The following is a 230,686-nucleotide window of genomic DNA, read 5'->3' on the forward strand; positions in this document are numbered from 1 at the left end:
ACGCCCTTGCGCAATGCGATGACTTCCTCCAGGGTCAGGGCTCCAGGCCTCCGGACATGGTCAGTGCGCGGTTTTTGTAGTTTGTTGAATTGCCGCGGTTCTTACTGCGGCTGAGGCTGTTAATTTCACGCCTGTTGTGAGATAATAAAGGCGTGATGATTTCTTGTGTGGGTGGGTGAAACAATGGTTTCAATGACTACCCAAACCGCCCTTCCCGTACTTCCGGACCTTGGCGCTGTGCTCATGGGCGAGCGTGCGGCCCTGCTGGAAAACGCCTCTGGTGGCAAGGTCTTCATTAACGGGCAGCTGGCCTATGTGTGGGGTGCGGGCCAGGACGGTCTGCGCCGGTTGGCGGCCTCTCAACTGGTCGATACCGGTGCCGCCCAGGTCAACGAGGTCGCCGCAGCTTTCGGCGTCAACACGGAGTCGTTGCGGCGCTGGCGCAAGTCCCTTGAAGGCACTGGCCTGATGGGCCTGGCACCGGTAAAGAAGGGACCCAAACGCCCCTCCCTGCTCACGGAAGCCAAAGCAGCAGAAATTCGTGCTATTCGTGCCGGCGGTTTGAGCCTGCGGGCCACCGCTGAAGCGACGGGGGTTTCCACCGACACGGTCCGGCGCGCCATGGCCATGACCACCACGGCAGAAGCACCGACCACTGATGCTGCCCACGATTCTCTGGTACCCCTTGAAGCAGCGGGGCAGCGTGCACTGCCGCTCTTACCAGCCCCGGTGGCCCGCGATGCCGAGCGGGCCGCTGCCGGCCTGCTCGAGGCTGCAGCGCCTTTGTTTGCCCCGGCCGCCAACGTTCGCCACGCCGGCTTGTTCCTGGCCTTCCCCGCACTGGAATCCACCGGTCTGATCAGCTGTGCGAAAGAGGTGTACGGGGCGTTGCCGAATGGTTTCTACGGCCTCGAGACCGTCCTGATTGATAGCGTGCTGCGAGCACTGGCCGGGGAATCTAGGGCTGAGGGCGCGACGCGCTTTGACCCGGGTGAGCTCGGGCGGGTGTTGGGGTTGGATCGGGCCCCGGAAGTAAAAACCATCCGCCGCCGGATCAGCCAACTCGCCGAAACCGGCAAGGCCGGGGAACTGATTGCCGCCCTGGCCAAACACCATCTGACAGGCACCGGGCCTGGCGGGGAGGACCTGGCTGCGGTGCTTTATGTTGACGGGCACGTGCGCGCCTATCAAGGCACGAAAAAGATTGGGAAGATCTACTCCACGAGGCTCAAGTTCCCAGTCCCGGCGACCGAAGAAACCTGGGTCACCGACGCCCATGGTTCACCGGTCTTCGTTGTCATGGCCGCACCCGGCGCGTCCCTGGCCGCCGAACTGCGCGACCTCCTGCCCGAGCTGCGCACAGCCGTTGGGGATGACCGGCGCGTGTTGGTCGGCTTCGACCGCGGCGGCTGGTCACCGGCATTGTTCAAGCACATGGACTCAGCCGGTTTTGATGTGTTGACCTGGCGCAAAGGCGTTACGGAGGACATCAGCGAAGATCTCTTCACAGAGGTCACGCACACCGACGACCACGGGCAGAGACGCAAATGGTCGGTGGCGGACACGCTCGTTGATCTGCCCCTGGCAACGACCAAGACCAGCGGTGAAGTCTTCACGATCCGGCAGATCAGCAGGGTCGTGGGCACCACCGGTGACGGGAGCAGGCAAATCCATATCCTCACCACCGACCGGACCATGAGTGCCGGGGAGGTTGTGTATCGCATGGGCAATAGGTGGAGGCAGGAAAATCAGTTCCGCTACGCCCGGATGCACTTCGATCTTGACTCCCACGATTCCTACACCAGCACCGGTGACGATGAGGAGCGGATGGTGCCGAACCCTGCCAAGGCCAAGGCGTACCAAAAAGTCGTTGCCGCCCGGAATGCTCATGCCGAGGCCGCTGCGATCGCCGAGACGAACCTGATGGCGCTGAAAACCCCGGCAGAAGGCTCCACGGAACTGGCTGTCACGGTCACCAGCGCCATGCACAACCAGGCCATGGCACCGCTCTGGGAAGCAGAAACGGCGCTGATCGCGGCCGAGAAGGCTCACAAAGCCATTCCGGCAAAACTCCGTCTCGGGGAACTGAACCCGGGCCAGCAAGTCCTGGATACCGAGGTCAAGCTCATCCATACCGGCATCCGCATGGCCGCCTACAACACCGCGATGACCATCGCCCGCGAGATCCGCACCAACACCGGCTACCGGCGCGCCAGCCAGGAAGCCCACGCCCTCATGCGTCAGATATTCAACCAGCCCGGCGACATCGACACCACCAAGCCCGGCCTCCTCACCATCACCCTGGACCCGCTACCCACCAAGGCCAAAACCGCGGCCGCCGCCCAACTATGCGAGCACCTAAACAGCGCCGAAACTCGCTACCCCAGCACCGAGCTCATCCTGCGCTACAAAATCAAGAACACCACCTAGCACCCCACAGCAATTACCTCACCATGACCGGAGCCCTGGGGCCCGGACTTCCTTGGTGACGATGGGGATCCTGGCAACCTCCCGCAGCGGGTTGGCGCTGATGGCGCCGTGCCGTGTGGCGAGGCTGAGCATCCCGGACAGGATGGTCTTGCACATCTTCGCCGTCGTGGCGCCGCTTTTGGTCCGGGTCGTCTTGAGGAACCTGTCGAGGGAGTTGACGTTGGCTTCCCTGATGGTCAGTTCGCCGGTGCCGGGCAGGATGTAGGTGTCCAGGAGCTCCCGATACCTTTTGCTCGTGTTGGCGGCCCTGCCGAGGTCTTCAAACTCCGCCCACCAGATCTTTGAAAGCTCCCGCAGCTGCATCTCCGGCCTGATCTCATCTTCATTGACCGGGACCAGCAGCGTGAGCTTGTGAATGAGGGCCGCCTCGGCCTTTGGCCCGGTCGGCCCCCACGCTTCGTAGCGGCGGACGACGCCGTCGAAGGACCGGAACTTGGCGCGGGCACGCCAAATTTTCGGCTTGAGTTGCATGCGGGTGACCTTGCCCCACATGCCCAGCGGCAGGCGTGCTCTAGGCAAGGTGGTCTTCCGTCGTTGCGAGCCATTCGTTCAGGTCGGTGCGGCTGATGCGCAGGTGACGGCCAATCCTGTGGGCCCGCGGGCCGGCGTGCTTGGTGCGCCACTGATAGAACGTCTGCTCGGGGATCTGCAGTTCCCGGCAGATGTCCTTCGGGCTCAACCATTCCTCCCTGATCGGTGCCGTGGACGGGGCGGGGCTAGTTTGCTCACTCATGGGATTCTCCTTTTCAACTTGGCCTTACACCTATCCATGGTGAAAAAGCACCAGAACTACATGACCACCGTTGCCATATCGGAAGAACGACGGCGGTCACCTCACCCAATACCGTGGCGGGGCAAAGCAGTTCGGCCACTTGTCGCGCTTGATGTCGCAGACGAGAACGCGGTGCCACGCCAGCCACGGCCGGCGTGGCAGTCTCCTACGAACGCGGAGACTCCACCGGGCCCGTGGCCGGCCACCAAGCAATCAGGACCACACTGAAAATCGATGTTTCAGAAGTGAGGCACGCCTCCCGGCTGGGCACATCAGCCGGGGTTAGGAAAGGCAGGAAAAGAAAATGGCACCAGAATCCCAGTCAGCATCAACGGCAACCTCGTCGCCGATCCGGAACTCTGTTATGGGGGATCAGCAATCGCTCACGCGAAACTACGCGTCGCCGTCAGCCAGGGCTTCCCGGCAGCCGGCGGCATCTGGCGCGACGGCATCCCCGTCTTCCACAGCGTCTCTGCCTTCAGGAGGCTGGCCGAAACGTAGCACCATCCATGAAGAAGGGAGATCCAGGTCCTACGAGAAGGACTGCGCCAAGCTCGAAGCCCGCCACATCATCGCCGAAGTCGTCTGCCCAGACCTCAGATTCGGGACAACGTCATACGAGCGGACACCCAAACCAATCCGGATAGTCACCATGGGAAGCCAGGACCATGTCCAAACCGAGCCGCGGTTGACAAATAGTTCGGGGTGGGCGCCGACAATGCCAGCCACACCTCCATTGGCGGGAGGCACCAGCCCCAACGGACTGCAAATGTGATTCCGAAACGGGAAGTGGTGATTCGACTGACAGCAGCCAGAAAGAATATGCGTCGTCAACGTTAGCCGCCGCTACGGGCGGCGGACTCTTGGTGCATCGCAATACGGGAGTAGCTGGCCGCCTGCTTCAAGGATTGTTCTGAAGTGTCTTGTATGTAACCGCGGATGCTCTGATTCAGCCAGCGAGTTCCGAGACATAGTTACGAGAATTGCTGGTCGCGGACGAACTCGCACGACTCAGCGAAAATTCGATTACTCTGCCGCCGTAACGACAGCCGGCTTGATGAGGCGACTCTATCCCTAGGGTTGAAAGACGACATGAGCAACCACCGGCTGAACCCTACTAACGCGGCTGCTCCGCAGCTAATTGTTCGCTATGGTCGTTGCAGGAACGATCAGGCTATGGCAGTGTCAAAAGTCTGAACAAGATGCTCGAGCAAGGTGGGTCGGTATGAGTTCTAAGGTGGTCATGACGTACTCAGATGGGGATCGAGAGGAGCTCGATGAGTTCTTCGAGACAGAGAGCGAAGCCGAGGAGTTTGGGTTAGAGCAAGTTAGCAACTTCTACTCCGGCGGTGAAGTTCTCCATTTGTCGAATCCAGGTGATTACCCGGCGCCCCGTGAAGAAGTAGAGGCAGACTACGAGGTGTTCGAATTCGAGGACTAATTCTGTCGAAGACATACCCAGCCCTTCCCCACAGGAGCCGAGCGGCGGGCATGGCGGCATTTCTGCGTGCCCTTCCACTTCTATTACAAGCTAATCGACGACCCGTACCGCCACGCACGCTAATATGACATTTAGCGGCGCCGTGCCGAGACGTACGAGGCCCTTCGCGAGGTCAAGGGCCAGGGGAGGTTCATTTCGTGGCAAAGAACAAGCTGGATGGGGTCACCTTCAACAAGCTGATGGATGAGTTTGGTGAGGATGCCGCAGTGGAGACACTCAACGATGTCAACGAGGGGAAGATACGCGCTGAGACGATCGAGAAGTACCTCTACACAGACGAGACAAAGGAAGCTTACGCGGAGCGCCTACGCAACGAATAGCGTCTAGTTGCTTGATTGCGGGTGTGCCGATGTAGCCGAGTACCGCATTGCCTCCACGAGACGCGGACGTAGCGATGAGTTCGTCCGGGACGGCTTCCATCCATGCCCGTTGAACGTATCCGAATTTCTCCCAGCGGATGGTAATCCATGTACCTGTGGGGTCCAATGAGTGGATGTCCAGAACAGTGATTTCGGTAGTGACGCCGAGCTGGCTCTTGACGGTGGAGAAGTGTTCCCATTGTTGAACGGCGTGGGTGATCCACGCGTTGAAACGGCGGATTTTTGTGAACCAGATGGCTGCTGCAATGCTGGCCAACATGACAGCGGCAGCCACCAAAACCCAACCGACTAAGGCGGGCGCCTGCTGGGCCAGGAACAGCCGAATGGCGGTGGCGAGGAAGACACAGCTGATCGCGGTGAGAGTGACTGCCCAGCCGGAGGAGGTCTGGGGTTTGACCATCGGATTCGTTCGCATGACTCAACCTCTGCCTCTGCTCTGCTTTTACAGCGAGGGGCCGACAACGGGGGCTGGTGAATGGATGCCGGCCACAGGTTCGGGCGCCCGCGTTGCAGCCTGGTTGTTGGGCCGCATGGCGGTGATGCGGGCCTCGAGCCGGGCGCGCTGGTAGGAGTGGTCCCATTCCGTCGCGCTGGGTGCTGCCCCGAGGGGCAGCGCGGGGTTGTCGATGTCCCAGCGGTCGCGGAAGCCGGCGATGTCCCGCACGAGGGATTTCCACGCCTCGTCACTGGCTTGCAGGCCGGTTTGTGCGCGCAGGGGACCCATCCATGGTTCTTCGTTGGCGAAGGCGTGGACGGCCACCGCGGCCAGCCGCTGGGTGATCCGCTGTTGAACGTCGTCGAGCAGTTCACGGAGGTCTTCCCGGTCCGTCGGCACTGACACCGGCGCCATCGTGAGTGATGATGTGGCGGGGAACCGTCGTTGGATGGCTTGCAGGCGGGAGTTCACGACGGCGGCAACGTCGCGGGCGCCGACTGTTGGCTCCAGCCCGCCGGCCAGGGCATGTTCCGCGACGGGCCGGTTGGTGGTTGCGGTGCGTCTCCAGGCGGCGACCATGGCGCCCCAGGAGGGAGACGCCTGCATCTCAGGTACAAGGGCGGGGGAGTGGGTGTTGATGAGGTGGGTGACGTCGTCGGATGCAGCGATTTGGGCCAGGTAGTCGTGCTCGGCGAGCAGGCGGGAGAGAGAGTTGGCCTGGTTGCGCTGTTCCTCGCGGACCTCGTGGGCGGTGTGCTCGGCACCCTCAGTGGAGAGAATGCCTCCGAGGATTTCCCGCCCGTCCGGCAAAGAGGATGGGTCCACGCCGTGGTGGTCGCGGGGGTCGGGTTCACTGATGTAGGCGTGATTGCCGGCCTTCCCGCGGGTCATGGAGACGTAGAAGAGCTCCCGGGTGAGCCTGCCTTCGCTGACCAGGGTGTGGCCGGTGTCCACGGTGATGCCCTGGGAGCGGTGGGCCGTCGTGGCGTAGCCGAGTTCCACGGACTCGGCGAGATATCTGGTACCCAGGAGAATGCTTGCGCCGTTGTCCTGGCGGATCCCTGCGATGGAGCCATCCGGGTTGGGAGAGCCAAACACTGTGATGAGGGTGCCGTTGCGGATGAAGTCGCCGGTCTCATCCAGGAGGCGGCGGTCATTGCGCCGGGCCAGGACGGTGTCGCCGCTCCCCGCGTGGAGCCCGTCGCTGAGGTCCACGGTGGCCTCCGCATCTACGGCGCCTGTGCCGACGCGGTCGGCCTGGGCACGTTCATTGAGCATGGCCACGGTGTCATTGTCCGGGGCGATCAGGATCGAAGTCTTCCCGGTGCGGATGTCGGCGTCCCAGCAGTTGTAGGCGTCATCGACCATGGCGTCGTAGGTGCCGCTGCTGACGCGTTCATGGGCCGTGTACTCGGTGATGACATTGATGTCGCCTGTGCGCAGTTTCAGGGAGGCGCTGCGTTCCCATTCGTTGGTGAAGCGCCAGACCGTGCTGAGCCGTTCTGCGCAGCCTGTGCGGTCCAGCCAGCCCAGGACTCCGCCGGCGTCGATGGAGTCCAGCTGTGCCGGGTCGCCGACCAGCAGGAGCTTGGCCCCGGCACCCGTGGCCTGGTCCAGAAGGGCGGCGAGCTGGTAGGTGGAGACCATGGACGCCTCGTCGATGATGACCAGCTGGTTGGGCCGGAACTGCCACTGTGCCTGGGTCGCTGTGAGGGCGCTCATGCGCTGCGCAAGGCGCTCCAATACCTTCCTCGCCTGAGTGTCCTGTCGTGGGGATTGACAGGCTGCCTGGTACCTTTCTGCGGTTTCCATGTACTGTTCTGCCCTGATGGCTGCGCCCGGTCCGGTGGATTCGTAGAGCCACTTGCTCACGTTGTCCGTGGCCAGTCCGAGCTCATGGCCCAGGACGTCGGCCGAGGCCGCGGCGGGGGCCAGTCCCACCACGGTCCCGGCACCGAAGCAGTCTTCCCAGAGGGCCTTGACGGCGCTCATCGTGGTGGTCTTGCCCGTCCCGGCAGGGCCGACGACGGCGTCCAGCCGCTTCCCGCTGGCAAGCACAGTCTCGGCAGTCCTGCGTTGTTCGTCCTGCAAGTACTCGCCACGGGTGCTGCGGAACTCTTGCAGAGCGTCCTGGACGGTCGTGTGCTCGAGGTGTGGGCCGGCGTCGTGCGTGTGGGCGTTCATGATGGCTTCCTCGTTCGCCAGGGTGGAGACGTCGGTGAACAGGTGGGCGCTGTCCAGGTCAAAGACGCTGCGCCCGTGGAGCACCAAGTCGGGGGATGTGGTGGTGGGGATGCCGTAGCGGAACTCGTTGAGTGCGACGGACTGGGTCTCGGCGGAGGTGGCGATGGCGTCCATGAGGCGGATCCGGTCATCAGGCGTGGCGCAGCGGATTTCCAGGCACACCCGTTCTGCCTCGGCGATCAGGTTCCAGCGGTTCCAGGTGGCGCGGCGCCTGGCTACCAGGTCCTTGACCAGCCCGGCAGTGCTTTCAATCCAGGCAGTATCCGTGTCGGCGGTGGCGATCGGGTGGGTGCGGGAGCGGTTGATGGTCGCCGCCAGCACCGCCTCGGGGTCGAAGCCCTTGGCCTGGGCCCGGTCGCGCCACTGGCGGGTGCGGATGTTCAGGGGGACGACGTCGTGGTTCTTAGCGGTGCGAGTGGAGAGGGTTGCCTGTTGCCGGAGTTTGAGCTTGACGGCGTTGCTGGGTTCCCTCCCGTGGGTTTCGGACCAGTCGTGGATGAGCCTGTCTGCCTCGATGTCGATCAGCCGGGACCTGCTGGAGAACTCGCGGATGAGTGCATCGTCCACGCCGGAGAGTTCGAAACTGTAATTGTGGACGGCGCTGGTGGGCGTGCGGACTTCGGCCTCGGTTCCCAGATCCCGGCCGAGCTGGTCATAAAGCAGCCCGTTGTAGTGTTCGCTGGCAGCCACAGTCGCCTTGTAGAGGGTGCGTGAGTCAAGGGTGGTCCAGACACCGTCGCTGACGCGTTGGGCGCGGTTGGCGATGACGACGTGGGTGTGAAGCTGCGGGTCTCCGGAGCGGGACTCCCAGTGGTCGAACGCGGCCGCGATGGCGCCGTGGACGCCGACGTGGGCGACGCCGCCGTGTCCGGCGCGGGTGTGGATGGCGGAGGTCTCCAGCCAGGCGAGGGTGGCTTCCAGTGCCGCGTGGTGGGCTGCCATGACCTTGTCCTTGTACTCGTCGCTTCCCAGGGCCCAGAGCACGGAGACGGACTTGGGCACGCTGAAGGTCAGGTCGAAGCCGGCCACGGCAGCCCGGCGCACGGATTGGCCGTTGGCGCCGGTGACGGTGGAGGCCTGATTGGGTGTGCGGCCCAGGGATGTTCCCGTGGTGGGGTGTTCACCTCGCTCGAAGAGGGCTTTTGCGGCAGCGTCGGTGACGGTGTCGTGGGGAGTCATGCCGATGCCGGGCAGTCCTGCGCCGAGCCATTGCCTGGGCGGGTTGCTGGCGGCGGTGTAGTAACTGGTGAGGTCTCGGGTTTCGACGTCGGCATGGCTGGTGGTCTTCAGCAGGTATGAGACGCCGGCCTCGGTGGAGAGGCGGGCTATGGAGACGGTCATGACCTGCCCATTTCCGTGTTCCAGCCGCGGCGTGCAAAGATCGCCGCCGACGTCCTATCGAGCCGCGTGTTCGCGGCCCGATTCAAAACCAAGACCCGGGCAGCGAGTTCCTGCAGGTCCTTGACGGCCTGCTGTTCGCTGAGCTCACGCTGCTTATTCTCGTACCGCAAGTGCCGCATCGAACGTTGCAGTGCGTCGGCCTCCGACTGTGCTCGGGACGCTGCCTGGGCGCGTTGGTTGAGCTTTTCGTAGGCGGTGGCCAGCTTGTCTTCAAAGGACCGTGTCACGGTGGCAAGCTTGCGTCGCTCCGTGAGTTGGAGGTTTCGGATGGTCGCCTCATAGAGTGCGGTGAGCGCCGCCAACGACTCCTGAGTGTTGGCCTTGGACTGGCCAGCTTGGCCGGTCATCCGCAGCTCTTCATCCTGGAGGCTCCGCCGGTACTTTCGTTGCCGCTGGCGGTGGGCACACGCCGGCCGGCAGAAGAGCTGCCGGGGGCTGGCGGGTGTGAACGGGGTGTTGCATTCGGGGCATGTTCGCGTAGTCATACCTATCCATGGTGATTCAGCCGGTTTCAGGGCTCCGGTCATGGTCGGGGACAGGCATTTGAAGTTCGTTGATTTTCAGGGGTTTTGAGTGGCTGAAGGGCTGTTAATTTTGCCCGCGATACGATAAAATAGAGTTAGTGTTTTGTCGTCAATCGAGGGGTGAAATGATGGTTTTTATGACTGCTCAACTTCCCCTGCCTGTGACGATGGATCCTGTTGCCGTGTCGGTGGGCCTGGCGGTGTCCCTGGTGGAGAACGATCGTGGCGGGGAAGTCTATATTCGCGGGCAACTGTGTGACGTGTGGGACGCCGAAGACGCTGCTGCACGTCGCTGGGCGGCAGTGAAATTGGTGCGTTTGGGTGCGGCTTCGCAGGAGCAGGTCGCGGCAGCTTTCGGAGTTTCCTCGGTGGCGGTGTGGAAATGGGTCCAGCGGGCGGCCGTCGGTGGCATTGCTGCGTTGGTGTCGGAAAAGAAGGGCCCGAAGAAGGCTTCCCGACTTAGTGACACTGTCATCGCCCGGATCGTGGAACTGCGCAGCACTGGCCTGTCCCAGCAGGCTGTCGGCGACATGGTTGGCGTCTCGGAATTCAGTGTCCGCCGCGCCCTGAAAATCGCTGCCGAACAAACTGCCACAGAAACAGCAGCCCTCGAGCCAGAACCCCTGGAACCAGCACCAGCACCACAGCCTGAGCTGCCGCTCTTTCCAGCCCCGGCACCCCGCACTGCTGAGCGTGCCGCCGCCGGCCTGCTCGAGGCTGCAGCGCCTTTGTTTGCCCCGGCCGCCCATGTTCGCTATGCCGGACTGTTTCTGGCGTTCCCCGCACTGGAAACCACCGGACTACTCGCCTGCGCTAGGCAAGTGTACGGGGCGTTGCCGAATGGTTTCTACGGCCTGGAAACGATACTGATTGATAGTGTGCTGCGGGCACTAGCTGGGGAAGCCCGGGCCGAGGGCGCGACCCGCTTTGACCCGGAGGAACTTGGGCGGGTGTTGGGGTTGGATCGGGCCCCGGAAGTAAAAACCATCCGCCGCCGGATCAGCCAACTTGCCGAAACGGGCAAAGCCGGGGAACTGATCGCTGCCCTCGCCAAACACCACTTGTCAGGTACCGGTTCCGGTGGTGAGGACCTGGCGGCGATTCTTTATGTTGATGGGCATGTGCGCGCCTACCAGGGCACGAAGAAGATCGGGAAGATCTACTCCACACGGTTGAAGTTCCCGGTTCCGGCGACCGAGGAAACCTGGGTCACCGACGCGCACGGTGCCCCTGTCTTTGTCGTCATGGCCGCGCCCGGTGCGTCCCTGGCCGCCGAACTCCGCGACCTCCTGCCGGAACTGCGCACCACGGTCGGGGACGAGCGGCGGGTGCTGGTCGGCTTCGACCGCGGAGGATGGTCCCCCGCCTTGTTCAAGCACATGGATGCGGCTGGTTTTGATGTGCTGACTTGGCGCAAAGGCACCACCAAAGACATCGAAGAAAAGTTGTTCGCCCAGGTGTCCTACACCGACGAACACGGTGAAGAGAAGACTTGGTCGGTTGCTGACACGGTCGTTGACCTGCCCCTGAACACCACGAAGAAGACCGGTGAAGTCTTCAGTATCCGCCAGATTAGCCGGATCGTGGGCACCACCGGTGGTGGCACGAGGCAAATTCATATCCTCACCACTGACCGGACCATGAGCGCTGGGGAGGTCGTGTATCGGATGGGGAATCGGTGGCGGCAGGAAAACCAGTTCCGCTACGCGCGCATGCACTTCGCCCTCGACTCACACGACTCCTACACCAGCACCGATGACAACGAGGACCGTTTGGTGCCGGAACCGGCGAAGGCCCGCGCCTACCAAAAAGTTGTCGCCGCCCGGCGCCACCACGCAGAAGCAGCAGCCATAGCTGATCTGAACCTGTTGGCATTGAAAACCCCGACCGAGGGCACCGATGAAATCACGGTGACCAGTGCCATGCACAACCACGTCATGGCACCAGTATGGGAAGCAGAAAGTGCTTTGGTTGCTGCTGAGAATGTACATCAAAGCATTCCGGCGAAGATCCGCCTCGGTGACCTGAACCCGGGCCAACAAGTCCTGGATATCGAGGTGAAACTGATCCACACCGGGATCCGGATGGCCGCCTACAACACGGCGATGACGATCGCCAGAGAGATCCGTACCAACACTGGCTACCGGCGCGCGAACCAGGAAGCCCACGCCCTCATGCGTCAGATGTTCAATCAGCCCGGTGACGTGAATACCACCGACCCCGGCCATCTCACCATCACTCTGGACCCGCTACCGACCAAGGCCAAAACTGCGGCCGCCGCTCAGCTGTGCGAGCACCTCACCGCCACCGAAACCCGCTACCCCGGCACCAATCTCATCCTCAAATACGCCATCAAAACCAAGGCCTCGGCTCTCATCAAATAAATCGTGATGTCAGGAGCCCTGGGTTTACACCATGACCAAACGTCACATTGGCGTCACGCGGCCGTGACGGGCACCGCTTCGGTGCCAAAGGTGTGAAGGGCTTTTTGGTAGCGGAAACTACGCGGTAGTTGGGGGTACTTTTGCCATGGGAATTGGTCGTGGTGGGATCTGGCTGCGGTGGTGGGTTGGGGAGCTATCGGTGGGTTGGTGGGGGCGCAGGGGAGTGCCGCATGAGGTTTTCATGCGGCACTGGATCTCCAAGCTGGAGCGTGATTAGTGGATCGCTTGCTTGAGTCGCTCGATTTTGGTGGGGTTGAATCCTGACCATTGGTGGTGATCGCTGACCACGACGACGGGGGCCTGGGAGGTACGAAATCAGCTCAAGTAGTTGCGGGAACACTGTCCTGATAGATATTTGAGAAGATCCCTCTCAGCTCCTTCGTGACGTTCTCCGCATCATCACCGTGCACGTTCGTGAAGAGATCCAGGGATGTCGTATCGGCACAGAATCGGATGGCAGTAGAGACTTTGTCGCTGCTCGCGGAGGTTCCACAGTAGGCCTCGAGATCACCACGTCGCAGTACGTACGTGCCCTCGCATGCGAGGGAAGATACGACCTCATCGATCGCTTCTTTGATAGCGTCTGATGGCGGGTTCTTCAACAGTTCAAGCTTTGCGTCGCCGTGGCCGGTTTCAAACAGTTCGGTCAAGACTTCCTCGATACCCTGAGCAGAAGATTCTGTCTTATCGTCCCGCCATGTGGAGAGGTGTTGCTGAGCTACGATCCAGAGTTCCCGCGCAGATCGACTCTTGGCAATCGCCTTTGACTTCTTCCCGTTCGGCTCGCTGGGTCCCGTGATGCACTCTGAGACCAATTCCATAAGTTTCGCATGAGCGTCTTTGATCATCTGAGTAGATGTGAGTTGTGAGAAGCCGTTCGATAGTGCGTCGAGGTCCGTAATGACATGGATGGGGATGTCAAAGTAGCCAAAGAAGCGGCGGTATCGGGTGATATTCCCTTTGCCTTCAATTTTCACGAACATGATGTTTCGTTCCACGTCGTCCCACTTATCCGACAACAGCTTTGCTAGGTGCGGATACACAAAAGTATCGCTGTCCCCTTCCACGAGAACGACCCTCTGCGCAAAGAAGGCAGCTTCGTTGTTCTCGTGCCTGACTACTTGATATTCATCTCTAAGGCTCATCTCGAGATCGACTGGCTGCGCTGTAACACCTTGAGCTGTCTTATACAGTCGTGTGAACCCCTTCGTCCCAGGTTGAAAGAAACCGGGCGAGTGGGTTGTCACCAGTACCTGGTGGTCTTGAGAGAACGACATCAGCGCGTTCATGAGCTGTCGTTGCGCGCGCGGATGGAGATAAAGCTCCGGCTCTTCGAATAGCAGCAGGTACGAGCGCTTCGATTTCGGCCGCTCTTCCGTCTCACCTGATTCAGGAACTTCGCTTAGCCCAGTGTCCTTCATATTCGTGTAAGCCCGCAGCAGGGCGAATAGGACAGTGCGCTTGAGGCCGTCCCCCTTGGTGGCGACACTTCCCACATGTCCATCGTCAACTAAGAGATCCGCGCTTGCGAGAAGCATCGGTAGCGTCGGCGCCGGGATATCCATGCGAATCTTCACGCCAGGAAAGCTCAACGTAACGTAGTCCTCGATAATAGACTCGATGCGTTTAACCGCCGGGAGGCGTTTATCTGATGGATCACCGTGCTCGTCGAGTTGTCGGCTTAGCTTCTGGTGGACCTTCTTAAACTCTTTGTCGATGTCGTCGAACTGTCCCTGGACTTCGTCGAAGAGCATTCCTAGCAGCTTTGCGAAGGCAGAGGTGCCGGTGGATTTGGCCTCGACAGATGCATCTTTAACGGCTTCGATGTAAATTACTGAGGGAAAAAGTGGTTTTACAGCCGCTGCGATACCTGTTGGGAACGGTGCCGGCTGTTCCTCACATTTATCGTTAGGCACATCACTGATCAGTTTCTGCCAAGCATTGACAACGTCAGCCTTGGAGGGCTTGCTGGACAAGAGTGGTTCCAGCTCCGGCTTGAGCTCAATCGCGGCGTTTCGAAGCCCAACTCCAGTTGTCCCCTTGGTGGCCTCGTTTAGGACTTCGATGTCCCAGCCTGAGTCGATGGGTACCAGCTTGAGGTATTTGGACTCTGGCCTACCATTCGGTTCCTGCGTACGAACAATCTTGAGCGTCCCATCCGTGATGATTCCCGCAACTTTCGCGCGGTGCGTTTCGCCGACTCGTTGCAGATCGGTGTCGGTAATGCCAGTGAGATGCAGAGTTACTGTGACCGGCAAGCTCTTCTCTTTGAAGTCGCTGGCTTCAATTTTTCTGTCCTCGAGAGCGAACTGAACCGCATGAAGTATCGACGATTTGCCCGCATTGTTCTCTCCAATCAAGCATCCGAGCTGCGTTAGAGGCACCTCTGTCGATACGTGCGCTCGAAAATTTTCAACTCTTACGTAAGTTACTTTCATTGGTGTTCCTTATTTTGAGGTCAGGGGCGATCGTCAGCTATTGCTCTTGCCTGGGCGAACAGAACCGTCTGAGGTCGGTGAAAATGCCCATGGCAGTGCAAGGGAAACCAAGACTTGACTTACCGAAGCAGGCACGGCTCGATTCAAGAACTCGGTCACGTGTCAAAGTCTTGCACGAGGGTACGACATCACTATCCAACTTATAACGATGAGGATTTCTAGGCCGTGGTCATCATGTATACCGGGGACTCGCAATATGGATGAACTTGAATGCAGCATGCGTGAAGGATTTTTGGTTGGGGCAGCGGCATCGTCGGTTGGCGGTGAATTTGCTGAGGGACGAGTCTTGCTGGGATCCGGCTGCAATGGTGGTGGAGCAGGGGAGTGCCGCATGAGGTTTCATGCGGCACTGGATCTCCTGCTGGAGGGTGATTATTGGATCGCGAGCTTGAGTCGCTCGATTTCGGTGGGGTTGAATCCTGACCAGTGGTGGTGGTCGTTCACGACGACGATCGGGGCTTGTGAGTAGCCGAGGTCCTGGACGTACTCCAGGGCAGCCGCATTGATGGTCAGGTCGACGACGTCGTAGGGGATGCCAGCATGGTCCAGGCTGCGGCAGGTGAACTTGCATTGCTGGCAGCCTGGCTTGCTGTAGACCGTGACGTTCATTTCCCTCACCTCACTCTCCGATTCTTCTGGTGATGAATCGCCGGTGCTTGTTAGTGCTGGTTCCGATATGCGGTGTTCTTGTGTTGTGCCCAGCCGGAGACGACGCCGGCACCGAGCATCTGGTCCAGCAGCCTGGCCAGGTGGTAGTCCGGGGCGAACGTCAGGGCGACGTGCATGTAGTTCGCAGCGGCCGTTCCCCGGCCTTTCCACCAGCAGATGTGTCCGAGCATCGTCAACGGCGCTGCCGCGTGGGCCGGAGATGCGATGCTGAGCAGCTGCCGCAGTAGCTTTTCGGAGCTGTCGATCCGGTCCCATTGCGGGGCTTCGTCCGTGGTGCCAAAGAGTGTGGCGGCCATGGGTTCGTTGATGCCGGGCATGTCGGCCAGGATCTGGTCCCTGAGCCCGACGTGCTGCAGCCCGGCCAGGACCTCGGCCAGCTGGTCGTGGGTGGGGTCGGCGCCGTGGTCGATGAGTTCCATCCAGAGCCGGTATGCCGCGTCAAGGCACTTGGACGGGTTGGTGGCCATGTTCTGTAGGGCTGCTTCGATGGCTTCGTGGTCGACGGCGGTGAACAACTCGGGGATGGTAGGTGCATCGTTTGGTGCGACGGCGCTGCCTTGGTAGACCAGCTCGGCGTTCAGGAGGCAGGATTCAATGGCGGCCAGCGGGGTTTCCTTGCCACATGAGGCTGGGTTGGTGCCGTCGTAGGTGGCGAAGGATTCGGGGCCGACGATCCACACGTCGTGGACGAGCAGCCCAGCAGCGGTGAGGTGTCGCTTGAGTCCTTGAACCATGGCGGCGAAGGGCTTTTGGTGTCCCTGGTCCCAGGGTTGGTGGGTGAACAGGGCGATGAGGACGGCGGTGGCGTCGTGGTCGAAGCCGATAGCGTGGGCGACGCGCTCGGCGTAGCTCTGGCCGACGTCGTCAGTGCTGGGCAGGTTGACGCGGAGGGTGGGGCCCAGTGTCCTGCCGTCGAGGGCGAGGCAGACGAGGCTTTCCTGGGGCCAGTAGCCGAGGCTGTGGCCCATGTAGCTGATGGTGTCGGCCGGGCTGCTGATTCTGATCAGTTTCATTGTCCTGCTCCTCTTCGGTGATCGGTGGCTGCTTGTTCGCGGCCGCCTGCTCTGTTGGTGCCTTCTGGTAAGAGGAATCACCGCTGGGTTTTAGGGGCCGGAGGGCAACTTGGGGTACCGGGCACGGGGCAAAAATTGTTTCGAGGAAATAAGCGACGCAGGAGCGCCGAGGAAGAATTTTTGGAGGAGTGACCGGCGCGCAGCGCCCTGGTTGCGTGGAGGACCCGCCCAGCGATGATGGGGTACCAGAAGGCACAACGTGGTTTGGCATGTGCACATAGAGATCCATCGCCCGGTGTGATTGTTCCGACTGACCGGTCGTTGCGCCGTTGGGCTACTACCGTGGATTGCCGTTCTCGCCTTCATACCTGTTCATGGTGCTGGCGAGCCTCTACGAGGCGACCGGGCGTCACTACTCAATCGTGAGGATCAGCAATCTTAGACGAAGGCGTGTCAAACTCGGTTTTTCGGAGCTAGCGCTTCTTTGTGGCAATACAGACTGGTAGCTTCAGGGTCTGCGGTGGCCGTTGTCGGAGCGACTACCTTACGTAGAGCCGACAATGAGCGTTGGAGCGAGTGGATTGGCCGATGGAGGCGCCGCTCTGTGAACGTGAAACAATGGGAAAATGTGGACAGATCAAAATGGCATCATGGGCGTTGGCTACGAGGGAACAGATGTGGAGGCGTTTCTGCAAGGACTTGTGACGTGGGACGTGAAGGTGTTGGTCGATGTTCGACTGAACGCCATTTCGCGTAAAAAGGGATTCTCTAAGCGCGCCTTGACTGAAAATCTGAGCGGCGTAGGCATAGAGTATCTACACCTCCCAGCGCTGGGTAATCCTAAAGAGAACAGAGAGGGGTTTGCGTCACCAGAAGCTTCGGAGTCAAACCCTTCACATGCTAGGTACAAGGAATTACTGCGTTCTGAGCCGGCCGAAGATGCTCTGGCGCGATTGACTGAACTCGCTCTGCAGAAGCGCATTGTTGTTCTGTGCTTTGAGGCCGCGGAGAGGTGCTGTCATCGCCGGTTCATCTTGGAAGCGGTCAAACTTCGAATTGATGAATTGGCTATGGCTTAGAACAGCGTGTCAGAGGGCTTGGAGTGTTGTGGAGGCCAAAATACTCCAATAACCATGAAGCTACCAGGATTCTGGTGTTGGTTTCCAATGAAAAAGTGGACGTCCCGATCACTGCCGCACATGTCGTCATAGAACTTGCGCTTGAGTTGGTCTGCGACACTCCCTGACTTACCGTCACGCCACTTGAGTCCTGCCGCTCCGACTTCCCAGTCGATCAGTGATTGGGAGTGGCCACTGCATGCGCGGTCCTGGCACCGATACTCGTACTGAAGACGGTATGGGGCCGCGCGCAAAGCATCCTTTTCATTCTGGAAAAGATCAGGCGCTGCGGCCATTGCGGCGGCAGCGGCAATTGTCCGATCAAATGCTGGGTTGGTAGTCACGATCACACCTGAGACGTCTGCCGGCTTGATGAGGGCGAGAGATCTAGAGTTCTGTCCTACCTTGGCTGCCCTTTCCCTAATCTCACATGTCGTAAATTCGCCCGCTAAGTCATGAACTAGTTCCCACCGATCATGCCACTTCCTTGATGTATCAATAGTGGATCCCAACTTAAGAGAACCGAGGTCGGGCTGCCAGCTCTCTGGCCGCCTGTCTGTAGTTCCTTTTTTCGCCCGAAGTGTCACATGTTGGTATTTTTTAAACTGCATATGGGGTTCCAGATCACGGAAACCAACTGGGAAGAGCCGGACGAGCTCATTCTTTTGTGTATCGGTTCGCACGCCGGCGACGCAGACAGACTCACCATATTTATTGCTAATAGCCGGGTAGGCCTTTACGGTGACGACCATTTCAATAGTCTGCCATCCTCCAGCAAAGTCGGTTTGTGTCATTATCTTCCTTTTGGTTCCCATGTGATTCTTGAAAGGTTAATGAAAGCATAGATTAGCGTCGCCTGGTCTACCTTGGTTTGGCAATTTCTAACGTTGTCGGCATGTTCACCCGATGGGAACTGATAATTGCGCGTTTCTCGCCAGGGGCCTGTGCCAATTCTGGCTGTTCAGCGAGTTCTAGATTCAGCGCCAGCAGCTGGGTCAATATTTCGTCCCCTGATGAGAAGTGATAGGCCTTCAATACTGCTTTGTCTAAGGTCGTATGAAGGGTTTGTAGCTGGTTCCTTCCCGGAACGCTTAGATCGTCGTACTGCGAGGCTAGAGACTCACCATTAGCCAATGCTTCACTGCGCAGGTCAAGTACCTCCGCCATGGCCTGGGAGATGGCTGCCACATCAGCAGGCGTGGGTGACGGGGGAAAAGGAAAGCAATCCCATACGGTTGTTGATGTGTAGCGAGGGTCGCCCTTCATACTCGAGCACCTAGCTTCAATCCATTTTCTGTGGATCGATGACGACAGGATGCCCAGCGAGTAGTCATCGTCCAAAGCAAATACAGTCAGAGCATCGCTGGGGCGGATTCGTGAGTCAACAAATTCGAATACTGCGGGTCGATTGACGGTAGTCACTCGGGATGTGGCTATATATCGTTCAATTCCCGCGAGGGCAACAAGCATTTCTCGCCTTCGATAGCCCAGCTGCCACCATGTCTGGAGGAAACCTGCATGGTGATTGTTGACTTTTGCCTGTGGATTGCTCAGGAGAGCCGATTCGTTCTTCTCGGCTTGCTCGTCAGCCTTCGCCTGGCGAATACCCAGCACCATCTCTTTCAGGTGGGCATAGGCAGCAGGGTACTTTGTTCGGGCAGTTCGCAGATCAGATTCAGGAATGTCAATAACCCAACGATCAACTTCAGTTTTGTTCAGCATCTCCCGCCCGCCAAGAAATGGGTGTACTACGTCTCCACTACCGTCGTTTTTATCTAGCAACTCCTGCATCTGCAGCCGATTCAACACAAAGCCCTTTTCAACTTTCGTTACGCCTGGAGTTTGCCCTTGGAAGCACCTTTGGGGTAGTTGGTTGAATTTCAGGGATTTAGCTGTGCGTACATCAACGTTTGGAGAAAGGGATGTTGGTATTTTTGCCAGAACCAATCGACCTTCACCGTTATTGACCCAAAGAATTTTCTCCGCAGGAGCGGGGTGTGAATCATCAGTCTTCATCCAGTTGATGATTGAAACAAAGACGTTAGCTTCGCCTGACCACGGCTTCGAGGAAACAGCGTTGGTAATAACGCCGCCGTTATCTTCGATGTAATCTAGGGAAACCAATCTGGATTCATTCTGGCGAATCGAGTTAGTAGCAACTAACCCCGCACGAGCTCCCGGCGCGATATGGTCGTGGGCTAAAGGAAACCAGTATGAGACAAAGTCGCTGACGCCGCCAATTTGTGGGAACTCGGCGGCAAGACGCTGTGTGTATCCGACCCCGAGTTCTTCGACCATCTTTCGGCGGCCTAGAAACGGCGGATTTCCAATCACAACATCCACCCGTGGCCATTTACTAAAGAGTGAGTCGGCCTGAGTGATACTCGCATCTAGATTGTCCAAGGGAAGGACAGTTGCGGTATCGTTCAATTCGTCCGCCGCGAGTTTTTTTGCGAGCATCATCGTAATTTTGGCCATTTCAACCGCAAACCCATTGATATCCATTCCAAAGAAATGGTCAGTGGTCACGTAGCTAAACGAGGCTTGGGCCGCCGTATTTGAGTTCCGGCGCTTGTCCGCTATTAGCGCGTGCACTTCTGCTTCGAGGCGTCTCATTTCTCTGTAAGCCACGTAGAGAAAGTTTCCCGATCCACAAGCGGGATCCAAAACGCGGAAGTTCATCATCTCAGGGAGTAATTTCTCCAACGCGACAATGCCGCCTGCTCCACGTTCCTGGGCTTCTTCAATTCGCTGTCGCCATGGATTAACTATGGTGGGCAGGACGACCTGAGCGATATCAGCTTGGCTCGTATAGTGGGCGCCGGCTGCATGGCGTTCGCCCTTGTCCATGGATTGCTCGAAAATCGTGCCGAAGATTTCGGGGCGCACAAACGCCCAGTTTGTTGAGACAGCCTTCCACAGCATTAAGAGCTCCGGTTGAGAAATTTCGAGGGGCACAATGTTGGCGAAAAGACCGCCGTTGAAGTAGGGCACTTCTTTAAAACGTCCGCCTGCTGTAAGCCCTGTTGTATTCATTTCCCTGAAGAGTCCAAAGAGCAGGTCGTAAGCTCTTGCTGAAGGATGCGGATCCGCTAGGCTGTCCTTGACAGCAGCCCGGAACATGTGGGTCGGGAGAAGATGGACATCCTCAGCAAACATCGCCATGACACACTGCAGTACGAACCGCTGAGCCACCGATCTTTCGATTCCTCGAGACACCATGGATCGGAATACTGACGAGACGTCTGCCGCGGCCTCGCGGGTGACAGCGACTAGGTCATTCTCGAAGACAGGGTCAGTCGCTTCCGGGAGTAGAAAGGTGAGGGCCTCCCACCTGTCTGCCAAATTGTCTAATGACACGCGATCGACGGGCTCGTCCAACTGAGAGTCAAAGTCGTAGATCCAGAATTCATCGAAGTTGCACAGCACCACATAGCGGGGGCGATCGGGGACTGCTGCTATCCAGTAGTCAAATGCCTGACGATAGTGGCGTTTGAGATCGGTGTTGGCTTTTTTCATTTCGATGAGGCATCGCTTTTTCCAAAGCAGGTCAGCGAATCCTGTGGTCTTCTTACCGCCGGTCGACCGCCTCAGTCGAGCCTCAAGCGTTGCGCCTGCTTGATTAATTCCATCATGACCGAAAGCTTGGAATAGGCGCTCCAAGAACACCTGCGCTTCGCCCTTCTCATCACCAGAAAGGTACGTCTTTCGATAGACGGCGAGATCCGCAAGCGCAGATCGGATCCTTGCGCTTTCTGGATTCACTCGGGTTTGATCAGTGCGTGTGTCTGTCATAGCTGCCCCCACTAGTGTTCGAATACTCATTGAACTCTATCGGAATGCATGAACGTCGGACGGATGTTGCGGCATGACGCTGCAATCTGTCGTCAGCGGCGGTAGTGGTGGTGGCCTGTTTGTCGTCCACAGTTTGGGTGGTTTCTCATAGAGTGTGTTTTGAGGAGGTCCGAACCTGAGCCTTGCCGGGTGCGACATCATATTTTTGGGCATCAAGACACCATGGGGCATGAGGCCATCCGTGTCGGTTGATCGGGCCCAACTGTGCATATTGTCATGCAGAGTTCTCAATCGTTTCTTCATGCTTATCGTTGAGACTGGAATGAGTCAAGTGCGTCTGGGCCGGTGTTTTGGGCAGCCTGTGGGCAGGTGGGCATGGCAATTGGTGAAGCAGTTCTTGCGATTCAACTGGATGTCCGGGCCGCTGGGAATCATTCGAGCTGGGCCGTTCTGTCCGGTTCGTCCCAGACAGCCGGTCAGTGGTTGCCCGTGCAGGCGACGACTGAGCGGCCGAGATTATCGACCTTGATTGATGGGGTCATTACTACGGGAGTAGGGCGGGGCTACAGTCGCTGGGGCCTGGGTAGTGGTCTTGAACGCCGACGATCTCATTAAGCCATCAGTCAGGGTGGGGTTGAATTCAGACTTACGATTTCAGTGAGGTGTCTGATGCGGAGCCGCATGTGTCGGCCAGGGACCATAGGCTTTACTGGCTTTTTGTTCCGTTGTCATGCCACGCCTGGTCGTATGTCTCAAGCTGGGAGAGTCAGATTGGCCTCACTGGAATCGTTAGGGGAACGGAGATGCTTAGGTGGACCCATCCCGGTGTCATGAAAATCATCGCGACCCGGGATGCAGGCGCCACCGAGCAGACGGCGTCCGACTGCGCCACATATTGTCACGGATTTGAAGCCATGTGACGGCTGCTGCCTCAGGGCGTTCAACTGATTGTCGACGGCGCCGAAAGTTAAGATTTGGACGGCTTCATGGCTAGGTTTGCGGCACGATTATGGGAACCGTCGGGCATTCACAAAGTGTCGGGTGCCTCAAGAGGTAGCCAGACTTTTGGGTGCCATTGAATTAGACGCAGTGCTGGTGAGTTTGAGGCGGCGTCCGGATGCTCACGGAGACCGTGGACAAGCGGGATCTGGGGCTGGTGCCCTGGCGTAGGCAAATGGTGCTGATGCGTGCAGTGCTTGTGACAGTCGATGAAAATGGATGAGCGTTCACTCAAAAACGTGAGCAGAAATCGAGCCTATTTCCGCCCAAAATCAAGCCAAAAACGTGACCAACTTTTCGTTCAAAAACGTGAGTAAAACGTGACTTGGGCTGTTTTTGGCCTTAAGCGGCTCTGACCTGCGGAACATAACCGCAGGTCAGAGGCGTTTTTTGGTGCCCCGGGCGGGAATTGAACCCACGACCAAGAGATTAGAAGGCTCCTGCTCTATCCGCTGAGCTACCGAGGCGTGGCCCAACCAGGGGCCGCATCTAAATTATCAGGTTTCTTGGGCAATCTCTTCCTCCACAGGCAGGGCCAGGGCACCAGCTGTCCACATTCGCGAGATTCCCTCTGGTGGCGGCTTAGGGGAAGCCGTTTGCTGGAAGTACGTGAATTTCGCCTCAATGGCGGTCCATCGAAAGGCAATGCAATGGCAAATCTCATCACCCTCAGGGGCTTCGTCTGCTCACCCGTTGAAACGCGCATCATGGCCAACGGCCTGGTTGTCGGCAACTTTCGCATGGGGTCCAACATCCGCAAGCTCGATCCCGGCAGCGGCCTGTGGGTGGATGGTCCCACAAACTGGTTCCGGGTCAACATGTTCCGGTCACTGGCCACGAACGCCGTCCTCAGCATCAGCAAGGGCGACCGGATCCTCGTCTCGGGCAAGCTTAAGATCACCAACTTCACGCGGAAGGACGGGAATCCGGGCATGGGTGTCGAAATCGACGCAGACAGCATCGGCCTCGACCTGCAGTTCGGCACCGCCACATACCACCGCGGCACCGGGGTACGTCTTGCGGGCCAGGGCAATTCCCCGGCCGACGGCGGACCCGCCGCGGAGGGCAGCACGCCCCTTTCGCTGGTGTCGGACAACAGCGAGCCGCCGGACTTCGCCCGGGAATCTGAAGGTGAAGCGTCTGACGGCCAAGACGAAGCCGGCCGTGATGACGACGGGCAGGAGGCCGACGGCGACGAGCTTGGCGATGGGGAGGCCGTGGACACGGAAACGGGCGAGATTGCAAGCAGCACAGCCGTCTTCTAACCGGACGCTGCGGCGAGGGGCTGACATCCGGACACGGCATGGCAGAATGGCGGGGTGACTTTGGACATGTTGACACTCCGCCACCGGCCCGCAAACCCACGAATGCGTGTGCGTTCCGGATTTGTAGCGCTCGCGCTCTCCGGGGCCATTGCCTTGGGCGGCTGCTCGCTGCTGCCATCAACCAGCCAAGGAAACGGGGACGCACCGGCGGCCAGCCAATCCGGCACCACGCATCCTCCGGCACCAGCCTCGGAGGCGCCCCCGACCCCGGCGCAAGAATTGTCCGTCAAGGTCAAGGAGTCACTGGGAAGTCTCGCTGCGGGCACCAAGTCGCCCAGCCGTGACCAGATGAAGGCGGCCATGGTTGCCGCCGGTGCCAACCCGGATACTGTCGAAGTTTCCGTGGACATCACGCCCACCGGCCTGGCCGTGGACGCGATGGAAGCAGCTGACGCCCTCGAAGGGCAGTGCGTTGTGGGCCAGGTCCGTGACGGCCAGGCGTCCGTCACTGTGCTCCCGGTTCTCGCATCAGGGCGCTGTTTCGTGGGCGACGTCCACTAACTTCCTGCCCGTTAAGTCAGTTTAAGTCAGTGTTGCTCACAAAGCGGGTGGCAAATGTGAGATATGCGCCTGCACCCACTAACCTTGGGGGTATGGCGGAATTTATTTATACGATGTCCAATGCCCGCAAGGCTGTTGGCGAAAAACTCATTCTTGACAACGTAAGCATGTCTTTTTACCCCGGTGCCAAGATTGGCGTCGTCGGTCCCAATGGTGCCGGTAAGTCCACCATTTTGAAGATCATGGCCGGTCTGGACACCCCCTCCAACGGTGAGGCTCGCCTGAGCCCCGGCTACACTGTGGGCATTTTGCTCCAGGAGCCGCCGCTGAACGAGGAAAAGACCGTTCTGGGCAACGTCCAGGAAGGCGTTGGCGAGATCTACGGCAAGATCCAGCGCTACAACGAAATCTCCGAGGAAATGGCCAGCCCCGACGCTGACTTTGACACCCTCCTCGAGGAGATGGGCAAGCTGCAGGAAGCCATCGACGCTGCCGACGCGTGGGACATCGACTCCCAGCTCGAGCAGGCCATGGATGCACTCCAGTGCCCGCCGGGCGACTCCGACGTCACGGTCCTCTCCGGTGGCGAGCGCCGCCGCGTTGCCCTGTGCAAGCTTCTTTTGCAGAAGCCGGACCTGCTGCTCCTCGATGAGCCCACCAACCACTTGGACGCCGAGTCCGTGAACTGGCTGGAACAGCACCTGAAGAACTACGCCGGCGCAGTCCTGGCCGTCACCCACGATAGGTACTTCCTTGACCACGTGGCCGAGTGGATCGCAGAAGTTGACCGCGGCCACCTGTACCCGTACGAAGGCAACTACTCCACGTACCTGGAGAAGAAGCGCGCCCGCCTGGAAGTCCAGGGCAAGAAGGACGCCAAGCAGGCCAAGCGCCTCACCGAGGAACTCGAGTGGGTACGCTCCAACGCCAAGGGCCGCCAGACCAAGTCCAAGGCCCGTCTGGCCCGGTACGAGGAAATGGCTGCCGAAGCAGACCGCACCCGCAAGCTCGACTTCGAAGAGATCCAGATTCCCCCGGGCCCGCGCCTCGGCGGGATCGTGCTTGAAGCCGAAAACCTCAAGAAGGGCTACGGCGACCGAGTCCTGATCGACGGGCTCTCCTTCACCCTGCCCCGCAACGGCATCGTTGGCGTCATCGGCCCCAACGGCGTCGGCAAGTCGACCCTCTTCAAGACCATTGTTGGCCTGGAACCGCTCGACGGCGGCAAGCTCAAGGTGGGCGAGTCGGTCAAGATCTCCTACGCCGACCAGAGCCGTGGCGGTATCGATCCCGACAAGACCCTGTGGGAGGTTGTCTCCGACGGACTCGACTTCATCCAGGTCGGCCAGGTTGAAATGCCATCCCGCGCCTACGTTGCAGCGTTCGGCTTCAAGGGGCCCGACCAGCAGAAGAAGGCAGGTGTGCTCTCCGGTGGTGAGCGCAACCGCCTGAACCTGGCGCTGACCCTCAAGCAGGGTGGAAACCTTCTGCTTTTGGATGAGCCCACCAACGACCTCGACGTGGAAACCCTCAGCAGCCTGGAAAATGCGCTGCTGGAATTCCCCGGCTGTGCCGTTGTGGTTTCGCACGACCGCTGGTTCCTCGACCGGGTGGCCACCCACATCCTGGCCTACGAAGGCACCAACGAGAACCCGGCCAACTGGCACTGGTTCGAGGGCAACTTCGACGCCTATGAGGAGAACAAGGTGGAGCGCCTCGGCGTGGACGCAGCCCGTCCGCACCGCGTTACGCACCGCCGCCTCACGCGCGACTGACCCACCACGGTCCACATATCGACAAAAATGGTCGGTCCCCGTCCCGGAGACCGGCCATTTTTGCGCCTATGCTGGGGAAATGTCAGCGACTCAATCAAAGACCACGATCCACCGCTGGGTATTCTGGCCGGCCGCATCGATCGTCATCGTGTTTGCCTCCTTCGCCATGATTGCACCCAACACCGCGGAGTCACTCTTCGCCAGCATCCAAGGCGCTATTGTCGGCTACTTCAACTGGTACTACGTGCTTCTGGCCACGGCCCTGGTGATCTTCAGCCTTTGGGTTGGGTTCAGCAAATTCGGCGACATCAAGCTCGGCAAGGACGACGATGAACCCGAGTTCTCGCTCGGCTCCTGGTTCTCCCTGCTTTTCGCCGCCGGCATGGGCATCGGCCTGGTGTTCTACGGCGTCAGCGAACCGCTCAGCCACTACGCCTCACCCAAGCCCGGCGTCACCGGCAGCCCGGGGGACCTGGCCCAGCAGGCCTTTTCCCAGACGTTCCTGCACTGGGGCGTCCACGCCTGGTCGATTTATGTGGTGATCGGCCTGGCACTGGCCTACGCCATTCACCGGCGCGGCCGCCCGGTGTCCATCCGCTGGGCCATGGAGCCCCTGCTCGGACAGCGGGTGCGCGGCGGACTGGGCAACTTGATCGACGTCATCGCCCTCGTGGGGACCATCTTCGGCGTGGCAACGTCGCTCGGACTCGGCGTGCTGCAGATCAGTGCCGGCCTGGAAAGTGCCGGGCTGATCGAGTCCTCGATGTTCATCGACCTGGTGATCATCGCCGTCGTCACCTGCTTTGTGCTCTTCTCAGTGCTCTCCGGTGTTGGCAAGGGCATGAAGTGGCTCTCCAACACCAACCTGATCCTGGCCGCAGTCTTTGTGGTCTTCCTCCTGGTGGTGGGGCCCACCCAGTTCCTGCTCCGCAACTTTGTGCAGTCCACCGGCAACTACCTGCAGGAATTCCTGGGCATGGCCTTCAACGTCAGCGCCTTCTCCGGCGCCGAAGGGGAGGCGTGGCAGTCAACCTGGACCACGTTCTATTGGGGCTGGTGGATGTCCTGGGCGCCGTTTGTGGGCATCTTCATCGCCAGGATTTCAAAGGGCCGCACCGTGAGGCAGTTCGTGTCCGGGGTGATCCTCGTCCCCACCCTCGTGACGCTGCTGTGGTTCAGCATCCTGGGCGGGACGGCCATTTACTCCGAGCTCTCCGGGCCCGGCGGCCTCGTGGGCCCCGACGGCACGGTCGACGCCGCCGGCGCACTGTTTGCCACACTCGACCAGCTTCCCGCAGGCGCCGTGCTGACCATCGGCGCGATCCTGATGATTGTGATCTTCTTCGTCATCTCCGCCGATTCCGGGGCGCTCGTCATGGGCATGATCGCTACCGGCGGCGACGTCGAACCCAAGAACTGGATCCGCATCTTCTTCACCCTCGCCACCGCGCTCCTGGCCAGCGCCCTGCTGCTCTCGGGCGGCCTAGAAGCGCTGAAAACGGCGGCCATCATCATCGCACTGCCCTTCAGCGTTGTGCTGATCTTGATCTGCTTCTCCACCTACATAGCGTTTTCCCGCGAGGTGAGGGCCTATGAAAAAGCCAAGCGCATGGCGTTCGTGGACCACATCGGCGACTTCTACGGCCTCGAGGTCGACGGCCCCAACGGCATTCCTCCGCTGGCCAGCCTGCGCCAGCTCACCGCCCGGCTCCGCAGGCAGGTTCCCGCAGCGCGGCGCCCGCGCATGGATCCGTTCGGCCACCACCCGGGGCAGTCTGGTGCCAACGGCACGCCGGAGTACGACGGCGCCCTGCCGGACCTGGCTGCCCCGCCGCCGGACACACCTGCCGAACCCCAGCCATAAGACCGGCCAGGCCCGCCCGCAGCCTGTGGGGCAGCGGGCCGGGCCTGCGTCCTAGTCCGTCACGGTGCCGTCTGGCACCCGCATCATGCCTTCCTGGGCGACCGTGGCGACCAATACGCCGTCGCGCGTGAAAAAGCGACCCAGGTTCAGGCCGCGGGCTTCGGAAGCGCTGGGCGATTCCGCAACGTAAAGCAGCCAGTCGTCAACGGCGAGGGGCCGGTGCCACCACATGGCGTGGTCCAGGCTGGCCACGCTGATCCCGGGCATGGCCCAGCTGATGCCGTGGCGGCGCAGCGACGGCTCAAGGAGCGTGTAGTCGCTGGCGTAGGCGAGGGCGGCGCGGTGAAGGTTCTGGTCCGAGGGCATGGGGCCCAGGGTCTTGAGCCACACGGCCTGGTGAGCCACATGCTCGCCCTTGACATCGAAATAGATGTTGGCACCCACATGGCGGATGTCGAAGGGGCGTTCGTAGGCCCAGGCCCGTGCCACCGGGTGGTCGATTCCGCCCAGCAACTGCGCCGACGTCGGCAGCGTCTCCGGGCCGGGGATGCCCTCCGGCATCTTGTCCTGGTGCTCGATGCCGGTGTCGGGGCGCTGGAAGGAGGCGATCATGGACAGGATCGGCACGGCGCCCTGGTAGGCGTGGGTGCGCCGGGCGGAGAAGGAGCGGCCGTCGCGCAGCCGCTGGACGCCGAAGGTCAGGGGCGAGGCGGCGTCGCCGGGGCGCAGGAAATAGCCGTGCATCGAGTGGACCAGGTGGTCCTTTTCCACTGTGCGCGCGGCGGCGACGATGGACTGTGCCAGCACCTGGCCGCCAAAGAGGCGCGGGCGCGGGGCGTGTTCGTCGCCGAGCCCCACGAAGATGTCTTCATCGGTCTGGGCTCCTCCGGCATCGGAAAGTTCCAGGATGCCGAGGAGGGTTTCCATGGGGTCGTTGTGGGGAGGCGTTGGGCTCATAACGTGACTCTATGTGTCGGCGGGCGCCCGCGACAAATGGCCACTCCGCCGCGGCTGCGGGCTTTTCGGCTGTGACCTTGCGGACATCGATTGGTGGCGCCCCCGTGCCTTTGAGATGATGGGCCCATGGCTCCCGGCATTCAGATCACGCAGCAAATCCGTTTTGGCGACATCGACTCCTACAACCATGTCAACAACGTGGTGTTCCTGCAGTACCTCGAGGATGCCCGCGTCCAGCTGACCTACGCCGAACTGCCTGGCGGCGGCAACTTCCAGGACCTCGTGGGAACGGAGCTGTTCACGCTCGTGGGCCGGAACGAGATCGAGTACCTGGCGCCCATCAGCTTCCGCCCCACCCCTGTTTTCGTCAACATCTGGGTCACCAACGTGGGCGGCTCCAGCTTCGACTTTGGTTACACCGTCACCGAGGCCGACACCTCCGTCATTTACGCGCAGGCCGCCACCTCCATGGTCCTGGTCTCACGCACCACGGGACGCCCCGTCCGGCTGACCCCCGCACAGCGCGGGGCGCTCGAGGCCTGGCGCGGGGAGCCTGTTCCGTTCAAGCGCGGGCCCGCCCGCACCGCCACCACCCAAGGAGCCCGCTGATGTCCACCGCCACGCACACCGAAGAACTGGTCCTGGATGATGCAGGCACTGTTGCCGACCTGCGCACCTTTGTGAGCCGTGCCCGCACCGCGGACGACGGCGCCATTCGCCTTCAGGGGGCCGGTCACGTCCTCGCGGCGTATGTATGCGTCATGCGCGGGAAGCTTTTGGGCGAAGGCACCCCCACGGTCCTGGGGCTGCGCACCATGGCGCTCGGGACGCCGTCGGACATTGACGTGACGGTCTCACTGTCGTCGGTGGCGGACCGCCTGGCGCGCATGGGCGGCGACGACCTCCGGCTGCCGATCCCGCCCGTGGCGGTGCACGAATCGTGGGCCGGCATCGGTGCCCCGCGGGGTGCGTGGGCGGAGCTTGGAACCATGGACACGGACGCGCTCATTGACGTCGCGAAGACCGGCGTGCAGGAGATCGGGCAGATCATTCCGGTCAACCCCGGGGCCCTGCTGGTCAACAACATCCGCGCTTCCGTCTGGGGCCGGCCCATTGACGGTGCCCCGGGCGCGCTGCCCGGCGGTGCGGCATTCGCCGGCTATGCGCTGGGCTTCCTGGTGCCGGGGGAGACGGCCTCGGTGTTCAGCTCCCACAACTGGCTGCGCCTGAGCACGGCGCGCGGCCACATCCTCGTCAAGCCCCAGTCGCTGCTCTAGCGGGGCCCGCCAAAAAACACGCTTTCCAAGAAAATGAAGCCGGTCCCGCCAAATGATCCCGATATCTCGGGCTCAGTTGGCGGGACCGGCTTCATTGTGCAGGATGGGGTTTGTGCCGGGTGGAGACGGAAGCCGCCCCTCCGGCGTCGAACGCTAAAGCGCCTGGGACGGATCCGACGGCGCGTTGACCAGCGAGTGGGCGGCGCGCTCCATGTAGTCCCACAGGGTGGCGTCGTGCATGGGGGAGAGCTCGGCGGCGTCAATGCCCTTGCGCATGGCGGCGAGCCAACGGTCGCGGGCTTCCGGGGTGACGGCGAACGGCACGTGCCGCATGCGTAGGCGCGGGTGGCCGCGTTCCTCCAGGTACGTGCGCGGCCCGCCCCAGTACTGTTCCGTGAACATCAGCATGCGGTGTTCGGCCGGGCCCAGGTCCTCCTCCGCGTACATGGCGCGCAGCAGCGGATCGGCGGCAATGCCCTGGTAGAACACGTGGATGATCTTCGCGAAGACTTCGTGCCCGCCAACCTGGCCGTAGAACGTATCCGAGTAGTCCACCTCGTCATCCGGCTTCGGCCCCGACGTGGACGGCTGCGGACGCCCAACACTCACGGGGATCGGCTGGAGCGTGGCCAGCGGCTCGCCAAAGCGCGACGGAATCGGCACGCCCCCGTCCGCCCCGCCCTCCGCGGCATCGTTGGCCGCCGGACCGTTGGCGAAGGGGGACGTCGGGTTGTACTGGGAACTCATGGTGTATCGGGTGCTTTCTAGTGTTGGGATTCAAGAGTGGGGCGCCGGTGCACGGGGATTCAGCCCGCCGGGGGTTCCGCGCGCTGCGTGTCTGTGCGGGCCTGTTCGCCCGCCTGGCCGTTGGTGTCCGACGCCGGCCCGGCAGCCACGGCAGGTGCGGCACCGCCCGCGGCGGTCCCGGCAGCGGCAGGCGCGGCCCCGCCGTCGGGCAGCTCTTCCGCAGGCGGCTGGTAGTGGCCCTTGGACCGGTTGCCCAGGCGCAGGATCTCGCCGTTGCGCAGGTACCAGAGCGTGCCGTCCTCGCCCATGACCCGGGTGATGCGAAGGCCCACATACTCCACGCTGCCGACGACTTCGCTGGTTTGGATGACGTCGCCGATTCCGTATTGGTCCTCGAGGGTGATGCAGATGCCCGCCAGGAAGTCTCGGATGAGCTGTTGGCAGCCGAAACCAATGGCGATGCCGAGCACGCCGACGCTGGCGATGAGCGGGGCCACGTTGATGTTGAACGCCATGAGGACGTAAAAGCCGGTCACGGTCGCCACCACGGCGGTGAGCACCGAGTTCAGCAGCGAGCCGACCGTGCGGGCGCGCTGGACGCGGCGTTCCTGGTCGAGGGCCCGGACCACGGGGTCGATGTTGCGCAGCATGGGGGCCGCCCAGCGCAGGGAACGGCGTTCCAGGACGGGGCTGTCGGCCTGGACGCGCTTGACGACGATGCGGATGGCGTAGTGCAGGACCAGCCAGACGGCCAGCCCCACCGCCAGCACAATGCCGGCGTTGATCAAATCTTCCACAAAGGTGTTCTCGAGGGCGGTGGTGATGTCGGTTTGTGGCACTGGAGCTCTAACCCTGGTCCCTTCTCGGTGGCGCGGGTGCTGACCTCTAGCCTAACGCGGGCGGGGCCGGGAGTTGTTCCCCGAGGCGCGCCGTCCTGCCTCCGGAACGCCTGGGCACCACCGAAACTCAATTGCTGCGGCGCGTAGGATGTTGCGCATGCCGCCATCGAGACTGATTCCCATGAAGCCGAGGGACCCGCACGAGCCCGGCCGGGTGTCCAGTTCCCTGGAGCTGTTCTTTGACCTGGTGTTTGCGGTGGCGGTTGCCGTTGCATCAGCCCAGCTGCATGATTCCTTCGCCGAGGGGCGCATCTGGGAAGGGCTGGTGTCCTACGCCGTCGTGTTCTTCGGCGTGTGGTGGGCGTGGATGAACTTCACCTGGTTCGCCACCTCCTTCGCGGCCGAGGACTGGCTGTACAAGCTGCTCACCATCCTCCAGATGGCCGGGGTGCTGGTGCTGACGGCAGGCATCCCGCCCGTCTTTGCCGGCAGCAACTTCACCGTGCTGGTGCTCGGCTATGTTGTCATGCGCGTGGCCATGGTGGCGCAGTGGCTTCGGGCCGCCCGGCGGGCTGGAGGCCGCCGCCGCACCACATTGCGCTACGCCACCGGGATTGCGGTGGTCCAGGTGCTGTGGCTGCTGTGGCTCCTGCTGGAAGGGCCGGCAGCCGCGGCGGCACTTGTCCTGCTCATTGCCGCTGAGCTGGCCATTCCCGTGGTGGCCGAGCGCACCGGCAACACGCCCTGGCACCCGCACCACATCACGGAACGGTATGGGCTGTTTACGCTGATCCTGCTGGGCGGCAGCCTGCTCGGCTCCAGCAACGCCATTATCGCGGCCCTGTCCGACGTCGAGGCGCTGGCCCGCTGGTGGTGATTGCCGCTGCCGCATTTGTTTCGACGGCGGCGCTGTGGTGGATCTACTTTTGGCCCCCGCATCACGAAGCGATCCGGAGCTTTGGCAGTTCGCTGCGGTACGGGTACGTCCACTATTTTGTGTTTGCCGCCGCCGGTGCACTGTCGGCGGGAATCGAGGTGGAGATCGATGTGCTGACCGGCCGGGCCGTGCTGGACGGCACCGGCGCTTCCTTCACGGTGGCCATTCCCGTGGCCGTTTTTGTGCTGGGCATTTGGTGGATCGCGGTCAAGGACAATGCCGGCCGGCTCGTCAATACGGTGGTTCCGCTCGGTGCGCTGGTGGTCCTGCTGGACCCGGTGATTCCCAACCCGTACAACCTCATCGCCACGGCCGGGGTGCTGGTGCTCATGGTGGTGGTGCTGGAGCTGCGGCCGCCGGTGGAGCGCCGCACGCCCCTGCGCCGCAAGGTGTCAGGGAACCCCGCCGAGCCACACGGCCGGCCAAATGGCCGGCCGGCCAAAGGCTAGTCAACAGTGGGCGTGAGCAGCCCCGGCTCGTGGTGGACGGGGAAGTTCACGCTGCGGGCGATGAAGCACTTCGATGCGGCCTCGGCATGCAGCGACAGCGCCAGTTCCTCCATGGCGGGGTCGGCCAGATAAACCTTGGGGTGCAGCGTGGCGGATTCAAACTGGCCCGAACCATCGGGGTTCAAGATCAGGGTCCCGGCGGCCGAGTCCTCATACTTGGTCACCACCACGCCGTGGTTGACGGCGACGTGGAGGTAGGAGAGCATGTGGCACTGCGCCAGCGCCGTCAGCAGCAGCTGCTCCGGGTTCCAGCGTTCCCGGTCGCCGTGGAACGTCCTGTCGGCCGAGCCCAGCAGCTCCGGCAGGCCCTCAGCCGTGACGGTGTGGTCGCGGCTGTAGGCCCGGTATCCGGACGTCCCCGTGCCCAGGTTGCCCGTCCAGTTGACGTTGATTTCGTAGTGGTGTTCGTTTAGCGCCATACTCCAGCGTATAGCGGCGGGCCCAGCGGTGAGGACTGCAACGCGGCACGGCCGTTGGGATACCCGGCGGCCGTGGAACGGAACGCCAGCGTGGGCGCCACTTGTTTCTGCGGCGGCGGCGCCGGGCAGCCGCCGCAGAAACGGCAATCAGGCGTCCGCGGCCTGGGCCTTGAGCGCGCGCACCACGGTGTCGCGGCTCTCCACGAGCAGGCGGCGCAGGGCCGGAACGTCCTCGCCGAGGTCCGCCAGGAACGCATCCGTGGCGTCCAGCGTGGACTGCTTCACCAGCTGCACCGGGTACAGTCCCGTGATGATGGTCGACGCCGTCTCGTACGACTTGCTCTCCCACACCTGCCGGATCGCGCCAAAGTACTTCGCCACGTACGGCTCAAGCAGCGCCGTGTCCCACACCTTCGTGAAGCCGTCAATGGCTGCGCGCTGCACGGCGTTGGCGCCTTCCCCGAGTTCGACGACGGACGCCCAGGTCCCAGCCTTGCCTTCCGCCGTGGGGATGGCTGCGTGGGCGGTGGCTGCCGCGAGCTGGCCGTTCTGGGTATTGTCCAAGGCCAGTGCGGCATCGATCACGGACGCCCCGGCGCGGCCGCCGGCGGCGAGGGAGATGATGAACTCCCAGCGCATGTCGGTGTCCAGGGCCAGCCCGTCCAGGGTGGTTTCCCCGTCCAGGACGGACTGCACCAGGTCCAGCTGGGCATCAGTCTGGGCGTGCGCAGCGAACGCCTTCACGAACTGCAGCTGGGCGTCGGAGCCGGCGCCGGCACCCTTGGCCAGCTCCCACAGGGAATCCGCGGCGGCCACGGCCGTGGCCTTCTGATGCTCCGGGGCCACGTAGTACGCCAGGGCGGTGGCCAGCTGGCGCAGCAGCACCATGATGACTGTTGAGTCGCTCTCATAGCCAATGGTTGCCAGCACAAAGTCCACGTACTCGCGGGCGGGGGTTTCGCCGTCGCGCGCGGCATCCCAGGCGGAGGCCGAGACAAGGGTCCGGGGGAGGGATTCCTTGAAGTCCTTCAGGTGCGCCTTAGCCGTGGCCAGGGACTGGGCGTCGAGGCGGATTTTGGCGTAGGCGAGGTCATCGTCGTTGAGCAGGACGAGGGCGGGGCGCTGCAGGCCCACCAGCTCCGGGACCTCGGTCACGGCACCGTCAACGTCCAGCTCCACGCGGTGGGTGCGGACGAGCTTTCCAGCATCTTCGCCCCCGGCGGCCATGTTGTAGAAGCCCACGGCGGCGCGGTGGGGGCGCAGCACCGGGTGCTCGGCCACGGCGGACTGAAGGATCGAGAACGAGGTGATCACGCCGTCGCCGTCCACCGAAATCTCGGGGGTGAACTTGTTGACCCCCGCCGTCTCCAGCCACTGCTCAGTCCAGGCTGTGAGGTCTCGGCCGCTGGCGGCCTCAAGCTCCACCATCAAGTCGGGCAGTTCCGTGTTGCCCCAGGCGTGCTTGGCGAAATAGGCGCGCACGCCGGCCATGAACTGTTCCTGGCCCACCCAGGCCACGAGCTGGCGCAGCACGGAGGCGCCCTTGGCGTAGGTGATGCCGTCAAAGTTGACCAGCACATCCTCGAGGTCGTTGATCTCGGCCTTGATGGGGTGGGTGGAGGGCAGCTGGTCCTGGCGGTAGGCCCAGCTCTTCTCCAGCGAGGAGAAGGTGGTCCAGGAGTCCACGTACTTCGTGTTCTGCGCGGCCGCCAGGGTGGACATGAATTCCGCGAAGGATTCGTTGAGCCAGAGGTCGTTCCACCAGCGCATGGTCACCAGGTCGCCGAACCACATGTGGGCCAGCTCGTGCAGGATGGTGATGGCGCGGCGTTCCACCATGGCGTCGGTGACCTTGGACCGGAAAACGTAGCTTTCCAGGAACGTCACGGCGCCCGCGTTTTCCATGGCACCGGCGTTGAACTCGGGCACGAAGAGCTGGTCGTACTTGGGGAACGGGTACGGGGTGCCGAACTGCTCCTCGAAGAACTCGAAGCCCTGGCGGGTCAGCTCAAATACGTTCTCCGCGTCGAGGAACTCCATGAGCGACTTCCGGGCAAACACGCCCAGCGGAATGGTGCGGCCGTCCGAGCTGGTCAGCTCGGAGCGCACGCACTCGTAGGGGCCGGCGATGAGCGCGGTGATGTAGCTGGACATCTTCAGGGTGGGTTCAAAGTGCCACACCGCCTTGCCCTCGCCGGCAGCCTCGGGGGCCGGGGTGGGGGAGTTGGAGATGACGTCCCAGTGGACCGGGGCCAGGACATGGAAGGTGAACGTTGCCTTCTGGTCGGGCTGCTCGAACACGGCAAACATGCGGCGGGAATCCGGCACCTCGAACTGGCTGTACAGGTAGACCTCGCCGTCCACGGGATCCACAAAGCGGTGCAGGCCCTCGCCCGTGTTCATGTAGAGCGCGTCGGCGTGCACGGTCAGCACGTTTTCGGCGGCGAGGTTCGGCAGCTGGATGCGGACGCCGTCGGACACTTCTGCCGGATCGAGGTCCGTGCCGTTCAGGGTCACCCGGTGCACCTTGTGTGTCACGGCGTCAATGAACGACGACGAGCCCTCCTTTGCGGTGAAGCTCACCGTGGTGGTTGAGGAGAAGGTTGTGTCCGAGGTGGTCAGGTCAAGGGCCACGTCATAGTGGCTGACGGTGAGGGTGGATGTGCGCTCGATGGCTTCGGCGCGGGTGAGATTCATGCCAGGCAAGGGGTACCTACGATTCCGTGGTGGGATGGGGTCGCGGCGGGCGCGACGGCCGGTGTTGCAAACATCATACTTTTAGTTCCGCCGTGCCCCTGCGAATAGGGACGGCGTTTGCGCAGATGGGACGGCGGCAGGCCACCGTCCCATGTGTGCAAACAGCGTCCCTTTTGGCGGGGCGGCTGTTTAGGCGTCTGCGGTGCGGGCCCGCAGGGCGCGAACCACGCCGTCGCGGTTTTCCAGGATCAGGCGGCGCAGGGCGGGGTGGTCTGCGCCGAGCCGGGCCAGGAAGGTATCTGCCGCGTCAATCGTGGACTGGGCCACGATGTGTGAGGGAAACAGGCCAACGATGACCTTGGAGCTGGTCTCGTAGCCCTTTTCCTCCCAGAGTTCCTGAATGGCGCCAAAATAGGTGGCCACGTACGGCTCCAGCAAGGAGGTGTTCCAGACCCGGTTGAAGCCGGTGATGGCGGCGCGGGCGGCTGCATTGGCCAGGTCCCCGCGCACCACCACGGATTCCCACGTGGCAGCCTTGGCATCCGCCGTCGGGATGGCGGCCTTCGCTTCGGTGGCCAATAGTGTGCCGTTCTGGGTGCTGTCCCTCTCCAGTTCGGCATCGACGGCGGAGGCGTCGATGGCGCCTCCGGCGGCCAGCGAGACCAGCAGGTCCCAGCGCAGGTCCTGGTTGATGGCCAGCCCGTCCAGGGTGCGGGACCCGTCCAGCAGGGCCGCCGCCGTGGCCAGCTGTCCGGGCGACTGGGCAAACGTGGCGAAGGCCTTCAGGAACTGCAGCTGGGCGTCGGAACCGGCCCCGGCAGCGGACGCCAGTTCCCACAGGCGGTCCGCAGTGGCAACGCCTGCGGCAGCCTTGGCGTCCGCGGCGACATAGAACTGGATGGTCGTGGCGAGCTGGCGCAGCAGGCCGGAAATGACGCTCGATTCACTCTCAGTGGCAACGTTGTTCAGGACCAGGTCCACGAAGCCGCGGGCGGGGGTTTCGCCGTCGCGCATGGCATCCCAGGCGGCCGAGGCGACGAGGGTGCGCGGCAGCGAATCCTTGATGTCCTTCAGGTGTGCCGTTGCCGTGGCGAGCGAGTGGGCGTCTAGGCGGATTTTGGCGTAGGCGAGGTCGTCGTCGTTGAGCAGGATGAGTGCGGGTCGCTGCAGTCCCACCAGCTCCGGGACCTCGGTCACGGCACCGTCAACGTCCAGCTCGATGCGGTGGGTGCGGACCAGTTTGCCCGCGTCTTCGCCCCCGGCGGCCAGGTTGTAGAAGCCCACGGCGGCGCGGTGGGGTCGCAGCACAGGGTGCTCGGCCACGGCGGTCTGGAGGATCGAGAACGAGGTGATGGCGCCGTCGTCATCCACCTCAACAGCGGGCGTGAAGGTGTTCACGCCGGCCGTCTCCAACCACTTTTCCGTCCAGGCGGTGAGGTCTCGGCCGCTGGCGGCCTCAAGCTCCACCATCAAGTCGGGCAGCTCGGTGTTGCCCCAGGCGTGCTTGGCAAAGTAGCTGCGGATGCCCGCCATGAACTCCTCCTGGCCCACCCAGGCCACGAGCTGGCGCAGCACGGAGGCGCCCTTGCCGTAGGTGATGGCGTCGAAGTTGACCAGCACGTCCTCAAGGTCTGTGATGTTGGCCGTGACGGGGTGCGTGGACGGAAGCTGGTCGGCCCGGTAGGCGTTGACCTTCTGGCCCAGGGCAAAGGAGGTCCAGCTGCCGGTGTAGCGCGTGTTTTCCACCGCGGCCAGGGCTGACATGAAGGTGGCGAAGGATTCATTGAGCCAGAGGTCGTTCCACCAGCGCATCGTGACGAGGTCGCCGAACCACATGTGGGCCAGCTCGTGCAGCACCGTCATGGCGCGGGCTTCCACCATGGAGGCGGTGGGTTTGGTGCGGAACACGTAGCTTTCCAAGAATGTCACGGCGCCGGCGTTTTCCATGGCGCCGGCGTTGAATTCGGGCACGAAGAGCTGGTCGTACTTGGGGAACGGGTAGGGCACGCCAAACTGCGCCTCGTAGAACTCGAAGCCCTGGCGGGTGACCTCGAAGACGTCCTCAGCGTTCATGAACTCCATGAGCGACTTCCGCGCAAACACGCCCAGCGGGATGGTGCGGCCGTCCGAGCTGGTCAGCTCGCTGCGCACGCTCGCGTAGGGGCCGGCGATGAGCGCGGTGATGTAGCTGGACATTCTCAGCGTGGGTTCAAAGTGCCAGGTGGCGGTTCCGTCAGCGGCGGCTTCCGGGGCGGGAGTGGGGGAATTGGAGATGACGTCCCAGTGGGCGGGTGCGGTCACGTGGAAGGTGAAGGTGGCCTTCTGGTCCGGTTGCTCGAACACGGCAAACATGCGGCGCGAATCCGGAACCTCAAACTGCGTGTACAGGTACACCTCCCCGTCCACGGGGTCAACGAAGCGGTGCAGGCCCTCGCCCGTGTTCATGAAGTACGAGTCGGCCTCGACCCGCAGCTCGTTCTCGGCGGCGAGGTCCGGCAGCTGGATGCGGACGCCGTCGGACACCGCGGCAGGGTCAAGTTCCACGCCGTTGAGCGTCACCCGGTGCACCTTGTGTGTCACGGCGTCAATGAACGACGACGAACCCTCCCTTGCGCTGAAGGTCACCGTGGTGGTGCTTGAGAAGGTCTTCTCGGAGGTGGTCAGGTCCAGGGCCACGTCATAGTGGCTGACGGTGAGTGTTGCGGAGCGCTCGACGGCTTCGGCGCGGGTCAGGTTCAATCCAGGCAAGATCAGGTCTTTCACTAGGCGGGTGCGCAGCCACGTTGGTGCGTACCGGTGGGGAAAAGTGGTGCGCGGGACCCGTTGCAGGTCCGGCGCCGTTCCTACGTTACGCCGCGGCCCGGACCGGGGGAACTTGCCCCGCGGTGGGAACTGCGAAAGGGTTGAAAAAAGTAAACGGATGAATGGTTGCGGGGAATTTTATGGTGGACCAGGTGCGCGGAACTGCTGCGGAGAAGGCCTACAACAAGTGGTGGCTGGCCGGGATGCTGGGCGGGCTGCTCCTGCTGAGCCTGTTCGCCTCGGCCTGGATGTTTGCGGTGGCGGACCGCCTGCCGGAGCCGCTGGCCGTCCACTGGAACTCCAAAAATGAAGTGGACAATTGGGCCTCCCTGTGGAGTATCGCCGCCACCAACGTCCCGCTGTCCCTGGGCGCCGGCGGCCTCCTGGTGGTCCTGGCCGTGGTGTCGCGGGGCCAGAGTACGCTGATTGCCCGGATCGGCGCGGGGTTTGGTGTGGCCTTTGGGGCGGCCATGTCAGCGCTGATGGTTGCCGTCGTGGCCGGCCAGGTTGACCTTGCAGACACCTCCCAGGCGGAGATCTCCGGACCCGTGATCGCCGCAGGACTGGGTGTGGCGGCCGTACTGGCCGCCCTGGTGATGTGGCTGTACCGGCCCGGCGACATTGACCGGACCCCCGATCCGGCGGTGCTCGCTGCCAATGAGGCCGCCGGCGCTCCGGTGCTCGCCGCAGCTGCCGCTGCCAAGGCGGCCAACGGGGAAAGCCTGCGGATCAAGGTGACCATGGGCGGCTGGTCCTGGGCATTCGCCCTGGGCCTTGCAGCTGTGGTGGGTGTGAGCATGTACTTCATTTTCCCGCTGCTTGGCCTGCTGGCGGGACTGGCGGTTGGTGCCATCACTTGGGTCTTTTGCAGCGGCACCGTTGAGATTGGCCCCGGGGGCCACAAGGTGCTGGCGGGAGGATTCTGGCGGCTCATGCCGCTGGAGTGGAAGGAGGTCCGTGCGGCCTCCGTGGAGGACATCAAGGCCATGGACTATGGCGGCTGGGGATACCGCATGACCGGAGGCTCGGTGGGCTTCGTCATGGGAGGCGGCGCCGCCCTGGTCATGGAGGCGGGGTTCCACCAGAAGTTTGTGGTGTCCATGCCGGATCCGGACACCGCCGCAGAAGCTGCCGCCCTCGTCAACGCCTATATCCGTGCAGGGAAGGTGGAAAATTAACACCATGGCACCCGATGGAAGCCACGACACCGGCACCGAACGTCACATTGACGCCCGGGCGCTGCGCTTTGCCCTGATTTTCCCCGCCCTGCTCGCCGTTGCCCTGGTGGCCGGCGGGCTGCTCGTGGGCAGCCGGCTTCCGCACGGCGTCCTGCTTCCATGGGGCGGTGGGGCGCTGGCGCTGCCATCCTTCCTGGCCGTGGGTGCCGGCACAATCATTGTGCTCGGCGCAGGGATCGGGTGCTTTGGTGCCAGGACCACGCTCCCGCGCACGCTGCGCCGTGTGCTGCTGGGCGTGGCCATGGCCCTGCAGCTTGCGGCCTGCACACTTTTTGCCGCGGCACTTCTGGGCCAGGCCGGCCAGGGCGAACTGCCGGCCGTGCGGGTTGACGGCTACGTCATGCTCATGGGCTCCGGACTCGCCGGTGCCATGGGCATAGTGCTGGCGCTGACGTTCAAGCCCGACGAGCAATGGACCTCCTCCGACGATGCCGCCCTGGCCCGGATGCTGGAGGAGGAGGCGGACCCCGCAGCCGCCAATGACCAGCTGGCTTACTTCGTGCGGCCCCGCGGCTCGGTCATCATGATGCTGCTGCTGGCCGCCGTGCTGCCGGGGTCCCTGCTGGCCCTGCTCTCGCCGTGGATCCTGCTGGGGCTGGTCGTCGCCGCCCTGGCTGCCATCGCCCTCCTCTCGGCCACCGTGCAGGTGGACCGCCGCCAGCTCACGGTAAAGATCCTGGGCCTCATCCCGGCGCTCGTTGTCCCCTGCCAGGAAGTGGCCGCCGCCGTGTCCCTGGACATCGCCGCCGGGGACTACGGCGGGGTCGGCCTGCGCAGGCACAGCGGAAACGCAAGCTTCCTCGCCCGCTCAGGAGCCGCCGTCGTGCTTCGCCTGGAGGACGGCGGCAAGGCCGTGGTGGGTGCGCCCGACCTTGACCTGGCCGACGAATTGTCGCAAATCCTCAACCGCAGGGCCGGCAAAACGCCGCAGCAGCGCTGACGCGGGCGCCGGCGCCCGCCGCGGTGGGTAGGCTTGACGCAGCACAAACCACTTTTGACGTAAGGAATTTTCATGCGCGTTCACATCGCAACCGACCACGCCGGCATGGAGCTCAGCGCCCACCTCATCACGGCGCTCGCCGCCAAGGGCTACGAGATGGTCGACCACGGCCCCAAGGAGTACGACGCCGAGGACGACTACCCCTCGTTCTGCATCAACGCGGCGCTGGCCGTGGCGGCTGACCAGGCCGCCGGCGTGGACGCGCTGGGCATTGTGCTGGGCGGCTCCGGCAACGGCGAGCAGATCGCGGCGAACAAGGTCAAGGGCGTGCGCGCGGCACTGGCCTGGAACTTGTCGACCGCCACGCTGGCCCGCGAGCACAACGACGCCAACGTCGTGGCCGTGGGCGGGCGCCAGCACAGCGTTGAGGAGGCCACGGAGATCATCGAGGCCTTCCTGGCCGAGCCGTTCAGCAACGCCGAACGCCACGTGCGCCGCATCGGCAAGATCGCCGCATACGAAACCACGGGCGACATCGTCGAATAACTTGCACCTGTTGATGGGCGGCCCGCGACTGTGCGGCCCGCCCATCGTTGCTTTTGCGCGGGCCGTCCCCCGGCCCGGACCGATGAGGAGGCCATGATGCCCGAGGGGCATTCCGTCCACCGCCTGGCGCGGCAGTTCAATGATGTATTCGGCGGCGCATCTTTGGCGGTGTCCAGCCCGCAGGGGAAGTTTGCCGCCGGTGCGGCCCTGGTTGACGGCATTGTCCTGGAGCGCGCCGAGGCCCACGGCAAGCAAATGTTCCTGTACTTTTCGCAAGACCATGTGATGCGGGTGCATCTGGGCCTGTACGGGGCCTGGGACTTTGGCGGCGACTCCACGTTCACGGGCGCCTCCAGCATCGGTGCGCCCCGGCGCATCGGCGAGCAGGAAGTCGCCGCGGACACTGGACTTGGCGGGGGAGGGGGCGGGGACTACACGGGCCCGCCGGAACCCAAGGGGGCCGTCCGCGTCCGGCTGGTGTCGGCGCACGGCTGGGCCGACCTGCGCGGTCCCACGGCCTGCGAGGTCATCACCCCGGACGAGGCCGCCGCCGTGCGCCGCAAGCTGGGGCCGGACCCGTTGAACAACGCCCCCGGCGATGCTGAGGAGTTTTCGCGCCGCATCCGCAAAAGCTCAACGTCCATAGCACTGGCGCTCATGAAACAGGACGTGCTGGCCGGCGTGGGCAACGTATATCGCGCAGAGGTCCTGTTCCGCCTGGGGCTGGACCCCATGCTGCCGGGGCGGAGCCTGCAGGCCGAAGAAGCTGCGGCCCTGTGGGGCGACATTGCCCGCACCATGGCCGACGGTGTCCGCGACGGCCGGATCATCACGACCGAGCTGGCCGACCGGTCCTCCGGGATTGGGGCGGAGGTGGGCCACGCGCTGGCACCTGCCGGCCAGCCTGAAACGGGGGACGCTGCGGGTGGTCGGTGCCGGACAGCCAACAAGGACGTGCCAGTCGAAGACGCCCATTATGTCTACAAGCGCGAAGGCCTCCCGTGCCGGCACTGCGGCACAGAGGTGGCCATGAAGGACCTGGGCGGACGCAAACTTTACTGGTGTCCCAGCTGCCAGGGGGACTGACCCGGTTTCCTGCCTGGGAGGCGCCTGCAACGCGGCGCCGTGCGTGGCACGGAGGCCCTGCGGCCGGATCGGAGGCCGATTTGCAGGACCGGCAAACTCGTTGATAGTGTTACGGAGTTGTTCCGGCGAAAGCCCGCAACAAGCCCCAAAATACGGGGGCGTAGCTTAATGGTAAAGCCTCAGTCTTCCAAACTGATTACGCGGGTTCGATTCCCGTCGCCCCCTCCAAATGCAAGAGATCCCCGGTCACAAGGCCGGGGATCTCTTGCATTTAAGGTATCGCCTGCCGTCTCTGGCGCACCACCGAGTCCGGGCCACGTTGGCTGTGCGGGAGTCGCGGCGCCTCCGCTGCGCCACAACGGAGGCTGCGCAGCTGAGGCGCCGCCGCGTGGGCACAGCCAAGGCCGCCCCGTTCAAACGCGCCGCCGCGGGGTCCCATCAGCGCCAGTTTTGGACGTGCACGGGCCTCCCGGGGCGCCCAAGGCGAGCCGTCCGCCGTCGTGCCTGGACAACGGGGAAAGGCGGCGTGAGGGAAATCTGGCGGGCGGGCCGGAGGATCGTCGCCGGCCGCTGCGGCAATGCCCCCAGTGGATCCCCAGCGGCGCGATTGTGCATCTGCGAAGGTTTGCCCGTAGACTGTTGCGGGCACTACGGGGCGTAGCGTAGTGGCTAGCGCGCCTGCTTTGGGAGCAGGAGACCGCAGGTTCGAGTCCTGTCGCCCCGACTTCAGCATTATTCGGTTCACGTTGGTCAGTGACTGCCCATGTGCTGGGGCCTAATAATCCATCAACAGACCATCAGGAGTACCACGCTGTGAAGAGCGCTGTCGAAAACCTCACACCCACTCGGGTAAAGCTCGATGTTGAGGTTTCCTTTGAGGAATTGAAGCCCAGCATCACTGAGGCTTACAAGACAATTGCCACACAGGTGCAGGTGCCTGGCTTCCGCAAGGGCAAGGTCCCCAACAAGCTGATCGATCAGCGCGTTGGCCGCGGCTACGTCCTGGAAACGGCAATCAACTCCGGCCTCAACGGCTGGTACCAGGAAGCCGTCATCGAGAACAAGCTCATCCCGCTGAGCCGTCCCGAGGTTGAAATCACCGAGGTTCCCGACCCCACCGCCACTGACGGCGTCGTGAAGTTCCAGGTTGAACTGGACATCCGCCCCGAGATCGAGCTGCCCGACTACGAAGGCCTCGAGGTTGAGGTTGCCGCTGTTGAGGCTTCCGAGGACGACACCCAGAAGGCACTCGACGAGCTGCGCGGCCGCTTCGGCACGCTGAAGGTTGAAGACCGCCCGGCTGCCGACGGCGACTTCGTCACCATCAACATTGCCGCCAAGATCGACGGCGAAGAGGTCGACTCCGCTGCCGACCTTTCCTACCAGATTGGTTCAGGCAACATGCTTGAGGGCCTGGACGAGGCTGCAACCGGCCTGTCCGCAGGCGAAGAAGCAATCTTCGACACCAAGCTGGCCGGCGGCGAGCACGCAGGTGAAGAAGCACAGGTCACCGTCACCGTCACGGCCGTCAAGGTCCGCGAACTGCCCGAGGCAAACGACGACTTTGCACAGCTGGCATCCGAGTTCGACACCATCGCCGAACTGCAGGAAGACCTGGCCAAGCAGGCTGCCGAGTCGAAGACTGTCGAGCAGGGTGTTGAAGCCCGCGACAAGGTTCTCGAGAAGCTCGTTGAGCTGGTTGAGGTCCCCGTCCCGGACTCCGTCATCGAAGAGCAGCTGGAGCAGCACTTCCGCCCGGAGAACGCCCACGGTGAAGACCACGACACCGATGAGCACCGCGCAGAGGTGAAGGAGAACACCGAGAAGGCGTTCCGCAACGAGATCATCCTCGACGCCATTGCAGAGAAGGAAGAAGTCAGCGTCAGCCAGGCTGAACTGATCGACTACATCGTCTCCTCGGCCAGCCAGTACGGCATGGACCCGAACCAGTTCGCCCAGATGCTGGACTCCTCCGGCCAGGTCAACATGATCGTTGGCGAAGTCCGCCGCCGCAAGGCACTTGCCGCCGTTCTGGGCAAGGCAGTTGTCAAGGACTCCGAGGGCACCCTTGTGGACCTGACCGACTTCGTTTCCGTTGCCGGTGAGGATGAGGAAGTTCCTTCCGAAGACGAGGCCATCGAGCCCACCGCAGTGACGGATCCGGGCGAAGTCCGCATCTAGTGCTGCTTTCCGCATTGCGGGAACCATGAATTAAAGGCCGTTGCCGGCCCCTCGCAAGGGGGCCGGCAACGGCCTTTTCGTGCCCGTATTGAAGTGCCCCGGGCGGTGCGTTTATTCCCGTACGCGCAGGGCGAACGGCTATCGTGCGCCGACAGCGAACAGTGCCCTGATGCACCACAAACGGGCTGCGAAAAGGGCTACTGTCCAAGTAGTGAACATTAGTGACGGTACCGCAGGGCACGCCAGGCGCACCGCACGAAGGAGAGGTAAACCCACCATGGCACAGCAAAACACCCCCACGATGGCCGCCGGCGACAGCAACGGCCAGGACCAGTACATCTACAACCGCCTTCTGAAGGAACGCATCATCTGGTTGGGTTCGGAGGTTCGTGACGACAACGCGAACTTGATCTGCTCGCAGCTGCTGTTGCTCTCGGCGGAGGATCCTGAGAAGGACATCTACCTGTACATCAACTCACCCGGCGGTTCCGTCACGGCAGGCATGGCCATTTACGACACGATGGAATTCATCCCCAACGACGTCGTCACCGTCGCCACCGGCCTGGCCGCCTCCATGGGCCAGTTCCTGCTCTCCTCCGGCACCAAGGGCAAGCGCTACGCGACCCCCAACGCACGCATTCTCATGCACCAGCCTTCAGGCGGCATTGGAGGAACGGCGTCGGACATCAAGATCCAGGCCGAACTGATCCTGCACATGAAGAAGGTCATGGCCGAGCTTACGGCAGAGCAGACCGGCCAGACTGTGGAGAAGATCCTTACCGACAACGACCGCGACAAGTGGTTTACGGCCGAAGAAGCGCTCGAATACGGCTTCTTCGACAAGATCAGCCGCCACGCAGGAACCGTTGCCGGCGGCGGCGGAACCAACGCCAAGTAACCGGCCAAAGCACAAGATCTCAGGAGTAAAGACATGACTTACAACTTTGGCAGCACAGCGTTTGGCCACACTGCCGGCAACCTGCCCACCAGCCGCTACGTGCTTCCCCAGTTCGAGGAGCGCACCCCCTACGGCTTCAAGCGCCAGGACCCGTACACCAAGCTGTTCGAGGACCGCATCATCTTCCTCGGCGTGCAGGTGGATGACGCCTCGGCCGACGACGTCATGGCCCAGTTGCTTGTGCTCGAAGCAGATGACACGGACCGCGACATCACCCTGTACATCAACTCTCCCGGCGGATCGTTCACGGCCATGACGGCCATCTACGACACCATGCAGTTCATCCGCCCCGAGATCCAGACCGTCTGCCTGGGCCAGGCCGCGTCCGCAGCCGCTGTGCTGCTCGCCGCCGGTGCCCCGGGCAAGCGCCTGGCCCTGCCGAACGCGCGCGTGCTGATCCACCAGCCGGCACTCTCCGGCGGCCAGGGGGGCCAGGCTTCAGACCTGGAAATCCAGGCCAATGAGGTCATGCGCATGCGTGAATGGCTCGAAAACACCCTCGCAGACCACTCCGGCCGCACGCCGGAGCAGGTCAGTAACGACATCGAGCGCGACAACATCCTCACCGCAGCGCAGGCCAAGGAATACGGCCTGATCGACGAGGTCCTGGCACCGCGCAAGATCAAGCCCGCGGCCATCACCCGCTAGGGAAGAAACAGCAAACGCCGGAACAAGAAATGCCTTGTTCCGGCGTTTGCATTCCACTCTTTGTCGCTGCCGTGGCTTAGAGTGGAAGGTAATTTGTACAACTGTTCCCGGCAGGTGCCGGGACCAGAAAATTTTCAGAAGCAGCCACGCCCCGGCGGGTTGTTCGCGGAAGGACACAACCATGGCCAGGATGGGCGAAAGCACCGATCTGCTGAAGTGTTCCTTCTGTGGGAAAAGCCAAAAGCAGGTCCGCAAGCTGATTGCCGGCCCCGGCGTCTACATCTGTGACGAGTGCATCGAGCTGTGCAACGAGATCATCGACGAGGAACTGGCCGAGGTTGCCGACCTTGACGCCTTTGAACTCCCCAAGCCGCGTGAAATCTTCGACTTCCTGCAGGAATATGTGATCGGCCAGGAACCGGCCAAGCGCTCGCTCGCCGTGGCCGTCTACAACCACTACAAGCGCATCCAGTCCGGGCACGCCGTGAAGTCCACCACCATCTCCGGCGGCGTCCATGACGAGGTGGAGATCGCCAAGTCCAACATCCTGCTCGTCGGCCCCACCGGCTGCGGCAAAACGTACCTGGCCCAGACCCTCGCCCGCCGGCTGAACGTGCCGTTCGCCGTCGCCGACGCCACCGCCCTGACTGAGGCCGGCTACGTGGGGGAGGACGTGGAGAACATCCTCCTCAAGCTCATCCAGGCCGCAGACTTCGACGTCAAGAAGGCCGAGCAGGGCATTATCTACATTGACGAGATCGACAAGATCTCGCGCAAGTCCGAAAACCCCTCCATCACCCGCGACGTGTCGGGCGAGGGTGTCCAGCAGGCGCTGCTGAAGATTCTCGAAGGAACCGTCGCCTCGGTCCCGCCGCAGGGAGGGCGCAAGCACCCGCACCAGGAATTCATCCAGATCGACACCACCAACGTGCTGTTTATCGTGGCCGGCGCCTTTGCCGGGCTGGAGGACATCATCGGATCCCGTGCCGGCAAGAAGGGCATTGGATTCGGGGCCCCGCTCAGCGCACTCAAGCAGTCCGAGGCCAGCTACGCCGACGTCATGCCCGAAGACCTGCTGAAGTTCGGGCTGATCCCGGAATTTATCGGCCGCCTGCCGGTCATCACCACGGTCACCCAGCTGGACCGGACGGCCCTGATCCAGATCCTGACCGAGCCCAAGAATGCACTGGTCAAGCAGTACCAAAAGATGTTCACGCTCGACGGCGTTGACCTTGAGTTTGAGGAGGACGCCCTCGCCGCCATTGCCGACCTGGCCCTGGCCCGCGGCACAGGCGCCCGCGGCTTGCGCGCCATACTTGAAGAAGTCCTCCAGCCTGTCATGTTCGACCTGCCCAGCCGGGAGGACATCGCGACCGTGGTTGTCACGGCCGCCGTCGTGGCCAAAACGGCTGAGCCCACACTCATCCCGCACGAGGTCGTGGTGAAGCGGCGCAACAAGTCGGCGTAGCCTTCCGCCAGGTGCATCGCGGCCGCGCCACCCGGAATAGTCGCCGCCGCCACACTGTTGCACCAGACAGGGGAGCAGAACCGCCTGCGCCCGCCTCCAATACGAGTCCCACCAAGGAGTTCTGACGTGTCCGAGAATGTTGTGGAAACAGTGCAAACAGCCGATTTCTGGTTTGATCCCACCTGCCCCTTCGCATGGGTGACCTCACGGTGGATCAGCGAAGTGGAAGAAGTCCGCAACATCAAGGTCGACTGGCACGTCATGAGCCTGTCCGTGCTGAATGAAAACAACGAGGACCTCTCGCCTGAATACAAGGAGCACGTGGCCAGGGCCTGGGGACCGGTCCGGGTCATCGTGGCGGCGGCGACTGAACACGGCAACGCCGTCATCAAGCCCCTCTACGACGCCATGGGCACGGAAATTCACATCAACAAGAACCGGGACCTGGGCGACGTCATTGCCAAGGCCCTCGCCGAAACAGGACTTCCGGTCTCGCTTGCGGCAGCCGCCGACACCGATGCCCACGACGTCGCGTTGCGCGCCAGCCACGCTGCCGGCATCAACCAGGTGGGTCAGGATGTTGGCACGCCGATCGTGGCCTTCAACGGAACAGCGTTCTTTGGCCCCGTCATCACGCGCATCCCGCGCGGTGAGGAAGCAGGCAGGCTGTGGGACGCCACCGTCACCCTCGCCAGCTTCCCGTACTTCTTTGAAATCAAGCGCAGCCGTACCGAGAACCCCCAGTTCGGCTAGGCAGGTGGCCGGGGTGAAAAAGGTCAAAGTTTTTCGCCCCGGCTGTTGTTATTGGGCCTGTCCGGGCGCATACTATTTAGTACCCAATCCGCCAAGGAAAGGGCTGGCAGGGATCATAAACTTCAGTGACTGAACCATATTGATCAATGAGACACCGCTTCGGCGGCACGCTCGAAGGTTCCTTTAGCACCGGTGACGCGGTGACTGTCCTGAAACCGCATGAAACCCACCAGGCCGCCACCGTCACAGGACGGCATGAAAGTCGAAGCCCCACCGACGGCAACAAGCCGATGGGGCTTCCCCTTTGCCCAGGGTGCTGACCCGGGACGTGCCCCGCCGCAGCCGGCGGACCGGTTCGCCTGACCCTCACCAGCGGATGTACGCCACCAGCAGTGCGGCCACACTCAGGGCCAGCATGCCCAGGCAGTTGAGCCAGAACTCCTGCCGGAGAAAATGTGCCCGGATGTGGGCATAGGCGGCAGCCAGGAAATAGGCGCACACGCCTACGTTGGCGGCCAGGCCCACACCCGGAACGGCGATTCCGGCCAGCAGTCCGGCCACGGCCAGGAGCTTGATGGCGACCAAGGTCCACCACCAGTCCCGGGGGAAGCGGACACCGTCCAGACAGTCGCGGATGAACCTCGGCGGGCGGATGGACAGCGCCGCATCGACGAGCAGCACGGCGGCCAGCACAGCACCTGGCCACCACAGCAGCGGCAGCACGCTCATGACCGTCCATCCCCTTCACCCATCAGGGCCGCGACGCTCTCCTTCAGCTGGACCAGGGCGTCCTCCTGCCCGAACGCGCCCGCCGACCAGGAGAGGAGGATGCCGAGGTAGGCGAGGTGGGTTGCCGTTGCGGCAGTGCGGGCCGCCTGGCGGCCGAGGCCGAAGAGTTTGTATGCCTGTTCAAATTCGGATTTGAGCTGCAGTGCCAGTGAACCGAACACCTCGGACTGATGCCGCCCGCGCATCAGCACGGCCCCGTATTCACGGGCCAGGTCCAGGTCCTCGGCGAAAAGCTGCATGAACGGCTGGACAAGTGCCGCCACCATTTCAGGCGCGTTGCCGCCGGCCTTCATGGCCAAGAAACCCGTTTCAGGAATCATGCGTGCCTGGTGCATGAGCCGTATCCGCCGGTCCATGGCCTCCACCAGCAGGCTGTCCTTGTCGCCGGCGGCCATCACGGTACCAATGCTTACACCCGCGCCGGCCGCAATCCGGCGCACCGTGGTGGCCTTGAACCCCTCCGTGTGGAACAACGCCTCCGCGGCGTCAAGCACATCCTGCCGGGTCGCCTGCCGTTGGGCTTCCCTGGGTCGAACACGTTCACTGAACATGTTTACTAGGTTATCATGCGTGGGCAGGTGGGGTGGCAGCTATTCACGCACCATTCACCACGGTGTTGCCGCGGCCTCGCGCGGCGGCAACCTTGGCACGCCAAGCTGTTGGCGTGAGGATCGCAATAGTTGCCGAAACGTTCCTGCCCGAGATGAACGGGGTAACCCATTCACTGCTGAAAATACTGCAACATCTTGACGACAGGGGTGATGAGGTGCTTGTCATAGCACCCTCCACCTTGGAGAAGGCCCCCGGCACGGTGGAAGGGGCCGCCGTCCAGCGCCTGCCCGCTGTTCCGCTGGCCGGCTACCGGAACATCCGGGTGGCGGTGGGCGGCGTGGGCCGGATCAAGGCGATGCTCGCCGAGTTCGGCCCCGACGTCGTCCATCTCGCCTCGCCCTTTGTCCTGGGCTGGCGGGCGGTGAAGGCCGCAGCGGCACTGGGCATCCCGTCGGTGGCTATTTACCAGACGGATGTGCCGGCCTATGCCTCGCGCTATGGGATGCCGATGCTTGAAAACTGGGCCTGGCAGAGGGTGGAGCGAATCCACACGGCAGCGACCCGGACCCTGGCGCCGTCGACCGATTCGGTGCACAAGCTCAAGGGCCATGGCATCCCACGGGTGGAGCTCTGGCGCAGGGGTGTGGACACGGCACGCTTCCACCCCGGCAACCGCGATGGCGCATTCCGTGCCCGGGTGGCCCCGCAGGGTGAACGCATCATCGGCTATGTGGGCCGCCTGGCGCTGGAGAAGCAGGTGGAGGACCTCGCTGCCGTGCTGGACATCCCCAACACTCGTCTCGTGGTGGTGGGGGACGGACCCCGGAGGGCCTTTCTTGAAGCTGCGCTTCCCGGCGCCTGTTTCACAGGATTTCTGGACGGGGACGAACTGGCGGCGGCAATGGCCTCCTTCGACTTGTTTGTCCATCCCGGGGAACTGGAGACGTTCTGCCAGACCATCCAGGAAGCCATGGCCTCCGGCGTGCCGGTGGTGGCCACGGGCCGGGGCGGCCCGGTCGACCTCGTCGACTCCTCCCGCACCGGTTGGCTTTATGCCCCCGGCAACCTGGCGCAGCTGAGGGCCTATGCCGCGGACCTCACCGGAGACGATGCCAAGCGGGCAGCGTTCGCCGCCGCCGCCGTCCAGCAAGTCCAGGGACGCAGCTGGCACGCAGTCTGCGAACAGCTCATGGAACACTACGCCGAGGCTGTGGCCCGCCAGCAGGGCATGAATGCAGCGGCCAGGTCCGCCAGGCGACAGGCGGCCCGCAGGTGATCGCGGGCCCGGGCCGCTACGTCGCCCTGGGGGATTCATTCACGGAGGGTGTCGGGGATGCAAGCAGCCGGCGCCCCAACGGCGTGCGCGGCTGGGCTGACAGGGTGGCGGAGGGCCTGGCAAGTGCCCAGCCCGGTTGGGAGTATGCCAACCTGGCCATCAGGAGCAAGCGGCTGCGGCACGTCATCGCCGAGCAGCTCGAACCGGCCGTCGCCATGGAGCCCACCCTTGTCTCGCTCTACGCAGGCGGCAACGATGTCATGGACTTCGGCACGCGCCCCGTGGACATCCTGGACCAGTACGAGTATCTCGTGGCCAAGCTCTCGCAGACAGGTGCCACGCTGCTGCTGTTCACGGGCTACGACGTCGAAGTGTCGCCGCTGCTGGGACCGCTGCGCCGCAAGAACCACGCCTACAACGACGGCGTGCGCATGGTGGCTGAAGAGTACGGGGCGGTCCTGGTGGACTACGCCTCCTTCGCCGCCTACGCGCATCCGCACTTGTGGGCTGCGGACCGGCTGCACATGTCGAAGCCCGGGCACAAATACCTGGCAGCCCGCGTGCTTGAACAGCTCGAGGTGCCCCACGGCATCGCCGTGAACAACGGGCCCGACGCCGGCAGCCGGGGTGCGGCGGCGTGGACCCGGGAACAGTGCGTGTGGCTGGCGGATTGGGTGCTGCCCATGGTGGCGCGGAAGCTGCGCGGCACCACCCTGGGCGACAACCTCACCCCGCGGTGGCCGGAGCCGGTGCGCGTTCCGCCGAAGAAGGGCTTGAAGAAGCTCACCCGCAAATCACCGCAGCACGCCGCCCAGCCGAGGCACTTTCGCGGCGTGGGGTAAACCCAGATGGCTGTGGCCGCCGCCCGGATCGGGCAGCGGCCACAGCCATCTGGTGTTGTCCCGCCCCTCGAGGGGGTGGGGTGGTGCTACGCCTGGGCAGGCTCCTCGGCCGGTGCCAGCACGACGCCGGACACCGCCAGCTCGCCCTCGGCCACCTCAATGGTGATCTCGACGGCGTTGGCGGCTGCCTTGAGGTCTCCGAGGCCGGCGGTCAGCTGGGCGGCCTCAACCTCGACGGCGGCTACGGTCGCCGAGAGCACCTGGGTGCGCTGCTTGACCTTGGCTTCCGACTTGGCCTTGCGGATGCCGCTCAATGCCTCGCCGACGGTCGCCAGCAGGGAGGTGTCGCCGTCGTCCACGCCAACAGCGGCGGGCCAGGGGGCGCGGTGCACCGAACCGGCGCGCCACCAGCTCCACACTTCCTCCGTTGCGAAGGGCAGGAAGGGGGCGAAAAGGCGCAGCAGCGAATCGAGCGTGGTGGCCAGGGCGGCCAGCACGGACGCCTGGCCCTCTTCGCCGGCGGCACCGTAGGCGCGGTCCTTGATGAGCTCCACATAGTCGTCGGTGAAGTGCCAGAAGAAGCTCTCGGTCAGCTGCAGGGCACGGGCGTAGTCGTACTTCTCAAACGCGGCCGTGGACGCTGCAACAACCTCGGAGAGCTGGGCCAGCAGTCCGCGGTCCAGCGGATTGCTCAGCACCGCTGAGTCGGCGGTCAGCACGTTGGACTCCGTGGCGCCCAGGTTCAGCACAAACTTGGAGGCGTTGAGCAGCTTGATGGCCAGGCGGCGGCCGATCTTCATCTGCGCAATCTCGTACGCGGTGTCGGAGCCGAGCTTGGCGGAGGCCGCCCAGTAGCGGACGGCGTCGGCGCCAAAGTCGTTGAGCACGTCGGTGGGAACCACCACGTTGCCCTTGGACTTGGACATCTTCTTGCGGTCCGGGTCCAGGATCCAGCCGGAGATGGCGGCATGCTTCCACGGGGCGCTGCCCTGCAGGGCGTCGGCGCGCACAGCGGAGGAGAACAGCCAGGTGCGGATGATGTCGTGGCCCTGGGGGCGCAGGTCGAAGGGGTAGACGTTGGAGAACAGCGTCTCGTCAACGCCCCAGCCGCCCACGATCTGCGGGGTCAGGGAGGAGGTGGCCCAGGTGTCGAGCACGTCGGCATCGCCCACGAAGCCGCCGGAAGCGTTGCGCTGCTCTTCGGTGTAGCCCGGTGCGGCGTCCGCCGCGGGGTCAACCGGCAGCATCTCTGTGGTGGGCAGGATCGGGTGGTCGTAGTCCGGGTTGCCGTCGGCATTCAGCGGGTACCAGACGGGAACCGGCACGCCGAAGAAGCGCTGGCGGGAAACGAGCCAGTCGCCGTTCAGGCCCGAGATCCAGTTGTCGTAGCGCGAGCGCATGAACGCGGGGTGGAACTCGATTTCCTTGCCGCGGTTGATGAGCCGTTCGCGGCGGTCCTCGTCGCGGCCGCCGTTGCGGATGTACCACTGGCGGGAGGAGACGATTTCAAGGGGTTTGTCGCCCTTTTCAAAGAAGTTCACGGGGTGCATGATCTTCTTTGCTTCGCCGTCCAGCAGCTCCGCCTCGGCGAGCATGGCAACCACGCCCTCCTTGGCGCTGAAGACGGTCTTGCCGGCGATGGCTGCGTAGTTGGCGCGGCCTTCCTCCGTGGTGATCCAGTCCGGGGTGTCGCCGATGATGCGCCCGTCGCGGCCAACAATGGCGCGGGTGGGCAGCTGCAGCTCGCGCCACCAGGTGACGTCGGTCAGGTCGCCGAAGGTGCAGACCATGGCGATGCCTGAGCCCTTGTCGGCCTTGGCCAGGGCGTGCGCGCGGACCTCAACCTCAACCCCGAACAGCGGCGAGGTGACCTTCTTGCCAAACAGCGGCTGGTAGCGCTCGTCGTCAGGGTTGGCCACGAGTGCAGAGCAGGCTGCGAGGAGTTCCGGGCGGGTGGTCTCGATGTAGATCTTGGTGCCGTCTTCGGCGAAGAACGGGTACCGGTAGTACGCGCCCGGCATTTCGCGGTCCTCAAGCTCGGCCTGGGCCACCGCGGTGCGGAAGGTGACGTCCCACAGTGTGGGGGCCTCGGACATGTACGCGTCGCCTGCGGCCAGGTTCTCCAGGAAGCCGCGCTGCGACACTGCGCGCGAGTGGTCGTCGATGGTGCGGTACGTCAGGTCCCAGTCAACCGACAGGCCCAGGGTCTGGAACAGGTGCTCGAAGACCTTCTCGTCCTCAACCGCGAGCTCCTCGCACAGCTCGATGAAGTTCTTGCGCGAGATGACATCGAAATCACGCTGGTTCTTGGCGGGGGCAGCGGGAGGGCGGTAGTCGGCGTCGTACGCGATTTTCGGGTCGCAGCGCACGCCATAGTAGTTTTGGACGCGGCGCTCGGTGGGCAGGCCGTTGTCGTCCCAGCCCATGGGGTAGAACACGTTCTTGCCGGTCATGCGCTGGAAGCGGGCCAGCACGTCGGTCTGCGTGTAGGAGAACATGTGCCCCACGTGCAGCGATCCGGACGCCGTGGGCGGGGGAGTGTCGATGGAGTACACCTGCTCCCGCGTGGTCTCCCGGTTAAACTTGTAGGTGCCCTCGTCGAGCCAGCGCTTGGTGAGGGACTCCTCGAGGCCCTCCAAAACGGGCTTGTCGGGAACGTTGCTTGAGGTGGGTGCGGGCGTGTCTGTGCCCGGAATGTTGTCAGCCATGGACGCAATTCTTTCATGAGTTGCCCGGAACCTAAGATTCAGGGGGTTTTGCGTGCATTATTCGCTTCAGATGTGGAAAGAGTGGGGTGCTCCGGTTGCGGACGTGGCGCCCGAGCCGGAGAGCGCCGAATATCAGGCCCACACCCTGTCATTGGCCGGGCGGCCTGCGGTTTTCCGCGTTGCCAAGACCACTCCCACCAAGGTTGGCCAGTTCGTGACGCTGTGGCAGCGCTCTTCTGCCGGCCCCATTCGGCCTTTTGACACGCACGACGGCGTTGCCCTGTTCATTGTCCAGGCCGGCTCGGGCGCGGGGCTGGGACAGTTCGTGTTCCCCCTTGCCGTTTTGGCCCGCCACGGCGTGGTGTCCGTAGGCGGCAAGGGCGGCAAGCGGGCCATGCGCGTGTACCCGCCGTCCGTGGAGACCACCAGCGCCCAGGCGCGGCGCACGCAGAAGTGGCAGTGCGAATGGTTCCTGCCGCTTGACGCGCCGGCTGCGCGGGCCCTGGAGCTGATTTCCGCCTGAGGAGCGTGCAGCCTGCCGAAGTTGTGCGCCTGGCGGCCGCGTGGCCTGGGCGATGCGCAGCCACCGAAACGAACGCTGCGCGGAATTAAACTTCTTCAGGCCATGCGCCAGTTTGCTTGGCTACCGTGCGCATGCCCAAACTGAAGTTTGCCCATGCGCCAGATACCCTGGCCAACCATGCGCAGCACTTCCACTGGCGCAATGTTCGCAGCCCCATGTTGCGCATAAGAAAACCCCGATGGGGCCATGCGCCGCCTCGGATGCGAATGCTGCGCATAAGGCAAAGTCAGAGGCCGAAGCAGTCCCTGACACGCCGAACGCCCCGGGTCTATGATGCAAACATGGGCACAATCAGGATTTTGCGTGTTTATGAAGAGCCGGAACCGGGGGAGTACCGGGTTCTCGTGGACAGGCTGTGGCCGCGCGGGATCAAAAAAGACAAAATTGATGTCTGGCTCAAGGAGGCGGGCCCCAGCAACGAGGTGCGCAATGCCTTCGGTCACCTGCCCGAGCACTTCGAGGCGTTCGTCCGCGACTACACCGCCGAGCTGAAGGCCAACCCGGCCGTGGACCAGTTGCGTGAGATCATTGCAGGCCACGAGAGGGTCGTGCTGCTCTACGGCGCCAAGGACCACCACGAAAACCAGGCGGCCGTGCTGCTGGACTTCCTGAACGCCGCCGCCTGAGGGCAGTCCGCGGCGCGCAAGTGCCTGCCGGGGTCGCCCATGCGGACGCGATACATTGGAAACATGAGCGAAAACACCCCCAAAAATGCAGTAGTCACCGGCGCCAGCTCTGGCATCGGCGCCGCCACGGTCCGCCAACTCCGCCGGGACGGCTGGAACGTCGTCGCCGTGGCCCGCCGCGCAGACCGGCTCACCGCGCTCGCCGAGGAGACCGGCGCCCTGGCATTCGCGGCTGATGTCACCAGGGACGACGATGTCTCCCGCCTCCGCGATTTCACCACCGACGCCTTTGCCCGCCTGGGCGGCGTGGACACGGTCATCAACATTGCCGGCGGCGCCCGTGGCACGGACCGCATCGCCACGGCGGACGCCGACGACTGGAACTGGATGTACCAGGCCAACGTCCTGGGCACCATGAACATCGTCAAGGCCTTCCTGCCACAGCTGCGCAGCCACGGCCACGGTACGGTGCTGAACCTGACCTCCACCGCCGGGCTGGCCGCCTATGAAGGCGGAGCCGGCTACAACGCCGCCAAGTTTGCCCAGCACGCCATCACCAACGCCCTGCGCCTGGAAGAGGTGGAGCACAACGTCCGGGTCATCGAGGTGGCCCCCGGCCTGGTGCAGACGGAAGAATTTGCCCTCAACCGCCTAGGCGGCGACAAGGAAGCAGCGGACAAGGTCTACCAGGGAGTGGAGAAGCCGCTGACCGCGGAAGACGTCGCAGACGTGGTGGGCTACGCCGTCGGGCTTCCTCACCACATCAACCTGGACCAGATCGTGGTCCGGCCCGTGGCGCAGGCAGCCAACCACAAACTGGTCCGCAAGTAGCCGGATGCCGGGCGTCCCCACCGGCGCCCGGCATCCCGTAGAATGAGGGACAAAGCATCGACCCGGCCATCACCGGTGAGCTTCCGGAAGAACGCCAAGCGAAAGCAAAGCCAGTAGAACCGGACGGGTAAGCCCGTCACAGCAGTCAACAAGCGGCCGCACCAGGCGCCCCGCGGCGAAAGCCGTCAGGGCAACGGGCACGGCAAGCGAGGTGGTACCGCGGCGCAAGCCGTCCTTGCATCCTGAATTGAACGCCCACCACCAGGATGATGTGATGACCCACTTCCCCAAGGCAACCGCAGCCCACGGCCTGCACGCCGAATCCAACCATGTGCCAGCTTCCGTGCGTTTCCCGGAAGTGGAGGAGCTTGTCCTCAAGTACTGGGCCGAAGACGGCACCTTCCAGGCCAGCATTGACGCCCGCGACGCCGGCCAGGACGGCTCCAACGAGTTCGTCTTCTACGACGGCCCTCCCTTCGCCAACGGCCTGCCGCACTACGGCCACCTGCTGACCGGCTACGCCAAGGACCTCGTGGCCCGCTACCAGACCCAGCGCGGGCGCCGCGTTGAGCGCCGCTTCGGCTGGGACACGCACGGGCTGCCCGCCGAGCTGGAAGCCATGAAGCAGCTGGGCATGACGGACAAGGCCCAGATCGAGGCCATGGGCATCGACAAGTTCAACGACGCCTGCCGCTCCTCCGTCATGAAATACGCCGGCGAATGGCAGGAGTACGTCACCCGCCAAGCCCGCTGGGTTGACTTCGACAACGACTACAAGACCCTCAACGTCGAGTACATGGAATCCGTGCTCTGGGCGTTCAAGCAGCTCCATTCCAAGGGCCTGACCTACAACGGCTACCGCGTGCTGCCCTACTGCTGGAAGGATGAGACGCCCCTCTCCAACCACGAGCTGCGGATGGACGACGACGTCTACAAGGACCGCCAGGACCAGACCGTCACCGTCACCTTCCCCATTCTCACCGGCGAATCCGCGCTTTCCCAGGAACTGGCCGGTGTCGCCGCCATCGCCTGGACCACCACGCCCTGGACCCTGCCCACCAACCAGGCCCTCGCGGTCGGGCCCGAGGTGCGCTACGCCGTCGTTCCCGCCGGCCCGAACGGTGTCACCCTGGGTGCCAAGGCAGGGGAGTTCCTGCTCGCCGAAGACCTCGTTGGCGCGCACGCCAAGGACCTCGGGTACGACGACGGTGCTGCCGCGGCCGCCGCCGTCACCGCCACATACGCGGGTTCCCAGCTGGAGGGCCTGAAGTACGAGCCGCTGTGGGACTACTTTGCCGACGACGAGAAGTACGGCACCGCCAAGTCCTGGCAGTTCCTCGTGGCCGACTACGTCACCACCACCGACGGCACCGGCATCGTCCACCAGGCCCCCGCCTACGGTGAAGAGGACCAGAAGGTCTGCGAGCAGTACGGCATCCCCGTGGTCCTCTCCGTTGACGAGGGAGCCAACTTCCTGCCCCTCTTCTCCGAGGGCCCGCTGGCCGAGATTGCCGGCGTGCAGGTCTTCGATGCGAACAAGACCATCACCCGCGTGGTCAAGGACGCCGGACGCCTGGTCCGCCAGGCCAGCTACGTGCACAGCTACCCGCACTGCTGGCGCTGCCGCACGCCCCTGATCTACCGCGCCATCTCCTCCTGGTACGTGGAAGTCACACAGTTCAAGGACCGCATGGTGGAGCTGAACCAGGGCATCAACTGGATCCCCGGCAACGTCAAGGACGGCCAGTTCGGCAAGTGGCTTGAAAACGCCCGGGACTGGTCCATCTCCCGCAACCGCTACTGGGGTTCACCCATCCCGGTGTGGCAGTCCGACGACCCCGAGTACCCGCGCACCGACGTCTACGGCTCGCTCGCCGAGATGCAGGCCGACTTTGGCCGCCTGCCGCTGAACAACGACGGCGAAGTGGACCTCCACCGCCCGTTCATCGACGAGCTCACGCGCCCCAACCCGGACGACCCCACGGGCAAGTCCACCATGCGCCGCGTCGAGGACGTGCTGGACGTCTGGTTCGACTCCGGCTCCATGCCCTACGGCCAGGTCCACTACCCCTTCGAGAACGAGGACTGGTTCAACACCCACAACCCGGCCGACTTCATCGTCGAGTACATCGGGCAGACGCGCGGCTGGTTCTACATGCTGCACATCCTCTCCACCGCGCTCTTTGACCGCCCGGCCTTCCGCAACGTCATCAGCCATGGCATTGTGCTGGGCTCCGATGGGCAGAAGATGTCCAAGTCGCTGCGCAACTACCCGGACGTCTCCGAGGTCCTGGACCGCGACGGCTCCGACGCCATGCGCTGGTTCCTCATGTCCAGCCCCATCCTGCGCGGCGGCAACCTGGTGGTCACCGAACAGGGCATCCGCGACGGCGTCCGCCAGGTCATCCTGCCCCTGTGGAACGTGTACAGCTTCTTCACCCTGTACGCCAACACGGCCGACGGCGGCAAGGGCTACGACCCGCAGCTGCGCTTTGACGGCTACACGGACCCCATGGATGCGTACCTGCTGGCCAACACCGGCGACCTCGTCCGCGAGTTGACGGCCAAGCTGGACGGCTACGACGTCTCCGGCGCCTGCGATTCCCTGCGCGTCTACCTTGACATGCTGACCAACTGGTACGTGCGCCGCAGCCGCAACCGCTTCTTCGACGAGAGCGCCGACGCCTTCGACGCCCTCTACACGGCCCTGGAAACCGTGTGCCGCGTGGCCGCCCCGCTGCTGCCGCTGGTCACCGAGGAAATCTGGCGCGGCCTCACCGGCGGGCGCTCCGTGCACCTGAGCGACTGGCCCAACGCGGACCTGTTCGTCCCCAACGCCGCACTTGTTGAGCAGATGGACCGGATCCAGCAGATCTGCTCCACCGGCTCCAGCCTGCGCAAGGCTGCCAAGCTGCGCGTGCGCCTGCCCCTGCAGGACCTCACCGTGGTGGCACCCGGCGCCGCAGCACTCGACGGCGCCGAGGGCATCGTCGCCGACGAGCTCAACATCCGCACCATCCGCTTCGTCGACGCCGCGGACGCCTCCCCGGAGGAATTCGGCATCTCGCAGAAGCTCGTGGTCAACGCCCGCGCCGCAGGCCCCCGCCTCGGCAAGGACGTCCAGCTCGCCATCAAGGGCTCCAAGTCCGGCGACTGGTCCGTCACCGACGGTGTTGTCACCGCCGGCGGCCTGGCCCTGGAACCGACCGAGTACACCCTCGAGACAGTTGTTGAGGACGCGCACGACGGCGGCAAGACCGCCGTTGCGATGCTGCCCACCGGCGGCTTCGTGGTCTTGAACACCGAGCTGACACCCGAGCTCGAGGCCGAGGGAACGGCGCGCGACATGGTCCGCGCCATCCAGCAGGCCCGCAAGGACACCGGGCTGAACGTCAGCGACCGCATCCGCACCATCATCTCGGCACCGCAGGACGTCGTCGACGCCCTCCACGCAAACGCCGGTCTCGTCAAGGCCGAGACATTGACGGTCAAGCTCGAGCTGGTCCCGGGCGACGTCGACACCACGATCACCGTTGAACGGAGCACTGTCTAGCATGAGTCAACAGCATGACGAATTTTCGGTGGAGAGCGTCTACGCCGAGCTGCTGGGCCGGGCCCCGGAGAACAAGATGGAGCCGCGCCTGGCCCCCCTGTTCCGGGCCATGGATGTCCTGGGGGAGCCCAACAAGGCCTTCCCGATCATCCACATCACCGGCACCAACGGCAAGACCTCCACGTCGCGCATGATCGAGGCCGGCCTGCTGGCCCACGACCTGCGCACCGGGCGCTACACCAGCCCCCACCTGACAAAGGTCACGGAGCGCATCAGCATTGACGGGGCACCGGTCAGCGACGAAACCTTTGTGCGGATCTGGGACGAGATCCGCCCCTACCTGGACATTGTCGACGGCGAACTGGCGGCCGCGGGCGAGAACCGCCTGACGTACTTCGAGTGCCTGACCATCCTGGCCTTTGCCATCTTCGCCGACGAACCCGTCGACGTCGCCGTCATGGAAGTGGGCCTGGGCGGCATCACCGACGCCACCAACGTGGGCGACGGCCAGGTCGCGGTCATCACCCCCATCTCCCTGGACCACACCGAACTGCTTGGTGACACCACCGGTCTCATTGCCGAGGAGAAGGCGGGCATCATCAAGGAGGGCGCCTTCGTCATCAGCGCCGCCCAGCCCACCGACGCCGCCCAGGTCATCCTGGAGGCTGCGCGCGAGAAGCATGCCGACTTCCGCTTCGAAGGCGTCGAGTTCGGCGTGGAAAACAGGACCGTAGCCGTGGGCGGCCAGATGCTGGACCTGCAGGGCCTGGCAGGGCGCTACCCGGGCATCCTGCTCCCGCTGCACGGCGAGCACCAGGCCCAGAACGCCGCCGTCGCACTGGCAGCGCTGGAGGCATTCCTCGGTGGGGGAGAGAAGGAGCTGAACCATGAACTGGTGCAGGAGGGCTTCGCTGCCGCCACCTCGCCCGGCCGCCTTGAAGTCATGCGCACCTCGCCCACCATCGTGGTGGACGCGGCCCACAATCCGGCCGGCATCGCCGCCAGCGCCGCAGCCCTGCAGGAGTCCTTCGCCTTCAGCAAGCTCGTGGTGGTCCTAGGTGTCCTGCAGGAAAAGGACGCCGAGGAGATCCTGAACTCGCTCAAGGACGCTTACGGCGACGAGGCTCAGGAACTCTGCCTGACCCAGTCCAACTCGCCCCGTGCCATCCCGGCAGCGGAACTGGCCGAGCTCGCCGTCGACCTTGGTTGGCAGGAAGAGGACGTGCACATCGCCGAGAAGCTTGACGACGCCATCGAGTGGGCCGTGGAGCGGGCCGAAGCCAACAACGACCTCGCGGGCGGCGTGCTCATCACCGGTTCCATCACGGTGGTCGGCGAGGCCCGGATCCTGCTGGGACGGCCCGGCGAAAGGGAAGGTGCCTGAGATGGCAAAGCTGACAAAAGCCCAGCGCGACTGGAAGCCCAACACCCCCAAGAAGCCCCGGTCCACCAGGCTCATGTTCGCCTCCGTGGTGCTGTTCCTGGAGGCCTTCGTGGCCATCTTCCTGGGCCTGGGCCTGTTCGGCGTGCACGGCAAAAACCCCGTCTACCTGATCGTGGCCGGCATCCTGGCCGTGCTGCTGATTGCGGCCTGCGGGGTCATCCGCAAGTCCTGGGGCCCGGCATTCGGCTGGATCCTGCAGCTGGCGCTCATCGCGGGCGGATTCTGGGAATCATCCATGTTTGTCGTGGGCGGGCTCTTTGCCGTCGCCTGGTGGTACGCCCTCTACGCCGGTGCCAGGATCGACAGGGAAAATGATGCCCGGGCCCGCGCCCAGGCCGAATGGGATGCAGCCCACCCCGAGGACGCAGCCCCCGGGCCCTCGTCCCCGGATGAGACCGGCACCACCGAGGCGTGAGCCGGCCCGCCCGCCTGGCCCACGTAAACTAGACCTGATTGTCCTTTTTACCTAGCAATATGGAGTAACAGTGAGCATTGAGCGCACCCTTGTCCTGGTCAAGCCCGACGGCGTGGCCCGCAACCTGTCCGGCGAAGTCCTGGCCCGCATCGAGGCCAAGGGCTACACCCTGGCCGAGCTGAAGAAGGTCAACGCCACCCGCGAACAGCTCGAGGCGCACTACGCAGAGCACGCCGGCAAGCCCTTCTACGAGCCGCTGGTTGAGTTCATGCTCTCCGGCCCGGTTGTCGCAGCGATCTTCGAGGGCCACCGCGTCATCGAGGGCTTCCGCTCCCTCGCCGGCACCACCGACCCCACCACGGCAGCCCCCGGCACCATCCGCGGCGACTTCGGCCGCGACTGGGGCGCCAAGGTCCAGCAAAACCTCGTCCACGGATCGGACTCCGTCGAGTCCGCCGAGCGCGAGATCGGCATCTGGTTCGCCTAGGCGCTGAGCAAACCAAGCACGACGGCGAAGGGCACCTCCCGCTGGGAGGTGCCCTTCGCCGTTGTGCTTTAAGAGATGCCCGTTGTGCTTTAGGAGATGCAGGAAGTCCCAACGCCCAGGGCTATCCAGCGCCAGGCCCCAGCGCCGGATCTCAACGCCATCGCAGCATTGGCTGGGTTTTCCGCGACCCCCTCGCAGCATTGGACGGGTTTTCGTGGACCCTTCCGCACCTCCCGGGCAAGGACTGCGACAGGTGCGACAGGGGCGTCGGAAATGCTGCCGTTGCTGCGACAGGGACCGCTAGAAAGCAGCCATTGCTGCGATAGCGAATGTTTGGGGGAGTCAGGCGTTGGAGGGGATGATCAGGTTCATGAACTTGAAGAAGATCGAGGCCAGTGTGGCGAGGTAGAGCAGGCCCACGATGACCCAGGCCCACTCGTTCAGGAACTTGGTGAGGCCGGCCGGTGCGGGGATGATCCCATGGTTGATGTTGCGCACCGTGGTGAAGACAAAGACTGGAATCATCATTGCCCAGACCACCATGCAGTAGGGGCACAGGATGGCGAGGGTGTAGACGGCCGTGAACCAGAACCAGCCCACCAGGGCCATGCCGGCGGTGATGCCCACCTGCAGGCCGATCCAGTACCAGCGCTGCATCCGGGCACCGGCCAGCAGGACCATGCCGGTGGTCACCACAATGGCGAAGGCCACGACGCCGATGAACGGATTCGGGAAGCCGAGGATTGCTGCTTGGGGGGTTTTCATGACGTCGCCGCAGGAGATCCATGAGTTGATGTCGCAGCTGACCACGGCGTTCGGGTTTTTGTACAGTTCCAGCCGCTCCAGCACCAGGGTGAAGGAGGCAATCCAGGCGATGCCGCCGGCAATGACAAGGAACCATCCGTACGGCCTGGCACGGGAGAGGGCCGGCAGGTCCTGCTCGATGGGGTCGCTGGTGGAGGCTTTCGTGCTCGGCATGATGTCCTTACGGTGTGTGGCGGCAATCGTGTCCTGATTGTAGCGCGCGAAACATGGCGCGCCCTGCCTGAAACTGCCGTCATGACAAGGTGTGTGTGAGACAATGGGTTTGGCTGGTGGGCGATCCACATGCGCTCCCCGGTCCAATGGCACGCCAACGGGCTGCCGGTGACGGGACTGCCACGAGGGCAGCCATCCATCGGCCCTGTTTATCGCGAACCATTGGCTCTGCAGAGCTTGCGCACCCGTAATGTTGGTGCCGCCTGTAAAGCAATTAGACGACTTCCGTCAACGCCCGCGGGTGTTGGCACATCTGCCGGTTTCGGCATCCGATGTGGGGGTGCCGCCCCGGCACGAAGGCAATGCCCCAATGGTTAATGAACAACCCACACCCGAAAACAACGAAGCACGCGCTGGCGCGGACACCGCCGGCGCTCCCGCCAAGAAGGCTCCCGTGCGCCGCACCCGGGCCAAAAAAGCCACGGCACCCGTGACAAGCACGGAAGAACCGTCGCTGCTGGACGGGATCACCGACACAGCAAAGGATGCCCCGGCCGCCGCCGATGCGCCCGCAGCCCCGGCAAAGCGTGCGCCGCGGCGCCGGGCCACCTCGCCCGTCACCGCACCGGGTGCCGCCACCGCAGCCGAAACCCCGGAACAGGCCATCCAGGGCGAGCTCGCCCTGAGCCACGACGCCCCGGCCGAGCCTGCCGCCAAGGCGCCGGCACGGCGCAGCCGGGCCGCAAAGGCCCCCGCCACCAAGATCACTGCCGCCGCGGACGCAGCCGGTGAAATTGCCGGTGAGGTCCCGGCCAAGGCCCCCGCAGCCAAGACCGCTGCCAAGTCCACCGCCAAGACTGCCACCGCCAAAGCAGCTGCTGCCAAGGCCGCCGCCGCAGAGCAGGAACCCGCGGCAGCCGCCGAAAGCGCCGTTGTCGAGCCCTCCGACAAGCCCGCCAAGGCTCCGGCCCGGCGTGCCACGCGCAAGACTTCCTCGCCGGCCAAGTCCGCACCCGTCGAGGCGGCAGCGGAGCCTGCCGCTCCGGAGCCTGAAGCCGCGCCGGAACCCGAGGCTGCACCTGCGGCGCGCGTCCGCAGCCGCCGTGCCACTGCCAAGGCCGGCCCCGCCGCCACGGCAGTTGCCGCAGAGTCTCCGGCCGAGGCTGAAACTCCGGCCGCGGCGCCCGTTGCGGAACCCGCCGCCGTGGCGCCGGAAGCGCCCGCCGCAGAATCCGCTGGGGCCGAGGCCGACGCAGCCGACGTCCACGTGACGGAGTCTTTGTTCATGGAGCCTGCTGCCGGGATGTCGGCGCTGTTCCTGGCACCCGACCTCAGCCTGGCCGTTCCCGCCGCGGATGCTGACGAGCAGGATGCGCAGGACGAGGATGGCGACCGGCGCAACCGCGGCCGCAACCGCAACCGCCGCCCGCGCAGCAATGACGCCGAGCCTGCCGACGCCGAGGATGCGGGCGAGGACGCAGAGGACGCTGACCATGCCGAAGACGACGGCGTGACCTCCCGCCGCCGCCGTCGCCGCCGCCGCGGTGATGCCGACCTCGAGCTCACCGGCGGCAGCGACGAAGACCCGCCCAACACGGTCACCCGTGTCCGCGCACCGCGCACGCCGGCGGAGTCCAGCGCCAGCGCTTCCAACCGCGTCACGAGCCTGCGCGGCTCCACCCGCCTGGAGGCGAAGAAGCAGCGCCGCCGCGACTCCCGCGACTCCGGCCGCCGCCGCACCGTCATCACGGAAGCCGAGTTCCTGGCCCGCCGTGAATCCGTGGACCGCGTCATGGTGGTCAACCAGGCAGACGACCGCATCCAGATCGGCGTCCTGGAGGACGGCATCCTGGCCGAGCACTTCGTCTCCAAGACCCAGCAGGACTCCCTGATCGGCAACGTCTACCTGGGCAAGGTCCAGAACGTGCTGCCCAGCATGGAAGCTGCCTTCGTTGACATTGGCCGCGGCCGCAACGCCGTGCTCTACGCCGGCGAGGTCGACTGGGACGCCGCCAACCTCAACGGCCAGCCGCGCCGCATCGAGAACGCGCTCAAGTCCGGCGACTCCGTCCTGGTCCAGGTCTCCAAGGACCCGGTCGGCCACAAGGGCGCCCGCCTGACCAGCCAGATCTCCCTGCCAGGCCGCTACCTGGTGTTCGTGCCCGGTGGCTCCATGACCGGCATCTCCCGCAAGCTGCCCGACGTCGAACGCAACCGCCTCAAGCGCGTCCTGAAGGACCACCTGCCCGAGAACGCCGGCGTCATCGTGCGCACCGCGGCCGAAGGCGCTTCCGAGGAAGAGCTGACCAACGACATCAACCGGCTCCGCGCCCAGTGGGAGGGCATCAACAACCGTGCCTCCTCCACCAAGACGCTCGCCCCCGAAATGCTCTACGCCGAGCCGGACCTGACCATCAAGGTGGTCCGCGACGTCTTCAACGAGGACTTCACCAAGCTGATCGTCTCCGGCGAGGACGCCTGGGACACCATCGAGGCGTACGTGACCTACGTGGCCCCGGACCTGCTGGACCGCCTGGAAAAGTGGAGCAAGCCGGAGGACATCTTCGCCGCGCACCGCATCGACGAGCAGATCAACAAGGCACTGGAACGCAAGGTCTTCCTGCCCTCCGGCGGCTCCCTCGTCATCGACCGCACCGAGGCCATGACAGTGGTTGACGTCAACACCGGCAAGTTCACCGGCTCCGGCGGCAACCTCGAGGAAACCGTGACGAAGAACAACCTTGAAGCAGCCGAGGAAGTTGTGCGCCAACTGCGCCTGCGCGACATCGGCGGCATCATCGTCATCGACTTCATCGACATGGTCCTGGAATCCAACCGCGACCTCGTCCTGCGCCGCCTTGTCGAATGCCTGGGCCGCGACCGCACCAAGCACCAGGTCGCCGAGGTCACCAGCCTGGGCCTGGTCCAGATGACGCGCAAGCGCATGGGCACCGGCCTGCTCGAGGTCTTCGGCGAGCAGTGCGCCACCTGTGCCGGCCGCGGCATGGTCACCCACGAGATCCCCGTGGAGCACCGCCGCACGCACTCGCCCGCCGTTGAGGCTGCCGCCGCGCACGCCCCGCGCCAGGACCACCGCGAGTCGGAGCGCACCGCCAACCGCACCACCCGCAGCGAACGCAAGCGCAACCGCAACGCCCGTTCGCACCAGAACGAGAACGACGTGCACGAGGACAACCACGCCCCCGCGGTTGACGAATCCACGGAGGCCGCACGGGTGCAGAAGGCGCATGAAGCCCGCGCCGCGCTGGCCACCATCGCCGCAGCCTCCCACCATGAGCACGACGGCGGAGCCCAGGGTTCCGCTGCTGCGCCGGCTGACGCTGTGGCGGCGGATGTGACGGAAGAAAGCCACGACACCGCAACACTCACGCTGGGCGGGGAAGCCATCGAGCTGCCGCGCGGGCACCGCAGCGAAAGCAGCGATTTCGCCCAGTCCCACAACGCCGAGCAGGTGGCCGCCCTGGCCGGGCTGACCGAGGCACTGGACCAGCTGGCGGCACCGGAGCAGGACAGCCGGGGCACCGACGAGTCCGGCAGCCGCTCACGCTCACGCCGCAGCCGACGCAACCGCAGCGCACGCAGCGCCCAGGGCGGCGCCGACACCGCTGTGGAAACAACCGATGCCCCGGCAGCGGGCACGGGATCGGCGCCGCACAGCAGCGCCGAGGTTCCGGCCCAGGCGGCCGCACCGGTGAAGAAGAGCGCGGAGCCGATCATTCTCGGCGTGGGAGTCCCCGCATCCGAGCTGTAACGGCCCGCCGCAGCTGACCCGCAGAAAACAGCGAAATCCACTTTTATTACGTGGAATTCGCTGTTTTCTGCGGGTCAGTGTGCGTTTAACGGGTGGGCCGGGGCAATTTTGGCTAGGGTGGAGTGCGACACGGGGTGCCAGGCCACAAGGGCCGGCTGAGACAATACCCGTTGAACCTGCCCGGCTAGCACCGGCGAAGGGATGTCCCAATGACTGCAACAACACTTTTTCCGGCTGCCCGAGAAACACCCGCCACCACCGCCCGGAGACATCCCCGGATCGTGAGTATCGCCGGGTCCGACCCGTCGGGCGGTGCCGGCATCCAGGCGGACATCAAGTCCATTTCTGCCCATGGCGGCTATGCCATGGCCGCCATTACGGCGCTCACGGCCCAAAACACCCGCGGCGTGCAGCAGGTGCATGTGCCACCGGCAGCCTTCCTGCGCGCCCAACTGGACGCACTGTCCGCAGACATCACCATTGACGCAGTGAAGATTGGCATGCTGGGCAGTGCCGAGGTGATGGAAGCGGTGGGCGGCTGGCTGGCGCAAACCCGGCCGGCCGCCGTCGTGCTTGACCCGGTGATGGTGGCCACCAGCGGCGACGTCCTCATGCCGCCGGAGGCCCTGGCAGCCCTGCTGGCCCTCCTGCCGCACACAGACCTGGTGACGCCGAACATCCCCGAACTGGGTGCGCTGCTGGGGCGCCCCGAAGCCGGAGACTGGGCGCAGGCAGTGGCGCAGGGGCGCGAGCTTGCGGCAGCGCACAACGTCCGCGTTCTCGTGAAGGGCGGGCACCTGCCGGGCGAGGCCTGCCTGGATGCGCTTGTGGAGGCGGACGGCACGGTGCACGAGTTCACGGCACCGCGCATCCACACCGCAAACACGCACGGGACCGGCTGCTCGCTGTCCTCGGCCGTGGCCACGCTGCAGGCGCAGACGGGGGACTGGGTGGAATCGGTGCGCACGGCGAAGGCATGGCTGGTGGGGGCACTGGAGTCGTCGGCCGTGCTTGAAGTGGGGGCTGGCGCCGGCCCCGTCAACCATCTGCACGGGCTGTGGGGGAGTGCCGCCCCGGCCCTTGACTCCTTCAGCCGGTTGCTGTGGAACGACTGTGCGCCGCAGCGCCAGGCCATCTTTGGCCTGGAGTTCATCCGGGAGCTGGCGGCCGGCACCCTGCACCGCGACCACTTCGCCTACTACCTGGCGCAGGACGCGCTGTACCTTGGCGCGTACTCGCGCGTACTTGCCCGGGCCAGCGCCCTTGCGCCCACAGAGGCGGAGCAGAAGTTTTGGGCGTCGGGTGCCCAGGGCTGCCTGGATGTGGAGCTGGCACTGCACCGGGACTGGCTCAGCCGCTACCCGATCGAATCGCCCCAGGGCCCCGTCACCAAGCACTACGTGGACCACCTGCAGGCCGTGGCCTTTGCCGGGACGTACGGGGAGGTAGTGGCCGCGGTGCTGCCCTGCTACTGGCTTTATGCGGAGGTTGGCCGCGTGCTGCATGCCGACTATCTCAGGTACGACGGCGCCCACCCTTACGGAAGTTGGTTGGAAACGTACGCTGACGACGACTTCGCCCAGGCCACGGCCACGGCGATCGGCTTCCTTGACGGCGCGGCACGGAACGGATCGGGCGCCGAACGGGCCCGCATGAGGGAAGCCTTCGCGCATTCGGCACAGTACGAGGTGGACTTCTTCGATGCCCCGCACCGCCAGCTGGGGGCACCGGCCGCGCGCCCCTGAGGCCGCCGGACCGCCGGGGTGATTAAAAGCACCCGGCCTTCGGCGAAAAAGGCGGCGGGTCAGCGCCGGAAATCACCAATCCGCCTCCCGGGCACGCTACTGTAGTTCAGTACGGTTTCGAAAACCCCTTGGCGAAACTCCTGCAACGCACTGTTGCACGGGACCGCGGGGGGTTCGGAACCAGTGTCATTTGCTCCCGGAGCCGGAATTAGCGTATTCTTGATCTTCGGTGCTTACGCCAACACCTAGGGCAACCACTCCATGGCAGAACTCCATTGAGGTCCACGGCGTTGAGGCACATAGTATGCACTCCGCACCAGTTCAATTCCGAACTGCGGAAGCATGCGGTTGGCAGCGGTCAAACACGATTCGCAGCCGGCACAAAAACTTTGTAATAAACGTCGAGAGAAGTGAGTTCCCCAGTGGTGTACGCGATTGTCCGCGCAGGCGGCCGTCAAGAAAAGGTTTCCGTCGGAGACTACGTGACCATGAACCGCGTCCCCGGTGGAGTCGGCAGCACGTTTGAGCTGCCCGCTTTGCTCCTGGTAGATGGTGACAAGCTCACCACTGCTGCAGCGGACCTGGCTAATGTGAAGGTTACGGCTGAGAAGTTGGAGGACCTCCGCGGTCCGAAGATTGTCATCCAGAAGTACAAGAACAAGACCGGTTACAAGAAGCGTCAGGGCCACCGTCAGGAACTGTCCAAGGTCAAGATCACTTCAATCGCCTAATCTGGCGAAACAAGTTCGATCCTCTTAGAATCTTTTAGTAAAAAGGCAGGCATTTTCAAATGGCACATAAAAAGGGCGCGAGTTCCACTCGCAACGGTCGTGATTCCAACGCTCAGTACCTGGGTGTGAAGCGCTTCGGCGGTCAGGTCGTCAAGGCCGGCGAAATCATCGTCCGCCAGCGCGGCACCCACTTCCACCCCGGCGCAGGCGTTGGCCGCGGCAAGGACGACACCCTGTTTGCACTGGATGCAGGCGCGGTTGAGTTCGGCACGCGTCGTGGACGTCGCGTTGTGAACATCGTTGCAGCTGCGGTCTAACACCAAGGCCTAAATCAGTGGAGCGGACCGCTTGGTCCGCTCCACTGGCTTTTAACAGGCACCCCGGATCCACGTCGGAACCGGAACCCCCGGCACCAAGGGCAGGTCCCCTGCGGACTAGAATTGGTGCACCAGCGTAAATTTCAATTCAAGGAGAATTCATTGGCCAGCTTTGTTGACCGGGTTGTACTGCATGTATCCGGCGGGACTGGCGGCCATGGCTGCGTCTCCGTTCACAGCGAAAAGTTCAAGCCGCTGGGCGGGCCTGACGGCGGCAAGGGCGGCGACGGCGGCAGCGTCACCTTCCGCGTCAGCGACCAGACCACCACCCTCCTTGACTTCCACCATGCACCGCACCGCCGCGGCGGCAACGGCCAGCCCGGCATGGGCGACTGGCGCGACGGCAAGGACGGGGCGTCGCTGGTCCTTGAAGTACCGGATGGCACGGTCATCAAGGACAAGGAAGGCAACGTCCTGGCAGACCTCGTGGGCATCGGCACGGAGTATGTCGCTGCTGAAGGCGGCCAGGGCGGGCTCGGCAACAATGCCCTTTCCTCGCAAAAGCGCAAGGCCCCCGGCTTCGCCCTTCTTGGCGTGGCGGGCAGCGAAGCGGACATCGTCCTTGAGCTGAAGTCCATTGCAGACATCGCCCTGGTGGGCTACCCGTCTGCGGGCAAGTCCAGCTTGATTGCAGCCATGTCTGCGGCCCGGCCCAAGATTGCCGACTACCCCTTCACCACCCTGATCCCCAACCTGGGCGTTGTCCAGGCCGGCGACGTCCGCTTCACCATGGCTGACGTTCCCGGCCTGATCGAGGGTGCCAGCGAAGGCAAGGGCCTGGGCCACAATTTCCTGCGACACGTGGAGCGCTGCGCCGCCATTGTGCACGTCCTTGACTGTGCAGCACTCGAGGCCGACCGCGACCCCATCACCGACCTGGCCGTCATCGAGCGAGAGCTGGACCGCTACGCCGTCGACATGAGCTTCGCCGGATCCGACGGCGACGTTGTCCCACTCAACGCACGCCCCCGCCTCGTCGCCCTGAACAAGGTTGATTCCCCGGACGGCCGTGACATGGCCGAGTTCGTCAAGGGCGACCTCGAGGCCCGCGGCTACCGTGTCTTCGAAGTTTCCGCAGCAAGCCACGAGGGCCTGAAGCAGCTTGGCTTCGCGATGGCGGAAATTGTCACGGAAGCACGCAAGGCCGTCGCCGACGCGCCCGCCAAGGTCACCCCGGTGGTTCTGCGCCCCCGCGCCGTGAACGAGTCATCTTTCACCATCCGCCGCGAAGAGCGCAACCTGGCTCCCTTGTTCCGCGTCCGCGGCGAGAAGCCCGAGCGCTGGGTTGAGCAGACCGACTTCCAGAACGAGGAAGCCATCGGCTACCTGGCAGACCGCCTGGCCAAGGCCGGCGTCGAGAAGGAACTCTTCAGGATGGGCGCCACCCCCGGCGACACCGTGGTCATCGGTGGCGACAACGGCATGATCTTCGACTGGGAGCCCACCATGATGGGCGGCGCCGAGCACCTGGCCGCACCGCGCGGCACGGACCTGCGCCTCCTCGACCTGGGCGACCGCCCCACGCGCGCCCAGAAGCGCCAGGAACAGCAGGACCGCCGTGACGCCAAGGCCGCCGCGCGGGCCGAGATGGATGCCGAGCGCAAGGCAGGCATCTGGACCGAGCTGAACAACCGCCATGAAGTCAAGGCCAAGGTCATCGACGCCGAACTGGCTGCCGAGGGCGACTTCGACGACACAGGTGCAACGCAGAACTAATGGGAACCAAGGGACAAGACCAGGGCGCCACCCTCCGTTCACGCTCCGACATGGCCGCTGCGGCCCGGATCGTGGTCAAGGTGGGGTCATCGTCGTTGACGTCAGTGGCCGGCGGCATCTCCGAGGAGGCGCTGTGGAAGCTCGTTGACGTGCTGGCGCTGCGCCAAAAGACAGGAACCGAGATCATCCTGGTCTCCTCCGGCGCCATCTCTGCCGGGTTGCTGCCGCTGGGCCTGGCCCGGCGGCCCAAGGACCTTGCCACGCAGCAGGCGGCGGCCAGTGTGGGGCAGGGCCTGCTCATGGCCCATTACAACCAGGCGTTCAGCGCCCACGGCGTCACGGCGTCGCAGGTGCTGCTGACGGCGGAGGACCTCACCCGGCGGCACCAGTACGTCAACGCCCACCGGGCATTGGAGCGGCTGCTGCACTTGGGCGTGGTGCCCATTGTCAACGAGAACGACACCGTCGCCACGCATGAAATCCGCTTTGGCGACAACGACCGCCTGGCCGCGCTGGTGGCACACCTCGTCAAGGCTGACGCCCTGGTCCTGCTCTCCGACGTCGACTCCCTCTATGACGGCCCGCCGTCCGAGGGCGCCACTCGGATCAGCCACGTGGATTCGCCCGAGGACCTCGAAGGCATCGTGATCGGCAGTGCCGGCAAGGCCGGCGTCGGCACCGGAGGCATGGCCACCAAGGTCCAGGCCGCCATGATCGCGGCGGAAACAGGCATTCCCGCGCTGGTGACCTCCACCGAACATGCCGGCGCGGCGCTGGCGGGAGACGACGTCGGAACCTGGTTTGGCATCAACGGCAACAAGCGCCCGGTGCGCATGCTGTGGCTGGCCCACCTGGCAGACATCCGGGGCCGGCTGGTCCTGGACGACGGCGCCGTGCGGGCTGTGGGGGAGCGGCACAAATCGCTGCTCCCGGCCGGGATAACGGCTGTCACCGGGGACTTCGACGCCGGTGACGCGGTGGAGATCAGCGATGCCCGCGGCAACGTTTTTGCCCACGGCCTGGTCAACTACCGCCATTCGGACCTGCCACAGATGCTGGGGCGCTCCACCAAGGCGCTCGCCAAGGAACTGGGCCGCGAATTTGAACGTGAAGTGGTCCACGTGGACGACCTCGTGCTGCTCGGGCACTGACTCCCGGCGGGACTGGCTGCAAGCTGCGCCACAGCGCACCCTGGCCGGGTGCCTTAGACTTGTGCCATGACTGAGCAGATTGTTGAACAAAATGTTGCCGCCGAGGTTCAGGGCATCACCGACCGCGCCCGCAGGGCTTCCCGGCGCATGGCCGGGGCCAACCGGGCCTGGAAGGACAAGGGCCTGCGTGCGATCGCCAAGGCGCTGCTGGAGAACCAGGAACGCATCCTTGCCGCCAACGCACTGGACCTGGCCGCCGGCCGCGAGAACGGCACCTCCAAACCCATGCTGGACAGGCTGGCCCTGACCGGCCCACGCATCCAGGACCTTGCCGACGCGCTGGAAAACCTGGCCACGCTGCCCGATCCCGTGGGCAATGTGGTGCGCGGGCAGACGCTGCCCAACGGCCTGCGGATGCGCCAGGTCAACGTGCCCATGGGGGTGGTTGCCGCCATTTACGAGGCCCGCCCCAACGTCACGGTGGACATCGCAGGCCTGGCGCTTAAGAGCGGCAACGCCGTGGTTCTCCGCGGCGGCACGGCTGCGGCAAACACCAACAAGGCCCTCCTGGACATCCTGCGCGACGCCCTGGACCGGGTGGGGCTGCCCGCCGACGCCGTGCAGTCCGTGGACCAGTTCGGCCGGGCCGGCGCCAACTTGATCATGAAGGCCCGCGGCGCCGTGGATGTGCTCATTCCCCGCGGCGGCCGGGAACTCATCCAGACAGTCGTCAACAACTCATCCGTCCCCGTCATCGAAACAGGTGAGGGCAACGTCCACATCTTCATCGACGCCAGCGCGGCGGAGGAGATGAGCGTGGACATCCTGCTCAACGCCAAGACCCAGCGCCCCAGTGTCTGCAACACGGTGGAGACGCTGCTGGTGCACAAGGATGCCACGGTGCTGCCCGCAGTCCTCTCGGCCCTGGCCAAGGCGGGCGTCCGGCTGCACGTCGACGAGCGCGTCCAGGCTGTCCTGCCGGCCGGCATCACCGCCGAGCCCGCCACGGACGAGGACTGGGCCACCGAGTACATGGACCTCGACCTGGCCGTGAAGATGGTGGACACCATGGATGAAGCCGTCAAGCACATCCGCACCTGGAGCACCGGGCACACGGAAGCCATCCTCACCAACGACCTCGCCAACGCGGAAAAGTTCGTTGCCGTGGTGGATTCGGCCGCCGTCATTGTGAATGCGAGCACACGCTTTACCGACGGCGGCGAGCTCGGCCTGGGTGCCGAGGTCGGAATCTCGACGCAAAAACTGCACGCCCGCGGCCCCATGGGCCTGACCGAATTGACCACCACCAAGTGGATTGTGCAGGGTGAAGGTCAGGTCCGGAGCTGACCGCCGGCACCGGCACACGGGCCCCGCAGCAGCCGCCGCCCGGGTGCCGGTTTATGCTGCATGTGGTGCAGTCGCTGCGTGCCGGTGTGCCGGTGCGGGCAGATACCACGTACCATTAGAGGGAATTCACGTAACAATTCGCTGTGCGGCGGCACCACCGCTGCCCGGCCACCAACCCAAGGGGAGAAATAATGCTGACCCAGCTTGCCGGCGTCGTCCTGGCCGCCGCAGAAGAACACGAAGCCGCGCCGCTCATTGCGCCGCCGTTCGTCATTGGCGGCATCATGCTCGCCACCCTGCTGCTGCTGATGGTTGTGACGGTGTCGTTCATGAACCTGGGCAACCGCCACGCGGCAGTCGAGGCCACGGATGATCCGCACCGCCAGCACACGAACAAGCACCTCCACCCCACAGATTCGGCGTCCTCCAATCACTAAGGGCATGCCCCGGGTATCTGCGCTTGCGGGTACCCGGGACCGTCTCCGCATTGGAGTCATGGGCGGGACGTTTGATCCGATCCACCATGGTCACCTTGTCGCAGCCAGCGAGGTTGCGAGCGTTTTCAAGCTGGATGAAGTCATTTTCGTGCCCACCGGCGAACCGTGGCAGAAGGCCAAGAACAAGGTCAGCGCGGCCGAACACCGCTACCTGATGACAGTCATTGCCACGGCGGCCAACCCGCAGTTCACGGTCAGCCGCGTGGACATTGACCGGCCCGGTCCCACCTTCACGATCGACACCCTGCGCGACCTGCGCGAAATGCGCCCCGATGCGGAACTGTTCTTCATCACCGGCGCCGACGCCCTTGCGCAGATCATGTCGTGGAAGGACAGCGACGAGCTGTGGGAACTGGCGCACTTTGTGGGAGTGACCCGCCCGGGCCATGTTCTCGATGACATGGGCCGCAGCGACGTCAGCCTCCTGGAAGTTCCTGCCATGGCCATCTCTTCCACGGACTGCCGCCAAAGGGTTGGCGCACAAAACCCGGTCTGGTACCTGGTCCCGGACGGCGTGGTGCAGTACATCGCCAAGTACGGACTTTATATGGACCCGGCAACAGACCACGACGCAGGCACAGTGCCGGTGACTTCGAGAACCGAATGAGTATTTGATGAGTAAGGAAACTGAGCCGATCCGCAGCCGCAGGCAACTGCGCGAGCAGTCGGCACACGATGCAGGCACGGCGGGCACGCCCATTGTGCCCGTGAACCCTGCGACCGACATCCCCGAAGCACCCCCATCTGCGGCGCCGGGCTTGCCGGATCCGCCGGCAGCGGCCGGCCCCGGGGCGGAACCCGCCCCCGAGACCTCACAATCGGCTGTTGTGCCCCCCGCCTCCCAGGGAGTTCCGCGCGGTGAGCGCGAATCCCAGACCAGGGCGCGCGACCGTGCCGCCCTGCGCGCCTACCAGGAACTCGTCGACCCGCAGGTGGCCACGCCGCTGCCGTCCCGACGGGCCATGCGCCAGGCCCAGCTCGACGCCGAACGTGCCCCCATCACCGCGCTGAACACCGTCATCCCTGTCCCGCCCAAGCTGCCGGTGCAGCCCGGTGTCCAGGCGCCGGCCGCCGGCACTGCTGCACCGGTCCCCATGGCGGCCCCGGCGGGACCTGTGGCCCCTGCACAGGCCGTGTTCCCGGAGGCCCTGCCGGCCGCCGCGCCGCCAGCCAGGCTGCCGGCCATAGATTCCGTCCTTGCCCAGGACTCTGCCGGAGGGCCCGCGCTGCCGGAGAACCCCGCGACGCCGGCCGCGCCCGTCCGCAGCGGCCGCCGTGCTGCAGCATCCGTGAGCCTTGAAAGCCAACAGATGGAACAGGTCGCTGCCGCCATGGCAGCCGACCAGCAGGACGTGCCGGGGCCGGGGGCGCCAGCCGCTCCTGCGCGGCTTCCCGGCGCCGCCGAACCCGCCCCGGAAACAGCACCCCGCGCGGTTGTCCCTTCCGCAGTGCACGGCAGCCGCGGCGTTCCCGCCACCATGCCGGCCGCATTCAACCGGCCGGGTGCCCCCGGCGGTGGCCCCGGAACGGCACCCGGTGCCGCTGCAGCCACATCCGGCAAGGCTCCTGCAGGCGCCCCCGGCGCGGCCGGGCTGCCCGGTTCCCTGGCAGCCAACTATCCGCCCATGCCCGGGCTCGTCCCCGGCGGCAGCTACTATCCGGTCTCGGCCGGACCACCTCCGGCACCGCCCACCGAGGAAGAACTCGCCGCGCTGGCAGCCAAAAAGGCCGAAGCCGAGCGTGCCGCCATCCTGAGCCAGCGCGCCCAGGCCCGTGAACGCCTGGCGCAGGAAAGTGCCAAGAGCAAGAGGGCATCCGCCGACCCCAAGTCGACGGACAACCTCGCCATGGTGACGCCTTTGGAGTTCATCGAGGTGCCGGGTTCGGAACGGCCGGTTCTCCGGCCGCCCTCCACCACACATGTGCCCATCGTGACCCGGGCCAACCCCCGCCAATCGCCGCGGCTGCCCCGCCCTGCCGGTCCCGCGCCGGCCACGGGCACCCTGCCGGTGGTAGGCGGCCCGCGCACATCGGCGACACCCAGTGTGCCTGCGGCCAGCGCAGAACGCTTCGACGCGGCACTGTCTCCCGGGGCGGCCCGCCGCCCGGGGACCGGCAGCCGCCCCTTGACCGGCGGGCGCAGCAGCACGCTGATGCAGGCCCAGGCCATGGCGACCGGCGAGCACCCAAAGGTGCGCCCCGCCGTCGAGCATGCCGAGGTGCAGCGTTCCCAGATGCCGCCCATGCCGGCCGACTACGCCCACGGCCTGGAGCCGCTGGACGCGATGACTGCCGGACTGGGCCGCACGCAGCGGAACATGCTCATCCAATGGGGCTCCATCCTTGTTGGCGGGGCCGCTCTCGTGGTCGGCGCCATCATGTTTTTCACCTCCCTCTAGCACGCCATATTTTTTACCAATCAAAGGAAACCGTAGTGAGCGCAACACAACAGTCCATCGACATAGCACGGGCCGCGGCGCGGGCGGCATCGGACAAGCTGGCCGAGAATGTAACAGCCCTTGATGTCAGCGAACGCCTGGCCATCACGGACATCTTCTTCATCGCCTCGGCAGCCACCGAACGCCAGGTCAACGCCATTGCGGACGGCATCGAAGACGAACTCCACAAGTTTGACCTCCGGCCCGTCCGCCGCGAAGGCCGTTCCAGCGGCCGCTGGGTCCTGTTGGACTACGCGGACATCGTCTTCCACATCCAGCACGAGGAAGACCGCGTGTTCTACGCCCTGGAGCGCCTCTACGGCGACTGCCCGGTCATTGACCTGCAGCTGGCCGCAGCCGACCCCTCGGCCAAGGCCGCCGGCACCACGGCAGCAGAGTAAACAAACAAAACCCCAAACGGGCCCTGCGGATTGGAACCTGTCACTTGATGGCGTCAACTTCACCCGAGCGTTCAGTTTTGCAGCCCGCCGGCCCGCGCCGGCGGGTTATTTTTTGGCGCCACGGACGCACGTCCTGGAACGCCGCGCGCCGATTCCAGGGCCAGAGCGACATCCCCCTCGACCAGGTTGGCGCCTCCCAGGCCCTGCGCTCAGCAGCACTGCTTGCCGGCAAGCTTGCCATGCACGACGGCGGGGCCGCCAATGTGAGGATCGTCTCCTCCGACCTTTTGCGCGCCCATGCAACGGCTCGGGCCCTGGCGGATCTCACCGGCCGGGACGTGGCCGTGGACGCCAGACTGCGTGAAACCCACGGCGGAGCGTGGGAGGGGCTGACGTTTGATGAAATCATCAGCGGCTACCCCGATGAGATCCAGCGGTGGCAGCGTGACGAGCCCGGGGTGCGCGCCGGCGGGGGAGAGACCCGGGTGGAGGTGGCTTCCCGCATGGTGGAGGCCATACTTGACGGCGTGGAGCAGCTGCCCGACGGCGGCACCCTGGTGGTGGCCACCCACGGCGGCGCGACGCGCGTTGCCCTGGCCAAGCTGCTGGGCCTGCCTGAAGATTTGTGGCGCACCCTCTCCGGGCTCTCCAACTGCCACTGGTCTGTGGTTGAGGCCATGGGGCCTGCATCCGACGGTGCTGCCGTTGGCGGCTGGCGGCTGCTTGAACACAACGTGGGCACCCTCCCGCAGCCTTACGAAGCACCCGAGGACCTCGCCGAACCGGTGGAAGACTAGGCTTCACTTAGTGCCGCAGGGGGACGCGATGTGGCAGATATTGTGTCGGACCAGCAGCCCGGATTCCGCCGATTTGGCACTACGCCAAAACGTGCTCTACTATGGACAGGTTGCTTCAGCCAAGACCGACAGGTCAAGGGAAGAGGCAAGTGTTTGGGGCTGTGGCGCAGCTGGTAGCGCACCTGCATGGCATGCAGGGGGTCAGGGGTTCGAGTCCCCTCAGCTCCACCAAACACGGTCAATTTGGAAATATTCTGGCTGCGTTATATAACTAAATATAGTTCTTTGGGGCTGTGGCGCAGCTGGTAGCGCACCTGCATGGCATGCAGGGGGTCAGGGGTTCGAGTCCCCTCAGCTCCACCAAGGAAAAAGTCCGGTCACACCCAGTGTGGCCGGACTTTTTTGTGCCTGCCTGGGGCGCGGAACCAGTGGGCGGCCAGCGCGGGCCGGCAGCGGCGTGCCGGTGTGCGGCGCCATGACTTTTGACACAAAATTCAGGCGGGGCCGCGCGCCCAGCTGTCAAGGAATCCTTGACAGCTGGGTGAGCAGACGTAGCTGAAGGTAACAGCCTTGGCCGGAGTGCACGGCAACTGTGCGGGTTTTCCGGCCCTCATGACTCTTCAGTGGGCATGGCGGCGCAGCTTTCGCGGCCCACCGTGTTTTCGGCACAGGGCCGCGCGTCGAGACAGGGGCAAAACCGCATGCCGCGGGGCCCGTATTGCCGAAAATGGGTTAAACCCGCGAGATAGGTGCACTACCTACACCTACCTCGCGGGCTTTGCCCCGGGTCGGTGATGGCGGCGGGAAAGCGCAGCGGGGTTGGCCCCGGCTCGGCGTCCGGACCGGTGGAAGAGTCACAATAGCCGGTCTTCCCGACAGCTGCCCCACGATTCGCACTCCCGGCATGTTGGAGTCCCGAGTACACCGCCGCCCCACCCCGGAAAGTCTGGGACAATATTCCCGTGCCCATCCCAGAACCCGCCCCCGCCGCCCGCAGCTACGAAGCCGTCCTGACCAGCATTGAGGCGGAACTGCGCGACGGCAGGATCAAGGTCGGCGACCAGCTCCCCGGGGAACGCGCCCTGGCCGCGCAGCACGGGATTTCCCGCGCCTCCGTCCGCGACGCCATCCGCGTCCTGGACGCCATGGGCGTGGTGCGCACCGGCACCGGCTCCGGCCCGCAGTCCGGCGCCGTGGTCATCGCCAACCCGGCCGCAGGCCTGGCCGCGACGCTGCGCCTGCACATGGCCACCAGCCATTTCCCCGTGGCGGACATTGTCCAGACCCGCATCATGATGGAGACCTGGGCCGCCCAGGAGGCCGCACGCCAGCCGCGGCAGGCACGCCAGGAGGAACAGCTGCACCTGCTCGTGGACCAGATGGCGCGCCCGGACCTTGGGCGGGAGGAATTCCACGTCCTGGACGCGGCCTTCCATGTCCTGCTGAGCTCGCTGGCCGGCAACGCCGTCATCACGGCGATGATGGAATCGCTGCGCTCGGCCATCCAGGGCTATGTCAGCGACGCCATCGATTCCGACCAAATGTGGCAGGGCATCGTCCCGGAACTGCGCCGCCAGCACGGGGACATCCTTACCGCCGTCCTGGCAAACGACGGCGCCGCGGCCTCACGCGAACTGCGCCACCACATCGAGTGGTTCCACTCGCAGACGAACCCCATCCAGCAGGGAGAGAACACATGATCGGCCCCGAATCCCGCTGCCCCTGCAGCAGCGGTGAACAGTTCGGCAACTGCTGCGCACGGTACCTGTCCACGGAAGCGCCGGCACCCACGGCCGAGGCACTGATGCGCTCGCGCTTCAGCGCCTTCGCCACGGCCAATGCGGACTACCTGCTGCGCACCTGGCACCCTGAAACGCGCCCGGCCATCCTGGAACTTGACCCGGACCAGCAGTGGTACCTTCTTGAAATCCTTGCCGTGCACGACGGCGGCGCCTTCGCCACTGCAGGCACCGTCACCTTTCGCGCCCACTACCGGAGCGCCACGGACCGCCGCCAGCGGGACTCCTTCACCGAAACCAGCAGTTTCGTCCGGGAAGCCGGCCGGTGGTTCTACGTGGACGCCCTGGAACTGTCCTAGCACCGCTACCGTCAGCGGCACCGGCTGGTCCGGGCGGGGCTGCATCGGGCGGCGCTGGCGCCGGCCCGCCCCGGTCGGCCCGCGGCCAGCGCGGCCCCGGCTACTCCTCGTCCGTGGCAGGTCCCGGCTCGGCGGCGTGCGCCCCGCCGCCGCCACTGGCGGCTGCTTCCTGCTCGGCCAGCGCCTTGCGGGCGTGCAGGATGTCGCCGATGAACCAGTCGTAGAGCAGCACGCCGATGACGCCGCCGATGAGCGGGCCCACAATGGGCACCCAGAAGTACCAGCTGAACGCACCGGGCACCCCGGTGATGGTGCCCGGCATGGCAACATCGCCCCAGCCGGCAATCCACGCAAACACGCGGGGGCCAAAGTCACGGGCCGGGTTGATGGCGTACCCGGCGTTGGCGCCGAACGACATGCCAATCGCTGCCACGGCAAAGCCGATGATGAGCGGGCCAAGGTTCGCCTTGGCGGCAGTGTTGCGCATGTCAATGATGGCCACGATCAGCATCACCAAGAACGCCGTGCCCACAATTTGGTCAATCAGCGGCACGGTCAGGTTCCCCTTGAAATACGGTGCGGGGAAGGTGGCGAAAATGGAGAAGGTGGCGAGCCCGCCGGCCTCGTCCCGCTGCGTCTTCGCGGCGGTGTTGAAGGCATCGATCGCGTTGAAATACACCACGTACAGCAGCGCGGCGGCGGCAAACGCACCCACCACCTGGGCCACGACGTACGGGACCACCTTGTTCCATGCGAACTTGCGCCGCACGGCAAATGCCAGGGTCACGGCCGGGTTCAGGTGCGCGCCGCTGACCCCGCCGGCCACATACACGCCCATGGCGACGGCCAGGGCCCAACCCCAGGTGATGAGCAGCCAGTCCCCGGAGGCCATGAAAATGGTGGTGTCGGTGGCCGCGCGCCCGCTGCCGGGAAGTGCCGCCACGGCCATGGCCACAACGCCATCACCGAAGCAGATCAAAACAAAGGTGCCAAGGAATTCTGCGAGAAGCTCGCCCCACACACCGCCCACACGCTTCAAGCCGCTGCCCTCACGAACACTTCGCCGCAGCGGGGTTATTACACTCATGGTGATCATCCTTAGAGTCGTCGATTACGGCGACGTATCTTGACTTTAGGTGACTGTCCCCAGTATACGTCGTATGTGATATTGCGCACCCGGGGCTGTGGGGGCCGCGGCGCCATTTCCCGGGCGGTAGAGTGTCCCGGTGGAGCAAAACAGCAGCATTGAGGACCCGCCCTTCGACTTTGGGCGCCTGCGCCGCTTTCCGGACGTCGAAGCGCCCAACCTTTTCGCCCATGACGCCACGGATGAGCTGATCCTCAGGGAGGCGTCCGGCGCCCTTTCCGCCCACGACGGCGGACGCGTCGCCATTGTGGGCGACCGCTACGGTGCGCTGACCCTCGCCGCCGCAACGCTCCACGGGCTCAGCGGCCTGAGGGTGCACCAGGACGGGCGCTCCGGTGAGCTGGCCCTGGCCGCCAACGCAGCCCGACTCGGACTGGAGGGATCCTATTCCTCCATGCCGCTCGACGCCGGCCTGGTCCGGGATGCCGCCGTGGTCTTGTGGCAGCTGCCGCGCAGCCTTGAGGAGGTCGCCGAGGTGGCGCAGCTCATCAGTGCCCATGCCAGTCCCGAGGTGCGCATCTTTGCCGGCGGGCGCATCAAGCACATGACCGTGGCCATGAACGCCGTGCTCTCCCAGTACTTTTCCTCCGTCATTCCCGGGCGTGCATGGCGCAAGTCCCGCCCGCTCGTGGTGGGCGAACCGTTGGCGACCGGGCAGCGCGGGGAGGGTCCGGCGTCGGACTTCCCCAAAAAGGAGTACCACGCCGACCTGGGCCTGTGGCTGTGCGCGCATGGGGCAACATTTGGCGGCACCAAGGTGGACGTTGGCACACGCTTCCTGCTGGGCTTCGTGGACCAAATGCGGCCCGGTGCGGCCGCCGCCGTGGACCTGGGCTGCGGCAACGGAACCATTGCAGCGGCGCTGGCCAAGGCGCGGCCGGCACTGCGCGTCACGGCTACGGACCAGTCCGCGGCCGCCGTTGCGGCGACCATGGAAACGGCCGCCGCCAACGGACTTGCGGACCGGATCGACACCGTCCGCGACGACGCGCTGGACAGCTTCGCCCCGGCGTCGGCCGAGCTCATTGTGCTGAACCCGCCGTTCCATGTGGGGGCGGCCGTGCATGCCGGGATTGCGCACAAGCTTTTCGCCGCAGCAGCCAGGGTGCTGGCACCCGGCGGGGAGCTGTGGTGCGTCTACAACAGGCACCTGGACTACAAGGACGCGCTGGCCCGCACGGTGGGGGAGACCTCCGTCATGGGGCGCAACAGCAAGTTCACCGTCACGAAGTCCACCAAAACCCTGTGAGAGCACGGTGGAGCCCCCGTGGCGTGTACGCTGGCGGGGCGGCTGCAGGGTAATGTGACACATGCGCCTTGGGGAGGCCGCCACTGTTTGCAGGCCGTTGAGCCACACACAATTTCAAGGAGAACGAGTTGAATGCTCCCGCGCCAGGAGTGCCGCAGCGGCGCCGCGGCACCAATCTGCCAAAGATGGGCGACTTCAACCAGGCCGTCATTCTTGATTCGATCCGGCGCTCCGAAGAAGGACTGAGCCGGGTTGAGCTGGCAGCACTGGCCGGGCTGGCAGCCCAGACTGTCTCCAACATCTGCCGAAGGCTGCTGGACTCGGGCCTCATCGTGGAAGCCGGCAAGGACGGGTCCGGCCCCGGCAAGCCCCGCACCATCCTGCGGCTGAACCCGAAGGGCATGTACGCGGTTGGCGTGCACATCGACCCCGCGCTGACAAGCTATGCATTGTTGGATGCCGTGGGCACCGTCCTCTTCTCCGTGGACGAAGCCACCGAGCTGGGGATCGACCCGGCCCAGGCCGTGGCCAACATGGGCACCCGGATCCTGTCCGTCATTGAGCAGTCCGGCGTTCCGTTTGGACGCATTGCCGGGGTTGGGGTGGCCACGCCGGGCCCCGTGGATGCCGCGAGCGGCACCGTCGTCAGCCCGCCGCACATGCCCGGCTGGACGCGCGTGCCGCTGCGCGACATCCTGGCTGAAACCACCGGCCTGACCGTGGTGGTGGAGAAGGACGTCACGGCCTCGGCCGTGGCTGAGCTGTGGGCGTGGTCCGGCCACGCCGCCGCGAACTTTGTCTTTGTCTACATCGGCACCGGCATTGGCGCCGGGCTGGTGCTCAACGACGAGGTCGTGCGGGGATCATCCGGCAATGTGGGCGAAATTGGGCACATCATCACCGACCCCGACGGGCCCCTGTGCGACTGCGGGCGCCGCGGCTGCGTCAAGGTCACCTGCATGCCGGAAACCGTCGTGGGCCTGGCCCGGGAGGCCGGCGTCCTGCCGGCACACCCCGTGGGGGAGCCGGCACCTGCACTGGCGGACGAGTTGGCGGCGGTGGCCCGTGCCGCCGCTGAAGGGGAGCCGTCCGCCGTCGAAATTCTGGACAATTCCGCCCGGCGCATGGCCGGGGCCGTCTCTGTGCTGACCAACCTGCTCGATGTGGATTGCGTGGTGTTTGGCGGGCCGTTCTGGCCGGCGCTGGCTCCGGTGTACCTGTCGAAGGTGCCCGCGCTGGTGGCTGCGTTGAGCGTGACCACCTGCGTCCACTCGGTGGAGATTGCCGGCACCAGGCTGACTTCCGGCGAGGAGGCGTTCGGCGCCGCCTGCCTGGTGCTGGAGAAGTCCTTCAACGCCAGTGCCGAGCAGCTGCTGCTGGACGCCAAGGCGTAGCGCGGCCGCAGGGCTGCTGCCGGCGCGAGTGGGGCATGATGCCGTGCGCAGGACGCTTGGCCGGCTGTGGCTGTGCGCCGGCGGGGCATCCAGCCGTGCGCATTAAGTGGTGAAGCCCGACGGCGCCCGGCCCGCCCAGGCGGGTTGCCCGCCGTCGGGCATGGCAGCCCGGCGCACAAGTGCACTGTTCTGCGCAGCGTTCCGCGTTGACCTGACGCACAACACTGTTCTGCGTCACGCCCGCACCAAACTCTGCGCAGAACAGCACGCTCACCCGGCCCGGCAGTTCAAGGTGTGACCGGGCGCAACGGTGCCCGGAGCATCACGCCGTAGAACCGGCGCGACAAAGCCACCGCCAACCGCATTGCCCCGCCTGAAAGGCCGGCTGCGTATTGCGTGCCCAGGAAGGCGCCGGGTGGCACCCCGCGCCCTGTTCCGGGTGACACCCCTCGCGGGCACTTCCCACGTGGAGGATCAGTCGACGCCCTCAAAGATCTCACCGAATGGAATGGTGGGATCGGTTCGGGCCTGCAGCTCATGCGGGTTCATCGTGATGCGGACGCCGTGCGTTTTCTCGGCGACTGACTGCTTGAGGACCGGCAGGACGGTGTCAATGAAACTCTCGTCCCTGCCCTGGAGGTACTCTGCATACGCGGCTGGCAATTCGTTCATGCACCATACTGTATCCTCCGGCCGCCCCAACCAACAGGGCCGCGCGCGGTGGCTTTTTCAACCCTTGGTGCGGGTCTTGCTGCGGCCCTGCGGCGCCGCACCGGTGCACAAAGTTCGGCATGGCGGCCATTTTGGCCTCCCTGCCGAACGGAACCTGTCAATTGCTACGACATGTTGCGACATAATTCTGCATCAATTTGCCTGGGCGGGAAACGCAGCCCTACTATGTAACTACGTTATTTCCTCAACGTGTGTCAGCGACCTTCGGCTAGTCCAAGGTGTGGGTGCCCCCATGTGGGCCTGACATTTGCTGGCGGAACCGTCCCCGATGCATTGCCAATTCGCAATGCCGACTCGACGCGTCCGCTGAACCTTTTTCGAAAAAGCAGCTGCTGCACTGTGTGTTCTAGAAGCACGGGCGGCGGCCGACCCATCCTCAAGGACCCCAAGCAAATGTCTCCTCCGAGCCTCATCCAGGCATCGGCGCCTTTGACACAGAGCGCACCGATCGCCCTTTCCTACGAACTGTTCCCGCCCAGGAATGCCGCCGCCGAGGCGGGCCTGTGGGACACCATCAGGGAATTGGAAACCACCAATCCCGACTACGTTTCCGTTACGTACGGTGCCAGCGGAAGCAACCGGGATACGGCCGTTGACCTGCTCAACCGGCTCCTCACCGAAACCTCCCTGCGCCCCCTGGCCCACCTGACGTGCGTCGGCAACACCGCCGACGAACTGGCAGAGATCATCTCCGAACTGCTGGACCACGGTGTGCGCGGCATCCTCGCCCTCCGCGGGGACCTGCCCCAGGAAGGCCCCGGGGAACCGCGGCCGGGGCAGCTGCACTATGCCCAGGACCTGATCGAACTGGTTCGCCGCGTGGAGCAGCGCCGCTCGGCCCTGCTGTGTGCAGGCAAGGTGGCCATTGGCGTGGCGGCCTACCCGGCACGCCACCCGGAATCGCCATCCATTGAACATGACGTGGAGGTGCTCCTGGCCAAGCAGCGCTCCGGCGCCGACTTTGCCATCACCCAGGTGTTCTTCCACGCAGACCAGTACCGCGACCTCGTGGTGCGGGCCCGCCGGGCCGGCGTCAGCATTCCGATCATTCCGGGCGTCATGCCGCTGACCAGCCTGCGGCGCGTCCAGCGCCTCGGCGACCTGACCGGCGTCGAGCCCTGCCCGGACCTGATCGATGCCCTGGGCCGTGCAGACGACGGAGCCGAAAGCCGGCGCGTGGGGGTGTCCGCCACGGTGGACCTTGCCCGTGCAGCGCTGGACGCCGGCGCACCCGGCATCCACCTGTACACCTTCAACGAGCATGCCGCCGCGCTCGAAGTGCTGGACAAGCTGGAACTCCTCCGGCCCGGACGCCCCGCCGTGGGATCCCGGACAGCCGGCGGCACACTCCAGCCGGCCTAGCCCGCACCCCACCACAAACTTCTGATACAAATAACTAAGGAATTTCCATGTCAAACAACACCGCATTCCCCGCAGCGTCCCTCCTGGGCTACCCCCGCATCGGCCGCCGCCGCGAACTGAAGAAGGCCATTGAGGGCTTCTGGGCCAACAAGATCGACGCCGCCGAGCTCGACGCAGCCGCCAAGGAAATCCAGCTCGGCACCGCCCGCCGCCTGGCCGAACTTGGCCTCACGGAAGCCGCTGCGATCCCTGGCACCTTCTCCTACTACGACCAGGTGCTCGACGCCGCCACCCACATCGGCGCCGTCCCGGCCCGTTTCGGCGAGCTGCGCAACGACGCCGGCCAGCTGGACATCAACGCCTACTTCACCCTGGCCCGCGGCACGGTTGAGCAGCAGCCGCTGGAAATGACCAAGTGGTTCGACACCAACTACCACTACCTCGTTCCGGAGATCGGCCCGGAAACCACCTTCTCCCTGACCTCCACCCGCGTGGTGGAGCAGTTCGAGTACGCATTGGCCAACGGCTTTGAAACCCGCCCGTACCTGGTGGGTCCCGTCACCTTCCTGCTCCTGAGCAAGGCCTCCGACGACGCACCCGCCGGCTTCAACCCGCTCTCCCGCCTCGAAGACGTGCTGCCGGTCTACGCCGAACTGCTCTCCAAGCTTGGTGCCGCGGGTGCCAGCTGGGTCCAGATCGACGAGCCCGCCCTCGTTGCCGACCAGGATGTCCCGGTCGCAGAGATCCAGGCCGCCGTTGCCCGCAGCCTCGAGGTCCTCGCAGCAGCCGCCGGCCGCCCGCAGATCCTGGTCTCCACCCCGTTCGGTGCCCTGACGGAACTGCTGCCCACCCTGGCAGCAGCCCCCATCGAGGCCCTGCACATCGATGCTTTCAAGGGCGCCGTCCCCTCCGCAGAAGAGCTGGCCCTGCTGGCCGGCAAGACCGTGGTTGCCGGCGTGGTTGACGGCCACAACATCTGGATCAACGACCTCGCCGAGTCGGCCGCCCGCCTCGACGTGCTCAAGGCCGCCGGCCTGAACGTCACGGTCTCCACCTCCACCTCCACCCAGCACGTCCCGCACGACGTCACCGAGGAAGTCCAGCTCTCCGAAGAACTGCGCAGCTGGCTCGCGTTCGCAGACCAGAAGGTCGGCGAAGTGGTGACGCTCGCAGCACACCTGGTGGATCCGGCGTCGTCCGAGGAAGCCATCGCCAAGGCAACCGCCACGATCGCCTCCCGCGCAGCCGCCGCCGGTGTCAAGCGCCCCGAGGTCCGCGCCCGCCTGGCCGCACTCACCCCGGCAGACTTCAACCGCTCCGACTTCGCCGTCCGCGAAGCCGCCCAGGACGAGGCACTGCACCTGCCGCCGCTGCCCACCACCACCATCGGATCCTTCCCGCAGACCGGGGACATCCGCTCGGCCCGCGCCCGCGCCAACAAGGGCGCCATCACCGGCGAGGAATACTCGCAGCTGATGAAGGATGAAATCAAGCGCGTCGTCGACCTGCAGGAAGAGCTCGACTTTGACGTCCTGGTCCACGGCGAGCCCGAGCGCAATGACATGGTCCAGTACTTCGCCGAGAACCTGGAAGGCTTCGACGTCACCGTCCACGGCTGGGTCCAGTCCTACGGCAGCCGCTGCACCCGCCCCTCCATCCTGTGGGGCGACGTCACCCGCGAGAAGGCCATCACGGTCGAGTGGGCCGAGTACGCCCAGTCGCTGACGGCCAAGCCCATGAAGGGCATGCTCACGGGCCCCGTCACGATCCTCGCCTGGAGCTTCGTCCGCGACGACCAGCCCCTGCGCGAGACCGCCAACCAGGTTGGCCTGGCCCTGCGCGACGAGATCGCAGACCTCGAGGCCGCCGGCATCAAGGTCATCCAGGTTGACGAGCCCGCCCTGCGCGAGCTCCTGCCGCTGCGCCGTGAAGACCAGGCAGCCTACCTGGACTGGTCCGTCAACTCCTTCCGCCTGGCCACCGCCGGCGCCGTGGACAGCACGCAGATCCACACGCACCTGTGCTACTCGGAGTTCGGCGTCATCATCGACGCCATCGACGGACTGGATGCCGACGTGACCTCCATCGAGGCCGCCCGTTCACGCATGGACGTTGTCAACGACCTGGAAGCGCACGGCTTCGGCCGCGGCGTCGGCCCCGGCGTGTACGACATCCACAGCCCCCGCGTCCCCGGCCAGGCCGAGGTCTCGGAGCTGCTGGGCACGGCCGTCAAGCACGTCCCGGCCCGCCAGCTCTGGGTCAACCCGGACTGCGGACTGAAGACCCGCGGCTACGTGGAGACCGAGGAGTCCCTGCGCAACCTGGTCAATGCCACGAAGGAAGTCCGCGCCCAGCTCGTCTAGCGTTTGCCCTTCGCGGGCCCGGATTTACTGAAGCACGACGGCGGCACCCTGTCTTTCGCATGAAGCGGAAGGCCGGGTGCCGCCCTCGTTGGCTGACGTGCCCCGCCACCGGATCCATGACGCACTTATTGCAGTGGAAAACGCTTGCTGGGGCCGCTTTGGTGCATCAAGTGCGTCACAGATGCGGAGGTGAGCAGGTAGATTGAAGCCATGAGCGCAGAGCAAACAGTGACAGGCATTCAGGGGACCGTTGACGCGGCGAGGGCGGTGTTCAAGAGCGGGGCCACCCGGCCGCTGGCGTGGCGGCTGAAGCAGCTGAAGGCCATGAACCAGATGCTGCTGGACCACCGCGACGACTTCACTGCCGCACTGGCCGCTGACCTTGGCAAGCACCCCGCGGAGGCCTGGCTGACGGAGATCGGCTTCCTCACCTCCGAGATTGCCCACACCGTCAAGCACCTCGAGGGCTGGCTCAAGCCGCGCCGTGCCCAGGTGCCGCTGGCGCTCGCCCCGGCCCGGGCCACCACGGTGCTGGAGCCGCTCGGCGTCGTGCTGGTCATTGCGCCCTGGAACTACCCCATCCAGCTGCTGCTGGCCCCCATCATCGGGGCGCTTGCCGCCGGCAACACCGCCGTGGGCAAGCCGAGCGAGATGACCCCGGCCAGTTCCGCCGCCCTGGCCCGCTGGGTGCCGAAATACCTGGACGGGGCCGTCAGCATCGTCGAGGGGGGCGTGCCGGAGACCACTGAGCTGCTGGCCCGGCGCTTCGACCACATCTTCTACACCGGCAACGGGCGCGTGGGGCGGATCGTCATGGCCGCTGCCGCGAAGAACCTCACGCCGGTCACGCTGGAGCTGGGCGGGAAGTCGCCGGTGTTTGTGGACGAGTCCGTGGACATGATCGCCGCCGCGCGCCGCATTGCCTGGGGCAAGTTCATGAACGCCGGGCAGACCTGCGTGGCCCCCGACTATGTCCTGGGCACGGACGCGGCCCTGGCCAAGCTTGCCAGGGAACTGCCGCTCGCCATTGAGGACCTGTACGGCGCCGAGCCCGCGCACAGCCTGGCGTACGGGCGGATCGTCAACGACGCCGCATTTGGCCGGCTGGCCGGGCTGCTGGAAGCGGATTTGGCGCCCGAGTCCGGTTCCTCCCTCGTTGCCGGCGGCGGCACCGACGCGGCAACCCGCTATGTTGAGCCCACGGTGCTGCACGTCGATGCGGAAGCCAAGGTCATGGAGGAGGAGATCTTCGGCCCGCTGCTGCCGCTGGTCACGGTCGGCTCGGCCGCGGAGGCCATCGCCTTCATCAACGAACGGGACAAGCCGCTGGCCCTGTATGTCTTCAGCGAAGACCAGGGCGTGCGCAAGGAGTTCATGGAACAGACGTCGTCGGGGGCGCTGAACTTCGGCGTGCCGGTGGCGCACCTGTCCGTGCCGGGGCTGCCGTTCGGCGGTGTGGGGGAGTCTGGCATGGGCAGCTACCACGGGCAGCATTCAATCGACACCTTCTCCCACCACAAGGCCGTGCTGGAGAAGCCGCTGTCGCCGGACACGCTGGGGTTCATCTACCCGCCGTTCGGCTCCCTGAAGCGGCAGCTCATCAAGCGGATCGTGGCGCCGGCCAGGAAGTTCCGGAAGGGCTAGCCCGCGGGGGAGCAGGCGCCGCCCGCGGCCGGGTCAGGGCGTGGGATCCACCGCGCTGGCGCCCGTCACCTCCTGCAGGATGGCCGCCAGCCTGTCCACAAACACCTTGACGCGGGTGCCCTGGTGCTCGTTGATCAGCAGGGCGAAGATGTTCCGGGCCAGCCGGATCTCCGGCACGTCGAGCACCACCACGTTGTGCGGCCTGCTGCGCAGCGCCAGTTCCGGGACCAGGGCGGCGCCAAGCCCCACGCTGGCCAGCTGCAGGGTTGCGTTGAAGTCGTCGCTGTAGGCCGCCACCCGGGGATGGACGTTGCAGCTGGCGAAGAGCCGTTCAATCACGGTGGCGTCGGAGGTTCCGGGATGGTGCATGATCCACGGCATGTCTGAGAGCTGTGCGGCCTCCATGGCCGATCCCGGCTGGATACCCCACTCGGCGGGCAGCACCACACGGAAATTGTCGTCTCCGATCCACTGCCGGTTCAGGCTGTGCGGCCACGCCAGGCCGGACTGCCCCACCTGGTAGACCAGCGCCACATCCAGCTCGCCGCCGCTGCGCAAGCCGCCGATGGTCTGTTGCGGCTCGCCCACCGAAACATGCAGGTTGATCCCCAGCCCCGGCCACTCCGGGCTGCGCAGCAGGCGCGGCAGCACGTGCGTGGCCAGCGACGGAAAAATGCCCAGGCGCAACTCCTGCCGGGTGCCCTCGTCCGTCCGGGAGCTGGCGGCGAGGAGTGCATCAATGTCCGTCAGTACCTTGCCGGCGTGCCGGGCCATGACCAGGGCTGCCTCGGTGGGTGCCACGCTGCGGGCGGAGCGCTGGAATAGGCGGACGCCGCTGTCTCGTTCCAGGGACGCCATCTGCTGGGAAACGGCCGACGCCGTGTACCCCAGCTGGGTGGCTGCCGCGGCGAAGGATCCGCGCCTGATGACTTCCAGCAGCGTGCGCAGGTGGAGCGGGTTGATCACGGGGGCCACCTTCTTTCAGTCCGGGCTGCTTCCAAGGCAAGCATAGGCGCCAGGGCGTCATGTGGGACAGCGGTGGTGGTGTCGGCGCCATCGTTATGTACATTTGTACATAACGACAAACGACCCGAGGATGGACCCGCCGTGCCGCACCCCTATTTTGCCAACGACCCCCGCACCATGCGCCAGCGCATGGAGGCCGGCGACCTGTACCTGGCCGAGGACGCCGAGCTGGCCGCAGCCTCCCAGCGGGCCATCATGCGGGCCCACCGCTACGGCCAGCTGTGGCCGGAGGACCGGGATGCGGCCGAGGCGATCCTGGCGGACCTCATTGGATCGCTGGGGGAGGACGTGGAGATCCGCCCGCCCCTGTACGTGGACTACGGCCGATACATCTCCGTTGGCGCAGGGACCTTCATCAACTACAACTTCACCGCCTTGGACGTCGCCCCCATCACGATCGGGGCGGACGTCATGATCGGGCCCAACGTCCAGCTCCTGACCCCCACGCACCCGCTCGAACCCTGGCTGCGCCGGGACAAGCTCGAGGCGGCCAGGCCAATCGTGATTGGCGACAACGTGTGGCTGGGCGGGGGAGTCATTGTGCTGCCCGGCGTCACCATTGGGGAGAATACCGTGGTGGGGGCCGGCTCCGTGGTCACCCGCGACCTGCCGGCCAATGTGGTGGCCGTGGGGAACCCGGCCCGCATCAGCAAGCAGCTGCCGTGAGCGGGGAACAGGAGGCGGCAGGCCCGGTCCACGGCAGGGCGCGCCGCCGCCACGACCCGGAGCGGCGCGCCAGGATCAGCGACGCCGCCCTGGACGTGATTGCCGAACACGGCGTGGCCGGCACCACGCACCGCAAGATCGCCGCCGCAGCGGGGGTCCCGTTGGGGTCACTGACGTACCACTACGCCACCCTGGACGAACTCCTCGGAGAAGCCTTCACCAAGCTTGCCGACCGTACGGCCGACGGTTTCGAGGCGGCCATGGCACAGGTGGGGAACCAGGATGAGGCGCGCGACGCCGTCGTCAGCCTCATCACGGGCGAACTCCTCAACGACCCCCGCACCATGGTCCTGTCCTATGAGCTCTACGCGCTCGCAGTCCGCCGCCCCGAGCTGCGGCGCGTGACCCACGCCTGGATGGCCCGGAGCCGGGCGGCCATCGGCAGGTTCTTTGACCCCGCCACCACGCTCATGCTCGACGCCCTCATTGAAGGCCTGTCCATGCACCGCGCTCTGTCCCTTGACCCGATGCCCCGGAGCACGGTCGAAGAAGCCGTTGAAAGAATTGTGAGAACCCCGTGACCCTGAAAACCATTGATCCCGCCGTCCCACTGCCGGTGCGCCGCGCCCGCGTGGCCGTCGCCGCGCTGTTCCTGACCAACGGCGCGCTGTTCGCCAACCTGCTCCCGCGCTTCCCGGAGATCAAGGCCATGCTGGGCCTGGACAACGCCGGCTTCGGCCTTGCCGCGGCCGCCTTTCCACTCGGGGCCATGCTGGCAGGTCTCGCAGCCGGGGCACTCATCCGCCGCTTCGGCTCCGCCCGGGTGGCCGTGGCCGGCACCGTGTTGACGGCGCTGGCCCTGGCCTGCGCCGGGATGGCGCCCACCGGCCTGCTGTTCGCCGCGGGCATGGGCATTGCCGGGGCGATGGATGCCATTACCGACGTGGGGCAGAACTCGCACGGCCTGCGCGTCCAGAAGCTCTTTGGCCGCTCCATCTTGAACTCCTTCCACGCCGTGTGGAGCATGGGTGCCGTGCTGGGCGGGCTCATGGGTGCGGCCGCCGCCGGGCTTGGCGTCCCCGTGCCGCTTCACCTGGCCGTTTCCGGCGCCCTGTTCGCGGCGGTGTCGCTGTGCAGCCTGCGCTTCCTGCTGCCCGGTGCCGGGGAGGCCGGTGCGGAGACCGCTCCTGCCGGTGAGGCGTCCGACGGCGCCCGGCCCGCCCGGGCGGGTGGGGCCACGTCGCGTTTCAGCGGCCGTGGCAAGTACCTGGTCCTGCTTGCCCTGGTGCTCGTGGCGGCCGCCGGCTCGCTCGTGGAGGATGCCGGGAACACCTGGGCGGCCCTGTACCTGAGGGATGGCTTCGGTGCCCCGGCCTCTATTGCCGGGCTGGGCTTTGTGGCCCTCGTGGGCGCCCAGTTCGTGGGGCGGCTGGTGGGGGACCGGCTCGTGGACCGCTTTGGCGAGCGACTGGTGGCGCAGGCCGGCGGCGCGCTCGTGGCCCTGGGCATGGGCCTGGCCCTGCTGTTCCCCAGCCTGCCGGGTTCCATCGCCGGGTTTGCCGCGGCCGGGTTCGGCATTGCCACGCTCGTTCCCGCCGCCATGCACGGGGCGGACAACATTCCTGGGCTGCGCCCCGGCACGGGCCTGACGGTGCTGAGCTGGCTCATGCGCATCAGCTTCCTGCTTTCCCCGCCCGTGGTGGGCGCCATTGCCGATGCCACCTCGCTGCGGACCGGGCTCTGGGTGGTTCCGCTGGCCGGCATCATGGTGCTGGCACTGTCTCCGGTCCTGGCCGGAAAGCGGGCCGCCGGCCGGGGATGATGTCCTGCGGCGGGCCAACGTTGCCCCGGTCACCACGGCATGTTGTGCGGGCCACTAAAAACCGCCCCGCGCGACACGCCGGACACGTCCGACACGCGGGGGAAATTAATGTGGCTAAGTACTCCACAAGCTGTGGATAGCGGTGATTAAACCTTGAGTTCTCGCGCTTTTAATCTGCCCTGCCTGTGGACGACAGGTGCATAAAATGACATACTTGTAATACATCATGTAGGGGTCAACCGCGAGGGCGTGCACTACATGTAGTATCTATTACAGATTCCAGCCGATCCTGATGAAGGCGGCCGGAGCAGCTCGAATAGCTGGCGAGACCGTGGCGTGAAGCGAAAGGTCCCACCGACAGCGAGTGGGCCCAAAAGGCCGCCATAGGCAGTTTTAGAAAAAAGGGGAACTTGATCATGACCGTCACGGTTTACACCAAACCTGCATGCGTCCAGTGCAACGCAACGTACCGCGCGTTGGACAAGAAGGGCATCACCTACCAGAGCGTGGACATCTCCACTGATCCGGAGGCACTGGAGCACGTGCTGAGCATGGGCTACCAGCAGGCCCCTGTTGTGATCACCGACGCCGACCACTGGTCGGGCTTCCGCCCGGACAAGATCGCAGAACTGGCCGCCGCAGTCGAGGCCGCCGTCGTAGCGTAGCGGACCGCGGGCCCGCCCGCAGGATCCACCTAAAACTTAACGTGCGCAATGCACACCCAGTGGGGCTGGCCGGAAATTCGGCCGGCCCCACACAGGCAACAAGAACCGTTGGAAAGCGAAAGCCATGTCAGCAGTTGCAGCAGAACAAGCTGTAGGTGCACCAGCAAGCAGATACACCTCCAGCCGGCTGATCTATTTTTCCTCAGCCTCCGACAACACCCACCGTTTCATGGTGAAGCTCGGGGTTGAGGCGGCACGGCTGCCACTCTTTACCAGGGAAGAAACCCTGCTGGCGCAGGAACCCTTTGTGCTCGTACTCCCCACTTATGGCGGGGAGACCCGGCGAGGGGCCGTGCCAAAGCAAGTCATCAAGTTCCTCAACGTTGAGGAGAACCGCAAACTGATCCGCGGCGTCATCGGCGCCGGGAACACGAACTTCGGAACAACCTATTGCCTGGCCGGGGACATCGTCTCCGAAAAGTGCCACGTACCGCATCTATACCGTTTTGAACTCATGGGCACGTCTGATGACGTGGACCGCGTTCGCGAAGGATTGGAAGAATTTTGGACACGATTGTCTCAGAACACGACTCAACAGTGAAGAACTCAAAGGACATGCCCGCAGCATGGGAAGGGCTCGGCTACCACGAGCTCAACGCCATGCTCAACCTGTACAACTCCAAGGGTGAGATCCAGTTCGACGCGGACAAGGCCGCCGCACGCCAGTACTTCCTGCAGCACGTCAACAACAACACCGTGTTCTTCCATGACCTGGAAGAGAAGCTGGAATACCTGGTGAAGAACGAGTACTACGAGCGCGAGACGCTTGACCAGTACACGATGAACTTCATCCGCGACCTCTACAACCACGCGTACAAGAAGAAGTTCCGCTTCGAGACCTTCCTGGGCGCGTTCAAGTTCTACACGTCCTACACGCTGAAGACCTTCGACGGCAACCGCTTCCTGGAGCGCTATGAGGACCGCGTGTGCATGGTCGCCCTGCACCTGGCCCGCGGCAACGAGGAACTGGCACTGAAGATCGTCGATGAAATCATCGACGGCCGCTTCCAGCCCGCCACCCCCACCTTCCTGAACGCCGGCAAGGCACAGCGCGGCGAGCTCGTCTCCTGCTTCCTGCTGCGCATCGAAGACAATATGGAGTCCATCGGCCGCTCCATCAACTCCGCACTGCAGCTCTCCAAGCGCGGCGGCGGCGTCGCCTTTGCACTGACCAACATCCGCGAGGTGGGCGCACCCATCAAGCAGATTGAGAACCAGTCCTCCGGCGTCATCCCCGTGATGAAGCTCCTCGAAGACAGCTTCTCCTACGCCAACCAGCTCGGTGCCCGCCAGGGTGCCGGCGCCGTGTACCTGCACGCCCACCACCCGGACATCAACCGCTTCCTCGACACCAAGCGCGAGAACGCCGATGAAAAGGTGCGCATCAAGACCCTGTCCCTGGGCGTTGTCATCCCCGACATCACCTTTGAGCTGGCCAAGCGCGACGAGGACATGTACCTGTTCTCCCCGTACGACGTCGAAAAGGTCTACGGCATGCCGTTCTCCGACATCTCGGTCACCGAGAAGTACTACGAAATGGTGGACGACGCCCGCATCAAGAAGACCAAGATCAAGGCACGCGAGTTCTTCCAGACCCTCGCCGAGATCCAGTTCGAGTCCGGCTACCCGTACATCATGTTTGAAGACACGGTGAACCGCGAGAACCCCATCGAGGGCAAGATCATCATGAGCAACCTGTGCTCTGAGATCCTGCAGGTTTCGGCACCCACCACGTACAACGACGACCTCTCCTACGCAGAGGTTGGCAAGGACATCTCCTGCAACCTCGGCTCGCTGAACATTGCCAAGGCCATGGACTCGCCTGACCTCGGCAGCACCATCGAGACGGCCATCCGCACGCTCTCGGCAGTGTCCGACATGTCGAACATCACCAGCGTCCCTTCCATCGCCCGTGGCAACGACCAGTCGCACGCCATTGGCCTGGGCCAGATGAACCTGCATGGCTACCTTGCCCGTGAGCGCGTCCACTACGGTTCCGAAGAGGGCCTGGACTTCACCAACATCTACTTCTACACGGTTGTTTACCACTGCATCCGTGCCTCGAACCTGTTGGCCATCGAAACCGCCAGCACCTTCGCCGGCTTCGAGAACTCCAAGTACGCCAGCGGCGAGTTCTTCGACAAGTACACGGACCAGGAATGGCTCCCGCAGACCGCCAAGGTCATTGACATGTTCGAGGGCGTCCACATCCCCACCCAGGATGACTGGCGCGAGCTGAAGGCCTCCGTCATGGAGCACGGCATCTACAACCAGAACCTGCAGGCCGTCCCGCCCACCGGTTCCATCAGCTACATCAACAACTCCACCTCCTCGATCCACCCGATCGCCTCCATGATCGAGATTCGCAAGGAAGGCAAGCTGGGCCGCGTCTACTACCCGGCCCCGTACCTGACGAACGACAACATCGAGTACTACAAGGATGCGTACGAGATCGGCTTCGAGAAGATCATCGACACCTACGCCGCCGCCACGCAGCACGTGGACCAGGGCCTGTCCCTGACGCTGTTCTTCAAGGACACCGCCACCACGCGTGACATCAACAAGGCCCAGATCTACGCCTGGCGCAAGGGCATCAAGACCATCTACTACATCCGCCTCCGTCAGCTCGCGCTGGAAGGCACGGAAGTTGAGGGTTGCGTCAGCTGCGCGCTGTAGCAGGCATTGTATCAAGCTAGCCTTTTATTATTAGGTTAGTTTGACCAAAACTGAAGAGCACGACGGCGGGCACATCCCGCCGTCGTGCCTTCGGCTTAAGATTGATTTGGCCCGTGCGGCCACCAAGATTTTTACAAGGAGAAAGCAGCCATGACACCGGACAAGCTGAAGTTGGCCAATCACGTAACGGCCATCAACTGGAACCGCATTGAGGATGAGAAGGACGTTGAAGTCTGGAACCGCCTGTGCAACAACTTCTGGCTGCCGGAGAAGGTGCCGCTGTCCAATGACATCCAGTCGTGGGCCACGCTGACCCCGGACGAGCAGCTGCTGACCATGCGCGTGTTCACCGGCCTGACCCTGCTGGACACCCTGCAGGGCACCGTGGGCGCCGTCTCGCTCATTCCGGATGCCATCACCCCGCACGAGGAAGCCGTGTACACGAACATTGCGTTCATGGAGTCGGTGCACGCGAAGAGCTACTCCTCGATCTTCTCCACCCTGTGCTCCACGAAGGAAATTGACGAGGCATTCCGCTGGTCGGTGGAGAACGTGAACCTGCAGAAGAAGGCTCAGATCATTGAGTCCTACTACTACGGCGACGACCCCCTCAAGCGGAAGATCGCCTCCACGCTGCTGGAGTCCTTCCTCTTCTACTCGGGCTTCTACCTGCCCATGTACTGGTCCTCACGCGCCAAGCTGACAAACACTGCAGACCTGATCCGCCTGATCATCCGCGACGAGGCCGTGCACGGCTACTACATCGGCTACAAGTACCAGAAGGGCCTGGAGACAGTTCCGGAAGAGCGCAAGGAAGAGCTGAAGGCCTGGACCTTCGAGCTCCTCTTCGAGCTCTACGAAAACGAAGTCCAGTACACGCACGACCTCTACGACTCCGTCGGCCTGGCCGAGGACGTCAAGAAGTTCCTGCACTACAACGCCAACAAGGCGCTCATGAACCTGGGCTACGAAGCCATGTTCCCGGCCGCCGTGACCGACGTGAACCCGGCCATCCTCTCGGCCCTGTCGCCGAACGCGGATGAGAACCACGACTTCTTCTCCGGTTCCGGTTCCTCCTACGTCATCGGCAAGGCCGTCAACACCGAAGACGACGACTGGGACTTCTAGGCCTTGTTCCCGGAAGCCACGGCTGAATAAACATGCCAAAGGCCCGAATCTGCGAAATTCCGCGGGTTCGGGCCTTTCCGTTGCCCTCCCTGGGCGGACGCCACACCGGCGGGTCCTTGTCGAACGCACTTTGGATCCGCGAAACTGTTCCCATGGCATTGGTAGACCATCTTGGCATGACAGTTGTTGACTTGGACACTGCTCGGAAGCAGTTTCATCCCGTACTTGCGGAGCTTGGGTACACCTGCGGCTACGACGGGGATGACAGCATTTCCTGGCAGCACGGCGAGGACACCGAGCTGATCGTCTTTCCTGCGCGGGAGCCGGGCGGCCACCGGCACGGCCGTGCCGGCTGGCAGCATCTCGCCTTTGCCCTGGACTCGCGCGGTGAGGTCGACCGCCTGCACGCCGCCGCCGTGGATGCCGGATGGGCCGTCGTGCGGGAACCCAAACTCTTTCCAAGGTTCAATGAACGGTACTATGCGTCTTTCGTCGAAGACGCCAGCGGCATCCGGGTTGAGTTCATGCACAATCCGCCGCGGGAGTCTCCAGGGGACTGACGTCCCCGTTCGCCGCTGCGTCCAAACCGCCGTGCAACGGCCCGGACCTTGCCCGGGCCCGCACGCTTAGCTGCCGACTACCTCTCACGCGGCCTGCACACGGCGGCGGCATTGAGACCGGGCGCCACCGGCGGGAAGTGGCTGCAAAGTCCGGCATGTGAACATTCTTGTGCAACATGATGGGCGCCAGGCGTTCCGTCGCATATGCTGTTAGTCCATACAATAGACAAACCAATTTACATGGATAGGGGAGCAGTCGCATGAGCGAGGCACATCAGCTGGGGAAGCCGACGGGAGCGTTCATCGGCGCGTCCTGGATTGCGTTGGGGCTGGGCATGGCCGTCTACTTCATCGGCCTGTGGAACGCGAAAATGGAGCTCAATGAGAAGGGCTTCTACCTGACAGTGTTCCTGTTTGGGCTCTTTGCGGCCGTGTCGCTGCAGAAGGCCGTCCGCGACAAGGCCGAGGACATCCCCGTCACGCCCATCTACCTCGGCATTGCCTGGTTCGCCCTGCTGGCCTCGCTCCTGCTGCTTGCCATCGGCCTTTGGAACGCCGAGCTGCTGCTCTCCGAAAAGGGCTTCTACGGCATCGGCTTCGCCATGAGCCTGTTCGCCGTCGTGGCGGTGCAGAAGAATATCCGCGACGTCGCCGCCCACAAGGCCGTCTACCCCGACCAGCACGTCCAGCCCCGGCCCGGATTCCTCGACAAGCAGGAATTCTAGACCTGCAGTGATTGCAGCCAGCCGCCGATGCGCTCCCGGCGCGCCCGGTTGGTACTGTGAAGCACATGAATGAGCGCAACACCCAAGCACAGCACAGCGCCGCGGCGGCCCGGTTCATCCAGGACGCCGCGGCGCCCGTGCGTCCGGGGCACCTCGGCAGCATGCGCGATCCCGGCGACGCCTGGGTTGAGGGCCCCGAGGGCAAGTTTTGGGGAAAGTTTGGTTCCGCCGGTCTCCTGGTGTTCGACGGCGGTCGCGGAGTCCTGCTGCAGCACCGGGCGGTCTGGTCGCACCATGGCGGCACGTGGGGCCTGCCCGGGGGTGCCCTCCACGAGGGCGAGGCCGCCGTCGACGGCGCCCTGCGGGAAGCCTGGGAGGAAGCCGGCGTGCCGGGGGAGTCGGTGGAGCTGCTGTTTACCTCCGTCTGGGACATCGGGTACTGGAGCTACACCACGGTGGCGGTGTCCGCCGTCGAACCCTTTGAAGCCGTCATCAGCGACCCCGAAAGCCTGGCCCTGGAATGGTTCGCACCCGAGGACGTGGCGGGACTGCCCCTGCACCCGGGCTTCGAAAAAGCGTGGCCGGGGCTTCTCGAGAGGCTGCAGACGAATGGCTGAGGGGGCGGCAACTCGGCCGTCAACGATTGCGAGGCTGTTGGAAGAAATCTCCTGGGAACGCGCGACCGCCTACCGACAGGGCGGGCGTGGCCGTGAAAACGTCCTCAGCGCGGAAGTTCTCATGGCCCTGGACTACCTGCCCCGGCAGCACTTTCTGGGTGCCGTCCTGAGTGCAGCCCATGGGGCCGATGCAAGCCGTCAACTATTTGTTTCCGAAGTGGAACGGGCCGAGATGGACTTCCTTCCGGGGGACATGGCCTTGTCGTCCGAGGATTGGGGTGGCAGGCCTGCTTTCACCCAGCCGGACGCTCTGGTCACCTGCCCCAGCTCCTTCCTGCTCGTCGAGGCAAAGCGCATACGATCCAGCTCCTTTCAGCCCAAGCAGCTGGCGCAGGAACTGCTTGCAGCCATGATGCATGCCGGTGGGCGCAAGCCCCTCATCCTCTTGTTGGGTGTGACGCCGCGGGTGTTGGTCAGGGGCGGCGGGCGGATGACAATCCATGAGGCTGTTTCCAGCCAGTTGGGGACTGTGCTGGCCGAATCGGGGAACACCCGGTGGGGGTCTGCAGAGTTGATCGGCATGTTGGATGAAGTCTTCTGCTGGATTTCTTGGGATGAGGTGAAGGACGTGGTGCGACGCCAGACGGATTCGTTCACATCATCGGACCCCGCAGCAACGGCCTCCGTGCGCCGCCTTGCTGCGTCCATCAACCATTCCATCGCCTGGCATTCGTAGCTCCGCCGTCGCCTGCGCCGCTGAGTAGCCTGCCTCACTGAAACGCAGGCCCGCCTTTGCTACCGTGAAGGCATGACCGCCTCCACCCTTCCCCCTGAACCCGTCTGGCTGCGCCGCCATGCCGACGTCGTGTCCGCCGCACTCGATCACGAGACCTTCTCATCGGCGGTGTCGCGGCACCTGAACGTGCCCAACGGGATGGACGGCGCAGAACACACCCGCTACCGCGCGGTGGTGGAAAAGTTCATGAGCCCGGAACGTTCGGCCGAGCTGGAACCCTTGTGCCGGGCGGTTGCGTTGGAGCTTTTGGCCCAGACGCCCGACGGCGTTCCCGTTGACGTGGTGGGTGGCTTTGGCCGCAGCTTTGCGGTGCGCGCCCAGAGCCGGTGGCTGGGCTGGCCGGCCGAGCTGGAGGCGCCGCTGCTGCAGTGGATGCAGGACAACCACGCCGCAACACGCTCCGGCGACCTTGCCCGGACGACCGTGATTGCGGAGCGCTTCGATGCGATCATCACCGACCTGGTCAATGCCCGACGCATGGGCCGCGTCGGCGGGCGCAGCGTGCCCGTGGACCCCACCGACGAGCTCGCCCACGACTTCGTGGGGGACGCGCCCCTGCTGCTGACTGAAATTGTGAGCATCCTGCGGAACTGGACCGCTGGGGATCTGGGCACCATTTCCCGGTGTGTGGGATCCATCGTGAACTACCTTGCACAGCACCCGGAGCTGCAGGAGGAAATGCGCGACCGGATCGACGACGAACCTTTTGTGGACGCCGCGATTGATGAAATGCTGCGGATCGACAACCCGTTCCTGTCCAACCGGCGCATCGCCACCCGGGATGTTGAACTAGGCGGCGTGGACATCCGTGAGGGACAGCTGGTCTACCTTGACTGGGTGTCGGCCAACCGCGACCCCGCCGTCTTTGGCGATCCAGACGCGTTCCGCCCGGAAGAAAACGCCGCCAACAATGTGGTCTACGGCATCGGCAGGCATGTCTGCCCCGGACGGGCCCTCTCCACCATGGAGCTGCGCTCAGCCATTACCGAAATGCTGGCCGCCACGACGCTGATCGAGCCGGCGCCGGGCCTGGAAAATGTCCGCGAGACACACCCGCTGGCAGGGTTCCGCAGCCTCCATGTGGTGCTGCACAAGCGGTAGCGGCACCGGCACCGGCACCGGCGGCGTCCGGCGGGGTCGGGTGGGGAACGGCCCTCGCAGAGTTGGCCCCGGCGTGGTGCAGAGTGTCACCCGCCGCCACGCTGGGCCGTCAACCCAACACCGAAATTCTGACTGGTTGGAGGATCGGGCCGTCAGGGCGTCGAGGACGTTTGGGCCCATTGGCCATGCGCACGTGGAGCCCCGTCAACTGCGCCAGTGACTAAGCTGCGCAAGCGAAGCCCCCAGACGTGCGCATGGTCCAACTCCGAAGGGGCATTTTTTCGGCTCTTGCGGCCCTTTCCTTGGTCCGGGCCGCCGACCCGGAGTAAACCCGCCGCGCCTCCCCTCCGCAATCACCGACCCACGACAAAGATCGCGAAATAGGTGTAGGTCCTGCACCAGTTTCGCGGGCTTGGCCCATCTTCGGCGAAACGGGCTCCGCAGCACGCGGTGTTGCCCCTGTCTCGGCGCGGCCACGTTCCAAAAACACGATGGACTGCGAGACACGCCCGCTGGCAGGGTTCCGCAGCCTCCACGTGGTGCTCCCCAAGCGGTAGTGGAGCCGGCCCGGCGGAAGCCCCACGCCTGCGCGCTAGCCGAGCCCCAGGATCTCCATGGTGCGTTCGCGCATGTCCATCTTGCGCACCTTGCCGGTGACCGTCATGGGGAACTCGTCCACCACCAGCACATAGCGGGGGACCTTGTGCCGGGACAACCGGCCCTCACAATAGGCCGCCACGGCCGCCTGGTCCAGCGCCGCCGCTCCCGGCTTCATGAGCAGCCAGGCGCACAGCTCCTCGCCGTAACGTTCGTCCGGGACGCCGATGACCTGGACGTCGGCAATGTCCGGGTGCTGGTAGAGGAACTCCTCGATCTCCCTCGGGTACAGGTTCTCCCCGCCGCGGATCACCATGTCCTTGATGCGCCCCACAATGTTGACGTAGCCGTCGTCGAACATCACCCCGAGGTCCCCTGTGTGCATCCAGCGCTCGCCGTCAATCGCTGCGGCGGTCTTTTCCGGGTCATTCCAGTAGCCCAGCATGACCGAGTAGCCGCGCGTGCACAGCTCGCCGGGCGTGCCGCACGGCACGGTTTCCCCGGTGCCGGGATCCACGATCTTGACCTCAAGGTGCGGGTGCACCCTGCCGACGGTCTCGGTCCGGTGTGCCACGTCGTCGTCCATCAGGGTCTGCATCGACACCGGAGAGGTCTCGGTCATCCCGTATGCGATGGACACCCCGGCCATGTTCATCTCCGCCATGGTGCGTTTCATGACCTCCACGGGGCACGGCGAGCCGGCCATGATCCCGGTGCGCAGCGTGGAGAGGTCGTAATCGGCAAAATTCGGCAGGCCCAGTTCGGCAATGAACATGGTGGGCACCCCGTACAGGGCGGTGCAGCGCTCCTCCTCAACGGCGCGCAGGGTGGCGGCCGCCTCAAAGGACGGTGCGGGAATGACGATCGCCGCCCCGTGCGTCATGGCGCCCAGGTTGGCCATGACCATGCCGAAGCAGTGGTAGAACGGCACGGGCACGCACAGCTTGTCCTGCTCGGTAAAGCCAAGGGTCTCGGTGACAAAGTATCCGTTGTTGAGGATGTTGCGGTGGCTGAGCGTGGCCCCCTTGGGGAATCCCGTGGTGCCGGAGGTGTACTGGATGTTGATGGGGTCGTTGGCATCCAGCGCCGCCATGGCCTGCTCGACGGCGTCAGCCGGCTGGGTTGCGCCGCCCGCCACGAGCGCATCCCAGGAAGGTGTGCCGATGTAGGCTGCCGCTGCCAGGTCCGGGCATTCCGGGTGCACCTGCTCCACCATGCCCTGGTAGTCGGAACCCTTGAATCCGGGCAGGGCGACGATCATCCTCATGCCGGACTGCTGTACGGCGTACTTCAGTTCGTGGACCCGGTAGGACGGGTTGACGTTGACCAGGATGGCGCCGATCTTGGCCGTGGCGTATTGCAGCAGCACCCATTCGGGGACGTTGGGCGCCCAGATGCCCACCCGGTCTCCCTTGCCCAGCCCGGCGGCGAGGAGCCCCCGGGCCAGGGTGTCGACGTCGTGGTTCAGCTGCGCATAGCTCCAGCGGCGCCCGGATGGCCTGTCGATGAGTGCCTCGCGGCCGGGAAACTGCTGGGCGATGTGGGTTAATTTCGTGCCGATGGTCTCTTCGAGCAGGGGCACGGGGGAGGAGCCGGACGCGTAGGATTCATGAACTTCAGTGGTCATGTCACGATGGTATTACGGATTGGGTTAATGTGCAGTAACTCACATTGCGGCGTTTTGGCGCCGTGGCGGGCCGCCTCTCAGGCCGGATGCCGCGTCCGGACGCGGGGGCGCCGGCGGGTGTCCGCGGCTGAATGGCGAGCGTCACCCGGATTTGATTAGGCTTAGCTAACCAATTGTCTATACGATAAGGTAAGGCTAATAGCGCAGCATTCTGTGGCTATATTATTTCTTCCCCAGGGGGTTGCTCACACTCATGATGGACAGCATTGTTTCACTTCCGTTCGTGTGGGCCTTCCTCATTCTCTTCGCCATCGTGATGCTGCGCTCCAACGGCACCTACTGGGCCGGCCGCGGCATCGCCGCCGGCGGGCGCAAGACCAAGATGCAAAAGTACCTCGACTCCCCGGCCGTTCTGCGCGCCGAGAAGCTCATTGCCCGCTGGGGCGCCCCCGCCGTCAGCGTCAGCTTCCTCACCATCGGGGTCCAGACGGCCGTCAACATGGCCGCCGGGCTGGGCCGCATGCCGCTGCGCCGCTACATCCCCGCCACCATCGTGGGCTCCATTGCCTGGGCCTGCATCTACGCCACGATCGGCCTGGCCGCGTTCGACGCCGCCATCGCCGCCGCGGCCGGCTCACCCCTGGCGCTGGTCCTGTTGGTCCTGGCCCTGGGCGCCGTGGTGCTGGGCGTGCACCTGTTCCGCGTTTCCCGCAACCGCAAGCTGGATGCAGCCGCGATGGAGGACTGCCCCGTCATGGGCGTCGAAATCGCCGCACCCGAGCGCACCGCCATCTCCGAGGCCTGACGCACCGGAGGAACGGTGCCCGGCTCCTGCCGTCCGCAGGCCTTCCGCCCGGCCGGTTTTCGGCCCCTGCGGCCGCTGGCGGTAGAGTCGTCCCCATGGACCACACCTCAACCATCACAGCCGTCGAAGCCACCTCGTACTACCGCCACCTCGGCCGGAACCGCTACGAATCGACAACCCACGCCCAGGGCGCATGGAACCCGCACGAGCAGCACATGGCGCCCGTTGCCGGCCTCCTCGTCCACGCACTGGAGCAGTTCGAATCCCGAGATGACATGCGCCTGGTCCGCATCAACTTTGACATCCTGGGCTTGATCCCGGCCGGCGAATTCACCATCGAGACCACCCTGCTGCGGCCCGGGCGGACCATCGAACTGGTCCAGGCCGAGATGCTTGCAGGTGGACGGCCCGCCGTCCGCGCCACCGCCTGGAGGATGCAGAAAGGCGACACGTCCGCCGTCGAATTCTATGAGGACGAGCCCCTGGGTGCGCCGGAAGACGCCGTGCCCTGGGATGGCATGAGCACCTGGCCCGGCGGCTTCATCAAGACCCTGGAAGGCCGCGCCCTGCCCGAGCACCGGCCGGGCCGCGGCCGCGCCTGGCTGCACAGCCCGTACACCATGCTTGACGGAGGGGAGCACTCCTCCGCGCTGGTGCGCCTGCTGGGCCTGGTGGACAGTGCCAACGGAGTTGCCGCCCGCATGGTTCCGGAACCCGGCGGCTGGATGTACCCGAACGTGGACCTGTCCATCCACTTGTACCGCGAGCCGGTGGGTGAATGGCTCGGCCTGAACACCTCTGTCACCATCGGGGCCGACGGCGTCGGCCTCACCTCGTCCGTGCTCCACGATGTTGACGGGCCCTTCGGCCGCTCGGAGCAGATCCTGACGGTCCGTCCCCTCCCGCACGAGCAGTGAGTTCCCCGATGGCGCCTGCGCTGCAGGTCCACCGCCAGGTGGCCAACAGCGGAGCAGCCGCCGACCTTGACCGCGCCCTGGACCTGCTGGCCGAGGTGAAGGCAGGCAGCCGCGAGGCGATGCTGCGCCTTTACCGGCCGGAACCCACAGTGGCCTTTGGCCAGCGCGATGCAAAAATGCCTGGCTTCGCCGCAGCGGAACAGGCTTCCCGGGACAACGGCTTTGTGCCTGCCGTGCGCCGTGCCGGCGGCCGGGCTGCGGCCTACCACCAGGGCACCTTGGTCGTTGACCACATCCAGCGTGAGGACGACGCCATCGCCGGGGCGAAGGCGCGCTTTGCCTTCTTCGGCGGGTTGTTCACGGAGGCCCTGAAGTCACTGGGCGTCGATGCCGGAGTGGGCGAGATCCCGGGTGAATACTGCCCGGGCGAGTTCAGTGTCTACGGCCGGGGCGCGGCCGTAGGGGCCGGTGCAGGACACAGCATCAAGCTGGTGGGCACCGCCCAGCGGGTGGTGTCCGGGGCATGGCTGTTCAGCTCCGTCATTGTGGTGGAAAACTCCGCCCCCATCCGCAAGGTCCTGACAGACAGCTATGCGGCGCTTGGGCTGGACTGGGACCCGGCCACGGCGGGCGCCGTCGAGGACCTGCGTCCCGGCGTCACGGTGGACGATGTGGAGGCGGCCGTGCTGGCGGAGTATGCGCACCACACGCAACTCACCTGATCCGCCGGGACACGCTTCGCCGAACGTACAGTTGATGCCGGTGTTCTTGGAGAACACCGGCATCAACTGTACGTTCGGCAGGGTGGAAGCCGTTGCCATGGGTCAGAGCGTGGCGGTGTCGATGACGAAGCGGTAGCGGACGTCGGAGGCCAGGACGCGTTCGTAGGCTTCGTTGATTTGCCCGGCGGAGATGACCTCGATGTCCGCTCCCAGTCCATGCTCGGCACAGAAATTGAGCATGTCCTGGGTCTCCCGGATCCCGCCGATGGTGGAACCGGCGAAGGAGCGCCGCCCCATGCTTAGCGAGAACGCCTGGACCGGGAGAGCTTCCGGAGGGGCGCCCACAAGGACCAGGGTTCCATTGAGTGAGAGCAGCTTCAGGTAGGCGTTGATGTCGACCGCGGCGCTGATGGTGCTGATGATCAAATCGAAGCTGCCGGCCAACCGGGTGAACGTCTCGGGGTCGCCAGTCGCAAAGTAGCGCTGGGCGCCCAAGCTAAGTCCGTCGTCGCGCTTGTTCAGGGTTTGGGACAGGACAGTCACCTCGGCGCCCATGGCGGCGGCGAGCTTGACGCCCATGTGGCCCAGTCCGCCCATGCCGACGACGGCGACCTTTTTGCCCGGTCCGGCACCCCAGTGGCGCAGGGGTGAGTAGGTGGTGATGCCGGCGCAGAGCAGGGGTGCGGCGACGTCGAGGGCGAGGCCGTCGGGGATGCTGACGACGAAGTTCTCCGAGACGACGATGTGGGTGGAGTAGCCGCCCTGGGTGATGGTGCCGTCGCGGTCCGTGGCGCCGTAGGTTCCGGTGTGTCCTGCCAGACAGTATTGCTCTTCGCCGGCGCGGCAGTGGATGCATTCGCCGCAGGAGTTGACCATGCAGCCCACGCCCACACGGTCCCCGACTGCGTGCCTGGTGACGGCGTGGCCGACCGCCGTCACGATGCCGGCAATTTCGTGGCCCGGGGCGAGCGGATAGCTTTGCGGGCCCCAGTCTCCGCGGACGGTGTGGATGTCGGAATGGCAGATCCCGGCAAACTTGATGTCGATCAGCACATCATTCGGCCCTGGATCACGGCGTTCGATGGTGGTGGGTGTGAGCGGTCCGGTGGGCGAGGTAGCGGCGTAGGCCTTGACGGTGGGCATGGGGTTCTCCTGGTCTGTGTGTGGGATTAGTGGTGGGCCGGGAAGGCCGTGCGGCGTGCGATGCAGGCGACGAGCAGAGCGGCGGCGGCGAGGCCGATCATGAGGACCGGCAGGACCATGCCGCCGAAGTGGGAGACGAGGACGGCACCGAGGAGTCCGGCCGCGAAGATGGCGACGTTGAAGGCGACACCGAGGAGGGAATTTGCGGCGTCGGCGTTTTCACCGCTTGCCACACTGATGGCCGTTTGAAGTTGTGGAGCCGCGCCGCCGAAGGCGATCCCCCACAGGACCAGTGCGACGAGTATCGCAGGGAGGGAATGTGCGCCTGCGAAGAAGACCACACCGGCGGTCAGGAACAGGGTGATGCTGGCCAGCACCAGGGGCCGGGGCGCACGGTCGATGAGCATGCCGGTGACGACGATGCCGATCAGGGCTGAGACGCCGAACACGGACAGGGCCGCTTCGACGCCCAACGCAAGGTTGGCCGAGCGCAGGTACGGGGCGATGTAGGTGTAGACCGTGTTGTGGGCAAGCATCCAGGCAAAGATCACCAGGAGAATCACTGACACGCCGGGGATGGCAAACACCTTGGCCATGGGGATTTGAGATTCGACCCTCTGGCCGGCGGCATCGGGGACAAGCACGATGGCCAGAAGGGCCGTGAGGATTGCCAAGCCCGAGAGAACCCCAAAGGACCAGCGCCAGCCAAAGGTTGAGCCCAGCCAGGATCCAAAGGGCGTTCCCAGGGCCAGGCCCAGCGGCGTGCCTATGGAGGCGATGGCGAGGGCGCGGCCGGCCAGTTCCGGAGCGCTGATGCGGCGGGCATGCCCGGCAAGCATGCCCCAGAGCAGTCCAGAGAACGCGCCCGCCATGAATCGGGCGGCCAGGACCAGTGCAATGTCGGAGGAGAAGACGGTGATGGTGTTGGCGAGCAGGAAGCCAAGGATCCCGGCAAGAAGGGCAGGTTTGCGCCGCATGCCGCGGGTGAACGCGATGGCGGGGATCGTGAGCACCACCGTGCCCAGGGCGAAGGCGCTGACCAGCTGGCCGGCGGTTCCTTCGGACACGTTCAACCCGCCCGCGATTTGCGGCAGGAGTCCGGCCGGCATCGTTTCGGTGGAGATCAGGATGAAGCCCATCAACGCCATGACCAACAATGCCGGCCAGGGCAGCCGGCGCACCCCTGGGGCTGTCGGGATTGCCGGTGCCGGCGGCACGGTCGTGACGTGGCCGAGGTGGGCCCCGGCGGGCGCGGCCGCGACGTTCACTCTGCCGTGGCCTGTTCGCGTAGTTTCTGAAGTCAAGGTGGCGTGGTTTCTTCCTGTTGGCCGGTGCGGTTGCAAGTGGCTGCCGGTGTTGGTCGTTGTCCCTTGCCCAGTCAACATTGGCCGCAGGCAGCGGGGGAGTCCCTGTTGAAAGGGGTACGGCCAGGCCCCCCCAGACGCCGCCGGGGCAGTTGGCAATCGGGAAGGTGGGCTGACAGCGGCGGGCCTCGTTCCGCCGTCGTGCATGGCAACGGGCAACAGGCCGGATGGCGGATGGGCAGCCCGGCACCGTTTGTGCCGCCTGCAGGCAGAACACCGTCCACTTTTCATGGTTGCGCCTCTGCCGGGGGAGGCCTTGACAGGGACTCCCTGCACGGACGTGCCGCCGATAGTGTGGAGGCATGAACAATCGAGCAGAGGTGCGTGAGTTTCTCATGTCACGCCGTGCCCTGGTCAACCCCGGGCAGGTAGGCCTCCCGGCAGGCGCCAACAGGCGGGTCAAAGGCTTGCGCCGCAGCGAGGTGGCGGCCCTGGCGGGGGTGAGCATCGAGTACTACACGAGGATGGAGCGCGGTGCCATCAGCGGTGCTTCGCCCGAGGTCCTGGACAGCGTTGCCAAGGCCCTCCTGCTTGACGACGCCGAACGGGCGCACCTGTTCGATCTCGCCCACGCGGCGAGTCCGGTGGCCAGGCCGCCGAGGCGACGCAGTTCCAAGACGTGGACGGTGCACCGGAGCCTGCAGTGGACGCTGGATGCCGTCACCGCGGGTCCGGCATTTGTCCGCAACGGACGCATGGATTTGTTGGCGGTGAACAACCTGGCGCGGGCGTTTCACCAGGACGTCTACGACATGCCGGGCCAGCCGCCGAACATTGCCCGCTTCACATTTCTTGACGATCGGGCGCACGACTTCTACCCCGATTGGGAGTTGTTTGCCGAGGTGACGGTGGCCATCTTGCGCACCGAGGCGGCGCGCGACCCCCACAACAAGGAACTCCACGACCTGATCGGAGAACTGTCCACCCGCTCCGACGAGTTCCGGAGCCGCTGGGGTGCGCACAACGTCAGGCATCACGGCACGGGGTCAAAGACGTTCCATCATCCGGTGGTCGGCGAGATCACCCTGGCCTATGAGGGACTGGAAATGGCGGCTGAACCCGGCCTGACCCTGACGATCTACGCCGCCGAACCGGGTTCCGCCTCCGAGCAGGCCTTGCAGCTGTTGGCTTCGTGGGCAGCCACCGAATATGGTCCGCCGGCGTCCGCTGCGAAGGCGCAGGAGACCACCGACCGCTGACCCGTGGCGGAGCCCGGGCCGTCAGCAAGGCTGCCGCCCGAACGTACAGTTGATGCCGGTGTTCTTGGAGAACACCGGCATCAACTGTACGTTCGGCGGGGGCGTGGGGCTACAGCCCGTCCCGGGCGGCCGCGATGCCCGCGGCCTCGGCACCAACTGTGGTGGAGTCGCCATGGCCGGTGTTGACCACGGTCTCCGGCGCCAGCACCATGAGCCGCTCCGAAATCGACTTCACGATCGTGGGGAAGTCGCTGTACGAGCGCCCCGTGGCACCCGGCCCGCCGTTGAACAGGGTGTCGCCGGAGAACACGGTGCCCAGGTCCGCTGCGTGGAAGCACATGGACCCGGGGGAGTGGCCGGGTGTGTGCAGGGCCGCCAGTTGTGTGCCGGCCACCTCAAACACGTCGCCGTCGGTGATGGTGCCGTCGGGCGTGGTGCCGGGGTAGATGTCCTCCCACAGCATCTGGTCGGCCGGGTTCATGAGCACCGGCGCCCCAACCAGGGCGGCGAAGGCGCGGGCGTGGCGGATGTGGTCGTCGTGGCCGTGCGTGAGCAGCACGGCCTTGACGGTGCGTTCCCCCACGGCCTCCCTGATGGCCTCCGGATTGTGCGCAGGGTCAATGACGTACACCTGGGCATCGTCACCGACTATCCATACGTTGTTGTCCACGTCCCAGGTGCCGCCGTCGAGCGAGAAGGTGCCTGAGGTGATGAGCCGTTCAATGCGCGCGCTCATGCGAATTCCACCACCGATCGCAGCACGGAGCCCTCGCCCATCTTGGCAAAAGCGGCCTCGATGTCGTTGATCGTGATGCGTTCGCTGACAAAGGCATCCAGGTCCAGCCTGCCCTGCTTGTACAGCTCAACCAGCATCGGGAAGTCGCGGGACGGCAGGCAGTCGCCATACCAGGACGACTTCATCGAACCGCCGCGCCCAAACACGTCCAGCAGCGGCAGCTCGAGCACCATCTCGGGGGTGGGCACGCCCACCAAAACCACTGTGCCGGCCAGGTCGCGGGCATAGAACGCCTGCTTGTACGTCTCGGGACGTCCGACGGCGTCAATCACCACATCTGCCCCGAAACCGCCGGTGTGGTTCTGGATGGCGACGACCGCATCCTCAACCGTGGCGTCCACCGTGTGCGTGGCGCCGAGCGCCTTGGCGGCGGCCAGCTTCTTCGGGTCGCGGTCCACGGCAATGACGGTGGTGGCGCCGGCCAGGGCGGCACCTGCGATGGCGGCCGCGCCGACTCCGCCGCAGCCGATGACGGCCACGGTGTCGCCGCGCTTGACGCCGCCGGTGTTGATGGCCGCGCCCAGGCCCGCCATGACGCCGCAGCCAAGGAGGCCGACAGCGGCAGGGTCCACATCGGCGTCGACCTTGGTGCACTGCCCGGCAGCCACGAGGGTCTTCTCAATGAACGCGCCAATGCCCAGCGCGGGGGAGAGCTCGGTGCCGTCCTCGAGCGTCATCTTCTGCGTGGCGTTGGCGGTGTTGAAGCAGTACTGGGCCTGGCCCTTGGCGCAGGCGCGGCAGTTGCCGCAGACCGCGCGCCAGTTCAGGATGACGCGGTCGCCGGGAACCACGTTGGTGACTCCGGCGCCGACCGTGTTGACCACGCCCGTGGCCTCATGGCCCAGCAGGAACGGGAAGTCGTCGTTGATTCCGCCCTGCTTGTAGTGCAGGTCGGTGTGGCAGACGCCGCTGGTGAGGATGTCGACGAGGACCTCGCCGGGACCCGGATCCGGCACGAGGATGGTCTCGAGCGTGACGGGTGCGTCCTTGCTGCGCACCACTGCGCCCTGGACCCTGTGAATGACCTTGTTAACCATAAAGAGCTCCTTCAAGCAGCCGTGTTCCCTTGCCGGGAACATTCGATGGGGTTCCTGACAGGCTACATGGTTGGCGCTTGAAGGGGCTCTTGTGGTGGGGCCGCGTTGCGTGCGGCCCGGTGTCCGGCATGCCGGTGGCGGCTATGCGGCGAGGCGCTCCACGACGTCCTTCAGTGAGGGGTTGGTGGCGGCGGAGCCGTCCGGGAAGAGGACGGTGGGCACCGTCTGGTTGCCGTTGTTCAGGCTCTCGACGAGCTCGGCAGTGCCGGCCACTTCCTCAATGTTGATCTCCGTGTAGCCGATCCCCTCCGCATCCAGCTGCTTCTTCAGCCGCTTGCAGTAGCCGCACCAAGTGGTGGAAAACATGGTGATGGTGCCGGTCTCGGGTGTGAAGTCCACGGTAGGTGCTCCTTGAAGGTAGATTGCTTGCTACTAGGCACAACGCTACTATCCGCCGTGCATATTCCTTGCTTCGGGACGTTCGACGGCGGTGCCTGCCTTCCCGGCGCCCCGCCACCTCCCGCCCGGGCCCGCCATGGGCCGGGGGCGCCCCGCCGGGGCCGAAAGTGTGCCACCATGGTTTTCATGTGCGGACGCTATGTGATGGCAAGGGCAGTGGGCGACCTCGTGGCGGAGCTGGAGGCCGAGGCGGATGCCAACCTCGAGCTGCGCGCCTCATGGAACGTGGCACCCACCACGGATGTGCCCATTGTGCTGGAGCGGATCATCGACGGCGCCGTGCACCGGCAGGTCCATGTCGCCAAGTGGGGCCTGGTGCCCGGCTGGGCCAAGGACCCCGCGGTGGGCGTGCGCGCCTTCAACGCCCGCAGCGAAACGGCCGCCGAGAAGCCCACCTTCCGGGCCGCCATGAAGGCCAGGCGCTGCGGCGTCCCCGTGGAGGGCTATTTTGAATGGAAAAAGTCGCCCGACGGCAAGACCAAGCAACCGTATTTCGTGCACAGCACCGACGGCTCGCTCATTGTCTTCGCCGGGCTGTACGAGTGGTGGAAGGACCCTGCCAAGGAGGACGGCGCCCCTGACCAGTGGCTGCTCTCATGCACCATCCTGACCATGGCTTCCCCGCCCGACGGCGAATTGGCCACCCTGCATGACCGGCTCCCTGTGCCGCTGGGCAAGGACGGGCTGGTCGAATGGCTGGACCCCGGAACCAAGGATGCCGGCCCGCTGCTGGCCGCCGCACTGGACGAGGCCTGGGGCCTGGCTGCTGCGTGGGAGCTGGATGCGGTGGGCAGTGCGGTGGGCAATGTACGCAACAATGGCCCCGAATTGATCGAGGCCATTGAGGTGTAGCAGTGGTGGTGCACCCGGCAGCGCGCCCAAGGCGGGCCGTGCGCCGTCGTGCCGGTGTCAGTCTTCGGCAGACTCCGGGGACCAGCGGTGGAAGTCCAGCGAGAGGTAGAGTGCCAGCGCGGCGGAGTTGCTGGCCTCCACGCGCAGGGCCACGTCCTTCTGGCCCTCGTTGAAGAGCGTGTCCAGGGTGGCCAGGACCAGGTCCTCGGCCAGGCCGCGGCGGCGGTGCTCACGGTCCGTGATCAGTTCGATGATGAAGGGTGCTTCCGGGGTGTCATCGCCCACGGCGCGTTCGACGACGAGGACCGCGGCAACGATCTTGCCGCTTTCATCCAGGGCAACGTGGGATGCCTCGGGCAGGAACGGGCCGTACTTGCCCTCCAGGGAGGCTTGCATGTCGGCAATGGCCACCTCGAGTGAATCGCCGGCAACACCGGCGTCGTAGGCGGTGAAGTAGAGCTCGCCGAGGCGCGGAAGGTCGGTTGGCTGCACGGTGCGGGAAGTGATGTTCAACTCCCGCTCCAACGGAGTGGTTTTGGCGATGAGGGTGACCATGTCTGTCATGGAACGCTCCTTAAAAATCGTTGTGGCGCTGGTAGCGCGCCTGAACCAATGGCCGTAAGGCCATGGTAGACGCCCGTTGCGTTGTCAGCTATCTACATAACGCGATCGATGCCGAACTGGTGCCCGGACCGTGCGTTCTTCCCAATTGAGCGGTTACTTCCGCATGGAATTGAGCGTACACTGAAATTCAGTCGAACATATATACTAATCAAATTTGCGGCACTGGTATTCGGTGCGCGATTTGGGCCGGCAGTTGCTGCCGGCTGGGATGGGAGCACGTGCATGGGCATCTTTAGCGAGGCCGTGGATGTGATGTATTCAGCGCAGGGGGAGCCCGCGCAGCTGGTGTGGCGCGGGACGGTCTACGACGTGGCCCCGCATCCGCTGTGCTGGTATGAGCGCCGGGCCTGGTGGGAGCGTGACGAACGACTCCCGCCGGGCACCGGGGTGGGGGCCGTCGACACCCAGATCTGGCGCATGGTTCTCAGCGACGGCACGGCGCAGCCCTTCAGCCTGGACGTGGCCCACTACCGGCCCGCCGGCAGGTGGCGGGTCATAAAGATTTATGACCCGGAGGACGCCGTGTTTGCGGAGGACCCCGCGGACGGCGATCCTGGTGGCGCCGTGGACGCCGGCGGCGACTTTGGCCTGGACCCGGGGGAGGGGCTGGACGGTGCGTAACTTTGTCCACCTCCACGCCTCCTCAGCCTTCAGCGCCCACTTCGGTGTTTCGTGGCCGCAGGAACTGGTGGCGGCGGCCGCCGTTGACGGGGACGCACTGGGCATTGCGGACAGGGACGGGCTGTACGGTGCTGTCAAACATGTGAAGGCCTGCATGGCGGCCGGGATCGACCCCATCGTCGGCGTTGACCTGGCCGTGCTGGAGGAAGGCCCGGACGGGATGGAGACTGCCGGGCGGGTGGTGGTGCTGGCCCACGGCGGCAGCTCACTGCCGCCGGGAACAGGGTACGCGGCCCTGTGCCGGCTCGTCTCGTCAGCACATGCCCAGCCCAGGAACCGGGTCGGGCTGACCTTGGGGCAGCTGGCTGCGGGGGTGCTGGACGCGGCCAGCGGAAAGCCGGCCCTGACGGTGCTGCTGGGGCCTGATTCGCCCGTGGCAAGGGCCCTGAACGGGCGCAGGTACCTGCTGCCGAGGACCAGGTTCCTGGCATGGCGCGCGGCCATGCCCGCCGGGTCCATGGTGGTGGAGATCGTCAGCCACCAGAGCGAGCCCGGCGCGCCCATGAGCACCACGCACGCCGTGCGCATGCTGAAGCTGGCACAGGAATTCGATGTCCCGGCCGTGCTGAGCAACGCCGTCCGCTACGCCCGCGAGGTGGATGCCCCCACCGCCGACGTCCTGGACGCCGCCCGGAACATTGCCCCGCTGACGGCACTGGACAGGCACGAGGGCCTGCAGCGCACCAGCCGGGCCTGGCTCAAAAGTGCCGCGGACATGGAAGTGGTGGCACGGGAGGTCATCCGCCAGGGCGGCTGGGGCGGGGCGGAACTGCGGCAGCTGTGGGCCAACACCGCCCAGCTGGCCGACAAGTGCCGGCTTGACCCCGTGGCGGACCTCGGCTGGAAAACGCCCAGGACACCTGAAGCGCACGTGCTGGGCCTGTCCCAGCCTGCCGCCGCGGAACTGCGCCAGCGTGCCGAGTCGGGGCTGCACCAGCGCTTTGCCGGGCTGCGCGGGGAGAAGCTCCTAAAGGTGCGCAACCGGCTGGAGACGGAGCTGTCCACGATTTCCGGGCTGGGCTTTGACTCCTACTTCCTCACCGTGGCCGAGGTCTCCGAAATGATCCGCTCCATGGGGGTGCGCCGGGCCGCGAGAGGTTCGGGTGCGTCGTCGCTGGTCAACTACCTGCTGGGCATCAGCGCGGTGGACCCCATCGCCAACGATCTCCTCTTTGAGCGCTTCCTGTCCCTGGACCGCTCCACGCTGCCGGACATCGACCTCGACGTCGAAAGCGCCGAACGGCACAACGTGTACCGCCGCATCTTTGAGCGCTTCGGCTCCGAACGGGTCACCCTGATGAGCATGCAGAACAGCTACCGGGCCCGCGGAGCCGTCCGGGATGCCGGGCTGGCACTGGGGATGGACAAGGGGGAGATCGATGAAATCGCCAAGCAGCTGTGGCGGTTCTCTGCCGGATCCTTCCGGGAGGCGCTGGAGGAGAAGCCGGAGCTGCGCGACTTTGCCGCCCGCGTCCGGGAATCCCGAGGGCTGAACGGCCCGGAGGACCCGGACGGCACCTATGGCATGGACGGCACTGGCCTGCCGGACGGCACTGACGGCACAGGTTTCCGCGACGGCGGCGGGCACCGGGGAGGGGCGCAGCTGGACCTGCTGGTGGACCTCACCGAGCGCCTGGACTCCCTGCCGCGGCACATCTCCATGCACCCGTGCGGGGTGATCCTGGGGGACTCCTCGCTTCTGGACCGCACACCGGTGCAGCCCAGCGGCATGGGCCTGCCCATGAGCCAGTTCGACAAGCACGACATGGACGCCATGGGCATGCTCAAGCTGGATGTGCTTGGCGTGCGCATGCAAAGCGCCATGGCGTACGCGGTGCGTGAGGTCATCCGCCTGCACCCCTCGAAGGAGGCCGTGGCGGCGGAGGGCGGGCACGCACCGGACGCGCCGTTCATTGACGCCACCGGCGCCATAGACCTGGACGCCGTCCCGCTCGACGACGAACCCACCTTTGAGCTGATCCGCAGCACCCACACGCTGGGCTGCTTCCAGATCGAGTCCCCGGGCCAGCGGGAACTGGTGGGCAAGATGGCGCCCGCCGAGTTCAACGACCTCATTATCGACATCTCGCTCTTCCGCCCCGGGCCCATGCAGTCAAACATGGTCAAGCCCTTCCTGGAAAGCAGGGCCGGATTCGCCGCACCCCGCTACCCGCACCCCGACCTGGTCCCCGTCCTGGCGGAAACCCACGGCGTCACCGTGTTCCACGAACAGGTCCTGCGCACCTTCCACGTCATGACCGGATGCACGCTCTCACGCGCAGACGAATTCCGGCGCGCACTGGGCAAGGAAGATGTGGAGCCCGCGGTGGAAGCCTACTTTCGGGAGAAGGCAGCGGGACGGGGGTACGCGCCGTCGGCCATTGAAGAGGTGTGGGGGACGCTGAAGGCCTTTGGCAGCTTTGGCTTCTGCAAGGCGCACGGGGCAGCGTTCGCCGTGCCCACCTACCAGTCGGCCTGGCTGAAGGCGCACCACCCTGCCGAATTCCTCACCGGGCTGTGGGAACACGACCCCGGCATGTACCCGCGCCGGCTGCTTGTGGCCGAGGCGCGGCGCCTGGGCATCCCCATCCTGCCGCTGGACATCAACGCCAGCACCGGCGAGTACCGGGCCGAACGCACGCCGGACGGGACCACAGGGATCCGGCTGTCGCTGGCCGGGGTCTACGGTTTGAGCGGGACCGAGCTCAAGCGCATCGTTGCGGCCCAGCCCTACGACTCCCTCGCAGACCTGCGCGACCGGGCCAGGCTGAGCCGGCCCACCCTGAAACGCCTGGCCCAGCTTGGCGCCCTCGACTCCCTGCACAGCAAGGCGAAGGAACTCACGGGCAACACGGCCAACCGGGCCGACCTCGTGGCGCACGTCAACAGCCTGCCCGCCCGCTCGGCCAACAAGCGCAGCGAACCCATCTCCGGGCAGCTCGCCCTGCCCATGGAGGATGTGGAACTGGGTGCGCTCGCAGCCGAGCACCCGGCGCCCGCCATGGCGGAGACGGTGCGCACCGAGCTGGACCTGCTCTCCCTGGATGTCAGCGAACACCTGATGGGCAGCTACGCGCCCTACCTGGACGCGGTGGGCGTGCACCGGGCGGAGGAACTGCTGGGCCTGCGCAACAACACCGAGGTGCTGGTGGCCGGGGTGCGGATCGCCACCCAGACCCCGCCCATGCGCGGCGGGAAACGGGTGGTGTTCATCAGTGTTGATGACGGCACCGGCTGCGTGGACACCGTCTTCTTCTCCGAGGCGCAGGACAAGTCCGGGCCGCTGCTCTTTGGCACCCGCATGCTGCTGATTCGCGGCCTGACCCGGCGGACGGGCCCGCGCGGCATCACGGTGCAGGCGCTGGAGGCGTGGGACCTGCACGACACCGTCTCGCTGCCGGTGCCCGGCGCCGCGCCTGCGGCCGCCGGCTGACCGACCCGCCCGTGTTGGTGGGCGCCCGGCGAACCGATACCATCGAAGAGGCTCACAGCAACCCCCGTATGTTGCTTGGACAAGGAGCCGTACATGACAAACAAGGAGTTACCAGTGCCAGTGGATACACAGATCACCATTAATGTCGACGGCGAGACGACTGCGGTGGCCACCGGCACCACCGGCGCGGAGCTGTTCTTTGAACGCCGCGACGTTGTTGTCATGCGCGTCGACGGCGCCCTGAAGGACCTCGCAGCGGAACTCGTGGACGGCGCCTCCGTGGAAGCCGTCACGATCGATTCCCCCGACGGCCTGGACGTGCTGCGCCACTCCACCGCCCACGTCATGGCCCAGGCCGTGCAGCAGCTGCGCCCCGACGCGAAGCTCGGCATCGGCCCCTACATCACCGACGGCTTCTACTTCGACTTCGACGTCGCCGAGCCCTTCACTCCCGAAGACTTGAAGACGCTTGAGAAGATGATGCTCAAGATCGTCAACCAGAACCAGAAGTTTGCCCGCCGTGTGGTCTCCGAGGACGAGGCCCGCGAAGCCATGGCCAACGAGCCCTACAAGCTGGAGCTGCTGGGCAAGAAGAACGACGGCGACTCCGCCGAGGGCGTGAACGTTGAGGTGGGTGCCGGTGACATCACCATCTACTCCAACATCGACCGCAAGAGCGGTGAGGAAGTCTGGTGCGACCTCTGCCGCGGCCCGCACCTGCAAAACACGAAGCTGATCTCCAACGCCTTCGCCCTGACCCGCACCTCCGCTGCCTACTGGCTGGGCAACCAGAACAACCAGCAGCTGCAGCGCATCTACGGAACGGCCTGGCCCACCAAGGAAGCCCTCAAAGCCCACCAGGAGCGCATCGCCGAGGCCGAGCGCCGCGACCACCGCAAGCTTGGCGTGGAACTGGACCTGTTCTCCTTCCCGGACGAGCTGGGCTCCGGCCTGCCCATCTTCCACCCCAAGGGCGGCATCATCCGCAAGGAGATGGAGGACTACTCGCGCAAGCGCCACGTTGAGGCCGGCTACGAGTTCGTCTACACCCCGCACATCACCAAGGCCAACCTGTACGAGGTCTCCGGCCACCTGGACTGGTACCGGGACGGCATGTTCCCGCCCATGCACGTGGATGCCGAACTGAACGAGGACGGCACGGTGCGCAAGCCCGGCCAGGACTACTACCTCAAGCCCATGAACTGCCCCATGCACAACCTGATCTTCCGCTCCCGCGGACGCTCCTACAGGGAACTGCCACTGCGCCTGTTCGAATTCGGCTCGGTATACCGCTACGAGAAGTCCGGCGTGGTCCACGGCCTGACCCGCGTGCGCGGCATGACCCAGGACGACGCCCACATCTACTGCACCAAGGAGCAGATGAAGGATGAGCTCACCGAGACCCTGAACTTTGTCCTGTCCCTGCTGAAGGACTACGGACTGGAGGACTTCTACCTGGAACTGTCCACCAAGGATCCGGAAAAGTTTGTCGGAGACGACGCAGTCTGGGAGGAAGCCACCCAGACCCTGGCCGATGTCGCCCGCGAATCCGGCCTGGAACTCGTCGCCGACCCCGGCGGAGCCGCGTTCTACGGCCCCAAGATCTCCGTGCAGGCCAAGGATGCGCTGGGCCGCACCTGGCAGATGTCCACCATCCAGCTGGACTTCAACCTGCCCGAGCGTTTTGAGCTTGAGTACCAGGCAGCCGACGGCACACGCCAGCGCCCCGTCATGATCCACCGTGCCCTGTTCGGTTCCGTGGAGCGCTTCATGGGCGTGCTGACCGAGCACTACGCCGGCGCCTTCCCGGCCTGGCTTTCGCCGGTCCAGGTTGTGGCCATCCCCGTGGCCGAGGCCTTCAATGACTACATGTTCGACGTCGTCGCCCAGCTGAAGAAGGCCGGCATCCGTGCCGAGGTGGACATCTCCAGCGACCGCTTCCCGAAGAAGATCCGCACGGCCAGCAAGGACAAGATCCCGTTTGTCCTGATCGCCGGCGGCGACGACGCCGACGCCAACGCCGTCTCCTTCCGCTTCCGGGACGGCAGCCAGGACAACGGCGTGCCCGTTGAAGAGGCCGTCCGCCGCATTGTGGAGGCAGTCAGGAACCGCACGGCGTGAGCAATTTCGGTGGGGCGCCAGAGCCCGTTGTGGATGATTTTGAACTCCCCGGGGTTCCGGATGCCTTTCAGCGGCTGTGGACGCCCCACCGGCTCGCCTATGTCAAGGGCGGGCAGGAGCAGTTTTCCGGCAAGGACAGCTGCCCCTTTTGCGAAGCACCGAACCGCAGCGATGAACAGTCGCTGATTGTCCATCGCGGCAGGCTGAACTTCGTGGTGCTGAACCTGTACCCGTACAACCCCGGCCACCTGCTGGTCTGCCCGTACCGGCATGTGCCGGACTACACGGACCTGACGCTGGAGGAGACCGCCGAGTTCGCGGCCCTTTCGCAGCAGGCCATGCGGATTCTGCGCCAGGTGGCCAATCCCTCCGGCTTCAACCTGGGCATGAACCAGGGCGTGACCGGGGGTGCGGGCATTGCCGCGCACCTGCACCAGCACATTGTGCCCCGGTGGGGAGGGGACGGAAACTTCATGCCCATCATCGCCAGCACCAAAGCCATCACCCAGACACTGGCGGATGTGCGCCAGCAGGTGTCGGAAGCCTGGGCCGCGGTGCCGTCACCCGGAGGGTCGGCACAGTCCGGTCCCGGGCAGGGCGCAGGGAACGGCGAGGGGGCCGCGGCCGGTGCTTAACAAATACGCGCGGGCACTGTTTGCCGCCATCTTCACCCCTGTCGCCGCGCTCCTCGTGAGGATGCGTGTCTCACCCGACGCCGTCACCATCGTCGGCACCCTCGGCGTGGCCGCCGGGGCGCTCATCGGCTACCCCATGGGCGAGTTGTTTTGGGGCACAGTGGTCATCACTGTCTTCGTCTTTTCAGACATCGTCGACGGGCTCATGGCCCGCATGCTCGGCCGTTCCGGCAAGTGGGGCGCCTTTCTGGACTCCACGCTTGACCGCGTGGGCGACGGCGCCGTGTTCGCCGGCATCGTCGTTTGGTTCTACACCGGCGGCGACAACCGCTTCATCGCCTCCATGGCGCTGACATGCCTGGTGCTGGGCTCCATCGTCTCCTATGCCAAGGCCCGGGCCGAGGGCCTGGGCATGACCGCCAACGTGGGCATCGCCGAACGCTCGGACCGGCTCGTGGTCGTCCTCGTGGCGACCGGGCTGGTGGGCCTGGGCATCCCGGAAGCCGTGCTCGCCGTCGTGCTTGTCCTGCTGGCCATTGCCAGCCTGGTCACGGTGTTCCAAAGGGTCGGCACGGTGCGGCGCCAGGCGCTGGCGGAAAGCCTTCCCTCAGGACAGTAACACCTGTTTTTATCCCCTCCGGGCCCCGGAATAGACTGAGGCTGCCGGTGCCACGGATCACGTGCGCCGGCTCTCACATACTGTTCCGTCCCAGAGGGGTTTTTTGTGTCTACACCCGAGGTAACACCTGTCACCGGCAGCAGCCGGGTCAAGCGCGGCATGGCCGACATGCTCAAGGGCGGCGTCATCATGGACGTGGTCAACGTTGAGCAGGCAAAGATTGCCGAAGACGCCGGCGCCGTGGCTGTCATGGCCCTCGAGCGCGTGCCCGCCGACATCCGTGCCCAGGGCGGCGTCTCCCGCGCCAGCGACCCTGACATGATCGACGCCATCATCGCCGCCGTGTCCATCCCGGTCATGGCGAAGGCCCGGATCGGCCACTTCGTCGAGGCGCAGGTCCTGGAGCACCTCGGCGTGGACTACGTGGACGAGTCCGAGGTCCTGACCCCGGCCGACTACGAGCACCACATCGACAAGTGGAACTTCAAGGTGCCCTTCGTCTGCGGCGCCACGAACCTGGGCGAAGCCCTGCGCCGCATCAACGAGGGCGCTGCCATGATCCGCTCCAAGGGCGAGGCCGGCACCGGTGACGTCTCCAACGCCACGGGCCACATGCGCAAGATCCGTTCCGAGATCGCCAAGCTGGCCGCCCTGCCCGAGGACGAGCTGTACGTGGCCGCCAAGGAACTGCAGGCACCCTACGAACTCGTGAAGGAAGTTGCCGCGACCGGCAAGCTCCCCGTGGTTCTGTTCACCGCCGGTGGCATCGCCACCCCGGCAGACGCCGCCATGATGATGCAGCTCGGCGCCGACGGTGTGTTCGTGGGCTCCGGCATCTTCAAGTCCGGCAACCCGGCCCAGCGCGCCGCCGCCGTGGTCAAGGCCACCACGTTCTTCGACGACCCCTCGGTCATTGCGGACGTCTCGCGCGGCCTCGGTGAGGCCATGGTCGGCATCAACGTCGCCGACATCCCCGAGCCGCACCGCCTCGCCGAGCGCGGCTGGTAACCCCTCTCCGCGACGCTGCATCGGCCGTGCCAGGCAAAACTTCGGTTTGCCTGGCACGGCCTTTGTTTTATCCAAAGGTTGCCAACCCTCCAGCGGTGAAGCTGGATGGTGAACACGTCATTGGTGGTGCAGCGTTGCGCAAAAACACGTCAAAGGTGATGCCGCGTCGCATGGGCGGTCTTGGCCCACACTTCGGCACGTTGGGCGGCCATCGTTGCCTTGGAGGCGCTGATGTCACCTGTAAAGGGCCGCAACCATGCTGACTGCGGATGTGCGTCAATCAGGATTGCCCGGGCAAACAATGAAAGCGGCACGGCCATGAGTGCGCCGAGCGGGCCCAGCAGGAACGACCAAAACATGACGGACAGGAATGTCAGGGTCATGTTCAAGTTGACCGAGCCTGAGACGAATCTTGGCTGGATGACTGACTGGATCAAGGAATTGATCACGCCGTAAAACGCCACCACAGCGACGAACGCGGGCAGTCCGCCGGCCAGCAGGGCCATGACGGCTGCGGGAACCAGGGAAATCCAGAATCCGATATAGGGGACAAATCCGCAAACGAACGACAGCAATGCCCACAACCCGGCTCCCGGCACACCCAGGACAAGCAGCAGCAACAGGTTCAGGACAGCGACGACGGCGCCGAAAATGGTGGTCATGGTCATGAAGGAACGTGACATGCGGGCAAAGCTCCCCAAGGCCTCAACGAGTGGCGCCCGGTTCTTTTTCACCTCGCTGAGGATGGTGGGGAAGTACGTGGCGTCGATGCTCATGAACAAGACCAGCAACAAGAGAAAAACCATGCCCGAGCCCACGTTCAAGGCACCACCGAGCAGGTCGGCAACGGTATTAAAGACGGCCCGCAGGTCGATCGAGTCGACAATGGTGCGAACTTGTTCCTCGCCGATGCCGAGGCTCTCATGCAGGAAGATTCGCAGCTTTTCGCTCAATTCATTGATTTGAGGCGAGAACTGTGGAATTAGATTGGTGAACTGCACGGCGGATATCCACAGCGATGCCACCAGTGCAGCAATCATCGCGTAAACAGTCAAGACGGTGGATATGTCTGCCAACACCGGCGGAACCCCCCTGGCCAGGAGCCGTTGTTTGACTGGTTGGACGCAAATCGTCAGCACCAGGGCAAGGAACACGGGCCCCACGATTCCGGAAATCCTGTTGAAGCCAACCAAGACGATCACCGCAGCTGCCAGGCTGATCAGGACATTGGCGCCCGAGGACCTGGCCGGGGGCATAGTGGTCCTGGGTATTTTGCTGCTCACTGCTTCACTCCTAAAATATCCATTTCACCCATGCAACCCCATGCCCTGCTCGCCATGGTGGGATGCGTGAGCTGGCAGCCGATGGGCAGGGGCGTTGACTTCAGCGTCCCTGCCCATCGGTTCAAGCAGCCCTGGGCGGCTCCGATTGCTGTGCTTCCGCGTTAGGAAACAGCAACCTTGGTGGTGCCCAAAGCGTGGGCCTTGATGGCCTCGTATTCATCGGCGTTGATGGTGCCGGCATCAAAGAGGGCCTTGGCCTTGGCAATCTCGTCGCTGGGACTTGTCTGCGCGACGGTGCGGATGTAGTCCTCCGCCGCAGTCTGGTTTGCCACTGTTTCGCGGTATCCACGTTCGGCCATGCCCTGGCCGCGGAAGATCAAGTAGACCAGTGAGGTCAGCAGCGGGATGAGGACCAGTGCCAACAGCCACACGGCCTTGAGCCAGCCATTGAGTTTACGGTCACGGAACAAGTCGGTGACGATGGAAAATAGGGCAATGAGGTAGCCAAGGAAGACCACGGCTGAAAGAAAGACAAGAATGATGTTCCAGAATGACGACCAAAAATCCATGATGTACTCCAATTAGTTTTCCGTCCGTGTCAACGGACCGGGTCCAACGTATTCAGCCTGTGCTGTAGTGACAATTATTGGTTGGCGCTTCAAGGCGTGACAGCAATCGGAGCGCAGTGTGCATATTTTCACCAATGGTTGATGACTGGGCCCGGATTCCTGCACATGCGTGCCACTTCTACTTGTGCGCCAGCCGCGCGCTCTTCTGCGCCGCCCTGGTGGCAAGGCGCTTCTTGCGGAAGATCACGGGCAGCAGCCAGGCACCCAGGGCGGTGGTGATCCAAACGATGACGGGTGCCAGAACCCAAGCTGTTGCGCTGGAGATCTGCAGGCCCTCGGGGAAAAGGTTTGCCACCAGGGGTGCTGTGAGTGTGGACAAGAGGCCGATGCCACCCAAGGCCACGGGGGCGTAGCGGTTGGCAATCCTGAAAGTGAACGGCGAATGGAGTGAATGGGTGGCGGCAAATACCAGGATGGCTATGAAGAAGCCACTCACCTGGAGATTGAAGTCTGCCAGTACCCATGAAACAACGAGCAAGCCCAGTGCAGCGGTGCCAACGCAAATGGCTGCACGAATGAGAAAAATGATCATGGGACGACCCCGGAAAATCTGCTTCGCGCTGGCTGCGGATTGCCTCGCCCGGGGGCGTGAATCATCCACTATTGGTGGTGCCGCATCTAGCTGTCCAGTCCAGAGCGCCACCTTTCTGCCGCCTCCACCGCGAGTTGGAGCGCCAGTCCCACCTGTTCCTGGGCAGGGAAGACCCGATCGTTGCCCAGAATGTCCAGGCTGCCGGTTGCCACCAGCTGGCCGTGCACCTTGGGTCCAACCCCGGCCAGCATCAAGGTGCCGCCGGCCGCAGCCAGAGCCTGTGAGTATCGTTCCAGCGCCTTGATGAAGGTGGCGCCAAGTTCATCTTTTCCTCGCAGCCGAATGATGATTGCGGTTCCCTTGCACTCGGCAGGCACCTGTGGCAGCTGTTGTTCAAAAATGGGGGAGGCTGCGAAGAACAAGCTCCCGTAGGGAACCAGGATGACCAGTTGGCTGTTGGCCAGTTTCCGGGGCGGCTCAGTTTCGCGCGGCAGTGCAGTCCCGGCAGTGAATTCCCAACGCTTCACCATGATTCTGTTGGACATGCGTGCAATATGCAGGATCACGGCCAGTCCGACGCCGGACAGCACCGCATACTGCAGCGGAATGAGCAGCGTCAGCGTGAAGGTGACGGTTGCAACGGTTGCCTGGATGGGCCCGGTACGCCACACCATCAGAAAATCGTGGATCTTCAAGGTCCTGAAACCCACCAGGATCAGCAATCCCGCCAGTGCCGGCATGGCCATGAATCCAATGGCTGGAGCGAGGGCAAAGATGCACATGGCCATGATGGCACCGGCCACCAGGTTGGCCAGTGCCGTCTTGGCGCCGGCTGCACGGACAAGGGATGTTGCGGACATGGACCCGCCAACCGGCATGCCTTGAAACAGCCCGGTGGCCAGATTGGCCACGCCCTGGCCCCGGAAGTCCGCTGAGGCGTCGGGGTAGCGCCCGTCAGGGTTGGGTACCGAGCTGCTGATGGCGGATCCCTGGACCAGCCCCACCAGTGCCAGGGCGAGCGATGGGACAATGAGGGCCGGGACCAACTCCAAGGTGGGAAGCGCCAGGGCCGGGAGCGAGTTGGGCACCTGGGCAACATCGCCCAGGAGTGCCACAGTGGCCTCCACAGCGGAGAAGTTCAACAGTGCAGCCAGTCCGGAGCCGGCAATGACGGCCACCACCATGGACATGGCGCCGAGGCGCGTGCGTTCCAGCAGCAGAATCAGCCCCACCGTCACCAGGCCCACGGCCAGGGCGGCAGGATTGACCTCGAACACGTGCAGCACGGTGTCCGCGGCCCGCAGGATGCGGTTGGCGCCCTGGCCGTCGTAGCCCGTCAGGTTGTCCAGTTGGCCCAGGATGATGTTGATGGCGACGGCATTGACAAACCCCATCAGCACCGCCGTGGGAATGAACCGCACCAGGGAGCCCAACTTGGCGAGCCCCAGCGCCAACATGATCAGGCCCGTGAGCAATGCCAGCGTGGCCAGGGCCGCGGCAGATTGCCGGGCGTCTTGGGTCTGCGGGACATCGGAGATGATGACGGACATGGCCCCGGTGGCCTGAACACTCATGAACGCTGAACCCGTGGCGAGGGCGCCTCCCACGGTGCCCAGCAGGTAGCCGTAGAGCCCGTGCACCGGGTTGACCCCGGCGAGAAGGCCTGCCGCCAAACCGTCCGGGACACTCTCAACGCCAAGAACCAGGCCTGCCTTCACATCCGCCTTGACCGTTCGCCGGTCGCCAAAACGCGCCATGTATTGACGCAAGGGAGCCATGTTCAGAACCACGGAATCGCCGCCAGGGACTTCTGGATTTGGCCAAAGGACAGCAGGGACAGGAACACGGTGCTGAGCGTGCCGTTGTTCCTTGCAATCCAGGCACGCAGCGTCTCCAACAAGGGGCCGGCTTTTTCGCCCTTGGCCAGTGTCAGCAGCACCGGGACCAACATGGGAACAATGCCCAACGCGATGAAGACGATCATGAACGTCGAGGACGTTCCAACCGACAGCGCCGCCAGCCTGATGTCCAGCGCCGCAATGAGTGCACAGGAGAGGTTGACCGGGTTCAAAAGGAAGATCCCCAGCCCCAGGGCATAGGAGCGGGGCCCCGTGAAGGAAGCCACGGCCTGCAGCCAGCCCGGCAGCTGGGGTGCCGCGGCCGCCACCTCTTCCGGCGTAGTGGCGCCGGCCATGGCGGAGAGCTTGGCACGGGAGCGCCGGTAGGTGAAAACGGCCCCGGCGCCCACCAGCAGGCCCGCAACCAGGCGCAGGGGAGGAACCCACTGAGGGGGGTCAAGCTCCGGAGCAACGTGGAGCCAGCCAAACAACCAGTAGCCGCCACCTACGGCAATCATGACCGCGCACGCCCAGCCGGCCAGGTACAGCACACCGTTCACACGGGCGTTTTTTGAGAGCAGCACCGCGATCAGCGCCATCACGGCCAGGGGGCTGGCGACAATCCCCAAGAGGGCCGGGAGTAACTCCAAGGAGAGATCAATCATGGCTTTTCTGCTCCGTTCGGCAGGTCAGTGGAAACAGGGCCGGTCCGGGCAAGAACTGCCACGGCCTCGCGGTTTGTGGGAAATTCCCGGGTGCCCGCCAACAGCCCAAATCCATTGAGCTGCCTGCGCAGGCCGGGCCGCATCCGGGTGTAGGCGAAGGCAATCCCTTGCGTCCGGAGCCCGGCGATGACGCCCTGCAGGGCCTCTGCGCCGGTCACATCGATGTCGCTGACGGCCTCAACATCAAGCACGACGACGTCCAGCTCACCGCCGGCAGACTGCACCATCCCGTTGATGCGGTCCGCAAGAACCGAGCCATTGGCGAAAAAGATGGGTGCCGCGATCCGCACCACGGCCACGCCCGGTGCGGTGAGGCGGGCGCCGTCGTTGCTTTCCAGCAGGGACACCGTGGGGTCATCCCCGCCCGAGAGGACATCGATGGCCGGATTGGCGGCCCTGCGTGCCAGGTTCACCAGCGACAGGACAAAGGCCAGGAAGAGCCCGCCCAGCGGCCCCACCAGCAGCACACCGCCAAAACAAGCCGCGCCAATGGCGAACTCCACACGGGAAAGGTGCCAGAGCTCGCGCAACTCCTCCAGTCCCAACAGCTTGAACACTGCAACGGCAACCACTGCGCCAATGGCAGGGGAGGGAATCTGCGCCAGCAGGGCCGTGCCGAAGAGCAGCAGCAGGGTGGTTCCTGCCGCCAAGACAACACTGGGCAGCTGGGTGCGGGAACCCGTCTGGTCCACGGCCGCCGTGCGGGAGGTGGAGGAACCCACCGCGAATGAAGAGGACAGGCCGGCAGCCACATTGGCGGCGCCAAAGGCGAACAAGTCCTGGTTGGGCAAGGTGGCATAACCGTTCTTTTCGCCGTATGCACGGATCACCAGAAGCCCCTCGGCAACCGTGACCATGGTGAGCGCCAGTGCGGAGGGAATCAGGGAGATCCAACCGGCCAGGTCCAGGCGGGGGAGCTGGAACTGCGGCGGCCCGGCCGGCACTTCACCAAGCACGGACACGCCGCGGTCCTCCAGGGCAAAGGCCACCGTGGCAACAGTCGCCAGGACCAGGACGGCCAGGGCCCACGGAAAGGACGGAAGAAACCTGCGGCCCAGCAGCAGCACCAGCAGGGACCCGGCACTGAGCGCGACAGCAAAGATGTTCAATCCGCCCAGACCAGTGAGCAGCTCCCACAACTTCTCCAGGAATTCCCCGCCGGAATTGATCTTGACGCCCAACATCTTGGCGGCCTGGCTGATCATGATCTCCAAGGCAAGGCCACCCACAAAACCCACCAAGATGGGCTTGGAGAGAAAATTGGCAATAAAGCCCAGCTTCAGGAACGATGCGGCAAAGAAGAGCAACCCGCTCAGGATCGCCTGGGCCCCGGCCATGAGCACAAAGTTTTCCGGAGCCACGCCCAGCCCCACCAGCGAGGAAAACACCAGGGCCGCGGCGGCTGCGTCGGGGGAGGCCACAACCTGCCGGGAAGAAACGAGCACGGCATAGACCAAGGTTGGGACGATCAGGGCGTAGAGTCCGGCACTGGCCGGAAGCCCGGCGATCTGGGCATAGCCAATGTTCAGTGGGACCGAGATGGCCAGAAGGGTGATCCCGGCCGTCGCCTCCCGCGCGACGTTGTCCCGCGTAAGGCCTGTGAATGGTCGCTGCATCTGTTCTGTGCCTGTCCGTCCGGTGGTCCTGTCAATGAAGGTCAGCAGCCGCCAGCCGGTTCTGCGCCTGCTAATACATTCGGGGATCTGAGGGTGTGAAGGAACATCCGGGAGCGCAAATCATCAGTTGCTGATGATTGATGTTTGGTGAAGCCAGAGCAGGATGGATAGGGAAATCCGCAAACGAGGTACAACATGAACGGAAGGAAACCTGCCATGCAGGAATCCCCGGCAGACTGGGTAAGGATTCCCCCTGGCCGGTTTCTCATGGGGTCATGGGACTTTTACCCGGATGAACGGCCCCAGCACCAGCGCGCCGTCGAGGCCTTTGACATGTCCCGGACACCTGTCACGAACGCCCAATATGCGGCGTTTGCAGCTGCCACCGGCTATGTGACCCTGGCAGAGCGGGGATTGGACCAGCAGGATTTCCCGCAGCGGGAAATCCAGGAGCTGGCTCCCGGATCATTGGTGTTCACCCCACCCGACGGCCCGGTGGACCTGAGGGACTGGCGAAGCTGGTGGTCCTGGGTGCCCGGCGCCAGCTGGCGGCACCCCCTGGGGCCCGGCAGCGACCTGTTCGGGCTGGAGGAGCACCCGGTAGTCCACATCGCCTACCCCGATGCCCTGGCCTACGCGCAGTGGATCGGGGCCCGGCTGCCCACCGAAGCGGAGTACGAGTGGGCGGCCAGCGGCGGGCACACCCCCCTGCCCTACAGCTGGGGGCGGGAGCGTGATCCGGACGGGGTGGCGTTGGCCAATACCTGGCACGGCCGGTTCCCCTACCTGAACTCGAGCTCCGACGGATGGTTTGGCACGTCACCCGTGGGGATGTTTCCGCCCAACGGATTCGAGCTGTACGACAGCATTGGCAACGTCTGGGAATGGACCGGCGATCTGTACACCGGCTCCCATGCGGGCGCCGCCGGCGTTCTCCCCTACGAATCGCCCCTGGCGCTGCCGTGCCGGGACGGCGGCGCAGAAGGTGCCGACGGCATCCCGCGACGCGTCCTCAAGGGTGGGTCGTATCTTTCCGCACCCGAATACAGCCTCAGTTACCGGCCGGCGGCTCGCATGGGGAGGGCCGAGGACTCCGCCTCATCGGATACAGGCTTCCGCTGTGTCCGCACGGCAGGAGCCGGCCCAGACGTCGGGGCCACCACGGACTAACGGTTGCCCTTGGTGCCATCCGCTCCCTGAAAGGGGCGCGGGTGACGGTAGAATCCCTGCATGGGGACACGAGAAATTGCACAATGGAAACCGCTGCCCTGGTTTCTGGTATCGCCGCCGAAAAATGGTGGCCCGGCACGGTCAAGGGAACGGCTGCTCCGGCACATTGACGAGTTGGTGGACCTGTACCCACTGACATTGCTGTCCGCTCCATCCGGCTACGCAAAAACCGCTTTGCTGTCCACCTGGGCCGTCGCCGAGGGACGGCGTGTTGCCTGGCTCAGCCTGAGCCGGCACATCGGCGAAAATGAAGAGTCCCTTCTGGGCGGGATCATCAGTTCCCTTCATCGCCTGGCACCCCGGCTCGGCGCGAACGATGCACACCTGCTGTCCCGAATATTTCCCGACGAACAAGGAACGCAGGCAACCCTTGAGCTAGTGGCCAGCCGTCTGCTGGAGCTGGAAGAGCCAATTGTCATGATTGTGGACGACGCGCACCTGGTCGGTTCCACCCTGTCCAGCGGCTTGCTGCAGACGCTCACCGACCACTGCCAAAACCGCCTCCGCTTTGTGCTGGCGGGCGCCGCTGAGCTGAACCAGTCCTTTAACCGAATGCTGGCGCGTGGAACTGCCACCCGCTTGGGGCCGGCGGAATTGTCCCTGACGGTGGCAGAGATCGTGGAGGACTTCCACCAGGTGGGCATTGCGCTGTCTGAGGAGGCCGCGCAGTCACTCCACAATGAAAACGGTGGCTGGCCCATAGCAGTCCAGCTGGAAATTGTTGCTCGCTCGTCAGGTTCCGGCGGTACCGGGCCCGTTGGCCATTCCGTGCTGACCGAATTCGTGGCGACGTCCATCCTGGGCCAAATGAGGCCGGAATTAGCTGAATTTGTCCTGGCCGGCACAACCTGCCTGCGGCTGGACGCGGCATTGGCACAGCTCCTGACGGGGGCGGGAAACAGCTCGGCACTGCTGGAAGAATGCGCCAACCAAGGAATCTTCCTTGACCGCTATGAGAGCGGGGAGCACCGGACCGTCTACAAGTGGCGCCAGGAATTTTCCACCCAATGCCAGCAGATCCTGGACCGCACGGACAGCGGCCGGCGGCGCCGGCTCAATGCCATTGCAGCCCAGGCCCTGGCTCGGTTGTTCCCCACGGAAGCCATGTCCCACGCACTACTGGCCGGCGATTCCGAGGCGCTGATGGGTATTCTGCGGGAGCAATGGCTGCGGATCGTGATTGAATCCGGTGCCGCAGTGCTCAACGACATATTGTTGCAGCTCCCCGGTGACATTGCCTTGAACCCCGAAATCCTGCTGATACGCTCGGCATGCCTTGACCTCCTGGGCGATGCTCCGGGTTCCACCCTTTTGCGTTTGCAGGCCCGCAGAGCATTGTCCGCCATGGACGTGGTGCCGCACCAAGTCCGCGCCACCTTGGCCTTTGCCACGCTTTTCACAGAGAACGACGCCGGTGCACTCGCCATCGCCGTGGACTCGGCCCGGGAGCATAGCGCCGAGCTGCAGGGCAATCCGGTGACAAATGCCTTCGCCATGTTCTTCCTGGGGTGGACGGAACTGCGGCTTCGGCGCAATCCGGCCGCGGCCGTGCGCATGCTCCGTTCAGCCCTGGATCAGGCCGAGAATTCGGGGCTGCACACCCTCGCCCAACGAACCCGTGCCAACCTTATGCTGGCGCTGAGCTTCGGCGGGTACTTTTCCTCGGCACTTGCGCTCATGGCCAAGTATGAGGTGCCCGGACAGGATGCCACAGTTCTGGAATGGAACCACTATGACGGCGCCATTGAGCACTTTGCCCGCGGTATCGTCGATTTTTGGCAAGGAAGGCTGCCCGAAGCGAACCAGACCTTCCTGGACATGGTGGCGCAGGGTGGGCACCAGGCCTCCTACACGGCCCTGGCCCGGGTTTATCTGGCGTTCTGTGCCGCCGACACAGGGGATGCACGGGATATCCGCGCAGCCGAATCCCGCCTGGATGGCGTTAGCCAGTCCCCCCAGCATGGGGTTCCATGGCCCACCTATGGGCTCATTGCCGCGGCCAGCTTGCGTGCTGCCTCGGGGGAGCCCGAGGCAGCATTTGAGATGGTCCGGGACATACGCGATGTTGCCCATGTCCCGGTGTGCCTGGCACTTGCCGCGGAACTCGCCCGTCTCGCGGGGCGCCCGGCCGATGCGCTTCAGATGCTTGGCGGTATTTCTGCAACCGGCATGACATCTTATGTATCCGTCAGTGCCCTCATTACCTCCGCCATTATTTCAAGGGGGAAAGGGGAGGGTGATGCTGCCCACCGCCAGCTGGAAAGGGCCCTGGACCTTGCCGTGAAGGAATCCATTGTGCGGCCCTTCGCCGGAGGCGATGACGCCCTGGTCCAGCTGCTTACCGAACACGCGGCTTGGGGAACGGCACATGAAGGATTCCTCGCCGCAAGGCTTGCCCACGGCCCTGGCAACATCTCCAGGCAAGCCATGCTGGGAACGCAGCTTTCCAAGCGGGAGCAGGAGGTCTTTGGCTTCCTGCGGACCACCATGACGGCCGAGGAAATTGCGGCCGCGCTATTTGTCTCCGTCAACACAGTGCGGACCCACCAGCGCTCCATCTACCGAAAACTGGGTGTGAGCACACGCAGGGACGCCATTCGTCTTCGCCCCTGAGCGTGCCCTCGCCCTGCAGTTCAGGCGCCCGCCGTCATGGGTACCGAGACGTCAGAGCCACCCTCGGCCGTCACCCGGTCCCGCATCTGCACCAGGGTGGGGGCGCCGGCAAAACCGCCCGCCATCAGCGCCTGGCCCAGTCCGAAGTCCTTGGCCTGCGCCAGCATTTGCGCGGGAACGAAGCCGAACACTTCGCCCAGCTCCGCCAGGTCACGGGGTGCATTGATGCGCATGAGACCCAGGTTGTCGCACTGGGAGAGCACATTGGGGTGGATCTTGGTGGGCCGCTGGGTTGAAAGAAACAGCCACAGGCCAAACTTTCTGCCCTCTGCCGCGATCTGGACCAATTGTTCCGTCAGGGCCTTCTCCACGGCAGTTGCCGGGTGCGGGGAGCAGATGTTGTGAGCCTCATCAATCACAATGAGGATGGGCTTGCGGTCATGGCGGGTGGCCCACAGGTGTTCCAGCACGGCCAAGGCAGCCACCTTGGGTGCCGCCGGGGCAGTGAATCCGCCCAGGTCCATGACCGTGACCCGTGGTCTGGTGTCCACCACGTCGTTGACGGAATCCCCGCCGTACGACCACAGCTCCCAGTCCAGCGGGCGAAGGTTTTCCACCCGGTTGGCCAGCTTGACCTGGGCCGGCTTGCCGGAGTCGCGGAATTCCTGCAGCATGGTTGCGGCATCGAAGGTGGTGGGGTTCAGGTCGAAGTGCAACAGCTCGTTGTACTCGTCGGCGTCGGCAATGGGGTCCAGGCTGAGCACTGCAGCCTTGGACTCGACCGACAGGTCGGTGTACCGGGCATGAAGCCGCTCGCCGTCGGGGTTGGTGGAGTTGAGGATCCTCATGGGGATGGCCGAAAGACGCTGCGCCTCCTCGGCATTGGCGCCCGGGCGGGTCTCGTTCAACCGGACAAAGTCTGCATTGGGGTCCAGGATGAGCAGCGGCAGCTCTGTGTGCAGGAGCAGCTGTTCCAGGACCACACCCAGGGCGTAGGTTTTGCCGGAACCGCTTTGGCCGCACCAAAAGGTGTGGCGGTTGAATTTGTCCGCACGGATTTGCGCGGCCTCGCCCGGGGCGTCGATGCTGCTTCCGATTCTCAGTGTTTCCATGGAGTTAGTCCTTTGCAATTCGGTGGATGGCGGGGATTTGGTAGCCGCCGTCGATCACGGCAGCATCGGGCACATACATGCGCAGGAGTGGACGGAAATCACCGTCGGGGGCCGGGAGCCAGTTGGCCAGTTTCGCCGGATCACCCGGCTTGCTTGCCCCGAGGTGGATTTGCAGTGAACCGTCCTGCCCGTAAACCAGGCCAGGGGTTCGGTCGCCCACGGAGTAGCGGTCAAGCGGGTTCTCCACAAGGAAGAAGTCGGGGACCGAGTACATGGTCAGGGACCAGAAGGCACCCACCGGCGGCGTTGGATCAAAGGTCAGGACGTAGTCGTTTTCGCCGTTGAGCTGCTTGCCGTCGGAGTCGACATAAACGGCCGCGTAGGCTGCCTCGTAGGCGTGGTTTCCCCAGAGCCCGGCAATCGCGGCTGCAGCGCGCAGGAGGGGGCGTTGCTCAGGATCCATGGCGGTGTAGAGCGGCTCATCAAGCGTTCCAACCTCAAAAAAGTCCAGGTTGTAGTCAAAGGAGTGGTACGCCAACTGCCAGCCATTGACCATGGGAACCCCGCCGCCGCGCAGGAATTCCAGGACCATGCCGTGGGCGCCCTGCAGTGCCTGGGCCAATTCACCGATGGTCCCCTCATCCAGCCCCGCATAGGGGCTCGTTCCCTGCTCCGTGATGCCCAGCGGTGCCAGGGCTTCCAATGCCGGAAGGTCCCGCCCGGCCGGCGGAAAAGCCTGGGACCACAACCGCAGCTTTTCCAGAAACAGCAGGCTCTCCGGAACCCCGGGGGCGGGTGTTGGGATGCCCAAGGTGGGGGATGCGCCGTCGAGCGCGGAGAGCTTCATGGCGTCCTGGAGGCGGTGGATCCCGGGAAGGTCGGCCTCGCCGTCGCACGCCCACCGGCCCACAATCGAGGCGACAACTGTGGGGGACTGAATGAGCGTGGCATCTTCGGGCACTTGGCCTGTCCAAGCTGGCGGGACGATCAGGAATTTCCCCGCCCCGGTACCGGTGGCGCGCTGGCCGACATACGCAAAGTTGTTGGTCCAGGCATCCACAAATTGCAACACATAGTAGCGTCCTGCAGTGTCGGGAACCTCCAGCAGCAGCGGGCCGGAGCTCAGGTCCAGCTGGGCCATGGAGTAGAGGGTGTCGTTGTTGATGGAGACAAAGGTGTCCGCAGGGCCGGCCAGCGTGCGCGCATGGCTGAATGAATTGAAGGGAGCGGCCGGGTTGGCACCCACACCGCTTTCAACGTAGCGGAGCACCTGGTCAAGGTTGAACACCAGGGGAATGCCCAGGGCGTAGGCGTCTTGAACCGCCGAGGAATCAAAAGAGTACATGGGGATTTTCATCCTTAACTTTTGTAGGGCGCGGGAATGATCGGTGCGATGTTTCCTTTTCAGAAGAGTTCCACAAGCCGGTGCCCATGGCCACGAATTGGATCACGTTGGGGGCCGTCAGGGGCCCAAATCATCAATCAATGATGATGACCTGTGCCCGGATTCCGGAAAAGCTGAGGGTGTTACTTTTTTGACCAGTGAAAGGCATCTGAGTTCCCATGACTGAAATTCATGTCAACGCAGCAAACTTTGCCAGGGCAGAATCCGACCGCATGTTTGCGGCGATCGTGCACCAGGCCGGCGGGACGGGCCAATGGAGCCACGGCAAGGTTCCCACTCCCGTCGACGACCAGCCCATCATCCGGATGAACCGGGACACCCTCTACAGCGCCGCTGTCGTGGACATCTCAGCCGGTGCCGACTTGACCATTCCCGACGTCGGGAACCGCTACGTTTCCGTCATGGTGGTCAACCAGGACCACTACATCAACCGTGTGTTCCACACCCCCGGCAGCTACCGCCTGGACGTGGAGGAGTTTGGCACCGGCCATGTCATGGTGGCCGCACGCATCCTTGTCGACCCGGAAAACCCTGAGGACGTGGCACAGGTCAACGCACTGCAGGACCAATTGGTGCTGCAGAGCGCAAGCAACCGGCCGTTTGTGCTGGAACCCTATGACGAGGAAGCCGTCACCGCGACCAGGGCGGCACTTTTGGAGCTCGCCAAGGGCCTCTCCGGCCTGGACGGCTGCTTTGGGAAGAAGCAGGACGTTGATCCCATCCGCCACCTGATCGGCACCGCGGCCGGATGGGGCGGGCTGCCTGATGCGGAGGCCAGCTACATCAACGTGACACCCGGCCTGCCCGCAGGACGTTACACCCTGGACATTGCCGATGTTCCGGTGGACGGATTCTGGTCCATCTCGCTGTACAACGCAGAAGGCTACTTCGAGGAAAACCCGGCCGGCGCCTACAACGTCAACAACATCACGGGAACCCCCAACGCAGATGGCAGCGTGACCGTGATCTTTGGCGGGGAGCCCGGCGAGCCCAATGCACTACCCATCATGGACGGCTGGAACTACCTGGTCCGCCTGTACCGCCCCCGTGCCGAGGTCCTCGACGGCGGTTGGCAGTTCCCCTCCATCAACAGCAAAGTGACGGTCAACCATGGCTGAGCAAGAGAATTTTGACTACGGACCCGTGGAGATCTTCACCGTGGAATTCCCCGGTGAGGCCCCCAGCCCCGGCGTGCTGGAATCACTGGCAAGGCTGGAATCCACCGGCACGGTCCGGCTGCTGGACATGGTGCTGGCCGGTCGGGCGGCGGACGGGTCCTTGAGGATTTCAGAATTGACCAAGGACGACGCCGCGGCGGCAGGCCTGGCGCCGGCACTGCCAGGACTCATTGGTGAGGAAGACGCCACAGAAGCGGCGCAGGGCATGCCCGAGGGGACTGGCGTGGCGCTTGTGGCACTGGAACTGAGCTGGGCCACTGAGCTTGCCGGCAACGTGGCTGCCGCCAACGGAACAGTCACGGACTCCATCCGGATTCCGGCACCGATTGTCAATGGTTTCATCAACGAATTCGGCCAGGCCGACGCATAGAAAGGAGGGGCCATGCCCTTCATCGGAAGAGTTGGAAGGCCCGGCCTGCTGGGGCTGGCTGCGCGGACAGCAGTTGTGGCCGGGACCGCATCGGCCGTGGGCGGTGCCGTAACCAGACGCCAGAACGAACGGGCTGCGGCCTCATACGCCCAGGACTATCCGCCGGCACCGCCTGCCCCGGCCCCGGTCCAGGCTCCCCCCGCGGAGCCAGCCCCGGCACCCGCACACGCTCCCCCCGCGGAGCCGGCCCCGGCACCCGCACAAGCCGCCCCCGTTGACATCGTGGGCAAGCTGACGCAGTTGGGGGAGCTCAAGCAACAAGGCCTCTTGGATGAGGCCGAGTTTGAACGCGCCAAGGCCCAATTGCTGGGCGGCTAAAACCCAGCAGTTCCACACACATCACTTTGTACCAGTCAGTAATTAACAGGAGTCACCATGCGTAAAGCAATCCAGATCATCACAGCCGTTTCCCTTGCCGCAAGCCTGGGCCTGTCCCTGGGCGCGTGCAGCAGCTCACCCTCGGAGAACAAGGCAGCCGCCTGCCAGGCCAACACGGCCTTTGTGGAAGCCGTAACCGGTGTCCAGAACTCCCTGGACTCCTCCTCCACCCTGGCCGAAATCAAGGCTGCCCGGGACACGGTCAAAACTGCCTACACGGAGCTGGACAAGCAGCTGGACAAGGTCGGTTCAGACCAGGTGAAGGCCCTGGAAACGGCCTGGAAGGACTTGGACGATGCCGTGTCCGGACTCGATGACAACCTCACGGTGCCTGAAGCGAAGGTTGCGCTGGAAGACAGCCTGGCCCAGGTGAAGAACGCCCAGGACAAGATTGAATCCGGCCTGACTTGCTAAATCCAACTGGCCGTCATCAACCCAACTTGGGGGAATCATGAATGGAGCATTGGGGGAGATCCTCCCCTTTGCCGTCACCATTGCCATCAGCCCGGTGCCGATCATCGCCGCGATCCTGATGCTGATGTCGCCGCGGCCCAGGCCGCTCGGACTGGGGTTTCTGACAGGCTGGGTGGCGGGAATTGCCGTTGCTGTTGGAGTTTTCACCCTGCTGGCGGGCGTCATCCCCGAAAAGGCTGACGATCCCGGTCCGCAGCCCATCGTGGGAAGCACTCAGCTGCTCTTTGGCCTGGCGTTGTTGTTCCTTGCGCTCAAGCAGTGGCGTTCGCGGCCCAAACCAGGTGAGGTGGCGCAGCTGCCCAAGTGGATGGCCGCCATCGACACGATGAAACCGGGTGCGGCACTTGGGCTGGGGTTCTTGCTGGCGGCCGTGAACCCGAAGAACCTGCTGATGGCTGCCGCCGCCGGTGTCTCCATCGGTCACGCAACACTGGGCACAGGGCCTGCGCTCGTGGCGGTTCTGGCATTCATAGTCATTGCTGCGCTCAGTGTGCTGGCACCCGTGGTCATATACCTGGCGGCCCCGGCGAAAGCCACCGGGATGCTGGACCACGTCCGGATCTGGCTCACGGCCAACAACGCCACCATCATGATGGTTGTCATGCTGGTCCTCGGTGCGCAGTTGCTCGGCAAGGGGATCGGCAGCTTCTGAATTCTTTGGCGGCAGAGTAACGAACCAATTCAAACGAGAGGGAAGTAATGGAAAATCACCAACTGAAGCAACTCGCTGTTGATGCGTACATGTTCGCGTATCCGATGGTCCTGATGGAGCTCACCCGGCTGCAGGCCTGCAACGTTCCGGACGCCAATACCTTGCCCCTGCGTGCCCCGGTGAACCAGTTCGCCCACGGGCGCAGCTATCCGGCGGCCGACGCGCGGGAAGTTGTCCGCTTCAACTTCGACACCTTGTACTCCATTGCGTGGCTGGACCTTCGGGAGGAGCCCATGATTGTCAGTGTCCCGGAAGGTGACGGGCGCTATTACCTGACTCCCATGTACGACATGTGGACGGACATCTTTGCTGTTCCGGGGACAAGGACCACGCAGGGCGCGGCCCGTGACTTCCTGATGGCTGCACCGGGTTGGGACGGTGACGCGCCGGAGGGGACCACCGTTGTCCATGCACCGACTGCCGCCATGTGGATTGTTGGCCGGATCCAGACGAACGGCCCGCAGGACTACGCAAACGTGCACACGTTGCAGGACGGCTACCGGATCACACCGTTGAGCAAATGGGGGCAGGACTACACCCCGCCTTCGGGCCTGCCCGTTGACCCGGCAATTGACAATGTGACGCCTCCCCTGGACCAGGTCAATGCCCTGGACCCATTTGAGTTCTTTGGCCTGTTTGCCCAGCTGCTGAAGTCCCAACCTGCGCACCCCAACGATTTCCCGATTCTGCACCGAATGGAAGCGCTGGGCTTCACTCCGGGGCAGGACTTCACCGCAGATTCACTCAGTGCAGAGGTCCGGGAAGCAATTGCGGCTTCACTTGACGCAGCCTTGGCGGACCTAGTTTCCATTGTGGTCTCGGGCAGTGTGGGAATCGTAAAGAATGGCTGGAACTGGGATCAGGAGTTTGGCACCTACGGCACCAACTACCGCCTGCGCGCCATGGTGGCCATGGCTGGTTTGGGTGCCAACCTGGCTGACGATGCGATCTACCCGAATGCCATCACCGATGCGGACGGGAATCCTTTCACCGGCGAGAACAACTACGTCCTGCACTTTTCCCACGACAACTTGCCCAGTGTTGACGCGTTCTGGTCATTGACCATGTATGACGACGTGGGATTCCAGATCCCGAATATTTTGGACCGCTTTGCCATTGGCGACCGCGATCCCTTGGAGTACAACCATGACGGCTCGCTGGACCTCTACATCCAGACCGTCTCTCCAGGACCTGAGAAGGAAAGCAATTGGCTGCCGGCCCCGCAGGGTTCCTTTGCACCCATGCTGCGGCTCTACTCACCAACCGCCGGGACGCTCCGTGGAGAGTTTGTTCCCCCGGCCGTGGTCAAAGTGAGCTAAAAAGACCCAGGCTACGTTGCAAAAAAGGTGCCCTTTCCGCCAGATCAGCTGGCGGAAAGGGCACCTTTCGTGGTGGTGGCTAGATGGCTTGCGGCGGGTGGAACCACCACGTCTGGCCCTTGCCGATCAGCTCAAAGCCGTGGTGGCGGAACAGCCGCTGGCCGTCGGGCGTCGCATTGAGCATCAAGTCCTCGGCACCGGCGTTGAACGCCGCCTCCACCAGCCGGTTCAGCATGGCTGAACCGATCCCCGAGCGGCGGTGGCCGGGCGCCACCTCCATGTCAAAGATCCCGGCAATGTGCTTCTTGCCCTGTTCCGGCGGCAGGTAGGCGTACGAGCGGCCCGTCCATTCATCCTCCGAACGGGCGGTTGACAGCCACACCTGGCCCGGCTGCACCTCCTGGAGCCCGACCCGTTCGTCCACGGCCTCACTGGCGGCGACCACGGATTCCACATCCAGCGTCCGGGTCATCCACCACGGCTGGGCACCCCGCTCAAAGCGGTACTGCGGCAGGATCCCCTCCCGCATGGCAGCGTTCATCCACACGCCCACGGACCGCACGCCCCGGCGCTCCGCTTCGGCCAGGGCCGGCTGCAGCCCCGCCTCGGTGATCTCCGTGGGAAAGAGACACAGCATTTCGGCCGTCTCAGGCAGCCACACCCAGTCCATCCGGTGCGTGGAGAAAGCCCGCCCGCCCGTGGCCTGCGCCAGGGCCCTGAACCAGGAATGCTGCGTGCGCTGGCAGTCAGCCAAGGTCACCATCAGGCCAACCCCCGGCGTTCCAGCAGGGGCTCGGTGCGGGCATCGCGGCCGGCGAAGGACCGGAAGGCTTCCAGGGGGTCGACCGAGTAGCCGCGGCTGAGGAGCCTGCTGCGGAAGTGCTCGCCGTTGCTGCGGTCCAGCCCGCCATTGGCCTTGAACCAGGCCACAGTGTCGGCGTCCAGCACCTCGCTCCAAATGTAGGAGTAGTATCCGGCGGCGTAGCCCCCGGCGAAGATGTGGTTGAAGTAGCCGGTGCGGTAGCGCGGCGGCACGGCCTCCAGCTCCAGCCCGGCCCGGGCCAGCGCTGCTGCCTCAAAGGCCAGGGGGTCGGCCACGGCGGGGCCGGGTTCCAGCTCGTGCCAGGCGAGGTCCAGCAGCGCAGCCCCCAAGTATTCCGTGGTGGTGAAGCCCTGGCCCCACAGGGAAGCAGCCTGCAGCTTCTCAGCCGTTCCTTCCGGCAGTGGCTCGCCGGTGAGGTGGTGCCGGGCGTAGCTGGCCAGCACCTCCGGCCACAGGATCCACATTTCGTTGACCTGCGACGGGTACTCCACAAAGTCCCGGGGCACGTTGGTGCCGGAGAACTTGGGGTATTCCACGTTGGAGAACAGCCCGTGCAGTGCATGGCCGAACTCGTGGAAGCAGGTGACCACTTCGTCGTAGCTCAGCAGGGCGGGCTCGCCGGGCGGCGGCTTGGGAATGTTGAGGTTGTTGACCACGACGGCGCGCGTCTCCAGCAGGTGCGACTGTTCCACGAAGGAGTTCATCCAGGCCCCGCCGCGCTTGGTGTCGCGGGTGAAGTAGTCGCCCAGAAACAGGCCCAGGGTGGTGCCGTCGCCGTTGAAGACCTCCCACACGCGGACGTCGGGGTGGTAGCCGGCCAGGTCCGTGCGTTCGGTGAAGGACAGCCCGTACAGCCGGCTTGCGGCGTGGAAGACGCCGTTGACCAGCACCGACTCCAGCTCGAACCACGGCCGCAGCGCAGCCAGGTCCACGCCGTATTCCTCCCGGCGCACCCGCTCCGACCAGTAGGCCCAGTCCCATGCTTCAATCTTGTGGCCGGCGGTGGCCGCCAGCCGCTCCGCCTCCACACCCGCATTCCGGACGGCGGCGCGCGTGATGGGCGCCAGCATCTGGTGCACGGCTTCCAAGGACGGGGCGGTCTGCCGCTCGATGGCCCGGGCGGCCTCGCAGGGGAAGCCCAGCAGCGCCGCCTTCTCAGCCCTGAGTGCGGCCATGGCGGCGGCCAGTTCCAGCGTCCGGCCGGCCCCGGCGTCCCCGCGGCCCACGGATGCCTCATGCAGCCGCCGGCGCGTGTCCCGGTTCTCCAGGACTTCCAGTGCGGGCTGGGCGGTGGGCAGGATCAGTGTCAGCAGCCAGCCGCCGTCGTGTCCGGCTGCCAGAGCGGCCGCAGCCGCGGTGGCCAGGTCGTCACTGCCCAGGCCGGCCAGTTCGGCCGCATCACTGACATGCAGGGCTGCCTCGTTGCCGTTGTGCATGACTGCCTGGGAAAACTCGGTCCCCAAGCCGGCCAGTTCGGTGTTGATGGCCCGCAGCCGGTCCTGCTCCGGACCGGCCAGGCCCACGCCGGCCAGGGCAAAGTCCTTCAGGTATTCCTCCAGCAGCCGCGCGGCAACAGGTTCCAGCCCCGCCGCGGGAACGGCGAGAAAGCGCTGGTGCAGGGCGGCATTCATTAGCACGGCGTCGCTGTGGGCGGTCAGCGCCGGGGCGATCCGCCGCTCAATGTCCTGGATGGCGTCCGTCGCATCGGCCGCGGCCACGTTGAAAAAGACGTTGGCTGCACGCTCCAGAATGGCTCCGCTGCGCTCCATGGCCAGCACGGTGTTCTCGAAGCTTGCGGGCTCCGGATTGGCCGTGATGGCAGCGATCTCAGCCAGCTGTTGCGCGAACCCGGCCTCAAACGCCGGCTCGTAGTGGCTGTCCCGGATGGCGGAAAAGTCGGGAAGCCGGTGCACCAGCGTGCTGGCCTCCCGAAACGGGTTGGTGGAATTCTCCTGCGTCATGCTTTGACTCTTTCATGTTTTAACCCAAGGACGACGGCGAAACCTGGGTTTCGCCGTCGTCTCTCGGAAAATGCGGCCTGGCCGTGGAAGCGGCGGGCTACTTTTGCTTGAACACCAGCGACATCGGGGTGGTCTCCGTGGTCTGGCCCTGCGGGTTGTCGCGGAAGATGTCCTCGAGAACCTGCTTGTCCAGGGCGGTGTCATGGCCCAAGGCCACGACACCGAGGTCGTTGGCATCCATGATGGCGGTGCCGGCGAAGGTGGCGGCATACTCGGCCGGCACCGTGGCGCGGACCAGGGCGCTCAGGCGTGCGGCCACGCCGTCGGGATCAATCGGTGCGTACTTCACCGAGTGGGTGGAGGTTCCCACCTGGTAGCCGGCGGCGCCGTCGATCGCGTTGATGTTGTGGCCCACCACCTCATAGAACACGCCGGACTTGCCCTGCAGCTTGCCAATGACCGAGCGTGCCGAGGCGTACATGATCTTCGGCAGGCCCACCTCGTCGATGGCCAGCTGCATGGACCAGGGGCTGGCCAGGCCGATGCCGCCGGGGTTGCGGGTGACGAACTTGGAGAAGATGCGTGCCGCGTTGGAGACCTTGATGTCCCACACCGGGATGGAGCGCCCCTGGGTCATGGCCACGATCTTTTCCGAGACGAACAGGTACCAGGGGGTGTCCGCGGTGGCCGTGCCGTGGTCGCCGCCGGCCGCGGGGAGCCCGTCAAAGTAGCGCTTGACGTACGACATCACTGCGGGGTCAAAGTCGGTTTCCTTGTAGAAGACTTCGGTGCGCAGCGGGTAGCGGCGGAACGTGCCGGCACTGCCGGGGACGGTGATGTCCAGTTCCTTGTCGGCATTGGGAATGTAGTCGCTCTTGTTTTCAATGCCGGCCACGACTGCGGGCTCGTCAAAGAATTCGCGCAGCCACAATTCGGTGTTGATCAGGCGCCAGAAAACCATGGTGGAGCCGGAGGACTTGCCGCTGAGCAGTTCCTCAAAGGCATAAATGACGGCGTCCTGGTTCCAGTACGGGCGATCCCCGAACGAGGTGGACAGGAAGATTTCGTAAATCTTTTCCTTCATGTGCCCAAACCATTCGGCCTCGGGCGTGGTGAAGCCAATCTTGTTGCGGCGGTTGCTGATCATTTCCGGCAGCAGCTCGCGGGTGGCATCGCGCAGGATCCGCTTGTTCCAGCCGCCCTTGATGATGGATTCATCGTCCAGGCTGAAGAGGAACTTCACCACTTCCTTGTCCAAGAACGGCACGCGGCCCTCCAGTGAGAAGCGCATCGTGTTCTTGTCTTCATAACGCAAAACGGCCGGAAGCGACTTGTGGAACAGGTCGTCAATGAGGCGCAGTTTCAGGTTGTCGGGAATGTTGGAGAATTTCTCGGACTTGTATTTGGCCGTGAATTTCTTGTCCAGCAGGGCGGAAATGCCCAATTCCTTCTTCAGGGTCAGCTTGCCCTTGATGCGGAAACGCGCCAGGCGGAACAGGATGTCGGAACTGGAGGCCAATTCCTTCGCCAGCTTCGCATTCTGGCCATTCTTTTTCAGCTGGCGCAGGTAGGCGAAGTAGTACGGGATGTAGCCGGCCATCATCTCGTCGGCGCCCTGGCCGTCCAGCAGCACCGTGACGTGCTTGGACGCTTCGCGCATGACCTGGTACTGGGCGTACGGGCCGGAGGAGATGATGGGCTCCTCCATGGTGCGCACAAAGTCCTCAAGATCCTCTACGAACTCGCCCGGCTGGGGCAGGATCTTGTGGCTGATGACGTTGCCTTCGCAGCGGGCCAGGACGGCGTCGGCGTACTTCTCCTCGTCGTTGATGGAGTTGGGGAAGATGGCCGAGAACGTCTGCTGCTTCGCGCCGAGTGAATCGGTGGCGGCAGCCTTCTCCTGCATCAGCTTGTTGATCGTGACCACGACGGCGGAGGAGTCCAGCCCGCCTGACAGGGCCGTGCCCACGGGGACCTCGGACTGCAGGCGCAGGCGCACGCCCTCGGTGAAGCGTTCCCGGTATTCGTCGATGACGGCCTGGGAGTAGGGTGTCTCCACCTTGGCCAGTTCGGCGAGCTCTTCCTTGAACCGCGTGTAGGGGCTGATCGTGACGGTGCCCGCGGGGCCGGCCTCGGTGTCGACCGTGTTCAGGACCAGCTTTTCGCCGGGCATGAGCTTCTGCACGCCGGCAAAGAAGGTGGCGGGTTCGTCGTCGTGGATGCGGAACTGCAGGTAGCGGAAAAGGATGCGCTCATCCACGCTGCGCTCGATCTTGTTGGCGGCCAGAAGCGGCTTGATTTCCGAGCCGAAGAGCAGCGTCGGGGCTTCCTCGGTGCCGGCCGTGGCGTAGTAAAGCGGCTTGATGCCGAAGTGGTCGCGGGCCAGCACCAGGCGGTTGTTCTTGCGGTCGTGGATGGCAAAGCCAAACATGCCGTTGAAGCGGTCAAATGCGGCGTCGCCCCACTCCTCGTACGACTGCAGCACCACTTCGGTGTCCGAATTGGTGGTGAAGGTGCGGCCCAGCGCCTCCAACTCGGCGCGCAGGTCCAGGTAGTTGTAGACCTCACCGTTGTAGACCAGGACGGTCTCGCCGTCGGCGCTGAACATGGGCTCCTGGCCGTGGGCCACATCAATGATGGACAGGCGGCGGTGCGCCAGCCCTACGTTGCCCTGCGTGTAGATGCCCTCGCCGTCGGGGCCGCGGTGCACCATGCACGCATTCATCTGCTGCAACAGGGATTCGTCGTCCCCATATCCGTAGTAACCGGCAATTCCGCACATACTGCTTACCTCATCTATAGCACGTCAGTCCTGCCGACAATGGTACTTGCTTGAGCAGGCCCTGCCGTCCACCGCGCCCGGTGCGTAACAGAAGTTGGGGGTGTGAGATTGCGCCCACCTAAGATGAAAGGGTGACTCCCAACACCCCAGATTCCCCGGCGGAACGCAACGAACCCGACTCCTTCGCCAGCACCATTTTCCCGGATCCGCCCCGCTCCGGGGGCCCGAGGGTGGGCATCCTGGCCCTGCAGGGCGATGTCCGCGAACATGCGAGGGCGTTGGAGGCCTGCGGCGCCACCGCCGTGCCGGTCCGCCGCCCCGGCGAGCTGGCCGCCGTCGAAGGTCTCATCATCCCCGGAGGCGAGTCGACCACCATTGACAAGCTCACCCGGATATTCGGCATGCGGGACCCGCTGCTCGAACGCATCGCGGCGGGCCTGCCCGTCTACGGCAGTTGCGCCGGCATGATCATGCTCGCCGACGAGATCGCCGACCCCGCCCGGGACCTGGACGGCAATCCGCAGCAGACCCTGGGCGGGCTGGACATCACCGTGCGCCGCAACGCGTTTGGCCGGCAGGTGGATTCCTTTGAAACGGAACTGGAATTCCAGGGCCTGGCTCCGGAGGGCGGGGCTGAGACGCCGCTGCACGCGGTGTTCATCCGGGCGCCCTGGGTGGAGCGGGTGGGGGTCGGTGTGCAGGTGCTCGCCACGGTCCGCGCTCCCGGCACCCTGGCGCCCGCGGCGCCAAACCCGGGGCAGACCGGCGGCCAAACAGCTAGGATTGATCCTGAAGTCCGTGCGGTGGCCGTCCGATCGCAGCATTTGCTCGCGACATCCTTCCATCCGGAGGTGACCGGTGAGCGCCGCATTCACGAACTGTTTATCCGCATGATTAGAGGAGAAGCGTAACCATGTCAGGCCACTCCAAATGGGCAACAACCAAGCACAAAAAGGCCATCCTGGACAGCCGCCGGGCCAAGTCCTTCGCCAAGCTGATCAAGACCATTGAAGTTGCTGCCCGCGGTGGCGGCGCTGACCTTGCCGGCAACCCGGCCCTCGAACTGGCGGTCACCAAGGCCAAGAAGACCTCGGTGCCTGCCGACAACATCGAGCGCGCCATCAAGCGCGGCGCCGGCCTGCTGGGCGACGCCGTCGACTACCAGACCATCATGTACGAAGGCTACGGCCCGCAGGGATCGGCCATCCTGATCGAGTGCCTCACCGACAACAAGAACCGGGCTGCCTCCGAGGTCCGTCTGGCCGTGGGCCGCAACGGCGGCAACATGGGCGACCCCGGATCCGTCGCGTACATGTTCACCCGCAAGGGCATCGTGGGCCTGCCCAAGAACGGTCTCAGCGAGGATGACGTGCTCATGGCGGTCCTGGATGCCGGCGCTGAGGAGGTCAAGGATGAGGGCGAGAGCTTTGAGATCATCTCCGAGCCCCAGGACCTGCCCGCCATCCGTGCCGCGCTGGCCGAAGCCGGCATCGAGTACGAAAGCGACGAGGCCGGCTTTGTGCCCTCCATGCAGGTCGAGCTCGACGTGGACAATGCCCGCAAGTTCATGAAGCTCTACGACGCACTGGAAGACCTGGACGACGTCCAGAACATCTACTCCAACGCCGACATGAGCCCCGAGGTGCTTGCCGCGCTGGAAGAGGGCTAGGACCTGCGTGTTCTCGGCATCGACCCGGGCCTGACCCGGTGCGGGCTTGGCGTCGTTGACGTCGCCGCCAACCGCACTGCCACCCTTGTGGGTGTCGGTGTGGTGGGCAGTTCACATGAATTGAGCCTTGACGCCCGGCTGCTGGTCATCGCGGAAGCGGTTGACCAGTGGCTGGATGCGTTTAAGCCCGATGTCCTGGCCATTGAGCGGGTGTTTGCCCAAACCAACCTCAGCACCGTCATGGGTGTTGCACAGGTCCAGGGTGCCGTGCTGGTGTGCGCCGCCCGCCGCGGCATCCCCGTCGCCATGCACACGCCGTCGGAGGTCAAGGCCGCCGTCACGGGCAGCGGCCGCGCCGACAAGGCATCCGTCACGGCCATGGTCACGCGGATCCTGCGCCTGGATGAGCCGCCCCGCCCCGCCGATGCCGCCGACGCCCTGGCCCTTGCCATCGCGCATGCCTGGCGCTCCGGCAGCGCATTTTCCGCCGGAGGTGAAAGTGCGACGGCGGCGCAACAGTTGTGGCGTTCGGCTGAGAGCAAGTCGAAGACCAAGAAGAACAAGGAAAAGCCCGGCGCCACGTGGCACTAGGTGTTAGTAAGTATGTTCTATATGCTTGGTATTGTTGAGTGAACAGCACGATCCACACCCTTCAGGAGCAATAAGCAATGATCAGTTTTGTTCGCGGCCCCGTGGCTGCGCTGACCCTCGCCCAGGCCGTCATTGACGTCAACGGGGTGGGCATGCTGGTCCATGCAACGCCCAAAACGCTCGGAGAGCTGCGGCTGGGGGAGGAGGCCACCCTCACCACCGCCATGATCGTGCGTGAGGACTCCATGACGCTCTACGGGTTTGCCGGCGAGGATGAGCGCGAGGTCTTCGACACGCTGCTCAGCGTCAGCGGCATCGGCCCCCGCCTGGCCCTGGCCATCCTGTCCGTCCTTGAACCGGAGAGCATCCGGCTCGGCGTGGCCAATGCCGAGCCCAAGGCGTTCACCAAGGTTCCCGGCGTGGGGCCCAAGGTCGCCGGCCGGATCGTCCTGGAACTGAAGGGCAAGCTCAAGCCCACGGGAGCCGCCGTCGCACCGGCCGCGGCGGCGCCCGCCATGGAATGGAAGGACCAGGTGGTGGCGGCCATGACGAGCCTCGGCTGGAACGAGCGGGATGCGCTCAAGGCCATCGACGCCACGGTCGCGGCCGAGCCTGAATTGGCCGACGGCGGCAACGTCCCCGCCGTGCTGCGGGCCACGCTGCGCTGGCTCGGCCAGGACACCAGCCGCAACAGGGCCGGTGGGCGGTAGCCATGGCAGGCACTGACGACGCAGCGCCCCTGCTCCCAGGGCAGATCAACTTGGCCGGTTCCGGCAGCGGCCACGGCGGAAGCGCCGCCGGCCGGGGTGCCGGGGAACTGGCAGCCCCGATTGCCGAACCCGAGGAACGGGAACTGGAAGCGGCGCTGCGCCCCAAGAACCTTGACGACTTCGTGGGCCAGGAGCGCGTGCGCAAGCAGCTGTCGCTGGTCCTTGCGGCATCGAAAATCCGCGGACGCAGCGCCGACCACGTGCTCATGTCCGGCCCGCCCGGGCTGGGCAAAACCACCCTGGCCATGATTGTTGCCGCCGAGATGAACGCGCCGCTGCGCATCAGCTCGGGCCCGGCCATCCAGCACGCCGGAGACCTTGCCGCCATCCTCTCCTCGCTGACGGAGGGGGAGGTGCTCTTCCTGGACGAGATTCACCGCATGTCCCGCCCCGCCGAAGAGATGCTGTACATGGCCATGGAGGATTTCCGGGTCGACATCATCGTCGGCAAGGGTGCCGGCGCCACCGCCATCCCGCTGGAGTTGCCGTCCTTCACCCTGGTGGGCGCCACCACGCGTGCCGGCCTGCTGCCTGGCCCCCTGCGCGACCGCTTTGGCTTCACAGGCCACCTGGAGTTCTACTCGGTTGGGGAGCTGGAGCTTGTGCTGCGCCGCTCCGCCGGCATGCTCGACCTAAAACTGACCAGCGCCGGCTTTTCCGAGATCGCCGGCCGGTCACGCGGCACGCCCCGCATCGCCAACCGGCTGCTGCGCCGTGTTCGCGACTGGGCGCTGGTCCACGGCGTGGAGACCATCGACGCCCGCACCGCCTCGGCTGCCCTGGACATGTACGAGGTTGACGTCCGCGGACTGGACAGGCTCGACCGCTCGGTGCTGGAGGCCCTTGTCAACAAGTTCAACGGCGGGCCTGTGGGCCTGTCCACCCTTGCCATAGCGGTGGGGGAGGAGACCGAAACGGTGGAGACCGTGGCCGAGCCCTTCCTGGTCCGTGAGGGCCTGCTGGGCCGCACCCCGCGCGGGCGCATCGCACTCCCCGCGGCCTGGGAGCACCTGGGCCTGAAGATGCCCGGCAACGCGGTGGCCGCCGCCATGCTGCCCTTCGACGACGAGTTGGATCCCTAGCGTTCCCTGTTGCGGGCCGGTCCGATGGCGGGCCGACCCGTTGGGTACGGGCGTCATTTTGGCGCTTCTGCGGGAACTTTCATGTTGCGCCCAGCTTTACCCACTACACTGGTATGACGTCCGGCACGTTTTACGGCGCCGGCCGCCACCACTTACTTAACGAATGGAACTCCAGCTGTGTCTTTCAGCAGTATTTTGGCCGAAACAACCGCCGCGCCCGCACCCGGCCTCTTGAGCCCCATGAACCTGCTGCTGTTCGCCATGTTCGGGCTGCTCATCTTCATGATGCTCCGCAAGCAGAAGAAGGCCAAGGCGGCACAGCAGGAACAGCGTTCCAAGCTGGCTCCCGGCGTTGACATGATGACCAACTTTGGCCTCTTCGGCAAGGTCATCTCCATCGACGACGAAGAGAACAAGATTGTTCTGGAAATCTCTCCCGGCGTCACAGCCACGGTGCACCGCCAGACGGTTGCGAAGATCATCGAGCCGGCCGAGGCTGAGGCGGTTGTCCCCGACGACGCCTCATCCCTGACCATTGGGCTGGAGAAGAAGGCACCCGAGGCGGAATCCGTTGAGGAGTCCCTGGAACGCCTGAACAACGAAAACAACAAAGACAACTAGCCTTATCCGGGTTGGCAGCTGCTGTGCCCCGCGCAAGCGCCGGCACAGCAGCCTTGCCATGTTCACAACCCGTGATCAATAGAAGGATCCCTTGATGGTACGAACTGGTCCGACGTCGGCAGCCCGCAGAACCTTGCTGTGGCTCGCGGCGATCATCATTGCATGCACCCTGGCAGTAGGCGGCGGTGTCCTTGCCGGCGCCATTTCCTGGGCGCCAAAGCTTGGCCTCGACCTTGAGGGCGGCACCCAGATGATTCTGCAGCCCAAGGTGGAGGGCTCCGGAGCCGTCACCCAGGAGCAGCTGGACCAGGCCGTCGCCATCATCCGCCAGCGCGTGGACGGCTCCGGTGTGTCTGAAGCCCAGATCTCCACCGAGGGCGGCAAGAACGTTGTTGTGAGCATGCCCGGCAAGCCCACGGACGAAGAGCGCAACCTCATCAAGGCCTCGGCCAACATGAACTTCCGCCCCGTCATTGCCGCCAGCCAGGGCCCCTCGGGTGCCGTGCCTGAAGCCGAGCGCACGCCCGAGGACAAGCTGCCCGTCCCCACGGCCAAGCCCGTGAACGCCAGCGACCCCAACTGGGTGGATGCCGCGGTCATGAAGGAATATGAGGCCACCAGCTGCATCGCGCCGCTGACCGAGCGGCCCACCACCTCGGACGCCGACAAGCCGCTCGTCAGCTGTGAACCTGACTCCGGCATCAAGTACATCCTCGGCCCGGTGGAAATCCCCGGCAAGTGGATCAAGGACGCCTCCTACGGCCTGCAGCAGGGTGCCCAGGGGGCCACCACAAACCAGTGGTCTGTCAACCTGACCCTGGAGAAGCCGGATGGCGCCCAGGCTTTCAAGGAAGTCACCCAGCGCCTGAATGGCAAGTACCTGGTGAACCCGAACGACCCCCAGGCCCGCTTCGCGATCGTGCTGGATGACAGCGTCATCTCGGCACCGGCCTCCATGGCTGTCATCACCGACGGCCAGTCCTCCATCACCGGCAACTTCACCGAAGCCAGTGCCAAGGCCCTGTCGGACCAGCTGAAGTTCGGCTCACTGCCCATCAGCTTTGACATCCAGAGCGAAACCCAGATTTCTGCAACGCTGGGCCTGCAGCAGCTTGAAATGGGCATCCTCGCCGGCCTGATCGGCCTGGGACTGGTGGTCATTTACTCGTTGTTCCAGTACCGTGCGCTCGGTTTTGTCACCATCATCTCCCTCGTCATCGCCGGCGTCCTGACCTACCTGGCCATCGTGCTGCTCGGCTGGGCGGAGAACTACCGCCTGTCCCTCGCCGGCGTGGCAGGCATCATTGTGGCCATCGGCCAGACCGCGGACTCGTTCATCGTCTACTTCGAACGAGTCAGGGATGAGCTGCGCGACGGCCGCGGCCTGGTGGCCGCCGTCGACAACGGCTGGGCCCGCGCCAAGCGCACCATCCTGGCCTCCAAGGCCGTGAACATCCTGGCCTCGGTGGTCCTGTACTTCGTGTCCGTGGGCAGCGTCAAGGGCTTCGCGTTTACGCTGGGCCTGACCGCCGTGGCCGACCTCATCGTGGTCTTCATGTTCACGCACCCCACACTGATGCTGCTGGCCCGCACCAAGTTCTTCGGCGAGGGCCACCACTTCTCCGGCCTGGACCCCAAGCAGTTGGGCGCCGTCCCGCTGTACCGCGGTGCCGGACGCTTCCGCACCCCGGCGGAGTCCCTGGAGGTTGCCAAGGGCAAGAATGCGCGTGCAGCGGGCGAGGCGGAGCGCCGCCAGACCATCGCCGAGCGCCGCCTGGCCGCCAAGGAAAAGGAAATGGCGGGCACCGGCGGGCGAAGCAATGGTGCGTCCACATCCGGCTCCAGTGACGACTCCAAGGAGAACAACTAATGAAGAGTTTCGCCACATTCGGCAACGAGCTGTACACCGGTGAACGGTCCTACGAATTCATCGGCAAGCGCAAGATCTGGTTCTCCATCACCGGCGTCCTCGTGGTCCTGTCCATCCTGATCCCCATCCTGGGCGGCGGCTTCAACTTCGGCATCGAGTTCCGCGGCGGTTCGCAGTTCACCGTCTCCGCCGTCACCCACACGGATGTCACAATCGGTGAAAAGGCCGTGGCCGAGGCCATCCCCGGCACCGCCGCCGTCGTCACCAACATAGCCGCCGACACCATGCAGGTCCAGACGGACAAGCTCACCGACGACCAGACGATCGCCGTCAAGGACGCACTGAAGACCGCCTATGGCGTGTCCGAGGATGAGATCACCTCAACGTTTGTCGGCCCCACCTGGGGACAGGATGTTTCGCGACAGGCCGTCATCGGCTTCTTCGTGTTCGTGCTCCTGGCCACCGTGCTCATGGCCCTGTACTTCAGGACCTGGCGCATGTCCATTGCCGCCATTGTGGGCCTGCTCGTCGTCATGGTCGTGACGGCGGGCGTCTACGCGGCGTCGGGCTTCGAGGTGACGCCGTCGGCCATCATTGGCTTCCTGACCATCCTGAGTTATTCGCTATACGACACCGTGGTGGTCTTCGACAAAATCAGGGAAAACACGGCAGACATCGACAAGTCGGTGCGCCGGACCTTCGCCGAGGAAGTCAACCTGGCCGTCAACCAGACGCTGGTCCGCTCCATCAACACCATGATGGTGGCCGTGCTGCCGGTGGGCTCCATCCTGTTCATCGGTGCCCTGCTCCTTGGCGCGGGAACCCTGCGCGACCTTTCCCTCGCCCTGTTCATCGGCATCATCGTGAGCACCTTCTCCACGATCTTCGTCGCCGCGCCGCTGTACTCCCTGCTACGCGAACACGAGCCCGACCTGGTGAAGCAGGCCAAGAAGGTCCAGCAGCGCCGTGCAGTCGAAGCGCCTGAAACGGTCGACGCCGGATAGCGGCTTCGCATTTCGGCCCGCCTGAGTGCGGGCGCAGCATGGCTGCGGGAAGAAAGCCGGGGTTGGATGCCAGTCATCCTGCCCCGGCTTTGTTTTGGTCAACATTCACGGCAATCGCACCTTAGACTGGGGTAATGCCCCGCAGCGGGGGCGCATGGTGAGCAAGTGCGTGAGGGAGGTAATGCGTTGAACGATGAATCGCCCTCGCATGAAGTCATGGCCGGCCAGGCCGGAACAACGGAAGCCGGTGCCACCCCCGTGCGCCCGGCGGAGCCGCGGCCCACATTCCCGGGCAGGCGCGAACGGACACGGTCACGGCTGGCCCGGCTGACAGGCTGGTCCACGGAAAGCTACTCGCCGATCCTGGAACCGCTGCTGCGCATTGTGCGGGCCCGGAACCCCAAGGAAGACTTCGAGCTGATCCAGCGCGCCTTCACGGTGGCGGAAAAATACCACGAGGGCCAAAAGCGCAAGAGCGGCGACCCCTACATCACCCATCCCGTGGCCGTTGCCACCATCCTCGCCGAGATGGGCATGACCGGCAGCACCCTTGCCGCGGCCCTGCTGCATGACACCGTGGAGGACACCCCCTACACACTGGCCGAGCTGGAACGGGACTTCGGCAGCGAAATCGCCATGCTCGTGGACGGTGTGACCAAGCTGGACAAGGTTGAGTTCGGTGCCGCCGCGCAGGCCGAGACCGTGCGAAAGATGGTCATCGCCATGGCCAAGGACATCCGGGTGCTCGTCATCAAGCTTGCCGACCGGCTCCACAACGCCCGCACCTGGCGCTTTGTTTCCGCCTCTTCCTCAGGCAAAAAAGCCCGGGAAACCCTCGACATCTTCGCCCCGCTGGCCCACCGCCTCGGCATGAACGCCATGAAGTGGGAGCTGGAGGAACTCTCCTTCGCCGCCCTGTACCCCAAGGTGTACGAGGAAATCGTGCGCATGGTGCAGGACCGCTCCCCGGAGCGCGAGAAGCAGCTGAGCATCATCCGCCGCGAAATCGTCGAGATGCTCCGGGTGTCCAAGCTCAAGGCTGATGTCACCGGCCGGCCCAAGCACTACTACTCCATCTACCAAAAGATGGTGGTGCGCAACAAGGACTTTGACGACATCAACGACCTCATCGGCGTCCGCGTCATCGTCGACACCGTGGGCGACTGTTACGCGGCGCTGGGCCAGATCTACGCCCTGTGGAGCCCGCTCGTGGGCCGTTTCAAGGACTACATTGCGCTGCCCAAGTTCAACATGTACCAGTCGCTGCACACCACGGTGGTGGGCCCGGGCGGAAAACTGGTGGAGATCCAGATTCGCACCCTGGAAATGCACCAGCGCGCCGAATACGGCGTCGCCGCCCACTGGAAGTACAAGAGCGGCAACAAGGCGCCGGTCAGTGTCCAGGAGGACATGAACTGGCTGCGGACCCTGGTCGACTGGCAGCAGGAAACTTCCGACCCCAACGAGTTCCTGGAGTCGCTGCGCTATGAGATGAACTCCAAGGAGGTGTACGTCTACACCCCCATGGGTCGGGTCATCGCCCTCCCCGAGGGCTCAACTCCCGTGGACTTCGCCTACTCGGTGCACACCGAGGTGGGCAACCGGACCATCGGCGCCCGGGTCAACGGCAAGCTCGTTCCGCTCAACAGCGAGCTGGCCCACGGCGACACCGTGGAGATCTTCACCAACAAGGCCGAGGGTGCCGGGCCCAGCCAGGACTGGCAAAACTTTGTCAAGAGCGCCCGGGCACGGAACAAGATCCGCCAGTGGTTCACCAAGGAACGCCGCGACGAGTCCATTGAAAAGGGCAAGGAGCTGCTGACCAAGGCCATGCGCAAGCAGAACCTGCCGCTGCAGAAGATGATGACCCACGAGGCTCTGCTTTCCGTCACGGAGCACTTCCACTACGTGGACATCGCCGGTCTCTATGCCGCAGTGGGAGACGGCCACACTTCCGCACAGTCCGTCGTGGAGCGTCTGCGGGACATCCTGGGCCCGCACGATGACATCGAGGACGCTCCGGCCCCCATCGACACCCACGTCTCCAACACACGCCCGCGGGTCTCCGACTCCGGCGTCATTGTCCACGGCGTCGGCGACGTCCTGGTCAAGCTGGCCCGCTGCTGCACGCCCGTGCCGCCGGATCCCATTGGCGGCTTCGTCACGAAGGGCTCGGGCATCTCCGTCCACCGCCAGGACTGCCCCAACCTCATGCACCTGAAGAGTGAGCCCGGCCGGCTGGTCGACGTTGACTGGGCGCCCACCCAGTCGGGCGTGTTCCTGGTGGAGATCCAGGTGGAGGCGCTGGACCGCAAGAACCTGCTCTCCGACGTCACCCGCGTGCTCTCCGAAAGCCACGTGAACATCCTGGCCGCCAGCGTCCACACCTCCCGCGACAGGGTGGCGGTGTCAAAGTTCGCCTTTGAAATGGGCGATCCCAAGTACCTGGACCACGTGTTGAACTCCGTGCGCAGGATCGACGGCGTTTTCGACGTGTACCGATCCACCGGGAGCCACCGCCGCGCCTAGCGCAGCGGGCCGCCGTCGATCATTTCCTGCACCAGGGCCTGGCCACGGACCTTGCCCGGCACATGCGCTGCGGCGAGCAGTGCCATCCTGATCCGGGGCAGCGGGCAGTGCAGCGAGGGGGTGCGGGCCATGGCTTCCAGCACGGGCCGGGCCGCTGACGCCGGGGCGGAGCGAGCCACATCCAGCGCCGTGCGCAACGGGCTGGTGACAGGGACCCCGCCAATGGTGACCACGTCCTGCGGACCCAGCCGGACCTGGCGCAGCGTGCATCCGCTGAATGGAGGCAGGGCTGCGCTGCGCCCTCCGGGATTGACCAGCAGTGCCACGGTTTCGGGCGGGGGAGCACAGCCGTAGACCCAGGCCGCACTGAGCTGGCCCAGCGCCGCACGGGGCGCCAGGGCGGCCGGAACCTGGTTGAACAGCGCAGCAGCACGGTGCCCGGCGCTCTCTTCCCCCTGGGCAATGCGGAAGGCGTCGCCGGCCACCGGGGCCAGGACGCCGTCAATCTTCATGGCGTGCAGCTCCCCGAGGAGGAACTGACCGCCGGGGACCAGCAGGGCTGTCGAAGGGTTCATCCCTCCACACTGCCCCGGCTGCGGGCAAAGCAAAAGGCCTCCGGACCGGATTGTGGAAAACCCGGCCCGGAGGCCTTTTACTTGCGTTAAACTCCTGCCCCTGCGCCCCCGGAATGATGGGGGAAACCGCGGCGGGACGGTGTCAGGAGAAGTCGGCTGCAGCCTTCTGGACCTGTTCCAGCCACAGCTCGCGGGCGGCGAGTGCCTCGGTGGCCTTGGCCACCTTGCGGGCGTCGCCGGCCTTCTCGGCCTTCGCCAGGTCTTCGCGCAACCCGGCAATCGTGGCTTCGAGCTGGCTCAGGGCGCTGCTGGTGCGTGCCTTGGCCTCGGGGTCGCTGCGGCGCCAGTTGTCCTCGTCGGCGGCGCGCACGGCGTCCTCCACCTTGCGCAGGCCGGCCTCGACGCGCTGCATGTCGGCGCGCGGCACCTTGCCCGCTTCCTCCCAGCGGTCGCGGATGTTCTGCAGCGCCTTCTTTGCGGCGTTCAGGTCCGTCACCGGCAGGAGTGCCTGGGCCTCGGCGATCAAGGCCTCCTTGACCACCAGGTTGGCGCTAAACTCCTCGTCCAGGGCGCTGTTGGCGGCCTGGCGGGCGGCAAAGAACTTGTCCTGGGCTCCACGGAAACGGGCCCACAGTGCGTCGTCGTCCTTGCGGCTGGCCCGCGGGGAGCCCTTCCACTGGTCCATGAGGCGGCGGTATTCCCCGGCAGCCCAGCCCCATTCCGTGGAGCTGGCGAGCTCTTCCGCCTCGGCAATGAGCGCCTCCTTGGCGGACTTGGCGGCGGCGTTGTTGTTGTCCAGCTGCGAGAAATACGCGCGGCGGTGGCGGTCGAACACGGTGCGGGCGCTGCGGAACCGCTTCCACAGGCCTTCCTCCGTGGCACGGCCCAGCCTCATGCCCGACTTCTGGGCCTGCTTCCAGGACTCGAACAGCTCGTTCATGCGGGCGCTGCTGACCTTCCACTGGATCGTTGCGGGGTCGCCGGCCGCAATGGCCTCGGCCTCGGCAACAATTGCCTCGCGGGCGGCCAGCTCAACGGTCCGGGCGGCGTCGTGGGCGGCGCGCTCGGCGGCCGCCAGCTCCTTGATGCTCTGCTCCAGTGCGTCCACGCGGGCAAGTGCGGCATTGACGTCGCCCACGGAGGTGCGCTCGCCCAGCTGCTCGCGCAGGTGCGCCACGGTCTTGTTCATGTCCGTGGTGGGGGCCTTGGCCTCAACACGCTGTTCCAGCAGTGCGAGCTGGGCGACGATGTCATCAAACTTGCGCACAAAGTAGCTCAGCGCCTCGTCCTTGCTGGCGCCCGGGTACTGGCCCACCGGGAACTCTTCGCCGTCCAGGATCAGGAACACGTGCCCGTCTTCCTCGGCGCGGCCGAACTTGGCGGCTTCGGTGAGATCGACGGCGGGCACTGCCGGGGCGGACGTTGCCGGAACCGCGGCCGGGGCCGGGGACTTGGGCCGGGCCGCGAAGGCAGCCGGGGATGGTGAGGGGGCTGGAACCGCAGCCGGCGCCGGGACGGGAGCTGCCGCCGTCGTGCCGTCAACAGGGGCATTCTCCGTTACGGGTTCTGCTGGTGTTGTGGCAGTTGTTTCGTCGGATTCTTGACTGTGTGTCACCGCTAAAAGTCTTTCGCTGGATGGAAATTGGTGGGTGCTGCATCGGCCTGGCCGGGACCGCAGTGGTGCGTGCGCTGCTGCAGGCGGCTGCCCGCGGCGGTGCAGGCCGGGTGGAAAATTAGTTGAGCTGGAACGAGTCTATCGTCACCTTGGTGGTGGGTGCACCGTCCGAGGCCCCGCCTTCGATGCCGCCGGCGGCAATATCCTTCACCGCATCAAGGCCGCTGGTGACCTTGCCGACAATGGTGTAGCCGCCCGTGTCCTGGGGCAGCGTGGTGTCGCCATAGGTGATGAAGAACTGCGTGCCGTTGGTGTAGGTGCCGTTGCCGCGGGCCACGGCAATGGTGCCAGCCGGGTATTTTCCGTCGGCGGGGGAGTTCTCCACCGGGCCCCACTGGAAGCTGGGGTCGCCGTTGCCGTCGCCCTTCAGGGAACCGCACTGGAGCAGCTCAAAGTCGGGCGAGTTGGTCAGGCGGTGGCAGCTCTTGCCCGTCATGAAGCCCTCGTCGGCGAGCTGTTTGAACACGGCGGCGGCCTGGGGCGCCTTGGTCCCGTCCAGCTCCACGCCCATCGGCTGGCCGTTCAGGGTCAGGGTTCCGGTGAAGGTCTTGCCCTTGGCCGTGTCCGCGCTGGCGACGCCGGCGCTGTTGGTCTCCTGCGCACTCGGCGTGGCGCTGGGCGTGGCATCGGCGGAGGCGGTGGCCGTCGGCGTGGCGGTGCTGTCCGCGGCGGCGTCCGTGCCGTCCTTGGGGGCGAACACGGTCAGGGCCAGCACCGAGGCGATGGCCACGGCGGCAAGAATGGCAATGATGGCCACCAGGTTGTCACGCTTGCGGCGCTGCACCTGCTCCTGGTACATGGCCTGGTTGGCCTCCATGCGGGCAACGCGTGCCTTTGCTTCCCGGCTGGTCTTCTTGCTGCTGGCCAAGGGTGCCTCTCCTTCAATTGAGCGGTATGTACACCTGCCACAGCGGTGCCGGGCGGGCGGGTTAGGGGTGCGCGGCCAAACCTTATAAAATGGCAGCCGGTGCCAGTTTACCCATGACTCGCCCCCACACAGGGGATCATGAAGCGCACCGTGACGATTACCCGCCCCGCCGCACCGGCCCCTTGCACGGGTCCGCTGCATGTTAGGAGAGCAACACCCATGGCACGCAACGCCTCCTTGTCCGGTTTTCCCGAGTGGCTTCCCGAGGAGCGGCTGGTGGAGCAGCACGTGCTGGACACCCTGCGCCGCACCTTTGAGCTGCACGGCTTCAGCTCCATTGAGACCCGGGCCGTGGAAACCGTGGGCCACCTGTTGCGCAAGGGCGAGATCGACAAGGAGGTGTACGGCCTCTCCCGCCTGCAGGACGACGACGGCAACACCGCGGTTGCTGCCAAGGACGATCCCAACGCCCTGGCCCTCCACTTTGACCTGACGGTGCCGTTCGCCCGCTACGTGGTGGAGAATGCCGGTTACCTCTCCTTCCCGTTCCGCCGCTACCAGATCCAGAAGGTGTGGCGCGGCGAGCGTCCCCAGGAGGGCCGTGCCCGCGAGTTCACCCAGGCTGACATTGACGTGGTGGCCGACGGCGTCCTGCCCTTCCGCTACGACGTGGAACTTGCGCTGGTGATCGCCGAGGCGCTCTCCGCACTGCCCATCCCCGCCTTCAAGCTGCGCATCAACAACCGCAAGCTGGCCGAGGGCTTCTACCGCGGCATTGGCCTCACCGACACGGCCGGGGTCCTGCGCAGCATCGACAAGCTGGAAAAGATCGGCGCCGAGAAGGTTGCGGAATTGCTCAAGACCGAGCTGGGTGCCAGCGACGAGCAGGCTGCCAAGGCCCTGGCGCTGGCCTCCATCCGCACCGAGGACACCTCCTTCGTTGCCGCCGTGCGTGCCCTGGGTGTGACCGACGAACTGATGGAGGAAGGCCTGAACGAGCTCGAACAGGTCATCGCCGCAGCCGTCAAGAGCGCCCCCGGTTCCGTTGTGGCCGATCTCTCCATTGCACGCGGCCTGGACTACTACACCGGCACCGTCTACGAAACCGTCCTGGTGGGCCACGAGCAGCTGGGCTCCATCTGCTCCGGCGGCCGCTACGACGCCCTCGCCTCCAAGGGCAACCGCAAGTTCCCCGGCGTCGGGCTGTCCATCGGCGTCACCCGCCTCGTGGCACGCATCCTGAGCCAGGAATTCGCCAAGGCCTCCCGCTCCGTCCCCACCGCCGTGCTGGTCACCCTGGCAGACGAGGACTCCTGGTCCGACGCCCAGGACGTGGCCGCAGCGCTGCGCGCCCGCGGCATCGCCACGGAGGTCGCCGCCAAGGCCGACAAGTTCGGCAAGCAGATCAAGTACGCCGACAAGCGCGGCATCCCCTTCGTCTGGTTCACCGATGAAACCGGCGCCCACCAGGTCAAGGACATCCGCTCCGGCGACCAGGTTGCCGCCGACCCCGCCGCCTGGACGCCCCCGGCCGAGGACCTGACGCCGCAGATCGTCAAGGCGTAACCGCGCTGCCCTTTGCATCTATGACGCACTTGTTGCAGTGGAAGGCGCTTTCCGTGGCCGTTTTCGTGCAGTAAGTGCGTCATAGATGTTGGAAGGGAGGGGGAGCGGGGCTCTCGTGCCCGATCTGCGCCGCCGCGAAACACCGGTAAACTTCTAGACAAACTCTCTTTCGGCCCGGACCGGGCCGAACAATTTCCATTGAAAGGAATGCTGTGCTGCGCACACATGACCTGGGCTCCCTGCGGGCTGAACACATTGGCCAAACCGTCACCCTTGCGGGCTGGGTTGCCCGCCGCCGCGACCATGGCGGCGTCGCCTTCCTTGACCTGCGCGACGCCTCCGGCGTGGCACAGGTCGTGGTGCGTGAGGAGGAAGTCTTCCACGCACTGCGCAACGAGTACGTCCTGCAGATTACCGGCACGGTCTCCCGCCGCCCCGAAGGCAACGAAAACCCGGCCCTCGCAACAGGCGAAATCGAGGTGTTGGCCGATGACGTCATCGTCCTCAACGAGGCCGCACCCCTGCCGTTCCAGGTGGACGAACACGTGGAGGTTGGTGAGGAAGCGCGCCTGAAGCACCGCTACCTCGACCTGCGCCGCCCGGGAATGCAGCGCAACATCCGCCTGCGTTCCGAGGCCAACCGCGTGGCCCGCGAACTGCTGCACGAGCAGGGCTACATTGAGATCGAGACGCCCACGCTGACGCGTTCCACCCCGGAAGGCGCCCGCGACTTCGTGGTGCCCGCACGCCTGGCCCCCGGCTCCTGGTACGCGCTGCCGCAGTCCCCGCAGCTGTTCAAGCAGCTCCTGCAGGTGGGTGGCTTTGAGAAGTACTACCAGATCGCCCGCTGCTACCGCGACGAGGACTTCCGTGCGGACCGCCAGCCCGAGTTCACACAGCTGGACATCGAGGCCAGCTTCGTGGACCAGGAAGACATCATCGCCCTCGGCGAGAAGATTGTTTCCGCCCTGTGGAAGCTGATCGACGTCGAAATCCCCACGCCGATCCAGCGCATGACCTACCGCGACGCCATGGCCCGCTACGGCTCGGACAAGCCTGACCTGCGCTTCGGCCTGGAGCTGAGCGACCTGACAGAGTTCTTCAAGGACACCAACTTCGGTGTCTTCAAGGCTCCCTACGTCGGTGCCGTCGTCATGCCCGGCGGCGCCTCGCAGCCCCGCCGCCAGCTGGATGCCTGGCAGGAATGGGCCAAGCAGCGCGGCGCCAAGGGCCTGGCCTACGTGCTGTTCAAGGAGGACGGCGAGCTGGCCGGCCCCGTTGCCAAGAACCTGACCGACACCGAGCGTGCCGGCCTGGCCGACGCCGTCGGCGCCAAGCCCGGAGACTGCATCTTCTTCGCCGCCGGAGACGTTGCCTCCTCGCGCGCCCTGCTGGGTGCCGCCCGTGTTGAGATCGGCCACCGCACCGGCCTGATCGACCCCAAGGACTGGGCGTTCGTGTGGATCGTTGACGCGCCCATGTTCGAGCCCGCCTCCGCGGCCGTCGCCTCCGGTGACGTTGCTGTTGGCGCCGGCGCATGGACTGCCGTGCACCACGCATTCACCTCGCCCAAGCCCGAGTTCCTGGACACCTTCGACACCGACCCGGAGTCCGCACTCGCCTACGCCTACGACATCGTGTGCAACGGCAACGAAATCGGCGGCGGCTCCATCCGCATCCACCAGAGCGATGTCCAGAAGCGTGTCTTCGAGGTCATGGGACTCTCCCGCGAGGACGCCCAGGAGAAGTTCGGCTTCCTGCTCGAAGGCTTCAAGTACGGCGCCCCGCCGCATGGCGGCATTGCCATCGGCTGGGACCGTGCCGTGTCCCTGCTGGCAGGTGTCGACTCCATCCGCGACGTCATCGCCTTCCCGAAGTCCGGCGGCGGCTACGACCCGCTGACCGCGGCACCGGCCCCCATCACGGCGCAGCAGCGCAAGGAAGCGGGCGTGGACTTCAAGCCCGAAGCCAAGCCCGAGGCCGGCGAGAAGTAACACCCGCGCGAAAGGCCGGTCTTCCAGTTGTGGGGGCCGGCCTTTGCCATGCCCGGCGCTAGTATTGTCCAATGCTGAAACCCGCTGCGCCCTCCCTTGACCTGCTGGAATCACTCATGGCTGCGGCCTGGCCCGCCCTGGAAAGTTCGACGGCGGATGGCTGGGTTCTGCGGTCGGCCGGCGGGGTCACCCAGCGCGCCAACTCGGTCTGGCCCGCCGAACCCGCCAGTGACGAATTGGCTGCCCTGCGGTCTGCCGAGAACTGGTACGCAGGGCGGCGCCAGCCGGTCATCTTCCAGCTGACCCGCCGGGAGGAAAATGCGCCGCTGGAGGCCCTTTTGGACACGCAGGGCTATTCACAACAGTCCGAAACCATCGTCATGACCTCGCCGGTCCCGCCCGCAGCGCCCGTCCCTGGCGCGGCTGCCCCGGAAGGTGCCGCAATCCGCGTGGAGGTGGCGGGGACGCCGTCGGAGGAGTGGCTCGAGCTGTGGTGGCGGGTTGACGGGCGTGGCGGGGCGGCCGAGAAGCAGACTGCGCGAAGGATCCTGCTGGGTGCCTCATCCCTGTATGCAACGGCGCGCAGCAGTGAAGGTGTAGCCGTGGGCACGGGCCGGCTGACGTTGGTGGATGGCTGGGCCGGCGTCTACGGCATGGCCACGCACCCCGACTTCCGGCGCCAGGGCGTGGCATCGGCTGTGCTGGCCGAACTGCTGGGCCAGGCCTTCGCCGCGGATGTTGCCGGACTGTGGCTCATGGTGACCGCCGCCAACGCGGGTGCCCAGGCGCTGTACGAACATGCAGGATTTGCAGAGGCCGCCCGCTACCACTACCGCCAGGCCCCGCTGCGACGGGCGTTCGGAGCCTGCTGACCGCCCATCCCCATCCCCGACGCCGCATCACATCGGGCGCGGTTTCCCCCGATCCCGCATCACATAATCCCCATTTTCCGCCGATGCCGCATCACATCGGCGGCGGTGGCCAATGCGGGAGATTATCTGAGAAGAGGCCAGACCGATGCCGGACTGCCATGGCGGACAAGTCAGATGCAAGGCACTGGTGGGAAGTCCAGCCCGATGCGGGGCGAGTCACGCTGCAGCGGTCCTGCATCAAGCCTGCCAGCGGGCACCTGGCCTGCCAGCATCCATGGCAGATGCGGCGTTCGTGAAAACAGCCACTTATCTGATGCCGCGTTCGGGAAAACAGCGACTTATCTGATGCCGCGTCCGGGAGGGACAGCGGTCAGGGGCCGGCCGGGTCGGTGATCCTCACCCGGACGGCGCAGAAGTCCGCGGCAGCCTTCTCCAGCACGGCCATCTTGGGGTCGGGCACGGCCAGCGGGTCCAGCCGCGGCTGGACCCGAACGGAACGCAGCGCAGGCACCGCCAGCACCGCTTCAACCAGCAGTTTGTCTCCACCCGTGGCCAGGTATTCAAAGCCCTGCCCGGCAAAGACCTTCAGGGCCTCGGCGGCCGCCCGCTCCACCACTGCCGCGCCCGGATCCCCGCCGCGGGAGCGCGACGAGGCCGTCCCCACCTTGCTCGCCAGCAGCTTGCCGGCCGCAGCAACCCCGACCCCATAGCCGCCGCGGCGCACCAAAACCAGCCCGAACCGCCGCTCCTGCGAGGCGAGGGACACCAGCCGTTCCACCGGCCCGGCACCCCGGCCCGGCCGGCCGTCGTCGGGCCATGGCGGGGTGAGCAGCGCGGTGGCGCCGTCGCGCATGGCCAGCAGAACGCCGTCGTCTGTGTCAGTGGTGGAGGCCAGGCCGCGGTGGGAAGCGGCAAAGCGGGCCACCCAGCCGTCAAGGCGGGCGGCTGCGACAAACGCGGATCGGCTGGACGGGTTCTGGCTGGAGGGGTTCACGCTGCCAGCCTATCGGGCGGACGATGTCAGCCGGTGGCGATAGCCTAGGGGGGTGAGTGACCTTTTTAGCGCCCTGCACGGCGACGACGACACGGACGACGACGGCTCCCTCTCCTTTGGCGGGTCGACGGCGGAGGGTTCGCGCCCCCGCAGCCCGCTCGCCGTGCGCATGCGCCCGCGCAGCCTCGAGGAGGTGGTGGGCCAGCAGCACCTGCTCGGCCCCGGATCGCCGCTGCAGATGCTGGCCGCCGGCGGCAGTGCCGGGGGAGCGGCCGGACCGGCCTCCGTCATGCTCTGGGGGCCTCCCGGCACTGGCAAGACCACCCTGGCGCACGTGATTGCGCGCGGACCGGGACGCAAGTTCGTGGAGCTGTCCGCCATCACGGCCGGCGTGAAGGACGTGCGCCGGGTCATGGACCAGGCACTGACGGACCGCGACCTGCACGGGCGCACCACCGTGCTGTTTCTGGACGAGATCCACCGCTTCAACAAGGCCCAGCAGGACGCGCTCCTGCCCGGTGTGGAGAACCGCTGGGTGGTGCTGATTGCCGCGACCACCGAGAACCCCTCATTCTCCGTGGTGGCTCCGCTGCTGTCGCGCTCCATCCTGCTCACGCTGCAGCCGCTGACCAACGCCGACATCCAGGACCTGCTGGAGCGGGCCGTTGCCGACCCTCGCGGCCTGGACGGGCTCGTCTCGCTGACCGACGAGGCCATGGACCACCTGGTCCGGCTCGCCGCCGGCGACGCCCGCCGCGCCCTGACCACCCTCGAGGCAGCCGCGGGCGTGGCGCTGTCGGAGATTCCGGCCGAGACTGCCGAGGACGATGAGCCCGTGGTCATCGACCTGGCCGTTGCGGAACGCGCCATCGACGCAGCCGCCGTCCGCTACGACCGCGCCGGGGACCAGCACTACGACATCATCAGCGCCTTCATCAAGTCCGTGCGCGGCTCCGACGTCGACGCCGCCCTGCACTACCTGGCCCGCATGCTGGAGGCGGGGGAGGACCCGCGTTTCATCAGCCGCCGCATCATGATCTCCGCCTCCGAGGACGTGGGCATGGCCGACCCCACCGCCCTGCAAACTGCAGTCGCCGCGGCCCAAGCCGTGGCGTTGATCGGCATGCCGGAGGCCCGGATCATCCTGGCGCAGGCCGTGGTGCACGTGGCCACGGCGCCCAAGTCCAATGCCGCCTACAGCGGCATCAACGCCGCGATCGCCGACGTCCGCGCCGGCCGCGGCACCACCGTCCCGCCGCCGCTGCGCGACGCCCACTACGCCGGATCCGCCGGCCTGGGCCACGGCAAGGGCTACATCTACTCCCACGATTCCCCGCACTCGATCGCCACCCAGCAGTACCCGCCGGACGACCTCGTGGGCAGGAACTACTACACGCCCACCGCCAACGGGCATGAGCGCGACCTGGGGCCGCGCCTCACCCGGCTGCGGGAGATCATTCGCGGCACCGGCCCGGCGAAATAGGGTTTGGTGACCTCCGACGCCGGACCCCGCCGCCGGGGTGGCCGGCACCCGGGCGGGGCAAGGCTGGGAGACGGGACGCGCCGTCGTGCTTCATGCGGGGCGGATGGTAGAGTTGATGGCGCACTGGCAAGCTCTGGCTCCATGCACAACATCCATGTACGGTTCGCGCGGTTTTGGCCGCGTATTTCATGTGCTTTCAAGGATTTGTTGCGTATGCCCAGGTGCTGCAGCGAAGGGCCGCAATAGCCCCAGCTCTCCACAATGGAGGCCAGGTAAAACACTTATTGCACATATTGGAAGGACACAAGTGGCTAACAACACACGTGCCCGCCGTCAGGCCCGCCTTTCGCGGTCCCTCGGCATTGCTCTGACTCCGAAGGCAGCCAAGTACCTCGAGCGCCGCCCGTACGGCCCCGGTGAGCACGGCCGCGCCCGCAAGAAGCAGGACAGCGACTACGCAGTACGCCTCCGCGAAAAGCAGCGTCTGCGCGCCCAGTACGGCATCCGCGAAGCACAGATGACCCGTGCCTTCGAAGAAGCCAAGCACACCAAGGGCATGACCGGTGAAAACCTGGTTGAGATCCTTGAAAGCCGTTTGGACGCCCTGGTCCTGCGTGCAGGCTTCGCCCGCACCACCGCCCAGGCACGCCAGCTGGTTGTCCACCGCCACATCATGGTTGACGGCGCCCGCGTGGACCGCCCGTCCTACCGCGTTGCCGAGGGTCAGCTGATCCACGTGCACCCGCGCAGCCAGACCATGGTTCCCCTGCAGCTTGCTGCAGCCGGCGCCCACCGCGACGTGCTCCCCGCCGTCCCGGCCTACCTGGATGTGAAGCTGGAGAGCCTGCAGGCCCGCCTGGTTCGCAAGCCCAAGCGCTCCGAGGTTCCCGTAACCTGTGAAGAGCAGCTGGTTGTTGAATTCTACTCACGCTAAATCCCTTGGGAAGCAGCGAGAAGTAGGGCTTGCAACACGCAAAGCTTGAAACACAAAACAGCCCGCGGCACGCGCCGCGGGCTGTTTTGTAGCCAAAACCGGTTGAAAGCCGAAACCGAACGGCATTTGTGGGTAAGGTACTTTGGGAGAAACGTCCGGAACCGAGCCGGGACCCAAGCAGGAATTGAGGCGGCACATTCATGAGTGGTGGCGACATTGCAGGACTCATAGCGGCAGGCGTGTTCGCCGTGCTTGTGGCATTGCTTGCCGTGCCCATCATCAAGCTGGGCAGGGTGTTCGATGAAATGCGCACCACCATCAAGGAGATCAGCGACGGAACCACCCCGCTGATTGAGGAGGTCACCGCCACGGTGGCCACCACCAACACCCAGCTGGGCAAGGTTGACGGGATATCCAACAACGTCTCGGACGCCACAGCCAATATTTCGGCGTTGTCCGCGCTGGTTGCGGCCACGATCGGGCAGCCGCTGATCAAGGTCTCCGCCTTCTCCTACGGCGTGCGCCAGGCGTTTGCCGGGCGCCGCAAGCCCGGCCGCTCCAGGCACAGCCGCTGAGCCGGCCGCACCCGGGACAAAATTCAAGGGATAAAATTGATGAAGAAGATCTTTTGGCTAGGCGTGGGCATCACGATCGGCGTCATCGCCGCCCGCAAGATTGCCGCGGCGCAGGGCGCCATCGGCCCGGAAGGGCTGAACCGGGCGGTCGGCAGGGCTGCCGACGCCGTCCATGACTTCGCCGACGCGCTTCGTGAGAACATGAACGAGCGCGAAACAGATTTGCGGCTGGCCCTGGGCGTTGACCAGGACCCGGCCGGGCCGCGCCGCTAGGCGCTGCACCAGGCACAGCCACGCCGCCAAGGCGCAAGGCACCAGGCAGGGACAAGGGTTCCTGCCGGCACGAACTATTGAAGGAGCCACCAGGCTAATGAAATCGCACGACATCGCACGCCGCTGGGTAGATTTTTTCGCCGGCAAGCAACACACCCCCGTGCCCTCTGCCTCCCTGGTGTCCTCCGACCCTTCGCTGCTCTTCACCGTCGCCGGCATGGTCCCCTTCATCCCGTACCTGACCGCCCGCGAGGTCCCGCCGTTCAAGCGCGCCACGAGCGTGCAGAAGTGCATCCGCACCGGCGACATCGACGAGGTCGGCAAGACGGTCCGCCACGGCACCTTCTTCCAGATGTGCGGCAACTTCTCCTTCGGCGACTACTTCAAGGAAACCGCCATCCCCTACGCCTGGGAGCTGCTCACCTCGTCCATTGACGACGGCGGCTACGGACTCCCGGCCGAGCGCCTGTGGGTCACGGTGTACACCGAGGACGACGAGGCCTACGGCATTTGGCGCGACAAGGTGGGCGTCCCCGCAGACCGCATCCAGCGCATCGGCAAGGAAGACAACTACTGGTCCACCGGCCAGCCCGGCCCGGCCGGTCCGTGCTCGGAGATCTTCTACGACCGCGGCCCCGAATACGGTGTCGACGGCGGCCCCATCGCCGATGAGACCCGCTACATCGAGATCTGGAACCTCGTGTTCATGCAGTACCAGATCGACAACGTCACCTCCAAGGTCGACTTCGACGTCGTTGGCGAACTGCCCAACAAGAACATTGACACGGGCCTGGGCCTGGAACGCCTCGCCATGATCCTGCAGGGCGTGGAGAACATGTACGAGACCGACCAGGTCCGCCCCGTCCTGGACAAGGCCGCAGAACTCTCCGGCAAGAAGTACACCTCCACCGAGGACCCGGCCGACCCGCACCACGTGGATGACGTCCGCATGCGCGTTGTCGCCGACCACATCCGCTCCTCGCTCATGCTGATTTCCGACGGCGTCACCCCCTCCAACGAAGGCCGCGGCTACGTGCTGCGCCGGCTCATCCGCCGTGCCGTGCGCGCCATGCGCCTGCTCGGCGTCGAGACCGCCGTGCTGCCTGAGCTGCTGCCGGTCTCCCGCGACGCCATGAAGGGCGCCTACCCCGAGGTGGAGGCCGACTTCGCCCGCATCTCCCGGATCGCCTACGCCGAAGAGAAGTCCTTCCTGCGCACCATCGCCAGCGGCACCGCCCGCCTGGAGGAAGCAGTGAAGGAATCCAAGGCAGCCAACACGTCCCTGTCCGGTGAAGAGGCCTTCGCCCTGCACGACACGTACGGCTTCCCGATCGACCTGACCCTGGAAATGGCCGCCGAGGCCGGCCTGGCCGTGGACGAGGCGGGCTTCCGCGCCCTCATGCTCGAACAGCGCCAGCGCGCCCAGAAGGATGCCAAGGCGAAGAAGAGCGGCCACGCAGACCTCTCCGTCTTCCACGAGCTCCTCGCCCAGGGCGAAACCGTGTTCACCGGCTACACCGAGCTGGAGGGCAAGGGCCGCGTGCGCTCCATCCTCTCCAACGGTGCCGCCGTGGCGCACGCCTCCACCGGGGACGAAATCTCCCTGGTCCTGGATGAGACCCCGTTCTACGCCGAGGCGGGCGGCCAGGCAGCAGACACCGGCCTGATCACCGGCGACGGCTTCGTCGTCGAGGTCCTCGACGTCCAGCGCCCCATCAAGGGCCTGAGCGTCCACAAGGCCATCGTGCGCGAAGGCGAACTGCCGGCAGACGCCGTGGTGCGTGCCGCCGTCGACCGTGAACGCCGCCACGCAGCGGAGCAGGCGCACACGGGCACGCACATTGTGCACGCAGCCCTGCACCAGATCCTCGGCCCGGAGGCGCTCCAGCGCGGCTCCTACAACAAGGCCGGCTACCTGCGCTTCGACTTCGCCTGGGGCGAGGGCCTCAGCGCGGCAACGCGGTCGGAGATCGAGGAAGTTGCCAACATCGCCATCCGCAACAACTACAAGGTGGACACCAAGGTCATGGACCTGGACGCCGCCAAGGCCCTGGGCGCCATGGCGCTGTTCGGTGAGAATTACGGCTCCGAGGTCCGGGTTGTGGAGATCGACGGCGCCTGGTCGCGCGAGCTCTGCGGCGGCACCCACGTGGACAGCACCTCCCGCATCGGCTCCCTGACCCTGCTGGGCGAGCAGTCCGTGGGTTCCGGAAACCGCCGCGTCGAGGCCTTCGTTGGCATGGACGCGTTCCGCCACCTGGCCGCCGAGCGGGCCCTGGTCAGCGAACTGACGGACATGCTCAAGGTTCCCTCGAACCTGCTGCAGGAGCGCGTCGCTGCAACCTTGGCGAAGCTCAAGACTGCCGAGAAGGAACTGGAGCGCCTGCGCAAGGAGCAGCTCAGCGCGGCAGCCGCCAACCTGGTGGGCACAGCCGTGGACGCCAACGGCGTGCGCGTCATCGCCCACAACGCCGGGGAGGTCTCCAGCGCCGATGACCTGCGAGGGCTGGCACTTGACCTGCGCAACCGCCTCGGCTCGGCGCCGTCGGCCATTGCCGTTGCCGGCGCGAGCAACGCCCGCCCCATCATCCTGGTGGTGACCAACGAGGCCGCCCGCGAGGCAGGCATCAAGGCCGGAAACCTGGTCAAGCTGGCCTCGGGCATCCTGGGCGGCGGCGGCGGCGGCAAGCCGGACATGGCCCAGGGCGGCGGCTCTGACGTGACGGCGATCGACGCAGCCCTGGCGGCCGTGTCCGATGCCGTGAAGAACCGGTCCTAGGGGACCCGTGGCGGATCAACGCTTCCCGCAGGGGGTCAAGCTGGGAATTGACGTGGGCATGGCCCGTGTCGGCCTGGCCTCCTGCGACCCCGACGGCATCCTGGCCACACCGGTCAAGACCCTGAGCCGGGATGCCAAGCGCAACAGCGACATCAAGGTTGTGGTGAAGGAGGCCGCCACCCGCGGTGCGGTGCAGATTTTTGTCGGGCTGCCCAGGACCATGAAAGGGGAGGAAAAAGCCTCCGCCGAGATGGCCCGCAGCTATGCGGGGCTGCTGGTTTCACTGCTCCAGGACGCCGGACTGGATGTTCCGGTTCACCTGATCGACGAGCGGCTGACCACCGTCAGCGCCCACCAGGCACTGAACAAGGCTGGCCTTGACAGCAGGGAACACCGTAAAGTGGTAGATCAAGTGGCCGCTGTGGAAATTTTGCAGCACGCCCTTGACATGCAGAAAGCGCGCAACGCCAATGTTGGCCAGCTTGTGCGCCCACGTAAGCCGGATGTTGTGGGGACTGACGGACCAGCGCAAAACGAAGAGGTTTCCACCATTTCCACGCAAATCGGCGTGCCCGAGAAGAATGCTCCGGCATCATGACCGAGTATCCGAGCCGTCGGGCTCTCAGGGAAAATCCAGACTTGGTCTGGAAGGCCCCGGACCAGGACAACGACGCACGCACTGACGGCGGCCAGGCCGGCTACACCCCGGCCGGGCAGACGCAGCCCGGGTACGCGGGGCATGACGGCGCGGTGCAGGACACCGGGCCGCAGGAACAGTCCCTCCCGTCGTGGCTGGACCAGCCCTTTGACCAGGACAACTTCGCCGGGCCGGCCTCCCGCTACGAGCTGCCGCAAAGCTTCGATGCCGCCCCGGGCTACACGGTGCCGACCGCCTTCGCACCGCCGGCCCACACGTCGCCGGCCGCCTACGAGCCGCCGGCCCGCTTTGAGAACACCCCGGGTTTCGAAACTCCGGCCCACCATGGCGCCGGGTATGGCGCATCTCCCTATGAATCCGTGCCGGAGCCTGCACCCTTCCAGTCGCAGCCGCAGATCCCGGCCCGTGTGTCCGACGAATCATATTTCCAGGAAACCCCGCGCGGCGGCAGCAGTAACCAGGCGGAGCAGCCCGGCGAGTTCCTGTACCAGGAGACACTGCACCGGACAGGACAGTTTGAAGCTGTCCAGCAGCCGGCGGCAGAATTCAACGACCCGCGCTACTCCGCCCCGGCCTATGAGCCGCAGCAGTACGCGATGCCCTCCTTTGAGCCCCAATACACGGCACCCGGACCCCGATACACGGCCGCCGAGCCCCAGTACACGACACCCGGGTTTGAAACAGGCCAGTTCGCGGTTCCGGCTTTCGAGGAACAGCAGTTCGAAGTCCCCGTGCTGCATGCCGGGAACAGCCCGGAGCCAGGGCAGTTTTCGCCCGGCACGGCCCGGCAGGAGGGCCTTGGCCGACAAGGCCTGCTCGCCCAGGCGGCCGCGGAATATGAATCTAGTGCCTACGAGCCGGAGGGCCGGGACGTCCAGCACGGCGCCTACGGGGCCCCTGCGGCCGCTGCCGGAAACAGCCACCAGGGTCCCGCTGCCAACTCCTTCGGGGAGCACGGAACCCACGCCTACCAGGCGCCGGAGGAAGGCTCCTACGAGGACGAATACCACGACGGCGCCGGGGACCACTACGACGACGGGGACGACTACCTCGAGCCGCGCCCAGCCCCCGGATCCAGCCGGTCCAAGCGTGTACGCAAGCGCCGGCGCAGCCTCGTCTTCCTTGTCGTCGTGCTGCTGTTCGCCGCCGTCGTCTATTTTGTTTTCCAGTCGGTCAAGCCGATGCTGGCCGGCTTCCAGACTCCGGACTACCCCGGCCCCGGCACCGGTTCGGTGTCTTTTGTGGTCCCCGACGGCGCCACCGGGCGCTCCATCGCCACCGACCTCAAGACCGAGGACATCGTCGCCAGCGAGCAGGCGTTCCTGGACGCCCTCACGGCAGCGGACGGCGCCTCGGCGCTGCAGCCCGGCACCTTTGAGATGAAGCACCAAATGAAGGCCTCCGATGCCGTCACCGTGTTGCTGGCCACTGATGACAACAAGGTCCACTACACCGCCATTGCCCAGAACCTGCGCATCGGGGAAACCCTGCAGGTCCTGGCCGACAGCACAGGCCTGCCGCTGGCGGAATTTGAGTCGCTGGCCAACCAGCCCGCCCTGTTCGACCTGCCTCCGCAGGCCAAGAACCTTGAAGGCTACCTGGCCCCGGGGGAGTACCGTTTCCCCATCGACATCGATGCCAAGGGTGTGCTGGACGAACTCGTCAAGGCCACCAAGGACGAACTCGTGGCAACGGGCGTCACCGACCCGAATGAGCAGTACCGGATCCTGACGGTTGCCAGCATCATCGAGTTCGAAGGCAACGTGGAGAACTACGCCATGATCTCCGGCGCCATTGAGAACCGCATCAACAAGCCCAACGCTGAAACCGGCGGCAGGCTGGAGTCGGACGCCACCGTGGCCTACGGGCTGGGCAAGAAGACGTACAACATCACGGCCGAGGAAAAGGCAGACGCCTCCAACCTCTACAACACCTTCGCCAACGCCGGACTGCCCGTGGGCCCCATCGGCTCACCCGGGAACAAGGCAATCGTGGCCGGCGCCCACCCGGAGGAGAACCCTTACTACTTCTGGGTGACCATCAACCTGGACACCGGCGAGACGCTGTACGCAGCCACCTTCGCCGAGCACCAGGCCAACGTGGCCAAGTATGTCGCCTGGTGCGACGCCAATGCAGGGAAGTGCGAATAATTGAATCAACCGCCCAAGGGCGCGGTGCTGGGACATCCGATCGGACATTCCAAGTCACCCGCCATGCACAATGCCGCCTACGCCGCTCTCGGCGCCGACATGTCCTACGGGGCGATCGACGTTGACGTGCCCGACCTGGCCGGCCTCCTGGCCCGCGTCCGCTCGGAAGGGGGCTGGTACGGGCTCTCCGTCACGATGCCGCTGAAGAATGCCGCAGTGGACCTGGTCGATGAGTTGACGCCGGTGGCTGCCGCCCTTGGCGCCGTGAACACCATAACTGCCACCTCGCCCGACGGCGGTCCGGCCCGCCTTCGGGGGGACAACACGGACGTGGCCGGGATCGTGAACGCCCTCCTGCATGCCGGGGCGGGGGAGCGCCCGCGCGCAGCCATCCTTGGCGGCGGCGGCACGGCAGTCTCGGCCATTGCCGCCCTCGCCCAGCTGGACGCAGCAGCCATCCACCTCTTTGTCCGCAACCCGCAGAAGGCCGCCGGAACCGCCGCCGTCGCGCAAACCCTGGGCACCGCCGTCGAACTTAAAGCCTTTGCCGGGGCTGCGCAGGAACTGGCGGGTTACGACATTGTCATCTCCACGCTGCCCCCGCGCGGTGCCGACGCCATGGCCCGGGAGTTTGCAGCGGCGGCGCCGGCGGTGCCGGGCGCACTGCTGCTGGACGTGGCCTACGACCCGTGGCCCAGTGTTTTGGGGCAGGCATGGGAGCATGCCGGCGGAACCGTCGTGGCAGGGATCGAGATGCTGCTGTACCAGGGCGTGGATCAGGTGCGCCAGTTCACCGCCGCGGCCGGATTCGGCACGCTTGACACAGAGCAGCTGGGCGGCGTCATCAATGTGATGTGCGACGCATTGGGCATCCCCCGGCGAAATCCCTACGACCAGAACATGGCAGGATAGAGAGTATGTTGCGTTGGTTGACAGCCGGTGAATCTCATGGCCCGGCACTCGTTGGAATTATTGAAGGCGTTCCTGCCGGTGTGGAGCTCACGAGCACCCACATCCAGGACGCCCTGGCCCGCCGCCGCCTGGGATATGGCCGCGGCGCACGGATGAAGTTTGAGCAGGACGTCGTGACCATCCTGGGCGGGGTCCGCCACGGCCTGACCCAGGGCGGGCCCGTTGCCATCCAGATTGGCAACTCCGAATGGCCCAAGTGGGAGCAGATCATGTCCGCCGACCCCGTGGACGCCGCCGAGCTGGAAGGGCAGGCCCGCAATGCGCCGCTGACACGCCCGCGCCCCGGCCACGCCGACTTCACGGGCATGCAGAAGTATGGCTTCGACGAGGCCCGCCCCGTCCTGGAGCGTGCCAGCGCCCGCGAGACCGCCACCCGCGTGGCCCTCGGCGCCGTCGCCGCCCAGATGCTGGCCGCCGTGGGTGTTGAGCTGGTCAGCCACACCGTGCAGATCGCCGGGATCGCTTCCCCGGAGGATGCTGTGCTGCCGCACCTGTCCGACGTCGCCGCACTGGACGCCGACCCGCTGCGCTGCTTTGATGCAGCCACCTCCGCCGCCATGGTTGAGGAAGTTGACACGGCCCAGAAGCAGGGCGAGACACTGGGCGGCGTCGTTGAGGTCTTGGCCTACAACCTGCCACCCGGGCTGGGCAGCTACGTCCACTGGGACCGCCGCCTCGACTCCCGCCTGGCCGGGGCCCTCATGGGCATCCAGGCCATCAAGGGCGTGGAAGTGGGCGACGGCTTCGCCACTGCCGCACGCCGCGGATCCGCCGCACACGACGAAATTGTGCGCGACGAATCCGGGCGCATCACCCGCACCTCCAACCGTGCAGGCGGCATCGAGGGCGGCATGAGCATCGGTGACGTGCTGCGAGTGCGCGCCGCCATGAAGCCCATCGCCACCGTGCCCCGCGCGCTGAAGACCATCGACGTGGCCACCGGCGCGGCCGCCAAGGCCCACCACCAGCGTTCGGACGTCTGTGCGGTGCCGGCAGCCGGCGTCGTCGCCGAGGCCATGACGGCCCTGGTGCTGGCGGAGGCCCTCGTGGAGAAATTCGGCGGTGACTCCATGGCCGAAACCAAGCGCAACATGGACAGCTACCTGGCGGCCATCCCCGCCAATCTGGACACACAGGGGCACTGATGGCAACGGGCAAGGACCCGGCCGGGGCACCGGATTTCACGCCCCACCGGCCCATTGTCGTGATCGGGCCCATGGCCGTGGGCAAGTCAGTCATTGGAGCTGAACTTGCCCGCGTGCTCCGGATCGAATTCATCGATTCAGACCACAAGATCGTGGCCAAGCACGGCCCGGTTCCCGGGATCTTCGCCGCCAAGGGCGAGCACCACTTCCGCCAGCTCGAGGCCCGTGCCATCGCCGACGTCCTGGACACGCCCAAGGCGAAGCCGCTCGTGCTCTCGCTCGGCGGCGGCGCCGTGCTGGATTCAGGCACGCAGCAGTTGCTGGCCCGCGCCACGGTTGTCTTCCTGAGCGCCGGGGTTGATACCGTGAAGGAACGCATCACCCGCAATACCGGCCGACCGCTCCTGTCGGCGGACCCCATCGCCACGTGGGAGAGGCTTGCCGCCGTGCGCGGACCCGTCTATGCCCGCCTGGCCGACATCACCCTCGATGTCAGCAAATCAAATGTGCCGCAGTTAGTTGAGCGGTTGATAGGCCTGCTGGCCGAAGAGTCAAGGAAAGAGAACTGACGCATCGTGAGCATCGAAACCACCCCGAACACAGTCATCAACGTCACCGGAGTGCTGCCGCAGGAGAATTACGACGTCGTTGTGGGGCGCGGGCTGCTGGCCCAGCTCCCAGCCCTGCTGGGTGAGCGGGTTAAAAAGGTGCTGGTGGTCCACCCCCGTGCGCTGCGGCTGACCGGCGATGCGGTCCGGGATGAGCTTGAAGCGGCAGGGTTCACGGCACTGACCGCGGAAATCCCCGACGCCGAGGAGGGCAAGCACATCCAGGTGGCCTCCTTCTGCTGGGAAGTGCTGGGCAAGAACGACTTCACCCGCTCGGATGCCGTCGTCGCCGTGGGCGGAGGGGCCGTGACCGACCTTGCCGGATTTGTGGCGGCCACCTGGCTGCGCGGGGTCAAGGTGGTCCACATGCCCACCTCGCTGCTGGGCATGGTCGATGCCGCAGTGGGCGGCAAGACCGGCATTAACACGGCAGAAGGCAAAAACCTGGTGGGCTCCTTCCACCCGCCGGCCGGCGTGTTGGTGGACCTCGACACGCTCGACACGCTGCCCCCGAACGAGCTCATCTCTGGCATGGCGGAGGTCATCAAGTGCGGCTTTATCGCCGACCCCGTCATCCTTGACCTGCTCGAAGCCAACCCCGAGGAAGCCAAGAACCCGCGCTCGGAGGTGCTGCGTGAACTCATTGAACGCGCCATCACCGTCAAGGCCAAGGTGGTCTCCGAGGACCTGAAGGAATCCGGCCTGCGCGAGATCCTGAACTACGGACACACCTTGGCCCACGCCATCGAGCTGACGGAGCGCTACTCGTGGCGCCACGGTGCGGCCGTTTCCGTGGGCATGATGTTCGCTGCCGAGCTGTCCCGCAGCGTGGGCCGGCTCAGTGACGAAGACGCCGACCGCCACCGCACCATCCTGGAGCAGTTCGGACTGCCCCTGTCCTACCGCCGGGACCGCTGGCAGGCGCTGCTGGATGCGATGAAGCGCGACAAGAAGACCCGCGGGGACCTGCTGCGCTTTGTGGTCCTGGACGGCATCGGCAAGCCCGGCATCCTGGACGTGCCCGACCAGTCCCTGTTGTTTGCCGCCTACCAGGAAATTGCGTCGTAGCATGGGTTTGAAGGATTGGCCTTCGGCCGGCTTCCCGGGCACCGCCGTCAACCCGCAGACACTTCTGCCGGAGGTTGTTGACGAGGAGGCGTGTGCGGCGGCGCTGGCCGTGTCCAACGACGTGGGGGACCAGATCTTTGTCCTGCTTGCCCGCGGACTGACGTCCGAGGCGGCCGAGCTCGCAGCAGACGCCCGCCTCAGCGACCCCGGGTCCCTGCGCCTGCAGGTCTTCGACGCCGACATCCTTCGGGCCAGCAAGCACTTTGACCGGGCCGAGGGAATCCTGCGCAGCCTGCTGCCCGAGGTGGCAGGCACGCCGCTGGAGCCCTGGGTGCACCAGCAGCTGGGCAAGGTGCATTTCAACAGCGGCGCCTATGAAGCCGCCGCCAAGGACTTCAACAAGTCGCTGGAACTGCGGGTCGCCTCCGGCCACGACGCCACGGCCATTTATTCCGCAACGGTCTCGCTCAAGCGCGCCCTCGACCTGGCCGAACGCGAATAGTGGCACTCCGCCCCGCGCAGCCGAGCCGGGCCAGTGGCGGGGGCACCGGGCGTGGTGTGGCAAATCATGCGGCGCGGCTCGACGGTGTGCGGTAGTATGGTCAATGGATTTTTGATAACACTTATAGGCTAAGAGGCAACTGTGGCAACGACTAACGACATCAAGAACGGCACCGTTCTCAAACTTGAGGGCCAGCTTTGGAACGTCATGGAATTCCAGCACGTCAAGCCGGGCAAGGGCGGCGCGTTTGTCCGCACCAAGATGCGCAACATCCTCTCGGGCAAGGTCGTTGACAAGACGTTCAACGCCGGCCTGAAGATTGAGACCGCCACGGTTGACCGCTCGGACTACCAGTACCTGTACCAGGACGGCGAAGACTTCGTGTTCATGGACCTGGACAACTACGACCAGATCACCGTGCCCGGCAAGATCGTTGGCGACGCCACGAACTTCATGCTGGAAAACATCAACGTCACGATCGCGCTGCACGAGGGCTCGCCCCTGTACATCGAACTGCCGCCGTCGGTCCAGCTGCGCATCACCTACACCGAGCCCGGCCTGCAGGGCGACCGCTCCTCCGCCGGCACCAAGCCCGCCACGGTGGAAACCGGCTACGAGATCCAGGTTCCGCTGTTCCTCGAGAACAACACCCTGGTGAAGGTCGACACCCGCGACGGCAGCTACCTGGGACGTGTCAGCGAGTAGTGGCAAGCTCTCACAACAGCCCTTCGGGCAAACCAAATTCGGCGCGCAGCAAGGCCCGCCGCCGTGCCTTGGACATCCTGTTCGAGGCGGAGCAGCGCGAGGTCAGTGCCGCATCGGCCATGACGGCGCGGCGCGAAAAGACCGACCAGGTCATCAACGTGTACACGGTTGAACTGATCGAGGGCGTCACCGCCATGGCGGAGAACATCGACGAGTTCCTGGCAACCTACTCGCAGGGCTGGACGCTGGAACGGATGCCCGCCGTGGACCGCATCATCCTGCGCATCGGCACCTGGGAACTGCTCTACAACGACGACGTCCCCGACGCGGTTGCCGTCAGCGAGGCCGTGGAGCTGGCCAAGGTTCTCTCCACCGACGAGTCCCCGCAGTTCATCAACGGGCTGCTCGGCCGCCTGCAGCAGGTCAAGCCTTCACTGCTCGCATAGCCGGCCCCGCCCGACCCGCAGGCAGCGCCGAAAACCCCTGACAACCAGGGAGTTTTCGGCGCTGCCTGCGGGTTCGTTCTTTAACGGCGGGGGAGGGCTGCGGCGTGGCTGGCCAGCAGCGCCCTGCGGACCTCCACCACCTTCCCCAGCAGCTCCAGTTCCCGTGCCTGCCCCTCGCGGAAGCGCGCGGCGGAGGCAGGTCCGCCGGTCCGCGCATCCACGATCAGCCGCTGCCGAACAAAGGCCAGTCGGGTGGTGAGGCGGATGAATTCCTTCATGGCGGCCCCGGCAGCGAAGCTTTTCGCCCATGCCAGCGCACGACGGCGGCCGGCACCGGTCGCGAGCATCGGCACCTCCTGGGGGGTGAACCAGCCGGACGCCACGTAGTCGGCAAGCCGGGCGCGGGTAAGTTTGGCCTCGGACCTGCGCAGCAGCACGATGCCGGTGATGAACAGGATGAACAGCGGCACCTGCAGCACCACGTACATGGCAAAGAAGCTTGCGCCCAGGAACGAGGTGGCGTTCCACAGCCCGTGCAGCGCCATGGCAGGCAGGAGGCCCACCACCCAGGCGCCCAGGACCAGGGCGGTGCCGCCGTGCCGGGCAGCCCAGCCGACGCACATGCCCAGCATGGCGGTGAACATGACGTGGGCAAACGGTGACATCATGCCCCGGACAATGAAGATGCCCACCAGTCCGCCTGCGGCGCCGTCGGCTTCCTCCAGGGCCTGGCCAAAGTAGAGGATGTTCTCCGTGAAGGCGAAGCCGGCAGCGATCAGACCGGCATACACCACGCCGTCCACCGGCCCGTCGAAGGTGCGCCGGCGCAGGAAGAACAGCAGGAGCAGGCCGGCACCCTTGCAGATCTCCTCCACCACTGGGGCCTGCACGACGGCGCCAAGCATGTCGGCGTCGGCGGCCGGGGCGTTGCCGATCAGCAGCGGCTGGACCCAGCTGCCCAGGACCAGGGTGGTGATGACGGCCATGCCGGCACCCCAGCAAAACGCGACAATGAGGGCGGGCACGGGCTCCGGCTCCCACCGGTCGATCCAGACCAGCGTTGCAACACAGATGCCCAGCGGAATGAGTGCCAGGGCCCCGCAGATCAGGAACACGTTCACGCCCAGCGAGGCGGCGAAGAACGCCAGCGTGCCCACGGTCACCAGTATCAGCACGCACAGCAGGATGATGTTGGTCACCTTCAACTGCAGCCCGCGGCTCCCGGCCGGCGGCCCGGACGGTGCGGGACGGGGCCAAAGGACGGCGCCGGCGGGGTTGGCTGCTGCGGTCTGGACGGCGTTGGGAAGCGGGGCAGGGGGAGCGCCTTGCGCTCCGGCGGCCGGGCCTTGCCACGGTGCGGGTTCAGTCATGGCTACAACACTAGGGCCAGCAGGTGCGCACCCACAGCCGCCGCGCGGGAACATTTCGCCCGCGGCCACGGCCATGGGGGTCCCGCGACAGCGCCCCGGCAGGGCTGGCCGCGGCCCCTGGCGGGTCCGGGCCCTGTGGTAGTTTGAAGTGTACGCAATCAACCTTTTAATTCCGTCCAGTGAGGCGGGGAAAGGGGACGCGAGAATAATGAATACTTCCTCCGACGCGTTTGGGGACATTCAGAAAACCTCGGCGCCGGGCACCGTGTCACGTGTGGTTCTATCCGCAGCAGACATTGACCGGGCACTGACTCGTATCGCCTATGAGATTCTGGAAGCCAACAAGGGCAGCGCCAATCTGGTGCTCCTGGGCATCCCCCGCCGTGGATTCCCGCTCGCGCAGCGCCTGGCCGCCAAGCTCGCCGCCAGCGATCCCGCCGTGGATCCGAGCACCATCGTTGGCCAGCTGGACGTCACCATGTTCCGCGACGACCTGGCCCAGCACCCCACCCGTGCACCCCAGCACACCCAGCTCCCAGCCTCCGGCATCGACGGCAAGACCGTTGTCCTGGTGGATGACGTCCTGTACTCGGGCCGCACCATCCGGGCAGCCCTCGACGCACTGGTCGACCTGGGCCGTCCGCGCGCCGTGCGCCTGGCAGTCCTGGTGGACCGCGGGCACCGCGAATTGCCCATCCGTGCGGACCACGTGGGAAAAAACCTGCCCACCTCCTCCAGCGAAAAGGTGCGGGTCCGGATCTCAGAAATAGACGGCGGCGACCCCGCCGGCGACCAAGTGGTAATTGAGGCCGGCGCATGAGGCATTTGCTGTCAACTGAACAGCTCAGCTCCGAAAATGCCATCCAGATCCTTGACACCGCCGAGGAGATGTCGGCCGTGGGGGAGCGGGAGATCAAGAAGCTCCCGGCCCTGCGCGGACGCACCGTGGTGAACCTCTTCTTTGAGGACTCCACCCGCACCCGCATCTCCTTCGAGGCCGCGGCCAAGCGTCTCTCCGCGGACGTCATCAACTTCGCCGCCAAGGGCTCATCGGTCTCCAAGGGTGAGTCCCTCAAGGACACCGCCCAGACCCTCGAGGCCATGAGCGCCGACGCAGTGGTCATCCGCCATTGGGCCTCCGGCGCCCCGGCCCGGCTGGCCAACTCCGGCTGGATCGACGCCGCCGTGATCAACGCCGGCGACGGCACCCATGCCCACCCCACCCAGGCGCTGCTGGACGCGTACACCATGCGCGCCCACTGGTCCAAGCTCCAGGGCATCTCCTCGGTTGGCGCGGACCTGTTGGGCATGCGGGTCATCATCGCCGGCGACGTCCTGCACTCCCGCGTGGCCCGCTCCAACGTCTGGCTGCTGCGCACGCTCGGCGCCCACGTGACCCTGGTGGCCCCGCCCACCTTGCTGCCGGTCGGCGTCGAACACTGGCCCTGCGAGGTCAGCTACGACCTCGACGCCGCCCTGGAGAAGGGCGTGGACGCGGTCATGATGCTGCGCGTGCAGGCCGAGCGGATGAACGCCTCGTTCTTCCCCTCCACCCGCGAGTACGCCCGCCGCTGGGGTTTCGACGACGCCCGCCTCGCCAAGCTGGATGCCCTGAACCTCAAGGACACCATCATCATGCACCCCGGGCCCATGAACCGCGGCCTGGAAATCTCCTCGGCCGCCGCCGATTCGCCCCGCTCCACCGTGCTGGCCCAGGTCCGCAACGGCGTCTCGGTGCGCATGGCCGTTCTCTATCTGCTGCTCTCCGGGGAAATGCGTGAAACCCCGGCCACCACCTTCCCTTCAGTAAAGGACCCTTCATGACTTCCCCGAGTTACTTGATTCGTTCAGCCTCCCTGCTGGGCAGGGACACCGCGGACATCCTGGTGCGCGACGGCGTCATCGCCGCAGTCGGCCCGGCGCTGGCCGCCGATGTGGTGGGCGATGCAACGGTCATTGACGCCGCCAAGCTGGTGGCCCTGCCCGGCATGGTCGACCTGCACACCCACCTGCGCGAGCCCGGCCGCGAGGACGCGGAGACGGTGGAAACCGGCACCCGCGCCGCGGCCCTGGGCGGCTTCACCTCCGTGCACGCCATGGCCAACAGCTCACCCGTGGCGGACACCGCCGGCGTGGTGGAGCAGGTCCACACCCTGGGCCGCGAGTCCGGCTGGGTTGACGTGCGCCCCGTCGGTGCCGTCACCGTGGGCCTGGCCGGCGAACAGCTGGCCGAACTCGGCGCCATGGCCGATTCCCGCGCCCAGGTCCGCGTTTTCTCCGACGACGGCATCTGCGTCAGCGACCCCGTCCTGATGCGCCGCGCCCTGGAATACGTCAAGGCGTTCGACGGCGTGATCGCCCAGCACGCGCAGGAACCGCGCCTCACCGAGGGCGCCCAGATGAACGAGGGCGCTGTCTCGGCAGACCTCGGCCTGGCCGGCTGGCCCGCCGTCGCCGAAGAGTCCATCATCGCCCGCGACGTCCTGCTGGCCCACCACGTGGGATCCCGCCTGCACATCTGCCATGTGTCCACGTCCGGCTCGGTGGAGATCATCCGCTGGGCCAAGGAGCGCGGCATCTCCGTCACGGCCGAAGTCACCCCGCACCACCTGCTGCTGACCGAGGAACTGGTCCGCAGCTACAACCCCGTCTACAAGGTCAACCCGCCGCTGCGCTCCGACGCAGACGTGCACGCCCTGCGCGCCGCACTGGCCGACGGCACCATCGACATCGTCGGCACCGACCACGCCCCCCACCCCAGCGAGGCCAAGGAATGCGAATGGGCCTCCGCAGCCATGGGCATGACCGGGCTGGAAACCGCACTTTCCGTGGTGCAGGAAACCATGATTGAGACCGGCCTGATGACCTGGGCAGACTTTGCCCGCGTCACCTCCACCACCCCCGCGCAGATCGGCCGCGTCGCAGACCAGGGCCGCCCCCTGGAAGTGGGCGAGCCCGCCAACATCGTGCTCGTCGACCCCGCCGCACGCTGGACCGTGGACCCCTCCGCCATGGCCACGAAGGGCCGCAACTCGCCCTTCGCCGCCATGGAACTGCCCGGCCGGGTTGTCGCCACCTTCTTCCACGGCCACCCCACCGTGTTGGACGGGACGCTGAACACTCCCCGGAAGGCCGGCGCCGGCGCATGAGCAAGGAAACCCTCATCGTCGTCTCGGCCGTGGTGCCGCTGGCGGTGGTTCTCGTCCTGATGTGGCTGGGCTGGCGCGGCAAGCTCAAGCGCCAGGCGGGCGTGGCGGAGCTCCCGCCCGTCCCCGGCGGCCTCGGCCCGGCCGTGATCAGCGTCCCCGGCCAGTACGTCGTAACCACCTCCGCGGGGGACTGGCTTGACCGGCTGGCCGTCCACGGCCTCGGCATCCGCACCCCGGGCACCGTCCACGTCCACCCGGAAGGCGTTCTCATCGAGCGCAAGGGAGCCCAGGATCTCTTCATCGCCCGGGATGCCATGACACAGGTGGCGACGGCGGCCGGAATGGCCGGTAAGTTTGTGGAGAAGGACGGCCTCGTCTCCATCAGCTGGCAGCTGGCGGACATGGAGGTCGACACCGGGTTCCGCACCACAGAGGCCGGGGCGAAACGCCCCTTGATTGAAGCATTGCAGGCACTGCTGCCTGAAGACAGCGATACTGAGCGCAACGGAAAGAACAATTGAGAATGAGTGATGCAACCATGCCGGCACAGGCACTTTTGGTCTTGGAAGACGGCCGCACTTTCCGTGGCAGCAGCTACGGGGCCCAGGGCACAGCCCTCGGCGAAGCCGTTTTCACCACCGGCATGACCGGTTACCAGGAGACCCTCACGGACCCCTCCTACGCACGCCAGCTGATCGTCCAGACGGCACCCCACATCGGCAACACCGGCGTGAACCAGGCAGACAACGAGTCCGCCAAGATCTGGGCCGCCGGCTACGTGGTGCGTGACGCCGCACGCCGCCCCTCCAACTGGCGCTCCGAGGGCACGCTCGACGACGAACTCACCACCCAGGGCGTCGTCGGCATCCAGGGCGTTGACACCCGCGCCATCACCCGGCACCTGCGCGAGCGCGGCACCATGAAGGCCGGCATCTTCTCCGGCGCGTCGGCTGCCCGCCCGGCAGCGGAACTGCTTGCTGAAGTGCAGGCGCAGCCTTCCATGGCGGGCCTGCGCCTGGCTGAAGAGGTCAGCGTGAAGGAAGCCTACGTCGTCGAACCTGCCGACCACGGCTGGGACGGTGAGCCGATTTTCAACATCGTGGCACTGGACCTGGGCATGAAGGCCATGACCCCGCACCGCTTTGCCGAGCGCGGCGTGCGCGTGCACGTCCTGCCCGCCACCACCACCTTCGAGGAGGCGCAGGCGCTGAACCCCGACGGCGTGTTCATCTCCAACGGCCCCGGTGACCCCGCCACGGCCGACCGCCAGGTGGGCTTCGTCCGCAGCTTCCTGGACGCCGGCGTGCCGTACTTCGGCATCTGCTTCGGCAACCAGATCCTGGGCCGGGCCTTCGGTTTCGGCACCTACAAGCTGCGCTACGGCCACCGCGGCATGAACCAGCCCGTCCTGGACCGCAGCACCGGCAAGGTGGAGATCACCAGCCAGAACCACGGCTTCGCCGTCGACGCCCCGCTGGACGGCGCCCCGCTGGCGCCGGAGGAGCGCTACGGCCGTGTCGAGGTCAGCCACATCAGCCTCAACGACCAGGTGGTGGAAGGCCTGTCGGCCCTGGACATCCCCGCATTCTCGGTCCAGTACCACCCCGAGGCCGCGGCCGGCCCGCACGACGCCGCCTACCTGTTCGACAGGTTCATCAAACTCATGACCGACTACAAGACCGCACAGAGCCAGGAAAACAAGTAATGCCAAAGAGGGAAGATCTTAAATCAGTTTTGGTCATTGGCTCCGGCCCGATCGTGATTGGCCAGGCTGCCGAGTTTGACTACTCCGGCACCCAGGCGCTGCGTGTTTTGAAGGAAGAGGGCCTGCGGGTCATCCTCGTCAACTCCAACCCGGCCACCATCATGACGGACCCCGAGTTCGCGGACGCCACCTACGTTGAGCCCATCACCCCCGAGGTGATTGAGAAGATCATCGCCAAGGAGCGTCCCGACGCCGTACTGCCCACACTGGGCGGGCAGACCGCGCTGAACGCCGCCATCGCACTCGACAAGGCCGGTGTCCTGGCCAAGTACAACGTTGAGCTGATCGGCGCCAACATCGCCGCGATCGAGCTCGGCGAGGACCGCGAGAAGTTCAAGGGCGTCGTGGAGCGCTGTGGGGCCGAGTCGGCACGCAGCCACATCATCCACACCATCGAGGGGGCCTTCGAGGCCGCCAAGGACCTGGGCTACCCCATGGTCGTGCGCCCCTCCTTCACCATGGGCGGGCTCGGCTCAGGCCTGGCCTACACCCCCGAGGACCTGGAGCGCATTGTGGGCCAGGGCCTGCAGTACAGCCCCACCACCGAGGTTTTGCTTGAAGAAAGCATCCTCGGCTGGAAGGAATACGAGCTGGAGATGATGCGCGACAAGAACGACAACGTCGTTGTTGTGTGCTCCATTGAAAACTTCGACCCGGTGGGCGTCCACACGGGCGACTCCATCACGGTGGCCCCGGCCATGACCCTGACGGACCGCGAGTACCAGAACCTGCGTGACATCTCCATCGCGATCATCCGCGAGGTTGGCGTCGACACCGGCGGCTGCAACATCCAGTTCGCCATCGAGCCCGACACCGGACGCGTCGTCGTCATTGAGATGAACCCGCGCGTCTCCCGCTCTTCGGCGCTGGCGTCCAAGGCCACCGGCTTCGCCATCGCCAAGATCGCCACGAAGCTCTCACTGGGCTACACGCTGGATGAGATCCCCAACGACATCACGCAGAAGACCCCGGCCTCCTTCGAGCCCGCCCTCGACTACGTCGTCGTCAAGGTGCCCCGCTTCGCCTTCGAGAAGTTCCCGGCGGCGGACCCCACCCTGACCACCACCATGAAGAGCGTCGGCGAGGCCATGGCCATGGGCCGCAACTTCACCGAAGCCCTGCAGAAGGCGCTGCGCTCACTCGAGCAGAAGGGCGCCAGCCTGGACTTCCGCTCCGTCAACGAGCTCGACGTGCCCGATCTGATCGAGGCCGCCAAGCGCCCCACCACCGAACGCCTCGGACAGGTCCAGCGCGCCCTGCTGGGCGGCGCCACCGTGGACGAGCTCTACGCTGCCACCGGCATCGACCCCTGGTTCCTTGACCAGCTCGTCCTGCTGAACGAGGTCGCCACCACCATCCGCCAGTCCACCGCCCTGACCCCGGAAATGCTCAAGCTGGCCAAGCGCCACGGCTTCTCCGACATCCAGATCGGCGAGCTGACGCACAACACCGAGGCAGTGGTGCGCGGCGTCCGCCAGGCACTGAACATCCGCCCCGTGTACAAGACCGTGGACACCTGCGCCGCCGAGTTCGCCGCGTACACCCCGTACCACTACTCCTCCTACGACGAGGAGGACGAGATTGCGCTGCACGAGAAGCCGTCCGTCATCATCCTCGGTTCCGGCCCCAACCGCATCGGCCAGGGCATCGAGTTCGACTACTCCTGCGTCCACGCCTCCATGGCGCTGCGCAAGGCCGGCTACGAGACCGTCATGGTCAACTGCAACCCGGAAACCGTCTCCACCGACTACGACGTCTCCACCCGCCTGTACTTCGAACCGCTGACCCTCGAGGACGTCCTTGAGATCATCGCGGCCGAAGAGCGCACCGGCGGCGTCATGGGCGTGTTTGTCCAGCTCGGCGGCCAGACCCCGCTGAAGCTGGCACAGGAACTGGCCGACGCCGGTGTCCCCATCCTGGGCACCTCCCCGGAAGCCATCGACCTGGCCGAGCACCGCGGCATGTTCTCCCGCGTCCTGGACGACGCCGGCCTCATCGCGCCGAAGAACGGCACCGCGGTGTCCTTCAACGACGCCAAGAAGATCGCCGACGAGATCGGCTACCCCGTCCTGGTCCGCCCGTCCTACGTCCTGGGCGGCCGCGGCATGGAGATCGTCTACGACGAAGCCAACCTTTCGCGCTACATCAAGAACGCCACCGAAATCACCGAGGCCCACCCGGTCCTGATCGACCGGTTCCTGGAAGACGCCATCGAAATTGACGTCGACGCGCTCTTCGACGGCAAGGACATGTACCTCGGCGGCATCATGGAGCACATCGAGGAGGCCGGCATCCACTCCGGTGACTCCGCCTGTGTCCTGCCCCCCATCACGCTCGGCAAGGACGTGCAGGAGCGGGTCCGCACGGCAACCCGTGCCATCGCCGAAGGCGTGGGCGTGCGCGGCCTGATCAACATCCAGTTCGCCCTGGCCGCGGACATCCTGTACGTGCTCGAGGCCAACCCGCGCGCCTCCCGCACCGTGCCGTTCGTCTCCAAGGCCACCGGTGTGCAGATGGCCAAGGCCGCGGCCCTGATCGGCGTCGGCGTGTCCATCGCCCACCTGCGCAGCGTCCACCACATCCTCCCCGAGGTGGGTGACGGCGGAAACCTGCCCGACAACGCCCCGGTCGCCGTGAAGGAGGCAGTCCTGCCCTTCAACCGCTTCCGCACCCCGGAAGGCCACGTCGTGGACTCCCTGCTCGGGCCGGAAATGCGCTCCACCGGCGAGGTCATGGGCATCGACAAGCACTTCGACACCGCCTTCGCCAAGAGCCAGGCCGCAGCCAACGGCGCCCTGCCCGTTGACGGCACCGTGTTCGTCTCGGTGGCCAACCGCGACAAGCGCTCCATCATCATGGCCGTCAAGCGCCTCGTCGACCTCGGCTACAAGATCGTCGCCACCGGCGGCACCGCCGATGTGCTGCGCCGCAACGGCATCGCCTCCACCACTGTTCGCAAGATCAGCCAGGAAAGCGCCGGATCCGACGACCAGAGCATCGTGGACCTCATCAACAACGGTGAGATCGACATGATCTTCAACACCCCCTCCGGCGGCCAGGCCCGCGGCGACGGCTACGAGATCCGCGCCGCGGCAGTCTCCAACGGCCGCCCCTGCATCACCACGGTTGCCGAGTTCAACGTGGCCGTCCAGGCCATGGAGGCGCTGCGTTCCTTCGAGTGGGACGTCACGAGCCTGCAGGAGCACGCAGTGGTCCTGGCGGCAGGACTGGCAGCCCAGAATGCCTAGGGGCATGAAGCACGACGGCGGCGCCCGCCCGGGTGCCCCGGGCACCTTTGGTTCCCGGCTGGCTGGCGCGATGGCGGCCCGCGGGCCCCTGTGTGTGGGCATCGACCCGCACCCGGGCCTGCTGGCCGCCTGGGGCCTGGACGACTCCGTCCAGGGCCTGCGCAGCTTCTCCCTGGCGGTGCTGGAGGCGGTGGCCCCGCTGGCCGCCGCCGTCAAGCCGCAGGTGGCGCTGTACGAGCGCCACGGCTCGGCCGGCCTGGCCGTCCTGGAGGAGCTCCTTGCCGCCTCGTCGCAGGCGGGCGTGCTGTCAATCGCCGACGCCAAGCGGGGGGACATTGGCTCCACCATGGCCGGCTACGCCGACGCCTGGCTGCGCGACGGCTCGGCCCTGGCCGCGGACTCCGTGACACTGAGCCCCTACCTGGGCTTTGAGTCGCTGCGCCCGGCCCTGGACCTTGCGGCAGACAACGGCCGCGGCGTGTTTGTGCTGGCGCTGACCTCCAACCCGGAGGGCGCCAGCGTGCAGCATGTGGGCGGTGCCGAATCGGTGGCCAAGCACATTGTGCAGGCGGCCGCCGTCGAAAACCAGCGCTATGCAGGCCAGGCGCTGGGCTCCGTCGGCCTTGTGGTCGGGGCAACCGTCGGCACGGCACTGTCGGACCTTGGGATCGACCTTGCCGCCGTCCACGGACCCATCCTGGCCCCGGGCCTGGGGGCCCAGGGCGCCACGGGTGCCGACATGCGTGAGACGTTCGGCGCGGCCTACCCGGCCGTGCTGGCGACCTCCAGCCGCGGCATCCTGGCGGCAGGGCCCGATATCGCGGCCCTGCGCGCCGCCACTGCCGAAACCCTCTCGGGTTTGTAGCCTGCGCCGGGCACGCCCCGATTGATTTGCGCCCCCGGTGCGGATAGGTTCGATGAATCACCATCGCACGCCTCCCGCACCGGGGAGCGCCATCAACAGGGAGTCCGTTACGTGAATTTGCCGCAGTTGACCCCGCAGGACCGGGAAGACGCTCGCAACAAGGCACTCGCGGCACGGACCCTGCGCTCCCGGGCAAAACAAGATTTGAAGACAGGGCGGACCTCCGTCACGGCCATCCTGGAGACGGCCGCGGCCGAGCCCGCCCTGGACAGACTTAAAGTGTGTGACTTATTGGAAGCCCTCCCGGGCATTGGAAAGGTACGTGCAACTGTGATCATGAGCGAGCTGGGCATAGCCCCAACCCGCAGGGTGCGTGGCCTGGGCGTGCACCAGCGCCGGGCCCTGTTGGAATACCTGGGGCCGGAGGCGTGAGCGCCCCCGCCGTGCCCGCCGAGCACACCGTCCGCACCAAGCCCCGCAGCGGCGTGACCGTCCTGGCCGGGCCCACCGCCGTCGGCAAGGGCACCGTGTCAACGTTCATCCGGGACAACTACCCGGATGTCTGGCTCTCCGTCTCCGCCACGACCCGCCCGGCCCGCCCGGGCGAGGAAGAGGGCGTGCACTACTTCTTCAAGACGGCCGAAGACTTTGACGCACTCATCGGGCACGGGGACCTCCTCGAATGGGCAGTGGTCCACGGCGTGAACCGCTATGGCACCCTGCGCAGCACGGTGGAGGCCGCCGTCGCGGACGGAAAGTCGGTGCTGCTGGAGATCGACCTGCAGGGCGCCCGCCAGGTGAAGGAGGCCATGCCGGAGGCCGATTTCGTGTTCCTGGCACCGCCCAGCTGGGACGAACTGGTCCGCCGCCTCGTGGGCCGCGGCACAGAAACCGCCGAGGAACAGCACCGCCGCCTGGAAACCGCTAAACTGGAACTTGCTGCCGCGCCGGAATTTGATTATGTCATCGTCAACGATGAAGTCAGCCGGGCTGCAGCGGCACTGGTTGACCTGATGGGGCTCACCCCCCGCCACACCGCATAACCTGTACCAACCCTTTTAGATTTTTGGAGAAGTAATTGACTACACAACCCGAAGGCATCATCAATCCCTCGATTGATTCACTGCTTGAAGCTGCCGACAACAAGTACGGCCTGGTCATCTTTGGTGCCAAGCGCGCCCGCCAGATCAACGCCTACTACGCCCAGCTCCACGAGGGCCTCTTCGAGTACGTCGGCCCGCTCGTCGACACCAAGCTGAACGAGAAGTCCCTCTCCATCGCCTTCCGCGAAATCGAAGAGGGCCTGCTGGTTTCCACCCCCGTCGAGACCGCGTAAGCGGATCCTTGAGCGCCACGGTGCCTAATCTGAACATTGTTTTGGGGGTGGGCGGCGGCATCGCCGCCTACAAGGCGGCCCTGCTGCTGCGCCTCTTCACGGAGGCCGGCCACCAGGTCACGGTCATCCCCACCGACGCGTCCACGAACTTCGTGGGCGTTGCCACGTGGGAAGCCCTGAGCGGGCGGCCCGCCACCAACAATGTCTTTGACGCCGTGGACCAGGTCAACCACGTCCGGATCGGCCATGAGGCCGACTTGATCGTGGTGGCGCCGGCAACGGCAGACCTTCTCGCGAAGGCTGCCGGCGGCCACGCCAACGACCTCCTCACCACCACCCTGCTCATGGCGCGCGGGCCTGTGCTCTTTGCCCCGGCCATGCACACGGAAATGTGGGCGCATGCCGCCACGGCGGCCAATGTGGCCACGCTGCGCTCCCGCGGCGTGCACGTGCTGGACCCGGCTGTCGGACGCCTCACCGGCGTCGACAGCGGTCCCGGCCGGCTGCCCGAGCCTGAAGAAATCTTCGCCGCCGCCATGGCCCTGGTTGCACCCGGCCCGGCCCAGGACTCCCCGCAGCACGACGGCGCTGAAGCAGGCACGGCTCCGGAAGCTTCCGGACCGTTGTCAGGATTGCTCGCCGGGAAGCACGTGCTCATCACAGCCGGCGGCACCCGCGAACCCCTCGACCCCGTCCGCTACCTGGGCAACAAGTCCTCCGGCAAGCAGGGCGTGGCCCTCGCCGAAGCGGCACTGGCCGCCGGCGCCGACGTCACCCTCGTCCATGCCCCCCTGGAGGTGCCTGCTCCTGCCGGCGCGCGGCTGCAGCCCATTGAGACGGCCCTGGAACTGCGGTCTGCAACACTTGCCGCAGCCGCCTCCGCCGACGTCGTGATCATGGCCGCCGCCGTGGCGGACTTCAGGCCGGCCAACATTTCCACCGGCAAGATCAAGAAGCGCGACGACGTGGCCGACCCCGTCATCACCCTGGTCCGCAACCCGGACATCCTTGCCGAAATCGTGGCCCACCGTGCAGCGCAAAACCAGCAGCAGCTCATCGTCGGCTTTGCCGCCGAAACCGGCGACGACGAGGCCGATGCCCGCACCTACGCCCAAGCCAAGCTGCGCCGCAAGGGCTGCGACCTCCTCGTGGTCAACGAGGTGGGCCCGGGAGAGACCGGCAGCGAGCGCGTCTTTGGCCGGGACAGCAACCAGGTCGAGATCATCGCCCTTGACGGAGCGGGCCCCGTGCTGGCCGGAGGGTCCAAGCGCGAGGTGGCAGACGCCGTCGTGCGCGTCATTGCCGGACGCCTTGGCGCACCCTAGCCAGCTTTCACACGTTTTGGCCACTATGTGACCGTCCAAGTCCTGCGGGCGGCGCGGGCACCCCAATCCAAGTAAAGTAGATACGTGACTTCAGTAAATCCCCTGCGCCTGTTTACCTCCGAATCCGTGACGGCGGGCCACCCCGACAAAATCTGTGACCAGATCAGCGACGCCATCCTCGACGCGCTGCTCGCGGAAGACCCGGACTCCCGCGTGGCCGTGGAGACCATGGCCACCACCGGCCTGGTCCATGTTGCCGGCGAGGTGACCACCAACGCGTACGTCGAAATCCCGCAGATCGTGCGCAACACCATCCTGGACATCGGCTACGACTCCTCGGCCAACGGCTTCGACGGCGCCCGCTGCGGCGTATCCGTCTCCATCGGCCAGCAGTCCCAGGACATTTCCGACGGCGTGTTCAACGCCCTCGAGGTCCGCGAGGGCACCGCCGTGGACAAATACGACTCCCAGGGCGCCGGCGACCAGGGCCTGATGTTCGGCTACGCCAGCAACGAGACCGCCTCCTACATGCCCACGCCCATCTACCTGGCGCACCGCCTGTCGGAGCGGCTGACGGATGTGCGCAAGTCCGGCGAGCTCGCCTACCTGCGCCCCGACGGCAAGACCCAGGTCACCATCGGCTACGACGGCGACGTGCCCGTCTCCGTCGACACCGTCGTCATTTCCAGCCAGCATGCGGAAGGGACGTCCCTGGAGCGGCTGCGCGCAGACCTTGCCGAATTTGTGATCGACCCCGTCATGGCCGCCTCCGGACTGGACATCTCCCATGTGAAGACCTTCCTGAACCCGGCCGGCCCCTTTGTGGTGGGCGGCCCGGTGGGCGACGCCGGCCTGACCGGACGGAAGATCATCGTGGACACCTACGGCGGCATGGCCCGCCACGGCGGCGGCGCGTTCTCCGGCAAGGACCCGTCCAAGGTTGACCGTTCGGCCGCCTACGCCATGCGCTGGGTTGCCAAGAACGTCGTGGCTGCCGGCCTGGCCGCCCGCGCAGAGATCCAAGTCGGCTACGCGATCGGCGTGGCCCGCCCGGTGGGTGTCTATGTTGAGACCTTCGGCACCGAAACCGTCGACCCCCGCCGCATCGAGGACGCCATCGCCGCCATCTTCGACCTGCGCCCGGCAGCCATCATCGACAGCCTGGACCTGAAGCGCCCCATCTACGCCAAGACAGCCGCCCACGGCCACTTCGGCCGCGACGACGCCGACTTCACGTGGGAAAACCTTGACCGGGTGGATGCGCTGAAGGCCTTCTTCAACGCCTAGGCGCGCCACAGCGGCCGGCGGCAGTTTTCCACGCGGGCACTGTTCGCCAGCATCCGCTGTCCACAATCGGACATTGTCCACAGCCAAGCACAGTGCACCGGCATCATGTCGGTGCACTGTGCTTAGCTTGTTTTAAGGCGCCGTGCAGCATGGCCGCCGCTGCACACAACATCCCGGGAGGACCTCATGGCTGATGCACTGAATCATGACGCACCCGGCGAGGGCGTGCAGATGAGCCTGCTCAGCGGCTTTGTGGCGAAGGAACGCGTGGCTGACCCCCACAGCGGCGTGGTCCTGGCCCCGTCCCTGCCCGTGGCGCACGTGGTCATCGACTCGCCGCTGCCGCACCTGGACCGGATCTTCGACTACTCCGTGCCCCTCGAGCTCGACGCCGAGGCGCAGCCGGGAGTGCGGGTGCGGGTCAAGTTTTCCGGCCAGGACCTCAACGGTTTCCTGGTGGCGCGGGCTGCGGTTTCCGAGAGCGAGCGGCTGGTTCCGCTCGCACGCGTGTACTCGGCCGTGCCCGTGCTGGCACCGCAGGTCCTGGAGCTGGCCCACCGGGTGGCAGCACGCTACTGCGGAACCGTCGCCGATGTCCTGCGCGTCGCCGTTCCCCCGCGTGTTGCCAGCCTGGAAAAGGTGTACCTGAAAAAGTTGGCCGTCGACGCTGCGGCGGCTGCCGCTGCCGGCGCCCCGGGGGCACCTCCCGAGCCGGTGCCGGACATGCCGGATGCGCCCAGGCCCGGCCACTCGCTTTTCGCCGACTACCCGCATGCCGAGGACTTTCTCACCCGGCTGGCCATGGGGGAGAGCCCCAAGGGCGTCCTGGGAGCCCTACAGGGCTACGGCGCCGGCTCATGGCAGCACCAGGTGGCCCAGGTTGTGGCGTACTGCCAGCTTTCCGGCCGTGGCGCCATTGTGGTGGTGCCCGACCTGCGCGACCTCGACCTGCTCGAGCGGGCCTTCGCATCAATGCTGCCGGCGGACAGCTTCGTCAAGCTCACCGCAGACGACGGCCCCAGCGCCCGCTACGCCAACTTCCTAAAGGTCTTGTCCGGGGACGTAAGGATCGTGATCGGCACGCGGTCGGCAGCCTATGCACCCGTCGCGGACCTGGGGCTCGTGGTGTGCTGGGACGACGGCGACGAACTCCATGTTGAGCGCCGGGCACCGTACCAGCACAGCCGCGACGTGCTGCTGCTGCGCTCCGAGGTGGAAGGTGCGGCCGTGCTCATGGCCGGCCACAGCCGCAGCACCGAATCCCAGCGGCTGGTGGCCACGGGCTGGGCCCAGGAGATCACCGCCGCCCGCCCCGCCGTGCGCAAGGCCACGGCCCGGGTCATCAGCACCTCCGATTCCTTCGAGCAGGAACGGGACCCGGCCGCCGCACTGGCGCGGCTGCCGCACCGTGCCTGGGCCACGGCCAAGGCGGCCCTGAAATTCGGTCCGGTCCTGGTCCAGGTGGCACGGACGGGCTACGCGCCGGGGCTGGCATGCCAGCGCTGCCGGGAAGTGGCCAGGTGCCGGCACTGCACGGGGCCGCTCATGCAGTCGCGGGCCCCGGGCTCCTCCTCCACCATGGTGACCTGCAAGTGGTGCGGGCAGGCCGAAACCGCCTTCAGCTGCCCCACGTGCGGATTCAACCAGTTGCGGGCCATCGCCGTCGGCGCCCTGCGGACAGCCGAGGAGCTGGGGCGGGCCTTTCCCTCCGTTCCCGTGGTGTCCTCGTCGGGCGACCACATCAAGGCCACGGTTCCGGACAGGCCCTCGATCGTGGTGGCCACCATCGGTGCCGAACCCGTGGCCCCGCACGGCTACGCCGCCGCCCTGCTGCTCGACGGCGACTCCATGCTGCGCCGTGAATCGCTGAGGGCGGGGGAGGAGGCGCTGCGGCGCTGGATGAATGCCGCGGCGCTTGTTAAGCCGGCCAGGGACGGCGGCATGGTGGTGGTCACGGCGGAGGAATCCGTGGAGGTCGCCGCGCTGGTCCGCTGGGACCCGGCAGGCCACGCGGAACGGGAATTTGCCCTGCGCCATGAGCTGGGACTGCCGCCCGCCATGCGCCTGGCATCATTGACCGGGTCCGAATCCGACGTGGCAGCCTTTGAGGCGGCCCTGAAGCTGCCGGCAGCCGTGCGCAGCATCGGGCCCGCGCCGGTCATGTCTCCCTTGGCCGGGCCGGCCACGGATGAGGTGCCCGACTACAGGACCATCCTGCTCTTTCCCTACGCCATGGCTGCGCAGGTCACGGCCGACATCCGGGCGCTGAAGGCTGCCAATGCCGCACGCAGGATCGGCTCGCCGGTGCAGGTGCGGTGCGACGGCCTCGACGTCCTTTAACCCCTCCGACCCTGTATCAACTCTGGCACATTCTCCTGGCACGCGGTCAGTTCTGGCCCTGCGCTGCCGCGGCCACAGGCTCGGTCACCGAAACGGTGGTGAACAGGCGAAAGGACGGGAGGCGCAACCCCCGCTTTGTGCCCGAGAAGCCCAGTGCCGTCGTTCTCCATGCCGGAGCTGATACCAAGCCTGTGGAATGGCCGCCAGAAGTGATTCGCTGTCGTGGGGAAGGTTACCTTGCTGTCCGCACGCCGGCGAGGAGTTTTTGGCTGCGCCGCTCAACGTCCGAATCGGTGCCGGTGAGGGCTGCGACAAGGTGAACAAATCGTTCCACTTGAGCCGAATAGTCCCCGTCGAGGCGCCCTGCCAATGGAGTGGCGGCCAGGGCATCGCGCTGGCGGCAGGCTATGGTGAGGGCGCTTTCGAAGATCCGTTGTTCGGTTTCGGCGCTGTTGGCGGAGGGCCCGGTGCCGAGGATTGCCACGGCGTTGATCCGGGTCTCGTCCAGACCCAGCAAGAGCCTGTCCAGTTCCTTGTTTGTGTACCGCAGTTCGGCCGACCTGACGCCAAAACGGCCGAGTCGGGTCGACATGGCGGATACGTAGATTGCTGCCATGGCCAGGAGCGCCAGGCTCAGTGCAATGGTCGTTGTCAGGAGCAACAGCTTTGCAGCTTCACTAATTTGCGGCTCGGCATAGTTGTTGTTTTGCAGGCCGCGGGCAAGATCTCGCATTGCGGAGCCAACTTCAACGCCACCGTTGTTTGAGAAGTAGATTTTGCTCAGGCCGAAGAGGCGATTTCCATTCCACGCCGCCTCGCCTCTGGAAACTGCTCCTGGCAAGACTGTTGGGGCGCTGAAGAAGTTACCGGAGCTACGAAAAACGGGAATGATTGCTTGGTCGAGTTGCAGCTCAAGGCCATGTTGATCGTGCAGTTGCGGGAACTCGGCCTTGATGCGCCACAGCGCGGCAAGGAACTTCTCAGGGTCTATTTCCTCGAAGGGACCATGGTCGGCACCATGGCCAGGAATGCCGAGATAGTCCTTGGCGTCGCGCACTGCCACGGTTATGTGAACGGAATCTGAAAAAGAATTTTGAAAGTACCCTTCGATCAGATCTATGTCAATGTTGGAGGTGTCTCCGTCATATTGGACCGACGCTGGTGGCAGCTGGCCGGCAAGCTTGGAAGTGGGTCCGTCGTCGGAGGCAGCAACGATGAAGGTACTGGCGAGGAATGACAGGACCAGAATGGCCCCGCCGCCAACAAAAATGGTGGATTTTTCGCGCAGGAACTCCACGGGTGTCTGGGTGGCGCGCGTAGATGGAGTTCTCCGCGAATCGGTGCGGGGCAGGGGCTCATGGTTCCGCGCCACAACGAGTGGCAATGCGGCCATCGCCGTTTCCATGGCACTAAGCACATCCTGCGAGAGCGTGGGGGGCAGTCCCATGCTTTTGCGCAGTTGGCTGAAATCCTGTGTGGCCGGTGCCGGTGGCGGGACGGGCCCCCGGACCTTTTTGACGAGTGTGCGGGCAGCTGCCTTCGCGCTGCGAAGGAGTTCCAGCTCGGCCTTGCCCCACGCGGCGAGAGTCTCGGTACCGCCAGTTCCACTGCCGGGAACGCTTAGCAGGGATTCCAGTGAACTGCTCAGCCACTTCACCCGGTGTTCGGCGATGACGCCGGGAGGACGGTCATTGAGCTCCACCAAAAGTGCACGGCCTGCCAGCGCGATAGGCATGGCCAACTGATCTAAAACGCCGCTGCTCCCCTTGAATCCACTCCACACGGTGCTGGCGTTGCTGAGCGCCGCGGCTTTCTGTTCCAGCGTCTGTGCGCTGCGTTCGAATTGCGAAACCATTGTTTCGGTCTCGATTCTCAAAGCCGTCCGGGCGCTGTAAACAGCTGCCATGGTTGCGTCCTCCGTGCGCGCCAACGCGAGCGTGTCCTCGCGAATATCGGTCCACGTGGTGTCCAGCCCGGCTGTTCCACCCTGCTTTTGGGCCGTCCAATAGCTCGCCTCGAGCGCCTCCAGTTCAAGCACGCCGGCGGCCAATTGGCTTTGTGCCTTCGTCAACCTATGGAAGAGCTGCTCACGGCGCCTGCGCCGGGAGAGCGAGTACGCCAAGGCTGCGATTGAAAGAGCCAGCCCAATGATTGTGCCACCGAGCCAGAAGGAAAGATCTTGCAGGGGCGCTTCATCCAGGACGGTGGCTGCACGTTCTGCCGCTGCGGCTACGGCCTTGGGGCCATGGCCCAGTACCACGTTGTCTGAATAGGAATCGGCGACCTCTTCGGCCAACGAATTGTTGTAGCTGTCCAGCCGTGGGTCGACGGCGGCGCCGGCATGGCGCTGGTCCGGCAGGTTGTCATCCTTGGAGCCCGGCAAACTCTCCAGGCTTGAAGTCTTGGTTGTCAGTATGGCGTCGGCACCCAAATCGAGCCCGCCCCTTTTTTCGTCACTGCGCAGACACCTGTCGGTGACGATTAGGCGAAGCGGGCGCCACGTGGTGATTGGCTGCGGCATGACGGCAGCAAGCGATTCGGCACTGATCCCATACGGATGCTCGGTGCCCTCAAGGACAATCTCCAGCTGGGCTGTCTTCGTGGCCGCCATGGATGTCCAGCCCTGCATGGCAAAGGCTGCAGTTGCCACACCCAGCAGAACGGCCAACCACGGCAGCCCAAAGTGTGGCTTGCGCCGGGCACGGATCAAGGAAATGCTCATGTGTTCACATACTTCGTCGAAGGGGGAGGCAACCGCGTGAGTTTAGCGTTTTCTGTGCGGGGCGTTGGGGGGCCTGCCAAAGCTGGCGTCCAGGAGCCTGCGGCTTTGCCGTTGCACGTCGTTGTCACTGGTGGCCAAGGCCGTGGCGAGATCGGCCAGCTTGCTGACCTGGGCCGCGTAGTCTGCACTGAGGCGCTGTGCCAGGGGAGTTGCGGAGAGGGAATCCCGCAGACGCCAGGCCATGGCGAGTGCGCCCTCGAAAATGCGTTGGCCGGTTTCGGCGCTGTTGGCGGCCGGGCCGGCGCCCAGGAGCATTACCGCGTTCAGTCGGGACTCATCCAGTCCCAGCATGAGCTTTTCCAGTGTCCGGTTGGCGGCACGGAGGTTCGCGGAGCTTCGGCCAAAGCGGCCCAGTTGCGTAGACATGAGTGAACCGTAGTAGATGACGAGGACAAGCAGGAGTGCAGACAGCGACACTGCCAGGGTCAGCAACCAGAATTTCAGGCCCGATCCAATGCGAGGTTCTTGGAGACCGTTGTTTTGGAGCCCCCTGGCAAGGTCCTCAAGGGCATCGACGATCTTGTAGTCGCCGTAGTCGCCATAGTCGCTGAAGCCGTATATGCCGTGTTTCCAGCGCCCGTCGTTGAGCCACGAGACCTTGCCCAATGCCAAGGCGCCGGTGATCACCGTCGGGGCACTGAACCTGTCATCGGCGGTGCGGAAAACAGGAATGATGGCCTGCTCGGCAGACATTTCCAAGCTTTCCGGCTCCAGCAGGGCCGGAAACTCCTGCTTGATGCGCCATAGGGCATCGAACAACACCTGTGGATCATTCTCACCCACGGCGCCATAGTCGGGTGACTCACCCAGGGCACTCAGATACTCGTCCGCATCGCGGATGGCCACTGTAATATGCATCGGACGCGAAAACGCGGTGGCCACGTTTCTGCGAATGTAGTCCGTGTCGAGGCCGGTGGTGTCCCCATCGAAGAGCAACGATGCCGGTCCTTGCTTGCCCTTGAGTTCCCATTGCGGCGAATCACCCAGCCCGGCCAGGACGCTGCCACTAACGATCATGGCGACCACCACAGTGGCGGCACTTCCAATGATCCACACGGTTTTATCCCGGATGGCCAAACCGCCCACGAAAGCAGCCACGCCAGCCACGACGGAGCCGGCCGAGGCTCGATTCGAGATGCCCCGCACCTTGTCAAAGACCTCCGGCAGGGCCAGATTCGCCATGTCGAGCGCGGCCAGCAGATCGCGTGAGAGGGCTGGCGGCAGTCCAAGGCCGCGCCGGATCTCGCTGTGGTCATCGTACTGGCGTTTGCTGCGGGCCAGCGGATGCTTGAGGTGGTGGCGGAGCGTTCGGTTGATTGAGCTGACCTGGCGCAGGAGCTCGGTTTCGCCAGCCCGCCAGGCGGCAATTGTTGCCGCGCTTTGCCCTCCACGTCCCGGCACGCCAAGCAGTGTCTCCAACGCTGTCCGCAGGGCGGCCACACGCTTTTCCCTGATGACGCTGCCCGGCCGCTGCTCCAGCGTGGCAAGAAGCTCCTTGCCGCCCAAGGCAATCGGCGCAGCCAGGCGCTCCAAGACACTGCGGCCACCGGCAAAGCCACCCCGAACAGAGCTGGCCGCCATGAGCGCCTCCGCTTCCCGTGCCAGCCGCGCAGCCTTCGTGGCAAAGTCGGCCACCATGGTGCGCGTGTCCTGACGCAGTGCCAGCCGGGAGTCGTAGGCGGCGGCCACGGTGGCGTCCTCGGTACGGGCCAAGGCGAGCGAATCGTCCCGGATCACGGCCCACGTCGCAGCGAGGGCCGAATTTTCGTCTTGGTCCACGGCACTGTGGTAGCTCGCCTCGAGTGCCTCGAGTTCAAGCACGACGCCGGCCAGCTGGCTTTGCGCCGCAGCGAGGCTGTGGAAGAGCTGCTCACGGCGACGCCGCCGCGACAGCGACCACGCCAGGGCAACGATGGAAAGAACCAGCCCAGCAACAAAGCCGGTGAGCCAGAACGCAAGGTCTTGTATGGGCCCGCGGTCCACAAGGTCGGCGGTGCGTTGCGCTGCAGCCGCCACGGCCCCAGGCCCGTGACCCAGGGCAAGGTTGTCTCTATAGGCGTCGGCCAGATCAAATCTGTCGTAGCGGGCCTCACCCGAAGAATGCCCGTAGATCCCTGCGCCTGTGAAACGCCGCTCCGGCGGTCGCTCAGCAGCGGCCAGCTGGGAGGTGTCAAGGGGCGTCAGTGCCGTGCTGAGGATGGCGTCGGCACCCGGATTGCTGCGGCCGCTGAGTTCGTCATGGCTCAGCAAGCGATCCGTCACGAGCAGCCGCATTGGCCGCCACGTGGCAACCGGCCCCGGCAATGCTGCAGCAACGGTCTGGGCATTGATCCCGTACGGGTGATTGCTGCCCTCGACAATGATCTCCAGTTGGGCGGGCTTGTTGGCCGTCATGGCCTGCACCCCTGCAATGCCAAAGCCGGCCGTCGCAACACTTAAGATGAAGGCCAGCCAGGGCAGGCCAAAATGAGGCCGCTTCCGGACCCCAATGAGCTGGGTCGTCATGGCTGGGTGCGCAGCTCCTCCGCGATCGCCAGCAGCTCCCGTGCGGAGGAATCCCAGCTGAACGTGGCCGCCTGGGCCACGGATGCCATGGAGCTTGCAGCCCATTGGCCCGGCTCTGCCAGCGCCTGCACCGCTGCGGAGAAGCCCGACGGCGAATCGGCTGCCACATAGTGCGCTGCCGTGCCGCCGACTTCCCGGAAGATGTCGGTGTCGGCCACCACCACGGGGGTGCCCAGTGCCATGGCCTCAACGAGCGGCAGCCCGTAGCCCTCGGCCTTGGACAAGGTGACCAGGGCAGTGGTGCGCAGCAGCAGCTCGTCGTACTCCGCGTCGGACACGCCGTTGTGGAACACCACCTGCGCCCCGTCGGGCACCAGCGCTTCAAGCTCCGCGCGCCGCCCGGGGGTGATGCGGCTGAGAAGGTGCAGCGTGAAGTCGGGCAGCCCTGCCATGCCGCGGATGAGCGTTTCCACGTTCTTGTACGGCATGAACGAACCCATGTAGGCCAGCGACTTCTCGGGCGCCACCGACGGGTCCCGCGGCGTCCGTTCACCCTGGGGAGCGTTGCCGATGATGCGGACGGGCCTCTTCGTCAGTCGGTGTTTGCCCATCAGCGAGAGTGTCGTGTTGCTGATGGTCGCCACCACATTGGCACGGTTGAGCAGCACCCGCTGCGGCCAGTACGCCTTGTGGTAGAGACGCCACAGCAGGCGCACCGGCGCGGGAAGGAAGCCGGGGGGAGCCGGGTGCTCGTAGTAGATGAGGTCGTGCAGGGTCAGCACCAGCGGATACTTGCGCCCCCAGCTGCCCATGGTCTGCATGGGGCAGAACACCAGGTCGGCGTCGAGCCTGTTCACGTGCCGGGCCACAAACAGCTCCATGGGGGACAGCGGTGAGTTGACCTTCACCCAAGGCAAGTCCGGCAGCAGCGCCAGCTGGCGTTCATCATGAATGAGCATTGTCACATCCGCATAAGGTGCGACGGCGGCCATGAGGCTTGCGCCGTAGCGGCTGATGCCGTCGTGGTGGTCCATGCGGGTGAACCTGGCATCCATGACGATGCGCGGCCGGGTGCCGGCCGGTGTTTCGCCGGCGTGCTGCTGTGGGGGGACGGGCGGGGTCACGGGGCGGGGTGCCTTTCCAGGAAGTTGTTGATGGCCTCGGCGGCGGGCTCCGGCGTCTCGTAGTGGATCAGGTGGCCCACCTTGTCGATGACCACGAGTTCACCGTCGGGCAGCAGCCCAAGCAGCTTGTGCTGGTTGGGAAGGGTTGCAATCTCGTCCTCGGACCCGGCAATGAGCAGGGTGGGCAGCGCCAGTTTGGCTGCGACCTCCCGGACGGTTCCGCTGACGGATGCCTGGAATGCCTCCAGCAGCATGTCCCGGTTGGCGAAGCCGCTGAAGTAGGCGTGGTGCTGTCCGTGGATGAAGGCCAGCAGCGCCTTGTCGCGCGTCTTCGCCATGGTCACGCTCATGACGTAAACAATCAGCTTGCTGCGCAGCAGCGCATTGCCCAGCCGGGCCGGCAGCCTGGCAGAGGCCCAGTAGTAGAAGACCGCCAGCTTGGTCATGACGCCCTTGGGCCCCTCCAGGGCGGGGGAGGCGATGGGGTTGACCAGGATGAGCGGGAAGACGCGCCCCGGGTTGGCCGCAACAAAGTGGCTTGTCACGATGGAGCCGAAGGAGTGGCCCAGCAGGACTGTGTCCGGGCCGAGCCCCAGTGTGTCCAGGAAGCTGGCGAGGAAGGCACCATAGCCCGGAACGTCGTGCCGGCCAGTTCCGTGGGTGCCCGGGGCAAACGCGGGGGAGGCGCCAAAGCCGGGGAGGTCGGGCATGATGATGCGGTGTTCGGGGAGCAGCTCCACCACCCTCTCGAGGCCGTGGTGGTCGCCGCGGAAGCCGTGGACCATGACGATCGTGCGGCTGGCTGGCGTGTCACAGGCCGGGGCATACTCCCAGTAGTGGACCCGGGTGCCGGAGCAGTCCGCGGTGCGAGCGGTGGCCCGGTCCGCCAGGTCCACGGCGATGGGTGCGCCGTCCGCCGTCGAACTTCGCTTGAAGGGCAGGAACTTCAGGGCCACGGCTAGTTGACCTCATTGGGGTGCGAGCCGGACCGCTGCCCGCGGTCCAGGGAGTCAATCTCGGCCATCTGGGCGTCGCTGAGGGCAAAGCCAAACACGTCCAGGTTCTCGGCGATGCGGGTCGCAGAGCTGGCCTTGGGAATGACCAGGTGGCCCGACTGCACATGCCAGCGCAGCACCACCTGGGCCACGGACCGGCCCACTGCGGCGGCCACGGAGGCAAGCACCGGGTCGGTGAAAATGGCGCCGCGGGCCAGCGGGCTCCACGCCTGGGTGGCGATGCCCAGCGAGGCATGCAGCTCGCGCAGTTCCACCTGCGCCAGCCACGGATGCAGCTCGACCTGGTTGACGGCCGGCACCACGTCGGTGGCGTCAAGCAGGCGGTGCAGGTGCTCGGGCTCGAAGTTGCTTACGCCGATGGCCCGCACCCGGCCGTCGCGGTACAGGGACTCCAGGGCCTTGTACGTGGGGATGTACAGTTCGCGCGCCGGGGCGGGCCAGTGGATGAGGTACAGGTCCAGGTAGTCCAGGCCGAGCTTTTCCATGCTCGCGTCAAAGGCGGCCAGGGTGGAGTCGTAGCCCTGTTCCGTGTTCCACACCTTGGAGGTGACAAACAGCTCCTCCCGCGGCGTGCCGGCAGCCACCGCGCCGCGGACCGCCGCACCGACGCCCTCCTCATTGGCGTAGAGGGAGGCCGTGTCCACCGTGCGGTAGCCGGCATCGATGGCCGTGGAGACCAGTGCGGCGCAGTCGTCGGCGGGGACCTTGTAGACGCCGTAGCCGAGGACATCGATGGCCGTGCCGTTGTTCAGTGTGTGTTTGGGGGAGCGTTGCATACCAACGAGCCTACCGTTTCAGGCGCCGTCAAGGCCGTGCAGGAAGCCGAAGATGGGGTCCGTGGCGGCGCTGTCCTGCTCCACCAGTTCACGGGCGGTGGTCTCGTCCAGGATGAGGTCCGTGGCGAGCCCGGCGGCCAGGGCACCTCGCAGCCCGGTGATCTTCTTGCTGCCGGACACCACGCAGATCCGGCGCCGGACCCTCCGCAGGCTGTCCAGGCTGGGCCCGCTGGTGCGCTCGTTGAGCACAATGCCGTCGTCGCTGCCGTCGGAGCGGAAAAACACGGTGGCCACGTCCCCGGCGACACCGCTGGCCTCAAGCGCCTCGAGGTCGGTGGAGTCAAGGTAGCCGCCGCTGTAGACGTGGCTGGGGATGTCGGCATCCATGGAACCCACCCCGAAGATGGCGATCGTCATGCGCTCCTGCAGGTCCAGGATGCGGCGGACGCTGCGCTCCTGCCACATCATCGCCTTTGTTTCGGCCCGGTCAAAGAAGGCCGGGACCGGGAACTGTTCCACCTTCGCCCCGTAGGCGGTGCCGAAGCGGCGGATGATTTCCGAGGCGTAGGTGATGCCGGAGGTCTGCGTGTTGCCGGCCCCGTTGAGCTGGACGATCGTGGTGCCGTGCGTGGTCTTCCTGGTGAGGTGGCGGCTGACCGTGCTGACTGTGGAGCCCCAGGCGACGCCCACCACGGCGTTCGAGTCCACGAGGGGGCCGATGGTCCGGGCTGCCTGCATGCTGACCCGCTCCAGCACCTCGACCTCGCTGAGCATGTCGGAGACCGGCACGACATGGACCTCCACCTTGTAGCGCTTGCGGATGACCCGTTCCAGGTCGGGGGCGCGGTCCGCCGGGGTCTTGATCTGGATTTGCACCAGGCCAGTCTCGCGCGCCATGGACAGGAGCCGGGAAACAGTTGAGCGGGACGTGCGCAACTCCCGTGCAATCGCATCCATGGTTTGGTCCTGCAAGTAGTACATTTGTGCAGCACGCAGCGCATCCTGCTGCTTAATCCGCTTAGTTGGCATGAGAAGCAACGCCTTTCTGCACGTTTGTGCAAACCGGTTGACTATATTTTCCGTCTATTCAAACAATAATGGGAAGAGGCGCACAAGGCGCCACGGAACGTGACGCAAGTGAGGTCGTTGTGGGCATCTTAGGCAAGGCAGACAAAAACCAGGACTCAACCGGCGTGCAGCCACTGGCCCGCCCGCAGGTCGAAGCCCTCAAGGAACGCCCGCACGCCAAGGTCCTGATCATTGGCGGCGGCATCAACGGCGTCGGCACCTTCCGAGACCTGGCCCTTCAGGGCGTCGACGTGGCGCTCGTGGAGCGGGGCGACTACTGCCAGGGCGCCTCCGGGGCGTCCTCCCACATGATCCACGGCGGCATCCGCTACCTTGAAAACGGCGAGTTCCGCCTCGTCAAGGAGTCCGTGGTTGAGCGCAACGGCCTCCTGAAAATTGCGCCGCACTATGTCAAGCCGCTGCAGACCACCATCCCGATCTTCAGCACCTTCTCCGGCATCCTCAGCGCCCCCATGCGCTTCCTGACGCACAAGCAGGGCAAGCCCCAGGAGCGCGGGGCGTTCCTCATCAAGGCCGGCCTGACCATGTACGACTCCTTCTCCCGCGACGGCGGCACCGTTCCCCGCCATGACTTCAAGGGCCGCAAAAAAGCACTGGCCGAAATGCCGCAGCTGCACCCGGAGATCAAGTACGCGGCCACCTACTACGACGCCTCCGTCCACAACCCGGAACGCCTCACCCTGGACGTCCTGCAGGACGGGGAAAAGGCCGGCGCCGCCGCGCCCGGTGTCGAGCAGGCGCGCGCCACCAACTATGTTGCGCTGACGGCTGTCACGGACGACGGCGTTGAGCTCACCGACCAGCTCACCGGCGAGACCTTCACCTTCACGGCCGACGTCATCGTCAACACCACCGGCGCCTGGGTGGACATGACCAACGCGGACATGGGTGCGGCCACCCGCTTCATGGGCGGCACCAAGGGATCACACATCGTCCTGGACCACCCCGAACTGCTGGCCGCCTGCAAAGGCCGGGAGATCTTCTTCGAGCACACCGACGGGCGCATCGTGCTGATCTACCCCATGGGCGACCGTGTCCTGGTGGGCACCACGGACATCGACGCGGACATGACCAAGGACGCCGTGTGCACCGAGGCGGAGATCGACTACTTCTTCGATCTCGTGGGGCACGTCTTCCCCAACATCCTCGTGACCCGCGACGAGATCGTCTACAGCTTCTCCGGCGTCCGTCCGCTGCCCCGCCACGACGAGACCGCACCCGGCTTTGTCTCCCGCGACTACCGGATCGAACGCGCAGACCGCACCATCGGTGGCAAGGTTGTGCCCGTGCTGAGCCTGGTGGGCGGCAAGTGGACCACGTTCCGGGCCCTGGCCGAGCACATGGCCAACGACGTCCTGGCCATTGTGGGCACGCCCCGGAAGACATCCACGGCAAAGCTGCCCATCGGCGGCGGTGTAAACTTCCCGACCAGCAACGCCGGCATTGAGTCCTGGATCGCCTCCCACACGAGCGAGTCGGTGGACGCCGCACGCTCCGGCGTGCTCCTGACCCGCTACGGCACCCGTGCCGCGGACGTCATCGAGTACCTGGGCCGCGGCAAGGACACCGTCTTCAACTCAACCAGTGAGCTCAGCGACCGTGAGGTGGCCTTCATGGTGGAGAACGAGCAGGTCGGGCACCTGATCGACGTCATGATCCGCCGCACATCGCTCGCCTTCCGCGGCCTGGTCACGAGCGAACTGCTCGCCGAGACGGCGGAGGCGCTGGCAGGCCCGCTGGGCTGGAACGCGGCCCGCGTGGCTGACGAGATCGCCCAAAGCAAAGATGTTCTGGCCCGTTTCCACGGTGTCCAGGTCCAAAGCTTGATTGCCTAAGGCCCCTGGGGGCAAAGGGGGCTCAAGAGGCCCCATCCGAACGGGTGGGTCCTTCCTGCAGTAACTAACCAAACACAAGGAGTACAAAGATGTCTCTTGGCATAGTGTTCGCATCCGAGGTCATGGGCACCATGATGCTCACCCTTCTCGGTTGCGGCGTCGTTGCAAACGTCGCACTGAAGGGCACCAAAGGAAATTCCGGCGGCTTCCTGCTCGTCAACTGGGGCTGGGGCCTGGCCGTCATGGCCGGTGTCTTCGTCGCCGCCAAGTCGGGTGCACACCTCAACCCGGCCGTGACCGTGGGCCTGCTGGCCAACGGCAAGGCGGAGTACGCCCCGGACGTGGCCGTCACGTTTGCATCCACCATGACGTACTTCGGTGCGGAAATGCTCGGTGCATTCCTTGGCGCCGTCGTCTGCTGGCTGGCCTACAAGGAGCACTTCGACGGTGAGCCGGATGCGGCCACCAAGCTCGGCGTGTTCTCCACCGGCCCGGCCATCCGCAACTACGGCTGGAACACCGTAACGGAAATCATCGGCACCTTTGTCCTGGTGTTCGTGATCCTCATGCTGGGCAACGGACCGGCCGAACTTGGGCCGCTGCCCGTCGCCCTGCTGATCGTCGGCATCGGCGCATCCCTCGGTGGTCCCACCGGTTACGCCATCAACCCTGCCCGTGACCTCGGACCCCGCATCGCCCACGCACTCCTGCCCATCAAGGGCAAGGGTTCCAGCGACTGGAGCTACGCCTGGGTTCCCGTGGTGGGCCCCCTCGTCGGTGGCGCACTGGGCGGCCTTGCAGCCAGCTGGCTGCCGCTCGTGGTTGGCTGACACCCGGCAGCCAGGTCTCAAACCGAACCGCTGGCCGCATGCCGGGCCAGCTGAACCCGTTCGCAATGTGAAGCACTAAGCAAAGGAAACAAAGATGTCTCAGTACGTAATCGCCATCGACCAGGGCACCACCAGCAGCCGCGCCATCGTGTTTGACCACGACGGCAACATCGTCTCCACCGGCCAGCTGGAACACGAGCAGATCTTCCCCAAGGCTGGCTGGGTGGAGCACGACGCCGCCGAAATCTGGAACAACACCCGCGAGGTCATCGGCACGGCCCTGGCCCAGGCCAACCTGACCCGCCATGACATCGTGGGCGTGGGCATCACCAACCAGCGCGAAACCGCAGTCGTCTGGGACAAGAACACCGGCGTCCCGGTCTACAACGCGATCGTCTGGCAGGACACCCGCACCCAGGACATCGTGGACCAGCTTGCTGCCGACGGCGGCGTGGAACGGTTCAAGGCCAAGGTGGGCCTGCCGCTGGCCACCTACTTCTCCGGCACCAAGATCAAGTGGATCCTGGACAATGTCGAAGGAGCCCGTGAAAGGGCGGAGGCCGGGGACCTGCTCTTTGGCAACACCGACAGCTGGGTCACCTGGAACCTGACCGGCGGCACCGACGGCGGCGTGCACATCACCGACGTGACCAACGCCTCCCGCACCCTGTTCATGGACCTGGAAACCCTCCAGTGGGATGAGGAGATCCTGGGCATCTTCGGCGTGCCGCTGTCCATGATGCCCGCCATCAAGTCCTCCTCCGAGGTCTACGGCACCGTGCACGGCAGCCAGCTGCTGCGCGAGGTCCCGGTCGCCGGCATCCTCGGCGACCAGCAGGCGGCCACGTTCGGACAGGCCGCGTTCGGCACCGGCGAGGCCAAGAACACCTACGGCACCGGCTGCTTCCTGATCTTCAACACGGGAGAGGAAATCGTCCACTCGAAGAACGGCTTGCTCACCACGCTGGGCTACAAGCTCGGCGACGCCGCACCGCACTACGCACTGGAAGGCTCCATCGCCGTCACCGGCTCGCTGATCCAGTGGCTGCGCGACAACATCGGCATGATCAAGTCCGCCCCCGAGGTGGAGGAGCTCGCGGCAGCGGTCGAGGACAACGGCGGCGTGTACATCGTCCCCGCTTTCTCCGGCCTCTTCGCCCCGTACTGGCGTGCCGACGCCCGAGGCGCCATCGTCGGACTGACCCGCTTTGTGAACAAGAACCACATTGCCCGGGCCGCACTGGAGGCCACCGCCTTCCAGACCCGCGAGGTGCTTGACGCCGTCAACGCCGACTCCGGTGTCGACCTGACCGAGCTGAAGGTCGACGGCGGCATGGTCGCCAACGATGCGCTGATGCAGTTCCAGGCCGACATCCTCGGCGTCCCTGTCATCCGCCCGAAGGTCACCGAAACCACCGCCCTCGGCGCAGCCTACGCTGCCGGGTTGGCCGTCGGATTCTGGAAGGACCTGGGCGAACTCTCCAGCAACTGGTCAGAGGACAAGCGCTGGGAGCCGCAGATGGACGCCGCCGAGCGCGACCGCCAGATGCGCCTTTGGAAGAAGGCCGTCACCAAGTCCATGGACTGGGTTGACGAGGACGTCAAGTAACAAGGCATGAAGCACGACGGCGGGAGCCCACCTTTGCAGCAAAAGGCGGCCTCCCGCCGTCGTGCTTTAAGTGCGGTAAAGTAAAGGGGTGCATACATTCCTCCTTCTTATCTAGCCGCGAGCAACACCGCGGCCGCCCCTTGCTATGTCGAGGGGCTTTTGTGTGTAAAAAGCAGGAATGACCAGCAAGCCATTGATGAATGAAAAGGCAGGGTACGTGAGCGTGCAGTCCCAGACTGAAGAGAACAGCGAAGAGGGCGTCTACAGTTTCGCCTCCATGGAGGCCAAGTGGCCCGCCGTGTGGGATGAACTAAATGTCTTCGCACCGCTTGATGACGGATCCAAGGAACGCCGCTACGTCCTTGACATGTTCCCGTACCCCTCCGGCGACCTCCACATGGGCCACGCCGAGGCCTTCGCCATGGGCGACGTGGTCTCGCGCTACTGGCGCCAGCTGGGCTTTGACGTGCTGCACCCGATCGGCTGGGACTCCTTTGGCCTGCCCGCCGAGAACGCCGCCATCAAGCGCAACGCCCACCCCAGCGAGTGGACGTACGCCAACATCGACACGCAGGCGGAGTCGTTCAAGCGCTACGCCATTTCCGTGGACTGGTCCCGCCGCCTGCAGACCTCCGACCCCGAGTACTACAGGTGGACGCAGTGGCTGTTCAAGCGCTTCCACGAGCGCGGACTGGCCTACCGCAAGAACTCACCCGTCAACTGGTGCCCCAAGGACCAGACCGTGCTCGCCAACGAACAGGTCGTCAACGGCGCCTGCGAACGCTGCGGCACCATCGTCACCAAGAAGTCCCTGAACCAGTGGTACTTCAAGATCACCGACTACGCCGACCGCCTGCTCGATGACATGGACGCGTTGAAGGGCCACTGGCCGGACCGCGTGCTGGCCATGCAGAAGAACTGGATCGGCCGCTCCGAGGGCGCCCATGTGACCTTCGTGATTGAGGCCGCCGGGGAGGAGAAGGTCCAGCAGGAGCTGACCGTCTTCACCACCCGCCCCGACACCCTCTACGGTGCAACGTTCTTCGTTGTCGCCGCCGATGCGCCGCTGGCACTGGACCTGGTCACGGCCGAGCACGCTGAGGCCCTCAGCGACTACCGCGAGCAGGTCAAGGCACTGAGCGACATCGAGCGCCAGTCCACCGAACGCCCCAAGACCGGCGTGTTCACGGGCCGCTACGCGGTCAACCCGCTGACCGGGGAGAAGCTGCCGGTGTGGGCCGCCGACTACGTCCTGGCCGACTACGGCACCGGCGCCATCATGGCCGTCCCCGCCCACGACCAGCGCGACCTCGACTTCGCCAAGGCCTTCGGCCTGCCCGTCCGGGCCGTCCTGGACACCGGCGCCGAGGACCCCGCCGTGACCGGCACCGCCACCACCGGCGAGGGCACCCTGATCAACTCCGGCGAACTCAACGGACTGTCCAAGTCCGATGCCATCCCGGCCGCCATTGAGATTTTGGAGAAGCTGGGCACGGGCGAGAAGTTCGTGAACTTCCGCCTGCGCGACTGGCTGCTCTCCCGCCAGCGCTTCTGGGGCACACCCATCCCCATCATCCACTGCCCCGACTGCGGCGAGGTCCCGGTGCCGGACGACCAGCTGCCCGTGCGCCTGCCGGACAACCTGCGCGGCGAGGCACTGTCCCCGAAGGGCACCTCCCCGCTGGCCGCGGCCGAGGATTGGGTCAACGTCGCCTGCCCCAAGTGCGGCGGCGCCGCCAAGCGCGACACCGACACCATGGACACCTTCGTGGACTCCTCCTGGTACTTCCTGCGCTTCGTCTCCCCGCAGTTCACGGAAGGCCCCTTCGATCCGGCCAAGGTCAACGACTGGATGCCCGTGGGCCAGTACGTGGGCGGCGTGGAGCACGCAATCCTCCACCTGCTCTACGCACGCTTCTTCACCAAGGTCATCCACGACCTCGGCCTGCTGGACGCCACCGAGCCCTTCAGCGCCCTGCTGAACCAGGGCCAGGTGCTCAACGGCGGCAAGGCCATGAGCAAGTCCCTCGGCAACGGTGTCGACCTGGGCGAGCAGCTGGACCGCTACGGGGTCGACGCCGTCCGCCTCACCATGGTCTTTGCCGGACCCCCGGAGGACGACGTCGACTGGGCGGATGTTTCGCCGTCGGGCTCCGCGAAGTTCCTGGCCCGCGCCTGGCGCCTGGCCCGCGACGTTGCCAGCGCCCCGGGGACGGACGCAGCCGGCGGCGATGCTGCCCTGCGGTCGCTGACCCACCACACCGTGCATGACGCCAAGGCCCTCCTGGAAGGCCACAAGTTCAATGTGGTCGTTGCCAAGCTCATGGAGCTGGTCAATGCCACGCGCAAGGTCATCGACTCCGGAGCCGGAGCAGCCGACCCCGCCGTGCGCGAGGCCGCCGAAGCCGTTGCCATCGTGTTGAGCCTGTTTGCCCCGTACACGGCCGAAGACATGTGGGAGACCTTGGGCCATCCGGCATCGGTTGCCAACGCGGGCTTCCCCGCCGTCGATCCGGCCCTCCTGGTGGAGGCGAGCATCACGGCGATCGTCCAGATCAAGGGCAAGGTCCGTGCCCGCCTGGAAGTCGCCCCGGACATTTCCGAGGACGATCTCCGCGAGCTGGCCCTGGCCTCGGAGGCCGTGCAAAAGGCGCTCGACGGCGCCGCCATCCGCACCGTGATCGTCCGTGCGCCTAAGCTGGTCAATATCGTTCCTGCCTAGGCAGCGCGAGAGACACCGCAGACACCATTGATACAGTGCAAAAGTGCCCTCGCCCGCACAGGGCAGGGCACTTTTGCGTGTCGGGGCGGCCAGTGAAGGCCTTTTTGTGAGGGGATGAACGCCATGAACGAGAAGGACCCCGTGCCGGGGAAGGGGCGCGCGGCCGAAACCGGCGCCACGCCCGAGAAGGGTGCTGCGCGCAACTGGCTGCGCCAGCAGGTCGGACGCATGCGGCCACGGGCCGCCCAGCAGGAGCCGAAGGCGGGCGCCCCGCCCAAGCCCAGGATCGCCGTTGTGACTGATTCCGCGGCCGCACTGCCTCCGGAATGGGTTGCCGGGATCTCCCTCACGGGACTGCTGACCGTTGTGCCCATTCCCGTCATCATCGGAGACAACGTCTACTCCGATGACGACGTGGAGCTGGAAACCCACATCTCCCTCGCCCTGGCCAGCGGTAAGCCGGTCAAGACCTCCCGCCCCTCACCCGGGCAGTTTGAACGCGCCTTCCGGCAGGTTGCGGCGGCCGGGTTTGACGAGATCGTCTCCGTGCACCTCTCTACCAAACTGTCGGGCACCTTTGAGGCGGCGATGCTGGGTGCGGAACGTTCTCCCATACCCGTCCATGTGCTGAATTCCGGCACGGTTGGCATGGGCCAGGGCACGGGCGTGCAGGCGGCCGTGGCGGCGTCGCTTTTGGGGCATGGCGTCCCGGCGGTGGTGCAGGAGTGCAACCGGGCGGTGGCGGCAACCGCCACATACTTCTACGTCCCCAGCCTGGAACAGCTGCGCCGCGGCGGGCGCATCAGCCTTGCCTCCTCGTGGTTGGGCACGGTCCTGGACATCAAGCCGCTCCTGGGGATCCGGGACGGTGGCATTGTTCCCCTGGAAAAGGTGCGTTCGGCACCCAAGGCGGTGGCCCGGCTCCAGGAGATGGCGGCCGCCGACATCGCCGCCCGGGGCCCGGAAGCCACGCAAATCAGCATCCACCACTTTGGCAACGAGGCCCAGGCGCTGGCCCTGGGCGAGTCCCTTGAACTGGCCTCCCCCGGGCTGGCCGCGGCAACCCTGACGCGGCTGCCGGCCGTGCTGGCCGCCCACGCCGGCCTGGGCGTGCTGGTTGTTGTGGTTGCCGACGCACTCATTCCTCCACAGGAGGAGCCGGACGCCGGCTAGTCCACAATCGGCCCTGCCGCCCTGCCAGGGGTGGCGCGGGAGGCCTACTGTGGCTGCATGACAGGCGCAGGCGAGGAGTTCAGCTGGCCCCCGGAGGCCCCGCACGGCGGTGCCTCCGGCCGGCGCGCCGGTGCGCCCCGGCAGCCCGGCGCGTCTGGCCGCTCGAGGGTGTCAGGCGGGTTTGGCGGGTCCGTTCCGTTCGAATTGCCCGGCGGTTCCGGCGTGCCCGCTCCGTCCGCGGGCAGGATGCGCGGGCCCCGCTGGGTTGTCTCCCTCCGGGCCCTCGTGGTGGTCCTGGCAATGCTGGCGGCGGCCCTGGGCGTGCTGTGGCTTGAGGCCGCGGGTGTCCAGGGCGTGTCGGCGCAGCGCGGTTCCGCCGGTGCGGCCGCCGTGACCGTGCCGCCCATGGCGACTGGAACGTCAGAGCCACAGGCCATGGCCGATTCCGGGGTCCAGTCCGGCGCGGGAGATGTACCAGGGAATGCCGCCGGGGGAGTGGACGAGGCGGCCCCGGGGACGGGCCCCTCTCAGGGCGCGGGCGGTGCCGGGACAGGGAAAATCGCGGCGGGCGGACTGACGGTCCATGTTGTGGGGGCGGTCAACCACCCGGGCGTGTTTGTGCTGGGTGAAGGCAGCCGTATCTTCCAGGCCGTCGAGGCGGCCGGAGGCGCACTGCCGACGGCAGCCCTTGCAGCCCTGAACCTGGCCGCCCCCATCAGCGACGGGCAGCAGATTGTGGTTCTGACACAGGAGCAGGCGGCCAATCCGCAATCCAACCCCGGCACCGGGGCAGCTGCACCGGGCGCGGCCGGCGGGGCAGCCGGCGGCGCGGGGGCGGCGGCGCCCCTGGGGCCCGTCAACGTCAACACGGCCACGGCCGCGGACCTGGATGTGCTCCCGGGCATCGGTCCGGTGCTGGCGCAGCGGATCGTCGAATGGCGCACCGGGCACGGCCCGTTCTCTTCCGTGGACGCGCTCGACGCCGTCCCGGGCATCGGCGCCAAACTGCTGGAGAACCTCCGCAGCCTGGTGGCGGTGTCGTGACCGGCGCGCCATGAGGCTGCAGGAACCCCGTTGGGCGCGCTACGTTGACGCGGCGGTGGGCGGCTCCGGTGCCATGGCGCCCAACCGCCGCAGGGGCCGCCTGCGCCGGGAGCTCGCGGAACTGCGCCGCCGGCTCGCCGCCGCCCACGAGGAACAGGCAGCTTCACAGGAGCACCTGCGCCCGGATGTGCGGCTGCTGCCCACCGTTGCCGGAGTATGGCTGACGGCAGCGCTGGCCACTGCCGTCCCCGGCGGCTATCTGCCAAGGCTGCTGCCGGGCCTCGTCCTGCTGTCCGTTGCTGTGCCCTTCTTCCTTCCCCGCAGGAAGGCCGGGCGACGCGGCAAACGCCGGGGTGCCACCTTTATCCTCGCGGGATGTTGCGCCCTTGCCGTGGTCGCTGTGGTGGGATTGCGGGCCCACGCGGGCGCCGCATCCGCCTTGGCCCAAACGGTTGCCTCAGACGGCAGCGCGGCCGTAACCCTTGAAGTTGTCACCTCGCCCCGCAGCCTGCAGGGCGGAAACGGTCCGCCGAGGCTCATGTTTGAAGCCGTCATCATCCGTGCCGCTGCCGGCGGACGGGAAGCCTCAGGCCGCCTGCCCGTGCAGGTGATCGCGGGCCAGGCGTGGGGGTCCGTGCGCCAGGGCCAGGTGGTGGGCACTGCAGGCGCCGTGGAGCTTGGCGCTGCACAGGGCGGGAAGCAGGATGCGGGCCGCATCGGCACACTGCGTCCCGCCACCAGGCCGTTGCCCGCCGTAGGCTCGGCAGGCAGCGGGCCCCTGGCCGTCGCCGCCGTCCGCAGCAGCTGGATTGCGGCAGCGAATGGGGTGTGGGCGGAGCCTTCACCCGACACAGCGGCGCTCCTTCCCGGCATGGTCATGGGGGAGCGCAGCGGCATGCCGGCTTCACTCAACGACTCCATGAAGGCCGTGGGATTGACCCACCTGACAGCCGTCAGCGGCGCAAACTGCACCTTGATACTCGCCACGATCATGCTCGGGCTGCGGTCCCTCCGCACCCCTCGCCACGCAGCGTTTGCCGTCTCCCTTGCCGCCTTGCTCGGCTTCGTGCTGGTCGTGGGCCCGGACCCCAGCGTGCTGCGTGCCGCCGTCATGGGTGGGCTTGGTGCCATGGCACTGCTCAGCGGCCGGCCAAAACGCGTGGGGGCGCTGCTGTCCGTGAGCATTGTGCTGCTCCTGCTGGCCGATCCGTGGCTCGCCGCCGACTTCGCCTTCATACTTTCGGTCCTGGCCACCCTGGGCCTGTACCTCGTCGGTCAAAGGTGCGTGCGGTGGCTGTCGGTGCTGATGCCGTTGTGGCTGGCCCAGACGATCGCCATTCCCTTGGCGGCCCAGCTGTTCTGCGCCCCCGTGATTGTTTTGCTGCAGGCACGGCTGACCCCCTACACGGTGCCGGCCAACATGCTGGCAGCGCCTGTCATTGCCCTCGTGACCACGGTGGGCACCCTCGGCATGGCGTGCGCCGTCGTGGTGCCGCCGCTGGCCTCCCTGTGTGCTGCGGTCAGCGGGGCCGGCGCATGGTGGGTTGCCGCCGTCGCGCGGTGGATGTCGGCGCTTCCGGCAGCGAGCCTGCCGTGGCCCGAGGGGATGGTGGGTGCGGTGCTCATGGCAGTCATGAACGCCGCCGTCCTGCTGGCCCTGCTGGCGTTTGTGGAGCGGCAACGGGCCGCCGCTGCAATGCGCATGGCTGTGGGCTGGCTGCCGCCCTGGTGGCGCCGGCGCTTCGGCTTCGCCACGCTCGCGGCCCTGGCCATGGTGGTTGCTGCCGGCTGGTGTGCCGCGGTGGTGATGCTGTGAACAGGGCAGTGGGGGATGGCTGCGGCGCCGCGGTGCCGCGTCCCGGGGTGCACGCGGGCGCCGACCGCGCGCGCCGGTACCGCCCCGGGCGCCTTGGGCGGCGGACCGGGTTGGGAATAGCCGGTGGTGGTGGCACAGTAGATGCTGTGAATATTGCATCGACAGGAAACCAGCCGTGAGCCCGGCGCCAAGGACAACGTCCCGGGCGGGAGCAGCCGGTGCTGATTGGCGCGATGTGCCGCTGGCCCCGGTGGTTCTGCTGTTTGGCCCCGAGGATTTCATTGCCAGCCGCGCAGTGGATGACGTGCGCCGGAAACTGCGGGCCCAAAACCCGGAACTGGAATTGACCACCCTTGATGCCGGCCACTACACCGCGGGGAACCTGGGCATGGTGGCCAGCCCGTCGCTGTTCAGTGAACCCAAGCTGATTGAGGCTTCCGGGCTGGCCGCCATGAACGACTACTTCCTCCAGGACGCCCTCGCCTACATCAAGGACCCGGCCCCCGATGTGACCCTGGTGCTGGTTCATGGCGGCGGGGTGCGCGGCAAGAAGCTGCTGGATGCGCTCAAGGCCCTGGGTGTTCCCCGCGTGGAGTGCCAGCCGTTGAAAAAGGACCAGGACAAGGCACAATTTGTCAGCACGGAGTTCCAGCTGGCCCGGCGCCGCATCGATGCGCAAGCCGTGCGTGCGCTGGTCGCCGCCGTGGGAGCCAGCCTTTCAGAGCTGGCGGCCGCGTGCTCGCAGCTGATCGCCGACACCACCGGCATGGTGAGCACCGACGACGTCGACAAATACTATGGCGGACGGGTTGAGGCGACTGCGTTTCGCGTGGCCGACGCCGCACTTGCCGGCAATGCTCCGGTCGCACTGTCCACCCTGCGCCATGCCCTGGCCACCGGCGTGGACCCGGTGCCGCTCGTTGCCGCCCTCGCCATGAAGGTCCGCACGGTGGCCAAGGTGTTCGGCGTGCGCGGCGGCTCCGCGCAGCTGGCCAGCACCCTCGGCATGGCGCCCTGGCAGGTGGATGCTGCCCGCCGCGACGCCGGCCATTGGAGCGGCCCGGCACTGGTTCAGGCCATCAAGGTCCTGGCCGAGGCGGACGCCCAGGTCAAGGGTGGCGCCAAGGACCCGGTGTTTGCCGTGGAGCGTGCCGTCACCGTTATCGCCACCGCAGCCCGCCGCTGAGACTGCGCCCGCCCGTGCGCAGGCGCCCTGCCCGTTGAAAAGGGACGGGGCCCAGTTCAGGAAGGGACCAGGCTGTACGGCCGTCCCCTTCCGCAACCACCGTCCGAATTCATTGTCCGTCAACAGTTGCGTCCGCCAGCCGGGTTAAACACGTTGGGCCCGCACCGTAACGGTGCGGGCCCAACGATTGAGTTGCGAAGCGGATCGGCTTCCCCTAGAGGGCGTTGACCTTCTTGGAGATGGCCGACTTGCGGTTGGCAGCGTTGTTGGCGTGCAGGACGCCCTTGCTGACAGCCTTGTCCAGCTTGCGGCCGGCATTCACCAGTGCGGCAGCTGCTGCATCCTTGTCGCCTGCGGCCACTGCCGTGTTTACTGCACGGATAGCGGTCTTGACGCCTGAACGAACGGCGAGGTTGCGCACGCGCGACTTCTCGTTGGTCAGGATGCGCTTCTTCTGGGACTTGATATTAGCCACGTTGTTTAACTCTCTTTTGATACGAAAATACGGTCGTAGAGGGCGTAGCCTGACCGTCGACAGCGGCGTGGGGATGCTCGAATTATGGTGAACGTCTGGCCAGGCTGTTGCATCCGCCGACCTGCACGGACACACACAGGAGAAAATTCTACCAGACGGCGGCCCCGCGGGAGCCCGTCACCTCCAGCCGTGGCGTTTCCGCAGCCCCGCAGCCACAACGCCGAACCTCTTGGCGTCAAGGATGGCACCCTCGCGGCGCATGTCGGCGGGCGAGACCTGCAGGATCCTGTCCAGCTTCACCTCGCTGGGCCGGCCCTGCCTGTCCCAAGAGCCCGTGCCGATGTCCACGTAGTCGTTGTCGCCGCGGTGGTCGTTGCTGTGGTCCTTGCTTGTGAGCATCAGGGCCAGCAGCCGCCTGCCATTGCGCCCCACCACCAGCACCGGACGGTCCTTGCCCTGGGTGTAATCCTCCTCATACGGCACCCAGGTCCACACAATTTCCCCGGGGTCTGCGGCGCCGTCGGGCTTGGGCGAGTAAGTGACGGTGGACGTGCCGGAGAAGTCGCCCGGATAAGGTGCGCTCAGCCCGGTGATGGTGCTCGACGCCGGACGCCCGCCCGGGTGCGCGCCGCCCCTGCCGCTGGGCTTGGCGCCGGGACGGCCGCCCTTTCCGGTGCCGGGCCGTGTGCCGGCCCCGCCCTTCGGTGCGGCGGTGCTGCCCGGCTTGAACAAGGTGCGCGCCAGGGAGCCAAGAAGCTTGAAAATGCGGTCGGAAGTGGAAGACATGAACCCCAGAATAGCGAATCGGGCAGGCCCGCCCGGTGCCGGTGCCACACCAGACCGGTGTGTGGGGAGAAATTAGTGCCATGGCCGGGCGATCCGGTTCTGTGCCGGGGCCCCAAACGTGGGAGACTTGAGGGCAATGAGTGTCCGGCGCCAACGCGTGCGGCCACATTCCTGCACGGTTCGGCGCCAGCGCTGCAATCCCTGCATCCATGCAACAGTAAGGAACCCTAGTGTCACCCATGGCCCGCACTGCCCCGGTGCCCGCCGCGACCGATCCGGCGATCATCAGGAACTTCTGCATCATCGCGCACATCGACCACGGCAAGTCCACCCTGGCCGACCGGATGCTCCAGCTCACCGGAGTCGTTGAACAGCGTGACATGAAGGCGCAGTATCTTGACCGCATGGACATTGAGCGCGAACGCGGCATCACCATCAAGTCCCAGGCCGTCCGCATCCCGTGGGAGGTCGACGGCACCTCGTACTGCCTGAACATGATCGACACCCCCGGCCACGTCGACTTCACCTACGAGGTCTCCCGCTCGCTGGCCGCCTGTGAGGGCGCCATCCTGCTGGTCGACGCCGCCCAGGGCATAGAGGCGCAGACCCTCGCGAACCTGTACCTGGCCATGGAAAACAACCTGACCATCATCCCGGTGCTGAACAAGATCGACCTGCCTGCGGCGCAGCCCGAGAAGTACGCTGCAGAGCTGGCCAACCTCATCGGCGGCAACCCGGAGGACGTGCTGCAGGTTTCCGGCAAGACCGGCATGGGTGTCGAGGCCCTGCTGGACCAGATTGTCCGCGACCTTCCGGCACCCGTGGGCGACCCGGAGGCCCCGGCCCGTGCCATGATCTTCGACTCGGTGTACGACACCTACCGTGGCGTGGTCACCTACGTCCGCGTCATCGACGGGCACTTGAGCCCTCGCGAGAAGATCCAGATGATGTCCACCCGGGCAACCCACGAACTGCAGGAAATCGGTGTCAGCTCCCCGGAGCCCAAGCCGGCCAAGGGCCTGGGCGTGGGCGAGGTGGGATACTTGATCACCGGCGTGAAGGACGTGCGCCAGTCAAAGGTGGGCGACACCGTCACCACGTTCCACAAGCCTGCCGCCGAGGCACTGCCCGGCTACCATGAGGCCAAGCCCATGGTGTTCTCCGGCCTCTACCCGCTGGACGGCACCGACTACCCGGTGCTGCGCGACGCGCTGGAAAAGCTGATGCTCAACGATGCCGCCCTGGTCTACGAGCCCGAAACGTCCGCGGCACTGGGCTTTGGCTTCCGCGTGGGATTCCTTGGCCTGCTGCACCTGGAAATCACGCGCGAGCGCCTGGAACGCGAATACAACCTGGACCTGATTTCAACGGCCCCCAACGTGGAGTATGAAGTCACGCTGGAGGACAAGAAGGTCATCCAGGTCACCAACCCCAGCGAATACCCCACCGGCAAGGTCGCGGAAGTCCGCGAGCCCATGGTTGCCGCCACCATCCTGGCTCCCACAGAGTTTGTCGGTGCCATCATGGAGCTGTGCCAGACCCGCCGCGGCATTCTCGGCGGCATGGACTACCTCTCCGAGGACCGTGTTGAGATCCGCTACCGCCTGCCGCTGGCCGAGATCGTGTTCGACTTCTTTGACATCCTCAAGTCCAAGACGCGCGGCTACGGCTCGCTGGACTGGAAGGCCGACGGCGACCAGGTCGCCGACCTCGTCAAGGTCGACATCATGCTCCAGGGGGAGCAGGTCGACGCCTTCTCCGCCATCACACACCGCGACAAGGCCTACGCCTACGGCGTCATGATGACCGGCAAGCTGCGCGAGCTCATCCCGCGCCAGCAGTTCGAGGTGCCCATCCAGGCCGCCATCGGCTCGCGCATCATTGCCCGCGAGAACATCCGCGCCATCCGCAAGGACGTCCTGGCCAAGTGCTACGGCGGCGATATCTCGCGCAAGCGCAAGCTGCTGGAAAAGCAGAAGGAAGGCAAGAAGCGCATGAAGATGGTGGGCCGCGTGGAGGTTCCCCAGGAAGCCTTCATCGCCGCACTGTCCTCCGAGGAGCCGGCAAAGGACAAGTCCAAGAAGTGACCCCCAGCGTTCTGCCCCTCGGGGATCCGGCCCCGGCCGACGGCGTCCTGCCCGCGCAGGCCGCCGCCGGCGCGGCCGGGCGCAAGTTCAGCTTGTACGCGCACATTCCGTTTTGTGCCGTGCGCTGCGGCTACTGCGACTTCAACACCTACACGGCCACCGAACTGGGCGGCGGCGCCTCACAGGCCGCCTACGCCGAAACAGCCGTGCAGGAGGTGGAATTTGCCGCCCGCGCCATGAAGGCTTCGGGCCTGCCGGAGCGCAGGCTCAGCACTGTCTTTTTTGGCGGCGGCACCCCCACCCTCCTGCCCGCCGGCGACCTTACCCGAATCCTGGGCGCCGCCGTCGAGCAATGGGGCATTGAAGAAGGCGCCGAGGTCACCACCGAGGCCAACCCGGACTCCGTGACCCGCGAATCGCTGCAGGAACTGTTCGACGGCGGATTCACGCGTGTGTCCTTCGGCATGCAGTCCGCCGTGCCGCACGTGCTCAAGGTGTTGGACCGCACCCACAATCCCGAGAAGGTGCCGCAGGCTGTTGCCTGGGCGCGTGAAATCGGCCTGAGCGTGAGCGTCGACCTCATTTACGGCACTCCGGGGGAGTCAGTCGCCGACTGGGAAACGTCCGTGCGTGCGGCCCTCAGCTACGAGCCCGACCACATTTCCGCCTACTCGCTGATCGTTGAGGAAGGGACCAAGCTGGCCGCGCAGATCCGGCGCGGCCAGGTGCCGAACATTGACGACGACGACCACGCCACCAAATACGAACTCGCCGACAGGCTGTTCAGCGAGGCCGGACTGTCCTGGTATGAGGTCAGCAACTGGTCACGCACCCCGGAGGACGCCTGCCAGCACAACCTCGCCTATTGGCGCGGGGACGACTGGTGGGGGATCGGCCCCGGCGCGCACTCGCACATGGGCGGCGTGCGCTGGTGGAATGTCAAGCACCCCACCGCCTACGCCAACCGGCTGGACAAGGGAGAGTCGCCCGCCGCCGGCCGGGAGACCCTCGACGCAGACACGCGCGAGCTGGAACGCATCATGCTCGTCTCCAGGCTCTCGGAAGGGCTGCCCACGGACACGCTGTCGCCAGCCGCCCGCAAGGCCGTTGCAGGGCTCATTGCACAGGAACTTGTGGACCCCGCGAAGGCGTTCGCCGGCACCCTCGTGCTGACCCTGAAGGGCCGCCTGCTGGGTGACGCGGTCACCCGCGCGCTCCTGGTGGACTGAGCAACCCGTTAAGGCAAACTGACCCGCAGAACTCACAAAGAATCACTGGATTCTCGATGAGTTCTGCGGGTCAGTTGCTTAAGGTGTGGGGCTACTTGAGCCAGCGCAGGTTCAGGGAGTAGCGGTACGGCTGGCCCTTGTTGACCTGGAGGGCGGCAATCACGGAGAACACCGTCAGGAAGATCCAGACCAGCAGTGCCAGCATGGAAAAGACCGTGGCAACCTGGGGGTTGATGAACACGAACACCAGTGCCAGCAGGTTCAGTGCCACGGCAACGAGGGTGGGAGGCAGCGTAAAGTTCAGGGCCTCGAGCGACTCCTGCTCCGTGAACCGGCCCCGCGGGCCGACGTACTTGTGGATGAAGAACGACGGGATGCAGCCGAGAATGCCGCCGCAGTGGGACATGAAAGCCCACTGCTTGTCCTCGGAGGGGGTGAGCGGAGGTTGGGGGGAACCATTGGTGTGGGTTGTCGGATGACTCACAGGGACGGGCCTTTCAACGTGCTGCACAAGGAAACGATGCGCCGGACACAAGCCCGGCCGCTGTCTCTAGGATACGGGTGCCGTGAGGAAATCAATGACTTCCTCGACCCTTCCCAGCAGTGACGGCTCCAGATCGGCGTAGGAATTGACGCGTGAGAGCAGCCGCTGCCAGCCAAGGCCCACGTCTTCGGCGGTGGTGTGCGGCCAGCCGAAGGCCTTCAGGATGCCCAGTTTCCACTCCATGCTGCGCGGCACCACGGGCCAGGCCGGGATGCCCAGGGTGGAGGGCTTGATGGCCTGCCACACGTCCACGTACGGGTGCCCCACCACCAGAACGTTGCGGCCCATGCCGGGGGACGCCATGAGATTTGCCACAATCCGGGATTCCTTTGACCCGGGCACCAGGTGGTCCACCAGAATGCCCAGGCGCCGGTTGGGCCCCGGGGAGAAATCGGCCACGGCGGCGGCAAGGTCGTCGATTCCGCGCAGCGGCTCCACCACTATCCCCTCCACCCGGAGGTCGTCTCCCCACACCTTCTCGACAAGCTCGGCGTCGTGCTTGCCCTCCACCCAGATGCGGCTGGCCTTGGCCACCTTGGCGCGGGTGTCGGCCACCTTCACCGAGCCGGACGCGGTGCGCAGCTTCTGAACTGTTGGCGCCTGCACCGGTGCAATGAGCTCCACGGGCTCGCCCTCATGCAGGAATCCGAAGCCGAGCGGGAAGGCGCGGACCTTGTTGCGCCGGTCGGCCAGCTCCACAATGTGCATGCCGCCGGATTTTTCCAGCCGCACGACGGCGCCGGCCCACCCGGTCTGCACGTCCTCCACGACCAGGCCCGCGCGGGCCTCGAGCTTGGGCAGCACCCTGGCTGCGGGGGCGCTGAGGTCCTGGGGCCCCCACTGGTTGTAGTGCACTAAGAAACCTGTCTGTCGCATGGTTCGGGCAACGCTCTTGGCGAACGCTGCAGGCTGAAAACCCATGCTATCCGGTGGGCCCGCCCGGGACCGCGCATTTGGCGGTGCGGTGCGGCCGGGAAGGGCCGGGCAAAAAGTATTAGAATTGGCACTTGATTGGGTAGAGTGCTAATAAAAGTGCCCGGCCGCTGCACGTTTGTCAGCTGCACGTTTGTCATGGAGAGGAGGTGCCGGCATGAGTGAACCGCGGAAACTGGAAGTCCTTCGCGCCATTGTTGAAGACTATGTCCACACGCGCGAGCCCGTGGGCTCCAAAGCGCTCGTCGAGCGGCACCACCTGGGCGTCTCCAGCGCCACCATCCGCAATGACATGGCGGCACTGGAGGACGAGGGCCTGATCATGGCCCCGCACACCAGCTCCGGCCGCATCCCCACTGACAAGGGCTACCGCCTCTTCGTCGACCAGCTTTCCACCGTCAAGCCCCTTTCCGCCGCTGAGCGCCGCGCCATTTCGGTGCTGCTGGAGGGGTCCACCGACCTCGACGACGTCCTGGAGCGCACCGTCCGCGCCCTGGCCCAGCTGACACACCAGGTGGCGGTGGTCCAGTACCCGCGCTCCGGCGATGCCGCCGTGCGGCACATTGAGTTTGTCTCGCTGGCCGCCCGCCAGGTCCTGGTGGTGCTGATCCTGGCCTCCGGCAAGGTGGAGCAGAACGTGATCGACGTCGGAGCGGTGTTGGAGGATGCCGAACTCGCGGCCCTGCGCCAGGTGTTCCTCGCCGCCCTGCACGGCGTGGCCGTCGCGGCCCTGCCCGACGCCGTTTCCCGCATTCCACTGTCCCTGCCCCCGGCGGAGCAGGGCCCGGCCGCCCGGCTGGCCCAGGGGCTGGCGCTGCTGGCCCGCAATGCCCGCGAAGACAGGATTGTCATGGCCGGCACCGCCAACCTGGCCCGCTCCAACAACGACTTCCCGCTGAGCATCGGCCCCGTCCTCGACGCGCTTGAGGAGCAGGTGGTGCTGCTGCGCCTGTTGGAGGCGATGGCGCAGGACTCCCTGGGCATGGCGGTGGTGATCGGGCGGGAAAATCCCCACGACTCGCTTGCCGAGGCATCCGTGGTGGCCAGCAGATACGGTCCCGGCGAGGGCGCCAAACTGGGCATTGTCGGCCCCACCCGCATGGACTACCCCAACACCATGTCCAGCGTGCGCGCTGTGGCACAGTATCTTTCCAGAATTTTGGCCGGCTAACAGGCCACCGTTCCACCCATTACAAGAGAGCACATTTTGAGCAACCATTACGACGCCCTGGGCGTCTCACGCGATGCAACGGCCGAGGAAATCAAGAAGGCCTACCGCAAGCTTGCCCGGAAGCTGCACCCCGACGTCAATGACGCACCGGACGCGCAGGACCGCTTCAAGGCGGTCACGCACGCCTACGAGGTGCTCTCGGACCCGCAGAAGCGCCGCATCTACGACACCACCGGCAACGAAAATGGCAATGACAACGGCGGCGGCGGTGGCGGCTACGGCGGCGACGGCTTCGCCTTCCAGGACATTTTCGAGACATTCTTTGGCGGCGGTGGCGGCGGCGGCCGCGGCCCCGCCTCGCGCACCCGCCGGGGCCAGGATGCCCTGATCACGGTCCGGGTGGAGCTGCGCGAGGCCGTGTTCGGCGTCAACAAGAAGCTTGAAATTGACACCGCCATCACCTGCCCCACGTGCGACGGCAGCTGCTGCCGCCCCGGCACCTCGCCCACCACCTGCGACATCTGCCACGGCAGCGGCCAGATTGAGCGCCCCATGCGCTCCATCCTGGGCAATGTCATGACCCTGGCCACCTGCAACTCCTGCCAGGGCTTCGGCACCCAGATCCTGGACCCCTGCAACGAATGCATGGGCGAGGGCCGCGTGCGCCACCGCCGCACCCTGACCATCAAGGTCCCCGCCGGCGTCAGCACCGGCACGCGCATCCAGCTCTCCGGCCAGGGCGAGGCAGGCCCTGCAGGCGGCCCCTCCGGCGACCTCTATGTGGAGATGAAGGTCAACAACGACGCCGAATTCGTCCGCGAGGGCGACGACCTGCACGCCACGCTCAGCGTGCCCATGACGGCCGCGGCCCTCGGCACCGAGCTGACGTTTGAGACCTTCGACGGCGAACAGCCCATCAGCATCAAGCCCGGCACCCAGGCCGGTGAGGTTATCAACCTGCGCAACCTCGGCGTGACGCACCTGCGCGGATTCGGCCGCGGGGATTTGAAGATCCACATCCACGTGGAAACCCCCACCAAGCCCGACGCCGCGCAGGAAGAGCTTCTGAAGCAGCTGGCCGCCCTCCGCGGCGAGACGTTCACCGAGGGCCGGCTCGTCAGCAGCGGCGGCATGTTCGCCAAGCTGCGCGACAAGCTCGGCAACCTCTAGCCGCCATGAGCAACCCCGTCTTCTACGCCGCCCCCGGGGACCTGGCACCGCTCACGCCGGGCGACTCCTTCACCCTGGGCGGGGCGGAGGGCCGCCATGCGGCCACCGTCAAGCGGCTGGCCGCCGGTGAGCCTGTTGACATGTGCGACGGCGCAGGGCTGCGTTTGGTCTGCACCGTCACCGGGGCGGACAAGTCCTCCCTGACGGTCGAGGTCCGGGAGGTCCTGCACGAGCCGGCCGCAGTGCCGGCGTTCACGCTGGTCCAGGCCCTGGCCAAGGGCGACCGCGACGAGCTGGCGGTTGAGACCGCCACCGAGCTGGGCATCGACGCGGTGTTCCCGTGGCAGGCGGAGCGCTCCATCGTGCGCTGGAAGATGGACAAGGCCGTCAAGGGGCCCGAAAAATGGCGGGCGGTGGTCGCCGCAGCAGCCAAGCAGGCACGCCGCTCCAGCGTTCCCGTGGTGGGTCCGCTGCTCGGCACGGCCGGTGTGTGCGAACAGATTGCCGCAGCCGGACTGGCCCTGATACTCCATGAGGATGCCACCGAGTCAGTGGCGGACATTGCCCGCAGCTGGCGGGATGCACAGTCCGGCCAGGCCCTGGCCGGGACCGCCGCCGGCGAAGCAACGGCAGGCAACGCGCCGGTGCCGGCTGCCGGGGGCGTCTTGATGATTGTTGGCCCGGAGGGCGGCATGAGCGCCGCGGAGGTTGCCGCCTTCACCGACGCCGGGGCGCGGACCGCCCTGCTGGGCCGCCACGTCCTGCGCTCGTCCACGGCCGGGCCTGCCGCCGTCGTGCTGTTGAGCCAGGAACTGGGCCGCTGGTAGCAGCCGGGAGCAGTCCACGCGGTGCCCCGCCGGCGCGTGCCCACGGGGCCGGGGCCATCCGTGGCGCCGCCGCCAAACGGCGGGTGAAGGATCCGGAGCTGGCTGCCGCCAGCGAAGCGACCTGACCTGAGTGGAAGTTGCGGCCAAGACCACCCGACGTCTCCGTCTCGTGCCACGATCCTGCTGCCTGGGCACTTCCTGTTCCGGTTCGGTGTGCTCCAGCAAATGCGCAGGCGGTGTCATTGTGCCAGGCCGCCGCCTGCGGGTTCACTTGCGGATCCCGGACACCGGGAATCGATTCAGAGGGATCGGGACGGGCCGGATTGAACCAGTCGTTTCGAGCCCTCCGGGCTGCCGGTCCCGTGCCGCCCAACTTTTCTCCACGGGCGGGCCCATTGGACAGCCGCAACACCCCGGCGCCGATTCCCCGGCGGTTGGGAACGCGCGCCTGCTATTCGATGTTTTGCTCGGCGACCTGGACCAACTTGGTGTCGACGCCGATCCTCGTCCCGGGTGAGGCGGGGTCGTCAATGAATACGGAGAGTTCATAGGAGCCCGGCGGCGGGATCAGTGAGAAACTGAACGTTCCCAGCTCGTTGGCCCCCTCCGGAATCGCGACAGTACCGTTCAGGTACGGCTCGTCCGCCTTGCCGTTGCTGCTCTTGGCCAGTTCCCAGGCCAGCGTTCCTGTGGGGGAGATCCCCTGGCCCTCAACCTTCAGCGGCAGGGTCTTGTACCGTGCACCCTGCGAGGGGGAGATGATCCACACCGGCGCCACGAGGGATGCGTCGCGGGTCATGGGCTTGTCCAGGGGCACGTGGCCAAAGGCGTCGTAGCCTGTGTGCCCGTCCACCAGGACGGAGACCTGGATGGAACTGCTGGGATCAACCAGCCCCGCCATGGCCGCCGCGGCGGTGGCGGTGTACACCAGCTGCGCCACGGAGCGCTGGGCGATCCCCGCATCCACCTTTTGTGCAAAGGCGTCGGCGGAAACATCCACGGTGATGACGTTCTTGGCCGAGATCGAGGCGCCAAGCCGGGAGGGCGTGTTCCACAGGGAGAAATAGTCCGGGTCCCGTGGCTTGGTCGACATCATGGTGCGCAGGGCGGCCACCATGGGGTCGTCGGTTGACTTCGCCGGGAAGAATTCGCGGTACAGGAAGACATCGTCGTTGCTGCGCCCCAGCCAGTAGACGGGCAGCGTCTGCGAGGACGTGGCCGTCTCCAGGGGTGCCGCGGTGACGAGTGCGGAGGAGGACGATGTGGTGCTGGCCGGCATCGTGGCATCCTGCTCGGCGGAATCATTGTTGGTGCAGCCGCCCAGGGCCAGGGAAACCGCCAGGCCCAGGATGGCGCAGCGGTCCAGTACGCGGAGGCGGTCGGAGGTGCGGCGCTGTCGGCGGCTCGCATCGGCAGGGACGCTGCGGCGTCCAGGCGGTGCGGGGGACAAGGCTGACATCGGTTTGGGCGCTCGCTAATCTCGTGGTGGTGGGGTGTTGCGGCGGTTTCGCCGGCAACGGTTAAGGCGGTGGTGTTCTTCAGCATCCCCACAAGACTTCGAACTGAGTCCAGCTTGGCACAAGAGACGCCCCGGGAGGGGCCAAAATGTGCCGTGGGCGAGGAACTGAAACCGTATCGAAACACTTGCACCGCCTGACGGGCCAAAGATGCGCTGACGGCTTAACCGGGCCGGGGCCCGCCCCGCTGCCCGTGCACTAGAATTTAGAACACCAAGTACACATGAGCACGACCGGCACGCAGCGGCCGGAAGCACCGAGGAGAGATTTCAGGCCGGAACCGGCCGGATTTATGGCAGAGACAACAGCGCACCGCCAGGACGCATATCCCGAAGAGGGCCCCGGGCGGCACTTCCCACATTCCGTTGACGGCACGCGCACCGAGGTGGTGCACTTCTTGTCCACCGAACAGATGGTCGCCGCCCTGGGCGCCGAGGATGAGGGGCTGCGGATCGTCGAAAGCCTCTACCCGGGAGTCGCCTTCATGGCGCGCGGCAATGTCCTGACCATCACCGGACCCGATGCCGTGGTGCCGCGCATCATGCACCTGATGGAGGAAGCGCGCGGCATGGTTGCCCGCAACAACACCATGAGTGCAGCCGTGTGGGAGCAGCTGGCTGCCATGCTCAAGAGCCGCCCGGACACCTCCGTGGTGGACATCCTCAGCCACGACATCCTCTCGAGCCGCGGACGGACCATCCGCCCCAAGACAGCCAACCAAAAAGACTATGTGGATGCCATCGACCGCAACACCGTGGTCTTTGGCATCGGCCCGGCAGGCACCGGCAAGACCTACCTCGCCATGGCCAAGGCCGTCCAGGCCCTGCAGCACAAGGAAGTCAGCCGCATCATCCTCACCCGCCCTGCCGTGGAGGCGGGGGAGCGGCTGGGATTCCTGCCCGGCACCCTGAACGACAAGATCGACCCCTACCTGCGGCCACTGTATGACGCCCTTCATGACATGATGGACCCGGAAACCATCCCCCGGCTCATGGCCGCGGGCACCATTGAAGTGGCGCCGCTGGCCTATATGCGGGGCCGCACGCTCAATGATGCGTTCATCATCCTGGACGAGGCGCAAAACACGACGCCGGAACAAATGAAAATGTTCCTGACCCGACTGGGCTTTGGCTCGAAGATTGTGGTCACCGGTGACGTCACCCAGATCGACCTGCCCACAGGCACCCGGTCCGGGCTGCGCGTGGTCAGGGAAATCCTCCAGGATGTGGATGACATCAACTTTTCCCTGCTGGACGCCGGCGACGTGGTGCGCCACCGCCTGGTCGGCGCCATCGTCAGCGCCTACAACGACTGGGATGACGCCCATCCCAGCCCCACCACCCCGAAGGAAAGCACCTCGCGATGAGCATCGAAATCAACAACGAATCCGGTGTGGAGGTGCCCCAGGAGGAGCTGGTCAAGCTGATCCGGCACATCCTGGCAGCCATGTTCGTCCATCCCCAGACCGAGGTCTCGGTGATCCTGGCCGACGTCCCCACCATGGAAAAGCTGCACATCGAATGGATGGACGAGCCCGGCCCCACGGACGTGCTCTCCTTCCCCATGGATGAGCTGCGCCCCGGCACGGCAACCCACCCCACCCCGGCGGGGCTGCTGGGCGACATCGTGCTCTGCCCCGTCGTCGCGCAGGAGCAGGGTGCAGCCGCCGGACACAGCATGGAGGAGGAGCTGCTGCTGCTCACCACGCACGGCATGCTCCACCTCATGGGATACGACCATGCCGAGCCGGAAGAAAAGGAAGAGATGTTTGGCATCCAGCGCGAACTCCTTGCCAGCTTCCTCGGCCGGGAAGCCCCCCGGGAGACCATGCAGTGATGCTTGTTGCATTGCCCGTCATGGGAGTGCTGTTCACTGCCATGGCAGCCTTCTTGGCCGCCCTCGAATCGGCACTGAGCTTCTTCCCCCGCCACGACTCCGAGGCTGTCGCCGCCCGCGGCCGGCGCCCCTCCCTGGAGAAAGTCTTGGCGGAGCCGGCCGTCCACCTGAATGCCCTGCGCTTTTGGCGCGTCTGGTCCGAGATGGCAGCCGCCGTCGCCGTCGCCATGTTCCTGGTCCGGCTGCTCGACAATGAATGGATTGCCGGCCTCATCGCCACAGTCGTCATGGCCGTGCTGGGCTTCATGCTGGTGGGTGTCTCGCCCCGGCAGCTCGGCCGGATGCACGCTGCCGGGCTGAGCGCCCGCTTCGCCTGGCTCATCCACCTGCTGCGCCGCATCCTGGGCCCTGTCCCGGAATGGCTCATCCGGCTTGGCTCAGTCCTCGCCAAAGGGGCCCCGGGCGGCGACGACGCCTTTGTCAGCGAAGAGGAGTTCCGAGAGTTCGTGGACCGCGCCAGCGAAGCGGACATGATTGAGGACGACGAGGCGGAACTGATACACAGCGTCTTCGACCTCGGCGAAACCATGGTCCGCGCGGTCATGGTGCCGCGCACCGACATTG

193 protein-coding genes, 5 tRNA genes and 1 riboswitch (2 of these 199 cut by a window edge) are annotated in these 230,686 nt (G+C 65.4%); of the genes, 140 read left to right on the forward strand and 58 right to left on the reverse strand.

Annotated features, from left to right (window positions below; translation table 11 throughout):
* A protein-coding gene (locus JOF48_RS15280; protein ID WP_209681990.1) for a site-specific integrase crosses the window boundary here: on the reverse strand, positions 1-14 show its start. It extends 619 nt beyond the left edge of the window; the window shows 14 of its 633 coding nt (coding positions 1-14); its start codon is at positions 12-14; the stop codon falls past the left edge of the window.
* A gap of 178 nt (positions 15-192) precedes the next feature.
* On the opposite strand from JOF48_RS15280, the gene JOF48_RS15285 reads away from it, so the two are divergent.
* On the forward strand, positions 193-2,430 hold the full coding sequence (locus JOF48_RS15285; protein WP_209679124.1) for a putative transposase: 2,238 nt from the start codon (positions 193-195) through the stop codon (positions 2,428-2,430).
* A gap of 18 nt (positions 2,431-2,448) precedes the next feature.
* On the opposite strand, the gene JOF48_RS15290 is transcribed toward JOF48_RS15285, so the two are convergent.
* Entirely contained in the window at positions 2,449-3,009 is a 561-nt protein-coding gene (locus tag JOF48_RS15290) for a phage integrase central domain-containing protein (RefSeq protein WP_209681991.1), read from the reverse strand.
* Positions 3,002-3,223 carry a helix-turn-helix domain-containing protein gene (locus JOF48_RS15295; RefSeq protein ID WP_209681993.1) on the reverse strand — a complete coding sequence of 74 codons (222 nt, stop codon included), beginning with the start codon at positions 3,221-3,223 and terminating at the stop codon, positions 3,002-3,004. The genes JOF48_RS15290 and JOF48_RS15295 overlap by 8 nt, the downstream gene beginning before the upstream one ends.
* A 1,282-nt stretch (positions 3,224-4,505) precedes the next feature.
* Here JOF48_RS15295 and JOF48_RS15305 point away from each other — a divergent pair.
* Together JOF48_RS15305 and JOF48_RS15310 are read left to right on the forward strand one after the other, a co-directional pair.
* A complete protein-coding gene (locus JOF48_RS15305; RefSeq protein ID WP_209681995.1) occupies positions 4,506-4,703 on the forward strand; it encodes a hypothetical protein in 198 nt (65 codons plus the stop codon).
* Between the two features lie 197 nt (positions 4,704-4,900).
* The gene (locus JOF48_RS15310) at positions 4,901-5,083 is read left to right on the forward strand and encodes a hypothetical protein (RefSeq protein ID WP_209681996.1); all 183 of its coding nucleotides are present in this window, start codon (positions 4,901-4,903) and stop codon (positions 5,081-5,083) included.
* Positions 5,084-5,585: 502 nt separating this feature from the next.
* Here the strand turns inward: JOF48_RS15310 and mobF are convergent.
* Entirely contained in the window at positions 5,586-9,164 is a 3,579-nt protein-coding gene (gene mobF, locus JOF48_RS15315; RefSeq protein WP_209681998.1) for a MobF family relaxase, read from the reverse strand.
* A complete protein-coding gene (locus JOF48_RS15320) occupies positions 9,161-9,709 on the reverse strand; it encodes a hypothetical protein (protein WP_209681999.1) in 549 nt (182 codons plus the stop codon). Before JOF48_RS15320 ends, mobF begins: the two co-directional genes overlap by 4 nt.
* Before the next feature lie 176 nt (positions 9,710-9,885).
* Between JOF48_RS15320 and JOF48_RS15325 the strand changes: the two genes are divergently transcribed.
* On the forward strand, positions 9,886-12,132 hold the full coding sequence (locus tag JOF48_RS15325; protein ID WP_209682000.1) for a helix-turn-helix domain-containing protein: 2,247 nt from the start codon (positions 9,886-9,888) through the stop codon (positions 12,130-12,132).
* A 380-nt stretch (positions 12,133-12,512) separates the two neighbouring features.
* Here the strand turns inward: JOF48_RS15325 and JOF48_RS15330 are convergent, their stop codons facing one another.
* The 3 genes from JOF48_RS15330 to JOF48_RS15340 all read right to left on the reverse strand — a co-directional run bounded on the left by JOF48_RS15330 (position 12,513) and on the right by JOF48_RS15340 (position 16,372).
* Complete coding sequence (locus JOF48_RS15330; RefSeq protein ID WP_209682002.1) at positions 12,513-14,630, reverse strand: AAA family ATPase; 2,118 nt, start codon at positions 14,628-14,630, stop codon at positions 12,513-12,515.
* Between the two features lie 432 nt (positions 14,631-15,062).
* A complete protein-coding gene (locus tag JOF48_RS15335; RefSeq protein WP_209682003.1) occupies positions 15,063-15,299 on the reverse strand; it encodes a glutaredoxin family protein in 237 nt (78 codons plus the stop codon).
* Between the two features lie 50 nt (positions 15,300-15,349).
* Complete coding sequence (locus tag JOF48_RS15340) at positions 15,350-16,372, reverse strand: DUF4192 domain-containing protein (RefSeq protein WP_209682005.1); 1,023 nt, start codon at positions 16,370-16,372, stop codon at positions 15,350-15,352.
* 626 nt (positions 16,373-16,998) lie between these two features.
* On the opposite strand from JOF48_RS15340, the gene JOF48_RS15345 reads away from it, so the two are divergent.
* Complete coding sequence (locus tag JOF48_RS15345) at positions 16,999-17,451, forward strand: DUF488 domain-containing protein (RefSeq protein ID WP_209682006.1); 453 nt, start codon at positions 16,999-17,001, stop codon at positions 17,449-17,451.
* Here JOF48_RS15345 and JOF48_RS15350 read toward each other — a convergent pair.
* The 3 genes from JOF48_RS15350 to JOF48_RS15360 all read right to left on the reverse strand — a co-directional run bounded on the left by JOF48_RS15350 (position 17,448) and on the right by JOF48_RS15360 (position 22,751).
* Complete coding sequence (locus JOF48_RS15350) at positions 17,448-18,284, reverse strand: hypothetical protein (RefSeq protein WP_209682012.1); 837 nt, start codon at positions 18,282-18,284, stop codon at positions 17,448-17,450. The genes JOF48_RS15345 and JOF48_RS15350 overlap by 4 nt on opposite strands.
* Positions 18,285-18,351: 67 nt before the next feature.
* Entirely contained in the window at positions 18,352-21,315 is a 2,964-nt protein-coding gene (locus JOF48_RS15355; protein ID WP_209682013.1) for a DNA methyltransferase, read from the reverse strand.
* A 1,360-nt stretch (positions 21,316-22,675) separates the two neighbouring features.
* Positions 22,676-22,751 (reverse strand) — tRNA-Arg (locus JOF48_RS15360).
* 183 nt (positions 22,752-22,934) lie between these two features.
* On the opposite strand from JOF48_RS15360, the gene JOF48_RS15365 reads away from it, so the two are divergent.
* From JOF48_RS15365 to JOF48_RS15380, 4 genes are all read left to right on the forward strand, one after another.
* The gene (locus tag JOF48_RS15365; protein WP_209682014.1) at positions 22,935-23,549 is read left to right on the forward strand and encodes a single-stranded DNA-binding protein; all 615 of its coding nucleotides are present in this window, start codon (positions 22,935-22,937) and stop codon (positions 23,547-23,549) included.
* Positions 23,550-23,651: 102 nt separating this feature from the next.
* Positions 23,652-24,110 carry a DUF6993 domain-containing protein gene (locus JOF48_RS19775; protein ID WP_245346569.1) on the forward strand — a complete coding sequence of 153 codons (459 nt, stop codon included), beginning with the start codon at positions 23,652-23,654 and terminating at the stop codon, positions 24,108-24,110.
* Between the two features lie 92 nt (positions 24,111-24,202).
* Positions 24,203-25,885 (forward strand): energy-dependent translational throttle protein EttA, encoded by a 1,683-nt coding sequence (ettA, locus tag JOF48_RS15375; protein ID WP_209682016.1) that lies wholly within the window; start codon positions 24,203-24,205, stop codon positions 25,883-25,885.
* A gap of 79 nt (positions 25,886-25,964) precedes the next feature.
* Positions 25,965-27,749: a BCCT family transporter gene (locus JOF48_RS15380; protein ID WP_209682023.1), complete on the forward strand. Its 1,785-nt coding sequence runs from the start codon at positions 25,965-25,967 to the stop codon at positions 27,747-27,749.
* Positions 27,750-27,800: 51 nt separating this feature from the next.
* Here JOF48_RS15380 and JOF48_RS15385 read toward each other — a convergent pair whose 3' ends face one another.
* Positions 27,801-28,706 (reverse strand): acyl-CoA thioesterase, encoded by a 906-nt coding sequence (locus tag JOF48_RS15385; protein ID WP_209682025.1) that lies wholly within the window; start codon positions 28,704-28,706, stop codon positions 27,801-27,803.
* 126 nt (positions 28,707-28,832) lie between these two features.
* Between JOF48_RS15385 and JOF48_RS15390 the strand changes: the two genes are divergently transcribed.
* The gene (locus tag JOF48_RS15390; RefSeq protein WP_209682026.1) at positions 28,833-29,315 is read left to right on the forward strand and encodes an acyl-CoA thioesterase; all 483 of its coding nucleotides are present in this window, start codon (positions 28,833-28,835) and stop codon (positions 29,313-29,315) included.
* Positions 29,315-29,983: a DUF8185 domain-containing protein gene (locus JOF48_RS15395; RefSeq protein WP_209682028.1), complete on the forward strand. Its 669-nt coding sequence runs from the start codon at positions 29,315-29,317 to the stop codon at positions 29,981-29,983. The genes JOF48_RS15390 and JOF48_RS15395 overlap by 1 nt, the downstream gene beginning before the upstream one ends.
* A 153-nt stretch (positions 29,984-30,136) precedes the next feature.
* On the opposite strand, the gene JOF48_RS15400 is transcribed toward JOF48_RS15395, so the two are convergent.
* Both JOF48_RS15400 and JOF48_RS15405 read right to left on the reverse strand, forming a co-directional pair.
* On the reverse strand, positions 30,137-30,592 hold the full coding sequence (locus JOF48_RS15400; protein WP_342591340.1) for a globin: 456 nt from the start codon (positions 30,590-30,592) through the stop codon (positions 30,137-30,139).
* 197 nt (positions 30,593-30,789) lie between these two features.
* On the reverse strand, positions 30,790-31,554 hold the full coding sequence (locus tag JOF48_RS15405) for a mechanosensitive ion channel family protein (protein WP_425353741.1): 765 nt from the start codon (positions 31,552-31,554) through the stop codon (positions 30,790-30,792).
* A gap of 196 nt (positions 31,555-31,750) precedes the next feature.
* Here JOF48_RS15405 and JOF48_RS20075 point away from each other — a divergent pair, with 196 nt between their 5' ends.
* Positions 31,751-32,446, forward strand: coding sequence for a low temperature requirement protein A (locus tag JOF48_RS20075; protein ID WP_342591266.1), 696 nt, complete (start codon positions 31,751-31,753; stop codon positions 32,444-32,446).
* Entirely contained in the window at positions 32,440-32,955 is a 516-nt protein-coding gene (locus tag JOF48_RS20080; protein WP_342591267.1) for a low temperature requirement protein A, read from the forward strand. The genes JOF48_RS20075 and JOF48_RS20080 overlap by 7 nt, the downstream gene beginning before the upstream one ends.
* Here JOF48_RS20080 and JOF48_RS15415 read toward each other — a convergent pair.
* The 3 genes from JOF48_RS15415 to pepN (JOF48_RS15425) form a co-directional block, all read right to left on the reverse strand.
* Positions 32,952-33,434, reverse strand: coding sequence for an OsmC family protein (locus tag JOF48_RS15415; RefSeq protein WP_209682032.1), 483 nt, complete (start codon positions 33,432-33,434; stop codon positions 32,952-32,954). The genes JOF48_RS20080 and JOF48_RS15415 overlap by 4 nt on opposite strands.
* A 147-nt stretch (positions 33,435-33,581) precedes the next feature.
* Positions 33,582-36,131: an aminopeptidase N gene (gene pepN, locus JOF48_RS15420; protein ID WP_209682034.1), complete on the reverse strand. Its 2,550-nt coding sequence runs from the start codon at positions 36,129-36,131 to the stop codon at positions 33,582-33,584.
* A gap of 189 nt (positions 36,132-36,320) precedes the next feature.
* Entirely contained in the window at positions 36,321-38,879 is a 2,559-nt protein-coding gene (gene pepN / locus JOF48_RS15425; RefSeq protein ID WP_209682036.1) for an aminopeptidase N, read from the reverse strand.
* Between the two features lie 206 nt (positions 38,880-39,085).
* On the opposite strand from pepN (JOF48_RS15425), the gene JOF48_RS15430 reads away from it, so the two are divergent.
* The 11 genes from JOF48_RS15430 (at position 39,086) to JOF48_RS15480 (ending at position 48,751) form a co-directional block, all read left to right on the forward strand.
* Positions 39,086-40,111 carry a DUF1648 domain-containing protein gene (locus JOF48_RS15430; RefSeq protein ID WP_209682038.1) on the forward strand — a complete coding sequence of 342 codons (1,026 nt, stop codon included), beginning with the start codon at positions 39,086-39,088 and terminating at the stop codon, positions 40,109-40,111.
* Between the two features lie 4 nt (positions 40,112-40,115).
* Complete coding sequence (locus JOF48_RS15435) at positions 40,116-41,111, forward strand: hypothetical protein (protein WP_209682040.1); 996 nt, start codon at positions 40,116-40,118, stop codon at positions 41,109-41,111.
* Positions 41,112-41,183: 72 nt separating this feature from the next.
* Complete coding sequence (locus tag JOF48_RS15440) at positions 41,184-41,657, forward strand: ribose-5-phosphate isomerase (RefSeq protein WP_209682042.1); 474 nt, start codon at positions 41,184-41,186, stop codon at positions 41,655-41,657.
* A gap of 96 nt (positions 41,658-41,753) precedes the next feature.
* The gene (locus tag JOF48_RS15445) at positions 41,754-42,743 is read left to right on the forward strand and encodes an Fpg/Nei family DNA glycosylase (RefSeq protein ID WP_209684629.1); all 990 of its coding nucleotides are present in this window, start codon (positions 41,754-41,756) and stop codon (positions 42,741-42,743) included.
* Positions 42,744-42,897: 154 nt separating this feature from the next.
* Positions 42,898-42,971 (forward strand) — tRNA-Gly (locus tag JOF48_RS15450).
* A 423-nt stretch (positions 42,972-43,394) separates the two neighbouring features.
* Positions 43,395-43,467, forward strand: a tRNA-Pro gene (locus JOF48_RS15455).
* An 89-nt stretch (positions 43,468-43,556) separates the two neighbouring features.
* Positions 43,557-44,924, forward strand: coding sequence for a trigger factor (tig, locus tag JOF48_RS15460; RefSeq protein WP_209682044.1), 1,368 nt, complete (start codon positions 43,557-43,559; stop codon positions 44,922-44,924).
* A 277-nt stretch (positions 44,925-45,201) separates the two neighbouring features.
* Positions 45,202-45,822, forward strand: a complete 621-nt coding sequence (locus JOF48_RS15465; protein WP_209682046.1) for an ATP-dependent Clp protease proteolytic subunit — start codon at positions 45,202-45,204, stop codon at positions 45,820-45,822.
* A gap of 33 nt (positions 45,823-45,855) precedes the next feature.
* Positions 45,856-46,530, forward strand: a complete 675-nt coding sequence (locus JOF48_RS15470; RefSeq protein ID WP_209682047.1) for an ATP-dependent Clp protease proteolytic subunit — start codon at positions 45,856-45,858, stop codon at positions 46,528-46,530.
* A 181-nt stretch (positions 46,531-46,711) separates the two neighbouring features.
* Positions 46,712-47,998, forward strand: coding sequence for an ATP-dependent Clp protease ATP-binding subunit ClpX (gene clpX, locus JOF48_RS15475; protein WP_209682049.1), 1,287 nt, complete (start codon positions 46,712-46,714; stop codon positions 47,996-47,998).
* A 126-nt stretch (positions 47,999-48,124) separates the two neighbouring features.
* The gene (locus tag JOF48_RS15480) at positions 48,125-48,751 is read left to right on the forward strand and encodes a mycothiol-dependent nitroreductase Rv2466c family protein (protein ID WP_342591268.1); all 627 of its coding nucleotides are present in this window, start codon (positions 48,125-48,127) and stop codon (positions 48,749-48,751) included.
* Between the two features lie 366 nt (positions 48,752-49,117).
* On the opposite strand, the gene JOF48_RS15485 is transcribed toward JOF48_RS15480, so the two are convergent.
* Together JOF48_RS15485 and JOF48_RS15490 are read right to left on the reverse strand one after the other, a co-directional pair.
* Positions 49,118-49,480: a DoxX family protein gene (locus JOF48_RS15485; RefSeq protein ID WP_209682051.1), complete on the reverse strand. Its 363-nt coding sequence runs from the start codon at positions 49,478-49,480 to the stop codon at positions 49,118-49,120.
* A complete protein-coding gene (locus JOF48_RS15490; RefSeq protein ID WP_209682052.1) occupies positions 49,477-50,091 on the reverse strand; it encodes a TetR/AcrR family transcriptional regulator in 615 nt (204 codons plus the stop codon). The genes JOF48_RS15485 and JOF48_RS15490 overlap by 4 nt, the downstream gene beginning before the upstream one ends.
* Positions 50,092-50,204: 113 nt before the next feature.
* Between JOF48_RS15490 and JOF48_RS15495 the strand changes: the two genes are divergently transcribed.
* Positions 50,205-51,368, forward strand: coding sequence for a glycosyltransferase family 4 protein (locus JOF48_RS15495; RefSeq protein ID WP_209682054.1), 1,164 nt, complete (start codon positions 50,205-50,207; stop codon positions 51,366-51,368).
* A complete protein-coding gene (locus tag JOF48_RS15500) occupies positions 51,365-52,210 on the forward strand; it encodes an SGNH/GDSL hydrolase family protein (protein WP_342591269.1) in 846 nt (281 codons plus the stop codon). The genes JOF48_RS15495 and JOF48_RS15500 overlap by 4 nt, the downstream gene beginning before the upstream one ends.
* Before the next feature lie 86 nt (positions 52,211-52,296).
* Here the strand turns inward: JOF48_RS15500 and valS are convergent, their stop codons facing one another.
* Entirely contained in the window at positions 52,297-54,918 is a 2,622-nt protein-coding gene (valS, locus tag JOF48_RS15505; protein WP_209682059.1) for a valine--tRNA ligase, read from the reverse strand.
* Between the two features lie 52 nt (positions 54,919-54,970).
* On the opposite strand from valS, the gene JOF48_RS15510 reads away from it, so the two are divergent.
* From JOF48_RS15510 to ndk, 7 genes are all read left to right on the forward strand, one after another.
* Complete coding sequence (locus JOF48_RS15510) at positions 54,971-55,441, forward strand: MepB family protein (RefSeq protein ID WP_209682063.1); 471 nt, start codon at positions 54,971-54,973, stop codon at positions 55,439-55,441.
* A 341-nt stretch (positions 55,442-55,782) separates the two neighbouring features.
* On the forward strand, positions 55,783-56,127 hold the full coding sequence (locus JOF48_RS15515) for a DUF488 domain-containing protein (protein WP_209682064.1): 345 nt from the start codon (positions 55,783-55,785) through the stop codon (positions 56,125-56,127).
* 63 nt (positions 56,128-56,190) lie between these two features.
* The gene (locus tag JOF48_RS15520) at positions 56,191-56,958 is read left to right on the forward strand and encodes an SDR family oxidoreductase (RefSeq protein WP_209682065.1); all 768 of its coding nucleotides are present in this window, start codon (positions 56,191-56,193) and stop codon (positions 56,956-56,958) included.
* Between the two features lie 274 nt (positions 56,959-57,232).
* Positions 57,233-60,511 (forward strand): isoleucine--tRNA ligase, encoded by a 3,279-nt coding sequence (gene ileS / locus JOF48_RS15525; protein WP_209682066.1) that lies wholly within the window; start codon positions 57,233-57,235, stop codon positions 60,509-60,511.
* Between the two features lies 1 nt (position 60,512).
* Positions 60,513-61,895 carry a bifunctional folylpolyglutamate synthase/dihydrofolate synthase gene (locus JOF48_RS15530; RefSeq protein ID WP_209682067.1) on the forward strand — a complete coding sequence of 461 codons (1,383 nt, stop codon included), beginning with the start codon at positions 60,513-60,515 and terminating at the stop codon, positions 61,893-61,895.
* A 1-nt stretch (position 61,896) separates the two neighbouring features.
* Positions 61,897-62,370 (forward strand): DUF4233 domain-containing protein, encoded by a 474-nt coding sequence (locus JOF48_RS15535; protein WP_209682068.1) that lies wholly within the window; start codon positions 61,897-61,899, stop codon positions 62,368-62,370.
* Between the two features lie 70 nt (positions 62,371-62,440).
* Positions 62,441-62,857, forward strand: coding sequence for a nucleoside-diphosphate kinase (gene ndk / locus JOF48_RS15540; protein WP_209682069.1), 417 nt, complete (start codon positions 62,441-62,443; stop codon positions 62,855-62,857).
* Positions 62,858-63,199: 342 nt separating this feature from the next.
* On the opposite strand, the gene JOF48_RS15545 is transcribed toward ndk, so the two are convergent.
* Positions 63,200-63,835, reverse strand: coding sequence for a vitamin K epoxide reductase family protein (locus tag JOF48_RS15545; RefSeq protein ID WP_209682071.1), 636 nt, complete (start codon positions 63,833-63,835; stop codon positions 63,200-63,202).
* Between the two features lie 370 nt (positions 63,836-64,205).
* On the opposite strand from JOF48_RS15545, the gene JOF48_RS15550 reads away from it, so the two are divergent.
* The 16 genes from JOF48_RS15550 (at position 64,206) to JOF48_RS15625 (ending at position 80,905) form a co-directional block, all read left to right on the forward strand.
* Positions 64,206-67,607 (forward strand): Rne/Rng family ribonuclease, encoded by a 3,402-nt coding sequence (locus JOF48_RS15550; protein WP_209682073.1) that lies wholly within the window; start codon positions 64,206-64,208, stop codon positions 67,605-67,607.
* Between the two features lie 120 nt (positions 67,608-67,727).
* Positions 67,728-67,826, forward strand: a riboswitch (TPP riboswitch).
* On the forward strand, positions 67,817-69,352 hold the full coding sequence (gene thiD, locus JOF48_RS15555) for a bifunctional hydroxymethylpyrimidine kinase/phosphomethylpyrimidine kinase (protein ID WP_209682075.1): 1,536 nt from the start codon (positions 67,817-67,819) through the stop codon (positions 69,350-69,352). Its footprint overlaps the riboswitch before it by 10 nt.
* Positions 69,353-69,774: 422 nt before the next feature.
* Positions 69,775-70,083, forward strand: a complete 309-nt coding sequence (gene rplU, locus JOF48_RS15560; protein WP_209684635.1) for a 50S ribosomal protein L21 — start codon at positions 69,775-69,777, stop codon at positions 70,081-70,083.
* 59 nt (positions 70,084-70,142) lie between these two features.
* Positions 70,143-70,400, forward strand: coding sequence for a 50S ribosomal protein L27 (rpmA, locus tag JOF48_RS15565; protein WP_209682077.1), 258 nt, complete (start codon positions 70,143-70,145; stop codon positions 70,398-70,400).
* A 162-nt stretch (positions 70,401-70,562) separates the two neighbouring features.
* Positions 70,563-72,176, forward strand: a complete 1,614-nt coding sequence (obgE, locus tag JOF48_RS15570; RefSeq protein WP_209682079.1) for a GTPase ObgE — start codon at positions 70,563-70,565, stop codon at positions 72,174-72,176.
* The gene (proB, locus tag JOF48_RS15575; RefSeq protein ID WP_209682080.1) at positions 72,176-73,327 is read left to right on the forward strand and encodes a glutamate 5-kinase; all 1,152 of its coding nucleotides are present in this window, start codon (positions 72,176-72,178) and stop codon (positions 73,325-73,327) included. Before obgE ends, proB begins: the two co-directional genes overlap by 1 nt.
* 66 nt (positions 73,328-73,393) lie before the next feature.
* On the forward strand, positions 73,394-74,674 hold the full coding sequence (locus JOF48_RS15580) for a glutamate-5-semialdehyde dehydrogenase (protein WP_209682082.1): 1,281 nt from the start codon (positions 73,394-73,396) through the stop codon (positions 74,672-74,674).
* Between the two features lie 191 nt (positions 74,675-74,865).
* Entirely contained in the window at positions 74,866-75,111 is a 246-nt protein-coding gene (locus JOF48_RS15585) for a hypothetical protein (protein ID WP_209682083.1), read from the forward strand.
* A gap of 4 nt (positions 75,112-75,115) precedes the next feature.
* Positions 75,116-75,778, forward strand: coding sequence for a nicotinate-nucleotide adenylyltransferase (nadD, locus tag JOF48_RS15590; protein WP_209682085.1), 663 nt, complete (start codon positions 75,116-75,118; stop codon positions 75,776-75,778).
* A gap of 7 nt (positions 75,779-75,785) precedes the next feature.
* Positions 75,786-77,570, forward strand: a complete 1,785-nt coding sequence (locus JOF48_RS15595) for a hypothetical protein (RefSeq protein WP_209682086.1) — start codon at positions 75,786-75,788, stop codon at positions 77,568-77,570.
* 35 nt (positions 77,571-77,605) lie between these two features.
* A complete protein-coding gene (gene rsfS / locus JOF48_RS15600; protein ID WP_209682088.1) occupies positions 77,606-78,010 on the forward strand; it encodes a ribosome silencing factor in 405 nt (134 codons plus the stop codon).
* Positions 78,011-78,057: 47 nt separating this feature from the next.
* A complete protein-coding gene (locus tag JOF48_RS15605) occupies positions 78,058-78,807 on the forward strand; it encodes a histidine phosphatase family protein (RefSeq protein ID WP_209682090.1) in 750 nt (249 codons plus the stop codon).
* Positions 78,808-78,962: 155 nt separating this feature from the next.
* Positions 78,963-79,038, forward strand: a tRNA-Ala gene (locus tag JOF48_RS15610).
* Between the two features lie 56 nt (positions 79,039-79,094).
* Positions 79,095-79,170: transfer RNA gene (locus JOF48_RS15615), tRNA-Ala, on the forward strand.
* Between the two features lie 599 nt (positions 79,171-79,769).
* The gene (locus JOF48_RS15620; protein WP_342591270.1) at positions 79,770-80,507 is read left to right on the forward strand and encodes a FadR/GntR family transcriptional regulator; all 738 of its coding nucleotides are present in this window, start codon (positions 79,770-79,772) and stop codon (positions 80,505-80,507) included.
* Positions 80,504-80,905, forward strand: a complete 402-nt coding sequence (locus tag JOF48_RS15625) for a YchJ family protein (protein ID WP_209682091.1) — start codon at positions 80,504-80,506, stop codon at positions 80,903-80,905. Before JOF48_RS15620 ends, JOF48_RS15625 begins: the two co-directional genes overlap by 4 nt.
* Positions 80,906-81,005: 100 nt before the next feature.
* On the opposite strand, the gene JOF48_RS15630 is transcribed toward JOF48_RS15625, so the two are convergent.
* Positions 81,006-81,992 carry an MIP/aquaporin family protein gene (locus JOF48_RS15630; protein ID WP_209682093.1) on the reverse strand — a complete coding sequence of 329 codons (987 nt, stop codon included), beginning with the start codon at positions 81,990-81,992 and terminating at the stop codon, positions 81,006-81,008.
* Between the two features lie 139 nt (positions 81,993-82,131).
* On the opposite strand from JOF48_RS15630, the gene JOF48_RS15635 reads away from it, so the two are divergent.
* Together JOF48_RS15635 and JOF48_RS15640 are read left to right on the forward strand one after the other, a co-directional pair.
* Positions 82,132-83,301, forward strand: a complete 1,170-nt coding sequence (locus JOF48_RS15635; RefSeq protein WP_342591271.1) for a class I SAM-dependent methyltransferase — start codon at positions 82,132-82,134, stop codon at positions 83,299-83,301.
* Between the two features lie 185 nt (positions 83,302-83,486).
* The gene (locus tag JOF48_RS15640; RefSeq protein WP_209684641.1) at positions 83,487-84,695 is read left to right on the forward strand and encodes an ROK family protein; all 1,209 of its coding nucleotides are present in this window, start codon (positions 83,487-83,489) and stop codon (positions 84,693-84,695) included.
* 474 nt (positions 84,696-85,169) lie between these two features.
* On the opposite strand, the gene JOF48_RS15645 is transcribed toward JOF48_RS15640, so the two are convergent.
* Positions 85,170-85,367 (reverse strand): hypothetical protein, encoded by a 198-nt coding sequence (locus tag JOF48_RS15645; RefSeq protein WP_209682094.1) that lies wholly within the window; start codon positions 85,365-85,367, stop codon positions 85,170-85,172.
* A 453-nt stretch (positions 85,368-85,820) separates the two neighbouring features.
* On the opposite strand from JOF48_RS15645, the gene JOF48_RS15650 reads away from it, so the two are divergent.
* The 3 genes from JOF48_RS15650 (at position 85,821) to JOF48_RS15660 (ending at position 90,796) form a co-directional block, all read left to right on the forward strand.
* Positions 85,821-86,789, forward strand: coding sequence for a methylenetetrahydrofolate reductase (locus JOF48_RS15650; RefSeq protein ID WP_209682096.1), 969 nt, complete (start codon positions 85,821-85,823; stop codon positions 86,787-86,789).
* A 47-nt stretch (positions 86,790-86,836) separates the two neighbouring features.
* The gene (gene metE / locus JOF48_RS15655) at positions 86,837-89,152 is read left to right on the forward strand and encodes a 5-methyltetrahydropteroyltriglutamate--homocysteine S-methyltransferase (RefSeq protein WP_209682098.1); all 2,316 of its coding nucleotides are present in this window, start codon (positions 86,837-86,839) and stop codon (positions 89,150-89,152) included.
* A gap of 210 nt (positions 89,153-89,362) precedes the next feature.
* Positions 89,363-90,796, forward strand: coding sequence for an aldehyde dehydrogenase family protein (locus JOF48_RS15660; protein ID WP_209682100.1), 1,434 nt, complete (start codon positions 89,363-89,365; stop codon positions 90,794-90,796).
* 33 nt (positions 90,797-90,829) lie between these two features.
* On the opposite strand, the gene JOF48_RS15665 is transcribed toward JOF48_RS15660, so the two are convergent.
* The gene (locus JOF48_RS15665) at positions 90,830-91,762 is read right to left on the reverse strand and encodes a LysR family transcriptional regulator (protein WP_209682101.1); all 933 of its coding nucleotides are present in this window, start codon (positions 91,760-91,762) and stop codon (positions 90,830-90,832) included.
* A gap of 141 nt (positions 91,763-91,903) precedes the next feature.
* Between JOF48_RS15665 and JOF48_RS15670 the strand changes: the two genes are divergently transcribed.
* The 12 genes from JOF48_RS15670 (at position 91,904) to JOF48_RS19925 (ending at position 102,638) form a co-directional block, all read left to right on the forward strand.
* Entirely contained in the window at positions 91,904-92,488 is a 585-nt protein-coding gene (locus JOF48_RS15670) for a sugar O-acetyltransferase (protein WP_209682103.1), read from the forward strand.
* Positions 92,485-93,069, forward strand: coding sequence for a TetR/AcrR family transcriptional regulator (locus JOF48_RS20085; RefSeq protein ID WP_209682104.1), 585 nt, complete (start codon positions 92,485-92,487; stop codon positions 93,067-93,069). The genes JOF48_RS15670 and JOF48_RS20085 overlap by 4 nt, the downstream gene beginning before the upstream one ends.
* Positions 93,066-94,310, forward strand: coding sequence for an MFS transporter (locus tag JOF48_RS15680; protein WP_342591272.1), 1,245 nt, complete (start codon positions 93,066-93,068; stop codon positions 94,308-94,310). Before JOF48_RS20085 ends, JOF48_RS15680 begins: the two co-directional genes overlap by 4 nt.
* Before the next feature lie 416 nt (positions 94,311-94,726).
* Entirely contained in the window at positions 94,727-94,975 is a 249-nt protein-coding gene (gene nrdH, locus JOF48_RS15685; RefSeq protein WP_203314443.1) for a glutaredoxin-like protein NrdH, read from the forward strand.
* 124 nt (positions 94,976-95,099) lie between these two features.
* Entirely contained in the window at positions 95,100-95,576 is a 477-nt protein-coding gene (gene nrdI / locus JOF48_RS15690) for a class Ib ribonucleoside-diphosphate reductase assembly flavoprotein NrdI (protein WP_209682106.1), read from the forward strand.
* A 14-nt stretch (positions 95,577-95,590) separates the two neighbouring features.
* The gene (gene nrdE / locus JOF48_RS15695) at positions 95,591-97,711 is read left to right on the forward strand and encodes a class 1b ribonucleoside-diphosphate reductase subunit alpha (RefSeq protein WP_209684645.1); all 2,121 of its coding nucleotides are present in this window, start codon (positions 95,591-95,593) and stop codon (positions 97,709-97,711) included.
* A gap of 150 nt (positions 97,712-97,861) precedes the next feature.
* A complete protein-coding gene (nrdF, locus tag JOF48_RS15700; protein WP_209682107.1) occupies positions 97,862-98,839 on the forward strand; it encodes a class 1b ribonucleoside-diphosphate reductase subunit beta in 978 nt (325 codons plus the stop codon).
* A 176-nt stretch (positions 98,840-99,015) separates the two neighbouring features.
* Positions 99,016-99,399, forward strand: coding sequence for a VOC family protein (locus JOF48_RS15705; RefSeq protein ID WP_245346571.1), 384 nt, complete (start codon positions 99,016-99,018; stop codon positions 99,397-99,399).
* A gap of 260 nt (positions 99,400-99,659) precedes the next feature.
* Positions 99,660-100,124, forward strand: coding sequence for an inner membrane protein YiaA (gene yiaA / locus JOF48_RS15710; protein WP_209682110.1), 465 nt, complete (start codon positions 99,660-99,662; stop codon positions 100,122-100,124).
* Positions 100,125-100,285: 161 nt separating this feature from the next.
* Positions 100,286-100,741: an NUDIX domain-containing protein gene (locus tag JOF48_RS15715; protein ID WP_209684647.1), complete on the forward strand. Its 456-nt coding sequence runs from the start codon at positions 100,286-100,288 to the stop codon at positions 100,739-100,741.
* 37 nt (positions 100,742-100,778) lie between these two features.
* A complete protein-coding gene (locus JOF48_RS15720; protein ID WP_209682112.1) occupies positions 100,779-101,477 on the forward strand; it encodes a hypothetical protein in 699 nt (232 codons plus the stop codon).
* A 72-nt stretch (positions 101,478-101,549) separates the two neighbouring features.
* A complete protein-coding gene (locus JOF48_RS19925; RefSeq protein ID WP_209682114.1) occupies positions 101,550-102,638 on the forward strand; it encodes a cytochrome P450 in 1,089 nt (362 codons plus the stop codon).
* Between the two features lie 592 nt (positions 102,639-103,230).
* On the opposite strand, the gene JOF48_RS15730 is transcribed toward JOF48_RS19925, so the two are convergent.
* A complete protein-coding gene (locus JOF48_RS15730; protein WP_209682115.1) occupies positions 103,231-104,862 on the reverse strand; it encodes an AMP-binding protein in 1,632 nt (543 codons plus the stop codon).
* A gap of 253 nt (positions 104,863-105,115) precedes the next feature.
* Between JOF48_RS15730 and JOF48_RS15735 the strand changes: the two genes are divergently transcribed.
* The 3 genes from JOF48_RS15735 (at position 105,116) to JOF48_RS15745 (ending at position 107,306) form a co-directional block, all read left to right on the forward strand.
* Entirely contained in the window at positions 105,116-105,667 is a 552-nt protein-coding gene (locus JOF48_RS15735; RefSeq protein WP_245346572.1) for a DedA family protein, read from the forward strand.
* 95 nt (positions 105,668-105,762) lie between these two features.
* Complete coding sequence (locus JOF48_RS15740; RefSeq protein WP_209682117.1) at positions 105,763-106,584, forward strand: thioesterase family protein; 822 nt, start codon at positions 105,763-105,765, stop codon at positions 106,582-106,584.
* A gap of 8 nt (positions 106,585-106,592) precedes the next feature.
* Positions 106,593-107,306, forward strand: a complete 714-nt coding sequence (locus tag JOF48_RS15745; RefSeq protein WP_209684651.1) for a lipoate--protein ligase family protein — start codon at positions 106,593-106,595, stop codon at positions 107,304-107,306.
* A 102-nt stretch (positions 107,307-107,408) separates the two neighbouring features.
* Here JOF48_RS15745 and JOF48_RS15750 read toward each other — a convergent pair whose 3' ends face one another.
* Both JOF48_RS15750 and JOF48_RS15755 read right to left on the reverse strand, forming a co-directional pair.
* Complete coding sequence (locus JOF48_RS15750; protein ID WP_209682119.1) at positions 107,409-108,449, reverse strand: NAD(P)-dependent alcohol dehydrogenase; 1,041 nt, start codon at positions 108,447-108,449, stop codon at positions 107,409-107,411.
* Between the two features lie 26 nt (positions 108,450-108,475).
* Positions 108,476-109,753 (reverse strand): MFS transporter, encoded by a 1,278-nt coding sequence (locus tag JOF48_RS15755; protein WP_245346573.1) that lies wholly within the window; start codon positions 109,751-109,753, stop codon positions 108,476-108,478.
* A gap of 362 nt (positions 109,754-110,115) precedes the next feature.
* Here JOF48_RS15755 and JOF48_RS15760 point away from each other — a divergent pair, with 362 nt between their 5' ends.
* Positions 110,116-111,012, forward strand: coding sequence for a helix-turn-helix transcriptional regulator (locus JOF48_RS15760; protein WP_209682121.1), 897 nt, complete (start codon positions 110,116-110,118; stop codon positions 111,010-111,012).
* A 109-nt stretch (positions 111,013-111,121) separates the two neighbouring features.
* Here the strand turns inward: JOF48_RS15760 and JOF48_RS15765 are convergent, their stop codons facing one another.
* From JOF48_RS15765 to JOF48_RS15775, 3 genes are all read right to left on the reverse strand, one after another.
* On the reverse strand, positions 111,122-111,748 hold the full coding sequence (locus JOF48_RS15765) for an MBL fold metallo-hydrolase (RefSeq protein ID WP_209682123.1): 627 nt from the start codon (positions 111,746-111,748) through the stop codon (positions 111,122-111,124).
* Complete coding sequence (locus JOF48_RS15770; protein WP_209682125.1) at positions 111,745-112,845, reverse strand: S-(hydroxymethyl)mycothiol dehydrogenase; 1,101 nt, start codon at positions 112,843-112,845, stop codon at positions 111,745-111,747. Before JOF48_RS15770 ends, JOF48_RS15765 begins: the two co-directional genes overlap by 4 nt.
* A gap of 141 nt (positions 112,846-112,986) precedes the next feature.
* Positions 112,987-113,244 (reverse strand): mycoredoxin, encoded by a 258-nt coding sequence (locus JOF48_RS15775; RefSeq protein WP_342591273.1) that lies wholly within the window; start codon positions 113,242-113,244, stop codon positions 112,987-112,989.
* A gap of 186 nt (positions 113,245-113,430) precedes the next feature.
* Here JOF48_RS15775 and JOF48_RS15780 point away from each other — a divergent pair, with 186 nt between their 5' ends.
* On the forward strand, positions 113,431-114,156 hold the full coding sequence (locus JOF48_RS15780; RefSeq protein ID WP_209684657.1) for an SOS response-associated peptidase: 726 nt from the start codon (positions 113,431-113,433) through the stop codon (positions 114,154-114,156).
* A gap of 57 nt (positions 114,157-114,213) precedes the next feature.
* Here JOF48_RS15780 and JOF48_RS15785 read toward each other — a convergent pair whose 3' ends face one another.
* Positions 114,214-114,720, reverse strand: coding sequence for a GNAT family N-acetyltransferase (locus tag JOF48_RS15785; RefSeq protein WP_209682127.1), 507 nt, complete (start codon positions 114,718-114,720; stop codon positions 114,214-114,216).
* A gap of 282 nt (positions 114,721-115,002) precedes the next feature.
* Here JOF48_RS15785 and JOF48_RS15790 point away from each other — a divergent pair, with 282 nt between their 5' ends.
* The 6 genes from JOF48_RS15790 to pdxS all read left to right on the forward strand — a co-directional run bounded on the left by JOF48_RS15790 (position 115,003) and on the right by pdxS (position 123,277).
* The gene (locus tag JOF48_RS15790; RefSeq protein WP_209682128.1) at positions 115,003-115,401 is read left to right on the forward strand and encodes a DUF6504 family protein; all 399 of its coding nucleotides are present in this window, start codon (positions 115,003-115,005) and stop codon (positions 115,399-115,401) included.
* Entirely contained in the window at positions 115,394-118,894 is a 3,501-nt protein-coding gene (locus JOF48_RS15795; protein ID WP_342591274.1) for a DNA polymerase III subunit alpha, read from the forward strand. Before JOF48_RS15790 ends, JOF48_RS15795 begins: the two co-directional genes overlap by 8 nt.
* 93 nt (positions 118,895-118,987) lie before the next feature.
* The gene (gene thrS, locus JOF48_RS15800; protein ID WP_209682132.1) at positions 118,988-121,015 is read left to right on the forward strand and encodes a threonine--tRNA ligase; all 2,028 of its coding nucleotides are present in this window, start codon (positions 118,988-118,990) and stop codon (positions 121,013-121,015) included.
* Positions 121,012-121,650 (forward strand): HIT family protein, encoded by a 639-nt coding sequence (locus JOF48_RS15805; protein WP_209682133.1) that lies wholly within the window; start codon positions 121,012-121,014, stop codon positions 121,648-121,650. The genes thrS and JOF48_RS15805 overlap by 4 nt, the downstream gene beginning before the upstream one ends.
* Positions 121,643-122,269 (forward strand): phosphatidylinositol phosphate synthase, encoded by a 627-nt coding sequence (gene pgsA, locus JOF48_RS15810; protein WP_209682134.1) that lies wholly within the window; start codon positions 121,643-121,645, stop codon positions 122,267-122,269. The genes JOF48_RS15805 and pgsA overlap by 8 nt, the downstream gene beginning before the upstream one ends.
* Positions 122,270-122,374: 105 nt before the next feature.
* Entirely contained in the window at positions 122,375-123,277 is a 903-nt protein-coding gene (pdxS, locus tag JOF48_RS15815; RefSeq protein ID WP_209682135.1) for a pyridoxal 5'-phosphate synthase lyase subunit PdxS, read from the forward strand.
* 149 nt (positions 123,278-123,426) lie between these two features.
* On the opposite strand, the gene JOF48_RS15820 is transcribed toward pdxS, so the two are convergent.
* The 6 genes from JOF48_RS15820 to JOF48_RS15845 form a co-directional block, all read right to left on the reverse strand.
* Positions 123,427-124,560, reverse strand: a complete 1,134-nt coding sequence (locus tag JOF48_RS15820; RefSeq protein WP_209682136.1) for an AI-2E family transporter — start codon at positions 124,558-124,560, stop codon at positions 123,427-123,429.
* A gap of 161 nt (positions 124,561-124,721) precedes the next feature.
* Entirely contained in the window at positions 124,722-125,129 is a 408-nt protein-coding gene (locus tag JOF48_RS15825; RefSeq protein ID WP_209682137.1) for an SHOCT domain-containing protein, read from the reverse strand.
* 178 nt (positions 125,130-125,307) lie between these two features.
* Positions 125,308-125,721, reverse strand: coding sequence for a hypothetical protein (locus JOF48_RS15830; RefSeq protein WP_209682138.1), 414 nt, complete (start codon positions 125,719-125,721; stop codon positions 125,308-125,310).
* Positions 125,722-125,807: 86 nt separating this feature from the next.
* Complete coding sequence (locus JOF48_RS15835; protein ID WP_209682139.1) at positions 125,808-127,478, reverse strand: SulP family inorganic anion transporter; 1,671 nt, start codon at positions 127,476-127,478, stop codon at positions 125,808-125,810.
* A gap of 23 nt (positions 127,479-127,501) precedes the next feature.
* A complete protein-coding gene (locus JOF48_RS15840; protein ID WP_209682140.1) occupies positions 127,502-128,224 on the reverse strand; it encodes a GAP family protein in 723 nt (240 codons plus the stop codon).
* Positions 128,221-129,900, reverse strand: coding sequence for a SulP family inorganic anion transporter (locus JOF48_RS15845; protein WP_209682141.1), 1,680 nt, complete (start codon positions 129,898-129,900; stop codon positions 128,221-128,223). The genes JOF48_RS15840 and JOF48_RS15845 overlap by 4 nt, the downstream gene beginning before the upstream one ends.
* 216 nt (positions 129,901-130,116) lie before the next feature.
* Here JOF48_RS15845 and JOF48_RS15850 point away from each other — a divergent pair, with 216 nt between their 5' ends.
* Together JOF48_RS15850 and JOF48_RS15855 are read left to right on the forward strand one after the other, a co-directional pair.
* Entirely contained in the window at positions 130,117-131,070 is a 954-nt protein-coding gene (locus JOF48_RS15850; RefSeq protein ID WP_209682143.1) for a formylglycine-generating enzyme family protein, read from the forward strand.
* A 60-nt stretch (positions 131,071-131,130) separates the two neighbouring features.
* Positions 131,131-133,743 (forward strand): LuxR C-terminal-related transcriptional regulator, encoded by a 2,613-nt coding sequence (locus JOF48_RS15855; RefSeq protein WP_209682145.1) that lies wholly within the window; start codon positions 131,131-131,133, stop codon positions 133,741-133,743.
* Positions 133,744-133,763: 20 nt separating this feature from the next.
* Here the strand turns inward: JOF48_RS15855 and JOF48_RS15860 are convergent, their stop codons facing one another.
* Together JOF48_RS15860 and JOF48_RS15865 are read right to left on the reverse strand one after the other, a co-directional pair.
* The gene (locus JOF48_RS15860; RefSeq protein ID WP_209682146.1) at positions 133,764-134,855 is read right to left on the reverse strand and encodes an ATP-binding protein; all 1,092 of its coding nucleotides are present in this window, start codon (positions 134,853-134,855) and stop codon (positions 133,764-133,766) included.
* A 4-nt stretch (positions 134,856-134,859) separates the two neighbouring features.
* A complete protein-coding gene (locus JOF48_RS15865; protein WP_209682147.1) occupies positions 134,860-136,200 on the reverse strand; it encodes a DUF1254 domain-containing protein in 1,341 nt (446 codons plus the stop codon).
* 218 nt (positions 136,201-136,418) lie between these two features.
* Here JOF48_RS15865 and JOF48_RS15870 point away from each other — a divergent pair, with 218 nt between their 5' ends.
* Genes JOF48_RS15870 through JOF48_RS15895 form a run of 6 tightly spaced genes read left to right on the forward strand, consistent with a single transcriptional unit; the run spans position 136,419 to position 140,751 of the window.
* The gene (locus tag JOF48_RS15870) at positions 136,419-137,378 is read left to right on the forward strand and encodes a DUF1214 domain-containing protein (RefSeq protein WP_209682148.1); all 960 of its coding nucleotides are present in this window, start codon (positions 136,419-136,421) and stop codon (positions 137,376-137,378) included.
* Positions 137,371-137,808 carry a DUF6325 family protein gene (locus tag JOF48_RS15875; RefSeq protein ID WP_209682149.1) on the forward strand — a complete coding sequence of 146 codons (438 nt, stop codon included), beginning with the start codon at positions 137,371-137,373 and terminating at the stop codon, positions 137,806-137,808. Before JOF48_RS15870 ends, JOF48_RS15875 begins: the two co-directional genes overlap by 8 nt.
* A 12-nt stretch (positions 137,809-137,820) precedes the next feature.
* Positions 137,821-138,186 (forward strand): SHOCT domain-containing protein, encoded by a 366-nt coding sequence (locus JOF48_RS15880; protein WP_209682150.1) that lies wholly within the window; start codon positions 137,821-137,823, stop codon positions 138,184-138,186.
* A 57-nt stretch (positions 138,187-138,243) separates the two neighbouring features.
* Positions 138,244-138,660, forward strand: a complete 417-nt coding sequence (locus JOF48_RS15885; protein ID WP_209682155.1) for a hypothetical protein — start codon at positions 138,244-138,246, stop codon at positions 138,658-138,660.
* A gap of 37 nt (positions 138,661-138,697) precedes the next feature.
* A complete protein-coding gene (locus JOF48_RS15890; protein ID WP_209682156.1) occupies positions 138,698-139,372 on the forward strand; it encodes a GAP family protein in 675 nt (224 codons plus the stop codon).
* Between the two features lie 47 nt (positions 139,373-139,419).
* Positions 139,420-140,751: a DUF1254 domain-containing protein gene (locus tag JOF48_RS15895; protein ID WP_209682158.1), complete on the forward strand. Its 1,332-nt coding sequence runs from the start codon at positions 139,420-139,422 to the stop codon at positions 140,749-140,751.
* Between the two features lie 79 nt (positions 140,752-140,830).
* On the opposite strand, the gene JOF48_RS15900 is transcribed toward JOF48_RS15895, so the two are convergent.
* The 3 genes from JOF48_RS15900 to asnB form a co-directional block, all read right to left on the reverse strand.
* Complete coding sequence (locus JOF48_RS15900; RefSeq protein ID WP_209682160.1) at positions 140,831-141,514, reverse strand: GNAT family N-acetyltransferase; 684 nt, start codon at positions 141,512-141,514, stop codon at positions 140,831-140,833.
* On the reverse strand, positions 141,514-143,535 hold the full coding sequence (locus JOF48_RS15905) for a M3 family metallopeptidase (protein ID WP_209682161.1): 2,022 nt from the start codon (positions 143,533-143,535) through the stop codon (positions 141,514-141,516). The genes JOF48_RS15900 and JOF48_RS15905 overlap by 1 nt, the downstream gene beginning before the upstream one ends.
* Positions 143,536-143,632: 97 nt before the next feature.
* The gene (gene asnB / locus JOF48_RS15910) at positions 143,633-146,317 is read right to left on the reverse strand and encodes an asparagine synthase (glutamine-hydrolyzing) (RefSeq protein ID WP_209682163.1); all 2,685 of its coding nucleotides are present in this window, start codon (positions 146,315-146,317) and stop codon (positions 143,633-143,635) included.
* Positions 146,318-146,511: 194 nt separating this feature from the next.
* Here asnB and pdxT point away from each other — a divergent pair, with 194 nt between their 5' ends.
* From pdxT to JOF48_RS15955, 9 genes are all read left to right on the forward strand, one after another.
* Complete coding sequence (gene pdxT, locus JOF48_RS15915; protein WP_209684659.1) at positions 146,512-147,228, forward strand: pyridoxal 5'-phosphate synthase glutaminase subunit PdxT; 717 nt, start codon at positions 146,512-146,514, stop codon at positions 147,226-147,228.
* A 2-nt stretch (positions 147,229-147,230) separates the two neighbouring features.
* Positions 147,231-147,986 (forward strand): YebC/PmpR family DNA-binding transcriptional regulator, encoded by a 756-nt coding sequence (locus JOF48_RS15920; RefSeq protein WP_203314418.1) that lies wholly within the window; start codon positions 147,231-147,233, stop codon positions 147,984-147,986.
* A 3-nt stretch (positions 147,987-147,989) separates the two neighbouring features.
* Positions 147,990-148,577 (forward strand): crossover junction endodeoxyribonuclease RuvC, encoded by a 588-nt coding sequence (gene ruvC / locus JOF48_RS15925; protein ID WP_203314516.1) that lies wholly within the window; start codon positions 147,990-147,992, stop codon positions 148,575-148,577.
* A gap of 77 nt (positions 148,578-148,654) precedes the next feature.
* Positions 148,655-149,287 (forward strand): Holliday junction branch migration protein RuvA, encoded by a 633-nt coding sequence (gene ruvA / locus JOF48_RS15930; protein WP_209682165.1) that lies wholly within the window; start codon positions 148,655-148,657, stop codon positions 149,285-149,287.
* A gap of 2 nt (positions 149,288-149,289) precedes the next feature.
* Entirely contained in the window at positions 149,290-150,429 is a 1,140-nt protein-coding gene (gene ruvB, locus JOF48_RS15935; protein ID WP_245346575.1) for a Holliday junction branch migration DNA helicase RuvB, read from the forward strand.
* A gap of 177 nt (positions 150,430-150,606) precedes the next feature.
* Positions 150,607-151,050 carry a preprotein translocase subunit YajC gene (yajC, locus tag JOF48_RS15940; protein WP_342591275.1) on the forward strand — a complete coding sequence of 148 codons (444 nt, stop codon included), beginning with the start codon at positions 150,607-150,609 and terminating at the stop codon, positions 151,048-151,050.
* Between the two features lie 94 nt (positions 151,051-151,144).
* Positions 151,145-152,920, forward strand: a complete 1,776-nt coding sequence (gene secD / locus JOF48_RS15945; RefSeq protein ID WP_209682168.1) for a protein translocase subunit SecD — start codon at positions 151,145-151,147, stop codon at positions 152,918-152,920.
* Positions 152,920-153,924 carry a protein translocase subunit SecF gene (secF, locus tag JOF48_RS15950; RefSeq protein WP_209682170.1) on the forward strand — a complete coding sequence of 335 codons (1,005 nt, stop codon included), beginning with the start codon at positions 152,920-152,922 and terminating at the stop codon, positions 153,922-153,924. The genes secD and secF overlap by 1 nt, the downstream gene beginning before the upstream one ends.
* A gap of 216 nt (positions 153,925-154,140) precedes the next feature.
* Positions 154,141-156,453 (forward strand): RelA/SpoT family protein, encoded by a 2,313-nt coding sequence (locus tag JOF48_RS15955; protein WP_209684663.1) that lies wholly within the window; start codon positions 154,141-154,143, stop codon positions 156,451-156,453.
* Here the strand turns inward: JOF48_RS15955 and JOF48_RS15960 are convergent.
* The 3 genes from JOF48_RS15960 to JOF48_RS15970 all read right to left on the reverse strand — a co-directional run bounded on the left by JOF48_RS15960 (position 156,450) and on the right by JOF48_RS15970 (position 159,571).
* Entirely contained in the window at positions 156,450-157,028 is a 579-nt protein-coding gene (locus tag JOF48_RS15960; RefSeq protein WP_209682173.1) for a hypothetical protein, read from the reverse strand. The two genes, JOF48_RS15955 and JOF48_RS15960, sit on opposite strands and share 4 nt — an antisense overlap.
* Positions 157,029-157,170: 142 nt before the next feature.
* Positions 157,171-158,643 (reverse strand): DUF349 domain-containing protein, encoded by a 1,473-nt coding sequence (locus JOF48_RS15965; RefSeq protein ID WP_342591276.1) that lies wholly within the window; start codon positions 158,641-158,643, stop codon positions 157,171-157,173.
* Between the two features lie 118 nt (positions 158,644-158,761).
* Positions 158,762-159,571 (reverse strand): peptidylprolyl isomerase, encoded by an 810-nt coding sequence (locus JOF48_RS15970; RefSeq protein ID WP_209682176.1) that lies wholly within the window; start codon positions 159,569-159,571, stop codon positions 158,762-158,764.
* A gap of 219 nt (positions 159,572-159,790) precedes the next feature.
* On the opposite strand from JOF48_RS15970, the gene hisS reads away from it, so the two are divergent.
* The 3 genes from hisS (at position 159,791) to JOF48_RS15985 (ending at position 164,003) form a co-directional block, all read left to right on the forward strand.
* Positions 159,791-161,137, forward strand: coding sequence for a histidine--tRNA ligase (gene hisS / locus JOF48_RS15975; protein ID WP_209682178.1), 1,347 nt, complete (start codon positions 159,791-159,793; stop codon positions 161,135-161,137).
* A gap of 212 nt (positions 161,138-161,349) precedes the next feature.
* Entirely contained in the window at positions 161,350-163,131 is a 1,782-nt protein-coding gene (gene aspS, locus JOF48_RS15980; protein ID WP_209682180.1) for an aspartate--tRNA ligase, read from the forward strand.
* 71 nt (positions 163,132-163,202) lie between these two features.
* Complete coding sequence (locus tag JOF48_RS15985) at positions 163,203-164,003, forward strand: GNAT family N-acetyltransferase (RefSeq protein WP_209682182.1); 801 nt, start codon at positions 163,203-163,205, stop codon at positions 164,001-164,003.
* A gap of 370 nt (positions 164,004-164,373) precedes the next feature.
* Here JOF48_RS15985 and JOF48_RS15990 read toward each other — a convergent pair whose 3' ends face one another.
* A complete protein-coding gene (locus tag JOF48_RS15990; RefSeq protein ID WP_209682184.1) occupies positions 164,374-164,997 on the reverse strand; it encodes a Vms1/Ankzf1 family peptidyl-tRNA hydrolase in 624 nt (207 codons plus the stop codon).
* 52 nt (positions 164,998-165,049) lie between these two features.
* On the opposite strand from JOF48_RS15990, the gene JOF48_RS15995 reads away from it, so the two are divergent.
* The 14 genes from JOF48_RS15995 (at position 165,050) to nusB (ending at position 179,295) form a co-directional block, all read left to right on the forward strand.
* On the forward strand, positions 165,050-166,480 hold the full coding sequence (locus tag JOF48_RS15995) for a replication-associated recombination protein A (RefSeq protein WP_209682186.1): 1,431 nt from the start codon (positions 165,050-165,052) through the stop codon (positions 166,478-166,480).
* Between the two features lie 307 nt (positions 166,481-166,787).
* Positions 166,788-167,414, forward strand: coding sequence for a 30S ribosomal protein S4 (gene rpsD / locus JOF48_RS16000; RefSeq protein WP_209682195.1), 627 nt, complete (start codon positions 166,788-166,790; stop codon positions 167,412-167,414).
* Positions 167,415-167,614: 200 nt separating this feature from the next.
* Positions 167,615-167,989: a DUF948 domain-containing protein gene (locus JOF48_RS16005; RefSeq protein WP_209682197.1), complete on the forward strand. Its 375-nt coding sequence runs from the start codon at positions 167,615-167,617 to the stop codon at positions 167,987-167,989.
* Between the two features lie 39 nt (positions 167,990-168,028).
* Complete coding sequence (locus tag JOF48_RS16010) at positions 168,029-168,262, forward strand: hypothetical protein (RefSeq protein ID WP_209682199.1); 234 nt, start codon at positions 168,029-168,031, stop codon at positions 168,260-168,262.
* 97 nt (positions 168,263-168,359) lie between these two features.
* Positions 168,360-171,041, forward strand: a complete 2,682-nt coding sequence (gene alaS, locus JOF48_RS16015) for an alanine--tRNA ligase (RefSeq protein ID WP_209682200.1) — start codon at positions 168,360-168,362, stop codon at positions 171,039-171,041.
* 7 nt (positions 171,042-171,048) lie between these two features.
* Complete coding sequence (gene ruvX, locus JOF48_RS16020) at positions 171,049-171,639, forward strand: Holliday junction resolvase RuvX (RefSeq protein WP_209682201.1); 591 nt, start codon at positions 171,049-171,051, stop codon at positions 171,637-171,639.
* Between the two features lie 41 nt (positions 171,640-171,680).
* Complete coding sequence (mltG, locus tag JOF48_RS16025) at positions 171,681-173,849, forward strand: endolytic transglycosylase MltG (RefSeq protein ID WP_245346576.1); 2,169 nt, start codon at positions 171,681-171,683, stop codon at positions 173,847-173,849.
* Complete coding sequence (locus JOF48_RS16030; RefSeq protein WP_209682203.1) at positions 173,850-174,761, forward strand: shikimate dehydrogenase; 912 nt, start codon at positions 173,850-173,852, stop codon at positions 174,759-174,761.
* 5 nt (positions 174,762-174,766) lie between these two features.
* Complete coding sequence (gene aroC / locus JOF48_RS16035) at positions 174,767-175,966, forward strand: chorismate synthase (RefSeq protein WP_209682206.1); 1,200 nt, start codon at positions 174,767-174,769, stop codon at positions 175,964-175,966.
* On the forward strand, positions 175,966-176,535 hold the full coding sequence (locus JOF48_RS16040) for a shikimate kinase (RefSeq protein ID WP_209682208.1): 570 nt from the start codon (positions 175,966-175,968) through the stop codon (positions 176,533-176,535). The genes aroC and JOF48_RS16040 overlap by 1 nt, the downstream gene beginning before the upstream one ends.
* 12 nt (positions 176,536-176,547) lie before the next feature.
* Complete coding sequence (aroB, locus tag JOF48_RS16045) at positions 176,548-177,642, forward strand: 3-dehydroquinate synthase (RefSeq protein ID WP_209684669.1); 1,095 nt, start codon at positions 176,548-176,550, stop codon at positions 177,640-177,642.
* Between the two features lies 1 nt (position 177,643).
* The gene (locus JOF48_RS16050; protein ID WP_209682211.1) at positions 177,644-178,144 is read left to right on the forward strand and encodes a tetratricopeptide repeat protein; all 501 of its coding nucleotides are present in this window, start codon (positions 177,644-177,646) and stop codon (positions 178,142-178,144) included.
* 141 nt (positions 178,145-178,285) lie between these two features.
* Positions 178,286-178,849 carry an elongation factor P gene (gene efp, locus JOF48_RS16055; RefSeq protein ID WP_209682214.1) on the forward strand — a complete coding sequence of 188 codons (564 nt, stop codon included), beginning with the start codon at positions 178,286-178,288 and terminating at the stop codon, positions 178,847-178,849.
* Positions 178,849-179,295: a transcription antitermination factor NusB gene (gene nusB, locus JOF48_RS16060; protein WP_209682217.1), complete on the forward strand. Its 447-nt coding sequence runs from the start codon at positions 178,849-178,851 to the stop codon at positions 179,293-179,295. The genes efp and nusB overlap by 1 nt, the downstream gene beginning before the upstream one ends.
* An 80-nt stretch (positions 179,296-179,375) precedes the next feature.
* On the opposite strand, the gene JOF48_RS16065 is transcribed toward nusB, so the two are convergent.
* Positions 179,376-180,665, reverse strand: a complete 1,290-nt coding sequence (locus JOF48_RS16065) for a PrsW family intramembrane metalloprotease (RefSeq protein WP_209682219.1) — start codon at positions 180,663-180,665, stop codon at positions 179,376-179,378.
* A 208-nt stretch (positions 180,666-180,873) separates the two neighbouring features.
* Here JOF48_RS16065 and pyrR point away from each other — a divergent pair, with 208 nt between their 5' ends.
* The 13 genes from pyrR to JOF48_RS16130 all read left to right on the forward strand — a co-directional run bounded on the left by pyrR (position 180,874) and on the right by JOF48_RS16130 (position 195,980).
* The gene (gene pyrR / locus JOF48_RS16070) at positions 180,874-181,485 is read left to right on the forward strand and encodes a bifunctional pyr operon transcriptional regulator/uracil phosphoribosyltransferase PyrR (RefSeq protein ID WP_209682222.1); all 612 of its coding nucleotides are present in this window, start codon (positions 180,874-180,876) and stop codon (positions 181,483-181,485) included.
* Positions 181,482-182,489 carry an aspartate carbamoyltransferase catalytic subunit gene (locus JOF48_RS16075; protein ID WP_209682225.1) on the forward strand — a complete coding sequence of 336 codons (1,008 nt, stop codon included), beginning with the start codon at positions 181,482-181,484 and terminating at the stop codon, positions 182,487-182,489. The genes pyrR and JOF48_RS16075 overlap by 4 nt, the downstream gene beginning before the upstream one ends.
* Complete coding sequence (locus JOF48_RS16080) at positions 182,486-183,814, forward strand: dihydroorotase (RefSeq protein ID WP_209682228.1); 1,329 nt, start codon at positions 182,486-182,488, stop codon at positions 183,812-183,814. The genes JOF48_RS16075 and JOF48_RS16080 overlap by 4 nt, the downstream gene beginning before the upstream one ends.
* Complete coding sequence (locus tag JOF48_RS16085; protein ID WP_209682230.1) at positions 183,811-184,335, forward strand: PH-like domain-containing protein; 525 nt, start codon at positions 183,811-183,813, stop codon at positions 184,333-184,335. Before JOF48_RS16080 ends, JOF48_RS16085 begins: the two co-directional genes overlap by 4 nt.
* A 2-nt stretch (positions 184,336-184,337) precedes the next feature.
* Positions 184,338-185,519, forward strand: coding sequence for a glutamine-hydrolyzing carbamoyl-phosphate synthase small subunit (gene carA / locus JOF48_RS16090; RefSeq protein WP_209682233.1), 1,182 nt, complete (start codon positions 184,338-184,340; stop codon positions 185,517-185,519).
* Complete coding sequence (carB, locus tag JOF48_RS16095) at positions 185,519-188,827, forward strand: carbamoyl-phosphate synthase large subunit (RefSeq protein WP_209682236.1); 3,309 nt, start codon at positions 185,519-185,521, stop codon at positions 188,825-188,827. The genes carA and carB overlap by 1 nt, the downstream gene beginning before the upstream one ends.
* A gap of 4 nt (positions 188,828-188,831) precedes the next feature.
* Positions 188,832-189,692, forward strand: coding sequence for an orotidine-5'-phosphate decarboxylase (gene pyrF / locus JOF48_RS16100; protein WP_209682248.1), 861 nt, complete (start codon positions 188,832-188,834; stop codon positions 189,690-189,692).
* A gap of 111 nt (positions 189,693-189,803) precedes the next feature.
* Positions 189,804-190,124 carry an integration host factor, actinobacterial type gene (gene mihF, locus JOF48_RS16105; protein WP_209682250.1) on the forward strand — a complete coding sequence of 107 codons (321 nt, stop codon included), beginning with the start codon at positions 189,804-189,806 and terminating at the stop codon, positions 190,122-190,124.
* Positions 190,121-190,735, forward strand: a complete 615-nt coding sequence (gene gmk / locus JOF48_RS16110) for a guanylate kinase (protein ID WP_209682253.1) — start codon at positions 190,121-190,123, stop codon at positions 190,733-190,735. The genes mihF and gmk overlap by 4 nt, the downstream gene beginning before the upstream one ends.
* A 35-nt stretch (positions 190,736-190,770) precedes the next feature.
* A complete protein-coding gene (rpoZ, locus tag JOF48_RS16115) occupies positions 190,771-191,028 on the forward strand; it encodes a DNA-directed RNA polymerase subunit omega (RefSeq protein WP_203315046.1) in 258 nt (85 codons plus the stop codon).
* Between the two features lie 29 nt (positions 191,029-191,057).
* Positions 191,058-192,353 (forward strand): bifunctional phosphopantothenoylcysteine decarboxylase/phosphopantothenate synthase, encoded by a 1,296-nt coding sequence (locus JOF48_RS16120; protein WP_209684671.1) that lies wholly within the window; start codon positions 191,058-191,060, stop codon positions 192,351-192,353.
* A gap of 84 nt (positions 192,354-192,437) precedes the next feature.
* Complete coding sequence (gene metK, locus JOF48_RS16125; protein WP_209682255.1) at positions 192,438-193,640, forward strand: methionine adenosyltransferase; 1,203 nt, start codon at positions 192,438-192,440, stop codon at positions 193,638-193,640.
* A gap of 186 nt (positions 193,641-193,826) precedes the next feature.
* Positions 193,827-195,980 carry a primosomal protein N' gene (locus JOF48_RS16130; protein WP_209682258.1) on the forward strand — a complete coding sequence of 718 codons (2,154 nt, stop codon included), beginning with the start codon at positions 193,827-193,829 and terminating at the stop codon, positions 195,978-195,980.
* Positions 195,981-196,212: 232 nt separating this feature from the next.
* Here the strand turns inward: JOF48_RS16130 and JOF48_RS16135 are convergent, their stop codons facing one another.
* From JOF48_RS16135 to JOF48_RS16160, 6 genes are all read right to left on the reverse strand, one after another.
* Positions 196,213-198,591, reverse strand: coding sequence for a hypothetical protein (locus JOF48_RS16135; RefSeq protein WP_209682261.1), 2,379 nt, complete (start codon positions 198,589-198,591; stop codon positions 196,213-196,215).
* A 153-nt stretch (positions 198,592-198,744) separates the two neighbouring features.
* Positions 198,745-201,267 carry a hypothetical protein gene (locus JOF48_RS16140; RefSeq protein WP_209682264.1) on the reverse strand — a complete coding sequence of 841 codons (2,523 nt, stop codon included), beginning with the start codon at positions 201,265-201,267 and terminating at the stop codon, positions 198,745-198,747.
* Positions 201,264-202,322 (reverse strand): glycosyltransferase family 4 protein, encoded by a 1,059-nt coding sequence (locus JOF48_RS16145; RefSeq protein ID WP_209684673.1) that lies wholly within the window; start codon positions 202,320-202,322, stop codon positions 201,264-201,266. The genes JOF48_RS16140 and JOF48_RS16145 overlap by 4 nt, the downstream gene beginning before the upstream one ends.
* A 65-nt stretch (positions 202,323-202,387) precedes the next feature.
* Positions 202,388-203,341, reverse strand: a complete 954-nt coding sequence (locus tag JOF48_RS16150; RefSeq protein ID WP_425353742.1) for an alpha/beta fold hydrolase — start codon at positions 203,339-203,341, stop codon at positions 202,388-202,390.
* An 8-nt stretch (positions 203,342-203,349) separates the two neighbouring features.
* On the reverse strand, positions 203,350-204,183 hold the full coding sequence (locus JOF48_RS16155) for an aldo/keto reductase (RefSeq protein ID WP_209682267.1): 834 nt from the start codon (positions 204,181-204,183) through the stop codon (positions 203,350-203,352).
* Positions 204,184-204,201: 18 nt separating this feature from the next.
* Positions 204,202-205,212, reverse strand: coding sequence for a sugar-binding transcriptional regulator (locus JOF48_RS16160; RefSeq protein ID WP_209682269.1), 1,011 nt, complete (start codon positions 205,210-205,212; stop codon positions 204,202-204,204).
* 68 nt (positions 205,213-205,280) lie between these two features.
* Between JOF48_RS16160 and JOF48_RS16165 the strand changes: the two genes are divergently transcribed.
* From JOF48_RS16165 to holA, 8 genes are all read left to right on the forward strand, one after another.
* Positions 205,281-207,107, forward strand: coding sequence for a glycerol-3-phosphate dehydrogenase/oxidase (locus tag JOF48_RS16165; RefSeq protein ID WP_209682272.1), 1,827 nt, complete (start codon positions 205,281-205,283; stop codon positions 207,105-207,107).
* Positions 207,108-207,196: 89 nt separating this feature from the next.
* Positions 207,197-207,937, forward strand: a complete 741-nt coding sequence (locus JOF48_RS16170; RefSeq protein ID WP_209682274.1) for an MIP/aquaporin family protein — start codon at positions 207,197-207,199, stop codon at positions 207,935-207,937.
* 94 nt (positions 207,938-208,031) lie between these two features.
* Positions 208,032-209,546 carry a glycerol kinase GlpK gene (gene glpK / locus JOF48_RS16175; protein ID WP_209682278.1) on the forward strand — a complete coding sequence of 505 codons (1,515 nt, stop codon included), beginning with the start codon at positions 208,032-208,034 and terminating at the stop codon, positions 209,544-209,546.
* 217 nt (positions 209,547-209,763) lie between these two features.
* Complete coding sequence (gene leuS / locus JOF48_RS16180; protein ID WP_425353743.1) at positions 209,764-212,268, forward strand: leucine--tRNA ligase; 2,505 nt, start codon at positions 209,764-209,766, stop codon at positions 212,266-212,268.
* Positions 212,269-212,391: 123 nt separating this feature from the next.
* Positions 212,392-213,441, forward strand: coding sequence for a DegV family protein (locus tag JOF48_RS16185; RefSeq protein ID WP_209682280.1), 1,050 nt, complete (start codon positions 212,392-212,394; stop codon positions 213,439-213,441).
* A 57-nt stretch (positions 213,442-213,498) separates the two neighbouring features.
* Positions 213,499-214,485 (forward strand): ComEA family DNA-binding protein, encoded by a 987-nt coding sequence (locus JOF48_RS16190; RefSeq protein ID WP_209682283.1) that lies wholly within the window; start codon positions 213,499-213,501, stop codon positions 214,483-214,485.
* 10 nt (positions 214,486-214,495) lie between these two features.
* A complete protein-coding gene (locus tag JOF48_RS16195) occupies positions 214,496-216,301 on the forward strand; it encodes a ComEC/Rec2 family competence protein (RefSeq protein WP_209682286.1) in 1,806 nt (601 codons plus the stop codon).
* Positions 216,302-216,476: 175 nt separating this feature from the next.
* Complete coding sequence (gene holA, locus JOF48_RS16200; RefSeq protein WP_209682289.1) at positions 216,477-217,487, forward strand: DNA polymerase III subunit delta; 1,011 nt, start codon at positions 216,477-216,479, stop codon at positions 217,485-217,487.
* 214 nt (positions 217,488-217,701) lie between these two features.
* Here holA and rpsT read toward each other — a convergent pair whose 3' ends face one another.
* Positions 217,702-217,962 carry a 30S ribosomal protein S20 gene (gene rpsT, locus JOF48_RS16205; RefSeq protein ID WP_038462664.1) on the reverse strand — a complete coding sequence of 87 codons (261 nt, stop codon included), beginning with the start codon at positions 217,960-217,962 and terminating at the stop codon, positions 217,702-217,704.
* A 177-nt stretch (positions 217,963-218,139) separates the two neighbouring features.
* A complete protein-coding gene (locus JOF48_RS16210) occupies positions 218,140-218,748 on the reverse strand; it encodes a type II toxin-antitoxin system PemK/MazF family toxin (protein WP_209682292.1) in 609 nt (202 codons plus the stop codon).
* Between the two features lie 230 nt (positions 218,749-218,978).
* Between JOF48_RS16210 and lepA the strand changes: the two genes are divergently transcribed.
* Positions 218,979-220,835, forward strand: a complete 1,857-nt coding sequence (lepA, locus tag JOF48_RS16215) for a translation elongation factor 4 (RefSeq protein ID WP_209682301.1) — start codon at positions 218,979-218,981, stop codon at positions 220,833-220,835.
* On the forward strand, positions 220,832-222,064 hold the full coding sequence (gene hemW, locus JOF48_RS16220) for a radical SAM family heme chaperone HemW (protein WP_209682303.1): 1,233 nt from the start codon (positions 220,832-220,834) through the stop codon (positions 222,062-222,064). Before lepA ends, hemW begins: the two co-directional genes overlap by 4 nt.
* Positions 222,065-222,155: 91 nt before the next feature.
* Here hemW and JOF48_RS16225 read toward each other — a convergent pair whose 3' ends face one another.
* Entirely contained in the window at positions 222,156-222,548 is a 393-nt protein-coding gene (locus JOF48_RS16225; protein ID WP_342591277.1) for a DUF4870 domain-containing protein, read from the reverse strand.
* Positions 222,549-222,614: 66 nt separating this feature from the next.
* Positions 222,615-223,463 (reverse strand): DUF3097 domain-containing protein, encoded by an 849-nt coding sequence (locus tag JOF48_RS16230; protein ID WP_209682305.1) that lies wholly within the window; start codon positions 223,461-223,463, stop codon positions 222,615-222,617.
* Positions 223,464-223,698: 235 nt separating this feature from the next.
* Here JOF48_RS16230 and hrcA point away from each other — a divergent pair, with 235 nt between their 5' ends.
* Genes hrcA through JOF48_RS16245 form a run of 3 tightly spaced genes read left to right on the forward strand, consistent with a single transcriptional unit; the run spans position 223,699 to position 226,709 of the window.
* Positions 223,699-224,712, forward strand: a complete 1,014-nt coding sequence (gene hrcA / locus JOF48_RS16235) for a heat-inducible transcriptional repressor HrcA (protein ID WP_209682307.1) — start codon at positions 223,699-223,701, stop codon at positions 224,710-224,712.
* A gap of 36 nt (positions 224,713-224,748) precedes the next feature.
* Complete coding sequence (gene dnaJ, locus JOF48_RS16240; protein WP_209682309.1) at positions 224,749-225,882, forward strand: molecular chaperone DnaJ; 1,134 nt, start codon at positions 224,749-224,751, stop codon at positions 225,880-225,882.
* Between the two features lie 5 nt (positions 225,883-225,887).
* Positions 225,888-226,709 (forward strand): 16S rRNA (uracil(1498)-N(3))-methyltransferase, encoded by an 822-nt coding sequence (locus JOF48_RS16245; RefSeq protein WP_209682311.1) that lies wholly within the window; start codon positions 225,888-225,890, stop codon positions 226,707-226,709.
* 451 nt (positions 226,710-227,160) lie between these two features.
* Here the strand turns inward: JOF48_RS16245 and JOF48_RS16250 are convergent, their stop codons facing one another.
* Entirely contained in the window at positions 227,161-228,159 is a 999-nt protein-coding gene (locus JOF48_RS16250; protein ID WP_209682314.1) for a GerMN domain-containing protein, read from the reverse strand.
* Positions 228,160-228,518: 359 nt separating this feature from the next.
* Between JOF48_RS16250 and JOF48_RS16255 the strand changes: the two genes are divergently transcribed.
* The 3 genes in view from JOF48_RS16255 to JOF48_RS16265 are tightly spaced (each overlapping or abutting the next) and all read left to right on the forward strand, a layout consistent with a single transcriptional unit that may run on beyond the window.
* A complete protein-coding gene (locus JOF48_RS16255; RefSeq protein ID WP_209682316.1) occupies positions 228,519-229,592 on the forward strand; it encodes a PhoH family protein in 1,074 nt (357 codons plus the stop codon).
* Positions 229,589-230,062, forward strand: a complete 474-nt coding sequence (gene ybeY, locus JOF48_RS16260) for an rRNA maturation RNase YbeY (protein ID WP_209682319.1) — start codon at positions 229,589-229,591, stop codon at positions 230,060-230,062. The genes JOF48_RS16255 and ybeY overlap by 4 nt, the downstream gene beginning before the upstream one ends.
* Positions 230,059-230,686 carry the start of a hemolysin family protein gene (locus JOF48_RS16265; RefSeq protein WP_425353724.1) on the forward strand. 689 nt of this gene lie beyond the right edge of the window, so only the first 628 of its 1,317 coding nucleotides appear in the window; it begins with the start codon at positions 230,059-230,061; its stop codon lies beyond the right edge, outside the window. Before ybeY ends, JOF48_RS16265 begins: the two co-directional genes overlap by 4 nt.

Source organism: Arthrobacter stackebrandtii (genome assembly GCF_017876675.1).
Lineage (GTDB): Bacteria > Actinomycetota > Actinomycetes > Actinomycetales > Micrococcaceae > Specibacter > Specibacter stackebrandtii.

Bases quoted from the DNA above. Each gene is read 5' to 3' on its own strand.
- JOF48_RS15285 (WP_209679124.1), top strand. From the start codon at position 193: ATGACTACCCAAACCGCCCTTCCCGTACTTCCGGACCTTGGCGCTGTG.
- JOF48_RS15295 (WP_209681993.1), bottom strand. From the start codon at position 3,223: ATGAGTGAGCAAACTAGCCCCGCCCCGTCCACGGCACCGATCAGGGAG.
- JOF48_RS15305 (WP_209681995.1), top strand. From the start codon at position 4,506: ATGACGTACTCAGATGGGGATCGAGAGGAGCTCGATGAGTTCTTCGAG.
- mobF (WP_209681998.1), bottom strand. From the start codon at position 9,164: ATGACCGTCTCCATAGCCCGCCTCTCCACCGAGGCCGGCGTCTCATAC.
- JOF48_RS15320 (WP_209681999.1), bottom strand. From the start codon at position 9,709: ATGACTACGCGAACATGCCCCGAATGCAACACCCCGTTCACACCCGCC.
- JOF48_RS15325 (WP_209682000.1), top strand. From the start codon at position 9,886: ATGACTGCTCAACTTCCCCTGCCTGTGACGATGGATCCTGTTGCCGTG.
- JOF48_RS15330 (WP_209682002.1), bottom strand. From the start codon at position 14,630: ATGAAAGTAACTTACGTAAGAGTTGAAAATTTTCGAGCGCACGTATCG.
- JOF48_RS15335 (WP_209682003.1), bottom strand. From the start codon at position 15,299: ATGAACGTCACGGTCTACAGCAAGCCAGGCTGCCAGCAATGCAAGTTC.
- JOF48_RS15340 (WP_209682005.1), bottom strand. From the start codon at position 16,372: ATGAAACTGATCAGAATCAGCAGCCCGGCCGACACCATCAGCTACATG.
- JOF48_RS15345 (WP_209682006.1), top strand. From the start codon at position 16,999: ATGTGGACAGATCAAAATGGCATCATGGGCGTTGGCTACGAGGGAACA.
- JOF48_RS15350 (WP_209682012.1), bottom strand. From the start codon at position 18,284: ATGACACAAACCGACTTTGCTGGAGGATGGCAGACTATTGAAATGGTC.
- JOF48_RS15355 (WP_209682013.1), bottom strand. From the start codon at position 21,315: ATGAGTATTCGAACACTAGTGGGGGCAGCTATGACAGACACACGCACT.
- JOF48_RS15365 (WP_209682014.1), top strand. From the start codon at position 22,935: ATGGCAAATCTCATCACCCTCAGGGGCTTCGTCTGCTCACCCGTTGAA.
- JOF48_RS19775 (WP_245346569.1), top strand. From the start codon at position 23,652: ATGCGTGTGCGTTCCGGATTTGTAGCGCTCGCGCTCTCCGGGGCCATT.
- ettA (WP_209682016.1), top strand. From the start codon at position 24,203: ATGGCGGAATTTATTTATACGATGTCCAATGCCCGCAAGGCTGTTGGC.
- JOF48_RS15380 (WP_209682023.1), top strand. From the start codon at position 25,965: ATGTCAGCGACTCAATCAAAGACCACGATCCACCGCTGGGTATTCTGG.
- JOF48_RS15385 (WP_209682025.1), bottom strand. From the start codon at position 28,706: ATGAGCCCAACGCCTCCCCACAACGACCCCATGGAAACCCTCCTCGGC.
- JOF48_RS15390 (WP_209682026.1), top strand. From the start codon at position 28,833: ATGGCTCCCGGCATTCAGATCACGCAGCAAATCCGTTTTGGCGACATC.
- JOF48_RS15395 (WP_209682028.1), top strand. From the start codon at position 29,315: ATGTCCACCGCCACGCACACCGAAGAACTGGTCCTGGATGATGCAGGC.
- JOF48_RS20075 (WP_342591266.1), top strand. From the start codon at position 31,751: ATGAAGCCGAGGGACCCGCACGAGCCCGGCCGGGTGTCCAGTTCCCTG.
- JOF48_RS15415 (WP_209682032.1), bottom strand. From the start codon at position 33,434: ATGGCGCTAAACGAACACCACTACGAAATCAACGTCAACTGGACGGGC.
- pepN (WP_209682034.1), bottom strand. From the start codon at position 36,131: ATGAATCTCACCCGCGCCGAAGCCATCGAGCGCACATCCACCCTCACC.
- JOF48_RS15435 (WP_209682040.1), top strand. From the start codon at position 40,116: ATGGCACCCGATGGAAGCCACGACACCGGCACCGAACGTCACATTGAC.
- JOF48_RS15440 (WP_209682042.1), top strand. From the start codon at position 41,184: ATGCGCGTTCACATCGCAACCGACCACGCCGGCATGGAGCTCAGCGCC.
- JOF48_RS15445 (WP_209684629.1), top strand. From the start codon at position 41,754: ATGCCCGAGGGGCATTCCGTCCACCGCCTGGCGCGGCAGTTCAATGAT.
- JOF48_RS15465 (WP_209682046.1), top strand. From the start codon at position 45,202: ATGGCACAGCAAAACACCCCCACGATGGCCGCCGGCGACAGCAACGGC.
- JOF48_RS15470 (WP_209682047.1), top strand. From the start codon at position 45,856: ATGACTTACAACTTTGGCAGCACAGCGTTTGGCCACACTGCCGGCAAC.
- clpX (WP_209682049.1), top strand. From the start codon at position 46,712: ATGGCCAGGATGGGCGAAAGCACCGATCTGCTGAAGTGTTCCTTCTGT.
- JOF48_RS15485 (WP_209682051.1), bottom strand. From the start codon at position 49,480: ATGAGCGTGCTGCCGCTGCTGTGGTGGCCAGGTGCTGTGCTGGCCGCC.
- JOF48_RS15490 (WP_209682052.1), bottom strand. From the start codon at position 50,091: ATGTTCAGTGAACGTGTTCGACCCAGGGAAGCCCAACGGCAGGCGACC.
- valS (WP_209682059.1), bottom strand. From the start codon at position 54,918: ATGGCTGACAACATTCCGGGCACAGACACGCCCGCACCCACCTCAAGC.
- JOF48_RS15515 (WP_209682064.1), top strand. From the start codon at position 55,783: ATGGGCACAATCAGGATTTTGCGTGTTTATGAAGAGCCGGAACCGGGG.
- JOF48_RS15520 (WP_209682065.1), top strand. From the start codon at position 56,191: ATGAGCGAAAACACCCCCAAAAATGCAGTAGTCACCGGCGCCAGCTCT.
- ileS (WP_209682066.1), top strand. From the start codon at position 57,233: ATGACCCACTTCCCCAAGGCAACCGCAGCCCACGGCCTGCACGCCGAA.
- JOF48_RS15530 (WP_209682067.1), top strand. From the start codon at position 60,513: ATGAGTCAACAGCATGACGAATTTTCGGTGGAGAGCGTCTACGCCGAG.
- JOF48_RS15535 (WP_209682068.1), top strand. From the start codon at position 61,897: ATGGCAAAGCTGACAAAAGCCCAGCGCGACTGGAAGCCCAACACCCCC.
- JOF48_RS15545 (WP_209682071.1), bottom strand. From the start codon at position 63,835: ATGCCGAGCACGAAAGCCTCCACCAGCGACCCCATCGAGCAGGACCTG.
- JOF48_RS15550 (WP_209682073.1), top strand. From the start codon at position 64,206: ATGGTTAATGAACAACCCACACCCGAAAACAACGAAGCACGCGCTGGC.
- thiD (WP_209682075.1), top strand. From the start codon at position 67,817: ATGACTGCAACAACACTTTTTCCGGCTGCCCGAGAAACACCCGCCACC.
- rpmA (WP_209682077.1), top strand. From the start codon at position 70,143: ATGGCACATAAAAAGGGCGCGAGTTCCACTCGCAACGGTCGTGATTCC.
- proB (WP_209682080.1), top strand. From the start codon at position 72,176: ATGGGAACCAAGGGACAAGACCAGGGCGCCACCCTCCGTTCACGCTCC.
- JOF48_RS15580 (WP_209682082.1), top strand. From the start codon at position 73,394: ATGACTGAGCAGATTGTTGAACAAAATGTTGCCGCCGAGGTTCAGGGC.
- JOF48_RS15585 (WP_209682083.1), top strand. From the start codon at position 74,866: ATGCTGACCCAGCTTGCCGGCGTCGTCCTGGCCGCCGCAGAAGAACAC.
- nadD (WP_209682085.1), top strand. From the start codon at position 75,116: ATGCCCCGGGTATCTGCGCTTGCGGGTACCCGGGACCGTCTCCGCATT.
- JOF48_RS15595 (WP_209682086.1), top strand. From the start codon at position 75,786: ATGAGTAAGGAAACTGAGCCGATCCGCAGCCGCAGGCAACTGCGCGAG.
- JOF48_RS15605 (WP_209682090.1), top strand. From the start codon at position 78,058: ATGGCGTCAACTTCACCCGAGCGTTCAGTTTTGCAGCCCGCCGGCCCG.
- JOF48_RS15625 (WP_209682091.1), top strand. From the start codon at position 80,504: ATGATCGGCCCCGAATCCCGCTGCCCCTGCAGCAGCGGTGAACAGTTC.
- JOF48_RS15630 (WP_209682093.1), bottom strand. From the start codon at position 81,992: ATGAGTGTAATAACCCCGCTGCGGCGAAGTGTTCGTGAGGGCAGCGGC.
- JOF48_RS15640 (WP_209684641.1), top strand. From the start codon at position 83,487: ATGGGCGACTTCAACCAGGCCGTCATTCTTGATTCGATCCGGCGCTCC.
- JOF48_RS15645 (WP_209682094.1), bottom strand. From the start codon at position 85,367: ATGAACGAATTGCCAGCCGCGTATGCAGAGTACCTCCAGGGCAGGGAC.
- JOF48_RS15650 (WP_209682096.1), top strand. From the start codon at position 85,821: ATGTCTCCTCCGAGCCTCATCCAGGCATCGGCGCCTTTGACACAGAGC.
- metE (WP_209682098.1), top strand. From the start codon at position 86,837: ATGTCAAACAACACCGCATTCCCCGCAGCGTCCCTCCTGGGCTACCCC.
- JOF48_RS15660 (WP_209682100.1), top strand. From the start codon at position 89,363: ATGAGCGCAGAGCAAACAGTGACAGGCATTCAGGGGACCGTTGACGCG.
- nrdH (WP_203314443.1), top strand. From the start codon at position 94,727: ATGACCGTCACGGTTTACACCAAACCTGCATGCGTCCAGTGCAACGCA.
- nrdI (WP_209682106.1), top strand. From the start codon at position 95,100: ATGTCAGCAGTTGCAGCAGAACAAGCTGTAGGTGCACCAGCAAGCAGA.
- nrdE (WP_209684645.1), top strand. From the start codon at position 95,591: ATGCCCGCAGCATGGGAAGGGCTCGGCTACCACGAGCTCAACGCCATG.
- nrdF (WP_209682107.1), top strand. From the start codon at position 97,862: ATGACACCGGACAAGCTGAAGTTGGCCAATCACGTAACGGCCATCAAC.
- JOF48_RS15705 (WP_245346571.1), top strand. From the start codon at position 99,016: ATGACAGTTGTTGACTTGGACACTGCTCGGAAGCAGTTTCATCCCGTA.
- yiaA (WP_209682110.1), top strand. From the start codon at position 99,660: ATGAGCGAGGCACATCAGCTGGGGAAGCCGACGGGAGCGTTCATCGGC.
- JOF48_RS15715 (WP_209684647.1), top strand. From the start codon at position 100,286: ATGCGCGATCCCGGCGACGCCTGGGTTGAGGGCCCCGAGGGCAAGTTT.
- JOF48_RS19925 (WP_209682114.1), top strand. From the start codon at position 101,550: ATGACCGCCTCCACCCTTCCCCCTGAACCCGTCTGGCTGCGCCGCCAT.
- JOF48_RS15730 (WP_209682115.1), bottom strand. From the start codon at position 104,862: ATGACCACTGAAGTTCATGAATCCTACGCGTCCGGCTCCTCCCCCGTG.
- JOF48_RS15735 (WP_245346572.1), top strand. From the start codon at position 105,116: ATGATGGACAGCATTGTTTCACTTCCGTTCGTGTGGGCCTTCCTCATT.
- JOF48_RS15740 (WP_209682117.1), top strand. From the start codon at position 105,763: ATGGACCACACCTCAACCATCACAGCCGTCGAAGCCACCTCGTACTAC.
- JOF48_RS15745 (WP_209684651.1), top strand. From the start codon at position 106,593: ATGGCGCCTGCGCTGCAGGTCCACCGCCAGGTGGCCAACAGCGGAGCA.
- JOF48_RS15750 (WP_209682119.1), bottom strand. From the start codon at position 108,449: ATGCCCACCGTCAAGGCCTACGCCGCTACCTCGCCCACCGGACCGCTC.
- JOF48_RS15760 (WP_209682121.1), top strand. From the start codon at position 110,116: ATGAACAATCGAGCAGAGGTGCGTGAGTTTCTCATGTCACGCCGTGCC.
- JOF48_RS15765 (WP_209682123.1), bottom strand. From the start codon at position 111,748: ATGAGCGCGCGCATTGAACGGCTCATCACCTCAGGCACCTTCTCGCTC.
- JOF48_RS15770 (WP_209682125.1), bottom strand. From the start codon at position 112,845: ATGGTTAACAAGGTCATTCACAGGGTCCAGGGCGCAGTGGTGCGCAGC.
- JOF48_RS15780 (WP_209684657.1), top strand. From the start codon at position 113,431: ATGTGCGGACGCTATGTGATGGCAAGGGCAGTGGGCGACCTCGTGGCG.
- JOF48_RS15785 (WP_209682127.1), bottom strand. From the start codon at position 114,720: ATGACAGACATGGTCACCCTCATCGCCAAAACCACTCCGTTGGAGCGG.
- JOF48_RS15790 (WP_209682128.1), top strand. From the start codon at position 115,003: ATGGGCATCTTTAGCGAGGCCGTGGATGTGATGTATTCAGCGCAGGGG.
- thrS (WP_209682132.1), top strand. From the start codon at position 118,988: ATGACAAACAAGGAGTTACCAGTGCCAGTGGATACACAGATCACCATT.
- JOF48_RS15825 (WP_209682137.1), bottom strand. From the start codon at position 125,129: ATGGATTTTTGGTCGTCATTCTGGAACATCATTCTTGTCTTTCTTTCA.
- JOF48_RS15830 (WP_209682138.1), bottom strand. From the start codon at position 125,721: ATGATCATTTTTCTCATTCGTGCAGCCATTTGCGTTGGCACCGCTGCA.
- JOF48_RS15835 (WP_209682139.1), bottom strand. From the start codon at position 127,478: ATGGCGCGTTTTGGCGACCGGCGAACGGTCAAGGCGGATGTGAAGGCA.
- JOF48_RS15840 (WP_209682140.1), bottom strand. From the start codon at position 128,224: ATGATTGATCTCTCCTTGGAGTTACTCCCGGCCCTCTTGGGGATTGTC.
- JOF48_RS15845 (WP_209682141.1), bottom strand. From the start codon at position 129,900: ATGCAGCGACCATTCACAGGCCTTACGCGGGACAACGTCGCGCGGGAG.
- JOF48_RS15850 (WP_209682143.1), top strand. From the start codon at position 130,117: ATGCAGGAATCCCCGGCAGACTGGGTAAGGATTCCCCCTGGCCGGTTT.
- JOF48_RS15855 (WP_209682145.1), top strand. From the start codon at position 131,131: ATGGGGACACGAGAAATTGCACAATGGAAACCGCTGCCCTGGTTTCTG.
- JOF48_RS15860 (WP_209682146.1), bottom strand. From the start codon at position 134,855: ATGGAAACACTGAGAATCGGAAGCAGCATCGACGCCCCGGGCGAGGCC.
- JOF48_RS15865 (WP_209682147.1), bottom strand. From the start codon at position 136,200: ATGTACTCTTTTGATTCCTCGGCGGTTCAAGACGCCTACGCCCTGGGC.
- JOF48_RS15870 (WP_209682148.1), top strand. From the start codon at position 136,419: ATGACTGAAATTCATGTCAACGCAGCAAACTTTGCCAGGGCAGAATCC.
- JOF48_RS15875 (WP_209682149.1), top strand. From the start codon at position 137,371: ATGGCTGAGCAAGAGAATTTTGACTACGGACCCGTGGAGATCTTCACC.
- JOF48_RS15880 (WP_209682150.1), top strand. From the start codon at position 137,821: ATGCCCTTCATCGGAAGAGTTGGAAGGCCCGGCCTGCTGGGGCTGGCT.
- JOF48_RS15885 (WP_209682155.1), top strand. From the start codon at position 138,244: ATGCGTAAAGCAATCCAGATCATCACAGCCGTTTCCCTTGCCGCAAGC.
- JOF48_RS15890 (WP_209682156.1), top strand. From the start codon at position 138,698: ATGAATGGAGCATTGGGGGAGATCCTCCCCTTTGCCGTCACCATTGCC.
- JOF48_RS15895 (WP_209682158.1), top strand. From the start codon at position 139,420: ATGGAAAATCACCAACTGAAGCAACTCGCTGTTGATGCGTACATGTTC.
- JOF48_RS15900 (WP_209682160.1), bottom strand. From the start codon at position 141,514: ATGGTGACCTTGGCTGACTGCCAGCGCACGCAGCATTCCTGGTTCAGG.
- JOF48_RS15905 (WP_209682161.1), bottom strand. From the start codon at position 143,535: ATGACGCAGGAGAATTCCACCAACCCGTTTCGGGAGGCCAGCACGCTG.
- asnB (WP_209682163.1), bottom strand. From the start codon at position 146,317: ATGTGCGGAATTGCCGGTTACTACGGATATGGGGACGACGAATCCCTG.
- JOF48_RS15920 (WP_203314418.1), top strand. From the start codon at position 147,231: ATGTCAGGCCACTCCAAATGGGCAACAACCAAGCACAAAAAGGCCATC.
- ruvA (WP_209682165.1), top strand. From the start codon at position 148,655: ATGATCAGTTTTGTTCGCGGCCCCGTGGCTGCGCTGACCCTCGCCCAG.
- ruvB (WP_245346575.1), top strand. From the start codon at position 149,290: ATGGCAGGCACTGACGACGCAGCGCCCCTGCTCCCAGGGCAGATCAAC.
- secD (WP_209682168.1), top strand. From the start codon at position 151,145: ATGGTACGAACTGGTCCGACGTCGGCAGCCCGCAGAACCTTGCTGTGG.
- secF (WP_209682170.1), top strand. From the start codon at position 152,920: ATGAAGAGTTTCGCCACATTCGGCAACGAGCTGTACACCGGTGAACGG.
- JOF48_RS15955 (WP_209684663.1), top strand. From the start codon at position 154,141: ATGGCCGGCCAGGCCGGAACAACGGAAGCCGGTGCCACCCCCGTGCGC.
- JOF48_RS15960 (WP_209682173.1), bottom strand. From the start codon at position 157,028: ATGAACCCTTCGACAGCCCTGCTGGTCCCCGGCGGTCAGTTCCTCCTC.
- hisS (WP_209682178.1), top strand. From the start codon at position 159,791: ATGGCACGCAACGCCTCCTTGTCCGGTTTTCCCGAGTGGCTTCCCGAG.
- JOF48_RS15985 (WP_209682182.1), top strand. From the start codon at position 163,203: ATGCTGAAACCCGCTGCGCCCTCCCTTGACCTGCTGGAATCACTCATG.
- JOF48_RS16005 (WP_209682197.1), top strand. From the start codon at position 167,615: ATGAGTGGTGGCGACATTGCAGGACTCATAGCGGCAGGCGTGTTCGCC.
- JOF48_RS16010 (WP_209682199.1), top strand. From the start codon at position 168,029: ATGAAGAAGATCTTTTGGCTAGGCGTGGGCATCACGATCGGCGTCATC.
- alaS (WP_209682200.1), top strand. From the start codon at position 168,360: ATGAAATCGCACGACATCGCACGCCGCTGGGTAGATTTTTTCGCCGGC.
- aroC (WP_209682206.1), top strand. From the start codon at position 174,767: ATGTTGCGTTGGTTGACAGCCGGTGAATCTCATGGCCCGGCACTCGTT.
- JOF48_RS16040 (WP_209682208.1), top strand. From the start codon at position 175,966: ATGGCAACGGGCAAGGACCCGGCCGGGGCACCGGATTTCACGCCCCAC.
- JOF48_RS16050 (WP_209682211.1), top strand. From the start codon at position 177,644: ATGGGTTTGAAGGATTGGCCTTCGGCCGGCTTCCCGGGCACCGCCGTC.
- JOF48_RS16065 (WP_209682219.1), bottom strand. From the start codon at position 180,665: ATGACTGAACCCGCACCGTGGCAAGGCCCGGCCGCCGGAGCGCAAGGC.
- pyrR (WP_209682222.1), top strand. From the start codon at position 180,874: ATGAATACTTCCTCCGACGCGTTTGGGGACATTCAGAAAACCTCGGCG.
- JOF48_RS16075 (WP_209682225.1), top strand. From the start codon at position 181,482: ATGAGGCATTTGCTGTCAACTGAACAGCTCAGCTCCGAAAATGCCATC.
- JOF48_RS16080 (WP_209682228.1), top strand. From the start codon at position 182,486: ATGACTTCCCCGAGTTACTTGATTCGTTCAGCCTCCCTGCTGGGCAGG.
- JOF48_RS16085 (WP_209682230.1), top strand. From the start codon at position 183,811: ATGAGCAAGGAAACCCTCATCGTCGTCTCGGCCGTGGTGCCGCTGGCG.
- carA (WP_209682233.1), top strand. From the start codon at position 184,338: ATGAGTGATGCAACCATGCCGGCACAGGCACTTTTGGTCTTGGAAGAC.
- carB (WP_209682236.1), top strand. From the start codon at position 185,519: ATGCCAAAGAGGGAAGATCTTAAATCAGTTTTGGTCATTGGCTCCGGC.
- pyrF (WP_209682248.1), top strand. From the start codon at position 188,832: ATGAAGCACGACGGCGGCGCCCGCCCGGGTGCCCCGGGCACCTTTGGT.
- JOF48_RS16130 (WP_209682258.1), top strand. From the start codon at position 193,827: ATGGCTGATGCACTGAATCATGACGCACCCGGCGAGGGCGTGCAGATG.
- JOF48_RS16135 (WP_209682261.1), bottom strand. From the start codon at position 198,591: ATGGCGGCCACGAAGACAGCCCAGCTGGAGATTGTCCTTGAGGGCACC.
- JOF48_RS16140 (WP_209682264.1), bottom strand. From the start codon at position 201,267: ATGACGACCCAGCTCATTGGGGTCCGGAAGCGGCCTCATTTTGGCCTG.
- JOF48_RS16145 (WP_209684673.1), bottom strand. From the start codon at position 202,322: ATGGATGCCAGGTTCACCCGCATGGACCACCACGACGGCATCAGCCGC.
- JOF48_RS16155 (WP_209682267.1), bottom strand. From the start codon at position 204,183: ATGCAACGCTCCCCCAAACACACACTGAACAACGGCACGGCCATCGAT.
- JOF48_RS16160 (WP_209682269.1), bottom strand. From the start codon at position 205,212: ATGCCAACTAAGCGGATTAAGCAGCAGGATGCGCTGCGTGCTGCACAA.
- JOF48_RS16165 (WP_209682272.1), top strand. From the start codon at position 205,281: ATGGGAAGAGGCGCACAAGGCGCCACGGAACGTGACGCAAGTGAGGTC.
- JOF48_RS16170 (WP_209682274.1), top strand. From the start codon at position 207,197: ATGTCTCTTGGCATAGTGTTCGCATCCGAGGTCATGGGCACCATGATG.
- glpK (WP_209682278.1), top strand. From the start codon at position 208,032: ATGTCTCAGTACGTAATCGCCATCGACCAGGGCACCACCAGCAGCCGC.
- JOF48_RS16185 (WP_209682280.1), top strand. From the start codon at position 212,392: ATGAACGAGAAGGACCCCGTGCCGGGGAAGGGGCGCGCGGCCGAAACC.
- JOF48_RS16190 (WP_209682283.1), top strand. From the start codon at position 213,499: ATGACAGGCGCAGGCGAGGAGTTCAGCTGGCCCCCGGAGGCCCCGCAC.
- JOF48_RS16195 (WP_209682286.1), top strand. From the start codon at position 214,496: ATGAGGCTGCAGGAACCCCGTTGGGCGCGCTACGTTGACGCGGCGGTG.
- JOF48_RS16210 (WP_209682292.1), bottom strand. From the start codon at position 218,748: ATGTCTTCCACTTCCGACCGCATTTTCAAGCTTCTTGGCTCCCTGGCG.
- hrcA (WP_209682307.1), top strand. From the start codon at position 223,699: ATGAGTGAACCGCGGAAACTGGAAGTCCTTCGCGCCATTGTTGAAGAC.
- JOF48_RS16245 (WP_209682311.1), top strand. From the start codon at position 225,888: ATGAGCAACCCCGTCTTCTACGCCGCCCCCGGGGACCTGGCACCGCTC.
- JOF48_RS16255 (WP_209682316.1), top strand. From the start codon at position 228,519: ATGGCAGAGACAACAGCGCACCGCCAGGACGCATATCCCGAAGAGGGC.
- ybeY (WP_209682319.1), top strand. From the start codon at position 229,589: ATGAGCATCGAAATCAACAACGAATCCGGTGTGGAGGTGCCCCAGGAG.